The sequence below is a fragment of the Pseudomonas sp. O230 genome, from assembly GCF_045447035.1.
Taxonomy (GTDB): Bacteria; Pseudomonadota; Gammaproteobacteria; order Pseudomonadales; family Pseudomonadaceae; genus Aquipseudomonas.
In genome coordinates this window covers 1-228564 of record NZ_JBJGXN010000007.1, presented here as the reverse complement: position 1 = coordinate 228564, position 228564 = coordinate 1, and the positions used below count along the sequence as shown (strand labels likewise).

Sequence of the window (228564 nt, the reverse complement as noted above, 5' to 3'; positions counted from 1 at the left end):
TGTGCTGTCGCTGATTGCGCCGTCCCTGTTGTTCTCGGTGATTGTCGCCGCGACCGCGTTGCTGGCCGCGCCGTACCTGTTTCCCAACGTGCAGCCGATCGTCTCGGGGCCGGCGCCGAAGTCCGACAGATTGCTGCTGCGCATGATGGCCGGCGCCCTGCTGACCCTTGCGGTCACCTGGCTCGCCAGCACCGTCGGTGAACGCTGGAGCGGCTTGCTCGCGGTGTTCCCGGTGCTGGGCAGCGTGATGGCGGTTTTTTCCCAGCAAACCCGCGGCCCAGCGTTTACCGCAGCGTTACTGCGAGCCACGGCGACCGGGATGTATTCGTTTAGCGCCTTCTGCCTGGTCCTGGCGCTGACCTTGCCGGGCATGGGTCTCAAGGCCTTTGGCCTGGGCGTCGCGGTGTCCGTGGCCATGCTCGGCGTGACCAAACGCCTGTTGGCCAAACCAGTGGCAACGCCCACAACCCGTTCAACTATTTCGAACGAGTAGAACAACAACCTCGTACGTCAATCGAACGGGTTTCGCCCACTATCAGCCTCAGTTCCTGACCCACCACTGACTGAGGCCTACACCATGAAATTCTTTTTCCACCCTTCGCCCAACCCGATGAAAGTCGCCCTGCTGCTGGAAGAACTGCAAACGCCGTACGAATTGATCGGCGTCGACACCTTCAAGGGCGAGCAACACCAGCCAGCCTTTCTGGCGATCAACCCGAACGCCAAAGTGCCAGCGCTGGTCGATGGCGACGCCACCGTGTTCGACTCCCAGGCGATCCTGTTGCACCTCGCGCAAAAACATCAGCGCTACCTGCCGACCTCCCTTGCCGGCCAGGCCGAACTGCTGTCGTGGCTGATGTTCATCGCCACCGGCCTGTCGCCATTCTCCGGCCAGGCGGTGCATTTCCTGCATCACGCCCCGGAAGACCTGGCCTACGCGAAAAACCGTTACCTCAAGGAAGTCGAGCGTCATTACCGCGTGCTCGATCAGCGTCTGGCCGACCATCAATACCTGGCTGGCGACACCTACAGCATCGCCGACATGGCTTTGTGGGGCTGGGCCAATTACGCGCCGTACATCCTCGGCGAGAACGGTTTGGCGGCGTACCCGAACGTCAAGCGTCTGTTCGATGAAATCAGCGCCCGCCCGGCCGCCCAACGCGCCCAGGGCCTTAAAGAGAAACTGGTGCTGAAAGCCGAATTCGACGAAGAAACCCGGCGCAATCTGTTTCCGCAAAACCAGGCGCAGTAAGCCACTTCGACCTGCCCCTGTGGTGAGTGCTCGCCTCACCACAGCGGCGCGGGCGATTCGGCGGGTTCCATGCTGAACACCCCGACCGTCCGTTAGCCCACGCTGGAAAGCATCACGACCTCCATGGGATGATCGCCCCCCACCGCGCGACCACCCTGGAGATTTTGAATGTCTTTGTTGAGTAAAAAAGCCGTTGTCCTGCTGCTGACAGCGGTTGCCAGTCTGGGGGCTTTGAATGCACAGGCGGCTAAAGAGGTAGCGCCAGCGCAGAACGTCTCGATGCTGGGCGGCAAATTCAAATTCACCCTGCCAAAGGGCTTTATTGCCAATCCGCTTGCGGCGGACGCGAGCGGTGCGAGTGGCACCATGTACACCAACGAAACCACGAAAACCGTGGTGATCGCCGCTGAGAACGCCATCCCCGGCGGCGTCAACGCCAAGGACAACGACGGTGAGTTCCTTGACGCGACGGCGTCCGACTTCGCCACCCACCAAGCCAAGGCATTGCCGGACTTCACCAAGCTCAGTGAAAAAAGCATCACGCAGAAAGGCACCGGGCTGGGACTGCGACAGATCGACAGCATCGCCACCCAGGGTGGCGGCAAAACCCTCGACACCACGCTGATGGCCGCCTCAGGCAAGCGTATGGCGCTGGTTCAGGTGATTTCCCGCCTCAGCGACAATGCCGGCCACGAAACGCTGGTCAAGCAGATCGTTTCCGGCAAATAGGGCTCAGGGATTGAGCCGCTGCAACCAGGCGCTCAAGTCCTGCATCTCTGTGCCACTGATGCTGTGACCGACGCCGGGGTAGGCGTGAAATTCAGGCTTGAGTGAAAGGCTCTGCAACAGGCTGTCCGCCTCGGTGCCGTCGTTGAAAGGAAGGCGTTTGTCCGCCGTGCCATGCCCGATGAAAATCGCCAGTTTCTGGCGCTTTTCATCGATTTTGAGCTCAGACTTGAGCACTGGCAGAATCCGCCCGCTCAACGCAGCAATTCCGCCGACGGCTTCGGGATGACGCAACGCGACCTCGTAAGACATGATCGCGCCCTGGCTGAAGCCCACCAGGAAAACCTTGTTCGGTTCTGTGTGATATTTCTTCGCAGCCTGTGCGACGAAATCCAGCAACACCTGGCCGCTGGCCTTCAGATCATCCGTCTCGCCGTTGTAGGCACCTTCTCCCTTTTTGCGAAACCACTGATAGCTGCCCTCCTCCATGACCATCGGCGCGCGCACCGACAGGTAGTTGTATTGGGCAGGCAATTCATCCTTGATGCCGAACAGGTCCTGTTCGTTGCTGCCGTAGCCGTGGAGGAAAATGACCAGGGGTTGATTGACCGATTCGGGGTTGGCCTGTTCCAGGTATTTGAGCGGCAGATCAGTGTGCAGCGGGGTTTGGGCGTGGACGGCGGTGGACACCAGGAGTGTCAGCAGAGCGAGAACCTTCAACATAAACCTTCCTTCACAGAGCGCAGGATTCGGGGCAGAGCCTAACACTGTGAAGCCAGCCGGGGGATGTTCGGTGCTGCTGATGTCGTCATCGTCGGAACGCCGCCCGGAGCAAGCCCGCTCCCACATTTGAAACGCATTCTCCTGTGGGAGCGGGCTTGCTCCGGGCGGCGTTCCGACGATGAGGCCTTATGAAGCGCCAAATATATCTCGGTTAATCGTTGATCAGTTTCCCCACCCGGATCGGCTCGCGCCCGGCGACTTTCGCCTGCCACGTACCGGGTTGCGTATAGCGCCCGCGATCAATGGCAAACAGCACACCGCTGGTGCCAGCGCGCACCGTGGTCACCCGGTCGTTCAACGGGTCGACCACTTCAAACAGCGCATCGCCCTTCTCGACCCATTCACCGGCCTCACGCAGGAAGCTGACCACACCGTGATGGGGCGCAAACAGGTATTCCGTGCCTTCGAAAGGCATGCCTTCACAGCACTCACTCGGTGCAGTCGGCCAGGTGCCTTTGATGAAACCCTGCTCGGCGAGGAACCCGAGAATGGCTTCGCAATTGGCCTGGGCCTGATCGACCCGCGTATCGCCCATGCTGCCCAACTCCAGCGTCGTCGCCAGGTTGGCCGGTGGAATCGCCGCCCCGGGGAACGCCCTCGCCAAGCGCAACCACGGTGAGGAGCAGGATTCGTCGAACGAGCTACCGCCGGAGTCTTCACACAACAACGCGACGCCCGCCTTCAGCCGAGCCGCCAGGGACTTCCATTGCGACCAGTGTTGCGGCAGCGCATAAATATGAATAGCCGCTTCGAAATCGCAATGCAGATCGAGGGTGATGTCGGCATCGCAGGCGTGGCGCAACAGCAAGCGGTGCATGGCTTCCAGCTGCGACGCAGGGGCCGGCAAACCGTCGAGAACCTGGCCCATTGCCTGACGAATCAACGCAATGTTGGCTTGGGCATCGGCGCCCAACTGATCGCCAATCAGCTCACCCACCGGCGCGCTCAGCTCGACGAACGAGCGGTTGAAATTCTTGCCGCTGCCGAGCTCGAAACGGCCCATGTGGCTGCCTTGCAGATGCTGATCCAGACCGATGGGATTGGCCACCGGCACCAACTCGATCACCCCTTGCAACTGGCCTTGGGCTTCGAGTTCGGCCAGGCGCTTTTTCAGCTCCCACGCCGTGCGCATGCCCGGCAGTTCGTCCGCGTGCAGGCTGGCCTGGATGTAAACCTTGCGTGTGCCCGCGCCATAACGAAACACGCTGAGGCTGCGCTCGGTGCCCAGGTGGCTCCAGGGCAATGAATGGTCGATGCGTTGCATAAAAACTCCTGTCGAAACCGACGCTCAGGATCACGAAACCTTTAGGCGCTGGCTTGCCAGCGAAGACGATCTAACAGCCACATTGATGTTGAATGTGCGGCCGTCATCGCTGGCAAGCCAGCTCCTACAATGGAAAGGTGTGGGCTGGGTAAATCACGGCACATAAAAAAAGTGGCAACCGCATTCACGGTTGCCACTTTCTTAGACGGTTGAATTACTCGCCGTACACATCAAAAGCGAAGTACTTGTCCTGCACTTGCTTGTACTTGCCGTTGGCACGGATTTCAGTGATGGCGGTGTTGAATTTGTCCGCCAGCTCTTTATCACCCTTGCGCACCGCGATACCGGCACCGCCGCCGAAGTACTTGGCGTCTTCGTAAGTCGGGCCGACAAAAGCAAAACCTTTGCCCGCGTCGGTTTTCAGGAAACCGTCGTCGAGGTTGACCGAGTCGGCCAGCATCGCGTCGAGGCGGCCGGAGACCATGTCCAGGTTGGCTTCCTGCTGGGAGCCGTAACGCACCAGGATAATGCCGGCCGGTTGCAGCACTTCAGTGGCGAAGCGGTCGTGGGTACTGGCGCGCAGCACACCGACTTTCTTGCCCTTGAGTTCGGTCAACGGGTCTTTCACGTCGGTGCCTTCCTTCATCACGAAGCGCGCCGGGGTGTGGTAGTACTTGATGGTGAAATCGACGTTTTTCTTGCGGTCGTCGGTGATGGTCATGGACGACAGGATTGCATCGATCTTCTTGACCTTCAGCGCCGGGATCAGACCGTCGAACTCTTGCTCGACCCAGGTACATTTCAGTTTCGCCTGCTCGCACAGCGCGTCGCCGATATCGACGTCGAAACCGGTGAGTTTGCCGTCAGGGGTTTTCATCGAGAATGGCGGGTAACCGGCTTCGATACCGATGCGGATCGGCTTGGCGTCATCGGCCACAGCGGTCAGGGACAACATCGACAGTGCCAGGGCACCGAACATCACTAGCTTCTTCATTTATAACTCCTGTGGGCGGAGGCTTTTATTGGCAGCGTTCGATTGTTAGCGTTCGGTCATGGCTTTTTTATTGAAGAAGACCGAAGTGGCGGGCAGTCTAGAGCGGCTTCAGGCCTGTAAATTGTGCATAGGCGACAAATATTTATAAGAAAGGCGAGCAGAATGAATGATGAGATTCGCACGTTGAACCTGATCCAGCACCACCCCGCCGAAGGTCCGGGCGCGATTGCGGATTGGGCTGTCTCCCGAGGATTGACGCTGAACGTCTTGCGCGCCGACCTCGGTCAATTGCCGCCAGTGAGTGCCGAACCGGTGATTTTATTGGGCGGGCCTTATGAATCCAATGCCGGCCCGACATGGCTGGAGGCCGAACGCCAGTGGCTGGCGCGCAGCCTGGATCAAGGCGCGGCAGTGTTTGCGATCTGTCTGGGGGCGCAGTTGTTGGCGCTGAGTCTGGGCGGGAATGTGCGGCGAATGGACCGAACCGAAACCGGCTGGACGCCAGTGCGTTTTGTCGATGGTCAGGTATTGGACGTACTGGAATGGCACGAAGACGCCATCAACCTGCCACCCGGCGCGCAGCTACTGGCCAGCAGCGATCAATGCGAGCAGCAGATGTATCGCGCAGGGCCTGCGCGGGTGGGTTTGCAGTTTCACCCCGAATGGAATGTCGAGTCGGTGGCGACGCTCAATGCGCACTTTGCCGAAGAATCGCCGCTGCCACGGGGAGAACCGGACAGCGCCGCCCACGCCGCCGTTTTTGGCTGGTTGCAGGCGACGCTGGATGACTGGTGGGCGTTAGCCAAAGATCACAAAAAAAACCGAAACCTGTAGGAGCCAGCTTGCTGCGGGCGGCGTTCCGACGATAGCGGTGGATTAGCCGACACGTCCATCGCCTGAACGGTCGCGATCGCCGGCAAGCCGGCTCCTACAGGGAAAGCTACATCAGCATTCGCAGCCGATTGCGGTTGTGGCTGGCCGTTGCACCTCGGTGCTCAACTCAAACCCTTCGTCCAGCCACCCGGTCACCCCGCCGATCATTTCCTTGACCGGGTAACCCAGCGCCGCCAGCTTCACCGCTGCCTTGTTGGCACCGTTGCAATGTGGCCCGGCGCAATAAACCACGAACAGCGTGGATTTCGCCCAGGTTGCCAACCCTTCAGCGGTCAGCAGTCGTCCCGGAAGATTGATCGCGCCCGGCACATGACCGCGCTCGAACGCCTGCGGACCGCGCACGTCCACCAGAACAAAATCCACTTCACCGGCCTGCTGGCTCGCGTTGACGTCGGAACAATCGGTTTCAAAGGTCAGACGGTTGCTGAAATGCATCAGGGCAATGGCCGATGGGGCGGCGGGAATTTTGCGGACCAGGCTGGTCATGAGCGGTACTCCAATGTCTCTGTGGGTGTGAGAAGACTTTATCCGCCATGCGCTTGCGGCTAAAGTGGCGCACAAGACACTCACCGGGAACTTTCCGCCAAATGCAGCCCAGCCCTGGATTAGTCGCGATTCTGGCCTACGACGGCCTTTGCACGTTCGAATTCGGTATTGCCGTGGAGATCTTCGGCCTGGCGCGTCCGGAGTTCGATTTCCCGTGGTACGAACACCGGATCGTCGCCGTGGATCAAGGCCCGATGCGCGCCATGGGGGGCATCCAGGTGCTGGCCGATGGCGGCATGGAACTGCTCGGCGCCGCCCGAACCATCATCATTCCCGGTTGGCGTGACCGAAGCGCGGCGGTGCCCGAAGCGCTGATCAGCGCCCTGCGCCAGGCCCATGCGCGGGGCGCGCGGTTGCTGTCGATCTGCTCGGGCGTGTTCGTCCTGGCGGCGACCGGTTTGCTCGACGGTCACGGTGCCACCACGCATTGGCGCTACACCTCGGAACTGGCGGCGCGTTTCCCGAACATCCTGGTGGACCCTGACGTGCTCTACGTCGACTCGGGCCAACTGATCACGTCGGCGGGCAGCGCGGCAGGCATCGATGCGTGCCTGCATCTGGTGGCACGGGATTTCGGCACCCAGGTGGCCAACACGGTGGCGCGACGGCTGGTAATGTCACCGCAGCGCACAGGCGGCCAGGCGCAGTTCATTCCGACGCCGGTCAGTCCTACGCCGCGCAGCGATCTTTCACGCGTGATGCAGTGGGCTCGGGAGTGTTTGCATGAGCCGCTGGAGGTCCGTGACCTGGCCAGCGAGGCGGCCATGAGTGAACGGACGTTCCTGCGTCGGTTTACCGAAGCCACGGGCATGCCGCCCAAAGCGTGGTTGCAGCATGAACGCCTGGCGCGGGCCCGTGAATTGCTGGAAAGCACGAGCAGGAACACCGAGCAGATTGCCGAGCAATGTGGCTATCGCTCGGTGGAAAGCTTCCGGGTGGCGTTTCGCAACGTGGTCGGCGTGCCGCCGTCGGTGTATCGGGAGCGGTTTGGGCGGGAGGTCAAAACGAATTCTTGAGGTACGGTTGAGGGCCCCTTCGCGAGCAAGCCCGTTCCCACACTTAATCTCTGTGGTACACCAGATCAGGGCACACAGGAGTCGAATGTGGGAGCGGGCTTGCTCGCAAAAAGGGCCTCAAATACACCAGTAAACTCAAGGCTTACGCAGCAGGTACGTATCCATAATCCAGCCATTGACCAGCCGCGCCGCCTTGCGGACCCGTTCTATCTCGTCCGCCACGTCCTTGAGCTTGCCGCTGATGAGGATTTCATCCGGCGTCCCCAGGTAAGCCCCCCAGTAAATCTCTGTCTCCTGATCCGCCACGTGATGGTAGGAATCTTGCGCATCGAGCATCACCACCAGACTGTCGGCATCGCTCACCTGTCCTGCCGCCAGGCGCCGGCCCGTGGTGATCTCGAATGAACGTCCGATGCGGTTCAGCGGCACTTTATGCTGGGCCGCCAGTGCCTGAACGCTGGTGATACCGGGGATCACGTCGAACTCGAAGACGCAGCGACCGGACGCCAGAATTGCCTGCAAGATCCGAAGGGTGCTGTCGTACAACGCCGGATCACCCCACACCAGGAATCCGCCACACTGGCCGTCGGATATTTCCTCATTGATCAGCCGTTCGAAGGTCTGCTGCTTGGCAAGGTTCAGATCTTCCACACTGGCCGCGTAGTCCACATCTCCGCGCTCGCGCTCCGGGCTGTGGGCTTCAACGAAGCGGTAGGCGTGATCAGTAATGTAGCGCTGGCAAATCTCACGGCGCAGGTCGATCAGTTTGTCTTTGCTGTGGCCCTTGTCCATGAGGAAAAACACATCGACGAGGTTCAGTGCCTTCACGGCCTGCATCGTGATGTAGTCGGGGTTGCCGGCACCGATGCCGATGACCATCAGTTTTTTCATCAACAGGTTCCCTCAAGGTCTGTGCCCAACACACGTAAACGCCAGCGACCATTGAACCGCAATTCGATGGCTGACAACGGTTCGACATCGATCAGATTGAACGCGGGACTTTGCAGCACGTGAGTCAGCGCCGCGCGAATGACAAAGGGATGGGTGATGGCAACGCTGTGTCCCGGTGTTGCCTCCAGGGTTTTCAGCCAGGCGGCCACCCGCTCGCCGAGCTGCGCTACCGACTCGCCACCGTGAGGCGCCGACTGCGGATCATCGAGCCAGGTCTGCAACGTCTCGGGTTCGGATTGCTGCAGATCGTCAATCCGCGCACCTTTCCAGCGCCCGAAATCACACTCCCTCAATGCCTCGACAATCTCCACGTCACCGATGAACAACCCGGCGGTTTGCCGGGCTCGCAATTCCGGAGCACAAAACAGGCGCGGCGCCTTTTTGAAGCGGGAACCCAACGAACCTCTTGCCGATTCCCAGTTCATCTCCACCGGCTCGTCCGTAGGAAAACGCGCCAATTTCTGTGCGACGGTTCGAGCGTGGCACATCAGGGTCAAACGGGTCGCCTGCACGTAAGATCACTCGGTAAATGGAAAGAAAATCGGCATTACACCGCCAATACTTGCGCAATTGTGCCGTAAGAAACACGATTCGGGGGCGTTTCGTTTCATCCCTTGCTTACGCTTGTTCCCCTTTAAAAACAGCTATCTCCGACACCCCTGTCAGCGAGGACCTACAAGGTTGATCGACATTGATGTAGCCCCCGACACACGGGCATCTCGCCCCATTTTGGGGCCTGAAAGGACCGCGCAAAAATTCACTAGACATCGAGCGAGCGTTCCATAAATACTGCCGTAACGGACAATTTAAACGCCCCCCCTTCATCCAGCAGGAGCCCGGATGCCCTCTCCCAGCAACATGTACCACCGCCTCCGCTCCCAGAACCCCACCGACCGCCTCAGCATGGCGCTGCCCGCGGCAAACAGCGACTGACTGGAAAAGAAAAAGAGCGGCGCCTGGCAACATCAGCAAGCGACCGTCGATTCAATGCGTGGAAACCGACAGTGATAGTCAGGTTCGTGCCAACCGCCGAACCCTTTGATACAGGAGTGCATCCATGCTGGTCTTACGCCCAGTGGAGTTAACCGACCTGCCCCAGTTGCAGCGACTTGCGCGAGAAAGCCTGGTCGGCGTCACGTCCCTGCCGGACGACACCGGCCGCTTGCGCGAGCGGATTCTCGACTCCTGCGCCTCGTTCGATAAAGACGTGCGGCGCCATGGCCCGGAAAACTACTTCTTCGTGCTGGAGGACCTGACCACCCGCCACCTTGCGGGCTGTTCGGAAATCCTCGCCACTGCCGGTTTCAGCGAACCCTTCTACAGTCTGCGCAACCGTCACTTCACCAGCGCCTCGCGGGAACTGAACATCGAGCACGGCGTACCGGCGCTGTCGTTGTGCCACGACCTCAGCGGCCACACCTTGCTGCGGGGGTTTCACATCGATGCGGCGCTGGTGCGCACACCGTCCTCCGAACTGCTGTCACGGGCGCGACTGATGTTCATCGCCGCGCACCTGCAGCGCTTTGCCGAAGCAGTAATCACCGAAATTGTCGGCTACAGCGATGAAGAAGGACGCACGCCGTTCTGGGATGCGCTGGGCAAGCACTTCTTCGACCTGCCCTACATCGAAGCCGAGCGGCTTTGCGGGTTGGAGAGCCGGACATTTCTCGCCGAACTGATGCCCCAATACCCGATCTACGTGCCGATGCTGCCCCAGGCCGCACAGGATTGCATCGGCCGTATTCATCCCGACGGCCAGGAGGCTTTCGATATCCTTGAACGCGAGGGGTTCGAGACCAACAGCTACATCGATCTGTTTGACGGTGGCCCGACCCTTTATGCACGGCTCGCCAGCATCCGCTCGATCGCGCAAAGCCAGAATGGCACCGCCATACCTGGCTCGACCATCGATGCCCGCGGACGCTATCTGGTGAGCAACGATTCACTGCGGAACTATCGCGCCATCGTCGCCGATCTGGATTACACCGCCGGGCAACCCGTGGTCCTGAACGCCGAGATGTGCACGGCACTGAATGTCACCGAAGGCAGCCCGATACGGGTGATCGCGCTGTGAGCAATCTCGCACTCAGTGTCCAACGACAGCGCTCGAGCATGCACCTAGAAGGAGCTGCATCATGATTGTCCGTCCGGTCCAGGTCACCGACCTGCCCGCCCTGTTGGCGCTGGTCCGGCAGGCTGGCCTCGGGTTTACCACCCTGCCCGCCAGCGAGGATCGCCTGGCGCATCGGGTGCGTTGGGCGCAACGGACTTTCGCGGAGCAGGTCGAACGTGCCGATGCCGATTACCTGTTCGTGCTCGAAGACGACGATCAGCAAGTGGTGGGTGTCAGCGCCCTGACGGGGGCCGTTGGCCTGCGTGAGCCCTGGTACAACTATCGGGTCGGACTGACGGTCAGTGCGTCACCGGACCTGGGCATCCAGCGGCAGATACCGACGCTGTTTCTGAACAACGAAATGACCGGGCAATCGGAGATTTGCTCCCTGTTCCTGCGTCACGATCAACGCCACGGCAGCAACGGACGATTGTTGTCGTTGGGGCGGTTGCTGTTCGCCGCCGAATTCGCACACCTGTTCGGCGAGAAGCTCATCGCCGAGCTGCGTGGCAGCGCCGACGAGCAAGGCTGCTCGCCGTTCTGGGACAGCCTGGGCCGGCACTTCTTCAAGATGGATTTCAACCATGCCGATCACTTGTCGGGGCTGGGCAGCAAATCGTTCATCGCCGAACTGATGCCACGCCAACCGCTGTATACCTGCCTGCTCACTGAACAGGCCCAGGCCGTGATCGGCAAGGCTCACCCGAATACCGAACCGGCTATGAAAATCCTCACCGCCGAAGGCTTCACGCACAAGGGCTACATCGACATCTTCGACGCCGGCCCGGTCATCGAAGCCCCGCTTTCGAAAATCCGCACGGTGCGCGACAGCCAGGCGCTGACACTGGCCATCGGCACGCCGGACGAGCAGGCGCCAGTCTGGCTGATCCACAACCGCCGACTGGAAAACTGCCGCATCACCGCCGCCCCCGCCAGGCAGGTGGGCAACAGCCTGATCGTCGACCGCATCACCGCCAAACGCCTGCAATTGCAACCTGGCAACTCGGTACGCGCGGTGCCGCTGCTCGATCAACAGCGGCACGCTGCGGCGGCTTGAACAACAACCTCACTCGTCGCCAAGGCGGTTTCGATCAGGCCCACGCTGCAAATTCGTCATCATTCTTCCCCCCGTTGCGTGATAGCCTTTTGTTTTTCGGCGTTGACACTTTTGCTCAAGCCCTTCCATTCCATTGGTGGAACTCATATGTCCAGGCTTTCACATCAAGATTTGCGCCGTAACTTCCGTGAGCTGTTCGCTTCCAAGACCTGCTATCACACCGCGTCGGTTTTCGACCCGATGTCGGCACGCATTGCAGCGGACCTGGGTTTTGAAGTGGGGATTCTGGGAGGTTCTGTCGCCTCGCTACAGGTGCTGGGCGCTCCCGACTTCGCCCTGATCACCCTCAGTGAGTTCGCTGAGCAGGCCACTCGCATCGGCCGTGTCGCCCAATTGCCGGTGATCGCCGACGCCGACCACGGCTACGGCAACGCGCTCAACGTGATGCGCACCATCGTCGAACTCGAACGCGCCGGCATCGCCGCCCTGACCATCGAAGACACCCTGCTGCCAGCACAATTCGGCCGCAAATCCACCGACCTTATCGGCGTCGCCGAAGGTGTCGGCAAGATTCGCGCAGCGCTGGAAGCCCGGGTCGACTCGGAAATGGCCATCATCGCCCGCACTCACGCGGGAATCCTGCCAGTGCAGGAAATCATCAGCCGCACCCAGCAGTACCAGAAGGCCGGTGCAGACGGGATTTGCATGGTGGGTGTGCGGGACTTCGACCACCTCGAACAGATCGCCGAACACCTGAGCGTGCCACTGATGCTGGTCACCTACGGCAACCCGCTGCTGCGCGACGACAAACGTCTGGCGGAGCTGGGTGTGCGGGTCACCATCGACGGTCATGGGGCTTACTTTGCGGCGATCAAGGCGACTTACGACAGCCTGCGCGAGCAGCGGCAGTACTTCACTCAGGCCTCGGATTTGAGCGCTACGGAATTGACGCATACGTACACGCAGCCTGAGGAATACATCCGTTGGGCGGAAGAGTTCATGAGCGTTAAAGAGTAATTGAGGTGTGAGCCGTTCTGACGCCATCGCCAGCATGCCGGCGCCTACAGGGTTTTGCGTAACCCTTGCAGGAGCGGGCTTGCCAGCGATAGCGTCGGATCAGGCATCTTACTTCTTGGCCAATTCCATGATCATCCGCGACAACAGATAAATCCGCGGTGCCACGCTCTCGACCTCTGCATATTCCTCTGGCGTATGAATATTGCCGCCGACAATCCCGAAGCCATCCAGCGTCGGTGTACCGACACCCGCAGACAGGCTCGCGTCCGCCGCGCCGCCACTGCCCTCTTCCGTCAACTTGCGCCCGATTTCGCCGTAGATCCCTTGTGCCATCGCCATCAGCCGATCCGATTCAGCCGTTTGCGGCATCGGTGGCAAACCGCGTTGCAGCGTGGTGGTGACTTCGGTGTCGGGAATCAGCTTGTCTTTGGAAACCCGTGCCAGATCCTTTTCGATCCGGTCGAACTCTTCCGGCACTGCCGCCCGTACATCCGCCTTGGCCGTGGCCTGATCGGGAATTACGTTGGTGCGGTCGCCCGCCTTGAGCACGGTAAAGTTGATCGTGGTTTTCTTCTCCTCATCCCCCAGTTTGCCCAGTTGCAGAATCTGATGTGCCGCCTCCATGGCAGCGTTGCGACCCAGTTCCGGCGCGACACCAGCGTGGGCAGCCTTACCTTTGACTTCGACGACGGCGGTGGCGCTGCCCTTGCGCCACACCACCAGACCATCCGCCGGGCGACCGGGCTCGAGGTTGAGGGTCACATCGTGGGCCTTGGCGGTTTTCTTGATCAAGTCGGTGGCGACGTCCGAGCCGGTTTCTTCGCTGGCGTCGAGCAGGAAAGTGATTTGCGCGTAGTCCTTGAAGTCGAGGTTTTTCAGGACTTTCAACGCGTAGATACCCGCGACGATGCCGCCCTTGTCATCCATCACGCCCGGACCGTAGGCGCGGCCGTCCTTGATGTGGAACGGACGCTCGGCGGCAGAGCCTTCCTTGAAGACAGTGTCCATGTGCGCCATCAGCAGGATTTTCGCCTTGCCGGTGCCTTTCAGGGTCGCGATCACATGGCTGCTTTTATCGGGTGAGTTCGGCACAAGCTCGATGGTAGCGCCGAGTTTTTTCAGTTCATCGATGGCGATGTTGCTGACCTGGGTCAGGCCCGGTTCATAGCCGGAACCGGAATCGATATTGACCAGCCGCTCCAGCAGTTTCAGGGCTTCACCTTTGTACTGCTCGGAATCGGCGAGCATTTGTTTGTGCGGTTCGGCAAAGGCTGAGGGGGCAAAAGCGCCGAGCGCGAGCGTGAGGCCGAGGCTGGTGGCCAGCAGGGAACGAGGGAGTTTGAACGTCATGAATCGATCCTTGTTTCGTGTCGGGAGCCCAGACCCTACCTCACTGAGTCACGCGGCTCTATACCGAATGCGACAGATCGATCTATTGATCAAGAATCTCCTTGCCGGTCTCGCGCCCACAGGGGAAACAGGCAATCACTTCAGACCGAGTCGAGCAATTCGTGATGGGGTTCGCCATCGCCGCTACAGATGACGCGATTACGGCCGGTGGTCTTGGCTTGGTAGAGCGCCTGATCGGCGTCGTTGAGCCACAGCGTCGCGTCTGTGTGCGCAGGGGTGAAAGCGGCCAGGCCGATGCTCAGGCTTACCTTTAGCGCCGGGTTCTGTTCGTAACCGAGGGTGGCGAAGCGATCACGCAAGGCATCCATGGCCGCAGCGGCGCTGTTGAGCGCAAGGTCCGGAAGAATCACACAGAACTCGTCACCGCCGTAGCGGCCGGCCACGTCAGTAGCGCGGAGGTTCTGTTTGAGCACCTTGCTCAACTGACGCAGGACGATATCCCCGGCGACATGCCCGTAGGTGTCGTTGATGGCTTTGAAGTGATCGATGTCGATCAAAGCGATCGCCCCGCCCCGGTTCTGGCGTTTACAGCGCTGGAATTCGACTTCCAACTGGTCCTTCCAGGCACCGTGATTGAGCAGGCCGGTGAGACTGTCTGTGCGACTCAGGGCGAGCAATTCGCGCTTTTGCCGGCCAAGCGTGGTGGCTTGGCGAAAGCAGATCCAGCCCAGCGCCAGCGGGTACAAACACAACAAGGGCAAACAGGCGTACAGCTGCAGTTGACTGGTTTCAGGGATGAAGGCCGGAGTAAACAGAACAAATCCGACGCCAACTCCGAGGATTTGCGCAACCGTGCCCACCCACAGAAATCGCAAACCGCCAATGGCCACATTGTTCATCGCCATCATGGCAATGGTGGTCGCGCTGGGCAGTGGATTGAATTGCATGGCAGCGACCCAAAAGCCGCCGAGAAAGGCGTCGACCAGCAGGTTACGGTGTTCGGCGTGGTAGGGAATCGCCGCCCGACGCGCCCATTGGTAGGCCAGGTGTGGCCAGAAGATACCGTTGAAGAGCATCATCGCCCAGACCCACGGGGCCGGATCGAGCGGGTACATCGCGGCCGCCACACACACCAGTCCTGCGGCTAGCCCCAGGCTTCGCGATGCATAGAGCCTCCTGGCCAGTGAAAGTCCTTTTCCTCCCGTTTTTCCCATAGGGCCTCTGTGCCACTGAACGGAACCTGATCACACCGGGTTTGCGGGTGTGCTGGAAGTCTAACAGGGCAACGTCAAATAGCCATCACCGGCCGGCAGTCTGAATACCGCGGTATAGACAGGAGGCGAGCTGCAAATGTTTGGCTATACCTGAAAGGATTAACAACGATAAAAAGGAGACCCATGCAGACTTTTCAAGTGTTGATCATCGGCAGCGGTTTCGGCGGCCAGTGCGCGGCGGTCAATTTGCTCAAGGCCGGCATCGACGATTTTCGTCTGCTGGAGCGCCGGGACTTTTTCGGCGGCACGTGGTGCCAAAACACCTACCCCGGCGCGGCCGTCGATGTGCCTTCGCCACTGTATTCGCTGTCCTTTGCGCCCTACCGCTGGACGCAAATGTTCGCCGAACAGGCCGAATTGCACCGCTACACGCAGCACGTGGTCGAGCATTTCGGCCTGCGCGACAGGGTGGAGCTGGAGGCAAACGTCGAACGCATCGAGTGGGACGACGACGCCAAACGCTGGGCAGTGCACACCACCAGCAAGGGCACGTTCTACGCGCAGTTCCTGATCAACGCCACAGGGCCGCTGAGCCAGCCTGTAGTCCCACGCTTCGAGGGCCAGGAGCGCTTTCAGGGCAAGACTTTTCACACCAACCATTGGAATCACGCCTACGACTATCGGCATAAACGCGTCGCCATCGTTGGCAGTGGCGCCAGCGCGGCCCAGGTGATTCCAGCGATTGCCCCGCACGTCACGCATTTGCATGTGTTCCAGCGCACACCGCATTGGGTGCTGCCACGGGGCGATCGTACCTTTGGGTCATTCCAGCGCTGGCTGCTTGGCCTCAAACCCGCCTACAAACTGCTGCGCTGGATGATCTATTGGCAATTCGAAACCCGGGTGATTGCCTTCAAATATTCGAAACCGGCGATCCGCATGGTCCAGCAACACGCCCTGCGCTTCCTCAAACGACAAGTGCCCGACCCTGAACTCAGACGCAAACTGACCCCTGACTACACCATCGGCTGCAAGCGGGTCATCGTCTCGAGCACCCTTTACCCGGCGCTCGGCCGCACCAACGTAACCTTGCACAGCCGCGAACAGGGCATTGCCGCCATCGACGAAACCGGCATCGTCATGCAGGACGGGCAGCACATCGACGTGGATCTGATCATCTGGTCCACCGGTTACGACGCCACTGACGGGGTCATTTCCTACCCGGTCAGCGGAAGAAACGGCAAGCAACTCAGGGATTTCTGGGCGACCTACCCTCGCGCCTACCTCGGCACCAGCCTGCCAGACTTCCCCAACCTGTTTATCGTCACCGGTCCCAACACCGGCATCGGCCACACATCAGCGCTGTTCATCATCGAATCGCAGATGCATTACATCCTCGACTGCATTCGCACGTTAAAAGAACAGGGTTTGCGCAGCATCGAAGTACGCCCCGAGGCAGAACGTACCTACACTGAAATGATTCATCGGGAGATGGAACGCACTGTCTGGAAGTCAGGCGGCTGCCACAGTTGGTATCAAAGCAAGAGCGGTCATGTGATCGCCATGTTTCCGGGGTTCAGTTTCAGCTACCACCGGTTGACCCGGACACTGAAACCCGCCGACCACATGCTGTCCTGAATAGAAAGAAGGGAGACACCCGATGCTTGTGCTGGTTGTCGCTATCGCGGTTTTCGCGGCCTGGAGCTGGTTGAGCTACCCAGCCATCGGCTATTGGCTCTATGACTTGAACATGGCGGCCGAAGCCAAGCTGTATCGGCTGCACAAAATCGTCGTGCCCATCGCCGAAATGACCGTCTCGACCTGGCAAGGCGGGCCTTATGAAGCGTCAAGTAGCGTGCTGATGCTCCACGGCTACAGCGCCGACAAGAACATCTGGCTGCGTTTTGCCCGGCATTTTGTCGGCACCTATCGGGTGATCATTCCCGACATCGCGGGGCATGGCGAAACCGGCTTCAAGGCCGGCGGCGGTTATGACATTCCCTTGCAAGCCAAACGGATGATCCAGTTGCTGGACGTCTGCGGCGTCGAGAAAGTCCACGTGATCGGCAATTCGATGGGCGGCTACATGGCGGCCTGGCTCGCGGCCACCTACCCGGAGCGCATCGCGTCGGTCGCCCTGATCGACCCGGCCGGGGTTACCGCCCCCGAAATCAGCGACCTGGAGCGCCACTTGGCCAAGGGGCACAACCCGTTCCTGATTCATTCCCGGGAAGAATTCCGGAGCTTTTACGCGATGACCATGGCCGAACCACCGTGGGTACCCGGCGTGGTGCTGGACGCCATCGCCCAGCGCTATGAACAGTCCCGCGATGAATTGGCAGAAATCTTCAACGACTTCCGCGCCAGCCCGCCGATGGAGCCAAAACTGCCCGACATCAAGTGCCCGGCGCTGCTGTTGTGGGGGCGCAAGGATCGCTTGATCGATGTCAGCAGCGTGGCGATCTGGAGCAAAGGCATCGAGGATCTGCGGGTGGAAGTCTGGGACGGCATCGGCCATATGCCGATGGTCGAAGAGCCGGGGAGCACGGCGCGGTTATATCGGGAGTTTTTGGCATCCCAACGCTCGGAAAGCCCTCAGGACCAGAGGATGCATTGAGCAAGCAGTCCTTGGCAGAATGAAGTCCGTAAGATTCTTCGTTTGTCGGCGGCGCTGAAGGCTGCGATCTTTTCCACATCCTTTACGTCACCGCGCCAGGAATTTTTTCATGAGCCACCCGAGCTTTGTCAGCCCTGACCTGATCCGCCAACGCTTCTCCAAAGCGATGTCCGACATGTACCGCGAGGAAGTGCCGCTTTACGGCGCGCTGATGGAACTGGTGGAACAGACCAACCGTCATGTCCTGGAGAACGACCCGCAGATCGCCCGGCAGTTGAACAGCACCGGCGAAATCCAGCGTCTGGACCTGGAGCGCCACGGCGCGATCCGCGTCGGCACCGCCGCAGAGCTGGCGACCCTCGCCCGGCTGTTTGCGGTGATGGGCATGCAACCGGTCGGCTATTACGACCTGACCCCGGCCGGCGTGCCGGTGCATTCCACAGCGTTTCGCGCGGTGCATGAGGCCGCCTTGCAAGTCAGCCCGTTTCGAGTGTTCACCTCGCTGCTGCGCCTGGAATTGATCGAAGACATCGAATTGCGCGCCTTTGCGCAATCGGTGCTGGATAAGCGCTCGATCTTCACGCCAAAAGCGTTGAATCTCATTGATCGTGCTGAAACCGAAGGTGGCCTCACCGAGTCCGAGGCCCAGACCTTCGTCGAACAAGCGCTGGAAACCTTCCGCTGGCACCACAGCGCCACGGTCACCGCCGAGCAGTATCAGAAACTCAGCGCCCAGCATCGCCTGATCGCCGATGTGGTGGCGTTCAAGGGCCCGCACATCAACCACCTGACGCCGCGCACGCTGGACATCGACATCGTGCAGGCACAAATGCCGGCCCACGGCATCACCCCCAAAGCGGTGATCGAAGGCCCGCCCCGCCGGCAGTGCCCGATACTGCTGCGCCAAACCAGTTTCAAGGCGCTGGACGAGCCTGTCGCCTTCACCGATCAAGCCGACAATCGCGGCAGCCACAGCGCCCGTTTCGGTGAAATCGAGCAGCGCGGCGCGGCGCTCACGCCCAAAGGTCGGGCGCTCTATGACCGTCTGCTCAACGCCGCCCGCGACGAACTCAAGGACTTCCCCAACGAAGGCAACGCCGCACGCTACAACGCGCTGATGACGCAGCACTTCAGCGAATTCCCTGACACCGTCGAGGGCATGCGCCAACAGGAACTGGCGTATTTTCGCTATTTCGTCACGGACAAAGGCGTGGGAGCAGAGGCGCTTAGGTCCTTGTCGCTGGAAGATCTGCTCAGCGGTGGTTATTTGCGGGTTGAACCGCTGGTATACGAAGATTTCCTGCCGGTCAGCGCGGCGGGGATTTTTCAGTCGAACTTGGGGGATGCCGCGCAAACTCACTACGGCGAGCATTCGAACCGACAAGCGTTCGAGAACGCCCTGGGGCGATCGACCATCGATGAACTCGGGTTGTATGCCGAGACGCAACGGCGATCGATCGAGGAGTGTTTTGCAACGCTCCGTTAATCAGCACTTAGAGCTGTAGGAGCCGGCTTGCTGGCGATGGGCCCCTGGGATCTGTATTGCTCTCAAGGGCCTTATCGCCGGCAAGCCGGCTCCTACAGGTTTTGTGGCGATCTTTTGTATCTATTTCAGCTTCGCCAACAGCGCTTCAGCCGCCGCCTCGGACGATGCCGGATTCTGCCCGGTCAGCAGCAACCCATCGGTCACCACATAACTCGCCCAGTCATCACCCTTGGAGTAAATCCCGCCGTTTTCCTTAAGCATGTCCTCCACCAGAAACGGCACCACGTTGGTCAGTTGCACCGCTTCCTCCTCGGAATTGGTGAAACCGGTCACTCGCTTGCCTTTGACCAGCGGTTGACCCTCAGCGCCCTTGACGTGACGCAACACGCCCGGCGCATGGCAGACCAAAGCGAGCGGCTTGTCCGCCTTGTAAAACGCCTCGATCAATGCGATCGAAACCTTGTCTTCAGCCAGATCCCACAACGGGCCGTGCCCGCCCGGATAGAAAACCGCATCGTAATCTTCGGCTCGCACGCTGCTGAGCAACGCGGTGGACGCCAATGCGGACTGGGCAGCGGAATCCTTGCGGAAGCGCTCGGTCGCAGCGGTCTGCGCATCGGGCTCATCGCTCTTCGGGTCCAGCGGCGGCTGGCCACCCTTGGGCGAAACCAGCGTCAGCTGAGCGCCGGCGTCTTTGAACGCAAAATACGGTGCCGCGAATTCTTCCAGCCAGAAGCCGGTTTTCTTACCGGTGTCGCCCAATTGATCGTGGGACGTCAAAACCATCAGGATTTTCATGTCGCGCTCCTTGAATGTGGGAAATGTTCGGTCATCTCAGCGCAGTTTTGACCACCCGGCTGGGCTATTCGTTGCACCTGTTACAAGGGCACGTTCAATAGTGGCTAACAGCCTTGATGCGCAAGAAGTTGCGCAATCCAACTACTGAGTCATCCTGTTTCAACGCTAAACACCCGGCCTGTAACGGCCTCCAGCCGAGTGCGCAAGAAGTTGCGCAGTGCTACGCAAGTTCTTGCGCACATTACGATGAGTTCCTTGTCCGGAGTCTCCACAACCACCAAAAAAACACGTCAACACTTTGTTTTATATAGATTTTATATTTTGTGGCACGGACCTTGATGACAGTCATGCACCCACCGGGGCGATACCGCCTCCCGGGCACCTTTATTTATTTAGCAAGGAGAGCATCCATGGCAACACCAGCGTACATGTCCGTCACTGGCGAAAAACAAGGTCTGATCACTGCCGGCGCGTTCACCGCCGAATCCGTTGGCAACACCTACCAGGAAGGCCACGAAGACCAGGTGATGGTTCAGGCTTTCAGCCACGACGTAATCATCCCGCGGGACCCGCAATCCGGCCAGCCGACCGGTCAGCGCATACACAAGCCAGTCGTGATCACCAAGGTCTTCGACAAGTCTTCGCCGCTGCTGCAGGCGGCACTGACCTCCGGCGAGCGCATGACCGAAATCGTTATCCAGTGGTTCCGCACCTCGGCTCAAGGTACCCAAGAGCTCTACTACACCACCACACTGGAAGACGCGATCATCGTCGCCATCAACAACACAATGCACAACTGCCAGGATCCAGGCAACTCGCACTTCACCCACCTGGAAGAAGTGCAGTTCACCTACCGCAAAATCACCTGGACCCACGAAGTATCCGGTACTTCGGGTTCCGATGACTGGCGCGCACCAGTTGTTTAATTACGGCTGATCGTTACAAACATCGGCCAGCTCTGCTGGTCGATGTTGTTTACGCCCCTCAAGAATTTCGTGTGCGTTGAAGCGCTTTGCGCTTGTCGACGAACCCGATGCAAAAAAACCAGTAAAGAAAAACGGGCAATCCAATGATCGCCCGTTTTTTATGCATGCTCGGCCAACACGCCCTACTCAACCTCATACTTGACCACTACCCGAGTCCTATAAAGCCGCGCACTCTCCAATAGCCGACTCTCCTGCCCTTTGCTGCTCACGTCCCGCCAGATCCAACTTCCAGAGCGCAGAAGGAAAAGTATTCGCCGAGGCCAATTTCTTTCACACCTTTGTTGTGTTGCAGCTGCACATCGGAGTCGTCGAGTTTGCGGGAGAGGCGCCACGCCAGTTGGCGAACCAGCCTTTTTTGCGACACGCGCAGCCAGTAGAGGGCTGGGTGATACCGTATCAGAACGGCGGCAGCCGTTTTTATCCTTGATATGAAATGCTGAACATCACATCGGATTAATGCGTGCTTATTGCACTTGAAGAAGGTGTTCGCCCAGTGTAATGGCCTCGGCAATCCATGCACTGGTAAAGAGCCCTGACACTGGGCGAACGGGAAGGATTTTAATAGAAGTTGGCGGATATGTCCGTGTGCATAAACATGAAATTTATGTACACAATGTTTAACAAAATGTCGATTGCAATATTACGCCGACACCTTTTTAAACCCACCAGTTCGACCATTAAAACCGATCATTCTTATACAAAAAACTGTACAAGAACGATCAGACTGTAGAGTCAATACTCAACTTTCGTGTTGGCTGGTGACTTTCAATATATCGGTATAAGTCACGACGACGCTTTGACCTACTTTCAATTCTTTCAGTTTTTTCTGAATTTCAGGTTTTTCAATGTTGACGATTCTGGACTGAGCGGCGGGGGTTCCGGTTGCCCAGACCCCTGGCATAAACACTGTTCAGGGAGTGTTCGCAGTCTCCTGCGCAGTGGATTCGCCACTGTCGGTGCCTTTGCCGCTGTCCTTGCGGCGAGTCGGATCGGTGGGCCGCAAGGCGTCGTTGTCGCGCTCGACTTCTCCAGGTGGACGCGGCTCGTCGGGGTGTTTCGAGGTGTCAGGTGATTGCGGTTTCATGGTCATTCTCCTCAGGCTTCGGGATCGTCAACTTCATGGGCGACGTTCACGCCAGGCGAGTCTTTGTGGGATTGATCGGCCTTGGCCTTCAGGGCCTGCCACTGATCGAGGTCGATGGCGCCCTGCCCGAACAATTCGTCGGCGATTCGCAGCAGTTCGCTGTAATGGGCGTCGGGGGATTGCTGCCAATAGGCCGTGTCGTCAAACAGGCGCTGCCACGCGGCAAGGTCGGGCGGTGTGAGATCGTCGCTCATGGCGGGCTCCTGAGAACGGGGCATTCATAACGTAGGAGGACGCCGCTCTGTCGAGAGTTCCGACTCAATACCCGGTCATTTCCAGATAACCCTGCCCCGTGTGACTGCCGCTCAGGCGCACCGGGCCTTCCCAGTACGGAATGCGCAAATCCATCCAGGCATTGCGGTTGAGGGCATCCAGGGTGATTTCGAGGTGTTTGGCGGGGATTTTGATCGACCAGCGCACGGGCATTGAACGACCGGCGACTGTCGCGGTGTCTTGCGGCGTCAGGCGAATGTCGTTGGCGTGCAACAACTGCGTCTGGCCCTGTGTGTCGATCCAGGTGCCGGTGAGATACGGCTCGCCGTTCTTCTGCCGCATGCGGTACAGCATGACCTGCTCGCCACTGTCCAGGTGCAGGGAGAACCAGTCCCAACCCGTCTGATTGGCGGTCAGTGGCTGGCTGCTCCATTCGCGATCAAGCCAGGCCGGCCCGCTGACCTGATAAGCCTTGCCATCGATGTCCAATGTGCCGCTGGCCTGGAAAAACGGCTGGCTGTAGTAGTACGACGCCTGGCCCTGTTCGGATTTCTGGCTGAAACCCTTGTCGCCCTGGAGCACCAGCGCACGCGTAGACGTCAGCCGCAATTGGTAGCCGAACGCCTTGTCGCGGGCGCTGAGTTGAAGCTCCGCCAGCGGTTCGGCGCCCTCGCTGCTGAACCGCCAATCGTCGATCCACGCATTGAACGGCTCAAGACTCACACCCGCCTGACCAACGCCGCCCCGGGCATAACGCTCGGCAGCATGATGCACCGTTGCCGAGGTCACCGCCGCATGCCCCAACCAGATCACCTGATTGCCCCACCCCGCTACCTCGGGTGCGGCTTTCAACGCACTGCGAAACAGCGTCCATTGCACGCCGAACTCGTGGCCCTGATCGTCCTTGAGGTTGGCGGTGACGTACCACCACTCGATACGAAAGCCATCGTGGGGACCGTGATCCGCCGGGAAGTTGAACACCCGGCCGGGCACCACCGGTGTGAACGCGACGGCCTCTCCTCCGAGTCCGGCGAAGCCTTTTTCAACCGGCGCCGTGTCATCGCAGCCGCTCAAAAGAAGTGCCAGCAACCACGCGCCGAGCTTAATCCTCATGAGCAAACGTCCTCAGCAGATCCGCCGGTTGCGAGCGATACAGCGAGTACAGCGGCCACGCCGAAGCCAGCAAAGTCGCCAGCAACGCCAGCCCCATCAACTGCGCCAATTGCCACGGAAACAAGCGCAATGGCAAGCGCCAGCCGAACGCCTGAACGTTGATCACCGTGTCCAGGCACCATGCCAGCGCGACGCCCAACGGCAACGCCAGGACCAGCGTCAGCACCGCCAGCAACCAGGTTTGTCCGAGGTTGAGCAGCATCAATTGCCGACGCGTGACGCCCAATGCCCACAACGGCGCGAGTTGCCCGAGACGGCTTTGGCTTTGGGTCAGCAGGCTGATGAACAGCGCCACACCCGCGACGCCAAGGGTCAGGCTGTTCAGCGCGGCGGTGGCGGCGAAGGTGCGTTCGAATACTTGGGTGGACCAGCCTTTGAGCCGGGCCTGATCGACGATGCGGCTGTCGTCCAGGTCGAAGCGTGTTTGCAACGATTTCAGGAACGCCGGGATCATCGGTGGCTCGATGCGCAGGTTGAAGCGGTTCGGCGTCAGTTGCGGCCAGCCGCGCAGCAGGTGGTTGACGTTGACCAGGAGGTGGCCCTTGGGGTTGCCGTAGTCGGCGTAGATCCCGACGATCCGCGGCGACCACGGGCCGGTCGGCGTCGGCAGCGTGAGGTGGTCGCCGAGACGCACCTGCAGGCGCCGGGCCAGTTGTTCGCTGAGCATCAGCGCGTCGTCCTTGACCAGTCGGTCCCATGGGTTGTCGCCCAAGGCTTCCAGCAACGGCCAGTGCTGGCGATAGGTCGGGTGGTCGATCACACCAAAAACGTCCGCCGGCCAACCCTGTAACTGGATCGACACCTGCCAGTTAGGCAGCACGGCGCTGAGTGATGGTTGCTGTTTGAGCCAGCTCTGCAGTTCTCTGGCCTGGGCCGGATTTTGCGGGTTCACGTACAGCTCGGCGGTCAGCCGTTGTTCGAGCCAGTCGCTGAACGTCTGGCGAAAACCGGCGGTCATGCTGCCGGCGCCGATGTTCGCCGCCAACGCCAACAGCAGCGCCATCAGCGCCAGGCTCAGGGCCGGCAGTTGCTGACGGCAATCGGCGAGAAACCATTGGCCTAGCACCGAACGGCTGCGGTGCAGCGTCAGGTTCAGCACGCTATTGAGCACCACCGGCAACGCCAGTGCGGCGCCGATCAACAACGCTGCCATCAGCACGAACCCACTGGCGAGGCTGTCGCCCCAGATCAGCGCCAGCAACGCGATCACCCCGGCAATCGCCGCGACCCAAGCCTGGCGCCGCAACCAGCGTGCGTGAGCCTGATGCCAGGCTTGCGGATCGGCCAGGGCCAGCAACGGCAGACGCGCCGCCCGCAATAAACTGTTGGCACCGGCCAGCAACGCGCCGAACAGACTCAGGCCAACGCCGCTGAGCCACCACCATGGACTGAGGCTCAACTGCCCCGCCACTTCGGCACCGTACAAACCGCGCAAACTGGCGGCGACATCCGGCAACAGCACACTGGCCAGCAGATAGCCGCTGGCAACGCCAGCGAGGCCGCCGATCAGTGCCAGAGCGGCCAGTTCAACGGCGAGGCAAGCGATCAGCATCCGTGCGCTGACGCCACAGGCACGCAGGGTTCGCAGCAGCCCTCGGCGTTGTTCCAGCGCCAGCCCGATGGCCGCGTGAACGATGAACAGACCGACCACGAAAGACAGAAAACCCAAGGCATCGAGGTTCAGATGAAAGCTTTCGGTGAGGCGCGAGAGGTTGTTTTCTTCGCCGCTGGTCTTGAGCTGGAGCTGGCCTTTGAACGGGTCCGGCAAGGTCGCGGTGAAATCCTTGGGCAGCAGCAGACGTGACAGTTGCTCCGGCAGCCCCAGAATCTGCTGGGCGAAGCCGATATCCACCAACAACACGCCGGGGGCCATGTCGGTTTGAACCTGCAGCGGTGGTAATGCCGCACCGTTCAACGCCAGTGGCTGCTCGCCTTCGCGCATGCCCAATGCTTGCAACGTCTGCGGCGAAATCCAGGTGCTGCCCGGCGGACTGAAAAAACCGACGATCTGCTCGATTTCCAATGCTCGCCCGGCCACCGCCGAACCCGTCGGCAGCGACACCGGTTCAATGCCCATCAACTGCAAGCGCTGATCTTCATGGCCCTTGAGCGTCACCCGCCCCTGCAGCACCGGCGACACCGGCCATCCGGCACGGCGCAGGTCGACAAACAAAGCCTGAGGAAACGTCCCGCCACCGGGTGCGCTGAGGCTGGCCTGCGGTTCACCGCCGATCAACTGACTGGCCCGTGCGTAGCTTTCCCGCGCCTGACTGTTGAGCGCCTGCACGCCGGTCAGCAGGCTGGTGGCCAGCCACAGCCCGGTCAGCACACTGAAAAACTGCACCGGGTGCAACCGCCAATGGCTGAGCAGCGCCCGCAACGTCTCACGAAAAACCCGCACGTCAGCGCTCGCCCGCGCCAGCCAGACGACCACGGTGCAGCACCACTTTCTCCGCCAGTCGCGCCGCCACTCGTGGGCTGTGAGTGACCATCAACAACGTCGTGGGGCTGTCGTCGAGCAACTCCAGCAACAACTTCAAAACTTCATCACTGGTGGCTTCATCAAGGCTGCCGGTGGGCTCGTCGGCCAGCAGCAGTTTGGGCTGCGACGCCAGCGCCCGGCCCAGCGCGACTCGCTGCTGCTGGCCGCCGGAAAGCTGCTCCGGATAACGCCGCAACACATCATTCAAGCCCAGACGCTTGACCAGATGCGCCTGCCAACGCGCATCATGCCGCCCGGCCAACCGCGCCTGGAACGCCAGATTGTCCTCCACGCGCAAACTGCCAATCAGGTTGAACTGCTGGAACACCAGGCCGATTTCGGTGCGTCGCCAGTTCGCCAATTGCCCTTCACTCATCCGTTCAAGCTGATGCTCACCACTGTGGATGCTGCCGCTATCCACCTTGTCCAGCCCGGCGATCAGGTGCAGCAAGGTACTTTTGCCGCTGCCCGATTCGCCCATCAGCGCCAGGCTGCTGCCGGGTTTCAACGTCAGGTCGACACCTTGCAGCACCGGCAGCGGACCTTGCGGTGTGGCGTAGCTTTTGAAAACGCCTTGGACCGAAAGCATGGGTGAACCTGTTTGAGGGGCGTGGGGCAAGAATAGCGGCCGCGGAAGCGGAGCCGGGACAAATTTCAGGTTTGCGCTGAACGTTTGGGCCCCATCGCGAGCAAGCTTGCTCCTACAGGTTTTGCGGTGTGCTTGTTTTTGTAGGAGCAAGCTTGCTCGCGATGAGGGCGGACAGGGCAACTCATTCTTCAGCTCAGAAACCTAGCGCTTCACCCCCACCCACGTAAAACACAACGGCAACTGCGCCTCTCGCTGCTGATACTGATCGTAAATCTCCTCGCGATTGGAATGCGGATACTCCTTGAAGTGGCTGATCTGCAACCCGGCCTCGATGGCGCCGGTGAATATCTCGCCCAATGTATGGACGAACCAGTAAGACGTCGCGGCCTGCTGTTCGACCTTGCCTTCGTAGACGATCGGCTGATCCTGCACGAACGGCTCGCGGCGAAAGTACGAGGTGACCGGGCGCAAAGGGTCGGCGGCCTCGGGGTCGAACATTTCCAGAAACGGGTGGGTTTCGTACACCACCAACGCCCCGCCGGGTTTGAGGGTGTGTGCGACGTGGCGGAAGAATTCACCGATGTCCGGCATCCAGTTCAGTACGCCGATGGTGATCAGGGCCACATCGAACCGCTGGTGCAGTTCACTCGGCAGGTGATGAATGTCGGCCTCGATAAATTCAGGTGCATGCGGCGAACGCGAGGCCAGCTCCCGCGCCTGATCGAGAAACGCCGCGGACTGGTCAACGCCCGCCACGCGGCGCGCCCCCAGCGCAAACAGTGAAATACTTTCGCGGCCGTTGTTGCAGCCCAGTTGCACCACGTCTTTACCGTCGACGCCGACCTGCTCCAGCACACCGCGCAAAGTGTCGTCGATGCAGCAAAAATCACCTTGAGCGACGGCCTCCGACAAGGCCTGCCAATCAGGATTGTCTTTGTGGTGTCGGGCTGAGTCATTCCATGCATCGCGATTGCTGGCGATGGCTTTTTCTTTGGTCAGCATTTCCATTGCACGCTCCAGAGTTCGGGTTTTATCAAACCGGCCCGAGTCTAGATCAGCGTTTTTGAAAATCCCATGCGGCGTTTGTTGCAATGTTGTAAGCCAGGCACCGCCCACGGACGGCAGCTATAGTTAATGGCCTTGGGGAAATGCGCGAAAACCGATTTCGCAGGTGCAACCATGAAACACAATGATCTGACACTGTTGTTCATCTTCTCTCTGAGCGCCACCACGGGTGTTCACGCCGACGACAACCTGACACCGCCGTCCGAGTACAGCAGCGAGTTCAACTACTACGGCGAAAACCAGCCCTTCGCCCATCCCGTTCCACCCACCCTGAGCACCGTACCGCCGCGCTCGTACATTCCGACCGCACCACTGGATTTCATCCCGATTTCCAGCGAACACGTGTTCTCCGACTCACGGTTACCGACAGTCGCGGATGCCACCGTACGGGTGTTCATCCGCTCTTACGACGAAGAGCGCGGCGTCTACGTCAACGAAGAAGTCGTCGACCCCACCTGCCTGCTGGCCTGTCTCAGTCGACAGGGCCAGGCGACGCCCGTCTACCACTGACGCTTGTCCGGGCGGGCGAGGCCGAGTTTTTCGATCCGGTAACGCAGCATGTCGCGGCTCAGGCCCAGCAGCCGTGCGGACTTGGTGACGTTCCAGTCGGTCTTGTCGAGCATCTTGCGCACCATGTCGCGTTCCACTTCCGGCAGGTTCATCGGCTCGCTGCCGTTGTACACCGGACGTGGCTCGCTGTGTTGCTGCACCTCCGGCATCACCAGCGGTTCGTCCACCAGGCTCAGGCAGACGTTCAGCTGGGTTGCGGCGATGGTGTCGTACTGGGCCAGCAGCACGGTTTGTTCGAGCATGTTGCGCAGCTCGCGCACGTTGCCCGGCCAGCTATAGCTCAGGAGCAATTCTTCGGCCTGATCGCTGAAATGCAGGTTCGGCTTGCCGTAGCGTTTGCCGTGGATAGCGAGAAAGTGCCGGGCGAGCAACAGGATGTCTTCGCCACGGGCATACAGGCGTGGCACCTTGATCGAGATGATGCGCAAACGGAAGAACAGGTCGCGGCGGAACTTGCCCTGCTGGACCATTTGTTCGAGGTTGCAGTTGGTGGCGCTGATCACCCGCAAATCGACCTTGCGCTCCTTCACCGAACCGACCCGGCGAATGGTCCGGTCTTCCAGCAGTTTCAGCAGTTTGGCTTGCAGGAGCAGGTCCATTTCACCGACTTCATCGAGAAACAACGTGCCGCCATCGGCTGCTTCCACGAGGCCGACGCGACGATCCTTGGCATCGGTGAAGGCCCCCTTCTCGTGGCCGAACAGTTCCGATTCCACCAGGTTGGACGGGATCGATGCGCAGTTGAATTCAATGAACGGGCCCTTGGCACGCGGGCCGTCGAAGTGCAGCGCGCGGGCCACCAGTTCCTTGCCGGTGCCGGTCTCGCCTTCCACCAGCACCGGCGGCAAATCAGTGTTGGCCATCCGGCGTTCGGCATCGAGCAACTGGCCGATGGTGTTTTTCAGATAAAGCATGGGCGCCGATTCGCCGATCATCGCCTGCACCCCCGACTTCTGCGCTTCGCGCTCCTGATAGAACGACAGTGTGCGCTCCATCCGGTCGGTGGCCAGGGCTTTGTCCAGCAACAACTTGAGCTCCGGCAGCGCCACCGGTTTGGTGACGTAATGGAACGCGCCTTCTTTCATCGCCACCACGGCGTCTTCGACATTGCCGTAGCCGGTCATCATGATCACTTTCAGATCCGGCGCGCTGATGCGCAGCTTCTGGATCAGACCATGACCGCTCATGCCCGGCAGCGAATTGTCCGTCAGCACCACGTCCGGGGCGAACGAACTCAATTGCTCCAGCGCCTCTTCAGCCGAGTGGCAGACCGTCACCTCGAAGCCTTTGCGCTCAAGGTAAGTCTGAATATTCTCGGCGAGGAGTTCGTCATCCTCGACCAGCAGAATGCTGTGCTCCATATTCCTCTCCCGTTGCCACCTTAAAGTTGAGACTGACGCGGGTTCCTTCCTGCTCTTGGCTAGTCAGTTCGACCGAGCCCTCGAAGCGTTCCATTATTCTTTTGACCAGGGCCAGGCCCACGCCCAACCCGCCTTGTTTGGTGGTGAAAAACGGTTTGAAGACCATTTGCTGCTGCTGTTTGGTCATGCCCTTGCCGGTATCGCTCAGGGTCATGCGCAAATGTCCAGGCTGCGACTCGATATCGACGCTCAGCACGCCGCCCTTGGGCATGGCTTCCAGGGCATTGGCAAACAGGCTATTAAGAATCTGCGTGAGCAGCACCTGTTGGCTGACGACCGGTGGGCAGGTCTGCGGCGTGAAGCGGACTTCGACGTTGGAGCGCTTGATCAACGCGTCGAAGGCACTCAGGGTGTCGTCGATCGCCAGTACCAGGTCCACGGTTTCGTAGTCGTCATTCATCGGTCGCAACGACACCAGCAACTCGCGAACCCAGCGCGACATGCGATCGACCTGGTTGATGATGTCGCCAATGTTCTTCTGCGCGCTCTGACTGGCGATCTCCTGGGCCAGTTCAGCGCTGGAGCGAATGTTCGCCAGCGGGTTGCGCAAGCTGTGGGCCACGGCCGAGGACATTTCCCCCAGCGCCACAAAGGTTTCGTTGGCGATCAGCTGTCTCTGCTGGCTCTCGAGCAACTTGGCCGCGCGGCGCACAATCCAGAACAACGCGAGATAGATGGCCGCACCACCGAGCACAGTCGCCACCCAGATCGACTTGAAGCCGCGCTGGATACGCTCCACCAGGTCCGCCGGCTCCTTGTAGATTTCGACCATCGCAATCACTTTGCTCTTGTCGGCGTTAAACATCGGAATGTAGTTCTCGATGAACAAATACGTGGGCTCGCGCAGCAGCATCTGTTCGGGGCGCTCATCATCGATCTGGTGATAACTGGTGGACACCGGTTCCTTCATTTCGAAGGATTCGTCCAGCTCCTCATCCCCTTCGACACGCATGCCGATCATTTGCGGGTTGGTCGACCAGACCACGGTGCGATCCAGTGCGTACACCACCGCCAACAGGGAATCCGGCAGGTGTTCGACATGATCGAGAAACTCAATGCGGGCCGCGGCACGGGATCCTGGATCGACGTCGGGATAGTTATTGTCATGCCGTGGATCAAGCATTTCGCCCATGGTTCTTGCCGGGGTGATGCCCGCGTGACGAATCTCGGCATCGCCGATGGCCTGAATAAATTGCGCGGTCAACATGGAGTCGCGCTCGATGCTCTCCTCGACCACGAAACGCGTGGAAATGTAGCCCAACCCCAGCGCGACAGCGGCGATGATGAAAAAGCTGCCGAAGGAAAACCAGCGCAGCAGGTTGAACCGTCCACGCCAGCGGGGGCCATCTACGGCCGGCGTATTCGGCGGCGCAGGTACTTTTTGTTGTTCCAGTATCGGCATGGCGGGGTCCTGGATGCTGAAGCCTTTGCGGTGATGCTTCGGATCAGTGTAGGTGGCATTGATCGAGGCTGACGGCTTGATGATGGTAATTAGCCGCTATTGCGCCTGCGCCGCCTGCAATGGTTGCTGACGATCGGTTTCTTCCTGCAAAAAGCCCACGATGGACTGCGCCGCGTTCTCATCCAGGCGCAGATTCGGCATCGAAATCTTGTCAAAACGCTCAAACAATTCCACCGCGACCGGGTCCTTTTCGGCCAGCATGCGGTCCGGCTCGCGGATCCAGCGATTGAGCCAGGCCGGTTCGCGCAGGCGGGTTACGCCGATCAGATCCGGGCCGATGTTGCGCATGCCGATGCCCTGCCCGTCTTGCGGCCCGAGGCTGTGGCACGAGGCGCAACGGGTGCGAAACAACTCTTCGCCATTGCTGGGCGGGCGGATCTCGGGCGCATTGGCGTAGCTTTCTTCAACGCTGGCCTGCTTCCAGTTCTGCAAGGTGTTGGCTAACTGATCAGCGAGGATCCACGGGTTTTCGAACGGTGAAGCTTTCATCCAGCGCCCCGTACCCTGGTTGCCGACGATCAGGCTCAGGTTGTGATCCTTGTTGCGGCCGTTGTCGACGCCTTCGATGAACAGCCCCAGTTTCTTGCGCAGGTCGGTGACGGCCTCGAACTCCCCGGTGAGAAACCTCCAGCCCGGCCCGACCTTGAACCGTTGCGAATAAGCCTTGAGTACTTCGGGCGTATCGCTCAAGGGATCGATGCTGATCGAGTAGAAAAAAATGTCCTGGCCGACCCTGTCGCCCAACAACTTTTGCACCTGACGCAGGCGCGCGGTTTCCAGCGGACAGGAGTCGCTGCAGGAAGTGAAGATGAAATTGATCACCACCACTTTGCCCTTGATCAGGTCATCGAAAAAATGCACCTGCCGACCGTCCTGGTCGGTCAGCAGGGTGTTGGGGAAATAATCGCCGCCCCAGGGTGTCGCCGATTCCGTTGGCGGCAGCACACCTTCGTGAGCGAGCAGCACCTGACTGGCCAGCAGACAAGTCAACAGTACCAGAATCAGGTGCATACCCAGGGCGCGGGAGCGCGGCGTGTGCAGTGACCTGTCGGCGCCCCTGCGGTTCATGGTTTGACCACCACTTTAGGGCCGAAGCCATCGCCATTACGGAAGGTAGGCAGCGCGGCGGAGTTGACGTAACGCACGCCATCCCAGCTTGGCAACGGTGTCGGCATCAGCTGGAATTGCCCGGGTTTCTCAATGTCCCAGCGCAGCAGCATCGAGTTGTCCTCATGCTGTGTGTTGTGACAGTGCTCCATGTACGTCCCGGCAAATTCACGGAAGTTAATCGCCATTTCGACGTTGTCCAGACCGTCCTTCTCCGAGCCGATACGGTACACATCCTTGCGTGCCCATTTTTCCCATTCCGGTGGCGCCTTGCCGCCGCGACTCAAGATGATCCCCTCCTCGAAGTGCACGTGCACCGGATGGCTCCACCCCGTACCGCCGGCCTTGATGTTCCAGACCTCCAGGGTACCGAAGCCGCTGACGCCGGCATCGGTGGGTCCGCTGGCCAGTTTGGTCGCGGAGTTCAAGCGCCGAGGGTCCATGTGGAAACCAAAGCCGCCATCGGTCTTGACTGTCCACGGAGCTTCATCGGTGCCGTCGGAACGGCCGAAGATGAAGGTGCGGTGACGGGCCTGGGACAGCAGGACCTTGTCGGCCGCATTGTCGCGGTGAATCTTCAGCGGGATCATCACCAGGCCTTCCGCCTTGCCCGGTTTGGCCGGCTCATAGGCGGCCGGGTCCATCGCCAGGTCCTGGCCGGTGTAGGCCTTGACGTTGAGTTGCAACACCTTGCCCACCGCCGGGTCACCCTTGTCCCACTGTGGCCCTTTGCTGGTCTGTTTGATCACCGCCAGGTATTTCTCCGACAGCACATCGGCGAGCGCCACCGGTTCTTTCGGCCCCTTGCCGTCGTCATGCACCAGCAGGTTGACGAAGAACAGTTTGTCGCCGGGTTTGATCCCGTTTTTCGAGAAATTGACGATGATGTCGAAGCGCTCGGCGATGCCCTGAGTCGGCAGGATTGCATTGTGATTCTGTTTGTCGCCGTCGGCGTCGAGGTCCATGCTGCCGTCGAATGGCACGCTGTGTTCCATGATGTTGCCGTCGTTGGCGATCATGTGGAACGGCACGCGGCTATAGGAAACGCCGGAGTTTTTCGGTCCGGGAAACTCGCCGCTGCTGCCCTTGACCTCGCGCACCAGCGCCAGTTTGAAATAGCGCGACACCGAGCCGTTGAGGATGCGGAACCGATAGCTGCGGGCGCGCACATCCAGAGTGGGTTTCCACTGCCAGTTGACGAGCACCTCGTCACCGAGGAAGCCGTCGGTGTTGAACGGGTTGAACCACAACTGCCCGTTCTGATCCCACGCCTTGTCGGCGAACACCAGGTTGACGTCGTAGTCGCGGTTGCCCCACGGCAAGGCGCTACCGCTGGGCAAACGCAGGTTGACGCCGTCGTTCACCGATTCGTTGCCACGGTCCAGGGCGCTGTAGTAGTTCATCATCGCCGCGTTGCCCTTGTAGACGTTCTGCGCGGTGAAATCGAGCATGTGGTCGTGGAACCAGTGGGTGCTCATGGTTTCGCGCCAGTCGCCACGGATCTTGATCGTGCCGTTTTCGCAGGTTTTGCGGCTCGGGGTGAGGTCGTTGGTCCACAGGGTTTCGCCCGGCGCGCAAGGGAACGCCGCGCGAGGGTCGTGGGCGTCGGTGTTGATGCTGTCGTAACCGGCCAATTGGATCGGCCAGCGATAATCGTAGTACTGCCCCGGAAAGAAAAACGCGTTGGCGTAGCCGTCACTTTCCGCCGGCGCGTGGCCGTTGTGTTCGTGGGTGCTGATGGTGTGCAGACCAAACCCCATGTTCGCCGACGGGTCGATGGGCAAGCCGTTGTAGTGACGCATCAGCACCGGCTGGCCATAACGCACCATGAGCAATTTGGGGGGCAAGGTGCCGTCGAAGGTCCACACCGAATTGTGGTTTTGCACCGGCATGTTCGGGTGGAAACGCGCATCGACGCCCTTGGCCGTGCCATCGGTTGCCGGCACGCCGGCGACGTTGTGATAGAGGCCGCCGGGGCCAAACTCGCCCAGCGCATAACCGTGCATCTGCCGAGCGTCACGCAGGCCGCCATTGACGCGCGCACCGGTCTGCACGGTTTTGTAGGCCCGTTGCGGGTAGAACTCGTTCCAGCGCTGATGCGACCAACCCTTTCCTGGCGGACGGCCTTCCGCCGACGAACCGATGCGGCGGTTGAGGAAGTACTCGATCTGCGCCTGCCAAGGATTGCGGTCAACCACGTTGGAGAACTGACTGGGGAACGGTGTCAGCCCCGGTTGGCGCAGGAACGCATCGAGTGCCGCACTGGGTGGCGCGCTGCGGGCCGCGCTGGTGGGATCCTGCTGCGGCAACGGCCCAATCGCGGCCGGTGGAAACGGCAACGGTGCCGCCGGCGTGGTGGGGTCGAGTTTTTCCGGACCGAACTCTTCGAACAGCACCAGTTGCTGCGTGAACGGCTGAGCGCCGAACAGCGGGCTGGGTTTGCCATTGGTGGGGTAATTGAAACTGGTTTGCACCGCAGGCGGCAGGATGTTTTCCTGGCGCGGGGTGTTGCGACTGCCTTTGACGCCATCGGGCAAATCGAAGGAATTTTCGTTGGCCTCGGGCATGGTCAGGATAGCGTTCAGGGCGGCCGGTTCGTCCGCCGGTTCGTCGTAGTACGCCGAAGGGTCGGTCGGTTCGGGCTGTCGCTCATCGTCGATCGGGCTGGCACGCAAGCTCGCTGTGCCCAGCGTCATTGCCAGTAGGACGCTCAGGGGCGTCAGGAGGCCAAGCCATTTGCAGGGGTGCTGCGCTTTTCTGTTCATCACCAGCCGCCTCGAAGTCGTGAAGGGGGTGATGGAGGTTTTGCAAGGAACTCGCCAAATTTGTAACAACTTTATACAAAGTATTAATACCCAACAATACAATGGCTTATCAACATCAATGTGCCATGCCTGGTCAAAACGACTGGGGAATGGCACCCGCTAACGGGGAAAGTTCCCACCCATTTTCAGGGAACCCGTTTAAACGACAAACGGACAATCGTGCCCTTGCCCTCGCGGCTTTCCAGGCTTACCGAACCGCCGAAACGCTCCATGATCCGTTTGACCAGTACCAGCCCGACCCCCAGCCCGCCTTGCTTGGTGGTAAAAAATGGGCGGAAGGCCATGCTACGTTGTTCCTCGGTCATGCCTTTGCCGGTGTCGCTGACCACCACACTGATACCCCGGGCATCGGTCGGCTCCAGCGTGATGGTCAGCGTACCGTGCTTGTCCATGGCCTCCAGTGCATTGGCCAGCAAACTGTTGAGGATCTGCGACAACTGCACCTGCTGGCTCAGGACCATGGGCGTTTCCGTCGGCGCAAACACCACCTGGACCCCGGCCTTGGTGATCTGCTGTTCGAAAGCCATGAGGCTGTCATGCACCGCCGCCACCAGATTCACCGGTTCGGGCTCGTCATGCAGCGGGCGCAAGGATTGCAGCAGTTCTCTGACCCATTTCGACATGCGATCGACCTGGCCAATGATGTCGGTGATGTTCTTGTGCGCCGCGCCGCTGTCGAACTCCAGCGCCAGTTCGGCGCTGGAGCGGATGGTCGCCAGCGGGTTGCGCAGGCTGTGGGCCACCGCCGACGACATTTCGCCCAGTGCGACGAAGGTTTCGTTGGTAATCAATTGTTTTTGCTGCACCGCCAACAGAATTGCCGCGCGTCGCACGATCCAGTACAGCCCCAGATAAATCAGCCCGCCGCCCAGCGCGGTGGCCAGCCAGATCAGTGCCAGGCCGCGTTCCATGCGGTCGATCAAATCCTCCGGTTCCTTGTAGATCTCCACCATTGCGGTGACATTTTTGCCATCGGCATCGAACAGCGGGATGTAGTTTTCGATAAAGATAAAGTCTGGCGGCGTGACGAACTTCTGCTCCATGCGGGTCTTGTCGACGTTGTGATAACTGGCCGACACCGGCGTCTTGGAGGAGAACGCCTGGTCGAGGTCTTCGTCGGAATGGATCGTGGTGCCCATCAATGCCGGGTTGGTCGACCAGATCACCATGCGGTCGGGGGCGTAGATGTTGGCCAGGATCACGTCTGGCAAGTGCCGGATATGGTCGAGAAATTCGCCCCGGGCATTGGCTCGGGCCAGCGGGTCGACGTCGGGATAATCCCTGTCCTTGCGCGGGTCGAGCAACTCGCCCATGGTTCGCACGTTGGGAATCGACACATGGCGCACCTCGGCCGAGGCAATTGCCTGAATGAATTGCGACGTCAGCAACGCATCGCGCTGCACACTCTCGGTAATCACAAACTGCGTGGACACCGCGCCCAGCGCCACTGCCACCGTGCCGATCACCGCCATGCTGATGAGCGAAAACCAGCGCAACAGATTGAACGATTGCTTGCGCGAGCTCAGGCGGATATCGCCGTCGTCGGTCAGGAGTGTTTGCGTAGGCAGGTTCATGGGCTACTTCTCGGCGATTCCCCCCATTGGTTATAGCCCACTCAAAACTGTTTGCCCGACCTTGGGCCCCACTTCCCCCAACCTCCCCGCTATCCCCACCTGCCCCCAATGCTGGGGACAGTGGCCCGTTCACGCGGCCCTCGATTGGCCCCTATCCGAAGGTGGTACACCGTAGAACCGGGCCTCTGACGGCCCTTTTTTACGATTGGTATGGAAGTTGCCGAAGCTCCCTCAACTGACCCATCCCCACGGGGCAGGTCTCTGATAGAGGGAATACTCATGCACCCTTTACTGTCCAAAACCGCGATCGCCCTGGTCGTGGCTGCTCTGGCTCAAGGTGCCGCCCAGGCCGCGATGTTTGCTGTCGACCCTGGTCCCTACCTGCCCGCCAACGGTTCCTTCGCTGCCTGGTATCAGGACACCCACGGTCGAACCCTCGATCTTTGCCTGTCCAAGGCGGTCAGCTCACGGATCCCCAGCGCGCCGGGCGCACCGACCTACATGTGCAATCTGCTGCCGGCGCCCGGGATTTTCGATGATGCACAACCGGTCGTCTTCCCGAGCAACTTTCCCGATGAGGCGTTCTGGTTCACCGGTGACGGCACCATTGTCGACGCCGCCCGGGGCATTGACCTGACCTATGTCAGCGCCGTTGAAGCCGCCTTCAGCGCTGGCGACCCGGTTGAAGGCGACCAGATCAGCTTTGCCCGTATCCGCATTCGCGTCGATGTCCCCACCGCCGGCACCTATGTCATCACCCACCCCTATGGCGTCGATGTGTTCAATGTCGACACGCCCGGGCGACGGGCAATCAACATGACGCGGGACATCGGCATCGGCTCGCCGAAAACCTACGATGGCGCGCTCAAAGGTGATATCGGTCCGTTCCTGCGCGGCGTCAATGGCCCCTACACCGAGACCAATCCGGTCACCGGTCAGGCCGAGCAATTCGTCGGCGATCCGAACCTGTCAGAAGCGTTTACCGGCAGTCCGTTCAACACCAACTACATCCGCATCGAAGGCCCCAACGGGCTCGACTTGCGCACGACGGTGATGGCCATCTCCGGCAAGTTGTCGACCGTGGTCCGGCCGACCCCGATGATCACCCAGCGCAGCACCTACTCGCGGCATGCCGGCACCAGTGCACCCGTGGCGCAACAGGACGTGTTCGTCCTCGCGCCGCCCCCACCCGCCACGGTGACCCTGAACAGCAATAACCCGGTGCTCAACCTGAGAGAGGCCGACACCACCGGCAGCTGGTATGCCCAGTCGTCGACCAACCCGAGCTTGCCGAGCACCTTGCAGGTGACCGCCGACAACCACGTCGCCATCCCCAGCAGCACACCGACCACCCTGCCCATGGCACTGACCGATCTGGTGGTGATCCAGCGCGCCGAGTACAGCCTGAGCACCGGGCAAATAACGGTGGTGGCCTCGACCAGCGACGAAACCTCGCCACCGGTGCTGACTGCAACGTCAGGCACCGGGGTCGCCATCGGCGCGCTCAGTGGCGACGGCGCGGTGAAAAGCCTGGCCACCGGGATCTCGCCGACTCCACCGGCCAAGGTTCGGGTGACGTCATCCAATGGCGGCAGCGATACCGAAGAAGTGGTCATCGTGCAATGAACGCTCACATGCCCAGATCCTCATCAGGAGGCATCATGAACAATTGGCCACGCCTGGCGCTCAACGCCCTGGGACTGACTCTATCGTTGTCCGGCAGCGCGTTTGCGCAACTCGCCGCCGTCGACCCCGGCCCTTACACCTTTGCCACGGGGAAATTCCCCATGTGGTATCAGGACAACAATCTGCTGTCGATGGAACTGTGCCAGTCCCGGGCCGCGAGTTCGCGGGTGCCGGTCACTGTACCGCCAGCCTACATGTGCACCCTGTTACCGGCGCCGGGCGTTTTCGACGACTCCCTGCCGATGGTATTCCCGGATAACTGGCCAGACGAATCCTTCTGGTTCCTCGCCGAAACTACTATTGCCAACAACGCCGCCGGTTATGGAATGGACGCCTACGTGGCCGGGATCGAAGCGGCATTCACCTCGGGAAACCCTGTCGATGGCGATCAGCAAAGCTTCGCGCGAATTCGCATCCGGGTGAACGTGCCCACCGCCGGGACGTACACCATTACCCACCCGTATGGCGTGGAAACGGTCAACGTCACGACGCCAGGCCGGCGCGCCATCAACATCACCAAAGATGTCGGCATCGGTGCGCCGGGCAATTTCAGCGGCGCGCTGAACGGTGCAATCGGGCCTTTCCTGCGCAGCGTCAACGGTCCCTATACCGAAGTGAACCCGGACACCGGGGCCATTGAAACCTTCGTCGGCGACCCGAACCTCACCGAGCTGGTTACCGGCAGCCCCAACAACACCAACTTCGTGCGTATCCAGGGACCGGCGGGGACGATCGAAACCAGCCTCTTCACCGTGTCCGGCAAGGTCCTCGACAACCGTGCGCAAACCCCGGTGGAAATCAGCCGTGCCACCTACCGGCGCACCACCTCGGGCACGGGCACCAGCACCCGGGTCGAAGTCTTCGGCAAAGCGGGCACCAGCTCGAGCCTGTGCTTCCGTGAAACCGTCGCGCTGGTTCCCGGACCACCACCTACGCCTTGCCAGACCAGCCTGATCGGCGACAACAATGGCTTGTTCTTCGGCAATCACCTGATCACCGGTCCCGTGCCTTCCGTCGTGGTGCTCACCGCCACCAACCCGGCCGGCACCACGCGCCCGACGGCCGTGTCGAGCAAGCTCAGCGATGTGGTGAAAATCCAGACTGCGCGCTACAACTTCAGCAATCAGAGCCTGCTGATCGAAGCCACCTCCACCGATGAAGTGACGGTGCCGGACATGGTCGCGCAGGGCTACGGACGGTTGTCGAAGTCCGGCACCCTGCAACGCCTGACCGTGACCGACTTGACTCAGCCACCGGCTACCGTGACGGTCAAATCCGCCGCGGGCGGCAGCGACACCGAGCCGGTTGTAGTGGTCGGTACCGCGCCGAACAGTGGCGAGAATCAGGCGCCGCTGGCCGTTGCCGACACCGGCAGCACAAGCTTCGGCGTGCCAATCACCCTCAACCTGCTGGCCAACGACAGCGACCCGGACGGCAACACGCCGCTGAGCATCACCGCGCTGACCCAGCCGGCGGCCGGGCAAGGCACCGTGGCACTGAGCGGCACGACAGCGGTGGTCTACACCCCACCGGCCGTGGTCAATGCACCGCTGACCACAACCTTTACCTACAAGGCGCAGGACATCAAAGGTCTGGCCTCGGCCACGCCTGCGACCGTGACCATTACCGTGGCGCCTAACCAGCCTCCGGTGGCCGTCGCCGACAGCATCGCGACCCTGGGCGTGGCGATTCCAATCAACGTGCTGGCCAACGACACCGATCCGGAAGGCAACGTACCACTGGCGGTCGCCAGCTTCACTCAACCAGCGGCAGGTCGCGGCACCGTCAGCAGCAACGGCACGGTGATCACCTACACCCCACCGGCCACCGTCACCACGGCGTTCACCACAACCTTCACCTACATCGCCCGGGATAGCTTCGGCGCTTTGTCGACAGCACCGGCCACAGTGACGGTACAAGTCTCGCCAAGGCCTGCAGCGGAAACCTTCACGGTGACCACGGCAACGGTGTCGGCACGCTCCAACAACCGCTTCACCTGGGACTTTGCGGGCACCTCATCGGTGACCACCGGCAACACCATCACCATCCAGGTGTCCACCCCGACCGGGCTGCAAACCCTGGGCACCACCACGGTGCCGGTAACCGGTCGCTGGCGGCTGACGGTGAACAACACCACCACGGTGACTCCTTCGGCGAACCCGACCGCCACCATCACCTCGTCCCAAGGCACCGTGCGCTCGGTGTCGGTGATCTCGAACTGAGCCCTCGCCCCATCGGTCACGTGGCCGATGGGGCAGGCCTCTTCCTAAAGGACAGTCTCATGAAAACGTCGACCGCCGCCCTGCTCTGCCTGCTTCTGCTCTGCAGCAGCGCGGGCGTGCGCGCCGACGATCTGATGGAAAACGACGACCTGGGCCCCGGCACCGACCTCGGCGAGTTGCCACCGCCGATTGGCCAACATGCGCTAATCGACCAGAACGGCCAGGCCAACGTGGCGCTGCTGCAACAGAACGGCCAGTCGCTGCTCGGCACCATCGTCCAGTCGGGGAGCAATCAGGAAGCGTACATCCTGCAACAAGGCAGCGACCTGATGGCAATGATCAATCAACAAGGTTCCGGCAACTCGGCCTCGATCACGCAGACCGGCAGCCAGAACCGCGCGCAGATATCCCAGAACGGCAATAACAACGACGCCAGCATCGACCAGGCCGGCACGGGGCTTTCCAGCGCCGTGACCCAGTCGGGAAACGGCATGAGCGTTTCGGTCAAACAATATCGCTAAAGCACTGCACTCTCTGGAGGTTTCATCATGTTCAAACTGACGCCCCTCACCGCCGCCATCCTGCTCATTGTCAGTGCCCAGGCGATGGCCGACGACAGCATTTCCAGTCAGGACCAGGTCGGTACCGCCAACATCGCCGACGTGAAACAGACCCTGGCCCCCTTCAGCACCGCCACACAGCAACAGCTCGGCCAGGGCAACGATGCGGCCGCCGTGCAAGACTCGGCCACCAGCACCATCGACCAGAACCAGGTCGGTGAATACAACGCCGGTTACGCCGAGCAATTGTTCGAAGACAACAGCACCATCACCCAGCAACAGACGGGCAGCTTTAACACCAGTCATGCCAGTCAGTCGATCGGTGTGGGCGGCGGCGAAGTGCTGCAACAACAGCAAGGCACCGGCAACTTCTCGTTCGTCTATCAGGACAGCCAGGAGGGCACTTCCGGTCAAACCTTCCAGTTCGGCGACAGCAACGAAGCCAACATCGAACAGATCCAGCTCGGCCTCGCCAATACCGCGGTGATCTTCCAGTACGGCAGCACCAACTACGCCACCGCCGAACAGATCAACCACATGGGCGGCCAGATCGACATCAACCAGACCGGCACCAACAACTATGCCTACGGCGACCAGCGCAACGGCGACGGCGGCAACCTGTCGATCAACCAGCTCGGCGACGGCAACGGCACCGAAGTCTGGCAGGACGGACAAACCGGCAGCATGGCCACCGTCGACCAGATCGGCCTGACCAACGAAACCGTGGTCGACCAAAGCTTCGGCGAAAACAACACCGCGCAGGTGTTCCAGGTCGGCAACCTCAACGCGATCTACGCCGACCAGTTCGAATCCACCGGTTCTACTATCGCGCTGTACCAGACAGGCTCGGGCAACACGCACTTCACCTACCAGACCGGCGAAGGTCATTCACTCACCGCGACCTCGGTGGGCAACGACAACAAGGTCTACGCCAGCAACTGGAAAGGCCCGCAAAAAGGTGGCCAGTTCGGCAGCAACCAACGCGCAACCATCAACCAGACCGGCAACGCCAACATCGCCAACTTCACGCAGACCGGCGCCGGCCACATCATGACCACCAACCAGACCGGCACCGGCAACAAAACCACGGTCAGCCAGGCCGACAGCTACAACGAGCTGTACTTCGACCAGAACGGCAGCGACAACATCCTCATCGCCGACCAGCGCGGCACCACCAACCTGGCCGACGGCAGCAGCAACGGTACGGGCAACAGCACCGCGTTCGACCAGTCCGGCACCGGTAACCAGGCCTATACCACCCAGTGGGGCAGCGATAACCAGATCACTTTGAAACAGGCTGACACCATGAACGTGGCGTATGTGACCCAGGGCGGCACCGGGAACATTGCCAATGTGGATCAGAGTGGCGTGACGCAGATGGCGACCATTCAACAGCTGGGTACGGATAACCGGGCAACGGTGTTGCAGCAGTAATCGCAAAAAAAAACCGCGGCCCTTGATGGGGTCGCGGTTTTTTATGGCTAACCCTTTTCTGTAGGCGCTGGCTTGCCAGCGATGAACGATAACGCGGTCGACCTGCCGCTACGCCTGCGGATCAAGGTTATCCAGCGCCCGATTCACCGCCAGATCCGCCAGCATGATCACCTGCTGGATGCCCAACAACAGACTGCGCTGCGGCCCGTCCAGAAACACCGCGAAATCACTGGCCATGACACTCGCCGACGCCAGTGACTCACAGGCGTGGGCCAACAGGCTTTCGGTGTCGATATCCGGGGCGATGAAAAACATGTTGCTGGGATTGTGGGGAGCGCAGGATTTTAGGAGGGTGGGTTTCAGGTGGAGGTTGGAAGCGGGGTTGGTGGGGTTGCCTTGAAGGTCTGATTCGGGCGGATTTGGGGTTGGTTTTGGCATGGTGAAGCTCCTTGATCAATGGAGCCGCCACACGTTGCTGCTAAACAAAGGGGTGGCGACTGTACGCGGGTTAGCAGACCAGGGATCAAGGAACCCGGCGCACCGAAGTGCCCCACGCACAGCCACCATAACGTAGACCTGCCTACGCAATATTTGCGAGGAAGGATCAGAAGGTGACACTGGCGTGCCTTGATATTGAACGAGCTGCTAAACCCGATCGCTGAATTGGCAGCGACACGGCAACGATAGAGATCAGGACCAAAGCACACAAGCCGGCGGATTCTGGCGTAGTTGTAGGCAACGGCGCAAGACGATGTAGCCGGCGACTCACACTTTGTAGGAGCTGGCTTGCCAGCGATGGGGCCATCAGATTTGCATCTGTCAATGAGGCCGCCATCGCTGGCAAGCCAGCTCCTACAGAGAATCGTGTACCGCAGAAGCTCGCGTGAGCTTTTGATTCTGATCTGCCCGCCCCTTCGGGAGGCCGAGTGGAGGTTCTGCGCAGTGGGCAACCCGGCAAGGATGCCGGGTTAGGCGCCCCCGGCCATGGATGGCTGATGGCGGCGGGCCCACGGAGCAGGACCGGACCGAGGGTACGCCGAGCCTAAGCGAGGGGCCGGACGCTGGGGCAAGCCTTTTTGGTTACTTTTGTCTGGGCCGGCATTCCGGGCGTTTGTCAAAAGTGACTCGCCGTAAGGGCGAAACCATAAGTGGCCGTTACTGCAGGAATGGATATGTACTTGGTCAACAAAATATAGGTCGGCTATCAGGCCGCCTTCGCGGGCAAGCCCGCTCCCACAGGGTTGCGGGCACATCCACGAGAACAGGTCGGCTGTCAGGCCGCCTGCGCGAGCAGGCTCGCTCCCACAGTTTTGAATCGGGTACATCTGCAAGAACCAGGTCGGCCCGAAGGCCGCCTCGCTTTACTCCTCCTCACCCTCAGGCACAACCTTGTTCTGAGTCAGATACCGATCAAGCGTCTCACTGCTCTGCGGCGAATTATCCCCCGCCACCTGCCACAAATGCCGCTCGATCCCTTGGGCCAACAGATGCCCCACCGCCGCCTCGATCGCCGACAACACACACAACTGCGCCGGTTCGTTGGTGGTGTAGCCGACCTCCGCCTCGAGCAACTTCTTGAACTCGATAAACTTGAACACCCCGGCACTGCGGCCCACGGAGTAGATGGTCTTGCTGGTCATGACATTGGCCAGCACCTGCCCGCTGCGCACATCCACCGCGCGCAGGTTCACCGTGACCTGATCCACCCGATACTCCCGGGAAATATCGATACCCAGGTAGCGTGCCCCTTCCCCGCCGCTTTTCACGTTGGTGTCATACGCAATGATCCCGCCCTCAAGCATCATGTTCGCAGCCTGCAATGGCGGCAGTTCCGCCTGAATGTTCACCGGCGTGTTGGGTTTTTTCTGCGAGGCGCGGATGATCTTGCGCTCGGTCAACAGGTTCTGCAGCCCTTCACGTTCCAGCACCACAAACCAGCCGCTGGCCTGCAACGCATCCATCAGCATGCTCGCCGCGCCTTGGGTGACGCTGGTGGAAAACGAACTGGCCGGGGTCGGTTTGTATTGCCCGGTCTGGTCGCGAAAACCGTACACCACCGCCATTAACCGGCCCTTGGGTCGCGGCATGTTGATCAAGTCGTAGTAAGTCGACGCCCTCGGTGTCAGCGTCGGGGTTTCGGTGTCCTGCTCAGCCCCGATCGGATCGCGCAGACTGCACCCTTGCAACGCCGCCAACATCAGCCCTAGCACTATTATTTTTTTCATGTCCGTCACTCCCCATCAACCCGGCTCCCGTCAAGGAGCCAGGCCGCTTACCTGAATTTCGGAGACTTCACCGGTCGCTCGGTCGGTCACGACGATGGTCAATTGTCCGGAGTCGTCGACCACGTTGACGATAAAAGCGTCGGTGGTCAGGCTCCCGGTGTTGCCCGCGGAGATGTTGTCCAGCAACTGCCCGAGCAACCGCGACTGCAACTGACTGGTGAACCGCTCCAGTGCCGAGGTACCGGCCGCGGCGGTGCGTTTTTTCAAGTCAGGATCGTCGAAGTCGTTTTGCGCCTGGGCGTTGTTGAGCAGCCAGGTCCCGTTCAACGGGTTGCCGCCAAACGATGGATTGATGGGCGTGTAGACCAGCTCGGTGGCCTGGACCAGGCCACAACTGCCGAGCCCGACCAACCAAATGCCTGCCCTTGAAAACAGGCGGCGCTGCGAGAACGTTGTTGTTTTCATAATTCGTCCCTCTCAAGGTCCGTTGTGTCCTGCAACATGGCTTCCAGCTTGCGCTGGACGATCTGCCCGCGAACCCAGTCGGCGGCGTCATAGGCCTCGTCCTTGAGCTCCACGGTGTTCGGCGGAAGAAAACGCCGGTAAACCAGACGCTGCTGATATTCCACGGTGACCAGAGCGCCCCAGCGCGCCGAAGGTCGTTCCCGCACCACCAGGTTGAAATCCATCGAGCTGGTGGCGCGCAGGCGTTCGCTGAACGAGTAGTAAAAGTCGTGGCCGATGTGCGAGATCGTGTCATCGACGATGAACCCCATCATTTCGTCTTCTTCGCCGGCCGGGGCGGCAGCCGACATCAGCATCAGGAGCGCGGCCACACAGAATCTGTTCATGGCTGCAACGCCTGAGGCAATTGCGACTGGCCCTTGGCAGGTCCCGATGTGCCATCGAGAAAGGCTTTCTCGGCGACGAACTGCCAGTCCTTGTAGCTGGCCATGCCAGTGAAGTCCGACCACTGCGTCGGGAAGTCTGCCTGTTTGAGCGGCTTGTCCGTGGAGGCGCTGTTGAGGCCGGTGATGCGTCCGTCGAAACCGCGCATCAGGCTCCATTCGCCGCCGCCAATCGGGTCCGGATACAGCTGCCGCAGGTGATGTTTGGGGCTGGGAAAACGCTCGTCCTGCAACAGGTCTTCCAGCGCTTTCGGGTATTGGGCCAAGCCTGGCGAACTGCGGTAGTAGCTGCGCAAGGCCTGAGCGTATTGCGTACCGACCCAGAGCAACTGACGCTCACGATCGCGGCGCGAAGCGGTCGACCACAACTCGCCGGCACTGGCCAGGCCCATGCCCATCAGCATGATCAGGAACAGCACGCCCAGGTAAGTGAAACCGCCCTCGTTCGAAGGCTTACCACTCGGAATAAAGGCTGCCATCACGCGCCCTCCCTGTGGCACCGCTTTTGATATCGGCGACCCCGCCCGGTACGCCATCCGGCGGCGCGACCATGACCCAGAGGTCCTTGCGTTCGGCAATCGGGTCCATCGGCGGGTTGCGCAGGTAACGCTGCTCCACCAGTTGCTCGATGGAATCGGGATAGCGCCCGGTGTCGCCGTAGTAGTGATCCAGGGCTTCGCGCATCGCCGACAGGCTCTGGCGCAGCGTGGTCTCTTTCGAGGCCTCGAGGCTGTTGAAATAGCGTGGCAAGGCGATGGTCATCAGGGTCGCGATGATTGCCATGACCACCATCAGTTCCAGCAGGGTAAAACCCTTTTCCCGACGCATAAGCTCACCACTCCCGGTAGGCGATGCCGTTAAGCCCCTTGCCGCGCGCCTGGGAGTAAACGTCAAAGACGTCTTCGCCCTCGCGCGGGTTTTGAGCCGTGCTGTCATAGGAGCGCAAGCCCCAGCCGCCGTCATCGTCACGCTTGACCGGCTTCAGCGGGTCATGGGGCACGCGGCGCAAAAAATAGAACTTGGCGCCCTTGGCGCTGCGCACATCGCGCACGCCGTCCACCAGCACCTTCAGGTTCGGTGGATAGCCGCTGCTGTTCAGCGACTTCTCGATGTAACCGGCGTCGAAGGCGCGTTTGTAAGCGTCGATGGCATCGCGAATCTGGTACAGCGCCGTGCGCAGTTCCTGCTCTTTGCCCCGGCGCACCACGGTCTCGGTCAGCGGCGCGGCCATGCCGGCCAGCAAGCCGATCAGGGCCAGCGTCACCACGACTTCGATCAAGGTAAAACCGCGTTGCGAGGCGTTCATGATCAAGGCTTCTCGATAAAAACTTGAGGGGTTGTGGCCGCCACCGGGCGGTCGATGTGCTCGTTCTGAATCGGCGCTTCCATCCGCCGGTCCGGGGCCTGAATGTGCATGCTGGTTTCGGTGCCGGTGGGGAATTCCATGTCCGACGGGCTCTGGTACGGCAGGTTGCGCACGATCCGTGGCGTGATCGACAGCACCAGTTCGGATTTGCTGACGTTGTCCTTGTTGCTGCCGAACAACCGGCCCAGGCCAGGAATGTCGCCAAGGCCCGGAATCTTGTTGCCGGTGGCGCCATGGTCGTTACGCATCAGGCCGGCGAGGATCTGGGTTTCGCCGTCATGCAGGCGCAGGGTGGTCTGGGCGTTACGGGTATCGACCTGCACCGGAATCGTGCCCTGACGGGTCGGTTCCAGCGGCGTCGCGTTACTCACTTCCAGGGCGATTTTGATCGCCACTTCGTTGTTCAGGTGCACAGTCGGCTGCACTTCCAGTTTCAGACCGACGTCCAGGTAAGTGACGCTTTCGGTGATCACCGGACCTTGGGTCGACGGCACCGACGTGGCGCTGATGATCGGCACACGCTGACCAATGTGGATGCGCGCCTGCTCGCGGTTGCTGACGCGAATCACCGGGCTGGCCAAGGTGTTGATGTCGTTGTCCTGGGCGTTGATCTTGAGCTGTGGCGATGGCGAGATGGTGATGCGGCTGGAGTCGATGCCTTTCAGTTGATTGAGAATCGTCACCGCCGAACCGTCGCCGTTGACCACGCCGAAGGTGTTCGGCCATTGCAGGCCGAGGTCTAGAATCCGTTGGGTCGCGACCTCCATCACCTCCACTTCCAGCACCACTTCAGGGTTGGACTGGTCTTGCGATTGCAGGAGTTTTTCCGCCATGCGGATCGCGTCTTCGGTGTCGCGCATGGTCAGGGTGTTGAGGCGCTCATCGACAAACACGTCGCGGGTCTTGAGCATGGTTTTGATCATGTTCAGCGCGGTATTGGCATCGATGCTGGTCAGGTAGAAGGTGCGCATCACCAACTCCTGATAATCCTTGAGCTTTTGCGGCGAGTCCGGGTAGATCAGCAAGGTGTTTTCGTTCACCACTTTCTGATGCAGCTGGTTCTGTTGCAGCAGCAGTTCCACGGCGTCTTCGATGCGCACGTCACGCACGAAGATGGTGGCTTTCATGTCCGGGCGCAGGTCCTTGTCGAAGATGAAATTCAACCCGGCGACCTGCGACAGCACCTCGAAAATGGTTTTCAGGTTGGCATCGCGAAACTCCAGGGTCACTGGCCGATCCAGGCGCGTGCGCAACTGTGGATACGGGATTACGTTGCGGCTCTGCACCAGGCGGATGTTGCTTTGCAGTTCCAGGGCGCCGTCATTTTTCGGGTCAAGTTCGAGGATCTGTTTGACCTGGCGGTCGGCCCCGTAGATGTCGCCGCGACGCAGGTCGCCACGGGCCAACTCGAGTTTTTCATCGAGGCTGCGCATGTAGTCGAGCTGGCGCATCGCATCCTGGGCACGCCGGTTGTTCGGCTCGATGGTCAGCACTCGGCTGTAGTTGACGCGTGCGGCAGCGAAGTCGCGGCGCGAACGGTCGGTGTCGGCCTCGGTCAGCAGTGCGGTAATCGCCTTGGCGTGAGCGGTGTTCAGCGCCAAGTGCAGTTCGGTATCGCGCGGGTTTTTCCGCAGCCCTTCTTCAATACGCGCAAGACCGGCCTCGTATTGCCCCTGCTCGATCAGCTCGGACGCTTCCTTGTTGGCGACCTGCGCGGAACTGCACGCGGCCAGCCCTGCACAGAGACAGACAAGGCTCATCAGCGCTCCTAACGTATTACGGCATGATCTGTTCATTGCGTGCTCCCCACAGACAAGGTCTGGGACAAATGCAAAGGCAGGTAGACGAAGCTCAGTTCCACATCGGAAATGCCCTCGATCCGCCAGGTTTCGTCGATCACATCCCCTTTGCGTACGACGTATATCTTTTCTCCGCTCTGCAAAAAAACTTGCAGGTCTGCGCGATCATCCATGCGCCCGACAAACTGGAAAGGCATCGGCGGTGCGCTGGGGACGGTCACCACCGGGGTCAGGTTGACGGGTTGTTCGGTGACGCTGGCGAGCGTCGGTGCTGCCTTCCAGCTGCGGGCGGCAAACAGGTCGCCCGCCGGGCTCAAGTCCTTGACCACGACGGTTTTGCCGGCGGCTGGCGCGTCAGGCAGCGCACCACGGGTTTTGCTGCTGGTCGCCGTGGCCACGACGGCGACGGACGCCTCGCCGTCGTCCGCCGGCATCCAGTACTCGGGCAACCAGGCCAGCGCCGCCGCTATACCGAAGAACCCTGCCCACCCCGCTACGCGCTTGGTATTCATCATGACCTCGACAGATAAAGGGTCAGGCGGATCCGCCCGGTCAGGTCGGTGTCGGCGATCTTTTTGCGCTGGAACTCCACGTCCTCCACCACCACCGCTGGCAACTGGCCGAGCAAGGCATGCAGGAAGCGCCGCAGTTGCGGGTAGCTGCCACGTACCGGCAGCAGAATCTGATAGCGCGCCAGATGGGTCTTGGGGTCGATGCCCAAGGCATATTCACCGCGCGCCAGGGTGATGTGTTCCTGGGCCGCCAACGCGTAGATCTTGTCGATGGCCACCGTGGCTTGCGGCTGCGAAGGCAGTTTGCTGCGGAAGTCGTCGAGCTGGCGTTGTGGCACCACCGGGGCGGCCACGCTGCCGTCTTCAACCCTGGCCAGGTATTCGCCGGCTTCGCGGGTCTGCTGGCTGAGCTGTTGCAGTGACTGCCAGTCCGGCATCAGGCCCGCCAGGCCATAGACCGACGCCAGCGCCAGCAGCGCCAACCCTGCCAGACCGGGAACGCCAAGGCCTTGCAGGTATTCGTGGACGATCAATCTAGGGATTTGCATCGCCAATCTCCCAGGTAGCCGAAAGGTTGAACTGCACCGGGTGTTCCGGCACGTTGGCGACGATTTCGTGACTTAGCAGTGACACGTCGGACAGCTCGTCGCTGGCCTCGAGGTTGCGGTGGAAGTCGAGCATGGCGTCGAGGTCTTTCGCCTCGGCGCTGATCCGCACCTGGCCTTTGCGCGCATCGGGAGTCAGGGTCAGCAAGGCGATGTTGTCGCGAGGCATGGCTTCGAGCATGGCGAACAAGCTTTCCCAAGGCCGGCGCAGTTGCTGCGAGACCTTGCGCATCTCGGCGAGGTTTTGTGCCTGCTCGCGGATTTGCGCCGGGGTCAGGCTGACCTTGCCACCGGTGTCGCCGGTAAGGACGCGCTGGGCGGTTTGCAGATGGCCCTGTTGTTGCGCGGTCTGCTCGCTGAGGTGCTGCTGAACCAGCGCGCCACTCAGGGTCAACACCACGCCTGCAGCGAGCAGGCTCCAGCCCAGGGGACCCGAGCGGCGGCGCGGCTGAAAGTCGAGCATCAAGGCGCGCATCTCAGGCCACCGCCCGGGACATCACGTACAAGGCATCGCGTACGGTTGTCCGGTCTTCTTCAAGAGTGCGCAAGTGCACACCGGGAATGTCGGGCTGCACGTCGATACGCGCGGGCGCATGCAGGTAAACGTTCAGGGGCCGCTCACTGGTGGAGGCCTGCAATTGGCTTTCACGACCGATCAACGCGGTCAGTGCGGCGTCGCTGTCGCTGCTGCCCACCGAACGCACCGAAGTCCAACGGCCTTCCCGCGCCAGCAGCAACACGCTGCGCACCGGCTCGGCGACCACGAACAGGAAGTCGCCGGCATCGAGGCTTTTATCGAAGTGGTTGAACGCCGCCATCAGGTACGGTTGCACCGAACGCAGGCGCACGCTACGGGCGCTGACCAGGGTGCGCAGACGCGTCAGCAAATCCTCTGGCAATGCGCTGGCGATCCGGTCGTAGCCCGCCGGTTCCGCCGAGAGCACCAGGCGCCAGGGTTGCGTCGGCACGCCATAAAGGTCTTCGAAGCAGAGCTGGGCAAACCCGAGCAACTCGTCAGGGCTGCTGATCTGTTCGCTCCAGGGCACCAGGCAGAAGCGGCTGAAGTGCCCGGAAATCACCACGCTCAACTCGGCACCGGCACGGGTGTGGTCGGCGAGCAAGCGGTCGAGGGTGTCCAGCGCCACCGTCCAGGCATGGAAGCCTTCGTCGATAAACCCGACGCTGCCCAGCCACAGGGTGTCGCTGCCACGGCGCTGGCCGAGGCCGACACCACTGGCGCCGAGCACGGCGATAAAACGATCACGAGACAAAAGTGACACGATTGATCTCCTCGAGCGTGGTCCGCCCTTCCTGAACCAGTTCCAGTGCCGACTCGCGCAGCAGGCGCAAGCCACGTTTGCACGCATGGGCCTTGATTTTCGAAATCGGTTGGCGCTCGACAATCATCTGCCGCAGCTCGTCGTCCAGGTGCAGCAGTTCGGCGATCGCCGTGCGTCCGCGATAACCGGTGCCACGGCAATGCCCGCAGCCCTTGCCGTGCACGAAATGGAAGTGATCGACGTTGTGTGGATCGAGCCCCGAAGCGCGCAGTTCATCGTCGCTCGGGTTGCTCGGTGCGCTGCAACTGGTGCAGACCAGACGGATCAAGCGCTGTGCCAGTACGGCATTGAGCGCCGAGACGAGGCTGTAGGGGTCGATTTCCATCTGGGTGAAACGGCCGATCACGTCGAACACGTTATTGGCGTGGATCGTGGTAAACACCAGGTGCCCGGTGAGCGCCGATTGCACGGCGATCTGCGCGGTGTCGGGGTCACGGATTTCACCGACCATGATCTTGTCCGGATCATGACGCAGGATCGAGCGCAGGCCGCGAGCGAAGGTCAGGCCTTTTTTCTCGTTGACCGGGATTTGCAGCACGCCCGGCAACTGATATTCCACCGGGTCTTCAATGGTGATGATCTTGTCCACGCCGTGGTTGATCTCGGTGATCATCGCGTACAGCGTGGTGGTCTTGCCGCTGCCGGTGGGGCCGGTCACCAGCACCATGCCGTAGGGTTCTGCGGCCAGCCGGCGCAGTTGACGCAGGGTTTCATCTTCAAAGCCCAGGGCCTGTAACTGCACGCCGCAGACCTTGTCTGCGAGGTCCTGTTTGTCGAGCACCCGCAGCACCGCGTCTTCACCAAAAATGCTCGGCATGATCGAGACCCGGAAGTCGATCTGCCGGCCACTGATACCGATCTTGAAGCGTCCGTCCTGGGGCACGCGTTTCTCGCCGATGTCCAGTTCGGCCATGACCTTGACCCGGGAAATCACCTGTTCGGCGAACTCGCTGCCCTGGATCTTGCTGATGTTGTTGAGCACGCCGTCGATGCGGTATTTGATCACCAGGCCACTGCCGGTGGTCCCCAAATGGATGTCACTGGCGTGCATTTTCAAGGCGTCGTACAGGGTCGAGTTGACCAGTTTGACGACGACGCTGGCGTCTTCGCTGATGCTGGTCAGGGACAGACTTTGCAGGGTGTCGATTTCGATGTTGGCGTCGGCCTGGGCGTTGAGCGATTCCACCGCGTGGAAGCTTTCTTCGTGACGTGCCAGATAGGCTTTCAGGTCGTCGGCATGCACCAGATACAGCGGCGCACCGTGCAGGCAGTCATCGATCCAGGCCAGGCGCGACGTATCGAAGGGGTCGGCAAATACACCGATAACCGTCTCGTCGTGGCGCAGCAGGATGAATTCGCGCTTGAGGCATTGGGCCAGGGTGACCCGGTCGAACACCGGGGTGGATTTGAACAGGCTGTCGGTGTCGAGCACCGGATAATGCAGGGTCGCGCCGAGGCACTGGATGAAGGGCATGGGGGCCAGTTCGCACAACACCCCGAGGGCTTCGAGCATCCGTTCGCCGGAACTGGCGGCCAGTGATCGGGCCTGGGTCAATTGTTCGCTGGTAAAACGAGACGGTACACATTCCAACTGCGCCGGTTCGACGGCAAGGGATAGACGGTCCATGGCTTGCTCTCCAACGCCGGGGGCTTTGAGCCCTGTCGACGCGGCGAGCAATTACGGCGGTTACCGGAACGGCTTGTCGCGCCACTACTCCCCGGTGAGCAATTGTTCGTCGTCCGGTGCCCTGGAGGTCGATGAACTTCGTCGACGATCCGCCAGCACCCAACTGCCGTCGTACAACTGCAGCGGGAAACTCTCGATCCTGCTCTGGCGTCGTTCGACAAAACCTTCGGCGTTGTTCATGCCTGCTTTGGGTTCGCGCTCCATCCCCAGAAGGTCACAGATTGCACGGGCCAGTTCCGCCATTGGAAACGGTTTGAACAGGATATGGCTGACTCCCAGTTGCCGGGCCCGCTCACAGACTTCAGCGGTGGGGTGCCCGGTAATCAGCACAAAATGACAGGTCCTGTTCTGGCGGACGGCATCGAGCACCTCAAAGCCTTCCATATCGGGCAAGCGGTAATCGAACACCATCACATCGGGTGCAAACTGTTCGGCTTCGCCGATACCCGCCGCACCGTCATGTGCAATCCGAACGTCCAGTTCTTGCGCCTGAAGGTAATCCTTGAGGTTTTGTGCAAGAAGCTGTTCGTCTTCGACAACCAGTACTTTGTTTAACAAGGTGGACTCCTTGAAACCGCAGGTCCGATTTCCGGACCTGGCAGAGTGCGCGCCTTACTGAGGCTAACGCACACTTCATGCCAGGCTGAGCGCTGGGTGTTTGACCACAGCATGCAATTGATTTTCATAGAAAAAACTTTTCGAACGGGTACCCCGCCCCCCAAAGGCGGGGACGCACACGAATCTGCCCTGAAGCTTTTCCCCATTATTGGGGGGGAACCTTCAATCGTCGTCAATACGTTCGATTCGGTTGCGCGATCGCAGTTGCGCCAGAACCTGCAGGCGAACTTCAGCCTGTTGCTGTCGGGCAAGGTACGCCCTGACCATTTCAAGCCCCTGCAGTTCTGTGACATCGGTCGCCTCCAAGTGGTTCTGCACCTGAATCAAGTGCCAGCCCAGCGGTGTCCGCACCGGCTCGCTGAGCGCACCCGGTGCCAAGGCAAAGGCTGCCGCGTCGAATTCAGGCAGCATGCGCCCACGTGGAAAATAGCCCAGATCTCCGCCCTCGCTATCGGAAGCATCTTCGGAACCGGTCCTGGCCACGCTGGCAAAGTCCGCGCCCTGGCTGATTTTCACCTGCATCTCTACTAAGCGTAGTCGTACCGCCTCGACTGTGGCGGCATCGGCAGCCTGAGGCACTTTGATCAGAATATGCCGCGCCTGCACCTCCTCCGGCCGGCGCATCTCGCTGCGGTGTTCTTCGTAGAAGGCGCGGACCTGTTTTTCGTCCGGCTCAGCGGCCTTGGTCAACTCGGCGAACACCTGTTGCGCCGCTAACTCCCGACGGGTGTACTCGGCAAAGCCGGCCTCGTCGAAACCGGCGTCTTCCAGGCGGCGGGCGAACTTCTCGGCACCGCCGATGGCTTGCCGGGTCTGTGCAACCTGGCTTTGCACGGTCGCGTCGCTGATCACCACCCCGCGTTTTAGCGCTTCCTGCCACAGCAACTCACGGTCGATCAACGCATCCAGCGCTTTCTGGCGCAGTTGCTTGTACGCTTTGGGGTTGCGAATGCTGCCCAGCGCCCGGCCCTGATCTTCCAGGTACTCGGCAAAATAGCGTTCGAGGCGGAATTCGGAAATCTCTTCACCATTGACCCGCGCAGCGACCGGGCCGTTACTGCCGAACGCCACGGGCAACCACATCGTCAGCAGGATCAGCAGAGTCTTGAGTTTCATGATTCGAGGCCTCCGGTCAAGGTGTCGCGTTAATGGGCTTGTAAGGGGCGACCAGGTAGAAGCGCTGGTCGGGCAAGTCCACGGTGACGATATGCGCGCCGCTCAAGCCCTGCCGCCGGCCCGGGCCGAAGCTGATCAGCGGGGTCAGCCCGGTATCGAAGTCATGCAGGCCTTCCAGCGCATTGATCAGCCTTTCGCGGCTGGCATCCCGCCCGGCCTGTTTCATGCCTTCGCTGAGCAGCAGCATCGAACTGAACGCGCCGACTTGCAGCATCGCGTGCTGGCCACCGAGCCCCTGTTGTGCGCGCAGTTTGGTCAAGGCCTGGCGTCCGGCCAGGGTCCAGTCGCTGGGCACGAACGGATAGGACAAGAACACCCGCCGGGAAAAACCGCTGGGCACTTGCAAAAGGTCGCCCGCCACCTGATTCGACATGGCGAACAGATAAGGAACCTGCCCCGCCGTCTGCAACCGCTCGGCGAGCAGGCTGAAATCGCCACCGCAGCCCAGGTAAAACACTGAGCGCGAGCCCAGCGGCAGTTGCTCCTGTGCCAGGTCGTAGGCTTTCAGGCTGACATTTTTCCAGGCGTGATCTTGCAGATACTGGCTGAGGGTCTGCGCCGCCAGTCGCTGACCGGGATCGTCAGTGTAGGTAATCAGGGTCGGGCCCTGGAGTACGCGCAAACTCCCGGAGGCGTAATCGGCCAAGGCGATCAGTTGCTCGCGCACCCCCGGCATCGGCTCAAAAATCTGTCGACTGCTCTGCGCCGTGCCCTGCAACGAGAGCGGGCCGATCAGCGGAATACCCGCCTGCTCCAGACGCGAAACCAGTTGCGTGTCGAGGGCCGGCGCCAGCGGCGCGATCAGGGCGAACACTTGTTCCTGCTCGATCAACCGGTCCAGGGCCTGCTCGGCGCTGATGCGGTCCGGGCCCGGATCGAGGATCGTCAGGCGCAACTGCCGGCCATGAATGCCGCCTGCCTCGTTAATCCGCGCCACGCTGCCTTTGAGCACTGCCGCCACGGTGGCGCCCTCCTCGGCCAGCGGTCCCTGAGTGGGTAACAAGGTGCCCAGGTGCAGGCTGTCCGGCGTCAGGCCGGGATCGCGGTCATCGGCCAGGCGTTTGAGGTAGGCCGTGAGGTTGCGCTGATCATTCATCGACAGCACGAACCGCGGCATCGCCGGATCGAGGCGATTGTTGCCGGGGTCGCGACCTTCCTGAATCGCCCGCGCCAATGTGCCTTCGGTGTAGGCCGGGTAATTGCGCCCATTGATTTGCTGCTGGCCGTAGGTGCTGGAGAGCCTCGACCACGTCAGGTCCGGCGGGCGCACCCCGCCCTCCGGCCGGCCGAGACCATCGGCGCCGTGGCAGTTGGCACACGGCAGGCTGGTGGCCGGCAGCATCATATCCGCTGCCCCGACCCGCGCCATGAGCGCTTCACCGCTGCCGGACAGACCTTCGCGGTACAAGCGTTTGCCGGCACTCTCGCTCGGATTCAGGGGCAACGCATCGGCGACACAATGAATGCCGCCGATCATTAGCAGGCCGAGGATCAGGGGCAGTTTCATAGCGCGGCTCAACGATCGGCCACAGGCATTGTCAGCAACTGCAAGCGCTGGGCAATGGCGGCGGCCGGGGCATCGGGACGGATTTTGCTCCAGCGTTTGTTGGCCACGTCACCGACAATCAGCTGCGTTGAATGTTGCTCGGGGGTCGGCACGATCTGGCCGATGCGGCCGAGTACAAGGTCCATTTGCGCCTTGTCGCCGGTGAGAAAAAGCCAGTGGGGGCCATCGACGCCCTGCTTCAAGGTGTAAGCCTTGAGTACCGCCGGGGTGTCCCGCAGCGGATCACTGGTAAGGGAGATGAATGTGATGCCGTCCGCCTTGTCGCCCAGCAACTCACGCACTTCCTTGAGTTTGCGGGTGATCAGCGGGCAGGCATCGTTGCAACGGGTGAAAATCACGTTCAGCAGCACCACGCGGTTTTGTAGTGCGTCGCTGTAGAAGCGCAGGGTTTCGCCGTTCTGGTCCTGCAACGGTGTGTCGGTGAACCAGGTTTTCGCGTCGCGCGTACCACTCGCCGGTGGTGCCGCCGCCTGCGCCGGAGCGGGTTCTTCGTGCCCTTCATGAGCGAAGGCCATCGAGCTGAAAATCCAGAAACACAGGCTCAGGGCAATCCAGTCGACAGTTCTCATGGCTGCTGCTCCATGGCGATGGCGGTGTGTTTGGCGTGGGCATTGCGTTGGCCGCTGAGTTTTTCCACTTCACGGGTCAGCACGGCCGGATCGGTGAAGCCGTAATAGCGCATCCAGTGGCGACTGTTGCCGTCGCCGACGAGGATCAGCGGCTGATGATTTTTGAAGTCACCGCTAAACGAGCCTAGGCCTTTGAGGGTGGCGTTGATCGACTGCGAACTGCCGGTCAGCCAGCTCCAGCCCGGACCATTCTGGAAGCTGCGCGCGTAGTCGTTCAGGCGTTGCGCGTCATCGCGCTGCGGGTCGATGCTGATCGATACCAACTGCACCTCGGTGCCCACCCGCGCGCCCAGCTGTTTCTGCACTTTGCCCATGATCGACGACACCACCGGGCACACCGTGGTGCAACTGGTGTAGATGAAGCTCATGACCACGATTTTATTGGTCACCAGATCATTTTCCAGACGCACCGGTTTGCCGTTCTGGTCCACCAGCGCGACGTCGGCGAACGTGACCTGGGCGCTTTCCGAGCGGGCGCTTTTGGCCGGCATCTCATGCCCGGCGTGTTCATCCGCCGAGTGCGCCAGGGCTTGCCCGATGCCGACGGCCAACAGGCAGAGCGTCAGCAGTCCACGGTGTGCGAATCGGTTCATGTCGATTTCCTCTTCAACGGGCATCGCCGGGCAGGACCCGTACGCTGGCAAAGGTCTTGTCATCGAAATTCGCGCCAAGGGACGCCGCACGCACGTGCAGGTACCAGGCGCCGTTCTGGTCGAGCGTCACAGGGGCTTCGTAAATTCCGTTACCGACCTCAAGGGCCGCGACTGCTTGCGCTCGAGACGTCGGCGCGCGGAAGTAGCGCACTTGAACGTCCTTGACGCCGCTGCGTTGGGTTTTCTGTTGGCCCTGAACGATGCGAAAGCGCACGGTGTACGGACTGCCGAGGGCGGCGGTGGTTTTGTCGAGCATGAACTCGACTTTCGGTACGCCGGGGTGCCGGGCAAGGCTGGTATCCGGCTCAACCAGCGTCGTGAAGCAATGGATGATGTTTGGCTGATTGAGCAGGAACGCCACGTCGAAACGCCCTGCCGGCGGCAGTTTGATCCGCGCGCTGTACAGCCCCGGCTCGACTTCGCGCAGGCTGCGGTCGATGACCAGCGCCGCCCGCGCCACTTGCCCGCGATTGGGGTAACCGGACATCGGCGCGTTCATGCCTTCGGCGTAGAAATAGGTGGTGTTATCCACCGGATTAACCACGAACACCGCGTTGTCGTCCCGCGACACCGCGAGGCTCGAGGCCAGCGGCAAATCACCGGCCAGGCGTGGCGCCTGCGGCCCGGCTTCGAAGCCCTGGCTGATCGGTGTGCGGCCCTCACCGAGAGACGACAGGTTGATCATCGTGACTTTGGCCGAAGCCAGCCCGCGCACGTAGGCGTAAGCCTTGGTGAACACCACTTGGTAAGGTTCGGCGGACACGTCCAGCTCATGGACCAGTGAATCGGTGGCGGCGTCGATCACCGCCACCTGGTTTTCCAGGGTATTGAGGACGATGCCGAATCGTCCATCGGCGCTGAAACCCATCGGGCCCAGCCCTTGTTTCATCTTGATGACCCGACGCACGTCGAGGCTGGCGGTATCGACCACGGTCACCGTGCCGTCCTTGCCGTCGGCGACATACACCGCCTGGGACAGCGGCGAGTACGCCACCGATAACGGGCGCGTGCCGGTCTTGAGTTGTTTGCTGAGGGTCAGGCTGGCGATGTCGATGATGCTCAGCGTGCCGTCGTCGCGGTTGGTGACGAAGGCAAACCGGCTGTCCTTGCTGAAGGCGATTTCGTGATGCCCGGCGCCGGTGGCCAGGTGTTTGAGCGGCTTCAGGCTTTGGCTGTCGATCACCGTGACTCCGGACGCTTCGGCCTTCGGTGCATTGTTGCCGACCCACAGCAGGCGCTCGTCCGGTTGCAACGCTACGCGCACCGGATGGCTGCCGGCGGCTACCGAATCGATCAACTTGAATTGCTCGCTGTCGATCACCGCCACTTCGCCGGCGGTGGGCATGGAGATGAACACGCGTTTATTGTTCTTTGGCGTGACCCAATCCATCGGTGGCTGTTTGAGGTCGATGCGGGCCATGGTGCTGGTGATGCCGCCCACCGAGACCGAGGGGTCGACCACAGTGACGCTGGCATCGCGGTTCATCACCAGCAGGAAGTAGCTGTTGAGGTCGAGCAGCGGACGTGCGCCGATGCTCGATTTCAGGAACACCCCGACCCGGGATTTGCAGCTCCGTTCACGGCCCTGGGCCTGGTCGGCGGCAACCGCTTCGGGGTCCAGCCAGGCACCGGGATTGACCCCGGAAAGGGGTTGGCCCGACGTGCTGTCACTGACCCGGAAAAGCACGTCGGCAAACTCGCCTTCGCGCAACACGCCATCCTCGCCCAATGGCCGCACTTGCAGCGCTACGGACACGCCGTCACGCTCCAGCGTCTGCCCGCTCCAGGTGTCCGGCAGCGCCACCTCGCTGAGCATGTCCGGCGGCGTCGTGCGCCAGACACCCAGCCAGATCAGCGCCACGCCGACAACCAGCGCACAACCGGCAATTCCAGTGGTCCTGTTCATGTCGCCCTCTCCCCTTACAGATCTGCGCCTGTCTTGCGGCCGCCATCGCTGGCAAGCCGGTTCCTACAGTTGGGCGGTGTGAGCCCGCTTCTACGGGGGGGTGTCATTCACCCCCGTTTCTGACTACGGTGCCGGCGCCGGTTCGGGTTCGTTGGTCACTCGCAACAGTCCCCAGAGCCCGGCTGTATTGCCGTACGCGGCGTAATCGCGGAACAGGTAATCGCCCGGTATCGCGTTGCTGCCCCCGGCGCTCGGGTGCATGAAGCTGAAGTGCGCCGCCGGCAGGATGCTTTCGTGGGCGCCGATGTACATCGACATCGGGTTGTAGCCGAACCGCACCGACCCCACGCCAGGTGTCATCATCGGATAGCCGCCGGTATCGCTCTTCTCCGACTGGAACGGGTTGACCGACCAGACATGCCCGTCGAGCTGAAAGGTCGTGCCACGGCTGCCACCGGTGGGCATCAGGATGTGTGTGCGGAACGGTTGCCCCGGTTTCACATACAGCACCGGCGTCTGCGGATCGCCGCCCACCAGCGCATTGCTGTAGGCCATGTGCGCGTTGGGCACGTCACCATAACCATGGCCGTCGGCGTGACCGAACGGCGCATCCGGTGGCAGGCCGAAGCGGAACCACATCGGCTCGGTCTTGTAGTTGATGGCCATGCTGGAATTGTCCTGCGGATCGGTCGGTACCCCGGCCTCCGAGGCAATGCCTTCCACCGGACGCCCATTGGCCCAGCGCATATTCAAAGCCTTCTGCCAGACCATCGCAAAGTCGCGGTAGCTGGTCTGTGCGGGCGCAGTGACGGTCGCGTTCACCTTGCGCGCATCCTCAACCCAGGTGGCGCCGATCGGCAGGACGCTCATTGCACCGCCCAGGCCTTTTTGCGGCTGCTTGATCACATCTGCCGGGGTGATATTCAACCCGCCAAATTCCACTGCCGTAGCGTTGATGTTGTCGACACTGCGACCCAGTTGCGTGATCGGCTTGCCTTCACGTTCCAGGTGCCCGGCGTAGTACTGATAGGTACGCGTCGGGTACGCACCCACAGTGCCGACGCGTGGTGGCACGGTCTGGATCGGGTTGGTGCCGACGTTGGTGCCGTCGGATTTGGTGATGTCGTACGCCAACAGCTGCGCGTGCAGACCGACATGGCTGGACGGCCGCATCAGGTTATTGCTGAAGGTAGTAGAGCCTTCGCCATTGTTGCGGTCACGCTTGACCATGCCCATCACCGACGCCGTCTGGGTCAGGTCCGGCATAACCAGGGGCAGACGGTTTTCCAGAGTGATGTTGATGCAGTCCCCTGCTGTCGCGCGCAGCACCAGCGGTTCGACCGGCACACCGGGTTTGAGCTTTCCGGTAATCGGGTCAAGGTCGCCCTTGCGCACATAGAGGATTGACGTCGGGTCATGCAACGGCCCGCTTTGCCCGCCGATGGTGAAGGTTGTTCCGTCTTCGGGGTCGTTCACTGTCACCTGAGGAATGCTCACTGGGCGTGAGTTGAACACCAGGGTGCCGCCTGCCGGGTTCAACGCCCCGCCGACGTGTTGAGCGAGCCCGGCCGGATCGCCGATGGTCAGGCCCAGCGGGTTGCCGAGAATATCGTTCGCCAGCGCCGCGACCACTTCATAGTTGCGTTGCACGGTTGGCCGGGTGCCGATGCCGTTGGGGTTGGCGCTGTACCGTGGGCAGGAACCGTCGAACGCCACGGTGTTGCGCATACCCGCCGGTTTCGGGTTGTTGGGCAGCGCGAACAGATCGTTGCGCTGGGCCGTGTAGTTGCGCATCACACCCCAGATCCCGCTCCAGTAGCCTTCGATCGACGCGTCCATCGAGTACAGGTAGTCCCCGGTGGTCGCCGCCGAGCTGGAGAGCATCGACACTGGCGCAATGAAGCCCATCTGCTCGGAGATCCCGATCATCTGCGACGCGCGCCAGCCGGAGTTGGAGCTGTTGCCGAATCCCGAGCCGCTTTGCAGCCACTTCACGCCGTGCAGGGTCACGTTGTGCTCTTCTTCGTGACCGCCGGCATGCACCCGCAGCCGCACGTTGTCACCGGTGTAGGTGCGCAACATCGGCGTGAACGGGTCGCCCGGCTCCGCGCCGCCGCGGTTGATGTGCGGTGGGAACTGAGTGGTGCCGCCGGTCGGGCCGGTGGCAGCGGTAATGAGGTTCGGAGCCAGGTTCATCGCCGGGATCGCACGGTCGGTGCGGCTTTGCATGGCATACGCGAGGTCGCCACCGAGGCCGTCAGCCTGCATTCCGCGCTTGCCGTCCGGGCCGACCTTGTTCGGGTCATACACTCGCAGGGCCAGTGGTTCGTTGCGGTAATTGACCACGAACATGCCTGGGTCATCGACCGAGATGGCTTGTGGGCAAGGCCGGCTTGGACAGCCCGGCATCAAGCCACCACGGGCTTCGACCACCTGCTCAAGCAGTGTCTCGGCTTCCTTGCGCACCGGCGGGTTGATGGCGTAGCGGAAGCTGTCGGCAGTGGCCGGAAAGGCTTGCGCGTCAGGTATACCGTTAGGCCCGGCGCCCACATACACACCGGCTTCATAGGCGTGCTGGAAGTCGCTGTATTCGAGGAAAAACTCGCGGAAGCTGTCGTTCTTGCCGTCACCGTCCAGGTCACCGGTGGACACCACGGCCTGCCACGAAGTCGGCCCACCGTCCTGCCGCGCGCCGCTGTACAACGGCTCGCCGGTTTCGGCGTGGAACCAGGTGGAACCGGCCGGTTCAGCCAGTACGGTGGCGTACAGACCAATCTGTTGGTGAGTCGATGGGCCGAGGTGGTCGTGGGTGAAAATGGTCCCCAGGCCACGGTCGACGCCTTTGGCGTTCACCACCGGATCGACAAACCAGCGCTGCATCGCCGTGCGCGCGCCGACCCAGTCGGCCCGGCCGAACTGACCGAAGTACGGGTGATTTTTAGCCTTCGGACAAGCAGGTGTGCCCTCACGCGGGTCGCTGCCCGTGCATTGGTTGAACTCGCGAATGGCGTGGATGCGCTCCTGCACCGCACCGGGCGAAAGTACGCCGTCTTCGTAGTTCCAGCCGTTGGCCGAACCGTCCGCCGCCGTCAGGTCCCACTTCGGCAAGTGAATGTGCTGGCCGATCACGTCGGTCGGCGTGCGCACTTGATAGTCGTCCATCTCATAGATGGCCGGCACCAGGTTGGTTTGCTGGTATTGCACGCAGTCGAAGGTGTTCATGCGCATCACCAAAGGCTCTGGCGGACGCTGCTTGGTGATCACCGGCCAGGCGTCTTCCCACAGCGCCAGGATGCGTGCTTGCGGGAAGTGGTAGCCGACCTTGTTGTACACCGCGTCGAACTGGATGTTCGCCGCTTTGTAGACCCGTGGCCGGTCAGCCGTGAAGGTCGAAGACCCGCTGAACGACATGCCGTCGAGCCGTTCGCCACTGGCAAACTCGCCCATGCCGGCGCTGCTGGTCAGGCGTTTTTGCCGGTCATCCATGCACGGTTCGTAGTAAGGCGCGCCGGCGGTTGGCAACGCGCCGTTGGTGCGGAAGTTGCGCGCGACGATTTGATTGCCAGGCAAAACGGCAAAGCTAGGGTGGTCCTTTTGGGCGTGGAATTTCATGGCCGCCTGTTCGACTTCAGTGCCTTCTTCGGGCATGTAAATCGGCTTGGCGCGGGTCACTTCCTTGGAGAAATCCAGGGAAGTGGTCACGGTGTGCGCCACGCCACCGGCAGAGAATCCATCGAGGGAATGACGCCCCAGACCACCATCCCAACCACCGGACTGCGCCGGGTCGAGGTTGGCCCACAAGGCGTTGCCGCTGCCTTTCAAGGCCTGCGCCTTGGCGGCGTCGAGCATGTCCAGCGGTGGGGTCGGTGGACGTTGGCCAACCGAACTTTCCATGCCGCCGATCCAGAACGGATAGCCGGGGTTTTTCAGGCTGCCGTCGGCGTTGCGGTTGGCTTCACTGCGATCCACCAGCGCCAGGGAGCCGATGGCCTGCGGGCCAGCGTTGCCGCCATGGTGTTCACCGTCGTCGTCATCATTGCCAGCCACCAGGGTCTCACCGATTTTCGGCACCACTGCGACTTTGCCCGGCATCGGCGCCATGGCTTTGCCCGGCAGCGGCACTACCGCTGGAATCGGCGTACCGGCAATGATCTCGCCATCGGGCAAGGCCCGGGCACCCGCGGCCGGTTTGCCGCTGCGCAGTGCGTAAGGCTCGCGGTGATAACCGTCGGCGCCTTGCTGGGACACTTCCAGTTTGGTGCCTTCTTCAAATACATCGTGCACCCGCCACATGCTCCACATGCCCTGGGCGAAGTGCGGATAGAAGTGGCAGTGATAGATCGCGTCACCGGCGACGCGATTGCGGTTGCCCGAACCGCCGTTGGCGATTTCATAGGTGTAGCCGGCACCCGGACCGATGCCTTGGGCGTCCACGTAGTCGGAGTTGTCGTCGTTGGGATTGAACAACCACTGGTGCCCGTGCAGGTGGAAGATATGCTGCTCGTGGCCGTTGTGGGTGTTGCGGAATTTGACGAAGTCGCCGATGTAACTGTGGTTGACGTTGGACGGCTCGGACGGATACAGCGCCATGGTCGCCTTGACCCCGACCTGATCGGCGCGCGGCGTTTCACCGGGGCGGATGTTTTCCAGACCGGCGTTGGCCGGCACGTCCACCAGCATCGCCACGTCGCCGACGGTGTGCGAACTGAGGAAGAATTCTTCATAGGCGCAGGACAGGCAATCGTGCATCGGCCCGACGCCCAATCGGTTGGCCACCACCTCGGCGCCCATGCCGCCGGAGCCGTAGTTGATCATGAACGAGTCGCGAGTCGGCTCCAGCACGTGGGCCATGACCGGGTCTGCCCAATAGGCAGGGAATGCCTGGGTTGCGGCGGTTTCATCCTGGAATTGCGAAGCGAAATCGCGGAACGGTTCCAGCCGGTTGGGCAACGCCGGGTTGCGTTTGCCGATGGCCTCCAACGGATAGGTCGACGGCGGGAAGCTGCCGTCGGCGTTGCTGCCCATGACGATCGCATCGCTCTCGCTGGAAATGATTTCGTTGCCGTCGACCATGTTGATGATCGGCGTGCCGGCCTTGCCTTCACGAATCCACGGTTCACGCTGCGGGTAGCGCGCCTGGTAATCGACAATCGGCTGACCGGTCGGCGTGCGGCCGCTGCTGGCCAGGCGCATTTCTTCTTCGGTCACGGTGTTGCGATAGGCGCGGCCACCCTTGGGCACCACCACCACTTCGCCAAACAGGCCGTTGGCGACGTTGCCCGCATCGCCTTCACCGCCGAACGTTGCACCGCGACTGCTGGCAGCGAACGCCCCTTCGCGCTCGGCGTACAAGGTGTAGGAACGAGTCGCGCCGGGGGCGACCAGCGTATTGGGGTTACGCCCGGTGTAGGCGGAAATGTCGTCAATGCTGTTGACCGCTTGCAAGCCGTTGACCTGGAAGCCGACATGACGATCCGTGACTTGCTCGTCGACCTTGAAGTTTGCGGCTTCGCCGATTTGGACTTCGCCCTCGATCCCCCCCGCTTCTTCCCCGCCACTGTCGTGGCTGCCGGGGTTGGCTTGATAGGCCAGCAAGTTCTGCAAATTGATGGTCAGGCAATCACCGGCCGCTACGCGCAACACCAAAGGACGCGGACGCTTGTCGGGCCGCAGCGAAACCTTGCCCGGCACCGCCGCGCCACCGTGGGCCAGGGACATGTCATGGTCATCGACCACGTCACGCCGCAGGGCGAACATCATGCCATTGGCGTTCTGCGCGCCGAGGCGATTGAACATCAGCGGCTGATCCAGCGCCACGACGTTCGCCACCAGATTGCGCTCGCAGCGCACCGCCGCTTCGGCCAGCTCGAAGCCGAACAGCGGCGCGATAAACAGCAGCAAGTTAACCAAGTGATGAGCGTGGGGTATGCCGGTCATGATCGCGGGCCTCGCTGTGGGTGCTCACAGGGAATGATTCTCGACAAATCCCCTTGAGCAATCCGCATGCCATAAATATTGTTGTTGTTTTTCAGGTGGTTACATAAACGACTTGATAAGTCGGGGGATATTCCCCACCCATTCCCCACTTTTCGGTCGGGGCCACCATGCCCCACTGTTGGGGCAAGGTTCCCCACGTTCGCCCATCACAGCGGTGCATCCACGGCCAGGCCTTGCAAGCGGCGGTATTGGCGCAGCACGCTCGGTACATAACGCTGGGTTTCGGCGAACGGCGGGATCACTCCGCCACGGCTGAGCACCGCTTGCGGCCCGGCGTTGTAGGCCGCCACGGCGAGCGCGATGTCGTTGTCGAACAGGGTCATCAGGCGCTTGAGGTATTTGGCACCGCCCTGAATGTTGGCCTTGGGGTCGTAGACGTTGGTCACACCCATTTCCCGGGCAGTGTCGGGCATCAATTGCATCAGCCCGCCGGCGCCCTTCGATGAGGTCGCGCCGGAGTCGTAGTGGGACTCGGCCTGGATCACCGCATGCAACAGCGCCGCCGGTAATTCATTGGCCGTGGCAGCCGCCGAAACCAGCTCGGCATAGGGTTGCCGGGCAATCATCTGCGGCTGTTGATCGAGACTGACCAGCGACGATTCAGGCTCGTGGATTACCCGTTCATAGGTACGACCGGGACGGTGGACATTGGACAAAACGTAGCTGCCCTTGCTGTCCACAGAAACGAATACATCGGCCTGAACTGTGCCTGCCAGCAGCACACAGCCGAGCAGTCCAGTGGTGAGTGTTTTCATTTTTTTTGTCTCCCCTGACCGGCCCCGAAAAATGGGGCTAATGCCCCAATGGCCGGTAGTGAATCAGCCATACGCAAGCACTGTGCCGGAAGCGCGAAGGCCCGTAATTCAGGGGTTGCAGCGGGATGTCCGGGGGTGAGCATGGCAATTGCATAAGCCTTCATGGCGACCCTTCTGCCGACTGTGTGAGGTCATCATGAATCAGTGTCTGTGTAGTGCCCCGCGTCACTCTTCACCGCGAGCTCAGCGCGGGTTCACTCTGCTCGAACTGTTGGTGGTGCTGGTGGTGCTGGGGCTGTTGGCCGGCATCGTCGCGCCGAAGTATTTCGCCCAGCTCGGCCGCTCCGAAGTGAAGGTGGCCAAGGCGCAAATCGAAGGCCTGGGTAAGGCACTGGATTTGTATCGACTGGAGGTCGGTCATTACCCATCGACCGAACAGGGTTTGCAGGCGCTGGTCACCGCGCCCAGCGACGAAACCCGCTGGACCGGCCCGTACTTGCAGAAAAAATTGCCGCAGGACCCGTGGGGCCGCAATTACACCTACCGCTACCCCGGCGAAAACGGCGAATACGACCTGCTGTCCATGGGCAAGGACGGTCAACCCGGCGGCGAAGGCGAAAACGCCGAAGTCACCAGTTGGCAGTGACGGGAGGCGAGCATGCGTTTTCATCTCAAGGCCGTGGGCAAGACCGGCGTGGTCTCGATGACGGTGGAGGCTCAAGGGGATAGCGAAGCCCGCCGCATCGTCGAAGACCAGGGCCTGCGGGTGGTCAGCCTGCAAGCCGAACGGCACTGGCGAGCGTTGCGATTGCACAAGCGCGAGACGTTCAACCTGGTGCTGTTCAGCCAGGAGCTGACCACCCTGCTCAACGCCGGCCTGCCGTTGATCGATGCACTGGAAAGCCTGGCGGAAAAAGAAACCGCGCCACAGGCCCGCAAAACCTTGAGTGAGCTGGTGCGCCTGCTGTATGAGGGCAAATCGTTCTCCCAGGCACTGGGTCAGTTGTCGGCGGTGTTCCCGCCGCTCTACGTGGCGCTGGTGCAGTCCAGCGAGAAGACCGGCGCAGTGGGCGATGCCCTGGGTCGTTATGTCAGCTACCGCCAACGCATGGACGAGGTTCGACAGAAGATCGTCAGCGCTTCGATCTACCCCATGCTGTTGCTGGTGGTGGGCGGTGGCGTGGTGTTGTTTTTGATGGGTTACGTGGTGCCGCGCTTCAGTCTGGTGTTCGAAGGGCTGGGCAATAATCTGCCGTGGCTGTCGCAAGTGCTGATGAGCAGCGGGATGTTCCTGCATGCTCATCAGGGCGAATTCTTCGGCGCCCTGGTGGCGATCGTCGTCGCCCTCGCCTTCCTCAAGCGCCAACCAGCCTTTCGCCGGGGCGTTGACCGGGTGATCGAAAAACTCCCGGCAGTCCACCAGCGCATTTTCATGTACGAACTGGCGCGTTTCTATCGCTCGCTGGGGATTCTGCTGCAAGGCGGCATCCCCCTCGTCACCGCTATGGGCATGGTCCGCGGCCTGCTCACCGTGGCCTCCCGAATGCGCCTGGATCAGGCCTGCGAGCGGGTGCGCGAAGGGCAATCGCTGTCGGCGGCGCTGGAGCTCAATCACCTCGTCACCCCGGTGTCCCTGCGCTTGCTGCGGGCCGGCGAGCAGTCCGGCAACCTCGGGCAGATGATGGAACGCAGCGCGGACTTCTATGACGAAGAAATCAGCCGCTGGATCGAATGGTTCGTGCGCTTGTTCGAACCCTTGCTCATGACCTTCATCGGCCTGTTGATCGGGGTCATCGTGATCCTGATGTACATCCCGATATTCGAGCTGGCCTCGAGCATTCACTGATCCCTCAATCAGGGTCGTGCTGTACCGTTCATCGTTCATCGACATTGCAACTGAATAAATCAGGACATTGCGGTGTTCACCCATTGAATCGAGCAGCACGTTGCATTGTTCATCAACGCTCCAATCTGAAAAAGAAGACGGAGAACGACATGCACATCAACAAGCTTTTACTGGCAGTAGCGATTGGCGCAGTTTTGTCGGCGTCGACCGTATTGATTCCGGACAGCCTGTCCGGTGTATCGAGCGCTCAGGCCAGGGATGGTGGTGGTGGCGGTGGAGGTTCTGGTGGCGGCGGCGGCGGCGGCGGTCACGGTGGTGGTGGTGGTGGTGGTGGCAACGGCGGCGGTGGAAGTGGCGGCGGCCACGGTGGAAGCGGCGGCGGTGGCGGTGGTGGTGGCAGCGGCAGCGGCAGCGGCAGCGGGCACAGCGGCAGCGGCAGCGGCAGCGGGCACAGCGGCAGCGGCAGCGGGCACAGCGGCAGCGGCAGCGGCAGCGGGCACAGCGGCAGCGACCATGGCTCGGGGCATTCCGGCAACACCGCCTCATCCGGTCGCAGCAGCACCCATGCCGAACCGGGAGATGATCACGGGGTTCATCAGGCCGGTGAAATCGGCCATAACGGCGTTCATCATGCCGGCGAAATCGGCGACGACCATGGCGTGCACGCCGGTGGCGAACCGGGTGATGACAAAAGGACCTGATCACCCACTGCTCTTTGTAGGAGCAAGCTTGCTCGCGATAGCGGTGTGTCATTCACCCTGTTTTTTACCTGACACTCCGTCATCGCGAGCAAGCTTACTCCTCCAAGGGACCGCGTGAATCCTCAGCCTGATCCAGCCGCTCGCGCAAAAACTCGATCAACGCCTGCACCGGTCGCGAACTCTGGCGATGCTGTGGGTACACCGCCGACAACGTCAGCGGCTGCGGGCGAAACTCGTCCAGCACCGGCACCAGTCGTCCATCCTTCAACGCCGCCCCGACAATGAATGTCGGCAGGTAAGTAATCCCCATCCCGGCCACCGCCGCATCCCTGAGCAACTCCCCGTTGTTGACGCGCATCCTCCCGGTCACGTTGACCGCCAGCGGCTTGCCCGGTCCTTCAAAACGCCATTGCACCTGGCGGCCGTGACCATACGGCAGACAGTCATGCGTGTGCAGATCCTCGGGTTTACGCGGCGTTCCGCGCTCGGCCAGGTAAGCCGGACCGGCGCAATACACTCGCTGGATCGAAGCGATGCGGCGGGCGATCAGCGTCGAGTCTTCGAGGATGCCAATGCGCAATGCCAGGTCGTAACCCTCGCTGAGCAGATCCACCGGGCGGTCGCTCAAATCCACTTCCACCGCGACATCGCGATAACGCTGCAAGAACACCGGCAGCAAACAGCCCAAATGCGCCACCGCAAACGACAACGGCGCGCTCACGCGAATGGTGCCGCGCGGTTCGGTGGTCTGGCCGGCGATGCCCTGCTCCACCTGCTCGACTTCGCTGAGCAGCCGCAGCGCCGACTCGTAATAACTCTGGCCCAGGGGCGTGACGTCCAGGCGCCGGGTCGAGCGGTTAAGCAAACGCACGCCCAAGCGCTCTTCAAGTTGCATCAGCCGTCGGCTGACGAACTGCTTGGACAGGCCCAATTGATCGGCGGCCGAGGTGAAGCTGCCGGAGTCCATGACCTGGCAAAAAATACGCATATCTTCGAACGGGTTCATTGTCACTCTCCGGTTGACAGTTAAACGCTTTATAGCCGCTTTTTCCCTTTTCATCACCCTATTAATCTGTGTCCACGGTGTTGCTGAGGCTGAACCCCAGCGCAGCAGCAACCGGCCTCTCATTAACTAAAAAGGATTTCCCCATGAACCTCGTCAAGAAAACCCTGACCGCTTCCCTCCTCGCCCTCGCCGTCGGCAACGCCTTTGCTGCTGGCAGCCCAGGCGTCGAACACAACACCCAGGCCTTCCTTGAAGCCCTCGCCGCCGGTGGTGGCAAGCCGCTCGAGCAACTGAGCCCGAAAGACGCCCGTGCGGTGCTGACCGGTGCGCAAAACTCGGTGAAGGTTGATCTGTCGGGTGTGGACGTCAGCGATCGTGCAATCAAGGTCGATGGACAAACCATCAACCTGAAAATCGTACGACCGGCCAAGGTCAAAGGTGAGTTGCCGGTGTTCATGTTCTTCCACGGTGGCGGCTGGGTGCTGGGCGATTACCCGACTCACCAACGCTTGATTCATGACCTGGTGGTCGGCTCCGGTGCCGTCGCGGTGTATGTCGATTACACGCCATCGCCGGAAGCGCACTACCCGACCGCGATCAACCAGGCCTACGCCGCGACCCGTTGGGTGGCCGAACATGGCAAGGACATCGGCGTCGATGGCAAGCGCCTCGCGGTGGCCGGCAACAGCGTCGGCGGCAACATGGCGGCGGTCGTTGCGTTGATGGCCAAGGAACAGAAAACCCCGGCGCTGCGTTTCCAGCTGCTGATGTGGCCGGTGACCAATGCGCAGTTCGACACTGGCTCGTACCAGCAATTTGCCGAAGGCCATTTCCTCACCAAAGGCATGATGAACTGGTTCTGGGACAACTACACCACCGACCAGGCCGAGCGAGCGCAGATCCACGCTTCGCCGTTGCAGGCCAGCGCCGAACAGCTCAAAGGCTTGCCGGCAGCGCTGGTGCAGACCGCTGAATTCGACGTGTTGCGTGACGAAGGCGAAGCCTATGCCCGCCACCTCGATGCGGCCGGTGTGGCGGTCACGGCGGTGCGTTACAACGGCATGATTCACGACTTCGGTTTGCTCAATCCACTGAGCCAGATTCCGGAAGTGAAAGCGGCGGTGCGTCAGGCAGCACTGGAACTCAAGACTCATCTGAACTGAGTCCCCTCGCCCCTCCCACGGTCATCGTGCGAGGGGCTTTTTCCATAGGAGCCGGGCTTGCTGCGGGCGGCTGCTACAAAAAAAACACTCTTCCGGAGCTACCCCATATGTCCCTCATCTACGGTCATCTGCTGTCCTGGAGTGCCCTGCTGCTGGTGATCGACGCCGTGCTCTGGCACCTCGCGCCGTTCAACCATCGCGTCACGCGGGTCGGCGTGCGCCTGGCGCTGTTCGTGATGTTCAGCGCGCTCATCATCAACGCCGGCGTCAGCCCGTTGCAGGCGCCGCTGTTTGCCGAGGACCGCGTGGCGCAACTGGGTGCCACGGCGCTGGGGATTCTCTGGTGGCTGTACGCGGCGCGAGTGCTCACCGAAGTCATCGGACTGGTGCTGATGCGGCGTATCGGGCACAGCGGTCGCTTGCTGCAGGACGTCATCGGCGCACTGGTGTTTCTGATCGCCATCGTCGCCGCCGCCGGCTACGTACTGGAGTTGCCGGTGAAAGGTTTGCTGGCGACGTCCGGGGTGGTGGCAATCGTGGTCGGCCTGGCGTTGCAAAGCACCTTGAGCGATGTGTTTTCCGGGATCGTGCTCAACACCACCAAGCCCTATCAAGTGGATGACTGGATCATGATCGACGGCGTCGAGGGCAAAGTCCTCGACATCGACTGGCGCGCGACGCACCTGCTGACCAGCGCCGGCAGTACCGCAGTGGTGCCGAACTCGGTGGCGGCCAAAGCGAAGATCGTCAATCTGAGCCGGCCGACCAACATGCATGGCGTCTCGATCAGCATTCAGGTGCCCAACCACATTCGCCCGCGTCGGGTGCTGGACGCACTGGACCGCACGCTGCAAGGCAGCAGCAGTCTGCTGCTCAACCCGGCACCGAAAGCGGTGCTGAAAGAGGCCGGCGAAAGCATGTCCGAGTACGTCGCCAGCGGGTTTATCGCAGAGCTGGGCAAGAAAAGTGAAGTGCGCAATCAGCTGTTCGACCTGGCCCACAGGCACCTCGAAGCGGCGGGGATTTCCCGGCAGCTCGATGGCGTGATTGAGCCGACCACCCGTGCGCGGTCGTTGCTGGATGAAGTGAAAATCTTCCGTTCACTCAGTGAAGACGAACGCGACCAGATGGCCCAATCGATGGTTGCGCAGCAGTACGCGGCAGGCCAGGTGGTGCTGGAACTGGGTGAAGTGCCGGACAGCCTGATGGTCATCGCCACGGGTGTGGTCAGCGCAACAGTGCCGGACGGCGCCGGGCAAACCGAAGCCGGACGCATGGGGCCGAGCGAAGTCATGGGGGAACAGAGCATTCTCACCGATACGCCGTCGCAGGCCACGTTCACCGCGTTGACTTCGTGCATCATCTACCGGATCGACAAATCCCTGACCCGCAGCTGCATGGAACAGCGGGTTGAAGTGAGTCGGGCATTGAACAAGTTGCAGGCGGTGCGGCAGCAGAACAGTCGGTTGGCGTTGCTGGCCAAACCACTGCCGATCAAGAAGGGAGGTTTCCTCAGCTGGCTGCAAAAACGCCAATCGGTATAACCAAAAAAACTTGTAGGCGCCGGCTTGCCGGCGATAGCGCCTGTGAGATCGCCATCGCCGGCAAGCCCGCTCCTGCAAAGGCACAAAAAATGCCCGCAGATTCGCGGGCATTTTTTTAGGGGCGGCGGGACTTATTTCGACGTCAGCACCGAGTAGCTGTTCATCAGGTTGCGGTAGTTGGGAATGCGCGGCGACAACAGGTTCGCCAGGCCTTCCATGTCGTTGCGCCAGTCGCCTTGCAGCTCGCACGCCACCGAGAACCAGTTGACCAATTGAGCACCGGCCGCCGCCATGCGCGCCCACGCGGCTTGTTGCACGGTTTCGTTGAAGGTGCCCGAAGCGTCGGTCACCACAAACACTTCAAAGCCTTCGGCCAGCGCCGACAGCGTCGGGAAGGTTACGCAAACGTCAGTCACCACCCCGGCGATGATCAGTTGCTTGCGGCCGGTGGCTTTGACGGCCTTGACGAAATCTTCGTTGTCCCAGGCGTTGATCTGGCCTGGACGCGGGATGTACGGCGCGTCCGGGAACTGCTCTTTCAATTCCGGCACCATCGGGCCGTTCGGGCCGCTTTCGAAGCTGGTGGTGAGGATGGTCGGCAGTTTGAAGAACTTGGCCACGTCACCCAGGGCCAGCACGTTGTTCTTGAATTCGTTCGGCGAGAAGTCCTGAACCAGCGAGATCAGACCGGTCTGGTGGTCGACCAACAGGACAACCGCATCGTCTTTATTCAGGCGTTTGTACGGAACGTTGCTCATGTGAATCTCCTCGATGGATGGGTGTTACATAGGGCGCCGACGCTGTGCATCGGCGCTTTTTGAGATCGTCAGAAGGCGAAGCATGAGCAGCCAAAGGCGCCCCAGAAACCGGCGAAATCGCTGACCGGCGCGTTCGACAAACGCGCCTTTTCATGACGGTGGGAATGCACGCCGCACGGTCCGCTGCAATGGTGAACCTGCGCCTGCATCGGCGAGGTCGGGCGCCAGTGCCCCGGCACCTTCACCACCGGCGACCAGTCCGGCAGCACCGGCACACTGGCCGGGCCGAGCTTTTCAAAATCACCGGCGGCATACACCACCTTGCCGCCGACCACGGTCAACACCGATTCGATCCACTTGATCGCTTCTTCGTCGACGCTGAAAAAGTCCGCGCTCAGGGCTGCGACGTCAGCCAATTGGCCGACCTTGATCATGCCTTTCTTGTCCTGTTCGGAAGAGAACCAAGCGCTGCCGTGGGTGAACAGTTCGAGTGCGGTTTGGCGGGACAGCCCCTCGGCGTGCAGCTCCAGGCCACCGACGGTGCGGCCGCTGACCATCCAGTACAACGAAGTCCATGGGTTGTAGCTGGACACCCGCGTCGCGTCGGTGCCGGCGCCGACCGGTACACCTTCGGCCAACATGCGCTTGATCGGTGGCGTCGCTTCGGCCGCCTTGGCGCCATAACGCTCGACAAAATATTCGCCCTGAAACGCCATGCGATCCTGAATCGCAATGCCGCCGCCCAACGCCCGCACCCGCTCGATGTTCTGCGGCGTGATGGTTTCCGCGTGATCGAAAAACCACGGCAAGCCGTTGAACGGAATGTCGCGGTTGACCTTCTCGAACACGTCGAGCATGCGGCTGATGGATTCGTTGTAAGTGGCGTGCAAACGGAACGGCCAACGCTGCTCGACCAGGTGGCGAACCACCGGTTCCAACTCGTCTTCCATGGTTTGCGGCAGGTCCGGACGCGGCTCGAGGAAGTCCTCGAAATCCGCCGCCGAGAACACCAGCATTTCCCCGGCACCGTTGTGCCGCAGGTAATCGTCGCCCTGGTGCAGGGTCACGCTGCTGGTCCAGTTCTTGAAATCGGTGAGCTCTTCTTTCGGCTTTTGCGTGAAGAGGTTGTAGGCAATGCGGATGGTCAGTTGCTGGTCCTTGGCCAACTGCTCGATCACCTGGTAATCGTCCGGATAATTCTGGAAACCGCCGCCGGCATCGATCGCACTGGTCAAGCCGAGACGGTTGAGTTCGCGCATGAATTGCCGGGTCGAGTTGACCTGGTATTCCAGCGGTAACTTCGGCCCCTTGGCCAGCGTCGAGTACAAAATCATCGCGTTAGGACGCGCCACCAGCATGCCGGTCGGCTCGCCGTTGCTGTCGCGCACGATCTCGCCACCCGGCGGGTTCGGCGTGTTACGGGTGTAACCGGCCACGCGTAACGCAGCCCGGTTGAGCAAGGCACGGTCGTACAAGTGCAACACGAACACCGGGGTATCGGGCGCGGCCTGGTTGAGCTCTTCAAGGGTCGGCATGCGCTTTTCGGCGAACTGGAATTCGTTCCAGCCACCGACCACGCGCACCCATTGCGGCGTTGGCGTGCGGTCAGCCTGCTCTTTGAGCATGCGCAAGGCATCGACCACTGACGGCACACCCTCCCAACGCAGTTCGAGGTTGTAGTTCAAACCACCACGGATCAGGTGCAAGTGTGAGTCATTGAGGCCGGGGATGACGCAGCGCCCCTTGAGGTCGATAACCTGCGTGCCCGAGCCGCGCAGAACCATGGCTTCGGCATCGGTGCCGACCGCGACGAATCGACCGTCGCTGATCGCGACGGCGCTGACGCGTGGGTTTTCACGGTCAACGGTATGAAATTGGCCATTGAACAAAATCAGATCGGCGTTCATCGCGTTTCCTTGGGCTGAGTGGAGGGGGACAGCCAAGGCGCGAACAAGCGCGTCGCCATCGGCATGAACAGGTACACCACCGAGACAACGATGGTCAGCGTGATCAGGAACGTGGCGACCACGTAGTTGGACAGCAAGGCATTGAGTCGCAGCAGCGGGCCCCAGATCAGTGGCACCAGCAAGGTGTGCGGCAGAATGACCAACAACGTCACCACGGCCTGCTTCCAGCGCGGCGGCGGTGGCGAAGCCGTGTCCGTCGACGGCGCGAACCAGAACTCATTGACCGGGTTGACCTCGGTCTGGTCGCCGTCCGCGAGCATTGGCGTGGCTTCGTTGACCAGTTCGAGACGTTGCGGAGAATCCAGCCAGTGCTGCATGGCGTCGGTGGTGCAAAAGCGCAGCACGCAGGTGTACATATCGAGACCGGCGTTCTTGCCGCGCATCACATCCACGCCCAAGTGCCCCTCCTGCTGCCCGGCAATGCTGACGATGTTGCGCAACCAGGCTTCGTACGGCACTTCAAAACCAGCCTTGACCCGGTGCTTGATGACCAGGGTCACGACTTCTTCGAAACGATTGGATTCAGGCATAGCGCAAAGCTCCGGCGAATCGGACATTGAGCGCCAGCCGTCCCGGCCCGGCGATAAGAAGGCTGGTGAACAGGATCAACAGCAGCCAGCCGAACTGCCCTTCCTCGAGGCTCCATTGCGGATGCACCACCAGCAGTGCGATCCACAGCACCGACAAAATCGGCAGGCACGCCAGACGCACCAACACCCCGGCAATGATCAGCAGCGGGCACAGCACCTCGGCGAAAATCGCCAGCATCAGCGTGACGTTCGCGCCCAGGTGGAAAGGGTCTTCGATGACCAGCAGTTGAGCGCTGTAGTTAAGCAGCTTCGGCAAACCGTGCACCCACAGCAGAAACAAACCACCGCTGACCCGCAAAAAAAACAGCCCGAAGTCCTGGACGCGTTCATCCCATTGCGAAGCGTTCATGGGTTACCTGCACAAATGAAAATCCACCGGCGTCAAAGCGCCGGGACATCATTCGATAATGCCGGGAGAGAGGCAGGGAAAATTGAATGTACGTGCTCTTTTTGTGAGCCGATCCGGACCGCCAGCCATCGAAAAAGCCCTGTAGGAGCTGGCCTGCCAGCGAAGGCGGCCCGTCGGTTGGCGATGATGTTGGATGGAAGGCTGCGATCGTCGGAACGCCGCCCGCAGCAAGCCGGCTCCTACAGGGGGTTGGGTATGTTCGTGAGAAAGGGGCCGCTGTCAGGCAGCCATCGCCGGCAAGCCAGCTTCTACAGGGGCTCGGGGTACATTCGCAAGCACCAGGTCGGCCCGAAGGCCGCCACGTTCAAGACGCAATCGGCAAAGGCCTCGACATAAACTCACTGATCCGCGACCGCAACCACCGCTCCGCCGGATCATTGTCATGCACCCCACTCCACGCCATCGAAAGCTGCGCAGCATCAATGGGAAACGGTGGATCCTCCGCCCGCAATGCACACCCCTCAACCAGCGCGCACGCCGCATAATCCGGCACCGTCGCAATCATCTCCGTGCCGGCGAGCAACGCACGCAAACCGCTGAACTGCGGCACACCCAGCACCACCCGACGGCTGCGACCGACCTTGGCCAGATCCAGATCGATATTGCCGCTCAGGTCGCCGGAAAACGACACCATCGCATGGGGCCGCTCGCAGTATTCATCCAGCGTCAGCAGCCCCGGCCGCTTATCCCCGCGCAGCACTTTGCAGGGAATGTCGCGCAACTTCTTGCACTTGGCATTCGCCGGCAGATCCGTGGTGTAACTCACGCCTACAGAGATCTCTCCCGAGGCCAGCAATGCCGGCATCAGCAGATAGTTGGCGCGGCGCACCACTACCACGATCCCCGGCGCCTCCTCTTGCAGCTGCCGCAACAACGGTGGAAACAAGCCGAACTCGGCATCGTCCGACAGCCCGATGCGAAACACATCGCAGCTGGTCGTCGGATCGAACTCTTTAGCTCGACTGACCGCTCCGGAAATCACATCCATCGCCGGCTGCAGCTCTTTGAGAATCGCCAGCGCTCGCCCGGTCGGCTCCATGCCGCGGCCATTACGCAACAGCAACGGATCGTCAAACAGATCCCGTAACCGACCCAACGCCGCACTCACCGCCGGTTGGCCCATGAACAATTTCTCAGCCACCCGGGTCAGGTTCTTCTCGAACATCAAGGCCTCGAAAATAACCAACAGGTTCATGTCGACGCGACGCAGATCGTTACGGTTCATAGGCTCGGTTCCCCTTGTGAATGCGTCGGACTTTACTCGATCAGCGGCACGTTCGCCGCACGTTTATACGGTCCGTATTCGACCGGTACCCATTGGAAATGCTTGCCCTCTGCGGCGATGTGGCCGATGCCCGGAAACGGCAAGTGCGCCGCCGTCACCCAGGTTTTGCTGACGGCTGCATCGCTGAACACCTTGGCGCGGCTCTTGATTGCTTGCTGACTGTTGACGTCAAAGCCGATAGAAACTTCCGGGTGCAAGAACTGCACCGCGAGGTTATGCACCAGGTCGCCCATGAACAAAATGCTCTGCCCTTGAGAGGTGAAGCGGTACGTGGTGCTGCCCGGCGTGTGCCCGGCTTCCAGCGTGGCCTCAACGCCCAGTACGGGCGACTGACCGGCGTCGAACGTTTTAAAGCGCCCTGCAGCGACATACGGCGCCGTGGAGTCCTGGGCGATTTTGAAATACGGTTTGGCACCCTCGGGAGCCTTGGCGAGGGCCTGCGGATCGAGCCAGTAATCGGCTTCTGCCTTCGCGGCGTAGACCGTGGCGTTGGCAAACACCGGTTTCTGCTGCCCATCGACCAGTCCGCACACATGGTCCAGGTGCAGGTGAGTCAACAGGATCGTGTCGACCTGCGAGGGCTCGTAGCCGGCCGCTTTCATGTTGTCCGAGAGCATGCCCGCCGTCGCACCGATGCACTGGCCGGCGCCGGTATCCACCAGGATCAATTGCTTGCCGGTATTGATCAGAAAAGCGTTGAACGCGGTCTGCACGCCTGGCGTTTCAATCGAGCGACGGGCCAGCAGCGCGTGAATCTGGCTTTGGGTCAGGCCCTTGAGCAGTTTGGGCGACAGGTCGTTGTAACCATCGAACAGCGCGGTCACCTCAAAATCGCCTATGGCCAATCGAAAGTAGCCGGGCACTTGCGAGCCAACTTGTGCCGGTACCTGAGCCGAGGAAACGCCGGACGCCAGCGCCATCGCGAGGCCCAACGCGCAAACCAGAGAATGTTTCATGCCTTCACCCTTGATCGAATCGTAAAAGCGGCCCCGCACAGATCCGCCACATGACATCAATCATGCACGGGGCCCGCGTCCGGAAAATTGCAGCAATGTGCTGAGTTGGTACGGTTGTCCTTAACTGCGCGCAGGCGAAATTAACAACGTTTAACTCGCCTGCCAGAGCGCTCGCGCCCAAGAATGACGCTCACCGACACGGACATTTGCCATGGCTCATTCTCAGCAAAACGTCGCCCGCGCGACTGCCACTGAAACGCTAAAGAAAACCACCGGCGGCCTGACCGCGTGGCGCGAAAGCCTGGCCAAGCAATTGATCCTCGAACGCCTCGGTGAAACCGTCGAAGTGACCGAACTGGCGCGCGCCTGCGCCCTTTCACGCAGTCACTTCTCCCGCGCGTTCAAGTGCAGCACCGGCCTCTCTCCGCAAGACTGGATTCGCCACCAACGCATCGCCCGGGCCAAGCAATTGATCCAGAGCACCGAGCTGAGCCTCACGCAGATCAGCCTCGAATGCGGCTTCTGCGATCAGGCGCACTTCTGCCACATCTTCACCCGCAGCGAAGGCATCAACCCGTTTGCCTGGCGCTGCCGGGCCATGCGCGCCCTTCCACGCACAACCCTGTAGGAGCCCGGCTTGCCGGCGATGGCGATTTCACCGACGCCATCGCTGGCAAGCCAGCTCCTACAGGGATTGTGCGGGTGTGCGGAATTTAAGGACTGACACAAAACCTGTAGGAGCCCGGCTTGTCGGCGATGGCGATTTCACCGACGCCACCGCCAGCAAGCCTGCCACCTTTTACCTTAGCGGCACCAACCGCTCCAACGCCTCGGCCACGCCGAACCCGTAGGCCGGATCAGCCTTGGTGCAGTTGTCGATGTGGCGTTGGCGGATCGCCTGCGGCACGCCGTTCATGGCGCGTGCGGTGTTGTCGAACAGCAACTGCTTGCGGACCGGATCGAGCAAGCGAAACAGATTGCCCGGCTGTTCGTAATGATCCTCTTCCAACCGATGATCATAGTGCTGCGCAAAGCCTTCAAGCGGCAGCGGCGGCTCGGCCAGTTGCGGCGAGTCCTGCCATTCGCCGACGCTGTTCGGGAAGTAGCTGGCGGTGCCGCCAAGGTTGCCGTCGGTGCGCATGGCGCCGTCGCGGTGATAGCTGTGCACCGGGCAGCGTGGCGCGTTGACCGGGATGTGATTGAAGTTCACCCCGAGGCGATAGCGCTGGGCATCACCGTAGGATAACAGCCGCGCCTGGAGCATGCGGTCCGGTGAGAAACTCACGCCCGGCACCACGTTTGCCGGCGAGAACGCCGCTTGCTCGATTTCGGCAAAATGGTTTTCGGCGTTGCGATTGAGCTCCATCACGCCCACATCAATCAGCGGGAATTCGGCGTGTGGCCAGACCTTGGTCAAGTCGAACGGGTTGTGCCGATAGTTGAGCGCCTGCTCTTCTTCCATCACCTGAATGCACAGTTTCCAGCGCGGGAAATTGCCCTGCTCGATGACTTCGTACAAGTCCCGCAGATTGCTTTCGCGATCCTTGCCGACCACCGCTTCGGCTTCGGCGTCCGAGAGGTTTGCGATGCCTTGCTGGCAGACAAAATGAAACTTCACCCACACCCGCTTGTTGTCGCGGTCGATCAGGCTGAAGGTGTGACTGCCGAAGCCGTGCATGTGGCGGAAACTGGTAGGAATCCCGCGGTCACTCATCACGATGGTCACCTGGTGCAGCGCCTCGGGCAGCAGGGTCCAGAAATCCCAGTTGCTGGTGGCGTTGCGCAGGCCGGTGCGCGGGTCACGCTTGACCACGTGGTTGAGGTCGGAGAAACGCAGCGGATCGCGGAAGAAAAACACCGGCGTGTTGTTGCCGACAATGTCCCAGTTGCCTTCATCGGTATAGAACTTCACCGCGAAACCACGGATATCACGCTCGGCATCCGCCGCGCCGCGCTCGCCGGCCACCGAGGAAAAACGCACGAACAGCGGCGTTTCCTTGCCCACCGAGCTGAAGATGTTGGCTTTTGTAAAACGAGTGATGTCATGGGTGACCGTGAAGGTGCCATAGGCGCCCGCACCCTTGGCGTGCATGCGCCGTTCCGGGATCAGTTCACGGTCAAAGTGCGCGAGTTTTTCCAGCAGCCAGATGTCTTGCAAGAGCGCCGGCCCACGAGGGCCGGCAGTCTGGATATTGAAGTTGTCGGCCACCGGTGCCCCGGTGGCGTTGGTCAGCTTTTTCATGGTCATGTTCTCGAAGAATTCGGCTCATCAGGAGCAAAAACGGCGCGGATCTGCGTCCGCGCCGTGGGCACATCACCCCTTGAGGAACGCCAGCAGGTCAGCGTTGAGCTGATCCTTGTGGGTGTCAGTCAAGCCGTGGGGCGCGCCGGGATAGACCTTCAGCGTAGAACCTTTCACCAGCTTGGCCGAAGCAATGCCCGCGGCCTCGATCGGCACCACCTGATCCGCATCGCCATGCACCACCAACGTGGGAATGTCGAACTTCTTCAGGTCTTCAGTGAAGTCGGTTTCGGAGAACGCCTTGATGCAGTCATAAGCGTTCTTGTGGCCGGAAGTCATGCCTTGCATCCAGAACCAGTCGATCATGCCTTGCGAGGGTTTGGCGTCCGGTTTGTTGAAGCCGAAGAACGGACCGCTGGCGAGGTCGATGTACAACTGCGAACGATCGGCCAGGGAGGCCTGACGAATACCGTCGAACACTTCGATCGGCAGGCCACCGGGATTGGCTTCGGTCTTGAGCATCAGGGGCGGCACCGATGAAATCAGCCCGGCCTTGGCCACGCGGGCGGTGCCGTGGCGACCGATGTAGCGCGCCACTTCGCCACCACCGGTGGAGAAACCGAACAGCACGGCGTCTTTCAGGTCGAGCAACTCGATCAACTGCGCCAGGTCATCGGCATAGGTGTCCATGTCGTTACCAGTCCACGGCTGGCTGGAGCGGCCGTGGCCACGACGGTCGTGGGCGATCACCCGGTAGCCTTTGGAGGCAAGGAAGATCATCTGCGATTCCCAACTGTCGGCGTTCAGCGGCCAACCGTGGCTGAAGACGATGGGCTGGCCGGTGCCCCAGTCTTTGTAGTAGATCTCGGTGCCGTCCCGGGTGGTAAACGTGCTCATGCGATGTCTCCTTAGCGAGGGTTGGGGTGATTCAAACCGGAGAGTGGCTCAGGCGTTCAGCCAGCCGCGCCACACGTTCGCCCAGGTGTGCGGCGGTGCAGCGATCTTCCGGGGGTGGTGCGAATTCGGGGGACTGTTCGACGTTCGACTGCGCCATGGCGCCCAGCGAACTGCCGAGGCGGTTGAGTTGCCCGTCGAATACGCCGGTGCCGGCGCGTGCCGGCAGCAGGTCGAGGCCAACCCAGATCATTGAGTGCTGCGCGGCGAACACCGCCATTTGCAGCAACGTGTTGAGTTTGTCGCCACACAGGCAACCGGAATTGGTGAAGCCCGCCGCCAGTTTGTCGCGCCAGGGCTGGGCCAGGTAAAACGCTGCGCTGGCTTCCATGAAGCCTTTGAACGACGCCGAGGCGCTACCCATGTAGGTCGGGGCGCCGAAAATAATCGCGTCGGCATCGTGCAAACGGTCCCAGTGCTGGTCCACGTCCTCAACCGAAATCAGCTGGCAAGTACTGCCCAGGTGCCGTTCCACGCCTTTAGCCACGGCTTCAGCCATAACCCGCGTGTGCCCGTAGCCACTGTGATAGACCACCACCACGTTGCTCATTGCGGCGTCCTCATGACAGATAAATCCCTTTGCAAGACTGCCCCCTGTGGGAGTTGCAGTGTCAGAGTTTTGGGCGTAGACCGGACGCAGGACGAGTTAAACGTTGTTAATTTTGCCTGGCGCACCAAATGCCCCGGCAACGTCTTTGAGAGCGCCGTACCCAATAAATACGCAACTCATGCGCGCTCTCGGGAAATCGCCAGTCCAGGCCAACACCCAAGAGTCACCGCGCAACGCATTGCACTAACGAACAAACCTGACGAATATGCTCGGAAACCGCGTCCCAGACGGCTGCAAGCAGGAGTGTCCCGTTGACCCTTTCCCCCGTACAGGCCCTCCATTTCGGCCCTTACCGGATCTATCCCGGACAACGCCTGGTGATGGAGGCCGGCCAGCCCCTGCGCCTGGGCCGGCGAGCCATGGACATTCTGTTGATCCTTCTGGAACACGCCGGAAATGTGGTCAGCAAACAGGAACTGATCGCCGGGGTCTGGCCCAAAAGCGTAGTCGAAGACATCAACCTGCGGGTGCACATGGCCGCGTTGCGCAAAGCCCTCGGCGACGGCCAGAACGGCCAGCGTTACATCATCACCGTGGCCCAGCGCGGCTACAGCTTTGTAGCGCCGTACTCGTTGGAGCCCATTGAGCAACATCCGAGCAATGACGCCCCCGCGCCGAGCGGCCACAACCTGCCCGTGCGTCGCACGCGCATGATCGGTCGCCAGTCCCTCGTCGACAGCCTGATGGTCCAATTGTCACGCCAGCGCTTCATCACACTGGTCGGCCCCGGCGGCATAGGCAAAACCACGGTAGCCCTGCGTGTCGCCGAACAACTGATCGGGCGTTACCGCGATGGCATTCGTCTGCTGGACCTGGCACCGATCAACGATCCAAAGATGATCACCGCGCATCTGGCGACGCTGCTCGAACTGTCCCTGCACGACGCCGAACCGATGAACGGCCTCGCCACGTTTTTGCGCGACCGGCAGATGCTGCTGGTGATCGACAACTGCGAACACCTGCTCGACGCCATCGCTCTGTTGAGCGAAAGCCTCCTGCGCGCCGCGCCCGACGTGCACATTCTGGCCACCAGCCGCGAGAGTCTGCGGGCCGAAGGCGAGTTCGTTCAGCGTCTTGAGTCACTGGACTGCCCGCCGCCCATCGCGGTGCTCAACCGCGCGCAGGCCCTGAGCTTTTCCGCCTTGCAGTTGTTTGTCGAACGAGCGATGGCCAGCCACGACAGTTTCGAACTGAGCGATGACGAGCTGCCGCTGGCGATTGAAATCTGCCGGCGCCTGGACGGTATTCCGCTGGCGATTGAACTGGCGGCGGCGCAAGTCGGCGGCCTCGGCGTGAGCGGATTGCTTACGCAACTGCAGGGCAGTTTTCGCCTCCTCACCCAAGGCTGTCAGACCACCCTGGGCCGTCATCAAACCTTGCGCGCCACGCTGGACTGGAGCTTCGAACTGCTGAGTGCCTGCGAGCAAACCTGCCTGCGCCGACTGGGCGTGTTCAGGGGCGGCTTCACCCTGGAGTCGGCAGCGGCAGTGATCGTCGGCGAACATATCGAACCTTGTGAGGTGTTTGGCTCGATCACCCAACTGGTTGCGAAGTCGCTGCTGAACGTCGAGGTCGGCGACGAAGAAGTGTTCTACCGCCTGCTCGACACCACCCGCAGCTACGCCCTGGAAAAGCTCGACCAGGCCGCCGACCTGGCGGGCACCCGTGAACGTCACGCCGAGCGTTGTCTGGCCTTGATGCATCAGGCTCAGCAGGACTGGGAGCTGATCGCGACGGCGACGTGGCTCGAGCGGTATGCACGCAGCCTGGAAGATCTTCGCGCGGCCCTCGATTGGGGCTTGAACGCACAAGGACCGCAGGCATTGGCGATCCGTCTGGTTGCGACGTCGACACCGCTCTGGCAGGAAATGTCGCTGCTCAAGGAGCACGGCGTGTATGTGCGCAAAGCGCTGGCCCTGCTGGACGCCGCACCTGAGCCCTGCCCTCGGCTGAAAATGGCCCTCAAACTGGCCCTCGGCAGCGCCTGCTACCACACCCAGGGCGGCACGGCGGAAACCGTCGAGGCCTTCGTCAGCGCCAGAACATTGGCCAGACAGTGCAACGACGTGGCCGGTCAATTGCGAGCAGTCTCCGGGCACATGGCGGTCAACCTCAGTTGCGCCAACTATCAAATGGCCCTGGAACAGAGCCAGCAGTTCGACCGGTTGGGGCTGCACGGCGATGCGGTGCTGTCCCTCAGCACGCACCGCTTGCGGGTACTGGCGCTGCACTTTGCCGGGGATCAGGGCCTGGCGCGGGTGAATGCCGAAGAGGTGCTCCAGCGCATGGCCCAGAGTGGACACCTCAACCGCTTCACCCACGGTTTTGGCGTGCAGTACGACCAGAGCGTCGCCGCCCTGACCATTCTGGCGCGCATCCTCTGGCTGCAGGGCCGGCCGGAACAAGCATGGCGCACCGCCCGACAAGCGCTGGACATCGCGATTCAGATCAACCACGGCACGTCCATCTGCTACACCCTGGCGCTGGCCGGTTGCCTGATCGCCCACTACAACGGCGACACCTGCACCGCGCGCGAACTCCTGCGCCTGTTGCTGGAACAAGCCCAAAAGCACTCGGTGCTGCTGTTCTACACCTGGGCCAAGCACTACGCACAGGTGATCGACCCCACCGAGGTTCGCTCCTCACTTCTGCCGGGCGTGGGGCTGATCAAGGACATCATGGTTACGCTGGACACCGGTTTCGTCGATGACGCCTTGTTACAACGGGCGGACACCGGCACGGCTGGCTGGAGCACCGCGGAAATTCTCCGGGCCAGGGCTGAAACGCTGCTGACGCAAGAGTCACCGCGGAACACCGAGGCGGCCGAGGCCGCGCTGATCAGGGCCTTGAACGTCGCCAACCATCAGGGCGCCCTGGCCTGGGAACTGCGCAGCGCCACCTCGCTGGCACAGCTTTGGCAACGCCAAGGCCGGCAACGGCAAGCCCACACACTGCTGACGCCGATTTACAACCGGTTCACCGAAGGATTTGCCACACCGGACCTGACGAAAGTCCGCCGGTTACTCGACGAGCTGCAATGCCACTTGTCCGCTTGATACCCAGCGCGCCCGGCTGATGTAGCGGGCGTAACGCATTTCAACGGTGCGCAACTCACCACTGCCCTCGAGTTTCTCCAGGGCGTAGGTGCGCGTGGTGTTGAGGAATCGGTAGCGAGCCAGTCCGTTGCCCTGCTCCAGCGACAGCAGCGATTTGAGCGCCAGGCTTTCCACCCCTTCAATCAGCCGGGCAGGCAGCAATGCCGCGCAACTGATCACGCCAATCGCGGCGTCCAGGGTAAAGGCCATTTTGAACACCGACAGGCGCTGTAACACGGTTCGCTCCAGCGGGCTCAGCTGTTCATAGCTCCAGTCCAGCGCCGCTTTCAAGGTTTGATGCCGGGGCACGGCGGTGCGCCGGCCCTGGGTCAGCAATTGAAAACAGTTGTTCAGTTGAGCTTGCAGTCCCACCAGCGCCAACGCGTCAATCTGCGCCGCCGCCAGTTCGATGGCCAAGGGCAACCCATCGAGCCGGCGACAGATTTCGCGCACGACCTTGAGGTCTTGTTCGCGCAGCACAAACCCTTGCTGACGAGCACGTGCACGGCTGACGAACAGCTGCACCGCCGAATAGCCCATGGCTTCAGCCACACTGTGCAGCGCCGACGCCGGAGGCACCGCCAGTGGCGGCAGACGCTGGACCGTTTCCCCCTGCGCCTGGAGCGGTTCGCGACTGGTCACCAGGATCGACAGACGTGGCGCCGCCATCAGCAGGTCCTCAACCAGTGTCCGGCAGCGTTCGAGCAGGTGCTCGCAATTGTCGAGCACCAACAACGCATGACGTTGCGCCCACGCCTCCAGGTTGGTTCCGACTTCCAGTTCAAGCGCCCGGGTCAGATGATCGATCACCTGTGCGGGGTCATCGATCACCGCCAGATCCACCAGCCAGACCCCATCCTCATAGTGCTGCAACAGCAGTTCGGCCACGCGCAACGCCACGGTGGTCTTACCGATGCCGCCGGGACCGGTCAGGGTCATGAGGCGCCGGACCGGCAACTGCCGGACCAGACTGCCGACCATCGAGTCGCGCCCGGTCACCGGCGTCAGTCGCGCGGGCAGGTTGTGCTGAGGTTTCTGAACGGTTTCAATCGAGGCCAGCGTACTCGCCGGCACCCGCTGCACAGCCGCGATAAAGCTATAACCGCGCTGGGGAATGTTGACGATGTAGCGCTGCCCGTTTTGCCCGTCGCCCAAGGCGCGACGCAGTGCGGCGATGTGCACGCGCAGATTGATATCCTCGACCACCGAAGTCGGCCAGACGAGTGCGATGAGCTCGTCCTTGCTGACCACGTTGCCCGCGCGCTGGACCAGCACCTGCAAGATATCCAGGGCCCGCCCGCCCATGCGCAACGGCCGATCCCCGTCAAGGATCAGCCGTTGCCGCAGGTGGAACGCGTAAGGGCCGAATCGCAGCACCGCTTCGCTGTTCAAATCTCTGACGCTGTTCATACACGTCCACGTGCGCAAACCCGGGGCCGCTCAACGGACTGTCATATCCATTGCGCGCCAGACTCGCGCACCTCCATTGCAAAGAGTTAACGGGTATCTTCGCAGGCCTCGGTGACGGAACAACTGCCGCGGTGGGAGCGTCACGGCCATCACGGTGCGCACAACGGACAAAAGGCTCTAGCTGAACTGTTCGCGGTACTGGGACGGGGTCAGCCCGAGTTTTTCACTGAACAGAAACCGCATGTGCCGCACACTGCCGAAGCCACTTTTGAAGGCCACGGTCTTGAGCGGCAAGTCACTGGTTTCCAACAGGTTTCTCGCACAGTCGATGCGTGCGCTTTGGAGAAACTCCATTGGTGTGATGTTCACTTCCCGGGCGAACACCCTGGCGAAATGTCGCGGACTCATGGTGGCCAGGCCGGCCATGCGTTCGATGCTGAAGGCCTCGTCGAGGTGCTCGAGCACATAATTCTGCACGCGCGTCACCGGCGTTTCGTGGGGAGCCACCGTCGCCATCAATGGGCTGAATTGCGCCTGCCCGCCCTGGCGCTTCATCACCACCAGCAACACCTTGGCGACGTCCTGGGCGACTTTCTTGCCATGGTCTTCGGCAACCACCGCGAGTGCCAGGTCGATGCCGGCGGTGACGCCACCGGAGGTGATGAGGTTGCGGTCCTGGACGTAAATCTGATCGGTCTCCACCGTGGCCTTCGGGAACCCCTTGATCAGCCGTTCGGTGTAGTGCCAGTGGGTGGTGACACGGTAGCCGTCAATCAGACCGGCATGCCCGAGCACAAAGGCGCCGGTACAGATCGAGCCATACCGGCCTGCACGGGGGACGGCGCTTTGCAGCCAGTCGAGCAACGGAGGGAATTTTTCGTTGTAGGCCCCGGGACCGCCCGGCACCAGCAACAGGTCATACGCCTGATCCGCCTGATCGATGTGCACATCGGCCTGCACGCTGACGCCGTTCGAGGCACGCAGCGCGCCGTATTCGGTACCGATGGTCGACAACGCGTATCGCTCGGCCGGGTCAAGATAACGATTGGCGATGGAAAACACCTCCATGGGCCCGGCCATGTCGAGCAGGAGAAAGTCAGGGAACAGCACCATTGCCACGGTTTTCATGGGTTCAAAATCACTGCAATCAAAAAAGAATACTGGCCGTACACATAACCCTGTAGGAGCCGGCTTGCCGGCGATAGCGGTGGTTCAGCCCGTATTGTTGTCGACTGACATACCGCTATCGCCGGCAAGCTGGCTCCTACAAAGTTGCGTGCGCGGCGGAAAGACTGTGCTGTGCATTATGGCCAAGTGCAGCAGGATCAGCCTGCTTATTATTGTCCACATCAACGAGACAGTATTTCCATTTTCACCTACTTATTGCACCCAAGGATAAACATTAACCTTCTCCTCACTCGGACGAATCAACGTCCCCACAGGAGATTTCATCATGCTGACCCTTCGCAAAGCTTCTGATCGCGGCGCGGCCAATCACGGTTGGTTGAAGTCGTTCCATACCTTTTCCTTCGCTAACTACCGCAACCCCAAAGAGCAGGGTTTTTCCGACCTGCTGGTGATCAACGATGACCGCGTCGCGGCCGGTAAAGGCTTTGGCCAGCACCCGCACCGCGACATGGAGATTTTCTCCTACGTGCTCGAAGGTGCCCTGGAACACAAGGACACCCTGGGCACCGGTTCGGTGATTCGCCCCGGTGACGTGCAACTGATGAGTGCCGGCAGCGGCGTGGCACACAGCGAGTACAACCACTCGGCGACCCGTGGCGTGCACTTCCTGCAAATCTGGATCGTGCCGGATGTCAGCGGCGCCAAACCGCGCTATCAACAAGAGCACTTCAGTACGCAGAAGAAACGCGGGCGTCTGCAACTGATCATCTCCCCCGAGGGCAAAAACGGTTCGCTGAAGGTACGTCAGGATGCGCGGGTGTACGCCGGCCTGATCGACGGCAAGGAAAGCGCCACGCTGGAACTGGCCGCCAATCGTTATGCCTACGTGCACGTGGCGCGCGGCAGTGTCGAACTCAACGGCCTGCAATTGCAGGAAGGCGATGGTGTGAGGGTTCGCGATGAACAGTTGCTGACCTTGAGTAATGGTGTGGATGCCGAAGTACTGGTGTTTGACCTGCGGCCTCAGGAACTGCCGGAAATGCCGTAATCCTGTGTGAAGAAATCGTCGCCTCGCCTCGCTCGACAGCTCCAGGCCCACGCAAATCCTTGGAGCTGTCGAGCGAAGCGAGGCGGCGATCTTTCAGCCGTTACTCGCCAGTCCCCGCAAACCCCGCAACAATCTCATCGATCACCACCCGCACCCTCGCGGTATGCCGCAAGTCCGCATGCGTCACCAGCCACACGTCATACGGCACCGGACGCGTGCGCTCCGGCCACAGCCTGACCAGCCCGTCGCGCTCGCCCATGTACACCGGAATTTCCCCCAGCCCGATCCCCGCCGCAATGGCCCGGCGCACCAGCAGTCCCGAACTCAGACTCGAGACGATGCGTCCGCGCCCCAGCGGTTCCGAGACCAGCGTCAGGTCCTTGTTGCCCTGCAAATACGGCTGGTACACCACCAGATCATGCCCCTCGAACGCCGAACCCGGCGCTGGCACACCGTGGGCCTCTACATAGTCTCGGGACGCAAACAAGCCCACCGGCCAACGTGCGATGCGCCGGGCGATCAGGTCCGGATTGTCTGGCCGGGTGTTGCGCACGGCGATGTCGGCTTCGCGCTTCGACAGGCTCAGAATCTGCGTCGAGGCATCCAGTTGCACTCGCACGTCCGGGTGCTGTGCATGCAAACGGGCAATCGCCGGGATCAGGAAATCGATGGCCATGGAGTCCGTGGTGCTGACCCGAACGATACCGGTCAGCCGATCGTCGAGCCCCTGAATCTGGCGCTGCAATTCCAGTGCGGAGTGCTCCATTTTTTCCACGGCGTTCAACGCCGCTTCACCGACGGCTGTCAGCGCGTAACCCTCCGAGGTGCGCAGAAACAGCGTCGCGCTCAAGGACTTCTCCAGCGCCGTGATCCGCCTTCCGACGGTGGCCTGATCGACCCCCAGCACCCGTGCCGCGCCGCGTAACGTCGACTCCCGGCATACGGCCAAAAACACCCTGGCGTCATCCCAATTCATAGCATTCTCCACTGCTGCATATACGCATCACGATAGCGCAAAATCGCTGCGTTACTGCATCAATGAATCTGGATAAGCTGGGCGCCATAGATAAACCCACAGGACGGCTCCCATGCTCAGTAGCTCAACCACTCCGCGCAGCGCGATCTGGCTGCCGATTTTCGCCGGCCTCTGCGCCAGCTTGGTCAGCATCGGCCTGGCGCGGTTCGCCTACACGCCGCTGATTCCGTCGTTGATTCAGGCGCACTGGTTTTCCGCCAGCGACGTGGTGTACCTCGGCGCCGCCAACCTGGTGGGTTACCTGATTGGCGCGCTGATCGGCCATCCGCTGGCCCGTCTAACCTCCAACAAAAGTGCCCTGCGCCTGATGATGCTGGCGGTGACGCTGTCGTTTTTCGCCTGTGGCTTTGCGTTATCGGTGAGCTGGTTCTTCGGCTGGCGTCTGCTGTCGGGCATTGCTGGCGGCGCGATCATGGTGTTGGTGGCCGCGACCGTGTTGCCGCATATGCCGGCATCCCGCCGCGGGCTGGCCAGTGGTGCGATTTTTCTGGGCATCGGTTTGGGTATCGCCGGCTCGGGAACGATTGTGCCGCCGCTGTTGAGCCTGGGTTTGCAGAACACCTGGTTCGGTCTGGGCGCGCTGGCATTGGTGTTGACCGCCGCCAGTTGGTTCGGTTGGCCGTCAGCCACGCACGCGGCCACCGCTGCACCGGCCGCCGAACCATCGACGATGCCGACTGATCCGAACGTTTACCTGTTGTTCGCCCAATACGCGTTCATGGCCGCCGGGCTGGTACCCGCCATGGTGTTTCTGGTGGATTACGTCGCCCGTGGGCTCGGGGCCGGTGCGCATATTGGCTCGCTCATCTGGGTGATGTACGGCCTCGGCGCGATTATCGGGCCGGTGAGTTACGGTTTTCTGGCCGACAAACTGGGCGCACGGTTGAGCATTCGTCTGGTGCTGGCAGTGCAGGCAGTGGCGGTCGGTTTGCTGTCGATTTCCAGTTCCTTCACTGCGCTGGCCTTGCTGGCGGTGATCCTCGGCTCGTTCCCGCCAGGCATCGTGCCACTGGCGTTGGCCCGGGTTCACGAGCTGATCCCGAACCATCATCAGCAGCAGATTGCCTGGAGTCGCGCCACCGTGTCGTTCGCCACGTTCCAGGCGATTGCCGGGTTTGCCTATTCGGCGCTGTTCAATTCCAGTGGCGGGCATCACGCTCTGTTATTCATCATCGCGGCGGGTGCCATTGTCGTCGCCCTGCTGCTGGAACAGGGCATGCGCTTGCTCAATCGTCGCGATCGGCTGCAACCTGTATTGAGCTGAGTCACCGGCGGCTTGACGTGGTCCCACTTACTGCACACTTCCAGACAGGACACTCACATGAATCTGCCCCAAACCATGACCCTGATCGAAATCACCGAACCCGGCGGCCCGCAGGTGTTAAAGCCACGTCAGGAACCCGTGCCAACCCCGGGGCCGGGCGAAGTGCTGATTCGCGTGCACGCCGCCGGGGTCAATCGCCCCGACGTGATTCAACGGGCCGGCCAGTACCCGATGAAACCCGGCATGAGCCCGATCCCGGGTCTGGAAGTGGCCGGCGAAGTGGTGGCGGTCGGTAAAGGTGTCAGCGAATTTATCGTCGGCGACAACGTCTGCGCGCTGACCAACGGCGGCGGCTACGCCCAATACTGCGTCGCGCCGGCCGGCCAGACGCTGCCGATTCCTCAAGGCATGGATTGGGTGCACGCGGCGGCGGTCCCGGAAACCTTCTTTACGGTGTGGGCCAACCTGTTTGAACTGGGCGGCGCCAGCAAAGGTCAGCGCGCATTGATTCACGGCGGCACCAGCGGCATCGGCACGACCGCCTTGATGCTGTGCCGCGAATTCGGCGTCAAGGCCTTCGCCACGGCGGGCAGCGAGGAAAAGTGCGCGGCGATCCGCACGTTGGGCGCCGAAGCGATCAACTATCGCGATCAGGACTTCGCCCAGGTCATCCAGGAGAAAACCGCCGGCAAAGGCGTCAATGTCATTCTCGACATCATGGGCGGCTCGTACCTGAACTCAAACATCGCGGCGCTGGGCATGGAAGGTCGACTGGTGATGCTGGGCTTTCTCGGCGGCGCCCATGCCAAGGACGTCGACCTGTTGGCGATCATGAGCAAACGCGCCATCGTGACGGGCTCGTTGCTGCGCCCACGTAGCGTGGAAGAAAAAACCTCGATTGCCGAGCAGTTGCGCGAGTACGTGTGGCCGGTGCTCGCTGCCGGGCGCTGCCAGCCGATGATCGACAAGGTCTATCCGTTGGCCGAGGCGGCGCAGGCTCATGCGCGGATGGAGGGTGGCGAGCACATTGGCAAGATTGTGTTGCGGGTGGATTGATCCGCAATGGGAGCGCCCCCCTGCAGGAGCAAGCTTGCTCCTGCAGGGGAGGCTGGTGAACGACTGTCGAATTATTTCCCGCCGCCAACTCGCTTCTGTTAAAAACCGGACTTCAGTTTTTTGCCCATGGACCACCCAATGCCCTCCTCCCTGCTCACCCGTCTGCGCCGACGCTGGCTGCCCTTGTTGTGCATGGCCGCGCTGGTCGTTGGCGTGCCAGCGAGTTGCGGCGTGCTTGAGCACACCGAGCGCGAGTTGCTGTTCCGTATCGAACCGGGCACGGCGGGCTGGTATCGCGGTTTGCCGAAGGACGTTCAAGAGTTCGACATCACGCCCGTCAACTTCAAAGGCGGGCAGAACCTGCACGCGTGGTGGTGGCCGGCCGCGCGTCGTGATGCGCCGTCGATCCTCTATCTGCACGGTGTGCGCTGGAACCTCACCGGCCAGGCGTTTCGCATCGAACAATTGCGCGCCATGGGCTATTCCGTCCTGGCCATCGACTACCGCGGATTTGGTCAGAGCAAAGGCGATCTGCCGTCGGAAGCCAGCGTGTATGAAGACGCACGAGTTGCCTGGGACCGCTTCACAACGCTGCAACCGGACGCCAGCAAGCGCCTGATCTATGGTCATTCCCTCGGCGGCGCGGTAGCCATCGACCTCGCGGCAGACCTGGCGGCGCAGGCGAAAAAGGACCATGTCACCGTCCCGGTACGCGGTCTGGTGATCGAATCCACGTTCACGTCGCTGGGCGATGCCGTGGCGCAAGTGGCTGAAAGCAATCTGCCGGTGAAATGGCTGCCGGTACGCTGGCTGCTGTCGCAGAAATTCGATTCCATCGACAAAATCGTCGACATCGACATGCCATTGCTGGTGGTGCATGGCCTGGCTGATACATTCATGCCCTCGCGGTTCAGCCAGCAGTTGTTCAACGCCGCCAGCGAACCCAAGCGCCTGTTGCTGGTGCCGGGTGGCACGCACAACAACAGCATGAGCCTGGGCGGCACCCAGTATCGCCAGGCACTTGAAGGCCTGCTGAAAGCAAATCCGCCACAAATGGCCGGGCCGGCACTGTCTCGCGGTTCTCAGGACTCCTGACGTTTAGCGATAACCTTGCGCCTGCAAGTTGAACAATTGCGCGTAACGCCCGCCCGCGGCCAACAGGCTGGCGTGATCGCCGCGCTCAAGGATCGCGCCCTGATTCAGCACGATGATGTGGTCGGCATTGCGCACGCTGGAAAAACGGTGGGAAATCAGCAGCGTCATACGGCCTTCGGTGTGCTCGCTGAAATGCTCAAACACCGCCGCTTCCGCCGCCGGATCGAGGGCTGAGGTCGGCTCATCCAGAATCAGGATATCGGCGTCACGGCGCATGTAAGCGCGGGACAAGGCAATCTTCTGCCATTGCCCGCCGGACAGTTCCTGCCCCCCGGCAAACCAGCGCCCCAATTGCGTGGCATAGCCGCGATCCAGGCGCTCGATGAAAGGCGCGGCCATGCCCTCGGCGGCGGCCGTCTGCCAACGCTGTTCATCGTGGAACGCCAGGGTGTCACCGACGCCGATGTTCTCGCCCACAGAGAACTGGTAGCGAATATAGTCCTGGAAAATCACGCCGATACGCCGACGCAGCGCATCTTCTTCCCACGCCTGCAAATCGCTGCCGTCCAGCAGGATGCGGCCCTGATCGGGACGGTACAGACGGGTCAGTAACTTGATCAGGGTGGTCTTGCCCGAACCGTTCTCACCCACCAGCGCCAGGCTGTGCCCCGGCAGGAGGTGCAGATCAATGCCCTCCAGCGCCGCACTGCTCGCGCCCGGATAGCGGAACCCGACGTTCTCGAACCGCAAACCATCGCCAGGCAGCGCGCCCTCGGTGAGATGACCGGCATCCACAACAACGGGTTCAGCCAGATATTCATAGAGGCTCGACAGATAAAGCCCATCTTCGTAGAGCCCACTGATGGCGCTCAAGCTGCTGCTCACCGCCGTTTGCCCTTGCTTGAACAACACCAGGTACATGGTCATCTGGCCGAGGGTGATGCTGCCGTGGACCGTGTCGACCACCACCCACGCATAGGCCAGATAAAACGCGCCCGTGCCCAGCAAGCCCAACACAAAACCCCAGCCATCGCGGCGCAAGGTCAGCCGGCGGTCTTCAGCGTAAAGACGGGCGAACGTGTCGCGATAACGCTTCAGCAGCAGCGGCGCGAAGCCGAACAGCTTGACCTCTTTGATGTAGCCCTCGTGGGACAGCAGCGTCTCGATGTAACTCTGCTGGCGACTCTCCGGTGCACGACGGGTGAACAGCCTGAACGCATCCCCGGAAAAATGCGCTTCGGCAAAAAACACCGGCAACGCGCCGACTACCAACAGCACCAGCGCCCACGGCGAAAAATGCACCAGCAACACACCGAAACTGATCAGCACGATCAGGTTCTGGATCAGCCCCAGCGATTTCATCACCAGCGCCAATGGCCGGGTCGACGCTTCGCGCCGCACTCGCACCAGCTTGTCGTAGAACTCGGAATTCTCGAACTGCACCAGCGACAATGTCTGGGCCTTCTCCAGAATCATCGTGTTGACCTTCTGCCCCAACTGCACTCGCAACAGCGATTGCTGAACCGACAACGCCCGCTGGGTCCCGGACAGCAACGCGAGCACACCGGCTTCGAACAGCACGTAACGCAGCACCGGCCACAACGGTGCACTGCCCTCTTGTGCATGCAATTGCATGGCGAAGACCACTGCATCGACAATGCGCTGGCCGAGCCAGGCAGCCAATGCCGGGAGTACACCGGCGATCAGGGTTGCCAGCACCAGGCCCAGAAACAACCCGCGAGAAGTGGCCCAGACAAGGAGCAAGGCGCGTCTGGCCTGGTCGAGCAATGAAGTGATACGGGAAAGGGCCATTGGCATGTTTATCTGTCACGAATCCCTGTCTCGATGAAAAAGCACTGAACCACTCGCAAGGTAACGGCTTTTGAGTGGTAACTTCCAGTTTCCTCAGCAACGCATGAAGCTTGTCGCTGTTAGTGACGTGGCACGAAACAAATCCCGTCACCACCGCAATCACGGCTGACCATAAAGCTTCCGACTTCTGGTTCCACGAAAATCTCATACAGACAACAGACCAATCAGATCAAAACGCCATCTGACTCCCACGTTATCTACCCCAAAAACCGCGTCCGATACCGCCCAGGGCTCTCCCCCGTCCACTTCTTGAATGCTCGGTGAAACGCACTTGGCTCCTGAAACCCCAACTGTTCGGCAATATCGCCAATGCTCGCGTTGCTCAGCCGCAATTGTTCAAACGCAACCCCGCGTCGCACTTCGTCCTTGATCTCCTGATACGAACAGCCTTCACGTTCCAGTTTTCGCCGAAAAGTACTGGGGCTCAGGTGCTGCTCCAGGGCGAAAGCCTGCAAGGTCGGCCATTGGCTGTAATGACTGTTGCGCAAACGCTGATGAACCTGTGACGCAAGGCCATGCTGGTTGCGGAAACGGATCACCAACCATTGCGGCGCAGTGCGTAGAAACACTTTAAGCGAAGCCAAATCCTGAACCACGGGCAGGCGCAGGTAGTGGCTGGCGAATTCGATTTCGGTGCGTTCGGCACCAAACGTCAGATTGGGCCCCCAGAGCAAACGGTCATCGCTTAGGGACACGCGCTCATGGCGGAAGTCCGCACGATCGATGGGGATGCGCCGCCCACCCAGCCAGCACAGCAGGCTGATCATCAACACCAGAAAAGTCTCTTCGCCCAAGCGTGCGACGTCGTCGTTTTGCGCGTGAGTCTCCAGGCTGATGACCGCACGCTTGCCGCGCACCGCCAGCGTGCCGCGAAAGTCGCGCAGGAACAGGGAGAAGTTGCTCAGGCACTGGTGCATGGCTTTATGCAGGTCGGGCTCCTGAATCAATGCGCGGCAGATCAACGCAAAGCCGCCCGGTGGCATGCCGTGCGAGTCGAGCCCGAAGAACTCGTCGTTGAGCTCGCGGATCTGGATCAGCCACAACGCGGCAAAGGCACTGGCCGGTACGCGCGCCACTGGCTGCTCGAGCAACGCGGGGTCGATACCCGCCTGTTCCAGCGCCGCCCCGAGCCGCTGCGGATTGTCCCCCAGCCCATGGATCATCGCCTGCACAAAGTAGGCGGCTACCGAGTCCTTTTCCCGCATCTGAACGCTTCGCTCCCCATCATCCGAATGGCTAAAAACACCAGCACCGTTGAACAGTTTCGGCATAGGACAACCGCCCCGCCGGTTCTAGACTCGCGGCCAATAGTACGCCTTCGGCCGCAACGGCGGCCAAGGTATCGCAGGGTTTGATCGCAAGGACAGGTGTATGAATCTGCAAAACATTGGCGTGATCGGCGCGGGCACCATGGGCAACGGTATTGCACAAGTCTGTGCCCAGGCCGGCTTCAACGTGACCTTGATCGATATTTCCGAGAGTGCATTGCAGAAGGCTGTTGCGACCGTCGGCAAAAACCTCGATCGGCAAGTTGCCAAGGACACGCTGACGGAAGTTGAAAAGTTCGCCGCACTCGACAGGATCCGCACCAGCACCGACTACAGCAGCTTGCACAACGTGCAACTGGTGATCGAAGCCGCCACCGAAAACCTCGACCTGAAACTGCGCGTGCTGCAACAGATCGCCGCGCAGGTCAGCACTGAATGCGTGATTGCCTCCAATACGTCGTCGCTGTCGATTACCCAACTTGCTGCCAGTGTCAGCCAGCCTGAACGATTCATCGGCCTGCATTTCTTCAACCCGGTGCCGGTGATGGGCCTGATCGAAGTGATCCGCGGCCTGCAAACCAGCGACGCGACCCACACGCTGGCGCTGGACATGGCCACCACCCTGGGCAAAACCGCGATCACCGCCGGTAACCGTCCAGGCTTTGTGGTCAACCGGATTCTGGTGCCGATGATCAACGAAGCGATCCTGGTGTTTCAGGAAGGCCTGGCCAGCGCCGACGACATCGACGCCGGCATGCGCCTGGGCTGCAACCAGCCCATCGGCCCGTTGGCGCTGGCGGACTTGATCGGCCTGGACACCGTGCTGGCGATTCTTGAAGCCTTCTACGACGGTTTCAACGACAGCAAATACCGCCCGGCGCCACTGCTCAAGGAAATGGTCGCCGCAGGCTACCTGGGACGCAAAACGGGGCGTGGCTTCCATGCCTATGCCTGAGCGTTGCTCACGTTTCGCCGAATACCGCGACAAGGTGCTGGAACTGTTAGCCAGCAAGGGTTTCGGTCAGGTCGGCATGCGTGAGCTCGCGACGTGCCTGGGGCTCGCCCCGGGCTCGTTGTATCACCATTACCCCAGCAAACAGCACTTGCTGCTCGACCTGATCGAGGAGTTCTACGAAGAACTGTTGGCAACCCTGGGGCGCATCGAGCAAAAGGCTTCGGCAAAACGCGACAGGTTAAACAGCCTGATCCGCGCGCACCTGAATCTGCATCAGGAAATGCCCTGGCATTTTCGCCTGGCGGAACGCGACAGTGGTTGCCTGAGTGACGAACAGCAGGCACGCGTTCGGCAGTTGCGCGAACAGTACGAACGCAAATTGCTGCTGATGCTCGGGACCAAATCCCGTCTCAGCGAACAGGCGCAACCGGCCGCCGGACACGCCATCGCCAACCTGCTCAACAGCGCGCCCGGCTGGCTGGCGCAACATGCACTGGATGAGCACGAGCGAGACGAGCTGCTGGAAAACCTCGTCGGTGGGGCCATTGAGCGTTTACTGCGCCCGTCGGTTCCTCGCGCAGCAGCCTGATGCGCGATTGCGGGAAGCCATAAGCCGCGCCGCCGCAATAGGAAAAACATCTAAACCAATCTTGCCAATTCCCACCTCTAACGCTTTGCTATGGAGTCCAACTGCCGTAGAGCCGGAGTGAATCCCGCCGCCCTCTGCCTCCTTTTGCACCGGGAGTAAAACATGAAAATCAATCCCTACCTGATCTTCAACGGCGACTGCAAAGCCGCCTTCACCTTCTATGCCCAAGCCCTGCAAGGCCAGCTCGACGTCATGATGACGTTCGGCGAAAGCCCGGCGCGTGAGCACTTTCCAGCGGACCTGCACAACCTGATCATCCACACCCGTCTGTCGGTGGGCGACCAGGCGATCATGGGCTCGGACACCACACCTGACCGCCCCACGGATGACATGGCCGGTTGCTCGGTGTCGCTGAATGTCGACAGCAGTGCCGAGGCGGAACGAGTCTTCAGCGCACTGGCGCAAGACGGCAGCGTGCAAATGCCGCTGGAAGCGACCTTCTGGGCCGCGCGCTTCGGGATGCTGGTCGACCGCTTTGGCGTGTCGTGGATGGTCAATTGCGAAAAAGATCAGTGAACCTGACGGCATGCAAAAGCCCAACCTGGATCGCGCGCAAGGCCTATGACCTGATTCGCGCGAGCCAGGGCTTGTCGTTTTCTTGAACGTCGATTCAGAGCTTGGCAATCGAGACCTCGGTGGATTTGACGAAGGCGATGACTTCGCTGCCCACCCTCAATTCAAGATCACGCACCGAGCGGGTGGTGATCACCGAGGTGACAATCCCTGAAGCGGTTTGCACATCGATTTCCGAGACCACTTCGCCTTCGACGATTTCCTTGATGACGCCCTTGAACTGGTTGCGGACGTTGATCGCTTTGATGGTCATGATACGGCTTCCTGTGTGATGTCGAACGCATCCGAACGGATGTGCAGGCACTCAAAGTGCACCTCTCGAAATGACATTAAAAGGAATAAATAATTATCTATTTATATCTTTTGGAAATATAAGACCCGCCGGTACGATTGGGTCACACCAAACCTGTAGGAGCCCGGCTTGCCGGCGATGACCATCTCAAATCCTCCTTCACTGGCAAGCCAGTCAGGTATGCAACGTCACTTTGGGAACCGTCTGACATCAATTCCCAGGCACCCTTGATAGCCTCACACAAAACCCGGCTACGGGACGTTCTGTTGTGATCTGGCCAAGGAAGGTCATTTACGCGTGTTGCATCAACGTCCCGGAGCCTGTGCCACGTCACAGGAAAAGGAACCCTGGATGGTTAATGCAAACCCTCACGCCCGCTTCAGCCTCACGATCGACGACGTGCAACATGACCTTCAGGTGCTCAGGTTCACCGGCAAGGAATTCATCAGCCAGCCATACGCCTTTGAGATTGAACTGGTCAGCGACAGGCGCGACCTGAGTCAGCACGACCTGCTGAACACGCTGGCCTTCCTCGCCTTCAATCACGCTGGCGATGGCATTCACGGACAAATACAGGGTGTGAGCAAAGGCAGTCTCGGCAATGGACTGACCCGCTACAGCGTGACGCTGGTGCCTCGACTGGCGTACCTGGAGCACCGCATCAATTGCCGCATTTTCCAGCAAATGACCGTCCCGCAAATCATTGCGCAGGTGCTGGAAGACCACGGCATCCATCGTGATTTTCACCAGTTTCAACTGGGCAGCGTTTACACGGTTCGTGAGTACTGCGTTCAGTATCAGGAGTCCGACAAAGCATTTATAGAACGCCTCTGCCAGGAGGAAGGGCTGCACTATCACTTCCAGCACAGCCGCGAAAAACACGTAATGGTATTTGGCGACGACCAGACCGTGTTTCCCAGGCTCGACCGGCCGACCCGCTATAAACACGACAACGGCATGGTCGCCGAAACGCCGGTGATCAACCACTTTGACGTACAGGTGCAAGCCGGCACCAGCCGCACCACGCGCCGCGATTACGACTTCAAGAAAGCGCGGATTTTACTCGAGGCCGAGAGCAGGTCTGATGTTTCCCGAACTCAGCCGGATCTTGAGGATTACCACTACCCCGGTCGTTTCATTCAGCGTGACCGTGGCAAGTTGTTGAGTCGGCGCGCACAGGAGCGTCACGGCGCCGAATGCCGTGTGGCGCGGGGTAAAAGCGATCAACCGGCGTTGCTCTCCGGGCACTTCCTGCCATTGGCTGAACACCCGGACGAAGAATGGAACGACCTGTGGCTGCTGACCGAAATCGAGCATGAAGGGGCGCAGCCGCAAGTCCTGCAACAGTACGCGGCCTACACGGGCACCAGCGTTGAAAGCGGCTTTCAGGGTTATCGCAACCAGTTCCTCGCCACGCCCTGGGAGGTGATCTATCGCTCGCCGCTGACCCACCCCAAACCGCGCATTGCCGGTGTTCAAAGCGCCGTGGTCACCGGTCCGAAAGGCGAAGAAATCCACTGCGACGAGTACGGTCGGGTCAAGGTGCAATTCTTCTGGGATCGCGAAGGTCGCAACGACGATAAAAGCAGCTGCTGGCTACGAGTCTCCTCCCTCCTGGCCGGCAACGCCTTTGGCGGCATCGCCCTGCCGAGAGTCGGCATGGAGGTCCAGGTCAGCTTTCAGGACGGTGACCCTGATCATCCCGAAATCATCGGGTGCCTCGCCAACAGCGCCAATCCGGTGCCCTACGAATTACCCGCCAACAAAACCCGAAGCGTCTTCCGCTCCAGCAGCTCGCCCGACAGCACGGGGTTCAGCGAACTGCACGTTGAAGACCGCGCTGGCCAGGAATTGATTTACCTGCGCGCCCAGCGGGACATGGAACAGCGAATAGAAAACGACAGCCACCTGGAGGTCGGCAACGAGCTGCGCACCACCGTCAAGGGCGACAGCGTTACCGTGCTGCACGCCACGGAACACCGCACCACCCGCGGTGATCGGCACACGCAACTCCAGGCCAACGATTACCTGCAAGTTGCCGGCAACAGCCACACCCATGTTGATCAAACGCTGGCTTTTAGTGCTGGCCGGGCCGTTGTTATTGAAGCCGATCTGATCATTTTGAAAGCCGCAACCAAGGTCTTGATCGAAGGCGGTGGTGAACATTTACAAGTAGGTGGCGGCGGAATATTCGGCAGCAGCGCCTTCCAGATCGGTGGCGCCCCGATGCACGTGCCAGCCGCCTCAGTCGCTGCGCCTCGGTCAGTTGATGGCTTGTCTGTGCCACCTGAACTACCGCCCATGCTCGCGTCTTCCCAGCCCGCACGGATGACGGAAAGCAACGCGTTGGCGGCGGACTTCTGTCCGATCTGCGAAGCCTGCCGAGATGGCGTCTGCCCAACGCAAGGAGCCGCCGCATGATCAACACATTCCCCCGCCAATGGATGAACGAACAGCGCCGCTCGGGCCATGAAGTGTGCCTGGTGCTGGATCCGCAGAACGAGCGCGAAACCCGTCAGCTGCTGTTGAAGTCCAGTGAACATGACCAATACCTCAGCGTCTACAACGCAACGACGCTTGCGAACCTGGCCGATGCCGGTCCGTTTATGTTCACCCTGGAACAGTCCGGCGACAGACGGCTCGACGCCCTGCTGGATCATCCCGAGCGCAACTGGGGCAGGCTCGCGAGCGTGGAAAAAGGCGCCTTGCGTGGGTTGGTCAATCACTGGCAAGAGCGATTGATTGTCGGGACGCGTCCCTATCAGGCGCTGTACCGCTTTCACGACAATCGAGTGCTGAACCGAGCGCTAAAACATCTGCCAGCCGAAGAATATCCGGCCTTTCTTGGGCCGGCGATCAGCCTCTGCTACTGGGACGGCGCAACGTGGAACACAACTCACAACCCCGCCCCCGACACGTATCCCGTACCCGACAACCCACTCTGGTTGCGCATACCCCAGCCCCAACCGCAGGCCTCTGAAATTCGCCGGCTCAACGCCCATCGCTACTTGTTGGCCGAGCATGTTGAGGCTTACGCCAATGTCGCCGAAGTGCATGAACCTGATACGTGGTTGCGTGAGCGTTTGACCCTGGCGGATGCGTGGGGGTGGGTAGCGCCGGAGCAGTTGCAATTTCTGCTGATTCAGAGCCTGCAGGCGCCGGGGTTTACGTTGCCGCCGGAGTGGGAGGTGCGGGGAAATGAGAGCCCGACGGAGCACTTTGAACGGGTGCAGCACTGGGTGGGGTTTTGGCGAGGGGATGTGCCGATATGAAGCGGATATCGAGTATTGCAGGGGTGGTTTGTTGTATGGCGTTGGTCGCGGGTTGCTCTACCGGGCAGCCGAATACATTCACTTTCACCGCCGACTTACCGCCCTACTTTGCCTATAAGGCAATCGCCGAATATGTGCCCGCCAAAGGTGAAACCTGCTCCGTACCGGGGGGAAGGAATACGGCCGTCGGGTACAACATGAAGTGGCGTGAAAGTTACACGCCGAATTCTGAAATCGCCATCTATCGGACAGTCAGTGGCTGTCCGCTGGTGATCAGGCGCATCAAGCTGGATATCAACGCTTCGTATTGGACACATCGGGGGGATTTCGGTGGGGATAGTGCAATGGTCATCGTCCGCGATGATCTGGAGGAAGAGTACAAAGGCACGTTCAGTGACGCCGGCGAAAGCACTTTCTATGGCCATTGTCAGTGGCTGTTTCGCACTTCAGGTGCGCAGCGACGCATAGTCAAAATCCTTGACTGCAAAACAGCGAACGCCCGAGGAGAGCCGGAGCGTGGCCACCCAGTTTCGGGGCACAGCCTCGATCAGCTACCGGGTAAGACCGTGAAGATGAAGATTACGTTGGCTGGCGAGGAAAGACCTTATATGAGCGATACCTGGGTAAAACTTCCCAAAGGTTGGAAGCGCTGTATGGGAGACAACTTTGAAGACCAATACGCCTTTTGCTTCGGCAACTTCAAAGACTTCAGCAGTTTCCGGATGCCGGATGGAAGGCAATGCACCATTTACCCGGACTGCACAGAATAAGGACATTAATTACATGCCATTCTTTTCTTCGCAGAAGAAGTTACTGTTGAAAATTTCTACTTTGAGTTGCTGCATCACATTAATCACCGGCTGTGCAAAGAGCCCGCCGAATACATTCACCTTCACCGCCGATTTACCGCCTGATTTTGCCTACCAAGCCGTCGCCGTATACGTGCCCGCCAAGGGCGAAACCTGCACCGTGCAGGGGGAAAGAAATACGGAAGTTGGGTACAACATGAAGTGGCGTGAAAGTTACACGCCGGACTCCGAAATCGCTATGTACAGGACAGTCAGTGGCTGCCCGCTGGTGATTTGGAAAATTGATCTGGAAATCAATTCCTCCTACGGCACAGCACGAGGCGATTTCGGTGGGGATTTTGCAACTGTAGTCATTCGCAATAAGGTGGAAGACGAATACAGGAGCACTTTCGACGAAACGGGGAAAAGTGCCTTTCACGGTCAATGTCAGTGGCTGTTTCGCACCTCAGGCAAGCCTCGCATCCTCAGAAAAATTCTTGACTGCAAAGCCGCTGATGCACAGGGAAAGCCGGATCAGGGTCATCCGTTTTCGGCATACACGCTCGACCAGCTTTCAGGCAAGACCGTGAAAATGAAGATCAAGTTGGCCGACGTAGAGCGACCCGCCATTGCGGACACCTGGGTCAAGGTACCTAACGGGTGGAAACGCTGCATAGGCGACAACTTTGAAGACCAATACGCGTTTTGCTTCGGGAATTACAAAGATTTCAGCACCTTCAAAATGGTGGATGGACGCGTCTGCACTATTTATCCCGGCTGCACGGAATAAGGATATTAATCACATGCCGTTCTTTTCTTCGCAGAAGAAGTTGCTGTTGAAACTTTCTGCTCTGAGTTGCTGCATCACATTAATCACCGGCTGCGCCAAGAATCAGCCGAACACATTCACTTTCACCGCCGACTTACCGCCCGAATTTGCCTACAAGGCCATCGCCGAGTATGTGCCCGCCAAAGGTGAAACCTGCACCGTGCCAGGCGGAAGAAATACGGCCGTCGGGTACAACATGAAGTGGCGTGAAAGTTACACGCCGAATTCTGAAATTGCCATGTACCGAACAGTCAGTGGCTGTCCGCTGGTGATCAGGCGCATCAAGCTGGATATCAACGCTTCGTATTGGACACATCGGGGGGATTTCGGTGGGGACAGCGCAATGGTCATCGTCCGCGATGATCTGGAGGAAGAGTACAAAGGCACGTTCAGTGACGCCGGCGAAAGCACTTTCTATGGCCATTGTCAGTGGCTGTTTCGCACTTCGGGTGCGCAGCGACGTATTGTCAAAATCCTTGATTGCAAAGCAGCGAACGCCCGAGGCGAGCCGGAAAGTGGCCACCCAGTTTCGGGGTACAGCCTCGATCAGCTACCGGGTAAGACCGTGAAGATGAAGATTACGTTGGCTGATAAGGAGCGCCCCGCCATTCGCGACACCTGGGTCAATGTGACTGGCGGCTGGAAACGCTGCATGGGAGACAACTTTGAAGACCAATACGCCTTTTGCTTTGGAAACGAAAAGGACTTCAGCAGTTTTCGCATGCCGGACGGACGCCAATGCACCATTTACCCGGGCTGCAAAGAATAAGGAGAATTTGAAATGACGTCATTGGATAAAGAGTTGGAATCACGCTTGAGCAGTCGCGTGCTCGCCTGTCCGTTACAAAGCAAATGGAGCACTTTTCAGCTGGTCAATGAATTCGGATCAGGTGAGCCTTACGCTGGCTTAGCTTTTACAGCGACTGACTCGGAAGGCATTAAATACAGCGGCCACTTGGATATTACTGGTACAGCCACAATCACAAATCACTCTGCAGGGCCTGTAGCAGTTTTGCTCAATCAACCGTACGAAGGTAGTGAAAAAAACTATGTTTTTCTACAGGCAAGACCTCACTACCCGCTCAAAATCACTGAACTTCAAGTCCGAGCCGAACAAACCCGCTATTTGAATCAAAATTCAACCCGCACCCGGACAAACCCGGCACAAGCCTGTGCGGATGAGTTCCTCCAAGTAGAAGTACGTCACTTGGTGAAGCACGTTTCCCACCTGCCGCCCGAGGTCTATCGTCATTATCCCCATAGCCCGAACCGAGCGAGAACCATGGGGGAACATGGAAAGCTCGGTGTTGCGCTGATGCCCCTTAAACACACGGTTCTTGAAGTGCGGCCTCTGCGAGCGTTACGCCCAATGCTGTCGACCGACCCGGAGTTTTGTGCGCTGAATCTCTACCAGCTCGCGTTGATGGCTACGCTGAGTTATTGCCCTTTCGGGCAGCAGCCTGACGGTCATCCGGTAAAAACGACAACCGTGACCTTCCCTATACAACCCAGCGTGGGGAATTGGTTCGGCGATGCGCTGGCCAAGTCTGATGAGTTGTGGCGTGTCGATGCCGCGCAAAAACAAGCCTTCTACCCACTGTATGAGGACGTGCCTTACTCCAAACGCCTGGAAATCGTGCCTTTCGATCCAGGCCTCTATGAGGTCAACAAACTCAAGCAAGATGGCGATCAGGAACATCCTGCAAAAATTCACTTTCTCGATGACAGGACGCTTGGGGCTGACGCGACTGATACCCAAGCGTTCATTACTCACAACGATGAACTGATACTGATCGCGGTACGTGGCACTTATGAACTTCTAGCGGATGGACTACGCGATGCAGATGCACTCCAAGTGCCGTTTGAAGACACAGACAGCAAAGTGCATCGAGGTTTCTATGAATCCGCGCAAACTGCCTACGAGTTCGTCGTTAACTATCTCGAAAAATTTTACGCCGGACAGAAGCTCATGATTTGCGGCCACAGCCTCGGTGGCGCGGTGGCATTGATCCTCTCGGAAATGCTGCGTCGTCGCCCGGGCTTCGACTACACCCTCCAGCTCTACACCTACGGCGCCCCCCGTGCAGGCGATGCCAATTTCGTCGCCGGCGCGAAGGACCTGGTCCATCACCGCATCGTCAACCACAACGACCCGGTGCCGAGCGTGCCGGGCACTTGGATGGACACCAAGGCCGATGTGTTCGGGACGGGGTTGGCGTTGACGTTTGTCAACGTGCCGCTCGGGTTGTCGGTGTTTTTTGCGGGCATCACGAACTGGACGGGCGAGCCGTATGATCACCATGGTTCGTTACGGCATTTCATGCCGGTGGAATTTGAGCGTGGGATAAAGTCCGCGATCCTGTGGGAACCCGGCTGCGACACTATCACCCAACATGCGGCTTGCAGCTTGGCGATTCAGCAGAAAAACGGGTTGCCCCATCGGCCGCCATTACTGGCGCAGATCTTCCAGGCCGGAAATCACCTAATGGCCGGCGGATATGTTCCGGCGTGTTGGGCGGTTCTGTTGCGGTGGCAGCAAGCGCACGAGAAAAAGCGTTCGCGGGTGACGGATCTTGAGTTTGATCGGGTCGCGAATTCGCTGGCACGAATCACCACACAGTTGCGTGAGATAGAACGTAGTTTATCGGCGCGTTCGGAGGCTTATGCGCGCAGCCAGGAGAACAACATCCGAGCACTCGGCCTGGAAAAAAGCAGGGTCGCAATCACAGTCGATCGTTTGAAACGCGTGCGTGAAGAGAGGGTGACCGCACACGCGCTTTACGGGTCGCGGCTGGAACAGCCTGAGCAACTGAAGGCTAACGTGGCGCGCTGGCTGGCTCATCCTGAGAACAAGGTTAAAGACCCGTTCGCCATGGCGCCGGAGGACCCTGAGGGGGACGCGCTGATGAGTTCAATCTATGGGCGCACTATCGGCGCGCCATACACGCTGGATATCGATTCGATCTGTTAAACACGCCTGTGTTTAAAAGCCTCGCCGGTAACTTCGCGAAAGCTACAGCGCCTTGCGTCATTGCCTACGGGTACGCCAGAATCCGCCGGCTTGTGCGCCTTGGGCCCGGGTTCTATCGTTGGTCGGTCGCTGAAAAACAGTGATCGGGTTTGGTAGCCCGGATCTTCCAGGCGCATCGCGCCACCTTTTGCAGAGCTGTTTCATCTCTGCTCCTTGATGGTGGCCATGCGCGGGGCGTCTTCGAACGCGCCGGGTTCCTGGACCGGTCTACCAACCTGCGTATGGCTGCCACCCATTCGTTTGGTAGCGAGGGGGTGATGGCTCCTCATTTACATCCCAGGAGTTTCATCAATGATCAAACCAACACCCAATCCCCCGGAAGCAGAGCCCCTCGAAAACCTCGATTCCGAAAACCTCCACCAAGACCCCGACCGCGTCCCCTCCCATGCCGACATCCGTGCCACCCCGCGCACACCCAGCACGATGTACACCCTCGATCCACACATCAACACCGAAGACCTGCTGGGACACGCTTGCGAATCACTGGCCTCAGCCCATGTCATGACCATGGATCTGGCGGACCGTACGCACGGGCCGAGTCGCAATACCCTGCTGGGCATTGCCCAAGTGATCATGCTGGGCGAACTGAACGTGAACCGGGCGCTGGATCACTCGATCCGGTCGAGTAATCGCTGTCCTGTGGCGAGGGCGTACCCCCTCGTCACGGCCACTGATCGAATCACTTGATCCGATAATGAAAGGCATTGCGCACCGCCGGCACCCTACAAGTGTCACCATTCGTCGCTTATGCTGACACGACAAAGAATTGCCGCGGCCCCTGGCGCAGGGATTGCAAACGCCGGTCGTAGCCGCCTGGGAACGACGTAATTCTGACGCGGCAACTATCAAATCAATGTTACGGACGCCAGCCCTGCGCTGGGTCTTTTACCCGGAGATGTAACGTGTCAACTCTCAATGAAATCGCAGCGAACCACGCGAAAATGGCGAAAAAACTGGCGGGAGAGTCGACCGAAATGTGTGAGCGACTTCCGCTGGTAGTGGGCGGTTTCGAGGTTTCGTCCGTTGACGAGCCACCGCACATTGCGCTGCATCTCATCGCCGCCGCACAGGACAACCCGCCAGGGCTGGCTGCGGGTTATTTGCTCTGATAGTGCGCTAGCCGACAAATGAAAAACCACGCATTACGCGTAATGCCGTTCACCTTGGGGCCGCAGTGTCAGGTGCACGCATTCCCCCTGTAGAAGCTGGCTTGCCGACGATCGCGGAGGGTCAGTCAACCTGTTTATTGACTGGACGGACGCCATCGCCAGCAAGCTGGCTCCTACAGGTGAAGGTGTGCGAGAGAACAAACGCGTACGCCTCGGCCATTCAGCAGGGCCAGGGCCATTTACGGCTCAAATACCTATGGGTCGGCGTGGTGCCGGGGTTGCTGCTCTCGGGTCTGCTGGCTAGCCTACCTTTCAGTGGGGCGCGCGAGGAATCGTCTTGAGCAGATCTTCAGGGCTGATGTAACCGACGACCGGCTCGGCGACGCTGCCCGGTAGCGGCAGGTCAAGGATGTGCCCCTTGATCTTGCCGATCACGTGCATTTCGCAAGGTTTGCAGTCGAACTTCAACGTCAGCACCTCATCACCGTGCACCAGTTGCATCGGCGCGACTTTGGTGCGAACGCCGGTGACACCTTTGGCCTGTTTGGGGCAGAGGTTGAAAGAGAAGCGCAGGCAGTGCTTGGTGATCATCACCGGCACCTCGCCGGTTTCTTCGTGGGCCTCGAAGGCTGCATCGATCAACTTGACGCCGTGACGGTGATAGAAATCGCGGGCCTTCTGGTTGTAGACGTTGGCCAGGAACGACAAGTGCGATTCCGGGTACACCGGCGGCGGGTTGGTTTCTGCCTTGCGGCCACCCCGTGGATGGGCCAGCAGACGGGCCGCGGTCAACGCTTCGATCACTTCCCGACGCAAGGCTTTGAGCTGCGAGTTGGGGATGAAGAACGCCTGGGTTGCCTCCAGTTTGATGGCGGTGGCGTGGTAGTCGGTGGTGCCCAGTTGACCGAGCAGATCACGCAGTTGCTCCAGGGCCTGCTCCGGCTTGTTGGCCAGACCGAACGGGCCGTCGAGCGACAGACTGGCGCTGACGCCCTCCTCGCTGGTGGCGGTCAGTTGCAGGCGATGCTCGTCAAGTCGCGCCACCCAGGCCAGGCCGATGCGACGTTCAGCAGAGGTTTTCTGCAAGGCTTGCTGCCAGTTATGGTCCAGGTTGCGGCTCAGTGGATGGTTGGGCCGCAGCTTGTACATCCCTTCCGGCATTTCGTTGGGCTCGACACGGTAGCGATAGCGCTTCTGGCCGTCTTCGAGGAACTCACCCTTGGGCTCGGCGATGTTGGCGCGAAAACCGACGACCTCGCGCTTGATCTGCACATTGAGACCGTCGCCGTTGGACAACGGATCGGAGGTCACCACCTGCAAGTCACGCTTGCCAACCTTCTCCACCACACCCACCGGCAAACCCGTGAACGTCGGTGAATCGAAGGCACCGATGTCGACCTTGCGCTCGCTGACAAAGTAGTCGGTGCTGCCACGGTGGAAGGTCTTGTCCGGGTCAGGCACGAAGAAATGCGCGGTGCGGCCACTGGACGCTCGGGCCAGATCCGGTCGATCTTCAAGAACATCGTCCAGGCGCTGGCGGTAGTAGGCCGTGATGTTCTTCACATAGCCCATGTCCTTGTAGCGCCCTTCGATCTTGAACGAGCGAACGCCGGCTTCCACCAACGCGCGGATGTTGGCGCTCTGGTTGTTGTCCTTCATCGACAGCAAGTGTTTTTCGTAGGCGACGACGCGGCCCTGGTCGTCCTTGAGGGTGTACGGCAAACGACAGGCCTGTGAACAGTCGCCACGGTTGGCGCTGCGACCGTTCTGTGCGTGGGAGATGTTGCACTGGCCGGAGAATGCGACACACAACGCGCCATGGATGAAGAATTCGATCGCCGCATCGGTCTCGTCGGCGATGGCGCGAATTTCTTGCAGATTCAGCTCGCGGGCCAGTACCAGTTGGGAGAAGCCTGCCTGGTCAAGAAACTTCGCCCGTGCCAGGGTGCGGATGTCGGTCTGGGTGCTGGCGTGCAGCTCGATCGGCGGGATATCCAGCTCCATCACGCCCAGATCCTGGACGATCAACGCATCGACCCCGGCATCGTACAGCTGGTGGATCAGCTTGCGGGCCGGCTCCAGCTCATTGTCATGCAGGATCGTGTTGATCGTGGTGAACACCCTGGCGTGGTAGCGCCGGGCGAACTCCACGAGCCGGGCGATTTCGCTCACCTCGTTGCAGGCGTTGTGGCGCGCACCGAAGCTCGGGCCACCGATATAAACGGCGTCGGCACCATGCAGGATGGCTTCGCGGGCGATGCTCACGTCACGAGCGGGGCTGAGCAGTTCCAGGTGATGTTTAGGCAGGGACATATTTTTTTATCTGGTTTGTCACGGTCGAGGCACGCATTGTAGCGGCCAAATGCTTGACCGGCACCCGTGGCTGCCAAGCGGGAGCACCTGCTTGCATTCAATCATGCGTCTACTTTGATACTTGAAATGATGGCTGGTTGCCGTTCCTGGTGGCGGCCTTCAACAGTAAGGGCGCAAGTCGTGCGGGCTCTACAGAAGGTCTGACAATGCCCAAATAGCAACCGGACACTGCTACTGGAACCGCTGCCGACATTGAAAGATCTATCCAGGCCCTGAACAAGATCCGAACGCCTCTGGGGTGCCGCCGAGGTATCCATCACCGAATCCGGCCGAGCCTCGGGCCTTTTCGTTTCCGGTGGTAGACGAAATACTGTCGAATAGCCAAGATGGCATTTTGCCTCCAGCCTGAACGCAGCCGGGGCGCGGGACGTCTCCTCGCACTTGCTACAAACCAATTAACCAAAGGGCCTATTGGATACGCTACTTCTCGAATCAAAGAAGAGGCCGGAACGCTCGCTGTCAATGGAGCGGTATACGTGGCGCAGAGAGTGGCGCGGGCTCCAGATTCTACGATCGGAACAGGAATGAAGAGCGCTGCATCAGCCGCAGGCCTAAGCGATACAGCCTCGAACGTCACTGCAAACCTGGCGACTCCGGCGATCAATAGCGTTGCACTCCGCGCTCTGGCATTCACGCCACTGGGTGCGCCCGTCGCCGCCGTAGCCGGCGCAGTGTCTGCATTCAAATTATTGAAAAAGCTCGTCGATTAGTCCCGATCATCCTGAAAAAGCCCGGCTTAGAGTCGGGTTTATCGCTCCCACCCCTTCCCTGAACAAGTCTGACAATCTCTGACATATACAAAAATAAGGCGAATTGCCATGATGCCTCCAGTCAGGAATGCATATCGCCGTCACCCAGGGGAATTCAATGCTTGCGAACATATCGAAGTCAGTCCGTTGTTTAGCAGCAGTCTCCTGTTTTGCAGGCATCAGTGGTTGTGCGTCCGACTATGGAGTCGGCGACTTGGCCACGTTAGGCGCAATAGGAGGGTCGATGATGCCAGGCGTCGATTCGTCGACCGTGATGGCCTTAGGTGCAGTTGCAGCCGGGTCTATGGTCGTTGCGCCAATCCTTAGTGATGACTCGGACACGGCGACCGCTGCATCGCCAGCCGTTGCTGCGCCAACGATGACGCCAGGTGTTCCAGTTACCTTCGCCACCGCAAACACAACTGCAGCTACGCCCATTCAGGGATCGACGCTGGAAGACTTTTTGGCCAGAGAGAACGTTTCGGCGTATCAGGGTCGCTCATGTGATTACTTACATATTTCCCTATCTGATGCGGACAAGCTAATTGCCTCATCATCCGACCCCATAGCCCCCAAAGTCGGGCAGGCGAAGAAATCCGTTGTGACGCAGGTGATGCAGGGCAAAAACTGCCCGGCACTGTCACCGTTGCCAGGGCGCATAGGGGCCGTCATTCAAACGATTGACCCGGTAAAAGCGCCAAAGCTCAAACTTCCATCGACGGGTGTATGGGTCGACGCTGTATCACCTGGAAGTAATGCACAAAAAGCAGGGCTATCACGGGGTGATGTTGTTGTGGCAATCAACAATTCACCCGTAGACGATTCCGTCGAGCTTCGGCTAGCCCTTGGGCAATCACCCATCGGTTCTACAGTCACACTTAAAGTCTGGCATGCACAACGGTTTTACGATGCGCCTGTTCTGATAGGTCAATAACGGGCTAGGAAACCGCAACTGCTTTACAAGCTTGCCAATGGGTTTGCCCCCACCAGCAGAGCCAATGGAAACAATCGACCACTCTGCCACCCTCTACCCGAAATGAAAACGCCACTCGGTCTCCAGCCGTCAGCCCTGTCAGCGGATCTTCTATTCCAGAAAGGGCGATGGTCATCGGCGCCCATTGCTCATGCGTATGGGTCATTCTTCCCGACGTCGTTAAGTAGCGACGCAGAATGCCTGGGCAGGCCTATGGAGATTAAGGCTGCGAGTAGCACGAATGCGCTCGATATCCACAAGCACGCACCCAGCCCATGCACTTGATAAACCCAGCCAGAGAGCACCGTGCCGATCAGTCGTCCCATGGCGTTGGACATGTAATAAAAACCCACATCCAGCGACACACCGTCTTCCTTGGCGTAGGAGACGATCAGGTAACTGTGCAGCGACGAATTCACCGCGAACAGCGCACCAAAGACCATCAATCCGCCGAGCAGCACCACCTGTTGTGACAGCCCGGTATTCAGCCCGAGAGCCATTGCCGCAGGCAGGCCCGCCAGTGCAAGTGCCCACAGAAATGCCGCGCGACCATCCGGTACATGCCCACGTTTCTTGCCGGTGAAGTTGGGCGCGAAGGACTGCACGATGCCGTAGCCAATCACCCAGGCAGCAAGGAAGCCGCCAACCTTCCAGAAGTCCCAACCAAAGACGCTGCTCAGGTACACCGGCAAGGCCACCACAAACCAGACATCGCGGGCCCCGAACAGGAACATCCGCGCTGCTGAGAGGATATTGATCGCCCGGCTCTTGGACAGGATGTCGCGAAATTTTGGCTTGGCTTTGGACTTGCCCAGGTCCTTTTTCAACAGAATCAAGCTGCTGATCCAGATCAGCGCCAGGACACCCGCCATGGCCAGCAAGGCGCCTTTAAAGCCAATCAATGCCAGCAAGGCTCCGCCGAGAAAGAAGCCGACACCCTTGAGTGCGTTCTTCGAGCCGGTGAGAATCGCCACCCACTGGTAGAGCTTGCCCTGTTGCCCATCCGGAACCAGAAGCTTGATCGAGCTTTTGGCGCTCATCTTGTTCAGGTCTTTGGCGATCCCCGACAACGCCTGAGCGCCCATCACCCATGGAATGGTTAGCCAGACGACAGGAACCGTCAGCATCAGCAGCGCCGCGACCTGGATGCCCAGCCCGATGTTCATCGTTCGGTTCAAACCCAGCCGGGCGCCGAGGTAGCCACCCACCAGGTTGGTGATCACGCCAAAGAGTTCGTAGAACAGGAACAACGCCGCGATTTGAAGGGGGCTGTAGCCCAACGCGTGAAAATGCAGCACCACCAACATGCGCAAGGCGCCGTCGGTAAGCGTGAAGGCCCAGTAGTTGCCCGTCACAAGCAAGTACTGCCGCACTTGCGGAGCGAGGGCTGACAACACGTTCATGACCGCTCCTTAGACTGCCAGCCCGACCATTTTGGCCAGTTCGACGGTGCGGTTGGCATAGCCCCATTCGTTGTCGTACCAGGCATAGAGTTTGACCTGGGTTCCGTTGATGACCATGGTCGACAGCGCATCAATGATCGATGAGCGCGGGTCGGTGCGGTAGTCGATGGACACTAGCGGACGTTCTTCAAAACCGAGGATGTCTTTCAGCTCACTCTCGGAAGCGTACTTGAGGAGTTGATTCACCTCTTCGACAGTGGTGGCACGCTCGACTTCAAAGACGCAGTCAGTCAGCGAAGCGTTGGCCAGCGGCACGCGTACAGCGTGACCATTCAGGCGCCCGCGCAGCTCTGGGAAGATTTCGGCAATGGCGGTGGCCGAGCCGGTGCTGGTCGGAATCAAACTCATCCCGGATGCACGCGCACGCCGCAGATCCTTGTGCGGCTGATCGAGAATGCTTTGGGTGTTGGTCAGGTCATGGATGGTGGTGATCGAACCGTGGCGAATGCCCAGCTTCTCGTGGATGACTTTCACCACGGGCGCCAGACAGTTGGTAGTGCATGAAGCGGCAGTGACAATGCGATGTTCAGCCGGTTTGAATAACTGGTGGTTGACGCCCATGACGATGTTCAACGCGCCCTTCTCTTTCACTGGCGCACTGACCACAACTCGTTTCACTCCTTGGTCCAGGTAAGCCTGAAGCACAGAGACGGTCTTCATTTTGCCGCTGGCTTCAATCACCAGATCGCAGCCCGACCAATCAGTGTCGGCAATCGCTTTGTTGGCCGTTACCTTTATTCGTTTGCCGTCGATGACGATGCTGTCGCCCTCGGAGTCAGCCTGGTAATTCCAACGGCCATGCACCGAGTCGAAGTTCAGCAGGTGCGCATGAGTCGCCGCGTCACCGGCTGGATCATTGATCTGCACGAATTCGAACTCTGGCCAGCTCCAGGCTGCTCGCAAAGCGAGGCGACCGATCCGACCAAAACCATTGATGCCAACCTTTATAGTCATGTTGTTGTGCTCTGTATTCGTTGTCAGCGGGAGTTCAATTGGGTGTCGAATTGGCCGATGTATTCGATATGGGCAGGAGGCTGAATGACGCGTAGACGCAACGACTGAACATCGCGGATGGCATCGCTCTCGGTCAGCAATTGCTTCAGGCGCGGATAGTGCTGGCCCTTGCAGCCTTGAATGCTTCACCCGGCGCTTGATCATCTTCTACTGGCAGGTGAAACCACTCGATGCCGAGCATTTGGCACTCTTCGGGCAGCAGGTCGATCTCGTTCTGAAGCAACTCTTCTGTCGGCATCAGCGTCAGCAACGCCGATGCACCTGCATCCTGAAGCCGGTCAACCATTGTGTCGGTCAGGGCTTGATGTTCTTCAGCTTATTGAGCAGTTCCAGCAACTGCTCAAGCGGCTCCTCACCGAACTGTTCCTGAATCTTCAGGTAATTGCTTTCCATCCCCGCGCTCATGTCGACGAAGCACTGCTGCCCCTGCTCGGTGAGGGCGACGAATACCCGGCGCTGATCTTCCGACGACTTCCTGCGACGGACGATACCGTCGCGCTCCAGTCGGGACAGAACGCCAGTCATGCTCGGCTTGAGGATGCACGCAAGGTGAGCCAGTTGATGGCTTTCCAGTTCGCCCTGCTGGCGCAGGATGCGAATCACCCGCCATTGCTGTTCGGTCAAGTCATGCTCGTTGAGCAACGGCCGGAAAAATGCCATGGCCGCTTCGCGGGCCTGCAATAAGGTGAGCGTAAGGGACGGTCTGGGGGTCGGCATGGTTCACGCGGAAAAAGAGGTCGAAGCCTCGAAGCTTAGAGTCGGCACAGAGCCCACGCAACATGGCACCGCACCCATATTATTAACCTAGAAACGAATTAACTGATTCAGGTAAAAAAACAATCATTCATCATCCATGTTTATAGGAAAAACAAAGAAAATAAGCTACACACATTTAAGATAACATGTTAACAATATGCCGAACCCTACTGATCATGGGGCGATACCTACAAAAACAACAAAAGGAAATCCCCTCATGCATTCGTGCTTCCTTCGCACGGCGGCAAGCGCTGCCCTGTGCGCCGCGTTTAGCCCCCTGAGCGCTCACGCCGATTTTATCCAGGACAGCAAAGCCAGCCTGGACCTGCGCAACTTCTACATGAATCGGGACTTTCGCCAGAGCAACGCGACGCAGAACAAGGCCGAAGAGTGGGCCCAGGGTTTGGTGTTACGCCTGGAGTCGGGATACACCGAAGGTATCGTTGGCTTCGGTGTCGATGCCTTGGGCGAACTGGGACTCAAACTTGACTCCAGTCGCGATCGTCGCGGCACCGGGTTGCTGCCCTTTGGTGCCAGTCAGCAACCGGAAGACAGCTACAGCGAACTCGGCCTGACCGCCAAACTGCGCGCATCGAAGACCGTACTGAAGCTCGGCACCCTGCAACCGCAATTGCCCGTGGCTGCCTATAACGACACCCGGCTGCTGCCCTCGACCTACAACGGCGAGCTGGTCACCTCCCAGGAAGTCGACGGCCTGACACTGAATCTGGGCCGCCTGGAAAAACAGAACCTGCGAGATTCCTCCAGCAACGATGAGATGAGTTACGCCGGCGTCCAGAGCAGCCATCTCGATCTGGCCGGTGGCACCTACGCGATCAATCCACACCTGGCTGCGACCTATTACTACGCCCAGATGCAGGACATCTACCGTCAGCACTTTATCGGCCTCGTGCATGACCTGCCCTTGGCACAAGGTGTGAGCCTGCGCAGCGACCTGCGCTATTTCGATACGCGTGAGCAAGGCCGCCATGAACTGCGCAGCGCATCCCGGGTCGATGGCGGCAGGATCGACAACCGTTTTTTCAACGGCATGTTGAGCCTGTCGGTGGGCGCCCATAAATTCGGCCTGGGTTACCAGAACCTCTCTGGTGACGGCGACTTCGCCTTTCCAGGTCTGGACCCCTATTCGGTCAACCTGGTGACCATCAACGTCTTCACCAAGGCCGAGACCGACGCCTGGCAGGCGCGTTACGACTACAACTTCGCGGCCCTCGGCCTGCCCGGGCTGGCATTCATGACCCGCTATGTCGACGGCACTCATGTGCAGACCGCCAGCGTGAGCAACGGAAGGGAATGGGAGCGCGACACCGACCTGGTCTACACCGTGCAGAGCGGTCCGCTGAAGAACGTCAACGTGCGGCTGCGCAATGCCACTCTGCGTTCGAGCAACGGCCTGACCAGCGATATAGACGAAAACCGGATCATCATCGGCTACAGCCTGGCCTTGTGGTGACCCGTCCATGAAAAGTGCAATCGGTTCCCTGTAAAAGCCATTTTTCAGGGTGCCGACTGCGGCCATGATTGCTCAACAGACACTCGACTCCTATCGAGAAGCGAACATGGCTGCATCAGCGCAAACCCGACTGCCGCAGGCGATATTCACCAGGTGTCATCTGCGCATAGCGCTGGAAGAACCGACTGAAATAGGCCGGGTCCTTGAAGCCCAGTTGGTAGCAGATTTCATTGGCCGAACTGCCGGTGAACAACAACAGGCGCTTGGCCTCCTGCATCAGCCGTTCGAGGATCAAGCGTTTCGACGGCAGGTCGGCAATGCGCCGGCAGACGTCGTTGAGCCGTGCCTCGGTAACACCAATACCGTCGGCATAGCGCGACAGCGGCCAATGCTGCAGGTAATGGTCTTCGATCAACTCGTTAAAGCGGTGGAAGATCCGCAAGTCTTCATGGCGCGCCGGGCGGGCTTCCAGGGAGTTGGCGCACAGCCTGAGCAGACTGATCATGATCAATCGCGTCAGGCTGTCCAGAGCCGAACCCCGTCCCGCCCCAGCGGCGCTGATCTCGCTGCTCAGTTCCTCGAACAGAAACTCCAGGCGCCTGACCTCGGATTGAAATGGCGGTGCCAGCCCCGCCAATGCCACGCAAGCCGCATGCAACTGCGAGCCAGGTGCAAGACTCGGGTCGGCATCGATCAACTGCCAGACCAGTTGCTGGCGCACCGTCAACACATGCCCGTCGGCGTCCGCTTCGGTGACAAAGGAATGAGCCACCGTCGGCGGCGTGAGAAAAAACATCGGTCCCGACTCGAGGTATTGCTGGTCATCCAGATAGACCCGCACCGCACCGCTCTTCACGTAATGCACCTGAAAAAACCGATCATGTCGATGCACCGGCATGTTGCGGCCGAAGAATTCCGCCAGGTTGCCGAGTTTGTCGTAGTGCACTTCGGCATCGCTGTAGCGTTGGTCGTAGACCTGTCCGATGTTGATATTGGGGATCGGCTGACGATCGATCATCGCTCGGTTCTCTTTCTTGTTTGGGTGTTGGCAGTGCAAGGACTTTCATCCTGCGCCGGTTTCAGGCGGCCAACCACTGCCAGAGAATTTTGCCACGCTTGACGATGGTTAACATATTAATTATAACGTTAACAGGTTAACGAATATTTCGCGAAGCAGTCACTGCTCCGCCACTGCCAGGAGAAAAGCATGAGCCGTGCCCTGCATGATGTTGCGAACGGCACCCTGTTCGGCGTTGCGCTGAACTATCAAGGGTTGCTGAACCAACGTATCGCCGAATTCGAGCAAGCGCCTTACCAGAAACCGCCGGTCAAACCGGTGCTATTCATCAAGACACCCAATACCCGCAATGCCCATGACTGCGCCGTGGTTCATCCGCAAGGTGAACGCCTGCAACCGGGGCCTGCACTCGGTGTGGTGATCGGCAAAAGCGCCAGCCGGGTCAGCATCGAGAATGCGCTGGAGCATGTGGCCGGCTACACCATCGTCAATGAGTTCAGTCTGCCGGAAGACAGCTACTACCGTCCGGCGGTCAAGGCCAAGTGCCGTGACGGCTTTTGCTCGTTTGGACCGGAACTGGTGGCCCGTGACCAGGTCGCCAACCCGCATCAGTTGAGCCTGAAACTGTTCGTCAACGGTGAGCTGCGCCAGCAAAACTCCACGGCCAACTTTGTCCGCAGCATTCCCCAGCTGATTGCCGAGATCAGCGAGTTCATGACTCTCCACGAAGGCGATGTGCTGATCACCGGCACCCCTGAAGGCCGTGTCGATGTCCAGCCCGGCGACACCGTCGAAGTCGAAATCAGCGGCCTGGGCCGCCTCGTCAACCACATCGTGGCCGAGTAACAGGAGCTTCCATGAAACACGCCCGTATCCGTTTTGAAGGCGACATCTACCTCGCCCATGTCGAAGAGCACAACGCCCTGCGCTTGGCCGATGGCCGCCTGCTGACCGAGAGTCAGGTTGAGTGGCTGCCACCGGCTACCGGCAGCATGTTCGCCCTGGGTCTGAACTACGCCGACCATGCCGCCGAACTGGCTTTCACGCCACCGACCGAACCGCTGGCATTCATCAAATCCCACGGCACCTACACCGGCCACAACCAGACCACCTGGCGTCCGGATAACGTCGCCTACATGCACTACGAGTGTGAACTGGTGGCCGTCATCGGCAAGCCGGCGCGCAACGTCAAACGCGAGGATGCCCTGGAGTACCTGGCCGGCTACACGGTGTGCAACGACTACGCGATCCGTGACTACCTGGAAAACTACTACCGGCCCAACCTGCGAGTGAAGAACCGTGATGCCACGACGCCCGTCGGCCCGTGGATCGTCGACGTCGCCGACGTGCCGGACCCGAGCAACTTGAAGCTGCGCACTTGGATCAACGGTGAACTGCGTCAGGAAGGCAGCACCAAGGACATGATTTTCGACATTCCTTACCTGATCGAATATCTGTCTAGCTTCATGACTCTGCAACCGGGCGACATGATCGCCACGGGTACGCCGGAAGGTCTGGCCGATGTGGTGCCAGGCGATGAAGTGATTGTGGAAGTGGAAGGCGTGGGTCGCCTGGTTAATCGAATTGTCAGCGAAGCGGAATTTTTCTCCGCCCGTAAAGAGGTTTGAGCAACATGATCAAACATTGGATCAACGGCCGTGAGGTCGAAAGCAAAGACGTATTCGTCAACTACAACCCGGCTACCGGTGAAGCGATCGGCGAAGTCGCCAGCGGCGGCGCCGAAGAAGTGGCTCAAGCTGTAGCCGCGGCCAAGGAAGCCTTCCCGAAGTGGGCCAATACACCAGCCAAAGAACGTGCCCGACTGATGCGCAAGCTCGGCGAGCTGATCGAGCAGAATGTGCCACGCCTGGCCGAACTGGAAACCCTGGACACCGGCCTGCCGATCCATCAGACCAAAAACGTGTTGATCCCGCGCGCCTCCCACAACTTCGATTTCTTCGCCGAAGTCTGCACCCGCATGGACGGTCACAGCTACCCGGTCGACGACCAGATGCTCAACTACACCCTGTATCAACCGGTCGGTGTCTGCGCCTTGGTGTCGCCATGGAACGTGCCGTTCATGACCGCAACGTGGAAGACCGCGCCGTGCCTGGCACTGGGCAATACGGCAGTGCTGAAGATGTCCGAGTTGTCGCCGCTCACGGCCAACGAGCTGGGTCGTTTGGCCGTTGAAGCCGGCATTCCAAAGGGCGTGCTCAACGTCATCCAGGGCTACGGCGCCACCGCCGGCGACGCTCTGGTCCGCCACCCCGACGTGCGAGCGATTTCCTTCACCGGCGGTACCGCCACCGGCAAAAAAATCATGCAGACCGCCGGCCTGAAAAAATACTCCATGGAACTGGGCGGCAAGTCACCGGTGCTGATTTTCGAAGACGCGGATCTTGAGCGAGCCCTCGACGCGGCGCTGTTCACCATCTTCTCGTTGAACGGTGAGCGCTGCACCGCTGGTAGCCGGATCTTCATCCAGGAAAGCGTCTACCCGCAGTTTGTCGCCGAGTTTGCGGCCCGCGCCAAACGCCTGATCGTCGGCGACCCACAAGATCCGAAGACCCAGGTCGGCTCGATGATCACCCAGGCCCACTACGACAAGGTCACTGGCTACATCAAGATCGGTATCGAAGAAGGCGCCACCCTCCTCGCCGGTGGTCTGGAACGCCCGGCCAACCTGCCGGAGCACTTGAGCCGCGGCCAATTCATCCAGCCGACGGTGTTCGCTGATGTGAACAACAAGATGCGCATTGCCCAGGAAGAAATCTTCGGCCCAGTGGTCTGCCTGATCCCGTTCAAGGACGAAGCCGAGGCCCTGCAACTGGCCAACGATACGGAATACGGCCTGGCGTCCTACATCTGGACCCAGGACATCGGCAAAGCCCACCGTTTGGCCTACGGCATCGAAGCCGGCATGGTGTTCATCAACAGCCAGAACGTGCGGGATTTGCGTCAGCCGTTCGGCGGTGTGAAAGGTTCCGGCACCGGTCGTGAAGGCGGCCAGTACAGCTTTGAAGTGTTTGCAGAGATCAAGAACGTTTGCATCTCCATGGGCAGTCATCACATCCCGCGTTGGGGCGTGTAAACCGTATACCTGTGACGAAGTGATACCTGTGGCGAGGGAGTAAACACGCCACAACAGGGTTCAAGACAAAAATAATTATTCAGGAGAATCATCATGGGCGAAGTCGTCCTGGCCGCGAAGATCTGCCATGTACCCTCGATGTACCTGTCGGAACTGCCCGGCAAACATCACGGTTGTCGCGAAGCGGCGATTGCCGGGCACAAAGAAATCGGTCGTCGCGCCCGCGAGCTTGGTGCCGATACCGCCGTGGTGTTCGATGTGCACTGGCTGGTCAACAGCGGCTATCACGTCAACTGCGGCGAGCATTTCAAGGGCATCTATACCAGCAATGAGCTGCCGCACTTCATCAAGAACATGGAGTACGAGTACCCGGGCTGTCCGGAGCTGGGCGAGCTGATCGCCGCCGAGGCCAATCAGGCCGGCGTGCGCACCATGGCCCACAACATCCCGAGCCTGGAGCTGGAATACGGCACCCTGGTGCCGATGCGTTACATGCACATGGGCGTACCCGATGATCAGACGTTCGACGTGATCTCCATCGCCGCCTGGTGCGCCTGGCATCGACTGGAAGACAGCTTCGCGTTCGGCGCCGCTGTACGCCGGGCCATCGAGAAGAGCGACCGCAAGGTGCTGGTCCTGGCCTCGGGCTCGCTGTCCCACCGTTTCTCCGACAACCGCGAAGCCGAAGCCAACATCAACAACTGGACCCGCGAATTCGACAAGCAGATGGACCTGCACGTGGTCGAGATGTGGAAGCAAGGCCGCTTCAAGGAGTTCTGCGCGATGCTCCCGGACTACGCCGAGCATTGCTTCGGCGAAGGCAAGATGCACGACACCGCGATGCTTCTCGGACTACTCGGCGGCCCCGAGTACAACAAGCCGGTGGAAGTGCTGACCGAACTCTTCGGCAGTTCCGGCACGGGCCAGATCAACGCCATTTTCCCCCTCTGACACTCGCTCGCGGGCAGCCTGAAGGTTGCCGGCGCCCCGGAGACTCACATGCCGCATTTCATCGCCGAATACACCGACAACATCGAACAGCAGGCGAACTTGCCCGCACTGTTCGAAAAGGTTCACAACGTACTGGGGGACAGCGGCGTGTTTCCCCTGGGCGGCATTCGCAGTCGCGGAGTGCGCCTGGACACCTGGCGCATGGCTGATGGCAAGCACGATTACGCCTTCGTCCACATGACCCTCAAGGTCGGTCACGGCCGGGATCTGCCGACCCGCCAGACAGTCGCCCAGGCGCTGTTCGAGGTGATCACCGAACACTTTTCCGAGCTGCAGTCGCAACGCTTGCTGGCGCTGTCGTTCGAGATGATCGAACTGCACCCGGAACTTAATTTCAAGCAGAACAACGTACATGCCTTCTTGAAGAACCAGGCGGGCTGATTCACGCCCTCCTTCCGCCAACGGCCACTCAGACAAAAAGTACAACATCATGAGCACAGCCAATACCGCTGACAGCATCACCCTTGCCGAGCACGATCGAACCCACAGCACCGTTACCTGGCGCCTGATGCCATTGCTGTTGATCTGTTACCTGTTCGCCCATCTGGACCGGATCAACATTGGCTTCGCGAAGATGCAGATGAGTACCGATCTGCACTTCAGCGATACCGTCTACGGCTTCGGAGCCGGACTGTTCTTCATTGCCTACGCGCTGTTCGGCGTACCGAGCAATATGGCCCTGGACCGGGTCGGGCCGCGACGCTGGATCGCCAGCCTGATGGTGGTCTGGGGTGTGCTTTCAACCAGCATGTTGTGGATCGAAAGCTCCAGCGGTTTTTATGTTCTGCGTTTCCTGTTGGGAGTCGCAGAGGCCGGTTTCTTTCCCGGGATTCTGGTGTTTCTCAATCGCTGGTACCCGGCGCGTCGCCGGGCTCAAGTCACCGCGTTGTTCGCCATTGCCGTGCCGATGGCCGGGGTGATCGGCGGACCACTGTCCGGTGCGATTCTCGAAAACCTCCATGACTTCGGTGGGCTGCGCGGCTGGCAGTGGATGTTCCTGATCGAAGGTGCGCCAGTGGTCCTGCTGGGTCTGGTGGTTCTCAAGTGCCTGCCGGATAGCTTCGAAACGGTGAAGTGGCTCAACTCGATGCAGAAGCAACAACTGCGCGCGCAACTGAGCAGCGAAGAACAGCGTAAATCCATCACCTCCTTTGGTGGGATTGTTCGCGATCCGCAGGTCTGGCTGCTGGTGGCGATCTATTTCGCGGTGATGCTGGCTGTCAACACGCTGGCGTTCTGGATGCCGACGCTGATCCACGGTGCGGGAATTGGCAGCGACGGTAAGGTCGGCCTGCTCAGTGCCGTGCCCTATCTGGCGGGCTGCTTCTTCATGATCGGTTGTGGACGCTCGTCCGACCGTAACCGCGAGCGCCGCTGGCACCTTTGTGTGCCGCTGCTGATGGCCGCCGCCGGTATCGCCGTGGCGGGCCTGGATCCGGGCAATCCGCTGCTGGTGATGGCCGGGTTGATCGTCGCCGGGATGGGCGCCAGTGCCGCATTGCCGATGTTCTGGCAACTGCCGCCAGCCTTTCTGTCCAACTCCACCCAGGCTGCCGGCATCGCAATGATCAGCTCGTTCGGCAGCATCGCGTCGTTCCTCGCGCCCTACCTGATCGGCTGGATGCGCGACACCACTCATAGCGCCAGCCTGGCCCTGTATGTGCTGGCGCTGTTTATCGCCTTTGGCGGCTTCCTGGTCCTGCGCACCAACGCGGCCATCGTCAATCCACAGTAGAGATCTTCGTCATGCTCGATCAACAGCAAATCCTGCAAGCCGCTGCGCAACTGGACCGGGCCGAACGCTCCAGGGAGCAGGTCCGGCAATTTTCCCTCGATCACCCGGATATCACGATCGAAGACGCGTATGCCATCCAGCGCGCCTGGGTCGCCCAGAAAATCAAGGACGGGCGCAAGCTGGTCGGGCACAAGATCGGTCTGACGTCCCGGGCCATGCAAGTGTCTTCAAACATCACCGAGCCGGATTACGGTGCCCTGCTCGATGACATGTTCTTCGACGAAGGCACCGACATTCCTTTCGAGCGCTTCATTGTGCCGCGGGTGGAAGTGGAGTTGGCGTTCATTCTAGGCAAGCCGCTCAAAGGCCCGAACTGCACGATCTTCGACGTACTCGACGCCACCGAGTGGGTGATCCCGGCACTGGAAATCATCGATGCTCGAATTCAGCAAGTCGACCCGCAGACCAAAGCGACGCGCAAGGTGTTCGACACCATTTCCGATAACGCCGCCAACGCTGGCGTGGTCATGGGAGGTCGCGCCGTGCGGCCGACCGAGATCGACCTGCGCAAGGTGCCGGCCGTGTTGTATCGCAACGGCGTGATCGAAGAATCAGGGGTTTCGGCCGCAGTGCTCAATCATCCCGCCAAAGGCGTGGCCTGGCTGGCGAACAAGCTGGCCGCATACGACGTTACCCTTGAAGCGGGTCAGATCATTCTCGGCGGCTCCTTCACCCGCCCGGTGGCAGCCAACCCCGGCGACACCTTCCATGTCGATTACGACATGCTGGGTTCCATCTCCTGCCGCTTCGTTTGATCCCGGAGGACTGTTTTATGGACATGCCCATCAACCGTTTCAAGCAACGTCTGAGAACCGGCGAAGCACAGATCGGCCTCTGGCTCGGTCTGGCTGACGCCTACTGTGCCGAGCTTGCGGCGAATGCCGGTTTCGATTGGCTGCTGATCGACGGCGAACATGCGCCCAATGACCTGCGTGGCATGCTCAGTCAACTGCAAGCCGTCGCACCCTACGCAAGCCAGGCGATCATCCGCCCGGTGATCGGTGATACCGCGCTGATCAAACAGGTGCTGGACATTGGCGCCCAAACGCTGCTGGTCCCGATGGTTGAAAGCGCCGAGCAGGCACACGAACTGGTGCGCGCGATTCACTACCCGCCCCAAGGTATACGCGGTGTCGGCAGCGCGTTGGCCCGTGCATCGCGCTGGAACAGCATTCCCGGCTACCTGGATCAGGCCGACGCGCAGATGTGCCTGCTGGTACAGATCGAGAACCGCGAAGGCCTGGCCAACCTGGATGCCATTGCGGCGGTCGAGGGTGTCGACGGGGTGTTTATCGGCCCGGCAGATTTGAGTGCGTCCATGGGGCATCGCGGCAATCCGGGCCATCCCGAGGTACAAGCGGCTATCGAAGACGCCATTGTCCGGATTCAGAATGCCGGCAAGGCCGCAGGCATTCTCAGCGCCGACGAAAAACTCGCCCGGCGCTACATAGAGCTAGGCGCAGCGTTCGTTGCAGTCGGTGTCGACACCACGGTGCTGATGCGTGGTCTGCAAACCCTCGCCGCTAAATTCAAAGATGCTCCGGCGCCCATCAGCTCCGGCGGCGTGTACTGATTTTTTGAGAAGTGCGATGAAACTTAACGATCTGAAACTGCTGCGCGAACAGGCTTACATCAATGGTAAATGGCTCGAAGCCGATGACGGCAATCGCTTCGCAGTGACCAACCCGGCGAATGGCGAAACCATCGCCCAAGTCAGCTCCCTCGGCCAGGCCGAAACCGCCCGCGCCATTACCGCGGCCCAAGCTGCCCTGCCCGCCTGGCGCGGCAAGACCGCCAAGGAGCGCAGCAACATTCTGCGCAAATGGTTTGACTTGATCATGGCCAACCAGGAAGACCTCGCCCGTTTGCTCAGCCTGGAGCAAGGCAAGCCATTGGCCGAAAGCCGAGGCGAAATTGCCTACGGGGCCAGTTTCATCGAGTGGTTCGCCGAGGAAGCCAAGCGCATCTACGGTGATGTGATCCCGCATGACAAGCAGGGCCGGCGCCTGGTGGTGATCAAACAAGCCATTGGTGTCGTAGCTGCCATCACGCCCTGGAACTTCCCCAATGCAATGATTACTCGCAAGGTCGGCCCGGCATTGGCCGCTGGCTGCACGGTCGTTGTAAAGCCTGCTTCGGAAACCCCGCTGTCCGCACTGGCTTTGGCTGAACTGGGTGAACGTGCGGGTATCCCCGCCGGTGTTCTGAACATCGTCACCGGCAACCGAGCCCGTGAAATCGGCGCCGAGTTGACCGGCAATCCAAGTGTTCAGAAGGTCTCGTTCACGGGTTCTACCGGTGTCGGCAAAACCTTGATGGCGCAATGCGCCGAGACCATCAAGAAAGTCAGCCTTGAACTGGGCGGCAATGCACCCTTCATTGTGTTCGACGATGCCGACCTGGATGCAGCGGTCGAAGGCGCCATGGGTTCGAAGTTCCGCAATAGTGGGCAAACCTGTGTCTGCACCAATCGAATCCTGGTGCAGAACAGTGTCTACGATGAATTCACCCGACGCTTGGTAGCTGCGGTCAATCAACTGAAGGTCGGCGCCGCTGATGTGGATCACGCGCAACAAGGACCGCTGATCAATGCCAAGGCTGTGGCCAAGATCGAAGAACATATCAGCGACGCATTGGGCAAAGGCGCCACCTTGCTGGCCGGCGGAAAAAACCACGCGCTGGGGGGGAATTTCTTCCAGCCGACAGTTCTGGGAGATGTGACCCCGGAAATGCTCGTCGCTCGCGACGAAACCTTTGGCCCGTTGGCACCAGTGTTCCGGTTCGAGACCGAGGCCGAGGCGATTGCAATGGCCAACGACACCGAGTTCGGCCTGGCGTCATACATCTACACCCGCGACCTGGGGCGTGCATGGCGCGTCAGCGAGGCACTGGAGTACGGAATGGTCGGTGTAAATGAAGGATTGATCTCGACCGAAGTGGCGCCGTTTGGCGGCATCAAACAGTCGGGTCTGGGACGCGAAGGTTCAAAGTACGGCATCGATGATTACATCGAGCAGAAGTACATGTGTCTGGGGATTGGCCAAGCCTGACGCGTCTCATTCGGCGACAACTGACCACCCCAGCGCAACGCTGGGGGATTGGTCAGGTAACCACTCCTGACTAGCGCTTGAGCGCTTTCAGTTCGTTGAGCAACGTCAGCAGCGCCTGCAACTTTTCCTCGCCAAATCCGGCCTGCAGCCGCTGATAATTGGCTTCCATGCTTTGGCTCATCGTGCTGAAGCAGGCCTCCCCCTTCTCGGCCAGACGGACCAATACTCGCCGTTGATCCTGTTCCGCTTTGCGACGTACAACCATGCCGGCGGCCTCCATGCGCACCAGCACACCGGTCATGCTCGGTTTGAGAATGCACGCCAGCTCGGCCAGGCGATTGATCTCAAGCTCATCATGTTGACTAAGGATACGAATGACCCGCCACTGCTGCTCGGTCAAACCGTGTTGATTCAGAGAGGGACGGAAAAAACCCATCGCGGCTTCGCGAGCCTGGAGCAATGCGAGAGTCAAGGATTGGCGCGGCTTGGGCATCGGAGAAGTTCGAACTCACAACTAGTTAATAGGTTAACCAAACTCTATCACCGTCCGATCAGTTATGCGCGCAGCTTTACTTCTGAGCAGCGACATAGAATTAGGCGTACTTGATTGGGATACGTATTCAGACGCTGCTCTGGCAGCCACGATCAAAACCGTCGGCACACAGAATCAAGACACCTACCGGTCGGAAGGCACTTAATATCACCCAACGGGTACAGAGCTTCTTGTAGGCCCTGCAGTTGAGTTTCCCTTCACTTTTCCAGGCTGCGCCATGATCAATATCGAAACGCCTACCTACTATTCAGCAACCAAAAAATACAATCTCAGCTTCCCGACCCTTGAACAGGATGTGGAAGCGGATGTCGTCGTGATTGGTGGCGGTTTCTCCGGCATCAACACCGCATTGGAGCTCGCTGAAAAAGGCATCACCAATATCGTGGTGCTGGAAGCACGCTATCTGGGTTTCGGTGGCACTGGCCGCAACGGAGGCCAAATCATGGCCGGGATCGGCCACGACCTGGAAAAGATCAAGAAACACGTAGGCGAGGAAGGCCTGCGCCAGATCTTTGAAATCAGTGAACTGGGCGCCGGAATCATCAAGGATCGAATTGCCAAATACTCGATCGATGCTGACTTCTGCAACGGCTATGGCTACATGGGCTTCAACGCCCGCCAGGAAAAAACCCTACGCGCTTGGGAAAAGGACTTCAAGTCGATCAACACCAAGGACGAAATCCGCTTTATGGCGGGCTCCGAGGTCAAGCAGATCATTGGCTCCGACGCCTACACCAGCGCTTTACTGCACATGGGCGGTGGGCACGTGCACTCACTGAATCTGCTGTTGGGCGAAGCCAAGGCGCTGGTCAGTCATGGCGTTCGTATCTACGAACACAGCCCGGCCCTGGAAGTCAGTTATGGCGAGCGCATCACGGTGCGAACCGGACGGGGTTCTGTGAAAGCCTCCAAGTTGCTGTGGGCCTGCGACAGTTTTCTCAACAAACTGGAACCAGAGCTGCACAAGACCACGCTGAATACGTATGCCTTCCAGTTGATGACCGAACCGCTATCAGACGAGATGATCAACCGCATCAGTCCGATACGCGGCGCCTACAGCGATATTCGACCGGTGATCGACTACTACCGGGTGACCAACGAAAACCGTCTGCTCTTTGGTGCCGCGACGCCCTTCGTCGAGCACATCCCTCTGGATCTGAAAGCCTGGAACCGCAATCTGATGCTGAAAATTTTCCCGTACCTGAAAGACGTGAAAATCGACTTGGCCTGGGGCGGCCCGATGGCGACTGGCGCCAACCTGTTCCCTCAAATCGGTACGCTCAGCGGCCGTCCCAACGCATTTTATGTCCAGGGCTATGCCGGCTTTGGCGTCACACCAAGCCACATTATCTGCAAGGTATTGGCCGAGGGCATGAGCGAGGGTTCTTCTCGCTATGACCTGATCAGCTCGGTCAAACATGCACAGATCATGGGCAAAGATCACATCCGGCCGCTGCTGCTGACGGCTGGTAAAAGCCTTCATCAACTCTCGGGCTATTTCAACGGCCGCCGTTGAGCCCCACCCTTTCATTCACAGGAGAACTGCCATGCCCGTTACCACTCTCAAGAAAGACATCCAACTGTCCGAACTCGATGCATGGGGCACTGTCGCTGACCTCGGCTCTGAGATCCTCGAAGGTGAAGTAAAAGCCTTTGGCAAAATGACCTTCGGCGCGCCGACTGATCCGGTCAGCAGCGCTTATTTCGGCACCACCCAAGGCAAATTCCGCATGGTCTACCCATTTTCAGAACAAGCCACCGTGGTCACCGGCGAAGTGGTTCTGACTGACGAGTCCACCGGTCAGAGCACCCGCTACAAGTCCGGTGACAGCTGGTTCGTGACCAAGGGCACGCCTGTGCTCTGGGAAGTTGTCAGTGAAAGCTTTGTGAAGCACTATTTCGCTGTCGTCTGATCGACCCCCGCTGCCGGCTCCTGCCGGCAGCTTTTTCTGGCGAAGGTTACTGACCATGAACGCCATCCCTGCTCAGGAAGTCGCTGGCCATTGCCTGCAGGCTTTCACTCAACTCGTTCCTGCCAGTCAGGCGGCGTTTTATTGTGTCGACCGACAACTGCAAGCCCGTGACTTCCGGTTGCACTGCATGAGCGGTGAGATGCATCGCGATTATCTGGACAACTACCGTCAATTTGACCCGCTGCAACCGAGCAATTGCCTGTCGAGTGGGCTGGCGGTGGTGCCTCTTGGTTTCGCCATGGCCCGACAGCCTGCGCGTGACAGTCGTCGCTATCGAGACTTCCTGCAACGCTACGGAGTTGTCGATGTGGTGGAAATACTCGCTCATCGCGCCGGCCGGCCTGAGGCTGCAATCTCATTGCTGCGCACCGCGGAGCAAGGCGCTTTCACCACCGATCAATTGGCCCAGCTCAATGCCTTGCAGTCGTTGCTGCAAATGGCCGTCGCCAACATGCAGCCTTGTGAAGAGTCACTGATCGGGCTGACACCGAAAGAGCGCCAGATCGCGTTGTTATTGCGTCAGGGTGCCAGTAACAAACAACTGGCCCTGGAGTTGGAGGTCGGTCTGCCGACCATCAAAACCCACCTGATCAACCTCTTCCGCAAGACGGGCGTGAGCAGCCGAACCGAGTTGGTTGGCATGCTGTTTCTCTAAGCCTGTTCAACCATTTGGTTGATAGGCGAGCCACTTTCCCAACGGCATGATCCAGGTTGTTACTTCTTTCAACCGGAGCAATGCAATGACCACACAATCTGACTGGATCACCGTAGGTGCCCTCGCCGACGGTTTCGCCCCAGAGGCCTTTATTCTGCCCAACCTGGCCGACCTCAACGGCAAGACCTTCACGCTGTACTTTGCCAACGGCTGGCAGATCGAGCATCGATTTGAAACAGAGGTACTCAACTGGAACGCCACCGACGGTCACTCCAGCGGGTCTGCCTCGTACCGCGCCACCTCAGTGCGGCCGGGTCTGTATCTGGTCGATTTCATTAAACGCGAAGCCGGTCAGGCCTGGTCGGTGAGTCTGGTATTGGATACCACCACGTCGTCGTTCACCGCCGTAATCGGACGCATGCCGCCTCAGGAACAAACTCAGGAAGGACTCTACAGCCGTGCACTTGCCGGCAAGGCCCTGACGTCGGTAGAAGTGGATTTCCTGCATGGCAGCCTTGATCGCCCATGGCAGGAAGGCCAATGCCCCCACGCGCCGACCCATGAACTGACAGGGTTGCGCAATATGTATCGCTACAGTCCGAGCGAAGTGTACGAGCACATCTACCTCAACGATCAGTTCTACTCCTGGCAGTGCCTCAAAGGTGTCGAGCAAGGCTTGTGTGATACCGACCGTTGCCACTACTACAAGATTGCCGATCAACTGTACTTGTTCGTCTGGCGCGAAAAAATCATTCCAACCCTCGGCCTGGTTTTGATCGACCTGCAACAACACCGCAGCGACGGCAAGATCTTCGGTTATGCCGGCTCGTCCTTCGACGAGTTGTCGAACTTTCCGGTCAGCTCCTACTGCCAGGTCCTCAACCGCACGGAGTATCCCGATGCATGAGCCTCGCACCGTCGTCATCACCGGTGCCGGAACGGGCATCGGTGCCGCCTGCGCCCGGCTGTACGCAGCCGAAGGTGCCAATCTGGTGCTGGTCGGTCGCCGTCGTGAACCTCTGGAACAGGTTGCCCAAGAAACCGGCGGCCTGATCTTGGTGGGCGATGCAGCTTGTCCAGACACGTGGGAAGGCTTCGTCGCACAGATTCGTGAGCACTACGGTCGACTCGACGTGCTGCTGGCTTGCGCCGGCGGTCATGGCATGGGCAGCGCCACCCAGACCAGTCCGCAAACCTGGGAAGCCTCGTTGCGCAGCAATCTGGACAGCGCGTTCTACAGTGCCAGGGCCTGCCTGCCATTGCTGATCGAACGTACCGGCAACATCGTGCTGATCGGTTCCATAGCCTCACTGGCCGCAGGACCCGAGGTCTGCGGCTACACCACCGCCAAACACGCACTGCTGGGACTCAACCGCTCACTGGCCAGGGACTACGGTCCACGCGGCGTACGCGTAAACACTGTTTGCCCTGGGTGGGTCACCACACCGATGGCCGATGAGGAAATGCAGCCATTGATGAGTTTCTATGGCGACACACTGCAGCAAGCCTATGCCCGAGTGTGCGCCGACGTTCCATTACGACGGCCCGCCAGCGCCGAAGAAATCGCCAGGGTTTGTCGCTTCCTGGCCAGCCCAGACGCTTCGATCATCACCGGTGCGACCGTGGTCGCCGACGGTGGTTCGAGCATCGTCGATGTGCCCACGCTGGCCTACGCCCACATGGAGACCGCTAATGCTTGAAGACTTCGATTTCAGCGGGAAAACGGTACTGGTGACCGGTGGCGCGCAAGGTATTGGTCAGGCAATCGTCGAGGCATTCGCGGTGCGCGGCGCCCGAGTGATGATCGCTGACCTACGTCTGGCTCAAGCGCAGTCGCTCGCCACAGCCTTGACTACGCGAGCGTGTCAGGTCGAGGCCGTCGACATTGATCTGGCCGATGCCACAGCGGTATTCGAACTGGTTCAGGGGTTAGAACGAGATTGGGGGCGGCTGGATATTCTGATACACAACGCTGGCTACTTTCCGTTGACGCCGTTCGCTGAGATTACGCGCTCCATTCTTGATCGCACGCTGGCAGTCAATCTCTCGGCACTGTTTTGGCTGACCCAGGCGGCCTTGCCGATGTTTCAACGTCAGGGCAGTGGCTGCGTGTTGGTTACCTCCTCAGTCACCGGTCCGCGGGTCGCCTATCCAGGGCTCAGTCACTACGCGGCATCGAAGGCCGGGGTCAATGGTTTTATTCGCAATGCCGCTCTGGAGCTGGCCGGCTACCGTGTACGCGTCAATGGCGTCGAGCCTGGGATGATTGCAACACCCGCCATGGACAATCTTGGCGACGGCCAAGTCAACAGTGACATCGCAAGCCGAGTGCCGCTGGGGCGACTCGGCACCGCAGAGGATATTGCCGGCGCAATGCTTTTTCTCGCGTCTGATCTGGCGACTTACATCACCGGACAGACAATCGTTGTCGATGGCGGGTCGACCTTGCCTGAAGTGTGATTACGAACTTTGGCACAACGGCATTTACCGAACGAACCGCACTCCACCACGGCTTGCACCTTCGAGCATCGACAGGGAATCACTGAAGACTCGCGACAAGGCAGCAAGCCGTTTGACGTAACCCTGCGGCGTAGCATAAATAAGCTCCACATGCAGGCTGTCGACGATGCCAAGGTAGGCGTCGCAGAACACCTCAAGCTCGTCAGGTTGCACCGCCGCCGACATGTATTTGCCTTGCGCTGCGCTCTGGAAGTACTGGCGAATCCTTGCCAGATAGGCCTCAAATCCCGTCGTAATGACTGTCCGGATATCCGCTGGCGGAAAGTAGGCCGTGCGCAATAGAAAACGTAGATGCGCCGACACTTCATATCGTCCGATCAACCGCTCAAGATGCAATTGTCCGGGTACCCCCATGTGCCCGGCCTCCTCCTTAAAGCATCTTGCGATGTACTGATGCTCGTGTTCCAGGGCAATCTCGAAGACCGTCTGAAACAGTTCATCCTTGCTGACAAAGTGCGCATAAAGCGACGCCTTGCGCATGCCTGCCCTGACAGCGATTTCGTTCAGGGACGAGGCGTCGTACCCATGATCGGCAAAATGTTCGACCGCGACGAAGCAAATGTTACTGGCCGAAGGGCTGAGCTGTTTCATTACATCGTTTCCCCTGACTCATAAAAAGGACTCAGTGCTCAGTCACACTGTTTGAGGCAGCATCGGCACGTCGCGTGGTGAGCCACGTCAGGCCCCAGACCAACAAGGCCGACAGCACCAGTAACAGCGCCCATTCAACAACACCCCGCTCTACTGCAGCCCCAGCCAATGGCGTGGAGGAAGAGGAAATAACCAACTGAAAGGCACCAAGCAACGCTGCCGTCGAACCCAGCGCACGCTCCTGGGAGGCCATGGCCAGCGACATCAATGTCGTTTCGCAGATGCCTAATCCGAAGAGGCTGAGGCCCATGCCGGCAACCACCCCAATCATGTGTGGCTCGCTCAATGCAAAGACCAGCGTCAACAATGTCCCCATGAGCATGCATCCAGCGCCAAACAGCGCGAGTGTGCTCAGGCCGAATCGACTGACCAAGCGGCCTGCCGTGATGGCGCCGAGCAGGATCGCAATACCCGTGGCGCCGAACACCGAACCAAAGCTCGTTGCCGACAAACCGAAATGGGTTTGATAGACGAACGCCGCGCCGCCAATGTAGGCGAAGAGAAAGAAGAACACCGCCGCCAATGCCAGGGCCGGACGCAGGAAGTTCGGATCTCGTGAGATGTGCGCATAGGTACGTATGATCGCGCGCGGCTGCCATGCAACGCGCTTGTCTGGGGGCAGGGTTTCTTTGAGCGCCAGAAACGAGTTGAGCAATACCGCGGCGCCCAGGACAGCCAGCACCAGCATGATTGCTCGCCACCCGAAATGCACGCTCAGAAAGCCCCCCAAGGCGGGGGCTATCACCGGAGCCAAACCTTCAATAGTCATCAACAAAGCGAAAATCTGCGCGGCTCGTGCACCTTCGGAGACATCGCGAACCATGCTCATGATGACCACCAGCGTCAGGGCGCTGCCCATGCCTTGAATAAAGCGTGCCACCAACAACCACTCCAGGCTCGGAGCGACCGCTGCAAAAAGAGAACTGAGGATGAAGACCAGCAGTCCCGCCAGTAATGGTCGTCGCCTGCCAAGCGTATCGACCACCGGTCCAAATACCAGTTGCCCCGCCCCCATTGCCAGAAGAAACACCGTCAACGTCAGCTGAACGCTCGCATAGGAACTGGCGTACTCACGCGCAATTTCCGGGAGGCTAGCCAGATACATGTCGACGGCTGAAGGGCCGAGGGCGCCGATCACTGCGAGTGAGGCGGCAAACCGCAAGTTGGATCGTGTGCCGCTGGCTGAAAAAGTCATTGCATGTCCTGGCGCTTGAATAACGCTTCCTACCAATAGGTAGGAAGCTGGACAAGCTTATCCAGGGCCTTGGTCAACGTCAATTCATTAATAGGTTAACAATTTACACTGCACCTACGGCTTGCTGCAGATGAGAAGAGCGAAAATCCTTGGGCGACAGGTCGAACTGCTTCTTGAACGATCGGCTGAAATGAGCAGAATCGGTGAAGCCCCACTTATAAGCAATCGACGTGATCGACTCACTCTTCAGGAACGGATTAGTCAAATCATCCGCGCTGCGTTTGAGCCTCGCACGCTGTATGTAACGGCAAACACTGTCGTCTTGCTCTTCAAACAACCGATATAAATGGCGAACCGAGATGTTCAATCGACTGGCCAGCCCAACAGGGCTCAGACCTGGTTGGGTCAATGACTCGTCGATGACTTTCTGGACATAGCTACGCAGATTGTTGCCTTGCAAGGACATGCTGCTGTCACCCGGTGCGTCATTCATTTCGAAGGCTGAACCCAGCAACGAGACAAAAGCCGCTTGCAGAGCTTCACCCTCTCCAATGGAGTCCTGACCGTCCAGCCCCTCCCTGCACAATTGGTCCATCAACACATGCAGCATCCGACCACAGGCCTTGCTTGAAGAAATCTTGCCGAAGGTTTTCGATCCGCTTCCCAGGTGCTTGCACACCTCGTTGCGTGAAAGCGATAGGGAAGCATGTTCAATGAGTCCAAACGGGCTTATCTCGATCGACCCGGTCGAGTCCATGAGCAACATATCGCCTGGGGTTAACTGAATGACCTGGCCGTTTTGGGTGATCTGACAATAGCCACTACGCTGGCTGACAAGGAAGCAATGCTGGTCATTATCGTGATCGGCGTTGGGCCGGTCGCGCTTGATCAAACCTGCATTGGTACGCAGGTTTGCCAGTGACAGACCGCCCCGGGACAACTTGGAAACCTCACCGATGAAAAGCGAACGGTTGAAGGCCAGTTCAGTGTCGAAATGACCACAGGCCGCTCGCAAATCCCGAGCCCAGGTTTCCAATCCATATTGCGCAGACTGATAGGTGCTCATGGCATCTCCACAGTGGCTTCTTGTTTTTGTTGGGCAATAGTTAACATGTTATCTATGTGCGCGCAACAAGTACAGGGTGCCAACTGTGGAGGCACGAATGATGCCAAATGTTAAAATCAGAGCCCGCTCAACACCCGCTGAAAACCCGTCAGAACACTAAGTAGCCCTTCTCGCTGCTCGCCGCTCAAGGCGATGTAACGACGGAAGGCGGGCATCCGGTTGACCACCTCGCTACCGCCCATATGCTCAAGCCGGACGTGCCATGCATGCCCGTTCAAATCGATGCGCAGGCGTTTGAAGTCCAGCTGCATCAGCGATTGATGCAGTGCTTCGTCTTCCTGTAAACAGGCCTGAAGTCTGGCCAACACAGTGGGCTCTCCACTCCGCTGTTTACAGGTCAGCCCTGTGCGTCGAATCGACCCGCTGTGGTGCAGATCGAAGCGAGCATTGCCCTCCTCTGAGGCAGGTACCTTGATCATGAATTCAGTCATGACCAGGTGCATCAGCAATTGCGATTCAGTGCGCTCGACAATCTCGACCTGAAGGTCGATTTCCTCCAGAAAAAGCACTGCCTTGGCCGGGCCTGTTGAAGTAAAACTCGCCCGACCGAGGTTACGCCGCAGGTACTCGAGCGTGACCCCGGGCCGGTAACCGGCCGGGGCACGTTGGGCGCTGAATAACTCAGACAGTTTTTGCAGCACGGTCGAGATAACCGTTGTGATGGTTGCCAGGCTCATTGGAAAACTCCTTGGCCAGGACTTCTTCTACCGAAGCCGGCTTGAATGGATTGACTTTCTGTACCACCAACGTCCAGAACAGTGCATAAGATGCAGTTATCCCGAGCATCACGCCGAAAGGCACATAAATATCAGCAGGATTCATTCCCGGCGGGGTAATGAACCACATGCCCAGCAAGATGCCGACACTGGAAAGAATCTGTGGCAACGGGAAGAATGGCGAGCGATAGGCCCGTGGCAGATCGGGACGACGAATTCGCAGTATGACCACCGACAGCGTCACCAGCAGATAGGCAAAACTCCACGCACACACGGCGGCCAGCACCAGGTGCATGATGTTATCGGTGTTGCCGCCCAACCACAGGGCGTACAGACACGGAATCAGCATCGCCACAAGAATGCACAGCAGCGGCGTCTTGAAACGCGGGTGCAAGTAGGTGAACACCTTAGGCAATGCGCCATCCACCGCCATGCCGTAAAGAATCCTCGGCACACCGGCCATCAGCGTATTGATGGTCGCTGCACCGGCAAACAGAAAGCCGATACCCAGCCACATAGGGCCGACATGCCCCATGACCTGCTCTGCGAACTTCGGAATAGCCATGGGGGTGTCGAGCAGATGCACGCCAGTGGCGGCATCCAAAAGCACGTTTTCGACCTGACGCTTCATCGCTGCGCCATAGATAAACATGCAGGCAGCAACGCTCAACAATCCCAAAATCATTGCCTTGGGCATGGCCTTGGCCGAATTTCGCAGGTCCGGCGCCAACGGGGTGACGAACTCGCAACCGACGAACATGAACATGGCCATGCCCACCAACGATAGAATGGTGATCAGGTCGGTGCCCACCAGTGATACGCCGAACCAGCCATCCAGTTGCACCGCCGGCGCCGCGATCAAACCCAGCACGCCAAACACCATCAACGTGGTCCACATACCGAAGGTCAGAATGATCTCAGCCCTGCCGAAGGCGCTGACGCCAAAGGCATTGAGAATTCCGAACACCACGACGAACCCGACCCCAAGCAACCAGGAACCACCGGCAGACTCTGCCAAGGTGTTGAGGTGCTCGAAGTTCACCAGCGCCATGACCCCGGAAAGAATAGTCTCAGCGGTGCCCGCGAACACATGCACGATCAAGTACGCCGACAATGTGCCAGTGATCGCGAAAAAACGGCCCATACCGCAATTGATGTAGTCGTAGACCGAACCGGTGGTTGGCAGGATCGACGCAGCTTCAGCGAAGGTCGTCGCCTGGGCCAACATCATGACCACCGCAATCAGCATGGCCACCGCGAAAGCACTACCGCCGATACCAAACCCCATGGTTGCGGTGAGAATCACCGGGCTAGCCATGATCAGGCCGATGGTGCTGGCTAACGCGGTCGGAAAACCAACGCTACCCCGTTTCAAATGTTCTGTGAGCCTGTCATTGATCGACATGGTGCGGATCCTCGAAAGCGGATTTCTTAGTGGAGGTATCGAGCCGTTCAAGGAGCCGGCGATGAAGCCTTCCCCAGCCAGTCCCTGATCGAAACGGCATCGTGTGCAGAATCACTTTGCACCCCTCCCGCTCTGATCGTCTTGCCCATGTCTGCCGCCGGTTTTGTTGCTGTCTGCCAAGGTGCACGGCTTGGCTGGCAGGATCAATTCTGTGGCACGCAGGTGAAAGACTTCCCCGCTCCCGGTCATCCTAATGCGCCCTCGACCTATAGGCTGTCCAACAATGCTGGGGAACGTAACAATGGAGAAAACCCTGAAAACACGCTCGCTGTCCAAGGCCGTTGGTCTGGGCATCGCGCTCTTGATCGCCAATTCATCGGCCCAGGCCTACGAGCTTTATGCCGACGATGACAGCCATCTGAATGCTGATTTCCTTTCCGTATACGGGATGTTCAACAGTCGTAACAACTACGATGGTACGTCGGGCGGCTCAACCTGGCGCGAGGGTTTCATCAAGTATGGATTGAGCGGCGATCAAGGCTTGGGCGGTTACGGCACCGGTTATGGCGCGCTCAATTGGGTCAGCTCCGGCACCTGGGGCGACGGCGATGCGGCGGGCAACACCGATGGTTCAGAACGCACGACGAAAATCGAGGACGCCTACCTGGGATGGCGCTCTGCCGACCTGTTCCCGACGCTTGGCAAGGACGGTGTCGATTTTTCCGCCGGTCGCCAGGTGGTCAAGGTCGGCAGAGGTTTCCTTATCAACGACGACGGTCCTAACCTGGGTAAGGGCCCGGCTGACGGCGCGCTGAATCGCGGGGGGGCCTACTACCTGGCGGCACGGCACGCCTTTGATCGTACCGCAGTGCTACGCCTGGGCGGTCAGGATGGCTTGCATGGTTCGGTTCTGTGGCTCAAGTCTGATAACCGTGCCCAGGCTGAAACGGAGCTGGCGGCGGGCACCCTCGATTACACAGCTGAGGCCGGCACGCTGGGGCTGACCTGGGTTCACGGTATTGATGTCACGAACCAGTGGGCCAGCGACTTCCAAAAACAACGCGAAGGCATGGATACTTACAGTCTGCGCGGCGAAGGGAGTGCAGGCATCAAAAACGCCAGTTTCGCTTTCGAATACGCTTGGCAAGACAAGGATGCCGGGCCTGAAAAAGCCTGGTATGCCGAAGCCGGCTACACCTTCGCTGACGTTACCTGGTCACCCAAGCTGACCTACCGTTACACGCGCTATTCGCAAAAATGGGACCCGCTGTTCACGGGGTTAAGCACCGGTTACGGCACCTGGTTCCAAGGTGAAGTTGCCTCCAATTACGCCGGTCCTTTCAATAGCAACACCGGTATCCAGCATGTCGGCCTCAAGGCGACTCCATTGGAGAACTTGACGGTCGGCGCGTTGTACTTCGACTTCAACACTCTGCGTAAAAGCGATGCGCTGAATCTGGATGCCCGTGAACTGGATTTGTATGTCGAATGGGCGGTCAACAGTCACCTGATCATCAGCCCTCTGATCGGCGTTTACCAACCAAAACAGGATGCAACCACAGGTGGAAACCAGGTGGGCGGCAACGGTACCAACGTCTACAGCCAGCTAACGGTGGCCGTGCCCTTCTGACCCCATTCAGGAGCTGCACAGTGCAGCTCCTGAACAGGCTTACTGTTTGTGCTGATGCAACATCGTCTGAATCTGATGAGTAGCCTGGCGGGTATTTTCCGCCAGTTTGCGGACTTCATCGGCCACCACTGAAAACCCGCGCCCGACCTCTCCTGCCCTGGCCGCTTCGATGGCGGCATTCAAGGCCAAGAGGTTGGTCTGGTCGGCGATGCCCTTGATGACGCTTACCACCGTCGCGATCTGGCCATAGGTGGCTTGATTCTGCTCAAGCAGCTGTTGATGAGTTGCTCTGGCTGACTGCTCATCGCTGATGTCGCGTACCGCGCCGATCACGCGCGTCAAACGTCCCTGCTGATCCCGGACCGCTCTACCACGCTCTCTACACCAAATGTAGTCACGCGTCTTATGGCGCATCCGGTATTCAAAGACGTACTCACCACTGCCATGGGTGCGAGAATCTCCCGATCGAAGATCGCCATGATCTTCGGCAGGTCGTCAGGATGGGTGATGTTGACTTGAGTATCCCAGCCGTCGGGCAGCTCAGTTGGGGTATACCCCATGAGGAGGCGGAACTGATTGAAAATCCGCATCTGACTGCCGGGATCCTGAACGTCACCGTTAACCACAGTGATATCCCAGCAGCCTTCGGTCAATGTTGAAAGCAACAGTTCCCAGATCTGCGTCTCCTGTTGATGCTGGCGGGAAAGCAGAGTGTGCTGACTCAACTCGACTTCAAGTGCTTCCTCACGGCGCCGGGCTTGCTCCAGTTGCTGGCGAAACGCTTCAAGTGCCTGCTCGGTGCGCTCCAATCGTGCGGTCTGGTCTCTGGTCAGTTCCTCAGCCAAAAGAAGCCGTTGGGCCGCTTGCGCTCTTTGTTGCGCGAGCTGTTCCAAGCTGGCCTGTAAAGGCGCACAGGCGTCCAGCGCACGTGTCTCAATCGCCTCACCAGCAAGCAATTGCTTCAGGATTGCTGTGAGTTCCTGCATCGGTATTTTTTTCTTGAAGAACATCAGTCTGTCCTTTGCTCATCGAGTCGAAACTCCGGATCTGATAGCAAACCGACGTTGATTGCTTGTACGAGCTTGCTGAGCCGCTTGCCCCTGCCTGCCACACACAAAAAAGCCTCCCTGTAGGGGGCATCGTGCATCTGTAGGATAGCGATCGTCTCTCAACCCGCCGATACTCGCCCTCAGGCCCTGCCCGCGTCCACACGACGTTTCGGTCCTTAATGATTTCGTGACGAAACCAATAAAAATGTCGCACAGAGGTACTTACGAATGGCCCTCATGATCATGGTCACGCTAGCCTCCTGGAGGCGTTTAGCACGATGACACTGGAGCTTCAGCGCCTGGCGCAGAACAAAGACATCGACTGCTCCGCAAAACTGATGAACGCCTCCAACCTGTTAATTGGTGGCGGTCTGGCCATCGGCCCGACAGTGGCTGGCCGGCTGATCGAAGCCAGCGGCAGTTTACAATCGCTGCTGATCGGGGGGGGGGCTGCATCACCTTGCTGTCCCTGGTGTTGATTCTGAGCTGCCGTCTGAGAGGGTGAGTCCCCCTTTCACCCTGAAAAATGGAAAAGACGATGATCCCATGTTGGAGTTTGTGCAGATGCAGCAACCTTAGGAGGCGCTTGCGGCGTTTCAGCGGCGCTTGATCGATGAGTTGGCGAAGCACGCTGAGCCTTAGTCCTGACAATGTTGTGGGTCAGTTCCGGGGCCCGAGCGTGACGCATAAAAAATCCGATGCCATTACAGGCATCGGATTTTTATTTTTAGCGGCCAAAGGTCAAACGCGGGACCTTGATTGATCGGTATTAGCCCTGAGGGGCCTTTATGATTTGAATGGAGGTCAGCAGCGGCCGATCAGTTGCTTCAACACTGTTTTGAAGGTTTCGATCTGTTCTTCGTTGAAGTCGGCGAAAACCTTGTCCTGCTGCTCCCGGGCAATTGCCCAGAGGTCTTCGGTCTGTTCGATACCGGCAGCCGTCAGCCGCACCCGGCTGTCATCGTCATTGACCAAGCCTTTGCGTTTGAGGTTGGCCACCGCCTCATCAATTTCCCGGACCGGCATTGCCACCTCCCGCAACAGATCATTCACGCTCAGGCCGGCGTCACTCTCCAACACCATCAGCATCCTTGCCTCGCTGGTGCGCAGGCCGGTGGACAGTTGCCGTGGCTGGTAGCTGGACTGATAGGCGCGCACCGCCTGGGTCATCAAGTAATACAGGTTATGGCTAAGTCGTCCCTGGAAATGGCTACTCGGCGACTGGCTTTCATCGCGTTGAGTCATGCGGGTATGGGGCAAGACCATAGAGTAAGCGCCCTGGTGATAAAGCAACGGCGAGCGACCGCAATCATCGAAAGCCACTACCTTACCGATCATGATCCAGTGGTCGCCACCGTCCACTTGCTGGTATTTCTCACAGTGAAAACGCGCTGAGCAATCAGCGAATACCGGCGCGCCACCCTCGCCTGGTTCGAACTCGATCTCGGCGAAGCGATCTTCCTTGGGGCGGGCGAAATTGTTGGAGAGGTCGATCTGGTCCGCCGCCAGTACGTTGACCGCGAAATGGCTGGCCTCTTCGAACACCTCGTGGCTGTTGGAACGCTTGTCGATACTCCACAACACCAGCGGTGGATCGAGCGACACCGAGTTGAAACTGTTGGCGGTCACCCCGACCTTGCGCCCGGATGCGGTGGCGGCCGTTACCACGGTCACTCCCGTGGCGAAGTTGCCCAAAGCCCGGCGAAAGGCCCGTGGGTCGAAGATGGTTTCAGTGGCTGCGCGAACGCTGTTATCAGACATGCAAGACTCCCGGACTGCTTCCATGAGCTGTCCTGATTGTTGTTTTGAGAGGCGGGTTCAGATCATGCTCGGATCGGGTTCCAGGCCCATCAGCTCGCGGCCGAGAATCTGCGCACAGACGTCGTAGTCGGTGTAGGCATGGGCACCGGTCATGTGCGAATCGCGGAACAGACGCTGCATCTCGTTGTGCTCGAACCAGGCATTGCCACCGGCGGCCTCGAACAGACGGTCCACGGCCTGGATGCACATTTTGGTGGCATAGGCCTGATTGGTGCGCCAAAACGCCAAGGTCTCGCGAGTGGGATAACGCTGCTGTTCACTGTGCTCGGCGTGTTCCTGCCAGGTCTTCTCGAGAAAGGCTCGGGCCGCGCCCACCTGATGAGTCGACTCGGCCAGACGCATCAACGCCGGGGTCGCGGCACCGACCGCCGCACCGGTGTAAGCACGCACGCGGGTTTTGGTCTTTTCGCGGAATACTTCAAGCATCCTTTCGGCTACGCCCAGGCTCACCGTGGAAAAACCACTGGCGAAGTAAGGACGGTACGGCGAGTAGAATATCTTGCTGTCCGGGTACAGACCGAAACCTGCGGACTTGCCTTCCATCATGTCCTTGGCCTTCTGGATCCGGTGTTCCGGCACCAGCACGTTGTCGATGATCAAGGTCTTGGTGCCGCTGCCTTTCATGCCGGCAGCAAACCAGTCGTCACGGATCTGGTAGTCACCGCGAGGCACGACCGCGAAGCAGTAGTCCTGGGTGCCTTCAGCATTCTTGCGGCGGAAACCGACAATCGCCCACTCGGCGTGATCGCAACCACTGCTCCAGCCCATTTCACCGCTGAACAACACACCGCCGTCGGTCTCCTCGGTGCGGCCAAACGGCGCGATGCTGCTGCTGGCGGTGGCATCTGGATCATCGCCCCAGACTTCCTGCTGCAGTCTGGCCGAGAACATCGCCAGTTGATGGCTGTGCGTACACAGCAGGCTCATTGCCCACGCAGTGCTGGCACAAGAACCGGCGAGCAAGGCAACGCAATCGGCAAATTGCGGCAGCGATATTTCCATGCCTCCGAACTTCTTCGGCTGAAAGGCACGGTGCATGCCGATGCTTTTGAGCAGCGCAATGTTCTCGTCGGGGACCTTGCGGTTTTGCTCTGCCTCAAAGGCATTGGCAGCGATGGTCGGCAGAATGGACTTGAGGTCTTCGAGGAGCGGGTTTGGCTTTTTCATGGACGGCCCTGCTTATTATTGGATGTCCGGTCGCCTCTGCGAGTCGAGGAACGGCAACGGATGCAGGGCCAGTATGCTGCGAGCGATCCCACTGGAAAATGCACCTTCCAGAGCCAAGATTGTACTTTCCATAGGCAACGCCCCTATTCCGGCACTCTAGCGTGATCCATCTGGCAGACACAGACATGGCATTCGGCAGCCACAGTCAAGCCGACGCAGCCACCTTTGATTAACCTCGGGCTTTTCTCTTGTTCGCGACCAGGAAAACCCCATGAGCGATATTGCGCTGCTGCCTCAAGTTGAAGCCTTCCTCCGTCGAAGCCATGCATTGTTTATCGACGGTGGCTACGTCCAGAGCCATTCCAGCCAGACGTTGGAAGTGATCAATCCCGCCACCGGCCAGGTCATTGCTCGAGTCGCCGACGCTGATCCAGTCGATATCGATGCGGCAGTGGAGTCGGCTAACCGCGGCTTCAAGCATTGGTCCCAGGTCGCACCGGCGATTCGCGGCAACGTGCTGCTGAAACTGGCAGACCTGCTGGAGCAACACCGCGAAGAACTGGCGCAGATCGAAACCTGCCAATCAGGCAAAATCATCCAGATTTCCCGTGCCTTTGAAGTCGACCAGGCTGCGCATTTTTTGCGTTACTACGCTGGTTGGGCGACCAAGATAAGCGGTCAGACTATCACCCCGTCACTGCCCTCCTTCGCTGGCGAACGCTATACCGCCTTCACCCTGCGCGAACCCGTTGGGGTGGTCGTCGGCATCGTGCCATGGAATTTCTCGACCATGATCGCCATCTGGAAACTCGCCTCGGCACTGGTGACCGGCTGCAGCATCATCATCAAACCCAGCGAGTTCACTCCGCTAACCATCCTGCGGATCGCCGAGCTGGCCATTGAAGCCGGCCTTCCGTCCGGCGTGCTCAACGTACTGACTGGCGGTGGTCTGGTGGGCAAGGGCCTGATCGAGCATCCAGGTACGGACAAGGTTTCGTTCACCGGTTCGGTGCCGACCGGTATTGCCGTCGGCCGTAGTGCCATGGGTGCCGGCCTGACCCGCGCGACCCTGGAGCTGGGCGGCAAAAACTGCGCGGGCTTCCTGCGCGATGTCGATCTGGACAAGGCCGTCAACGGCATCATCGAAGCCGGTTTCCTGCATTCCGGACAAATCTGCGCCGCTGCCGAACGCTTCTTTGTCCATCGCTCGCAGATCGATCCGGTCATGGACAAACTGGCCCAACGCCTGAGCAAACTGAACATCGGCTCGCCGCTGGATGAGCGCACCGAATTCGGTCCGGTTACCAACCGCCAGCATCAGCTTAAACTCGGTGAGTTTTTCGCCAAGGCCCGTGCAGAAAACAACACCATCATTTACGGTGGCAACCTGATCGACCGCCCGGGCTGCTACGTAGAGCCAACGGTGATCCTCGCCAACACCATCAACGACACGTTGCTCAACGAGGAGACATTCGGCCCGATTGCTACCTTCTTCCCTTACGACACCGAAGAAGAACTGCTGGAGTTGATGAACAACACACCTTATGGCTTGAGCGCCAGCCTATGGACCAACGACCTGAGCAAGGCCCTGCGCATGGTGCCCGCCATTGAGGCCGGAACTGTATGGGTGAACATGCACACGATGCTCGATCCAGCAGTGCCCTTCGGCGGCAATAAGTCTTCGGGGGTGGGCCGCGAGTTTGGCGGGGCGTTTATCGATGACTACACCGAGCTGAAGTCGGTGATGATCCGCTACTGACGCGCGGCGAAGGACCAGGTTCAGCGGGCTCATCCTCTTCTACGACCGGGGGAATGCGCGCGCTGCCAACCCGTATGTTTCGATTGCCAACTCTCCATCGGTACAGCCTCAAAAAAACGCATGGATCTGAGTCCATGCGTTTTTTCTGGCACCTGAGTTCACGGCGTAGGCGCTGATAACGCCTTTGCTTTTCCACTGGCTAACAAAGGTTTCCTGGAGCTTTATCGCCTTTCCCGCGCTGCCGAGCGAGACACTCGAGGTATCACAGAGTACAAAATTCACCAATAGTCTCAAAGCCAATCCACTGTCATCGACATGAGCGCACAAGCCCTGAAAGTGGCGCTGCAACAATACATCGACCATCGTCTGGCAAAGCACAGATGAATACGATTTCTTCCGCCTGGGTCGCGGACTGCGCGGAGATCGACGAGGTGCAAACAATGCTGCCCGCGCCGTTGGCAATCATTTGTGGAAGTACCGCTTGAGTCACCAGGTACATGCTCTTGACGTTGACCGCCATGAGCCAGTCCCACTCGTGCTCCTGCACCTCCAGAAACGGCCTCACGATCAAAGTGCCGGCGTGATTGAAAAGCACATCCGCCGGGCCAAACTCAGCCAGTCCCACCGGCCAGACGGCCCTTAAGAATCACAGTGGCCCAGTCCAATGCCAGCGGCAAATGTCGGGGCGGTTATGCGACTCCTCGCCCGTCAACGGCAATTGCTCAATGGCCAAGAACAGGCACATGGAGAACGGCAACGCTAGCATGACCCTGTCAGTCCGAAAGGCAGCCATGGCCCATTACCGCCAACCACCTCGGCAGGCTTGCCAGTTGCGTCAACTGCAAGGCTCAGGGCATTGCCCGTGAAATCCATATGAGGCTAAGCCGCGATAAAGAAAACCACCAACACCGCCACAGCCACCAAAGCACCGACGCCGAGAATCAGCAGGGTAAAAAACCTGCGTGACGTTGCAGGCGACGCTGATCAAAGTAACCGATTTCCACATATTGATAGCTGATACCTGACGGGGCGACGGCCGCCGTCGGCACTGATGTTGTCGGTCTGTCCACGCAGTGATCCTCCAATGTCTCGTTCAGCGCAAATATCCCGAGTGCCATCTTCGAATGCACTGCGCAAGCTGCCTATGTCTCCAAAAGGAAATAGCCTGCGCGCGCCGATCAAGGACCTTCAAATCAAATCAAGGTTGCTGACGACGCACATCGGATCACTGCCCCTAAAAAATCCGGTGATCTGTGGTGCTGGTAAACAAATCATGAACAGCACGTCCATCAAAAAGGCGTTGGTGACAGGTGCTGGCTCAGTGGTCGCCAAATCAACCAACGAATCAGTGGCCGCCAAGCAGCAGTTGGACAAAACCGACTATGCCTTACTCGACATTGTGCTGGAGCGCGATACTGATCGAATCGAGCAAATCGTACGGCGCATTCGCCAAGCCATGGATTTACCGCTATGGATCAAGCTGACCGGGAAGAGCGAAAACTTTGTCGGCTTCGCTGAGGCCGCCCGCCAGGGCGGTGCCGATAGTGTAGTGATGATAGGCCGTTTCATGGGCTTTCTGCCCGACCTGGAAACGGAGCGGCCACTGCTTGGCACTTCGGCGGCGATCGCGGAAATAGGGCCCTGCCGCCGACAGCACGCGGGCTTATGCTAACCCGCAAGAAGCTCGGCCAGGATTTCCCGCGGATCGCTACTTGTCGGCACGTCTCGACCAAGGACGAAGGTTGTCCGGACTGCGGCGTATCAATCGTGAAATTGTCGAGTCGTGGCGACTGATGCTGGTCAGAGCGCGATACATTTACTGTGATGTTGCCGTGCAGGATGAGCTGCATCAATGATCAAAACTCACGTTTCAGAGCAAAAAAGTTACTTTCACACCTAGCGGACTCTCCCCCCTCAACTCTACAGTGCGCCGATCATTCAACTATCGGCGTGCTTATGAATCTCTGGTTCCGACTGCTTCTGATGCTCTTGCAACGTCCATGGCGAAAACCGGCAAAAGCCCTCCAGTCGACTGTCATCCGAATGCGCGTATGGCCACTTGATCTCGACTTCAACCGACACGTTACCAATGGCCGATATTTCACTTTGGCAGATGTAGGTCGGATGGACTTCGTCTTGCGCAGTGGTGCATACCGAGTCGCGTTTCGTAGAAAGGCGGTGCCTATCGTTGGGGATACGTGGGGCAAATTTCGCCGTGAGCTAAAACTATTCGAATCGTTCGAAATTCATACCAAAATGCTTGGCTGGGACGACAAGTGGAGTTTCATGGAGCATCAGTTTGTGAGCAAAGGAAGAGTAATTGGGGTCGTCGTAATGCGAGGACTATTTCGTTCAGCTAAAGGCACCGTGGCGCCCAGTGAATTCGTTCAGGAACTAGGGTTATCCGAGCAGTCACCCGAGATGCCGAAATGGCTGACATCCTGGTCCGAAAGTTGCGATGCCATGAGCCACCAACTTAGAGCCGGTGAAAGTATGCTCCTAAATGATCGGCCAGGACGATAGCTCTATTAAAGTCAACTCTATCCGTTCAGAGAGTTGAGATAAATACTAATGGCCAGCGCCAAAATCCGATGCCGTTACTGGCATCGGATTTTTTATGCGTTTCGTTCGGGCGCAGGAGCTGAACACCGTGCCATGAAAACAGGTTGTGAACCGATTCGCGCGCACCGGCGCTGACGATTCTGAAAAGAAGGCAGGCTTGAATAAAACCCTGGCTCAATCGGAAAGTCACTAAGGCAGAAATGAAAAAGCCACCAAAAGGCGGCTAAGTCATTGAAAAATATGGTCGGGACGGAGTGATTCGAACACTCGCCCCCTAGCACCCCATCTCCTTTTTTATACTTCTTGAAAGCTTCCAAAATTTTACTCTGGATTTTTCCAAGTGAGTATTTACTTGAGCTCCAGCGGAGTTCTGCACTACGAGAGTCCAGTAACGTCCATCAAGAGCCGACGTTTTTGTGGGAGGAAAAGTAGGGGAAGTCCATTTTATGGTCAAAATTGCCCGACTCGTACTCCTGCGGCTGTCGAGTACTCAAAATCGCCCTTCCTCACCGTAGACGCCCCATTTTGTCCTTGACCCCACTGAGACTATGTTCGGCATCGCACAGACAAATCACGCACATTTAGTGATAATCAAGCGCGCATATCTCCGTCGAACCCTGACAGCGTGGTTAAAATTTCGCCCTCCCTGCCAGGCGCACTGAGTCACCTCATCGTTGCCTTGGTCGAGGGCATGTCTTGCGTGAGGAAACAGGGTGGTCATTGGCCCTGCGTGCTTTTCGGTTCGGATCTCTGCCCACGCTCACGATCAACGGTGTTGCGGATCAGATCGCAAATTTGAGCACACGCAAAGTCAAAAACAGGCTGCCTGGCACATTTGACTGATAACGAAGCGGTGCAAGACCGCTCTGCAAAGTAGCTCATCACCGCAGCCACTCTCTATGCGGCTAGAAATTTCTTCCTTGAACAGGAACGTAAATGTCCGACTCACCCAATCCAAAACAGAATCATTTGCTTGCCGCATTGCCGGCGCAAGTTCAGAGCCGTCTCCTGCGCCATCTTGAACGTACAGCCGCGGTCACATCAAAGTCTTAGACCGAGCGCAACTCGAGCAACTGAGCTGCGAGTGCTATGCCGTCGTGAAAAATGAAACTGAACGGTTGCTGCCATACCTGCCAGCACACCAACACCCGTAATTTGGCGAATCAAGATCAACTGCTGGGGTTAGTCAGCAAGGCCACCTACCGCACGTGGCGCTTGTATATGACGGCGTGCGCACTCGAACTCGAAGCCGGTGATCTGGGGCCTAGCAGAGAATGTCGAGTAAACGAGCCGGCAGCTTTTCAGCCATTCCCTTGACGCGTAATCATCTAATGGCGAAGGAAAAAAAGGCTGCAGGAGCAGCCTCAAGGATGGGGGGGCAGAGATGACTAAGCATCACTCATGTTTTCTTATAGAGCGTAGCTTTGTCGGCCAGGCAACAAGATCAATCGACTACATGGAACCTGGGTAGCATCCATTTCCAACGAATGGTGGCAATACGGCTGACAAAAACGAACGCAATGGCGATTGCAGACGCCACTTCAAGAGAAATCTGCAAATCCAACAGCGTGATGTAGGCGACGGCACCCAAAATACTGATGGATGCATAAACCTCACGTTTAAACACCAACGGTATTTCGTTACACAACACATCACGCATCACACCCCCGGCGACTGCGGTAGCTACACCCATGATCACTGCGATGCTGGGAGGGAGGTTTTGCTGAAGAGCCATATCTGTTCCTCTGACCGTAAATACAGCCAATCCAAATGCATCGGCTACCAACAACACCCTCTCGTTGAAGGTTTTCAAGGTCCTCGCCCAAATCATGGTTCCTAGCGAAGCACTAACCCCTACCAAAAAGCCATTCTCATTGGAAACCCACTCGATCGGATAATGTGCCATCAGTACGTCACGCAAGGCACCGCCGCCTAAAGCGGTGACTAAACTGATGGTGATCACACCGAACCAGTCCAACGATTTTCGCCCTGCCATCAGGGTGCCAGTCACTGCGAAGGCTGCAACGCCTGACAACTCACAGTAATAAATCACCCAACCAGCGTGGTAAGCCTTCATTTACGGAACCAGCCTGTACTGCAAATGGGAGAAGTTCTTGAAATGAAGCACCCTCAAAGACTCACATTGAGGTCTAACGACATTATCATAGTATGATAATAAAATCATAACTGAGGCGAGCGATGAATACAGGGCAATAAACACAGCCGCGTATCGTCATGAGGGTTATCCACTTGGAAAAACCACTGTCGAATCAAGCGTGCGGGTCGAAACGATAGGTGACCGGGCAATGGCGTACAGCCCAGGGATCGCGCGGCCCTGCTTGGCAATAGCCAAAAATCCGGACGACGTTTACCGCTTTACAGGTAATCAGCCGCAACGAGCGTGCGGCGACCGAATGTGTGAGGCTGCTGAACGTGGGTGCGCACTCATCTCGTATGGAACCACGCAGTACTCGCCTGCAGCGGTGCTGGGGAGGGATTACATTATTCCCAAGCCGTTGGATGGGCGCCTGCATTCGGGGGTAGCTGGAGCAGTGGCTAGAGCGGCAATTGATTCGGGCGAGGCCATCTATCCCTTCATTTACCCGTTTCTGGTAGGCGTACCGTCGACATTTTCTGATCACGGTCAATCTAGTTAACTGTAACGAACCTAATCGGTGACAAATAAATCCCCGACCATTACAATTTGATTAACATCGACCGTTTTAGGGTACTGGCAATTCCATGGAAAATAAGACTGCACGACTAACTGTGCTCATTGATCCCGTCAAGAAAAAAGCGCTTGAAGAGCTGTGCGCGTCTCAGGATCTGACGCCCTCTCAGGTCGTTCGTCAGCTTATTCGGGACTATCTGGAGACGCATGGCGTGTCCTACGCCACCAAAAGCAAAACTGCGGCCAATGGTAAGTGATTCATCTGCGCCTGAGCGGGCACGACGAATGCCTGCTCATCGCTCCTTCTACTCTCTTGCACCTATCTCTAGCCCTGTGGCTCGGCGTAGCTGCCCAGTGCACCACTGAAGTCAGCATGATAATGCTGTGAGCCGAGTGCCTGAAGAACTCCTGCCTTGTCGAGCGTGCCAAGGACTTTTTCGTTGGCTTCACACAACTTCACGACAATGCTGCGTCTACGCAACTGCTCAATAACTTCGAGTAACGTTTGTAAGCCCGTGATATCCATGAACGGCACTCGCTTCAGACGAATAATCAACTTCCGGGGATCGGTGTGCGTCTGAGCCAAAACGCGCTCAAAGGTTTCTGCTGCGCCAAAGAAGAGAGGCCCCTCAATGGTGTAACCCAAAACACCAGGTGGAAGATGTACATGCCCATTCAAGCGCAACTCTGCCTCCAGCTCTTTTTCGACCATTAACTGCACCTCTACAGATGCAGCCATCCGACGCATAAACTGCAGCATGGCGAGAATGACCCCGATATTCACTGCAATCGCCAGATCGCTGAAAACGGTCAGGCTGAAAGTGATTAAAAGGATCGCAACATCCGCTTTTGGGGCGCGTTTGACCATGCGTTTGAAGTGCTTCAGTTCGCTCATGTTGTAAGCGACCACGAATAAGATCGCAGCCAACGCGCACAGCGGGATATCCGAAGCCAGAGGTGCCAGGAAGAAGATCAATAAAATCAACGTGACGGCGTGCGCAAAACCCGCAATGGGGCTGTTGCCGACGTTGCGGATGTTGGTCGCAGTTCGAGCGATCGCGCCTGTCGCAGCAAAGCTGCCAAACAGAGGAGTGACCAGGTTGGCAATGCCTTGTCCGATTAACTCCTGATTGGAGTCATGTTTGGTGCCGGCCATCCCGTCGGCGACAGCAGCAGACAACAGCGACTCGATCGCCCCCAGCATCGCGATCGCGAACGCAGGACCAATCAATTCAATGATCTGCGGCAGCGTTATTTCAGGAAGGCCAATGTTGGGCAGTCCTTGAGGAATCCCCCCGAATGCACTCCCGATCGTTGCCACGCCATCGAATTTAAAACAGGAATGCAACGCCGTCACAACGACCATGGCAATCAGAGGACCAGGAACACGCCTTACGCCTGCTACTCTAGACGCGAGTATCACCAACAGCAGGCTCAAAAGGGCTAAGAGGGTCGTTGGCACATGGAGTCCGGGCGGAGCCTGGATGAGGTGCCAAAGCCGCTCATGAAAATGGTCGCCACTGATGTTCGGCAAGCCAAAAAAGTCTTTCCACTGCCCGACCCAAATGATCACGCCGATGCCGGCGGTGAACCCAACGATCACGGGATCGGGAATGAACTTGATAAGTGCGCCAAGCTTGGTGATGCCGGCAGTAACAATATTGCACCCGCCATCATTGTCGCGATCTGCAAGCCATCAATGCCGTACTTGGCTGTCACGCTGGCCAAAATGACGATGAACGCCCCAGTAGGGCCGGCAATCTGTAGTCGACTCCCCCCGAAAAGCGAAACCTATAAGCCACCAACAATTGCCGTGTAGATTCCTTGCTCCGGCTTGACGCCCGAGGCGATGGCAAACGCCATGGCCAAGGGTAACGCCACGACGCCGACGATGACCCCCGAGACGATATTTCGAAGCCAGTGCTTGCGCCCTAAAAAGCCCGCTTTCCAAGCTTCTCGTATGGCAATCATGACTAGCCTCGCGCTGGTGGCATGTGCATACTATTCACACGTAGTGATAATATCAAAGCAATTGGCCTAGCCTCGTACGACACCAGCGACCCTGTAGATACAGTTTCGAGAGCGCAGAAACATAGCCCGGAGGCCCCGAATGAAACGCGAAGACGTCAAAACCAAACACGGTGAAGGCATGCACTTCGACACGCACGTGATAGCCAACCCGGCCAATACACACGAGTGGATCATTCTTTTTAAAAAGGAAGCCGGGAGAAGCTATTTCCTGGTCAATGACAATGAGGAAATTGAGTCATTTGGACACCTCGATGAACTGATCCGCGAGCTTCGAGAGCTGGGTATCAAGTCCGCCGAAGTTCATTTCTGATTGTTCCACCCAAGGCGTTCGATCATGTCAGTAAAGGTTGATCATGGCCTCCTCCCCTTTCGCTCCCCGCTATTTTGATCCGCTACACCGCGCTCATCCGCGCCACTCGTTCACCCCATGACTTGAGTGTCTGACGCGCAGGACATTCGAGCGCGCAAAAAAATGGCCACACAAGGTGGCCTAAGACGGGTTCAAGCATAGGAGGATCTCTATTGACCAACAGATACAGGCCCACCCTGAAGTCTTAGGGCCAATAGAGTGGGTCCGCTGGCTGATAAACCCCTTCATCAGCAGCGCGCAACTGACAATTTGATCCTGGTCTGTGGGTCAAGACCTCGTTGCCTATCATTATAATAGTGTTAGCATGTGATTGTAATCAAAATCTAATTAGGTGATCGCATGACTACCGACTTCAAGAAGGCTGCACTGGATTACCACGAATTCCCGACCCCAGGAAAAATCAGCATCGCGCTGACCAAGCCTGCCGACACAGCCGCCCAGCTCGCACTGGCCTACAGCCCAGGCGTAGCGGAGCCCGTACGCGAAATTGCGAAGAATCCAGAGAACGCTTACCGCTTCACCGGTAAAGGCAATCTGGTGGCCGTGATCACCAACGGCACGGCCATTCTGGGCCTCGGCAATCTAGGCCCCTTGGCCAGCAAGCCGGTCATGGAAGGCAAAGCATTGCTGTTCAAGCGTTTCGCCGGAATCGATTCGATCGATATCGAAGTCAATGCCGAGAGCTCCCAGGCCTTTATCGAGACCGTCGTGCGCATTGCCGACACCTTTGGTGGCATCAACCTGGAAGACATCAAAGCGCCTGAGTGTTTTGAAATCGAAGAAGCACTGATCGAACAGTGCAGCATCCCAGTCTTCCATGACGACCAACACGGTACGGCCATCGTCACTGCCGCCGGCATGCTCAATGCACTTGAGATTCAGGGCAAAACCCTGGGTAATGCGAGAATTGTTTGCCTCGGCGCCGGTGCAGCGGCCACTGCTTGCATGCGCCTGCTGCTTAGTCTCGGCGCTCAAAAAAGCAACCTATACATGGTCGATCGTGTCGGTGTTATCCACTCCGCTCGGGAAGGCCTCAATCAATACAAAGCACAGTTCGTTAACGACGGTGGCCCTCGTACGCTGATGGAAGCCATGACCGGTGCTGACGTGTTTGTCGGCCTGTCTGGAGCCAATCTCCTCCCGGCAGAAGCATTGGCAGCGATGGCACCTAACCCGATCGTGTTTGCCTGCTCGAACCCGGACCCTGAAATCAGCTACGAGCTGGCCATGGCCACACGTGATGACCTGATCATGGCGACCGGTCGCTCTGATTACCCTAACCAGGTCAATAACGTTCTGGGCTTTCCGTTCATTTTCCGCGGGACGCTGGATGTTCGCGCAACCCGGATCAACGAAGCGATGAAAATTGCGGCGGTGGAAGCACTGCGCCAATTGGCCAAAGAGCCGACACCGGTGCAAGTGCTGCAAGCATTCAACGTCGATAAACTTGAGTTTGGCCGCGATTACATCCTCCCCAAAGCGCTCGATGCTCGCCTGCTCGGAGCAATAGCCGGTGCAGTGGCCAAGGCCGCTATCGACACCGGCGTTGCGAAGCTGCATTACCCGGCACACTACCCGCTTTAAGTTGCTGCGCCAGCAGGCGATCCTCTGTTCACCGATCAGAAGAAACGGTAGCCATCGGCTTCAACACTCAACGAGCAGACCCGTCTAAATCACGAGGACCAGGTGATATCAGATATAGATAATCGGTTGGCTTTTTTGCTCCTCATCTGCTTGAGACAAGGGTGAATAAATGCCGATCAAATATGTCAGGAGTCTCACCGGGCGAAGGCGTACCACCGCCGCAAACCGACATCTTGGCTTTTCCTTGGCCTTCGTCGCGGGAGCAACCAACGCTGGCGGTTTCCTGGCAGTGCATCAGTACACCTCACACATGACGGGCATCGTCTCTTCGATGGCAGACAACAGTGTGCTGGGAGCCTACGACCTGGTACTTAGTGGCGCCGGCGCATTGTTGTCTTTTCTGATTGGGGCTGCGTGCTCTGCGGTCATGGTCAATTACTCCCGACGCAGACGGATGCACAGTGAGTTTGCAGTGCCACTTTTGGTCGAGGCCTTTCTGCTTATCTGCTTTGGCTTTCTGGGCGCCCAACTATCCACAGTGAATGGTTTATTCGTGTCAGTCACCGTGATGCTCCTGTGCTTCATCATGGGGCTACAAAACGCGGTGATCACCAAAATTTCAAAAGCCGAAATCCGAACGACACACATCACCGGCATCATCACGGACATCGGAATTGAGCTGGGAAAACTCCTTTACTGGAATGCCGCCAGCACATCGACACACCCAAAAGTTCTCGCCAATCGGACCCGGCTCAAAATACTGATACTGCTGGCGCTGAGTTTTTTCTTCGGCGGCGTGATGGGGGCATTTGGGTTCAAGCACATTGGTTACATCTCAACGGTACCGCTCGCGATGGTTCTGGTGACGCTGGCAATCGTACCTGCCTTTGATGACGCCAGGCTTTTTGTCCGCCGCGCCATGCGAAAGTGAGCCAATGACTTTTGCTGAGCGCGCCCACGGCAAACATTAACATTGTATGTTAATGTTATGCGCATATTCGGTGGAGCAGTGACAGCACGCTTGATCCGGTAGCTCGCCCCGTAACAGCAGCATCCTCGAGTAGTTCTGTGCGGCGCGAGATCTGACATCCGTCTCAGGATGACCGTCATTTGATCCGCGATGACCTGCGCAGTCACGGCGCGGAGGATGAAACACAGCACACTGGCGCGGTGAAAGCCGTCAGACAGTCAATGCCTATCAGCAGACTCGTGACACCAGTCTCAATGACCCAATCAATACAGCAGGCTGACAAAGCTCTGTTAAGGAAGAGACCATGAGCAGAACAATCGCAATCATCAAGGGCGACGGCATCGGCCCCGAGATCATGCAAGCGACGCTACGCGTACTCGACGCCCTTGACTGCAATCTTCGCTACGACTTCGTTGAGGCCGGCCTGGAGGCGTTGCAGCAACATGGACAGCTGATGCCGCCCGCCTCTATCGATACGATCGCCAAACATGGCATCGCACTTAAAGGCCCTCTGACGACACCGATTGGCCGTGGGTTCTCATCGATCAACGTTCACCTTCGCCGCCATTTCGATCTCTACGCCAATGTTCGACCAGCGATCAGTTTCCCGGGAACCCGTTCGCGCTTCGAAGATATCGACATCATCACAGTGCGCGAAAATACCGAGGGGGCTTACTTACCCGAAGGACAGAGTATTTCAGAAGACGGCGAAGTCGCTTTGGCGAGCATCCGCGTAACACGCACCGCCTCCGAACGCATCGTGCGATACGCGTTCGAGCTGGCTCGTAGCAAAGGCCGCAAGAAAGTTACCGCGGTGCACAAGGCCAACATCATCAAGTCTTGCTCCGGTTTGTTTCTTGAGGTTGCGCGCGAGGTCGCTGCGGATTATCCGGAAATCGAATTCCACGAAATGATCGTCGATAACGCCTGTATGCAGTTGGTCATGAACCCCCATCAATTCGATGTCATTGTCACCACCAACCTGTTTGGTGACATCCTTTCAGACTTGTGCGCAGGCCTGGTGGGTGGATTGGGCTTGGCGCCCGGGTCTAACATCGGCGCCGATGCGGCCATCTTCGAAGCGGTCCACGGTTCGGCACCGGACATCGCTGGCAAGAACATCGCAAACCCTTGTGCATTGTTGTTGGCTGCCGCGGACATGCTTGATTATATGGGCATGGTGGACAAGGGGACACGCATTCGTACCGCTATCCGCGTTGTTTTGAAAACCGCCTGCGATCAGGTGACACCGGATATGGGGGGAACCGGAACGACTGAGTCCTTCGCTGACGCCTTGGTGGCCTACTTGCGCGACTAGATAGACGTAATCGCCAGCTCAGTCAGAGCTGGCGTTTTTATATCCTGCGCCACGCCTACCGACCTTCTTTGATTGAAGAGAAATCAAAATGCCCAAGAGGGGTAGATCTTTACCCATCAGCACCGACCCCAGGCAAAAACGCCTAGGAATCACTGGCGCCCCTTCGCAACAGGAGACAGGCCACCCGATTAAAAAATCTCCTGGTGCTCCTCTGATTGGGACTTATAACTCGTCGAGTCTTGCATCACCCTCAAGCAGGGAATCTTGTTATTTTTGTTATGTTTCAATCTTTATAATAAAACAAGGACAACACATTTAATTACTTACTGCAGTTTCTGTCGCCGGTTGCCGGCACTGCATACGGGTATATATGTGGAGCTTCTATACGCTCTTTCAGCTTTGCCGCATAGTCCTTTGCACCCTGCTCATTGCGGAACTGAATTCGCCGGGCACCTACACACACGGACCATAGATCTTCACTCTGACTACACAGATGTTCGACCCTGACAGACATGACGACACTCCAAGAAAAAAGAATTCAAAAATGAATTTCAGCCACCTTGATACCGATTTCACGCAGCTCATGAACCAAATCATCAAGGTGTCGGAAGGGTTCAATTTCTTCATTATCATTGACCAGGAAAAAACTTCTTCCTGCTTCCTTTTTAAAGAATGCGATCCACTCCTGGGTGTTGGCCGGATTGGCAATTAAATGGGTGTCAAACTGAATGCCTTCAGCGTGTTTGATTTTTACGTCCTCACGTTTCATGCAGCTCTCCAAGCGCTCACATCTTTCTGTTCTCATGCGTGATTTGCCTCCCGGCAGTTGAGCAAAACCGTCGCTCCCGCCTGAGGCAAGGTCGAGCAGATTGCCTTTCTATTATCACCGCATGATAATATTATGCACATATGAACCCCCGGAGGCTAGTCATGAACAAAACCACCGATCTCTATGAGGTACGCCGGCCTGAGCGCTGCCACCCAATGCTTTGTCTTTGAAAGCCCACAACCTTGCGGGTAAGCGTCAAGTGATAAAGCGCTGACGGCCAGATCGAGAACAAAGCCGAACCCAAAAAGCTCTCACGATCAGCAATGAGCTATCAGCTCCACACCCTGGAGGTAATTGCCTGTACGGGCTCAAAGTGACTTACTTCACCGTGATGATTGCACCTTGAAGTGCACATAGGACGTCATGTTCAAAGACATGAGATGAGTCCCTCGCCACAACGGATCGCCTTTGCTTTTGATTTACCGCGTAGGGTTTCTGAATTTTAAGGACGAAAGTCATCATGCGAAAAACAGAAATTAAGATGTGTGTCCCGCTCAATGTGCCGACACTAGAGCCCGGGCAGCGATTGTTGGTTTGCCTTGAGCAATGCGTCGTCGTCCAGCAGCGAGAAACAAAAATCTATCAGGTTGTTTTTGACTGCAAAGCACCTAAAACAACACGAATTCTTTGGACAGAGGACGAGTGGATTTTCATCGGCAGGCACAAGCAAAATGCTGAAAAAGATCCTTTGCTGGCTACATTTGTATCAACACTAAAAACTGAATAGAGGGTTTCCTACATAATGCTAAAAATAACTATTAGCGTAGGGCATTAACTGCTTCAAGACGCTTAACGCCGATTACTTGCAGGGGCGTACTTTAAATATTCTCTCCAATCAAGCCCACGGCCATTGATCACCAACAATGGAACTCCCATGGAGCGCTCATAATCTGCGCGAAGCGGGAAGAAGCTGCCCTCCGGCCGGCCGTCGAGCAGCGGCATCGGGTCAGTTTCTGTGCATAAAGAAAAGCTGCCCATGTCTCACACGCCAGCTTTGGCGCCTGGCAGCTTGCCCCATGGATAACCGGAAACCTGCAGGGCTGATACGAGCATCATCATGTGGTTTGGGAATGACGATCGGTTTCGCTCTAATGGAGCTGACTGTCGATCCATTGCTCAGCCGCCGCCATCGCCTCGGCCAGCGCACTGGGGCCGAGAAAGCCATCAGATGCTGGGGTGTAAAGCTGTATGGTGTGAGTTAGCAGCGGATTTGGCACCGACCAGGACCTTGCAAGAGATTCCGAGCTGACCGCTAGAGACCGCGGCCGACGGATCTTTCGAGGGTTCAGCGGCACTCAATCGGTGCCAACTACCTGCAAAATGGTTTGTCACCAAACCAGCAAGAAATCGGGTCAATTTGAGGTCTGTTTGGCACTGCGGTTTGGGCCAAAAAACGTCGAATTTGGAGGCATGAGTCAGGCTCTCGGACGCGATGGTTTGATTCCAAATCGGCCCCTGGGCCTTGTGATCAAAGGGCTCGGCCGGCGACTAGAGACCTTCCACAGACCTAGCGATTGCCCAACCACCCTCCCCGCCCCCCCCCGCGCTCTGTTCCGTTTCCCTAGCGCACAATCGGAAGTCCGGCTTTCGCTGCTTCCGTTTGTCTTCAAAGGCACGGCCCGCGTGACGTACAGCCGGTTTCGATGATTTGGGATGGTGACCTTTAAGAACGAAGAATCGGAACTGAGCTTCCAGGGTTTAGCGTCGCGGAGCGGGGGAGGGAAAATGAAAAGACCAACACCAACTGAGTATCAGCTGTTGAGGAAGCAATCAGTAGTAGGTGATGGAGAGCTACCGAACCGGGACATTTTTCACCCACTGAGGTAGGAAGATATGCACCGCAAGATCTTTTCCGGGCTAGCGTTGTTCGTACTTGCCATCTACGTGATGCATACCCGCACGGACCTACCTATAGAGACGCCGAAACCTCTTTATGACCGAGTGAGTGCCTTGCCATTCGGTTCGATTAGGGCAGGCAATAACAGGGCTAGGGTATTGGCTCGAAGCGGTACGGAGCATGGGACTGACCAAGTGACGTTCGACGCCACTGCCCATGTAGATGCCAGCCCCCTGCCAAGCAGTGGCGATGAGCATGTGAATGATCAAGTGAGATCGGACGACGCCGACCCTATGAAGGTCGGCGCGTCAGCTCTAAGCGGTGCCGAACACAGGACCGATCAGGTTGAGTTCAATCAAGCCAAATACAAGATTGGCGGGATTGGCTCTGACGCAGTCGCTATGTTGAAGTGATTACAGCGTGGGCACTATTCATAAGCGTTTTCGCCCAACTGATCGGCATCCAAGCCAGAGAGTTCGGAGGCTTCGGTCACTCGAACGGTAATGAACCGGCTGATGACCCAGAGCATAAGGTAGGTGAAAACAAATGCCCAAATGCTGGAGCACACAACCACCACGACTTGCTTGAAGAAGAATTCAGTCCCGCCATAAATCAAGCCGTCGGCACCATGTGGATTCCAGGCCAACGAGCCGAATATGCCGAGCAAGAGAGAGCCCATGAGCCCTCCCATACCGTGAACCCCGAACACGTCCAACGCATCGTCCAATTTCAGTTTGTGTACCAACAATACGGTTCCATAGCAGACCAAGCCGGCAATGATCCCGATAAAACATGCCGTTGTCAGCGACACGTATCCGGCAGCAGGTGTGATCGTTGCCAGGCCCGCCACCGCCCCAGTCAGAAGGCCGATGAAGCTGGTACGGTTGGAGTGGAGTCTCTCGACGATCAGCCACGTGATAGCGGCGAAAGATGCAGAGAGATCCGTGGCCAGAAAAGAGGCAGCGGTGATCATATCTACACGCAACTCCGACCCAGCGTTAAAGCCGTACCAGCCGAACCAAAGAAGCCCAGTACCAAGCGCGATCAGTGGCACGTTGTGCGGTCTGTCTCCGGTTTTTTTCCTAGCACCCACGAACAGCACCGAAGCCAAAGCAGCGAATCCGCAGGTGTTGTGCACGACAATGCCGCCGGCGAAATCGAGTACACCCCACTTGGCAAAAAGTCCGTTTGGACTCCACACCATGTGCACGAACGGGAAATAAACGAAAATCAGCCAGAACGTCAGGAACACGATGTAGGCTTTAAAAGTCACACGGTTCGCGAAAGCACCCGTGATGAGCGCCGGCGTGATGATGGCGAACATCATCTGATACGCAATATGAACAATGAGTGGAATTCCCGCATCGTTGTCCGGAAATATTGCTTCAGGAGTGACATGGTTGAAAAATGCATAGTAGGTAGGATCGCCGATGATCCCATGCCATGTTGGGCCGAAACACATTGAGTAGCCGAACATAAACCAGAGCACCGTCGTCCAGCCCATGGACGCGAAGCTTTGCATCATCATCGTCAACACGTTTCGCCGTGAAACCAATCCCCCATAAAAAAACGCCAATCCTGGCGTCATCAGCATTACTAGGCTAGTGCAAACCAACATGAAGCCGGTGTTTCCAATATCAATTGCCGGAGAGAGAATGGCCATTGCATGCCCCGCGCACTTATCAAAGGTCTGATTAATAATCTCCGACCTTCAACAATTTCTTAGGTATTGTGAAGGCGCAGAGTGTGCTCCCTTGTTTTTTTGCATCCATCTATCGCCCCATATTGATACAAGTTTTTCGCACACTCAATGAGAGATCGGAAATATACAACTGCTAATTTTATTCTATATAATCAGCAACAACACGTACAGCAAGAATTGGCTATTCAATTAACAAAACAATAAGCGCTACAGTTCCATTAGAGTAAAGTATCGCCAGTGGCGCAGATCTTAGCGCACTCTAATAAGTGGAGTAAACATGCATAATCTCATGGCAATTGGCTACAATTAAGAACCGGCGAAAGGGGAATTATTTGTTGACCCTTATGATTTTAGCTCACCTGCAATGTTGACCATCTTCTATGCTCGTTAAAGATTCTGCATGATTATTTAGTAGCGTTTGTCTCGCTACAGTATCCGAATGGGGAGAGAACTGGATTCGGATCTCCAACCTATTCCCTTGAATTTGACGTACAACCAAGAAGAACCGGTCGAAACGGTTTGCAGAGCAGCCTGAGCTGAAATCTCTAGCTTTCCCCCCTCCACTCTCGTGGGCTGACGCCGGTTTTTCGACGAAACGCCCGAGCCAGTGCCGAAGGGCTTTCATAGCCCACTTCCTCGGCAATCAGCGCTATGGGTTTACCCTCACGTAGAAGTTTCTGCGCCAGACTTATACGCCAGCTCACCAAATAATCACCCGGTGACTGCCCAACAATTCGTTTGAAATGATCTGCAAAGCTGGCCCGTGACATATTGGCCGCTGCCGAAAGCTCGGCCAAACTCCAGGCATTGGCCGGCGCAGCGTGCATAAGGTTTAGAGAACGCGACAGACGCGTATCTGCCAGTCCAGCCATCATTCCAGGCTGCTGATTACGACTGGCCAGAATGTGGCGAAGCAGCAGAATCACCAAAAGCTCGAACAGGCGATCCATTATCGCTTCACGACCGCAGGTGCCTTCGAACGCCTCGTCGAACAACCATTGCAATGTGCTCGCCAGGGTCGGTATTTCATCCAGCTTCAAGACCAGGAAATCCGGCAATGCCGTAGCAAGTGCACCACCCGCGCCCCCATTGAACTCTACCGATGCACAGACCAATTGCGCGCCGGATCCTTCTTTGGCAGTCATCCGATGTCGATAAGGACGAGGGAAAAAGATAAGAGTTGGTTCGGTAATGTGAAGCTCTGTCTCATCGGCTAGCTTAAGGTGAACCTCACCGGCTTGCAGCAGATGCATATGCCCATTTGTTTGGCTGCCATCGAATGCCGTAATCCCGCAAAACGCACCGCTGTGAAAGGTGCCAGCGTTTACACCGAAATGCGCAAGCAGTGTAGATAAACGATCCATGGTAGATCTCCGTCAACGATTCTGGACGATTAGTCGTATATCGTAGATTTTTAGCAGCCAATAAACCAAATAAACCTCTAACATCGACTCCGTACCCAGCGCACAACGCGCTTAATCATCGGAGTATCACCATGTCTCGCATCGTCCCAGTTAACCTCGAACAAGCCACCGAAGCTACCCGTCCAATGCTGGAGGGCATCCAAAAGAAAATCGGCTTCCTGCCAAACGTATTCCGCGTACTGGCCCATGCTCCTTCTGTCCTTGCCTCCTACATGCAAAGCTCCCTTGCCCTGAGCAAAACGTCGCTCAGCGATCTGGAAAAGGAATCAATTTTCCTCGCCACTTCCCAAGCTAACGGTTGCGACTACTGCCTTGCTGCCCACACTCTGTTCGCAGGTAAAGCCGGTTACAAACACAATGAAATTCTTAGCGCTCGTGAAGGGAAACTCGACGCCTTCGCACGGCTCGCAAAGCAAATCACTGAAAGCCGTGGCCATCTGACAAACGAGCAGATCGCCGAAGCACGCGCCGCCGGTATCAACGATGCCAAGATCATTGAAGTGATTGCACATGTCGCTTCGCAGACGCTGACCAACTATCTGAACAACGTCGCCTTGACCGATATCGACTTCCCGGCGATCAGCTAGGCAAGCGCCTAAAACAGAGAACAAATCATGAAAACTGTGACTCTGTACACCACGGAAACCTGCCCGTACTGCCGCAATGCGAAATCCTTGCTGGCCAGTCGGGGGGTTAGGATGAAAGAGATCAACATCCACACCCAAGAGGGTAAGCGGGATGAAATGGTCAGCCGTAGTGGACGCCGCACCGTGCCTCAAATCTTCATTGAGGACATGTATATCGGCGGCTTTGACGACCTGGCCAAGCTAGATCGTAAAGGCGGGTTGATGTCGCTGTTATCCTGAGATCAGGTAATGGTTCGACGAGGTACGGAGAGTGGCGGTAAACCTTGCGAGGGCTGCCGCCAAATACTCTACGGTGATCCTTTGTCTATGCCCATCGTCGACAGGACGATAGCGATTTTGCTGCACCGCTCACACCATATGAGCATCTGTGCCAGCGTTAAGATTGGCGCAGGGGTAGCAAAACTGATGCAGGTTTAGACTTTTTACATGGGGTATATGGAGCCTCGGCGCCAAGTTTAGTCAAAATGTGCAGCCTCTGTGCGGGATCGAAAAATCGATACCGTTCTTGGGCTTTTTTGGCGTTATGGTGTCGCTGCGGTACTTGTGACCAACATGAAGGTATTGAGGACGGGGAAATAAACCATGAGCAACGTGACTGAGACCGCTTCACCGGCCCACTGTCGCTCTGAACGCTTTGCCGATGCCATCGCGCTTCGGCAGGATCTGAATGCCTGCGCGGATCTTCTTCATAACAGGCTTGACGTAAACTTCTATGACGAACTGGCGCTGGTCGTAGGCCTATCCACAAAAAAACTATTTTCCTTGCTCAACGTTTCTCCCGCGGTTCAACGTCGCTGGAAAAAGGCGCAGCAGCTGTCCATTAGCGAGAGCGATTACGCTTTTCGCCGGGCGCTAGTCATACAAGACGCCCTAGAGCTGTTCGAGGGCAATAGCGAAGCAACGGTGGACTGGCTGACCCAGCCGAACATCGCGCTGGGCAGAGTAACGCCGGCAAGCCTGTTCTCTACATTCGTAGGTATGAACACTGTAGAGTTGCTGATATGGAAAATTGAGAACGGCGTCTACCAATGACAGGTTCACACGCCTCATTCTCCGATTATCTGGGCGATTGCGACCTTGCCCGCCTATTTGCATTTACCGCGACCAGTAACAGTCATGTATATCAAACTTGATCAGTAACATAAATTGCCCCCCCTCCGCCCAAAACAATCATTCGCGAAGGACAGCTGTCGGTCAAAAGCATACCGTTGAGCAGGGAAATAAATCTGTCCAGATTTAATACTCATGCTCACCCCGCTTCGGGCGATACAGTGCGTACGCCCCTCCCCCCCCCCCCGGAAACACCCCATGCGCCAGCTTAAAATCGCCCCAAGAGCCGTAATCAGTTTCGCCATTATTGGGGCGCTGGTCATTCTGCTGGGCTTGTTCGCCATGTATCAGCTCAAGACCGTACGTGCGCAAGTTGAAGACCTTTCCAACAAGGGCATTCCCAGCCTCTCGGCCCTCAATAACGTTAACGAGACTATGCTGCGTCTGCGCATAACGGCCTACCGCCTTTTGGTTGACCGTGAGGACGACAAGGTGCGCGGAACAGTGACCCGCATCGAGGAACTGAACAGTCAACTCGATGAAGCAATGACACGTTATGAAAAACTCGTCGACGATGACGTGGAGCGCGCGCAGTACCAAAGCTTTAAACGGCTGGTCGGAGAGTACAATTCGGTCAATCGCGAACTGATACAGCTTTCCAACGCAAATAAACCCGGCGAGATGCTCGCACTGCTGGGTGGCAAGTATAAGAAGGCGTCGGATGAATTGGGCGCACAAATGACGGCACTCACCAAGATCAACCAGGATGGCGCGGCTGACTCCGATCAGCAGGCGGATCAAGCCTATGCGGAAGCCATAACCGGGGTAGTCGCCTTCATCATCGTGGCCGCGCTACTAACCGGGCTCATGGCCTTGCTGCTTACCCGAAGCATCACGCGACCACTTACGCAGGCGGTACGGGTGGCGCAAGTCATCGCCAAAGGTGATCTCACCGAGTCGTTCGACGCGGCGGGTATCGATGAACCGGCCCAATTGCTCAACGCCCTGAAAACCATGCAACAAAACTTGAAGAGCACCATTCTTAACATTGCCGACTCCTCGAATCAGCTGGCCTCAGCCGCCGAGGAGTTGAACGCCGTGACGGAAGACTCGACCCGCGGCCTGCACCAACAAAGCCAGGAAATTGAGCAAGCTGCCACCGCCGTTAACGAAATGACGGCTGCGGTGGATGAAGTGGCGCGCAACGCCGTCGCCACCTTTGAAGCGTCCAAGGAATCAACTCAGACTGCCAAGCATGGCCAGCAACAAGTATCCAAAACCGTGGAGTCCATCCGACTTCTTTCGGATGACGTCTCTCGCACCTCCGAGGAAGTCAAAACCCTCGGCGATGGTGTGACCAACATCAGCAAGGTGCTCGACGTGATTCGCGCGATTGCCGAGCAAACCAACCTGCTGGCGTTAAACGCGGCAATCGAAGCGGCGCGGGCGGGTGAAGCAGGCAGAGGCTTTGCGGTGGTGGCTGATGAAGTCCGTGCGTTGGCACATCGCACGCAAACCTCGACGCAGGAGATCGAGCAGATGGTAGGCACGATTCAGAAAGGCTCAGCCGGTGCTATGAATGCCATGCAGGCCAGCACGCAGCGGGCTCGCCAAACGCTGGAAATCGCCCAGGATGCCGGCGGAGCGCTGGAGCGCATCACCGATGCAATTAATCAAATCAGCGAACGAAATCTTGTCATCGCCAGCGCCTCTGAAGAACAAGCTCAGGTCGCTCGTGAGGTCGACCGCAACCTGGTCAACATTCGCGACCTGGCCGTGCAGACCGCTGCCGGAGCAAACCAGACCAGCGCAGCCAGCCAGGAACTGTCGAAATTGGCCACCAACCTGAACACCCTGGTTGCCCGCTTCTCGGTCTAACGCCTGAACAACGGTTGATTCCACGCCCGTTTTCTCCGGTATCCGGATCAACCGCTCGCGGGTAAAGCTTCTCACAGAGATCAAGATGACTACTTCTGGTCGGCTGCTTCCCATTCTTACAGGCAAAATCGGCCACAAGGAGACATACGTTTGCTTCGGAATGATCCTATCTATTCGTAAGGCACTGACGCACTGTTAGATGATCGCCTATGTACTCGATGACTCGCAGGGTCTTCGCAGGAAGCTGTAGTATTTCGGTCAAGGCGTAGACCTAGATACGACTGAGACTGTGTGAACTAGTCCTGCCACGGATCCGGGGCCCGCGGATCTGGATTGCGGCCGGTTCTGACCAGCCGCAACGAAGCGTCGAACTAGCAACCAGGCCTACGCCTCGCCTGGTATAGCCGGCAGTCCGTACGTCAACGCAAGTTCCATGATCGGTTACAAGGCGTATAACTAACAGAGCAAAAGTTGGGTTACCCGGGATAGGCTCTCAAAAGGTAGCTCCTGGACCAGCCACCCCAGAGCTGATCGACGCCTGCGGCGCGGAGCGATGTGATGAGTCCCAAAGCATGGCAATGGGCGCGCAGGAGCCTTCTTTGCTGCATCGAGCTGGCCTTGCTGGTCGCTCCAATGTGCGCTAGCGCCATGTTCAAGTGCCAAGCCAAGGATGGAGCCATCAGCTACACCAGCGAAGCCATCGCCGGGGTACGCTGCACTCGCGTAAATGGCAAAGCGGGCGGCGGTGTCGGCGCCAAGGCATCGGTCCAGCCACGAGTTGTGAGGAACGACGACCCAGGTGCTACGCGGATTCGGGTGTACACCTTCATGCACAACGGTGTTCGTCAATATGTCAGCCGGCGCCCCGAAGGGATCTCTGCACGGGTCGATATCCTTGAGGTCTATCACATCAAGGGCTGCTATCTGTGTACGGCGCCCAAGGGATTCAAAGTCGCATCGCTGCGCTTGGACACCCAATCCTATCGACGGGAGATCGAAGCCGCTTCCGGTCATTATGGTGTCGACAGGGCGCTAGTCCGCGCGGTGATACACGCCGAATCAGCTTTTCGCCCATACGCCATCTCCGAAGCTGGCGCCCAAGGGCTGATGCAGTTGATGCCGGACACCGCCGAGCGCTTCGCCGTCGACGATCCGTTCGACGCACGACAAAACATTCGTGGCGGCGTGCGCTATCTGGCCTGGCTGCTTAAGCGCTTCAACGGCAACCAGGTGCTGGCATTGGCAGGATACAATGCCGGTGAAGCGTCCGTGGTCGAGTACAACGGGGTGCCTCCATACCCCGAGACGCAATCCTACGTCACCCTCGTGCAGTCCTTGACCGAGCGCTATCGCAACAATCGCTAAAATCGAACGTCCTGATGGGTATTTATCCCGGAACAGGTACGCATAATTCGGGCAAGTAAGTTGAGCGTGCCTCCTCCCAGTCGGAAGACGACGCAATGAGAGCGACTACTCGGGCATCTACTGCATGTCACGACTGACCGATGAATCGTTGAGCGAATACAATCGGGTGATCAAGTGGAGTGCGATTTTGCTACTCGACAGGCCAAGGCCAATTGATATCTCACCTCACTCGATCATCAGGCACCAAGGAGTTCTCCGATAAGGGAACTGCTCGTAAGGTTTGGCGCATCATATGGCCGTCCTCAACGCCTCGCATGAGATCCCGTAATTCGTCCTTTGATGCGGTCGAGGTAATCTCGATTTCGACATCCGGAAACACCTTATCAGCAAACGCTCGGATCGCCATTTCGACTTCTGCGGCCTTAGCGGCCTCAATAAAGGCGTCGATATCGTCCTGACATTCCGCCCGGCAAGAAAATACAGTCACTCAATGCTCCAGTTGCGATCATTCGGAAATAGGGTTCGCAACGGTTTCAATGCCGCTAACTAGCCCAGCTGCGCATGGTCTATATGCGCTTTACCTTTAGCCGCGGGCGAGCACCGACATGCAGCGCGCTGGGCTAAAGGGCAGCTTATTTAGGTTCTTGCTCGGTATCCGCGATCGGGACCGGCTCGGAATACTCGTATGTCAGGTCCTGTTTAATTTTCTCCAGGAGACTGTCGAGGTCAATTTCTGGATTTTTTTGCAGATAACACTCAACGACGATGCTCGCAGGATGCACATCCATAACAGCGGCTAAATCTTCGATTTTCGCCAGTCCCGGACATCTGCGTCCTTGCTCCAAGTGGGTTATGTACGCTCGGCTCGTACTGCCGAAGAACCTTTGTTGGGGCATATGGCGGAGCGATCGCATCCCCTTTAACGCCGCCGCGAAAGCATCGTTCAGCTCCATTGATCACCCCTTGCAAAGGGAATGATAAAGCCATAAAGTCAGCTTTTTAGCGCCCTACAATTGTAGGGTCTAGCTAAAATATTCACAGATAATTATGCAAAAACTATCGCGGCAAATTTGCTGCTAATCAGATAGTCCGCACGGTATCCGAGAGATTTGAAGAAATGTCATCAGACAGGTTTGATCGTGTAGCTGGGGCGCAGGCTTCTAGCGACGCCGATCGCGATGATTGGAGTACCGGAAATTGGCGATCGATGAGAATTGCTTCATCGGAAGGAAAGTTTTCACTGACAAGGAAAGTGCGTAGTGGTATCCCCAATTCTTGCATGAGGTATTCCCCGTGAGTCCGGAGCGCGAAGAGATGCTTTGCAAACCAAACCTCAACCTTTTTCCGAACGCGACAATCGTGGACGGAAGGTATTTCTGGGGGTTTGAATGCCTCGACGGCTGGTATGACCTTCTGAACAATGCGCTTTCACTGGTTTCCGCCCGATGTGAAATCGCACCAGATTGCGAGCCGGTCACGGTCTTGGAAGTGAAGGAAAAATTTGGTGGCTTGAGAATTTACTACCGTGGTGGCGACGATTATGTGTGCGGCGTCTTCAATCTGGCCGAAGTCATGTCGGTGAACATTTGCGCTATCTGTGGCTCACGGGTTGGCAATAGACGTATGCACTATCATCACCCGCGCTGCGATCTGCATTACGAGTCCTGACCATGAAATTTTCCATGGCGAATCAACCTGGATTGCTAGACGCATTGCGTGATCATCTAGCAACCGACCAAAAGCTTATCGACATCGAAGGCGCTCGTAGCTACGTTTCGTCCCCTCGCCTGATGGATTTCAGCGTACGAAATTTTCCAGCTGAGAAGTTTGCTGCTGTTGGCGACACGTTTTTAGATAAGCGAACAATGTTCGCTGACTCCCCCCAAAAAACCTATGGCATCTTTTTGGGTGATTGGGAGGTGATGAAGCCGCAACTTGATCTGGTGGACGCCTATTCTCACAACGACACCAGCGTCATCAATATCCAAGTTTGGGCATTCGATCCCTGCGCTCTCGACGAGCACCAGACGAGGCTCGCCGTCGCGCTTTCCTACACGCGATTAGAGTTGTACGCAGAGCCCAGAATCATCGGCGCGCTGAATGACGTTTTGGAAGACGTCGGCTTATTTGTGGATTGTGAGCGCTACTGACTGAATGACTCCCTCCCCCTAGGTTGCCTTCCTTCGATAGAAGGGACATGACCGCTTAGGCGAAAGCATCCAGGGCTGCGTGGTGGGTGATAGGATGGGCCAGTGCGATCCTCGACGATACGGGCGGTGCCGCGATGAAAGACATCACTGACGATTCCGATACACCAGAGGAAGATCAATACGGTTTTGAACGATTGATGAAAATCAAGGCTTTGAGGAATGAGCGCCTGGCGTTGCAGAGAGAGGGATCGCAAGCAGCGTATGAAGCGTTGAGCCCAGAGGAAAAGATTCTCGTCGATGAGAAATTTCGAGAAGCAGCTCTGAAAATTGCAGCGCAATTTGGGAGGAGCCGGCCATTCAGATATGAGGGCGACCAATCGTTATCGGAAAACTCGACACCCGCTGACGCCCACGATCCAAACGACAGCCGCGACTAGCCACTTTCTCAGGGTTTCAAGACTTATTCGTGCAAAATTTGAGGCGTGCTGTAACGCGGTGCTGGATCAAACTGCCTAAGGATAGCCAGGCACCTGTAGTCAATGAGCGTTCCACGAACCGGACGCGTCCGACGTCCGTCAACGAATCGCCAACCGTGTTCACTGCGGTGGTGATCGCATCTGTAGATACACCGAATTTTTCGCCCCTTACTTGAGTTCATTGCGGTCTTGAACGTTAACTCTGGAGTAGAAAGATCATACGTACAAAGGAGAAGGCCCATGATCACTGGCTCCCAACTCGACGCCCTCAGACGATCTGTGGTCGTAAACATAAATGGCGACTTACTCGACAAGGCCAGGGCGTTGGATATCAATCTCTCCGAGACTTTGGAGCAGGCCTTGATTGAAATTTTTGGGCAAAATCGGCGGAAACAATGGCAGGAAGAGAATCGCCAGGCGATGAATGCCTACACCGGCCATATCGAAATCCACGGGGTTTTCAGCGACGGCCTTCGGGACTTTTGAACTTGAGTATGTGATGTAAGGCGAACCTAATTGCTGAGCTTGGTACGCGGGTAGGGCGCCCTTTAAAAAGCCGCGGCAACACGGGGATGGTCTAGGGGGAAGTGGGACAGATCCATGTTCTGCCCGGGGCTATAGCTATAGGACGATCCTTCCGCACGTTGCTTACTGGAAGCGATGAAGCGCACGACACCTATTAACGCTATGCGCTCCACCATCTGAAAACCCAAGCGAGCAGTTCACAGCATGGGAATCCATCATTGCAAAAAATTATTACTTGAGCCAAGACTCAACGGTCGCAGCGCCGTGCTTTGCCTTCCACTCTTTCAAAACCTTATGGTTACCGCCCTTCGTTTCCACGGTCTCGCCGTTGTGAGGGTTGGTGTAAACCTTCACTTGACGTGCTCTACGGGAAACACTCTTAGATTCAGTAGCTACCCCGGTACGGCCACGCTTAGGATCCAGGAGGTTGACCACGTCTCTTAGGCTGTAGCTGTAATCTGCGAGCAACGCTCTGAGCTTGGTTTCAAACTCGATTTCTTTTTTCAGGCCTGCATCGCCTTTCAGGGCTTCAAGCGCCTGCAACTGCTCTGCTAAATGTTTTTCCAGCTGACGAAATTCGGCAAGTTTAGACATCGATCGCTCCTAAGGTTGAGAGGGAATGGGCAACCAGAACCAATTGTAAAATGAAAAGAGTCTGCTCCACTCCCATATTTCGCATCAAATAGAATTTAGCAGATCTCAATGGTCCTACATACTGGAAAAACTATAACAAATAGCCTGCGAACATCTGCTCTTACGTACTCTGCACCGTGAGTAGAGATGCCGAAGAGCACTGCGGAGCGTGAAGTACTGTCTGGGATTAGCGTTACAAAAATGCTTCAGGCACCGGTAAAAAATCGAAAGCTATTCACCGTCTGCCGGACAAACTCCAACTCGATTTCGTCCGCCTCTCTTCGCCACATACAGTCCTTTGTCTGCCAAGTCGATCAGCATTTTGCAATCGTCGGTCCGCTCGGGTGACATGGTCGCAATCCCGATACTCACTGTTATTACAGAGGTCGGCTCAGGCGAATTGTGCGGGATTTTCAATGCCTCTACTTTTTTCGAAGATTTTCCGCAATCGTCATGGCATCGAATGATGACGTAGCAGGCAAGATCACTGCGAATTCCTCTCCGCCATATCGCGCCGGCAAAAAGGATTCTCCTTCCACCGCATCGCGCATTGCACCAGCAACTTTTTTTAAGGTGTCGTCGCCCGCTAAATGCCCAAAGCTATCGTTGAAGCGCTTGAAGAAATCTACATCGACCATCAGCAACGAGATCTCTAAGCCTGCTTTGCTAGCGGTTTGCCATTCGGCTTGTAAAAATTCATCGAAATGTCTTCGGTTTGCTATTTCAGTCAGCCCATCAGAATTGACAAGGCGCTTCAATTCGCCCATTGCTCGCTGCAACGTCAGATTGGTATCGAGCAGCTGCTGCTGGCTCGTTCTCAAAGCGCGATATGTGTGATCCAAGCGTCTGGCAGTAACGAAGGAGCGTGAGTGGTAGCGAATCCGAGCTATTAATTCGATGGGATCGGGCAGCTTGACCAAATAGTCATCAGCACCCGCTTCAAAGGCCCGACTTTTCACGCTCGGATCTTCCTTAACTGACAGCGCGATTATCGGTATCCCTTGGGTAGGGACGTTTTTTCGATACTCCTGGATAAGCGTAAGCCCATCCAATCCTGGCATGACCATATCTTGGAGAATCACAGTGGGCTTCACCCTCACAGCCTCAATTACAGCCTGGGTCGAATCCGTGCAGTAGTGAAATTTAAGATCAATTTCACTGGCCAGTTGGCGCCGTACAGCCTCTACAATCATCGGCTGGTCATCGACTATCAAAACTACGACGGTCTCGTCTGAGGCTTCGTAAAACTCCTGAAGCTGTAAGTCGTTCATGCCCCGCCCCATAGCCAACCTAAGGAAAATAAGCCGGAATTCTTTGCTCAACTGTTACAAGTCCGGATGCAAAAATAATAGAGAACGAGCACCTATCATTGTTCCGATTTTTGAACTGCAAAGACTCCGCATCTGAAACTACGGCACCAGTACTAATCGACTAACCGCACAAGGGATCCTGCCAAGCCTCAATGAGATGCATTCGATAAGGCAAAATTTAGACGTGGATGGGACTGCGCACAAGTGAATTACTAGATTGATTCGATCGAAACCAGCTCAAAATACTTGAATTTTTTCTTCTTCGCTTCTGTCTTTGCTTCTTGTTCGGCGATGAGACTACTCAGAGTGCTCGCATCGTAAACGAAGGTGTCTGCTTTACCTTCGAACTCCGTCGTAACACGCAAAGTCACCCTCAGCTTTGGCGACCTAGAGGTGGCAACCTTCCGAGCCTTTGATACGTGTTGCGAGTCCGCTGTGATGCGTGAGTCCTGAACTTCTGGACTTGACTCATTATTGCCCAAGCCAAAAAGCGCTTGGCGCATTTCTGCCTCGGTAAGATTTTCTTTCATTGAGGTGCCTCATTGCACTTACGTTGGTTGACCAAATTTTCAAAAATTTGGCATCCAAGCCTGGGTAGGGAATTACCCCCAGCCCTTCCATTCAGGGCTGGGTATCAAATCACTGTGGGCCTATTCCCAGTTAAGCAGTCCACTATGAACAACTTGAAACTAAACAGGGATTTTCCGCTGCCAATTTAACGAGACGACAACCCCCTCAAGAAATTGAGCAGTTATTTCTTTTCGATCAGCCGGTCACGGATGCTAGCCACAGCAGCTTGGATCTCCATGATCTTCTCAGTGCTCAACCCAACGGCATCCTGAATGCAGTTCGGTACCTTAAGAGCCTCTGCCTTGAGTGCCCATCCCGCCTCCGTCAGCTTTACGCGCACCTGACGCTCATCCTGCGGGTCTCGACTGCGAGTAATCAAACCCGCGCTTTCGAGGCGCTTTACCAATGGAGTGAGCGTACTCGATTCCAGAAACAGCTTGTTCCCTAGATCCTTGATGATCTGATCATCCTCGGCCCAAAGCGTCACCATCAAAAGATATTGCGGGTACGTCAGGCCGAGCGACTCCAGCATCGGACGGTAGTACTGCGTGAGTGCATGACCAGCCGAATAAATCGAGAAGCATAAAAAATCATTCAGCGGCGCGAAGTCGCTTTTGCCTTCTTCTGACACCTGAGTCCCTCCTTTAGTCTGAGACCCCACGTTATTACGTGCACGATTCAATCGCAAGCCATTGACAAAGAATTTTTCCTGTCGCACGATTGCTACCAAGGCGATTCAATCGCACACCAAGCATTTTCAAACCAACAGTTTTTCCCGACAGGTAGACATCCGCATGAAAAAGATTTTCTCTGGTTTAGCACTCGCCACCGCACTCCTCGCTGGCGGTATTGCCCACGCAGCTGACGCAAAGCCAACCATCGTACTGGTTCACGGTGCTTTCGCTGATTCAAGCAGCTGGAATGGTGTTATCAAGATTCTGGAAAAGGATGGCTACCCAGTCATCGCAGCCTCCAACCCATTGCGCAGCCTCAAAGGTGACGCTCAATCCGTTGCGGAATTGCTGGCATCCATCAAAACCCCTGTTGTCTTGGTCGGCCACTCCTACGGCGGCCCCGTCATCTCCGAAGCCGCTTACGGCCAATCCAACGTCAAATCGTTGGTTTACGTAGCAGGTGTGGCACCTGAAGCAGGCGAATCGACGGCTGATCTGTCCGGTAAATTTCCCGGTGGAACCTTAGGCCCGACCCTTGCGCCACCTGTTGAGTTGGCTGACGGTAATAAAGATCTCTACATACAGCAGGACAAGTTCCATGCTCAGTTCGCCGCAGATGTTCCAGCCGCCGAAGCTAAGCTGATGGCCGCGACTCAGCGCCCTGTGACCGCAGAAGCACTCAACGAGAAGTCGACTGAGCCAGCCTGGAAAACCGTTCCGTCCTATTTCGTTTATGGCGACCTGGACAAGAACATCCCGGCTCAAGCCCAGGTGTTCATGGCTGAACGTGCACACGCTAAAGAAATCGTTAAGGTCAAAGGTGGTTCGCACGTCGTGATGATTTCAAATCCGGAAATCGTCGCCAACTTGATTGAAAAAGCAGCAAAATGAAATTTCGGGCAGTTGCCAAGAGGCTAATTCGATTGGTAACTGACCGATCCACTAAACGTTCATTTGCTGAAAGCACGCCCCAGCAACTCTCTGACCAAGGGTTTGATTCACTTCGTAATCAGAATGCTGAGTGGTGCAAGCTACAGGGACTCCGCGGAGAACTCACATCGTTTTGTGATGAGCAGGAAACGGAGTCTCAGTTTCGATCAGCCCAGCTTCACAAGTTTTTCACATTATCTAACCTACGTTGACTTCGCTCCTTTCTAATTCTGATTTTTTTGCCCGCGCTTAGACGCGGGCTTTTCTTTGTCTGCGGGATAGATAAGTGGCTCTCGTTACCCGTCCCAAGGTACCCGTCGACCAAAAAATTGGTGGATGGTCCAAGGCCCATTAAGGGCATCTCCCCACTCTATGGGCCAAGCAAGCGCTTTACTAAATATTTGGTTACAAATAGTGGCGCTTTGCCCGTTATCAAGCCATCATCCGCGCACATAAAAAGAATGGATTCGAAAAAATGAACTGGGAAGTTACGGTTTCCGTGGACAGCGTGATTTATCCACTGAGCGTTGTTCAGCGCGTTTCCTATGCTGTCGCACCTACTTTAACGATTCAGGTTCGGCAGACAGACAATCAGATTCATCTCGATGCCGTTCCCACGATGCTCATCGGCGGAGCTGGTGCAGTCATATCCAAGCAAGAAGGGCGCGAGCTAATTCTTCGCAATCTGAACGATTTCGCGTTGCGCGAGCGGATACGGAATGAGACCTCTGGCCTGAGGGAAATACTTGCAAATGCCGCCCTGCGTGGAGCTGGCATGTGAGCATGATGCTGATAGCCAAAGAGGAAAGTTATCGGCTGCTTCCGTTCCGATTCTTACGGATCGATGAGCACCGTAGCGAGAGTATTTTGCTAACGGCTGAAACAGGTGAGTATCTTTTTGTCTCCGAAAAGCAGTTAAGAGATCTTGCCCACAGGGCCGTGGATACAGGCTCCGCTCATTACAAAGACCTTCTCGCCCGCCACTTTATTTTTGAGCCGAATGGGCACGACCCATTTCCGGAAATGGCGGCACAATTTCGTAGTCGTAAAAACTTTGTCCTCAATGGACCTGCGCTGCACATTTTCGTTGTCACTCTACGCTGCAATCATACCTGCGCTTATTGCCAAGTCTCCCGCGCCCCACTCAGTGGCTCGGGTCATGACATGTCAGCCGAGCATGCTGAGCTGGCAGTGGATCGAATGTTTGAGGCTCCCTCCCCCGCACTCACCGTCGAGTTTCAAGGTGGCGAACCTCTGTTAGCGTTTGACCGCATCCGACAAATTGTTGGGTTGGTCGAAGCCCGTAACGCAGTGGAGCAACGCAGCATCCAGTACGTCATCACGACGACTCTCCATCACCTGAATGTCGAGATCCTGGATTTCGCCAAGCAACACAACATTCAATTTTCCACTTCACTGGACGGTCCAGAGTTTCTGCACAACGCCAACCGGCCAACACCGACCAGAGATGCCTACAAGCGAACGATTGAAGGTATCGAACAAGTAAGGGCATGGTTGGGTCACGATGCAGTTTCGGCCCTGACAACCATCACCTCCAAGAGCTTGGAGCACCCTCACGCGATAATTGACGAGTACGTGGCCCAAGGATTCACCAACATCTCTCTGCGCCCCTTGAGCCCGTATGGATTCGCAAAGAAATCCGCGAAGCGTCTGGACTATTCGATGGATGAGTTCATCGGTTTTTACTTGGAGGCTTTGTCGTATCTGATGAATCTGAATGCTCAAGGGACGTTCATCTCAGAAGGTTACGCATCACTCCTGCTGACGAACATTTTGACTCCGTTTGCATCCGGCTATGTAGATCTGCGCTCCCCCCTGGGCGCAGGACTGGGAACTCTCGTTTACAACTACGACGGCGATGTCTACCCCTCAGATGAATCCCGCATGCTTCTCGAAATGGGTGAGGACGGATTGAAGCTCGGCAGGGTGCACCAACCTCTGAAGGAGCTGCTCCAATCGCCAGTGATTGATATGTTGCTGTCCGCAGGTGTGGCAGAAGCGTTACCAGGATGTTCCGACTGTGCGCTAGTCCCCTATTGCGGAGCAGACCCCATTGAGCATTTTGCCCGCCAAGCGGATCCAATCGGACACCGCGCATTCAGCAGCTTCTGTCAGAAAAACACTGCATTGCTCACGCACCTTTTGCGCTTGCTGCGTGATGGGGACAACGAGACTCAAAAAACCCTTTTGTCCTGGCTAACGCGTAGATCTTTGAGCGACCTTCCCTCACCTGGTTATAGGGGCTAAAGATGCTACGACTCGACACGCAATTTGAGATTCTCAATCTCACGGCACCCAAGCTATTCAAAGTCATCACTCCAGAAGAATTCATTTCCCAAGGTGTGGCCGTGTGCGCAGGTGAAGCTTCTTTTGATGACTTAATGCTATGGCTCGACCAATCCTCCACCGCCAATCTGGACCAATGGCTCTCAGTTCCTGTTGGTGGTTTTTTGGTATCAGGCCACCCGCATCCAGTAGGTACAGTAAGCGCAGCTTTGTTGACCAATCCCAAAGATCCATTGGTCGTGCAGCCTGGAGATGTCATCGCGGTTAGACCTGGAACGAGCGTCGTACGTGTTCTCTATCGCAGGGGTGCCAATAGCAATCTATTGTTCATGACTGATCGATGCAACAGCCTATGTCTGATGTGCTCTCAGCCCCCAAAGGACATCGATGACAGGTGGCACATCGAGGAGAACCTGAAGCTAATTGACTTGGTCGACCCAGGCGCCGAACAACTGGGTATAAGTGGCGGAGAGCCCACGCTGTACCGGTCGGGCTTGCTCGCCATCATTGAGCACGCCAAACGGGTACTGCCTGAAAAATCCTTGCACATTTTAAGCAACGGTCGGTTGCTGAGTGATCCCACGTGGATCGATGACCTTCGACAAGTAAGTCACCCAAGTCTCAGTTGGGGAGTTCCTCTGTACGCCGACAATGCAGAGGACCACGACAACGTCGTCCAAGCCCTAGGCGCATTCAGCGAAACAATAGTCGGCCTCTACAACCTCCAACGTGCGGGGCAAAAGATAGAAATCCGCATGGTACTGAGCAGGCTGACGACGCCTCGTCTTCCCGAGTGGGCGCATTTCGTTTTTCGTAATTTGCCTTTCGTGCACCACGTTGCGCTCATGGGTATTGAGAACACGGGGCTCGCTAAGAAAAATTACGATCAGCTCTGGATAGACCCGGCGGACTACCAGGAAAAGCTCAGCCAGGCAGCTTTTTTCCTCGACATCCGCGGCATCGCTGTTTCTATTTACAACCTGCCTCTATGCGTACTCGATCCGATGCTAGGGCGCTTCTACCGTCAGAGTATTTCAGACTGGAAAAACCTGTTTATCGATGCCTGCCAAACGTGCTCGGCTACTCACGCATGTGCGGGCTTCTTCAAATCACATTCTTCTCGCTGGCAAAGCCGGAGCATCCATCCGCTAACCATCGAAGATCTTCAAAATATGCAGGGAGCACAGTATGAAACTGCTTGATCGTTGGAAGCTTCTTATCGGCCAATCTATGGCCTTGATCCCCGTTATCGGTAGCCCTATGGCAGATGCCAGCCCGACTCAATTGGCATCGGCTGACTGGTTGCCGAATCCCCAAAGTGCTCCGCCTGCATTCAACAACACCCTGAATGCGAAAGACGCGATCAACGTCTACGCAGGACATAGCTCACACAGCTCGCACAGTTCACATAGCTCGCATAGTTCTCACTACAGCAGTTCGGGTGGTTACAGCGCTCCAAGCGCCTACACTGCGCCAACCAGCAATTTTCTTTCGTCGCCTTCAAAACCCAGCTCTACGACTCACTCCATTGTCACTACACCGAGCACGACATCTTCCAAGCCTTCTACCAGTAAGGCAACGCGATCGAATGTCTACTCAGCCACACCTGCCAAGCCCACAGCAGCGGATCTGTCGATGCTTGTTCGACGTGTTCAATTGGCTTTGATGATCAAAAAATATTACGCGGGGCCGATCGATGGTGTGCTCAATAACAGTGTCCGTGGATCACTCATGGCTTTCCAAACAGATTCGGCGATTGTAAGCAGTGGCAAGATGGATACACCGACGCTAAACGCATTGGGCATTGCCATCCCATAGCTCTAAATCAAGGCGCTATAGTGAGTCAGGAATGGATAACTAAAGATCTTTAGATTTCTGTGCAGGAGTCTGTGAACTCAGCAAGTTCTGTGTACGCTTGCACATAGGCTGCATCGGCGCGATCCAATTCATCCTGTAGCGCCTGGTTTTTTGAAACCCTGATAGCTATCATCTGCCGCGCCAATCGAGCGAGCTTAACTGCGTCAACATACGGTTTCAGGCTCTCGGAATCCATCAGCATATATGAACCGCCCTAAAGGTGAGTGCCCAATCCAAGGTCATTCAGGAGCAGAGCTTACCTTCCTTAAACCTTAATTCCTGGAAGCTGCCGTCAGCCGAAAAGATGGACCGACGCTGTTTCTTTAATCAAAATTTCCGCCGACATCCTCACAATATCTTCTTTAGCCTGTGCCTCAAGCTTCGCTCGTTGCGACCCGCTTCTGTAAAGCCCCCAACCGCTGGAGGTTTTCAATATTGAATAGACATTCATGTCACTCGCCTATTCCAAAAAATAAGAGGCACTGTCGACCTTATGATAGGTGTAACGAAGATTTAATCCGGAAATGCATTTAAATACTATCTATTCCCGAGCTGCGACTCTAGCCCCAAACCTAACGATTTTTGGGCCCTACCCAGTTCGTTTTTATGAATAATTCCGCCAAGCAAAATAATAGACAATTTTACAACTATTAGTCTGAACAATAGTCCTCGCAATCAATTCAACATCGCTCTGAGAAAAAAATTTACACATGACGAAACTTTAATTCATAAGCCAACTAGTTCTCTATTGGAGCAAAGGATGAATCCAGCTGCGCAGAAGGTGACCATGAAATTGGCCTTGAGCTAGCAGACCCTCATTCCGAAATGTAAGTACTCACCTTAAGTCGATTAGCCGCTTCCGGAGACGCGTCAGGGTCGATCAGGTGGTTCTGCCGAACGGCACTTGTATAGGTATAGGGGGTATACCTATGATGACGCCATATACGTAAGGGGTATCCCATGGGTCATATAGCTTCCAACAAAAACGATCTTCTCAAACGAGTTAAGCGGATCGCCGGGCAGATCCAAGCCGTTGAGCGTGCGCTGGAGTCTGATCTCGACTGCGCTAAAACCTTGCATTTGGTAGCAGCCACACGTGGAGCTATCAATGGCTTGATGGAGGAAATCATCGAGGACCACGCCCGGGAGCATGTGGCAAACCCTGCCCTCAGCGAAGAAGAGCGCAACAAAGGTGTCGAGGAGCTTCTCGAAGCTATTCGCCGCTACTCCAAATAAAGTCGATAGGTATCGGGGAATGAGCAGTTCCAGTGTCAGTCACATACACCAACACGTCTTCCTTGGGTCTGCCCACGAAGAAAACGCCAAGCGCACCCTGTGGGTGGTGGCCTTGACAGTGGTGATGATGGTTGGCGAAATCACCGCCGGTTACATAACCGGCTCCATGGCGCTACTTGCGGATGGCTTTCACATGGCGACCCATGCTGGCGCCTTGGGTATTGCCGCTGCGGCTTACGGATACGCAAAACGCCACGCCACCAGTCAGCGCTACAGCTTTGGCACGGGCAAAGTGGGCGACCTTGGCGGGTTCGCGTCGGCGCTCATATTGGGCATGGTGTCCCTGGGCATCGGCGTCGAGTCCGTGATGCGCCTGTTGCAGCCAACTGAGGTGCAATTCGGCACTGCAACGTTCATCGCGATTGTTGGTTTGATCGTCAACGTTGTCAGCGCCCTGCTGCTTGGCCACGGTCACAGTCACAGTCACAGTCATGACCACGATCATGGTCGAGCGCATGATCACCACGGCAATGACAACAACCTAAAATCCGCTTACGTGCATGTCATCGCGGATGCCCTGACCTCTGTTCTAGCCATCGTGGCCTTGCTCGCTGGCCGTTATCTAGGATGGGTATGGCTGGACCCGATCATTGGCATTGTCGGCGCTATAGTAATCGCGCGCTGGGCGTGGCTCCTGATGGGTGCTACTTCGGCAGTGCTACTGGATCAAACCGATGAGCACGTCGCCGAGGAAATACGGGAGCTAGTTGAAAAGCCCGGCGACGCAACCATCACCGACCTACACGTTTGGAGGGTAGGACCCGAAGCCCATGCGGCGATCGTCAGTGTCATGGGCCAGTCCTCGACCGACGCCGAAAACATTCGTGAACGTCTCAAGCCTGTTCACGAAGTTAGACACCTGACGGTCGAATTTCGCCCCGTCTGATGCCCAAAGGAATCTCCATGCCTATAGGCAAACGCGAACTCGGGCGCATCGAGCGTCGCTTGGTCACCACGCTGACTGATGCGTGCGAGACCGCCAAATTTGAAATCCAGGGCTTTACTTGGCTGACCCACACCGCTGACTCGAACGCCTTCACAGAAACGCTGACGGTTACCTGGGTGTTCGAAACCCTGGCCGACAAAAAACTCGCCCAAGCTAATTCCAAAGCACGGGTGTTCGAGCTGACCTCCATCGCCCTGCACGAAGCAAAGCTCGACGTTGACGCCTCTGATCGAACAATTCGCTTCGACTCCGAGGAAGAATGTCAAAGGAGCCACGGCGGCGATTGGCAAAAGCGCGTTGTTCAATCACGTATGGCAAAGGGTTGTTGAGGATGGCGAAGGAAATCGAGAACCCATGCATTGCGGTCTGCCAGTTGAGCGGCGATCTGTGCGTGAGCTGCGGACGCAGCAAGGAAGACATCAGGAAATGGAAACGCATGAAGCGGCCTGAAAAAATGGCCGCCGTGCAAAGGGCGAATGTGCGCTTGAAAGGGCTGAAAAGAACAAATGGATAGGCGGATTAGCGTACAGAACTTAAATCTATATTCAGATACGACAGGAAAATCGACCATCGCATCCGAGCAATCGTGATTTTAAAAAAAGCCTGTGTTGGCTTATTTGTTTTCAAAAAACGACCAAAAGCTTACCCGACGCTTCGCTGTCGGAAAGGGACCAGTGAAGTGTGGATAAGTGCCTTGGATGGCATCCAAGGGGTCACGAGTCAAACGTAAGCCATTATATTAATGGAATAAAAATGCTGTCAAGAGAATTCGATATTATTGGCACGATTAATGCTTTATCGCTGGTATCCGCACTCTTTCAAAATCCGTCCGAATGGCTCTTGCCCATCAGAATTCCAGTCGATTATCGAACCAGCTTACCCATTCCTGACGGCATCACTTGTCACGTATATCGAGTCTCCTAGAGATCGAAGGCGCCTTTGAGGATGGCTTCCAAGCCTTTTGGCTTCCGCCCTAAAAGCTCTTCAAGCGTGCTGCTTGTGTCGTTAAAAGCGCCCTTCTCAATGGCAGAAAACCACCCAGTGACGAAGTCTGAAATCATAGGTGGCCAACCTTCTGCTTCTCTAGCAGCAATGAACGTTTCGGCAGATATTGACTGATAAGAAATAGCCTTTCCCGTTAGACGCGACAAGGTTTGAGCAATTTCTTCAAAGGACCAAGCCTGTCCGCTATTCAGTAAATATTCGCGATTTTCATGTCCATCTTGGCTGAGCAAGACAGCCCCTGCTTCAGCTAGCTCATCACTGCTGGTAAGTGCAATGCGACCCTGCCCCGCGGGCGCACTGAAATCTTTCTTGGTTGCATCATCGCCAATGAAAGTCGGCAGCTCATCTGCATAAAGCGGATGCCAGACGATTGTGTAGTCCAGACCCGAACGCTTCAAAAGAGCCTCAGTTGCGATGTCGCTATCGGTAAGGCCTTGGATTGGCGATTGGTCCTGATCTAAACGCTGGATACTCGTATAGATCACGTGACGAACTCCGGCTCTACGCGCGGCATCAATTACATTTTTATGGAGGCTTAAACGGTCGCTGAACACATCTGCGGAGACGAGATAAATCTTGTCCACACCAGAAAAGGCAACCACAAGAGATTTATAGTCGGCGTAATCGCCGTAACGAACCTCAATCCCCATCGAGGTGAGAGATCTTGTCTTGCGAGCATTCCTGGCCAATGCCACGAGACTTGAAGCTGGAGCCTTTTGCGCCAACGATCGCAATACCGCACTACCGAGCCTTCCTGTCGAGCCCGTGACCAGAATTTTCCCCATGAAATTAACCTTTGAATTTTAGTGACCCGAAAAGCCATCACTATGATTACAAAGGCCACACAGAATTAGCCCCCAAAAGGTAGAATCAGCTTCAACCAAAAGTTAGAGATGACTTCAGATATGCTTAGCAATATTGAACTGTTCATACGCGTCGCTGAAGCCGCCAGCTTTTCCGAAGCCGCTAGGCGTATGGGCATCTCCTCCGCGGCAGTGAGTAAAAATATCGCTCGTCTGGAAACGAAGCTGGGCACACGGTTATTCCAGCGCAGCACCCGAAGTCTGACCCTTACAGAAGCAGGTGAAGCGTTTTTCCAAAAGGTCGCTGGAAGCCTCGATACCATTCAGTCAGCCATATCAGAACTCGGTGAGTCACGGGAACTACCTGCTGGTCGATTGCGCGTCAATTTGGCCCCGTCTTTCGCATACGATTACGTCCTGCCCCTCCTGAAAACTTTCAAACAGCGTTACCCCAACGTTGTGCCCGATTGGCACCTGGAGATAAGACGCGTTGATTTGATTGGTGATGGTTTCGATGTAGCAATAGGTGGCGGTATTGAACTGTCGCCTGAGGTTGTAGCTAGGGAGCTGGCCAAGCTTCATTTAGTCGCCGTAGCATCTCCAGAATGGCTGGAAGGAAAGGTTTTGCCCCTAGTGCCAGCAGATTTGCAGGGGCAGGATGGTATCGTCGCACGCTCTACCGATACAGGTCGGCTACGCTCGTGGACGCTACGTAATGCTGCGAAACAGACATTTGACTTAGACCTCAAAGCTAATGCGATCATGAATGATCCAGAGGCGCTGTGCAGCTGCGCTCGGATGGGCTTAGGCGTTGCCTTGGTGCCTCTTGAACGCGCCTGGCCCTGGTTGCAGCGAGGTGAGCTAATTCGACTGCTACCGGATTGGTACGTGGATTTAGGATCAATCTCCGTGTACTACCCTGCAAGAAAAGCACTACCAGCCAAAACCCGAGTATTCATAGAATTTCTCCTAGAGCATTTCCAAGGAAACATCAGTGATCAATTCAGCGCATCCAGCGAATTGAACACGTGACCTCCCCCCCCCTTCCAGCACCTAACTGTTCCCCTCTGGCGCAAGCCAGTCTTCTGTATTTCCTTTTAAGCAAACCTTTTTGCGGGCAAGCTTCCGCCCCTTAACTCCCCGCACACACACATTCCTGAAGCGCTTGATGGATCTTATCCACTGTTGTTCGCCTCCCTCCTCCCTTTCCTAGTCGCTATTTCTACAAATTACTGAGGGTTGGGAACAATTCTAAGCATTTTCTAATACTCCCTCATGACGAATGACATACCTCAGTATTAGTCGACAGCACTGACGCACTAAAAAATGCGGACTTACGTAGAAGTGCAGATTTATGCCAAACATTGCACTCTAGATCCAAGGCAGCATAGAAGATTACTAAGTAGGGATGACAGACATAACTAGCAAGGGCTACTCCCATATGCGCCCCCTACTCAGAAACAGTTCACGACCAGGACGGCTATAAACGTACGGTTAAAATTGCATTGACTACCTAACAACAATTTATCGGCCACGGTGATTAAGAATGACCAGATATGAACTTCGCAAAGTCGACTTTAGTCTTTTGATTATTTTCGAAACTTTGATGCAAGAGCACAGCCTCACTCGCGCTGGTGAGAAACTGTCTATGTGTCAATCAGCTATAAGTGTTGCCGTTAGCCGACTGCGTGAACTTTTCGATGATCCACTCTTTGTTCGATTGGGAAAAACGTTGGAGCCTACTATCAGAGCAACAGAAATACTGCAAAACCTGACGCCAGTTATAGACACCATGGCAGCAGTGTTGCGCAACGCCAACGACTTTGACCCAGAGACCAGTTCACCTGTTTTTAAAACTGGCTTTTCAGGTGACTTGGTTAACGTTGCCTTCAACTCAAGTCACTCATCATTTATGTGAAATAAGAGCACCTTGGCGGACGACACCTTAAACACAAGGTTCTGAACCCTTGAAATGCATCTATAGGAAGGGCTTATGCAGAGCATTGCATATCGGTCTTGGACGCTATCAAGCAAACGGCAGAAGATTGCCACACACAAAACGCAACACCAACTAGCAACTCAAACCTCGTAATCCGATAGGAGAAACACAATGACACAGTCCCACGCTTACAAAGACACCAGCCTCGAACTGACCGCCAAAATCCTGGACGCTAAAGCTCGCAAAAAGCTGTCTTTTGAAGATATGGCAGAAGGCACTGGCCTAGGCCTGGCATACGTCACCGCAGCTCTGCTCGGTCAACACCCGCTTCCTGAAGCCGCAGCAAAAGTGATCGGCGAAAAACTCGATCTGGATGCCGACGCAGTAGCTCGTCTGCAAATCATCCCACTGCGCGGCAGTCTGAATGGCGTTCCGACGGACCCAACAGTTTATCGCTTCTACGAAATGATCCAGATCTATGGCACAACCCTTAAAGCCCTGGTACACGAACAATTCGGCGACGGCATCATCAGCGCGATCAACTTCAAGCTGAATATGAAGAAAGTTGAAGATCCAGAAGGTGGTCATCGTGCAGTAATCACGCTCGACGGTAAGTTCCTGCCACTGCGTCCTTTCTAAGGATACAAATGGAACTGTAATTCGGCCCGCAGCCTTGCGGGCCTGCTTCAAACTTCTTACTCGGGTTCTACTCATCACCAAAAATTGGAGGATTCACCATGAAAAATATTCTGCTTCTCGCATTATCGCTGACAGCCTCTTTTTCGGCATTTGCACAAGATGTAGCCACCACGACTGACGTCGTACATTATAAATATGGTATGCATTTGGATATTGCCAAAGTAATCCACATTACCGAAGCGGCACCTATATGCGCCCCAACACCAGTACAAATGACGTACCAAGACTCTCAAGGGCAAACGCATACGTTGGAATACAGCATCATAGGTGGCGGCTGCACCAATTAATCATAACCTTCAACTCTCCGACTTAGGCAGGATCAAATCATGAAGGCACTAATTGAAGGCTTTTTGAAATTTCAAAATGAAGTTTTTCCACAACGCACTGATTTGTTCAAGCATTTGGCAACGACGCAACACCCAGGTACGCTTTTCATCACTTGCTCCGATAGCCGCGTAGTGCCCGAGCTGCTGACCCAACAAGAACCCGGTGAACTGTTCGTGATCCGAAACGCGGGGAACATCGTGCCGTCCTACAGCCCCCATCCCGGCGGTGTGTCGGCCACGGTAGAATACGCTGTCGCCGTGCTGGGCGTGACCGATATCGTGATCTGCGGCCATTCGGACTGCGGCGCCATGACCGCCGTTGCCAAGTGTAAATGCATGGATCACCTGCCTGCGGTCGCAGGCTGGTTGCAGCATTCGGAATCGGCGAAAGTCATCAATGAGTCGCGGTCTCACGCCGATGATGCGGCTAAAGTCAGCTCGATGGTGCGTGAGAACGTCATTGCCCAACTGGCCAACATCCAGACCCACCCAAGTGTGCGTCTAGCGCAGGAAAAAGGCCTGCTCAATTTGCATGGCTGGGTGTACGACATCGAAACCGGCTCTATAGACGCTCTGGACGCAGACAACCGCACCTTCAAGTCCTTGGTAAATCATCCATCTACCTGTGCTGTGCATGCGCGCACTCTGGCAGTGGCGTGATCCGGAACGTGTTGAGATGTTCATCCGACTAGCAGTTAGCATCTCATCACACCGTTTCACAGCTCTTAACTCGTTACGAAACCGTCGGCTGCTCATAATCTCAACTGACTGACACTCGCTTGAGATCAAAGCTGCTGAGTTTGCAGCTTTTCCAATGCCATCAGTCACCGACTTGGGTTTAGTGGATAGCCGACCGACCAGGGGCAATCCGATTCACTGTTGTCAGCAGAAATGGGGGCGTACTTTGAGTAGTGAAATCCGCATCCCGATTTCGCCAGCCGAAACTATTCAGGCTTACGGCACACCTACGACAGCAACTCGGGAAGGTAAGCTGAGTTATTTGCCAGTGGCGATGTTCGGCGCGGTTATGGGGCTGACCGGTTTATCGTCAGCTTGGAAATTCGCAGACAGCCTCTATGGCTTGCCATCCTGGATTGCTAGTTTTTTCGGAGGTTTGGCGATCCTGGCTTTCCTCCTTGTGGGAATAGGCTATTCGATCAAGGCAGCCACGGGGTTGAAAGCTGTCAAGGCCGAATTCCAACATCCCATCGCTGGCAACCTGTTTGGAACATTATTCATCAGTCTCCTCCTGATTCCGAACCCGGTCTCCATTTACAGCTTATCCGTAGCGCGGTGGATATGGGCAATCGGAACGCTGGGCATGATCCTTTTTGCCTGGGTGATCATTTCTCGTTGGCTCGGAGAGCAACAGCAGACAGAGCACGCTACTCCAGCCTGGATCATTCCCATGGTCGGGTTGATAAACATACCCATAGCAGTACCCACCTTAGAGATCCACGGTCAGAACGAATTATTGATGTTCTCGCTTGCCATCGGGTTCTTCTTCGCTATGCCATTATTCACTTTGATTATGTCGAGATTGATATTCGAAAAGCCTCTAATCCCTTCGCTTCAGCCTTCCCTGATGATTTTAATTGCACCTTTCGCCGTTGGTTTTTCAGCTTACGTAAATGTTGTTGGAGAAATAGATCGATTTGCTACTGCCCTTTATATGCTGACTATTTTTTTTCTATCTGTGATGATTGGTCGCCTACGTTATTTGGCGATCATCTGCCCTTTTCGCCTGTCTTGGTGGTCCGTGAGTTTTCCTCTCGCCTCCGCTTCAGTGTGCACACTGCGCTACGCAGAATACTCCCCCAATCTCTTTACACATTCGGTGGCAATTGCATTGTTGGTAGGCGTGACATTGCTTCTGCTCGCAATGTTTGTAAAGACCATCGCGAACCTTTTGAAAGGCAATTTGAAGCTACTTATTGGTTAATAAGACTGTTATGTCTCCATACCAATAGCAAGCCAAGCATTTAACTTCGCGCACTGACTCTTCCGTAAGCACAACCCCACTTCCGACTCTACGCCAGTGGATTAACCAGCTATTTATAAAAAATAAGTATACCCCGAATGTAATAATGGGTTTCCGTGTCTCCGTTTTTTATTTTCAACACCTTCACATTTCGTAGACTGCAATGTCGATCACGACAGCGCCAGGAATGCGGCGCATTACAGAGTTTCTAAAGCTAAGCGCGTTGGGAATTAACTGACCAACGGACCAAACCAAGTTGGGTCTGCGACCGTAACCAGCTTACGTTATTCAGATTCACACGTTAACGGAGACCCGCCATTACCCCACAACTCAATGAAGCACTTAAAAAAGCACAAACGCTGTGTGAAAACTTGAATAATGTGCGATGCGCTATCGCAACTATTCCACCACACGACACTAATTGAAACTCATTCCATTCAGTAGCACAAACAAATACGAACAGTATATTCATTTCATATAACAGCTCGGCCATTACGCCCTCTTAATATTGGACTACATCCGACACTCACACTAGTCTGTAATAAAAATACGGTTCAGCACACCACCAGAGGGGTAACAGACAATGAAAGCGCTCATCGAAGGTTTCATCAAATTCCAGAAAGAAGTATTTCCACAAAGAACGGATCTTTTTAAATATCTCGCTACCACGCAAACGCCTGAAACGTTATTCATTACGTGTTCTGATAGTCGAGTTATCCCAGAAATGCTCACGCAGCAGGAACCGGGTGAGCTGTTCGTAATACGTAATGCGGGAAATATTGTTCCCTCCTACGGGCCGCAGCCAGGTGGTGTGACAGCTACCGTCGAATACGCCGTTGCGGTGCTCGGAGTGTCCGACATCGTTATTTGTGGGCATTCAGATTGCGGGGCGATGACCGCGGTTTCGAGTGGGAAACCCCTCAACCATTTACCAGCTGTTGCTGCTTGGATGAGCTATGCAGAATCCGCAAAAGTGATCAATTCCGCTCGTACCTTTACATCCGACAAAGATCGCATTTGTTCGATGGTCCGCGAAAATGTCATCGCTCAACTCTCCAACTTACGAACACACCCGAGCGTAAGACTTGCCTTGGAGCAAAAAAAGCTGAACCTGCATGGTTGGGTTTACGACATTGAATCTGGATCAATCGAGGCACTTGATGGCACAACTAATAAATTTGTTTCGCTAGTGGACTTCCCAGAAACAAAAGCCTAAAGACAGATTGAGTGAGAGTAGTTTTTAAAAAGTAACCAACCAAATATTAGAGGCTAATAACTCAACCTTTTGAGTGCATATAATTATCGGACCATTAAGATTTGGAGTGATTATTATGTCTGAATCGGAAACCCGCCCACCGCTTCCGCCGTTTGACCGTGAGTCTGCAACTCTCAAAGTTCGTCTTGCAGAGGATGGTTGGAATAGCCGTAACGCTGAAAAAATTTCGCTGGCTTACACCCCAAGCACGAAATGGCGTAATCGAGTGGACTTTGCAGCAAATCGGGAGGAAGCAGCTGCATTCCTGACTCGAAAATGGAACAAGGAGCTGGAGTATCGGCTCATCAAAGAGTTATGGGCTTTTACTGATAACCGAATCGCGGTGCGGTACGCCTATGAATGGCAAGACGACTCAGGAAATTGGTACCGCTCATATGGAAATGAAAACTGGGAGTTCGCAGACGATGGACTTATGGCTCATCGTTTTGCCTGCGTAAATGACATGCCAATCAAAGAGTCTGAGCGAAAATTTCGATGGCCATTAGGTAGGCGGCCAGACGAACACCCAAGTCTTTCCGATTTAGGCCTTTGAATTTAAACAGGTTTTAGTAGCTGAACATGTGTTCTATTTCTCACAACACTTATCTATAGGGAGGACTTATCCAATGGATTGCAAATGGGTCTTGGACGCTATCTGCGGTTCAGACGATGATTGTTTCACAGCAAAGCGACACCAACTCTTCACTATTAACCATACGAAATTGATCGGAGAAATACCATGGTCCAGTCCCACGCTTACAAAGATTCCAGCCTTGCCCTGACTACTGAAATTCTCGATGCCAAGGCCCGTAAAAACTTGTCATGGCAGGATATGGCCGACGGCACTGGCCTCGGCTTGGCATATGTCACGGCCGCCCTGCTTGGCCAACATCCTCTGCCCGAAAGTGCCGCTAAAGTTGTCGGTGAAAAGCTAGACCTGGATGCTGATGCGGTAGCCGCCCTGCAAATCATCCCGTTGCGCGGCAGCTTGAATGGCGTACCTACAGATCCGACGATCTATCGCTTCTACGAAATGATCCAGATCTACGGCACGACCCTAAAAGCCCTGGTTCACGAACAATTCGGTGACGGAATTATTAGCGCGATTAACTTCAAACTTGATATGAAGAAAGTTGAAGACCCAGAAGGCGGTCATCGTGCAGTAATCACCCTTGACGGTAAGTTCCTGCCACTGCGCCCTTTCTAAAAGCGCAACTCTCCCCTGGCATTCGGCCCGTATCCTATGCGGGCCTGTTTTAAACACTAATTAATCAATCTTAAATATCACCATTTCTAATTAGAGGATTCGTCTTGAGCCGAGTAATCATTCACTCCTCCACTTTTTACAGGATCAAATCATGAAAGCTCTTATTGATGGTCTTTTGAAATTTCAAAAGGAAGTGTTTCCACAAAGGACTGATTTGTTCAAGCATCTGGCCAAAACACAGAATCCAGGCACTTTGTTCATCAGTTGCTCTGACAGCCGTGTCGTACCTGAATTGCTTATGCAGCAGGAGCCCGGTGAGCTGTTCGTCATTCGCAACGCAGGCAACATTGTACCGTCCTACAGCCCGCAATCTGGTGGGGTATCAGCCACGATCGAATACGCCGTTGCTGTGTTGGGTGTGACCGATATCGTGATCTGCGGACACTCGGATTGCGGCGCCATGACAGCCGTTGCCAAGTGCAAATGCATGGACCATCTGCCTGCCGTCGCTGGCTGGCTACAACATGCCGAGTCGGCGAAAGTCATCAACGAATCTCGGCCTCACGCCAGTGAAGCAGCCAAGGTCAGTTCGATGGTTCGTGAGAACGTTATTGCCCAACTGGCCAACATCCAGACCCACCCAAGCGTACGTTTGGCTAACGAAAAGGGCCTACTGAATTTGCATGGCTGGGTGTACGACATCGAAACCGGATCGATAGACGCTCTGGATTCCGACAACCGCAGCTTCAAATCATTGGTAAAGCACCCTACTACCTGTGCTGTGCATGCGCGCGCTCAAGCCGCGGCATGAACTACTCTCAAATTTGAGGCACACCCAGGCACCAAACTTAGATATAGGAGCCAGCATGTCCAGAGAAACAACAATGGGTGCGGAAAGTGTCCTCCCTACCGCCGATGGGTTGCCTGAAAACGCTCGCCGACTTGCCGTATTTTCCCTCGCCATAGGTGTTGCCATGGCATCCCTTGACACGGCGATAGCCAACGTAGCTTTGCCAGCAATTGCTGAGCAATTAAACACAACACCCGCGTCATCAGTTTGGATCATCAACGTCTACCAATTGGCGATGGTAGCGACGCTATTACCGTTCGCTGCCCTTGGTGAAATCATCTGCTATCGCAGAGTTCTTCTTTTTGGACTTCTTTTATTCACGATTGCTTCCTTAGGCTGCGCACTTGCCTGGTCATTGCCATCACTGGTCACCGCTCGTCTTCTCCAAGGGGTCGGAGCTAGTGCCGTTATGGGCGTGAATACCGCCATGCTGAAAGCCATCTATCCAACAAAAATGTTGGGGCGAGGCTATGGGACCAACGCTCTCGTGGTCGCCGTCGCTTTTGCGATAGGGCCGACCATGTCATCTCTTATTTTGTCAGTCGCCAGTTGGCCATGGCTCTTCGCAATTAACGTCCCGCTTGGCCTGGTTGCATTTTTCCTCGGCCGTAAAGTACTGCCTGCCACTCACCGTGCAACGCACAAATTCGATGGATTAACCGCCCTTTACAACGTAGTGGCATTCAGTCTGTTGATATTGCTTTTCGGGGACGCGGCGCATCAAGCCAACGTTACAACGCTGCTGTTGGAGTTGGTTGGCGCAGCATTGTTTTTCGCGTTGTTACTGCATCGGCAGGCAGACCATAAAGCGCCAATGCTGCCAATCGACTTACTACGCCGCCCCATGTTCGCACTTTCAGTCGTAACGTCTGTCTGCACCTTCGCGGCTCAGGGACTAGCATTTGTTGCTCTGCCTTTTTACTTCTTTTCCACACTTGGTCGATCACCCGTTGAAACAGGATTTCTGATGACTCCTTGGGCAGTGATGGTCGCAATCATGGCCCCTATTGCTGGCAGATTGAGCGATCACTATTCACCTGGTGCTTTAGGAGGAATCGGCCTTGCGATATTGGCTGCTGGATTACTCGCCTTGGTGCTGATGCCTGATGCCCCGTCCACGATCAATATCAGTTGGCGCATGGCTATGTGCGGGGTTGGATTTGGTTTTTTCCAAGCGCCTAACCTCAAAGGTTTTATGGGTAGCGCTCCACCTCAACGTGCTGGTAGCGCTAGTGGGATGGTTGCTACTTCTCGGCTCATCGGACAATCCACCGGGGCGGCTTTGGTTGCCTACTGCTTCATGTTGTCGAGCGAACACGGAGCAATATTTGCACTGTGGGCTGCTGCTGCATTTGCGGGAGCCGCAAGCGTCGCAAGTTTCGGGCGGGTGGTCGCTGTACGAACTTGATCAACGATCGCTGTCATCGCACGATGAGCCCCATGGATAGGTCTGACGGGGGGCAAATATTTTACGCCTCATAAGTAGAACGCAGTGTGTGTTCTCGGAGAATACAAATGCTCGACCTGGCATTAAGCCAATGGCTGGACACGCACGCAGAGGGACTAGACTCAGGATCCTGTGATCCACAAAAAGTTTTGTCACAACTGGCGAAAGCCAACGTTTTACGTGTTGGAATCAGTCCTTTTTTAGGCGGTAGCGGTAAAAACTTGGCCGACGCGGTAGAAATTTTAGCCGCTGTAGCCAGCCATTCACTGACGGCAGCTTTTGTCCTTTGGGGTCAGCGCACATTCATCGAATATGTTCTGCAAAGCTCAAATTTTGCATTGCGCGAAAGGTTATTACCGTTCCTGCTCGATGGAAAACTGGCAGGTGCAACTGGCCTTTCCAATGCCATCAAATATCTGTCGGGGATTGAAGCTCTGCAAGTGCAAGGAAGCGCAACCGAAGCGGGCTGGGTCTTGAATGGAGGACTTCACTGGGTAACAAATTTGCGCAGAAGTGGATTCGTTGTTGCTGCGGCTGTAGAGAATACGCAAGGTGGTACGCCCTTCATTTTAGCTATTCCGGGCTCAACTACGGGCCTTCAGCGTTCAGAAGATTTGCAGTTGATGGGATTGCAATCCAGCAACACAGCTGCCCTAGATTTTGTACAGGCCGAGGTAGGGAGCGACTGGCTGCTGCATGAAGATGCGCACGCTTTTCTGCAATCAGCGCGACCAGCATTTCTCGGTTTGCAGTGTGGCATGTCCATTGGACTAGCCAGACGATCATTGCAGGAAGTGGAGGAACATTTGCAGCACGACCGCTCGATTCTATTAGAAACCTTGCTGAACCAACGCTGGCAATTGGAAGGGATGGTTAGCGAACTTAAACGTGGGTTACTGAACGGGCGTTTTCGGGAACAGCCCGCAGCTTTATTTTGCTTACGGATATCCTTTGCTGAGGCAGCTGCTAACGCTGTGCAATTGGAACTACAAGCGAGCGGTGGCAAAGCCTATCTGGATGAATATGGGATCGGATTCGCCCGACGTTGGCGTGAATCGGCGTTCATACCAGTTGTTACTCCGACGCTTGTCCAGCTTCGCGCTCAGCTGCAACGATAGCGAAGGTGAGTTGTTCCCCGATCGTCGCGTATTCTGATAAATCAGCAACGGACGTGCTGATATGCCGGTGGCAAGCAGGGGTGCTTCCTCAACCTTGATAAGTCAGACACCGCTGCCGATCCACACCAAAATCTCACTGATGCCATACCGAAGTATTAGGTCCGTATATTTTCTGACTACCTAGATAAGCCCTATGCACGAATGTGTTTCCGGCCCCTGGAAGATATTCTTTTTCCTAAGGTTTCGGAGGATTTCGTCATGAACATGCTGATTACGAACATCGCCAAAAGACTGTCATCGCTGAGGTATCTCACGTTCTTCAGATCTGCTCTGATTGACGTGAGCCTTGTGTCTTGCCTGAACAGCGAATCCCTCGGAACAGAATTGCATATCAGCGATTCCGATAACGGTGCCTCACAAAACAACGGAAGCGCTGATGCGAGCGTTAGATTGATCGGCCAAGACATCGACTGGTTGCCAGCAGGATCGCACCTTGTCAGTCCACGTAAATTCTATGTGCATCATGGAATTTATCTTGGAAACGGCAAGGTCGCACACTATTCAGGACTGAGCGGATCACTGAGAGCGGGTCCTATTGAAGTCACCGACCTAGAACGATTTGCCAATGGTAGGTCCGCTTGGGTCTATCAGGAACAAACGGCTTTCACAAACGATGAAATCGTCGTGCGTGCACGCTCCAGGATTGGCGAGTCGCAGTACAAAATCTTCTCCAACAATTGTGAGCACTTCTGCAACTGGTGTATTACGGGTACCAGCCATAGCGCTCAAGTCGCTGAGTTCCTCCATTTCCCTTTCCGGCTGATAGGTCAGGTTTACGCTCAGGAACCTTGTCTGATCGCATAGCATAAGAATTGAATTCCACTCCAAACGAGGACTCTTTCGACCCACTGAATTATGACGATCAAAACGGCTATTTTATTGCGAACTGGCGCGCTTTTACGCCGGCGAACGGTTTTGCCTGCCGCAGTTTTACCGACTAAAATTGAGTTTATTGTCGGTGTCGAATTGCAGACCTAGCAGGCCAACTGATTTATGAAAATCATGACGGAACCGAAGGTAATTACTGAAACGTCCTCACGCACCCTTCTTTCTTCTTTGCAGCTTCAACGCTTAGGCGCAATAGCGCTTTCAAGCACCATATTCGTCGTCGACCTTGCCAGCTCAATCCATGTCGCCATAGCGGTGCTCTACGTGGCGGTGATTCTGATTTCCGTCAATATATTCCCCAAAAAGGGCGTTATCCTCGTTTCTCTTTTTTGCATCGGGTTGACGCTGATTGCATTTGTTTCACAACATGGTCTGGATTTTTATGACGATAGTTCTGCGCGACTTTTGGTCAGCCTTTCAGCGATTGGCATCACGACTCTTCTAGCTCTCAAAAACAAAGCGTTCAGTGATGAATTGCAGGAACAGGTGCGATTGCTTGCGCAAACGCATGACGCGATCATCGTACGCGACATGAACCACATCATCTCTACGTGGAGTGCCGGCGCCGAAACTCTTTACGGCTGGTCTAGAGAGCAAGCCATAGGTCAAGATTTCCGCGCCCTCTTGGCACCCCAGATAACGACATCCTGGGACGAGATGATGACCTCGTTGCTAGAAACGGGTCACTGGGAAGGAGAGGTAATCGAGCACTGTCGAGATGGGGCGTGCGTGACGGTTGTAAGCCGATGTTCGTTATCACGCGGAGACAATAACGAGCCCATAGCAATTCTTGCGACCCATAACGATATATCCGCGCGAAAGCAGGCAATAGACGCCCTGAAACGCAGCGAAGCGTTCCTTGCAGGAGCACAGTGGCTCAGTCGAACAGGAAGCATTGGCCTCAAAATCCCAAGCGGTGAAATGTACTGGTCGGACGAAGCGCGGCGCATATTTGAATTCGATATCGACGAGCAACCAATGCTGACCAGCGTCTTGAATCGAACCCATCCAGATGACCTCCATCTGGTTAAAGACGCGATCAAGCATGCATACCAAAAAGAATCCCGGATCAACGCGGAGTACCGACTTTTGATGGCCGACGGACGCGTCAAGCATCTGCAAATGCTAGCGCAGTTAATGGAAGATGGACGCGACGATTTCGAATATATCGGTGCGCTGATGGACGTCACTGACGCCAAAACTTCAGAGGAAGCACTGCATCGATCACAAGCCGAATTGGCTCACGTCACTCGGGTTGCCACCCTCGGAGAGCTTGCTGCATCCATCGCCCATGAGGTCAATCAGCCATTGGCCGCCGTCACGACCAATGGTACCGCCGGGTTGCGGTGGTTGAATCGAGACGTGCCTGACATAGGCGAGGTGCGCGGCGCGATTGAACGCATGGTGAGTGAAACTAATAGGGCAAGCGAAGTCATACGCCGTATCCGTGCAATGTCCCGGAAAGCACAGCCACAAAACGTTACGCTCAATTTTATTGAAATCATTGATGAGTCCGTAGCCCTGGTCGAGAGAGAACTCAAACGGAACAAAATTGTGCTAGACCTTAGCTATCTCAACGAGGCTGCCGAAGTCGACGGCGACCGAGTACAGTTACAGCAGGTCATCATCAATTTACTGATGAATGGCATGCAGGCAATGATCAACGCCAAAACAAAAAATCGAACCTTACGGTTGAGCCTAAAAAACTCAGCAATGGGCGAGGTGCTCGTTGAGATTAAGGACAGTGGCCCGGGAATTACGTCGGATCAAATGTCGAAATTGTTTGAAGCCTTCTACACCACCAAGGCCGAAGGTATGGGAATGGGACTCTCGATTTGCAAATCAATTATCGAAGCTCACGGTGGGCGCATATGGGCCACGTCTGATCACGGAGAAGGCGCGACATTCTATTTGTCCCTACCAGTTACCCAGAAGGAGCACGTGTGAGCCAAGATACTGCGTCCGAAACGCCAACTGACAATGGGCCCATCGTTTTCGTGGTTGATGACGAAGAGGCTGTACGCGTCGCACTGAGCAGCCTTTTTCGCTCAACGGACGTTCGAGTGGAAACCTTCGCCACCGCGGCAGAGTTCCTGCTGCGACCAGATCCGCAAGCTCCATGTTGCCTGGTGCTTGATGTACGCCTTCAGGGATCCAGTGGATTGGATTTTCAACGGCAATTGCTCGATGCGAATAATAATGTGCCCATCATCTTCATCACAGGACATGGCGACATCGCCATGACCGTCAAAGCGATGAAGGCCGGCGCGGTGGATTTTCTTGTCAAACCCTTCCGCGATCAGGATCTTCTGGATGCGGTGTCAGCAGCGCTCAGAACCGATGCGAAACGTAGGGAAATCGACAAACAGGATTCCGAGATGAATGCGTGCTACAGGTCTTTGACCCCTCGTGAGCGAGAGGTAATGGCATACGCGGTTAAGGGGTTAATGAACAAACAAATTGCGAGCGAGATTTGTTTGAGTGAAGTGACCGTGAAAATTCATCGTGGCCACGCGATGAAAAAGATGCAGGCGAAATCCTTTGCAGACCTGGTTCGGATGGCGGAAGCGTTAGGAATTGGCGTGAAACGCTGAGCTTAGTAATACCTGTGTGTTATTTCCTTAAATGGAATACGTCCCTAAAGTGGTAGCAGACGAGGAGTGCAGTTCGTACTCAATTTTGCTACCGGCCGGATTTAGGGTGATACCCAGTGAATAAAACCCCCATGATTTCCATTGTCGACGACGACAAATCTGGTCGCATAGCGTTGAGTAGTCTTGTGCGCTCGATGGGCTATGAGTCCTGCCTCTTCTCCTGTGCCGAAGATTTTCTTGCCTCCGCTGAACGCAGCGAGACTGACTGCTTGATCACTGATTTTCAGATGCCTGGAATGACCGGTCTGGATCTCCAGGGAAAGCTGGCCAGCGACGGACAGAATATTCCAATCATCTTCATCACCGCTTACCCTGAAGAGTCCGTGCGCAATCGTGCAACCGCGGCTGGAGCCGTATCCTTCCTTAGCAAGCCATTTGATGGCCAAGTGATCATTGACTGCATTGAGCAGATTTTCACTAGAGAATGAGCGATCTGATCTCGCACCAGTCCTATCCCTCCTCCCATTCCCATCACCTTGTTGACCCTATTTCCTCAACTCCCTTCTCCCCCTTTACCCGCAGTACCTAACGTAAACGTTGAAACACCCACCACCCTCATGACATTTTCACCACCCTCGTACACATACTTCTGTATTAGCTACTACCACTCAGGCGCTAAAAATTTCGATCTTATGTAGAAGTGTTTAAAAACACCGGAAGCCCTATTCTACATTCAAGCCATCGAACAAAGCGCTTCAGACTAAAACTAGAAATTCAGAAACTTCAGTTTTAGTTTGGGCCTACTTACTGCTCAATGACTCAACAGCATCGAGCGCCAGTTATCAGTATTTAAAAGGCTCTGCTGCATTAATTTTTCGCATGTTGAGGCTCATAGCCCAAACGGTGATGATGATGAACAGGAATGATCTTCGCAAAATCGACTTCAGCCTTCTGATCGTATTCGAAACTTTGATGCACGAACGCAATCTTACCCGCGCCGGAGAAAAACTGTTTCTCGGGCAGCCGTCCATCAGTGCTTCTCTGAATCGGCTTCGTCAATATTTCAATGACCCGCTTTTTATCCGCATGGGTAGATCGATGGAGCCGACGAGCCGAGCCTTTGAAATTCTTCAAAGCATCACTCCCGCATTGGACAACATGGTCGTCGCGCTCAGCCACGTCAGCGAGTTTGATCCCATGACCAGCAATGCTGTGTTCCGGATTGGCCTTTCGGATGATGTTGAATATTCGTTGCTGCCAGGGATGCTGCGTCAACTGCGCATGGAGGCTCCAGGAGTGACCTTTGTGGTACGCCGTACCGATCACTCGATGATGTCCGATCAACTATCCACTGGAGAAGTATCGCTTGGTGTATGTCACAGCCGCGAACTTCCGGCCAACGCAAAACGAAAATTTCTTCGTAGTATCTACCCGACTGTACTGAGTTCCCGTTCGATCTCTGGGACCTTCGACTTAGACGAGTACTGCAATCGCCCACACGTTTCTGTCTCTCTCAATGGCGAATTGACCGACACTATAGACCGGACGTTGAACACTATGGGTCGGCAGCGCCAGGTAGTGTTGGCTGTTCCCCAATACAGTGCCCTTAAGACACTTCTTGAAGACTCGGACATGATTGCAGTCGTACCGGAGTACGTTGCGTCAGCCATGACAAAGCAAGGCGGATTACGGATGGATCCGGTTCCAATGAGTATTCCTGCACTTGAGCTGTCGCTGGCCTGGAGTGGAACCCTGGACAACGACCCGGGAGAGCGCTGGCTCCGTTCCCGAGTCTGCCATCACCTCTCTGATAGAAGTGGCTCGGTCAGCGAAATAAGCGTTCGAAAAGCAGCTGCATAATGACTCGTAAATAATTAAGCATCTCATAATGAACTACGCACATACATTTCCATTAGTAATATTGACCTGAAGCACGCCCATAGGCAGGACCAATACTACGGATAGCATATCGATCTTGGACGTTATTGGCACACTGGATGATGATTGGCAAACACCTGAGCGATGCTTATTAACGATACCGATCAAAAGACTTTATTGGAGTTAACGTAATGAAACAATCTAGCGTTTACAACGAAGTTAGCATCGCTCTGATCACCGAAATCCTCCACGCCAAAGCCAGCAAAAGGCTGTCTTGGCAAGATTTAGCGGATGGCACTGGACTGGGCTTGGCTTACGTGACAGCGGCATTACTAGGTCAGCAACCCCTGCCCGAAAAGGCGGCCAAGTTGATTGGCGAGAAATTAGAGCTGGATACAGAAATGGTTGCTCTCCTGCAAGTCATTCCTCTAAGCGGACGCCTTATTGGAGTACCCCGTGAGCCACACATCAACCGCCTCGACGAGACGATCCAGATTTGCTGCTGCACGCTTAAAGCTCTCGCTGACGAACATGTGGCGGCCTGATTAAATCGACAAACTTTAAAGTTAATACGATGCATGTATAAGGCAGTCGGTGTAGCTTGAATACATTTGACTGTAAGCCTCCATCTAAAAACTGAATTTCTTAGACTGTAATTGTTTATGCGTTTCCACCCTGTGTATCTCCAGGGCTAACTTAGTTCTTCGAAAAATCTATTAACAGTATGCCCATATAATTGGAGATTATTCTCATGAAAAAAATTCTGTTTCTCGCCATGATTTCTACCGCCTCACTGTCGGCTTACGCACAACAAGCCACTGCATCACCTACTGTTGTTCCTTACAGTTATGGAATGTACCTAGACATCTCTAAGGTGGTGAACATTTCCCCGATAGCGGATGTTTGCGGCCCTACCTTGGCAGAAATAACCTACAAAGACTCTGAAGGCAAAATTCATATTCTTGGATATAGCGTAATGGGTACCGACTGCTCCAACTAAGAGCCGATTATCACTACCAGGCGTTATTGTCCGCCATGTGCCATGAATGCCGACTCTATTTAACCGCAGTTCAATTCACACACTATTGGAGTTAAAAATATGCTTACTGTCACCATGTACGCTACCGCCACCTGCCCCTATTGCCAAGCAGCAAGACGCTTGTTTGCCAAAAAAGGAATCCAGTTCAATGAGATTGAAGTGACGTCAGTAGAAAAACGAGTTGAGATGATCAACCGCAGCGGACGCCGGACGGTACCGCAGATTTTCTTTGGTAACTGGCACGTCGGGGGATACGACGATCTGGCTCAACTAGAGGAGGAAAGCGGACTGAATGAGGCGCTCAACTCGCGCGTTGCGTGTTGAGACACCTCAGTAACCAATCGTTTGAACTCCATCTAAACTTACATTCCACCAAAGGATTTTAGCCATGAGTTACCAGTCCTCACTACAATCGGCGCTTCAGAAAGCCAGCAAGCTTGATAGCTTGGGCGTTCACCTGATTCGGATCGCTGTTGCCATCATATTCATTTGGATTGGGGCGTTGAAATTTGCCCCGTACGAAGCGGATAGCATTACACCATTTGTGGCTAACAGCCCGGTTATGTCGTTCGTCTATGAACATCCGACCGAATACAAAGACCACCTGACTCACGAAGGTCAACTCGACCCTGCGAAACGCGCATGGCAGACGCAGAACCACACCTACGCGTTTTCAGACGGCCTTGGTACCGTTGAAATTCTCATCGGCCTAATGGTCCTCACCTACGCCTTCTCACGCCGGTTGGGCATGGTGGGTGCAATACTCGCTTTCCTAACACCTCTAGTAACGCTGTCGTTTTTGATCACAACTCCCGAGGCTTGGGTGTCGAATATTGGTGATGCTCAATATGGTTTTCCTTACCTATCCGGTGGAGGGAGGCTGGTGCTCAAAGATGTATTGATGCTTGCAGGAGCGGTAGTAATGATCGCGGATTCGGCACGTCAGCTCTTGCAACCAACTACCCAGATCAGCAGATGCCTTGCGTCAAAAGAGCCGACGCAACAATGGATAGGCTTGCCATAACAAGGTGCTCTGGCAAGCCCCGGGCACGCCGTTGGTCGATAGACGAACTCTCGTGCCTGTTTTGCAAATCGGTGGGGCCGCAAGTTCCGGCCCTTGCGGGATTATTTCATTCAACTGAATGGAGTCATCAGATTTTTGCTCCTTCTCATAAACCAATTAGAAGGGGAAACTGAAGGGATGTTCTCATTCGAGACTTCCCTCAGAGTTCTCCGTTCTAGGAGTTCCGAAATGCTCGACAAAACGTTCCGTAACTGCACAGATTTGGATGCCGATAAATCCGGCCTCCCTATGCGCGAGCACGAAAGTAGTTTTTTGCTACCGCAAATGATGATGATCCATGGCATGCCGTCTGGAGTTTCGTGGCAACAAACGAACTGCTATCAGGTCATGCATAACGCTGAGCCCTCGCACTTTTTCAATCGGCTTATGCACGTACTGAAGCGCCGTATCGCCCCTAAACACTTTTCATAATCTAGCGATGTATAACCCCATCAGGGAACTAAGATGACTTACGACTTCGATCTGTTTGTTATTGGTGCTGGCTCGGGCGGCGTACGGGCGGCTCGGTTTTCCGCGGACTTTGGCGCCAAAGTGGCGGTTGCTGAAAGCCGCTACCTAGGCGGTACTTGCGTAAACGTGGGGTGCGTACCGAAAAAGCTGCTCGTGTACGGTGCCCACTTTTCAGACGATTTTGAACAGGCTAAGGGCTTTGGTTGGAGTACCGGAGAAGCGCAGTTCGACTGGGAAACTCTTATTGCTAACAAGAATCGTGAGATAGAAAGACTCAACGGCGTATATCGCAAGCTGCTGAGTAACAGCGGTGTCACTCTATTCGAAGGTCACGCGCGGCTCACTGATGCCCATCATGTGGAAGTCAACGGTAAGCGCTATAGCGCCAAGCAAATTTTGATTGCAACTGGTGGTTGGCCGCAGATACCCGATATCCCTGGGCGTGAGCATGCGATCACGTCCAATGAGGCATTCTTTCTGAAACGGCTGCCTAAGCGGGTACTGGTTGTTGGTGGAGGTTACATCGCCGTTGAATTCGCTGGCATTTTCAATGGCCTGGGCTCCGATACACGACTGCTGTACCGCGGTGACCTGTTCTTACGAGGGTTCGATCAAGCGGTCCGAACTCATTTGGCTGAAGAACTGACCAAAAACGGTGTGCAGCTGGAATTCAAAACGAATATCGTCCAGATCGCCAAACAGCCAGACGGAAGCCTCCTCGCGACGCTTGAAGACGGTCGTCAGTTGGAGACAGACAGTATTTTTTACGCCACAGGTCGACGGCCAATGCTCGACAATTTGGGGCTGGAAAACACCTTTGTAGAGCTTAACGATGCAGGCTATATCTCGGTTAACGAAAATTTCGAAACACGTGAGCCTTCAATCCTGGCACTTGGCGATGTGATTGGTGGTGTCCAGTTGACGCCGGTTGCAACGGCGGAGGGATCAGCAATCGCTCGACGCTTGTTTAAACCTGAGCAGTATCGTCCCGTCGACTACCGGCACATCCCGACCGCGGTTTTCAGCCAGCCGAGCATTGGTACCGTTGGCCTTACCCAAGAGCAGGCGATAGCGGAAGGTTTCAGGGTGACCATCTTCGAAAGCCGCTTCCGTCCAATGAAATTGACCCTGACCGAGTCTTCCGAAAAGACGCTCATGAAATTGGTAGTCGACGCTCGTACCGATAAGGTATTGGGGGTCCACATGGTTGGCCCTGACGCCGGTGAAATTATTCAAGGTTTAGCGATCGCGCTCAAAGCAGGAGCAACCAAGCGCCTATTCGATGAAACCATAGGCGTGCATCCTACCTCAGCTGAGGAGTTCGTCACGTTACGTACACCGGTCATGGTTTCTTAAGAGTCAGGTTTGGATGCCCACCTTTAGGTCTTCTAATCACGATGCCGTGGGTCGGCTGATTAGCTCGGATCGCATCTCTAAAGGTTCGCAGGATGGATCCTAAATTGATGCGCTCGGCCATAACGACCTCACAGCGCCCTAGTCGATTACACTGCTGGCTATCTACCTCACCTACGAGTGGTTCATGCGATGCTGCTAAGACATTTACGCTATCTGTTAGCGGTCGCTGATAACGGCGGCTTCACGCGGGCGGCCGAGGTTCTCCACGTTTCTCAACCTACTCTTTCGCAACAGATCCGCCAGTTAGAAGAAACGCTCGGCGTTGTGCTATTTGATCGTACCTCGCGAACAGTTACGCCTACAGATGCTGGCCAGGCGTATATCGAATGTGCCCGCCGCGTGCTCGTAGAATTAGCAGCAGGCAAGCGGGCGCTTCACGATGTGAAGGACCTGTCGCGCGGTACTCTAAGACTGGCCATGACCCCGACTTTCATGGCGTATCTAGTGGGGCCAATTGTCCGTGATTACACAGCTAGATTTCCCAATATCCATCTAGAAATTTTCGAGCTGTCTATGGACGACATTGAAATGGGGCTTGCTGATGACTCACTGGATATCGCCATCGCTTTTGATCATTTTAGAAATCCTGACCTGGAATCAATTCCAGCATTTGTCGAAACGTTGGCGCTGATGGTCGGGCGTGAGCACCCGTTGTACGACTGCCGGAAAGCATTAACAACTGAACAGGTTGCCGAATTGGATTTTGCATTATTGACTCCAGATTTCGCTACCCGGGTATGTATTGATGAGTATTTCACTAAAGCAAAGATCACCCCCAAAGTGGTGATTGAGGTGAACTCAGTAAACACACTACTGGAGGTCATTCGTCACACTGGCGTTGCCACTATCCTTCCAGAGCCCATCGCCACGCAAGATCGGGCACTGCACAAGCTAGAGATGAAAGACAAGGCGCCTCAACGTGGAGCATCGTTGCTAAGACGCAAAAATAATTATCACAATGCGGCGTCGGTGGCTTTCGTCGAATTAGTGCAGGAGACCATAGGTAAAAAAGGTCAAAAGGGGGTCTGATGGTCCGCATCAGAGGCCAGAGAACATCAGCATCTTACATATGGCCCCGACGGATTCATGAGGGGACCCAGCGGCAACCCAGCACTGGAATTTTCCGGCAATGCCGGGTATTGCAACCAAGGCTCACTGCCTAGCCAAGGCCGAAGAAAGCCGCTTCTGCTTTGTACGTTGGATCTATCTCGTTGCAACCCACGTCATCCCCTCTAAGCGATGGCCTCCTATGCTAATTGACGCCTACAAGGATAGAAGCTATCTAGCCCTAAAACGGCTCAAATAAACCACATGGGGCATCCTAAAAAAAACCGCTCATCACTGAGAGTATTTAGTGAAGATCAAATCCGTCGCAGGAGGCAATTTCGTGTGGCAGGCGAAGCAGCTATTCACGATTTTTTCACTTGGGTTGGGCTTTCCATTTTCAAACTGCCCATACCCCCACCCACCTGTACTTGCGTAACGCTTAGAGTCTTTAACCTCGATCTGAACGTTCGTTGGCTCTCCAGCGACGAATGACTGATCTCTACCAAACACGGCATTATTTTGTGGAGAGGATTCGTATTTGTAGGCCAATCTCGCGATGATCGTGCCATCCGGAAATGGCAGAGTCCCTTCCCTGTAAGCCTTCATAGCTATGTCATTTCCCAAGATCACGCGGATGTCGGGCTTCTCACCTTCTTCATGAGCAATGCTGACAAACTGCCAATTACGATAGCCTTCAGGAAGTTTGACTCCGAACACAGGCGATCCTTCCGCGTCTGCACCAGGAGTTGAATCTGCGTGCGCAACAATCGATAGGCCCAATAGCACACCGATGATGCCGGCGGTCGCAGGTAAAACGGCAATTTTCCAAGTCATCACACACGCTCCGAGTAGGGCGCTACACGAGTTTCTTCTTGGAACAAATAGCGCCGATATTTATTTCAAGGCGATTAAATTATTGAATGCAGGCCTCACAGCGGAGGAAGGCCATTGAGCTTTCTCCTCTCCTCTTCAGCATGGGACGATGGGCGAAGTTCTTCCCCCTTTTCGTAAGCCCGAATAACCGCAGGTCGCTCCCCTACTTTCTTCATCCAGGCCACAATGTGAGGGTAATCCGATAGGGTTATTCCCTGTTTACCGTGGATAACGACCCAAGGATAAATTGCCATATCGGCGATCGAGTACTCACCTGCAACGTACGGTCGTTCGGATAACTGCTTCTCAAGCACCCTGTATAAGCGCTCGGTTTCCTTGCTGAAACGGGCTTCCGCAAGCGGTGAATTCTCTGAAGCATAGTGTAGGAAAAAAACCGTCTGGCCCAATATCGGGCCAAGGCTTGCGGCCTGCCAAAATAACCACTGAAGGACTTCAGCAGCGCCTTTAACGTCTTGTGGGAGAAATTGGCGCCTGCGCTGAGCCAGGTACAGCAAAATAGCACCCGACTCAAAGACCGATACACCTGCTTCGCTGTCTACTAATGCGGGTATGCGCTGGTCGGGCGAAATGCGCGTGTACTCAGCTGTAAATTGCTCACCCTTGGTAATATTGACGGGATGGATGGTATAGGGACGACCTGATTCCTCTAAAAAAACAGCAACCTTCTGACCATTCGCAGTCGGCCAGTAGTAATATTCCACGGCACTGGGATCTTTGGTCATTGCCTTAGCCTCTGGATGAAATGACGCAAAACTGGATGGGATAGCCGAGAAATTTCGGCAATGCCTTCAAGGCACTTGTGGAGTGTCGTACCACTCAGGCCCAGGCGAAGCGAAGCGCATTTTCTGCCGGATAAATGTGGCGTTCTCTACACTCGTTAATTGCTCTAATAATTGAAATGCAACCTCGGTAGCTGTCCCAGGTCCACTTGATGTAATGATTCGACCGTCAACCACAACGGGCCGATCGACAAAATGAGCGCCAGTTTCGAGCAATTGATTTTTCCGCTTCCCACCCTCTTGGTGGTACGTAGTCGCGTTTTTGCCTCTCAACACACCAGCTGCCCCCAGACAAACAGACGCCACGCATACACTGGCTACAATTTTGCCGGCATCAACGAAATCTCGAATGGTCGCAAGGAACGGTTCACTCAGGGCTTCCTCATAAAAACCCGCGGGTTCGAAACCACCCGGCAACGCTAAGGCATCAAACGCGCTTGTATCTAAATCGCTCAGTAAAAAGCTCGGGCAGATTGTGATACCGAAGGTTGTGACGATCCTCTTCCGAAGCCCGGCATTTACCAATTCAAGAGAATCATCACCAAGCAAATCGGCCCAACCGAGCACGTCGGTGAACGCCGCCATTTCCAAAGGCTCAACTCCATTAGCAAGCAACATTAGTACGCTTTTCATCCGGGTGAGCCTCCGCGGCTTCGCGTGAGTGTCTATGGGCGCTAGAAACCATATTCCGCTTTAAAAACAGCGGAGCGAACGATCAAAAAATGGAATCCAATATTCCACCCCTCGAAATGGCGGAATGAATTTTTGGATCCATTAGTAATGCAGGAAAATTCCAATTCTGGCTTGCATCTGCGCCCTCGGCTGTACGCATAATCAAGGCAAGGCGCCCCAATTAACCGCTTGCCACCTCCCCAGCCGGAGGAAAATCAATGAATAGTTAAAAGAATGTTCATTGCCAAGGCAGAGGTACTGACTTCCACTTCTGTACTGACTGTTCGAATAAAACCGGAGAACCTACATACGTGCATGCGCTATCTGGCTTTCAAAGCGCGTCTGGTTGCATAGCTGGATGCTCGCGCAGACCATCTACCACGTGGTCGACAAAGCTGCGCAATCGCATGGAAGCTTTGCGTCTCTCTCTGTAAACAACGTGGACAGGCAAGGAAGGAAGCTCAAAGGGTTGCAGAATCCGCTGCAAACTTCCGCTTTTGAGGTAATCGTACAACGGGTAACTCAGGCAACGAGTGATACCCGCTCCATGAGCTGTTGCACTAATTGCCGCCTGCACCGTGGCGCAGCTGAGACGGGTGCGTGCTCTGAAGCTGTTCTGCAAGCCCTGACTTTGAAAGTCCCACTGGATGCTATTCCGAAAGGCCTGGGTACCAACCAACTTGTGTTTTTTAAGGTCATCCGGGCTATACGGTTCACCGTGAGCTTCAAGGTAATCAGGACTTCCGCAGACGATCGAACGTACGTACCCAACCGGGCGAGCGATCAACGATGAGTTAGGTAAATTCCCAATCAATACCGCGACGTCCAACGCCTCATCATTCATGTTCGGGAAACGATCATGGTAGTGGGTGAACAACTTGATGTCCGGATACATATCCATGTAGCCAGATAGAAGCGGCGTCATGACATAGCGGCTGAACAACAGCGGTAGCAAAACCGTGAGGTTACCCTGAGCTTCAATATGCAGCCCCCTTGCCGACGCCTCTGCTATCTCGATCTCTTGTAGGATGTGGGAGCAGTCAGCCATGAACGCTTCTCCCGCTCTGGTCAACACAACCCCCTGCGTGCTTCGCTGCAACAATGACACGCCTAGACGTGCCTCCAGTCGCGCAACCGCGCGAACAACAGTAGGGCCAGAAACTTTGAGACGGCGGGCCGCCGCCGCGAGACTAGGTCTATCGGAAAGCGCCTCGAACATGACCATCTCATGGTAGCGGTCCATCACATCTCACCTTAAATGCCGGACTGAAGCGCAATATCACCGCCCAATCGCTCACTGAGAAATTCCACGAAAGTTCTAATTTTCGCAGGCACCCGATTGGTCTTCTGGTAGACGACTTGTATGGGCAGTGCTGGAGGTTCGTAGTCTTGAAGCACGATCTCCAATGCGCCAGCAGCGACTTGGCTTGCCACCTGGTAGGACAGTACCCGAGTGACACCCCAGCCCTGCGACGCGATATTGATGGCAGCCTGATTAGCCGTTACCACTAACCGTGGGTCAAACCGAAAGCTTAAATCGTTGCCCTCGTTTACAAATTGCCAATCGCTGAGAAGATGGCTCGCAGACGACATTACTATATTGGCTGTACTAAGCTCGCCTGGATGACCAGGTCTTCCGTAACGATCAAAATAGTTAGGCGCACCGCATATTACTTGGCGCACCTCACCCACCTTGATGGCGTGCAGCGTTGCCTCTTGCACGTGCCCAATTCGAATCGCGACGTCGATGCCCTCATCAGCAATGCTGGTCACTCGGTCGACGAGCAATGCACTGAGATGAACCGAGGGATATCGATCGAGATACTCGGCTAACAGTGGAGCGATATACAGTTCTCCAAATAATACTGACGCCGTTACGGTCAAATGGCCACAAGGCAATGAGTAGCTGCCAGCGGCAGCCTCTTCAGCCTCGCCCACCTCACCTAAAATTCTGCGACAATCCTCTAGGTAGCGCTGCCCTGCCTCGGTCAGGTGCAAGCTACGGGTAGTTCTTGACAACAACTGGGTGCCGATCCGCTCCTCCATTGCCGCGATCACTCGCGTCACGCTGGGTGGAGAAATATTGAGACGTCGGGCTGCGGCAGCAAACCCTTCTTCTTCAGCAACCGCTGTGAATACTTGCATTTCTTGAAAACGGTCCATACGTGCCCCAACCTAGTAAAGGACATCAACTATCCGTAGTGATAAACATCACTTCTCAAAGTCATCAGCCACCCTTGACGCATTTTGAAATGTGCGAGCGAATGAAAAAATTGATGATCTTTGGAGCGTCTGTAGTTAAATTAAATTTGGCGATATGATTTGCGTATCGCTAGCTTCTTATATTCGAATCGTGCTCTTCATATCTTCTTTCCTGTCGCTGCACATTCACAAACCGCGGCAACGACGAAACAGTGCTTAACCATTCGCGGACGAGTGGGTAATCAAAAAGGGAGATGTACCCACGCGGGGCATGGGATAAATAGGAATAAGCTGATACGTCCGCTATCGTGGGCTCACCACTCACTAAAAACTTATTCACTGTCAATGCTTGGTTGATTTCTTTGAGCAGTGCCAAGATCCTAATTAAAGGCTCGTCTATGTCACAGTCAGCATCAGAATTAGTAATCCATCGTTCAGAAACGGATTTGGAGTCAAATTCTTCATCGGTCAGAGATAACCAGCAGAGCACTCTGGCCAGAACTAGATGGTCGCTTGGCAACCATTGACCGTCGCCGTACGTTGCGGCCAGATATACCAAGATAGCGTTGCAATCAGCCACAACGGTGCCGTCATCATCGATAAAAGGAACTTGGCCAAAGCCATTACCGGCCAGAAATTCAGGGACTTGGTACCCGCCCCTCATCAAGTCGACTGATACCACCTCGGTATGTAAACCTAATAAAGACAGCATTAATTCGACGCAGTGGTACTGATCGGATTTTGGATGGCGGTAGAGTTTGATCGCTTTCTGGGACATCACCTACTCCAAAAATTATCTGAATGCGACTCCGCGCTTAAGCTCTCGCTCAATCGTCCTCGCATTTCAAAAACATCGGAATCACCAATAATGACAATCCAGTATTTCATCTGACGAAATTATTGTTAATTTCCTGAGAAATTTTTAATTACGTCCCTGATTAAGCGTCTTCACGCCGACGCGATGGCGTATTAGCAGTTGAGGAAGAGGAATGGGACTTCCCCTTCCCCGTGTAGGTAATTCAAAACTCGTCTAGCGCCAAGGATTAACCTTTGGCGGCCAACACATCTACCTTCTGAATCGACGGTGGTTCCGACAGCAGGTAACCGGCCTTGGACATCAAAGCTTGGGCGATGGGGCCGTTGAGATGAGCATCTCGATCCGTGTCGTTGGCAAACGCATCAAAAATGCCGAAAACCGATGTACTCATTTTCAAAGCGAACCACGAGGTTGTGCCTGTCTCCGCGTTTGCCAATGGCAAGGCACTTCTCAGGAAATCGTCAACCTCCCATTCCTTGCCAGGCTTGGCTTTCATCTCTACAAACAGGGCTACGCTGGCCATCTCAATTTCCTATGCGGGTGGTTGTGATTCCAGTGTAGGAATACTTGAAATCGTCGTATAGTGGCGGTGCCGACAACAAAGGTATCGTTTCCGCCATGAGAATTTATATCCTTGCCCTAGAGGGTGTTTTTGATCTGGGTCTAGCCGCCTTCATGGACGTGCTTGGGACAGCCAGCGAACTAGCAGGCGAAGAGCCGACACAGCGAATGTTGGACGTGACAATCGTTGGGGTGAGAACAGAGGTACGCACAGGGCAAGGTCTGAGCGTACCGGTGCGCCTTGCAGCAGAATTGCCTCAACCAGATCTGGTTTTGGTGCCTGCCCTTTCTTCTAAAATGCCCGAAGGACTTGCGAAAGCGCTCGATCAACCCGATGTGGCTGAAGCAGGCCAGTGGTTGAGATGTTGGTCACAGAGTGGAGCGACAATCGCTGCGGCTTGCACGGGCACATTTGTCGTAGCAGAAGCCGGACTGCTAAACGGTCATAGCGCCACTACATCCTGGTGGTTATCTGCATTCTTCCGACACCGTTACCCTTTGGTTCTTCTAGATGAAGAGCGGATGCTCGTATGTTCGGATCCGTTCGTGACCGCGGGGGCCGCAATGGCTCACTTCGATCTTGGGCTGCACGTAGTCAGCCGCCAAAGTCCTACGCTTGCTGCTCTATGTGCTCGATACCTACTTATTGAGACAAGGCCATCCCAAGCCGCCTTTATCATTCCTGATCACATTGCCCACACTGACCCAATTGTCCAGCGCTTCGAGCAATGGGCACGAGATCATCTCGAATCTGGGTTTTCGTCAGCCGCGGCAGCAGCCACAATCGGCGTGAGCGAACGGACACTCGTTCGTCGTATACAGCAAGTTTTAGGAAAGTCTCCGTTAGCCTGGTTTCAGGACCTTCGCGTTGATTACGCGGTTCATCTGCTGCAAACGACAGACTCCAGTGTCGAACAAATTGCTAGCCGTGTTGGTTACGCCGACGGTACAACTCTTAGAACTTTGCTACGCCGTAAACTTGGGCAAGGAATACGAGAATTGCGCCAACGCGCTACTCACGTTGCGGTTTTATGATTGATAGTAAGGTGCCTATGAGCGACTGTAATTAGGCACCTAAACCCTGCTACATCTTTCGCCATCAACTTAAGCCAGCATCTCTTTTCCACCAAGCAATCCAATCTAAGTACGCTTGCTATTTAATATCATGCCGCTGTCTTTAAGATCGACTCTTAGTGCATCCACTCAACCTCTAAAATAAATTAATACAAACTAGTCATAACTATTTTTGCAAATATTGCTATCTTTGCGTTTAGCACTTCATCACACCGTTTCACATCTTTTAACTCGTTTCGCGAGAATCTCGCGCCCATAGTGCTATCCGAACGCCGCTCATTATTCAGATCAAGAACACCTGATCGCACAACCAGGCTCTCGGAGCAAAAATGACAGACAAATCCGTGCTTTCTCAAGATGCAGCAGTACGCCGCGGCCTCGTAATGACAGGGATAGGCGTGGCCCTTGTATCAATGCTACCCAAAGCGGCACAGGCACAAACTGCCTCGCCATCAAAACCTGAATCGGGATCTCATGCCATGACATCCAATACAATTACTAACAGTGAAGGTGTGGTGCTTTATTACAAAGATTGGGGACCAAAAAACGGGCCGGTAGTGACGCTTAGCCATGGCTGGCCACTCGACTCGGATAGTTGGGATGGCCAAGCTTTCTTTCTCGCAAACCAAGGCTTCCGCGTTATCGCGCATGACCGACGCGGGCATGGTCGTTCTAGCCAACCTTGGGACGGCAATGACATGGATCATTACGCAGATGATCTTGCCACTGTGATCAATACGCTGAATCTGAAAAACGTCACAGTTATGGGCTTTTCCACCGGTGGCGGCGAAGTTGCACGATATGTAGGGCGGCATGGCACATCCCGCGTTGCGAAGATTTGCCTGATCTCGTCAGTGCCTCCGCTCATGCTCAAAACAGCCGCGAATCCAGGGGGACTTCCCATTGATGTATTCGATGGTATTCGTGCAGGGATGATCGCTGACCGATCGCAGTTGTTCAAAGATATCCCTGCGGGACCATTTTATGGATTCAACCGGCCCGGGGCTAAAACCTCTCAAGGCATGATTGATTCCTGGTGGAGACAGGGAATGGTCGGAGGTTTCAAAAACACATTCGATTCCATTAAAGCGTTTTCAGAAACCGACTTCACCGAAGACCTTAAAAAATTCGATAAACCGACGCTCATCGTCCATGGTGACGACGATCAGATTGTGCCTATCGATGCCGCCGGCAGAGCCTCTAAAAAACTGGTCCCTAGCGCAAATCTCAAAGTGTATGCGGGCGCGCCCCATGGTCTGACTGAGACCCACAGGGAACAACTCAACAAGGATTTACTGGCATTCCTTCATAGCTGAACGTCGTAAATTATTGGAGAGATATCATGTCTGAAAAATTCCTACCCCTCGGCAGACGCTCATTCGTCATGGGTGCTGCTGCCGCCGTAGCGGCAAGCGCTATCCCTTCAGCAATGGCAGCGGACAAACCCGCACAATCCAATCTCGAAAAATATGCTGCTCCCAAGAACCCAGCGCTCCCGAAGTCGACGATGAAGCTCGACCTTTCGCGCACTGCTCTGGTGGTCATCGACCCGCAAATCGACTTCATGAGTCCTAAAGGCAAGGCCTGGCCGATGACGGGTGAAAGTGTGACGGAGCAGAATCTAGTCCCCAATCTGCTGCGTCTATTCAAAGCGGCTAAAGCAGCAGGCATGACGGTCGCTATCTCGCCGCATTGGTACTGGGGAACGGACCATCACTGGAAAATTCAGGCCCCAGTCGAAGCCATGCAACACGATATGAAGCTTTTTGATGATCGCAAAAACGAGTTAGACGTGGCGGCATTTGAGAATTCAGGAAGCGATTTCATGCCGGAGTTCAAGCCGTACATCATGGACGGTAAGACGTTTCTTTGTTCGCCCCACAAACTGTACGGCCCACAGGTCAACGACCTAAACCTACAGCTGCGTAAACAACTCGTCGATCAAGTCATCCTGACCGGCATGTTAGCGAACCTCTGTGTGGAATCTCACATGCGTGAACTGCTTGAACAAGGGTTTGAGGTAGCAGTGGTACGAGACGCCGTAGCGGGGCCCAAGTTACCCGAGGGTGACGGCTACCTAGCTGCGATTATCAATTACCGCTTCATGGCAAATGCTGTGTGGACTACAGATGAAGTGGTCGCAATGATGGAAGGCAAGGCTTAGATAAAAATCCTGCCTCAGGAATATGTTAAGCCCTGTGGCAGGATTTCCTATTGGCAAGGAGTAGTCCGTAGACTCAATGATTCCAATAACAATCTGGCCTCACGCATATCCAGGGTGTCATAGCCCTCAGAAAACTTTCCAAAAACCGTATGAAGCAATTTTCCAGCCTCGGTAATACGACCTTGCTTTAGATGCAGCCTAGTCAACGAAGTTGCCGTCCGTAGCTCCCAAGCCAACGCAGCTTGCCGCTCGGCACAGGCCAGAGAGCGGTATAGATATTGCTCGGCTAGCTCATAGTCTGGGTCTGGCCGAGCTGCATAGAGGTCCGCGGCAACTCGCAAAATTTCCGGAGTATCGAAGGTCTCTCCGATGTTTTCAATCATCTCCATTGCCCCGCAAATGATTTCCAACGCATTATCAAATCTACCTGTAGCAGCAAAACCCTCCGAAAGGCATCTGATAAACATTGTGGCCAGAACTTGATGGTTCTCTACGCTTAACAAGCTCAGGCAACCATGCAACTGTTGAACACCCTCTTCAACATTTCCTTGGGAATACAAAAGTATGCCTTCGAGGCCCAACCCTACTGCCAACTCAGGCTCGAAGAAATTGAGCTTGGCAGTCGAATTCAGCTGATCAATTGTCTGCCGGGCGGCACTCCAATCGCCCGTCCAGAGAAATACCGTAGACACGTAGATAAGCGCCAGGCAAATGGTTGCAGGATGGCGCAGATGATTAGCTCGATGTAATGCTTGTCGAGCGAGCTGAAGCGCTTGATCCGGGTATCCGCGCAACCAAGAAATCCTAGCAAGAGATGACAATGCTCGAACTCGATAGTCATAGCTAAACGAGAATTCGTCTCCTACAGATTGTGAAGAATATAGGTTCCAGCCGGCACGAGAATCCTGCCCAGACGACTCATGTTTTATGGCGTATTGATTAGCATCCCCCAGCATCCACTGCATCATGGCAATGCCCTTAGGATCTGTAATTTTATCACTCAACGTCATTGCCTGAAGAGTCGAGGGTTGGAACTCTTGCTGCTCCGCACTCCACGCGAGGGTATTGCTTGAGCCACCCAATAATCTGAGCTGACGAAGAGTGTCGCCTAGGTTCTCGTCAAATACCTTGCTAATACCGTTGGCCGGATTCCCAGAATGAGGTTTTCCTAAAGCAAACATGGTGGCGATTGCGAGCGCTTCCTGCCAAACAGTTTCTTGAGGGAGACCATTGGGTTGGCATACCCCGGCGGCAAGGGCTCGCCCACTCCACCGACGACACTCATCGAGCATGGACAACCCCAAGAATAAAGGCGCTGAAGATGCAGCGAGACGAATGCCAAGAGAAAGATTCCCTGACTCCGAAAAAGTCCAATCAAGCGTTGCGCAGATGTTTCCTAGATACTCTATATAACGTTGAATGCGCTCGTAATCCGGAAGCGCTTCGCCTTGCACGTTAAGACGCTCAAGCAGCGAAACCAGGTAGATAGCATGGCGTTCAGTTGTCGAGTCAAACTCACCCGCGCCGTGTAATTTCTCAAGCGCGTAAGCCCTAGTCGTGTAAGGGAGCCGGTAGCACATCAAGCAATTATTGCTCTCGGCCAAGACCAATGACTTTGTCACCAATCGCCCTATCGCATCGATAACCATCATCTCATGGCCGTGAGGAGCTACCACTTGGGTTGCTACCTCTAATGAGAATTTGCCAGTCAGAACGGATAACCGGCGTAGCACCATCGCTTCGTTTGCAGACAAGAGATCGTAGCTCCAATCGATCATTGCGTTTAGCGTTTGGTGACGAGACATCGCGTTGCGGCGCCCTTCCCAAAATAGGCTAAATCGATTTTTGAGCAGTTCAGCGATACCCTGAATCCCGTATGCTGGAACCTGGCCGGCACCCAGTTCAATTGCTAACGCGATGCCGTCGAGTTTTCGACAGATGTGAGCCACCACCGGAGCATCGTTGTCGCTAAGGGTATACGCACCTTGATTGTGAGCGACACGTTCAACGAACAACTGCACGGCGGAGAATGTCATAGCATCGGTGGCTTTCAGCTCCGCTTGCTCTGGTGGACAGGCCAGAGAGCCCAAGCGGTAAATATGCTCGCCCTCCGCTCGTAATGGTTCTCGGCTGGTGACTAAAATGTGAGTTTGCTCTGCTTGCCCAAAAAGCGTTTCTGCCAAACAAGTGACAGCATCGATTACGTGGTCACAGCTATCGAACACGACCAACAGACGCATATCTCGTATGAGGCCCACTAACGTTTGCAGTGGCTCGGCTTCCTGGTACTGCACACCCACTGCGGCCGCGAGAGTTCCAGGCAGCATGCTGGAATCTGTAATTGCACTCAGATCCAGAAAGATAACCATGCCTTCAAATTGCGATCTGAAATGGTGAGCAACCGCTATCGCTGCGGTTGTTTTACCCATCCCTCCCAGACCGCTAATAGTGACGAATCGATGTTGCTTTATTAGGCCTGAGATCGCCTTCACGGTGTCGTCACGACCTACCATGCGCACCAGGCGCGGAGGTAACTCACCCGCCGGTATCGACTGCATTGCGGCCGAGTTTTCGGTATCGGTGGGAACGGTAACGGGTGCCACAAAGCTATAACCGCGCCCCGGAACATTAATCACATAACTCGTGCTGGTTTCAGGACACGACAAAGCTTTGCGCAATGCAGAAATATGTACACGTATGCAGCTTTCGTCCACCACTACGCCCTTCCACACCCTCTGAACAAGGTCGCGGGTGGTAATCACTTCACCGGCGTGGGCGACGAGAGCGATGAGCACGTCTAAAGCTCGGCTACCCAACTCGATGTGCTCTCCGTTTTTGAGCAACAGCCTCTGTGACGGAAACAGTTGGAACTGGCCGAACGTGAGTACGTGAGGGTTCTGGACCCCCGGAGAGATTTTCAAGGGAATGGTCATGATTCACAGCCCCACGCATAGTGACAAGAACTGCTGAAATCTTGCGACGGCACGGTCGGGTAAACACTTGAGGCATTATTCATGATGGTCACTGGTGGCGAATGAACGTACGTAGGCAGCTCACTCTGTCGCTTCCGTGACTCCAGTTCTAAGCGTGCTTATTATTAGGTCCATCGGGTGCAAACGTTCCACGATGCAGTGTAGGCCCGGCATGGCATTCAAGCAGTGTTTTTTGCGGTTACCTCTCATTCTCAGACGACCGGGGCTGCGTAATTACCAGCCCCAATCGCCAAGGAAAAATAGTGCCTGCGCAGAACCTTTAATTGGTCTGACAACCGCCCCCTTCCTCCATATACGTTGCTACACGTCGCGCCCCCTGAGAGTCCTGATACACCATTTCAACAGGCACGATCCCACAGGCAAACCGGATGTCTGTAACGCTGAGTATTTTTGCTACGTCAGTCGGAACGCCGGTGCGAGATGTTTGCACATCGGCTGAGGCATACGCGCCACTGGCCGCAATGGTCAAGAAAAGAGTAAACAAGAGCTTCATGGTATTTCCTCTAGTAAGATTTGGCAGGACTAGCCGGTAGCTCGCGAAGTAATCGGTGTGCTTGCTTCCATCAATCAGAACAAGCGCCATCAAAACATCTTCAAGCACTGCATGGCCGCAGCCTCTTTACCGATGAAACGCTACGCAGAGGAGTAGCCATAGGTGTTGTTGAACGTCAGCCAAAGCTGATTCATAGATCTCAATTCACCTTCAATATCAGGTTAGCTTGTATTTTGGGGGTGCTAATGAATGGACGATGCGAACACCCAATTGGCGACAAAAGGTATAGTTTCGCAGCCGCCTTACGGTGTAACCAATACGATTGCTCCACGCCGCAAAATAATTGCTTACACCTGTCTTACTATTGATGCGTACAGCGAGAGAGCTAAACTTGCAGTGCATTAAACAAAACAACTGAGCACAATTATTTTGAAAGCTGGAGGCCTCCCATATTAGTGCATTGCCGCATTTCCGCGTGAAAACATTTTTCAATGAAAATGTATTCACTTTCATTTCATATTTAAAATAAAAAGCCCCGGCACACTAAAGTGCTCGGGGCAGCTCTACTATTTAGCATGCTATTTTTTCAATGTATCATACGCTTCCAGGGTGCGCAGTGAGTAGATATACGCAGCACCTGCGTTCATCTGGACCGCGGTAGCCAGGGTAGCGGCAATTTCTTCACGACTCGCGCCAGCCTTGATTGCCTCATCGGTGTGAGCACCGATACAGCCATCGCAACGCGTAGTGACAGCGACGGCTATCGAAATCAGCTCACGCGTCTTGGCATCCAGAACGTTGTTTTCAGAGGAGGCCTCGGCGAGGGCCATATAGGCCTTGACCATTTTTGGATTACTTTTGCCCAGTGAGCCAAAAGCTTTTTGGATGGTAGGCAGCATTTCAGACCAGTTTACGAACATTGATTAAGCTCCTGAGCGGGGTTGGGTTGTACTGTTTCGACACGCTCAGTTTTCTACAAAGACGAGGTTCACGTTTGTTCGAACGGCTCACTTTTTGTCGCGAGCAACTCAAAATGAATTCGATAGAAAAGCTCATCAGTTTGGCCAACGTGCGCGGAAGCCTCAATTTGCACTGTCAATTTGAGGGCGATTGGGCCCGCGAGCATGAACAGGAACCACTGGGAAAAGCGCCTTATCACATCGTGTTAGTGGGACAATGTCGCGTCGATTTCCCCGACGGCAAAAGTGTGCCAATGCGCGCGGGTAACATCTTGCTCCTACCGACAGGGGCTCCCCATGTGATGCTAAGCTTGGGCAACACCGCGGCGCCGATATCGCCAAAATCGCCGAGAATCACCAATGGAGGTGCCGTCCCCACCCATCGCATTGGTGGACCTAGTAGCGACTTCGATATGCTCTGCGGAAGTTTCCACTTCAACCGTACTTCTCTGCTTTTCGCAGCGTTGCCTAGCTATTTGGTGATACCCACTGCTTGTGGGCCGCTATCGGCATTGGTGGAGATGCTGCGCAGTGAAGCTGACGGTCACCTAATCTGCTACAGTTTTATGCTGGATGCGCTGTCTCAAGCGTTGTTTACCCTTGTTCTGAGAGCACATCTCACAAGTGACGGTCACACCTTCGGCTCATTGGCGTTGCTGAATGACAAACGGCTCTGTCACGCATGGCAGGCGATGCTTGCCGACCCCGCCTTCGAGTGGACCATTGAGTGTCTTGCCGAGTTAGCAAGCATGTCACGAGCGACGTTCGTTCGCGCGTTTTTGCGTGTTTTCGGCGCGTCGCCAGGGGCTCTGTTGACCCAACTCAGGATGGAATTAGCGTTCAATTTACTGAGTCACTCCCACCTAGGGTTGAGTGAGATTGCTGTACACGTCGGGTATCAATCGCAATCGGCGTTCAGTAAAAAATTTAAGGAGTTTTATGGGGAGGCACCAGGGAAGGTGCGGCGCGAAATTTAGCCTCCCCATATCTCAACCTGTCGGGACAAAGTCTTGCGTTCGTCCTAATGGATACGTGCTGCCTGCGATACAGCAAAAGTATCCTCTAGCATTCGAAAGCTAGTGATCAACCTGTCGCTGATCTCCAGTACAAGGACGAACGACGTTTCAATGAGTTTTCCAGTGGCATTGACCCGCGATGCGAGCGTACCTAGTGTGCTGTCTCACAAATAACACTCCTCATGCCTGTGAGGCCATTGCCTCACGGGCTCGCTGTATCTTGTTCAAAATATCTTCCCCCTTGGCGTTCCAGACGTAGCGAGTCGGCTGCGCATTTCGCAGTGCCAGGAACGTGGTGATCGAGCTTTCCAGTTCGCGAACCGAACTGAAGCTGCCGTCACGCAGGTACACCGTGATATCGCGAAAGAAGCGTTCAACCATGTTCATCCATGAACTGGAGGTCGGGGTGAAATGCATGTGGAAGCGTTTGTGCTTCTCAAGCCACGCCTTCACTTTTGGATGCTTGTGCGTGGCATAGTTGTCGACGATCAAATGCAGCTGAAGATGCTTGGGCGTTTCTCGATTGATCTTCTTGAGAAACTCCAGCCATTCCTGATGCCGGTGTTGGCGCTCGATGGAACTGATCAAGCGTCCCTGAAGGTAATCCAGAGCGGTGAACAAGGTGACGGTGCCATGGCGGACATAATCGTGCGTTGCGTGCGGATATGCCCGATTCCCAAAGGCAGTCCAGGCTGGGTGCGCTCGAGGGCCTGAACTTGGCTCTTCTCATCGCAACAGAGCACCAGGGCTTTATCGGGAGGCGCCAGATACAGTCCGATGACGTCCCAGAATTTCTCTTCGAAGTTCGGATCGTTGGACAGCTTGAAGGTGCGTGTGAGGTGCGGTTTTATGTCGTTGGCGGCCCATATCCGCTGGACGCTGGCCGGTGAAATGCCGGCGACTCGAGCCATGCTTCGACAGCTCCAGCGAGGTTGGCCGATACGCGGCTGAGTGACTTGCTCAAGGGTTCGTTTCAACGCTTCGGCTGGCAGGGATGGCTTGCGACCTCGTCCGGGCAGATCCACCAGGCCTTCTAGACGCAGCTCTTGAAAGCGCTTGCACCAGCGGGTAACTGAAACAACGGAGAGACCGGTCAACTGGGCAATCTCGTTACGAGAGCAACCTCGAGCGGCTAGTAAAATCACCCGCGCCCGACGACCGTCGCGCTGACTGATAGTGGCTGATCTTATGCGCCGACTCAGTTCAATTTGTTCGTCTTCACTGAGCACGATGTCCTGAGAGTTCATGTGATCACTCCAAGCACTGACTGACCACATAAGCATAGCTCAGGTTAGAAACTTATTTCAGAGACAGCACACTAGGATCATTGCACGATGATCATTCGCCAAAATATCCTGGATAACCAGACTCTCGCTTGTTAGCAGAGCCGCAGTGTCTCTCACGAAATTTACTATTGCCTCTTTGCCTTGGTGCTTACCCAGCCAAGGTAATGCCCCTACGTCACCCGCAACCTCCCACTCCGCATTCTCAGCGAATTGGAGCGCAAGCGCTTGAGCGTCACCGCTGGCCAGCTTCTGCAAAAAAAAATGAGCGAATTCTAAGTTGGTTTGCCCGTTCATCGTCTTCATACCCTAATTTATTACTCTACTTTCTTCTCGAACAACCAGTTAGCTCTTTAGCAATACTCACATCACTAGTTGCGTACACAGTGCCGCTCATCCCCAGTAAAACCTATCATCATCTTCACCTAAAAAATCAGGATCGACGTAAATATGCAGACGTGAAATCAAAGTCCCTGTAAATTCGAACACATTGCAAAACCTACCTTCGGAGCGACCTTCAACTGGCCAATCTTCTCCGGTCTTAGCGACACCACTCTCAGTGCCCTCCACAACTACTATACGACCACTTGCAATGTAGTTATAGGTTTCAATATCGTGTTTCAGGCTATCCAGCTTACTCATTAGGCCTTGAACAAAAGCGACGACCTGTCCCTTTCCTGTACGAGTACCGAACTTTGGAAAAAACAGCTGAACGTCATCACTAAAAAGATCTAGGATTGATGGGTCACCAGCATCAGCCTTACCAAAGTAGAGTTTGGTAATATCAATCAACTCTTTACTATCATTTACGTTTGTCATCTCAGCACCCGGATAGGTTATTTGCAGCATAGGACTATCGTAGACAGACTTCTTAGATAATCAAATTTCCCACCACAACCACGTCGATCAAGACTACATAAATACTGGGAAAACATGAGTTTTCCCAGTTTTCACACAATCAGATCTGTGCAATACCGCCATCTACGAACAATTCACTGCCGTTCACGAAGCTTGAATCATCGGATGCCAGGAATACGGCCGCTTTGGCAATCTCATCTGGATCGCCAACACGGCCCATTGGAATCAACGAAGCGAAGTGGTCCAGCATGCCTTGTTGATGCGCTTCATCCGGACCAGCGAGACCAACCAAACCTGGGGTCTTGATTGGGCCAGGCGTGAGGCAATTCACACGAATGTCTTGTCCTTTCAAGTCAAGAATCCAGTTACGTGCGAACGATCGAACAGCTGCCTTCGATGCTGCGTAAACACTGAAATCTGGAGTGCCGCCGCTAGCCGCGGTCGATCCAGTCAGAATCACCGAAGCACCCTTAGACAAAAGTGGCAGCGATTTTTGTACTGTGAAGAGCACTCCTTTCACGTTTCGGTCGAACGTATCATCGAAATGATCTTCGGTGATGTCTTTCAAATTGCGCAGTTCACCGCCGCCGGCGTTTACGAACAGCACGTCGACCCGACCATGCTGGGCTTTCACTTCATTGAACAGTTCGTCCAATTCTTCTAGCTTCGTGGAATCAACGCGTAAAGCGGTCGCGTTATTACCGATGGTCAGCACAGCTGCGTCTAGCTCAGCTTGACGTCGACCTGTGATGAATACGTGAGCGCCTTCCTTAGCGAAGCGGATGGCAGTGGCCAAACCGATACCAGTGGACCCACCAGTGACAATGGCAACTTTGCCTTCGAGCTTGCTTGACATTCGATGTTCCTCAGAAAAGCGCAAAAAAGCGCATGCCCAAAGAATATCGACGAACCCTACCTTTCCAAATAGAATTGATTGCAAACCATCGTTGCAGAAATGTTGATGTCCAAGATGCCGGATTTCGAAGGATTGGCAATGTTCGCGAAAGTCGCGGAGGAGCGTTCCTTTGCCGCCGCAGCCAGGGCATTAGGCGTCTCAGTTGCAACCGTTTCCCGAGGGGTCAGCCGCCTTGAGGAGAAATTAGGCGCACGACTATTGAATCGGACTTCTCGGCAGCTAGCGCTCACGGAATTCGGGCGAAGCATCGCTGAAAATGCCAGTCGCCTCTACCGGGACGCTGAGCTAACCGAAGGCATCGCGCGCGAGCTTTCATCTAGACCCAGGGGACTAGTACGACTCGCAATCCCGATGACTTTTGGGGTTCGTTGGGTGGCTCCCATCATTCCCGAGTTTCTGCTTGCCTATCCAGAAATCTCGATTGACCTTCACTTGTTCGATGCCGCGGTAGATCTGATCGGTGAAGGATTTGATGCCGCAATACGAATCGCTATATTGCCCGACTCTTCGCTCGTGGCACGACGGTTGTGCCGTGTTTCACGCTATTTAGTCGCGTCCTCCAGCTACCTCGACCAGCATGGTCATCCGGAGCATCCACACGACCTGATTGGCAGAAACTGTCTGGGATACGCATACCGGGCGCAAAGCGACATGTGGAGACTGAGTAATGCTGCTGGGGATGAGGTAAGCGTCGCGCCCGCAGGCACTTTGCGTGTCACCAATGTTGAAGCTCTCATTCCTGCGGTTCTAGCAGGCATAGCGATTGCTGAGCTTCCCGAATTTGTAGCCAGTGAGTACCTACGCGATGGGCGCCTTCAAGTAATCCTGCCAGATTGGCATATGCAGGAAGGCGGCCTGTATTTCGTTACTCCTTCTGCGCACGCGCGCCCCGCAAAAGTCGATGTACTAGCGGACTTTCTCGTCAAAAAGCTTTCTGATCCAGCGTGGCGCTGGGAAAGTGCGACTTAGGCTTAGAACGCCCTGCCCTGCCTACTGATCCCCCTTCCTATCCCAGCGATTCAGGAAACCACTCAATGGCGTGTGATCGCCCGATCACACGCCATTGAGGAGCCATTCTTGCCGAAAATATCAATCGGTATTCCAGCAATCGGTATGACGTGTCGCTAATTCTTGTAGTGCTCTGCTGCTACCCTTTATTAGATAGCTCCCCCAAAAAACTAGTAACACGCACAAGGTCATTCTTCGAGCGGCTAGGAGGCCATTTTTTCAATCAGCGCCGACTCCCTAGGAGCTTTTATGAAAAGCAAAAACCTACCAGTCGCCATAATTTTCACGTGCTTCTCGATTGGTGCCGATGCAGCCGATCCAAAAGCACACGGGTTCATAGAAGACAGTCGAGCGACTGTCAGTTCTCGCACGATGTATTACTCAAACGACAATCACGATGGCGGATTCGACCAGCGCGAAACTGGTACGGCACTTAATTTAAATTTCGTATCGGGCTTTACTCAAGGCACCGTCGGTTTTGGGCTGGATCTGGAGTCGTCCGTTGCCATACACCTGGATGGAGGTAGGGGCCATCACCCTGACAATGCCAACACCTTCTTCCCAAGCGACTCTGACGGTTCTTCCGCTCATTCATGGGACAGAGCAGGCGCAAACATAAAAGCGCGATGGTCAAAAACAGAACTAGCGGTGGGTAATATCTTCACGCCAAATCTACCCATACTGACTAATACAGATGCACGGCTCGTGTCTCAGAACTTTGGAGGCGGCGTGATCACGTCCAAAGAGTTCGATGGACTGACGCTCACTGCCGGTAAATTTGACCAGTCTGCTGGCCGGGCAACCAGTAACCCAACGGGGCTGGCGGTTGCGGGCGGCACCAAGGACTCCAACGATTTTCGTTTCGCCGGTGGTGATTGGAAGGCAACAAAGGACTTGATGTTCCAATACTATTTCGCAAGGCTCGAAAACTATTACAAACAAAATTACTTGGGCTTGGTCCACGTGTTGCCGCTTGGGGCTGATCAATCGTTCAAGACTGACCTTCGCTATTTTGACAGTAGCTCTGACGGAAAAAACGGTGAGCCTGGGTACCGTTTCAATAACAACAACGGTTACGCAAGACACCCCGGCGAGGTAGATAACAAAACCTGGAGTGCCATGTTCACCTACACCCTCGCAGGTCATGCGCTGATGCTTGGGCACGTAAGCGTGAGCGACGACGGGGGATTCGTTTGGCTAGACCAAGGCACGGTTACAGACGGTCGAAATCGGCCTGAGGGCAATGGAGGGTCCACCTTTTATCTATTTACCAAAGCTATGGTTGGCACCTTCTCCCGCGCTGGCGAACAAACGAGCTTTGGTCAGTATTCTTATGACTTTGCAAAGGTGGGAGTACCTGGCTTGAAGGCTTCGGTTGCGTACTTGAGAGGCGAAGACATCAAAAATCCCAGAGGTGGCAGCGATCTGTCGGAATGGGAGCGTGACCTGAGGATCGACTACAGCATTTTGAACGGGCCGCTAAAGGGTTTTAGTACAACGCTGCGCCATGGCACCTATCGCAGTGACAACAATGGCATACCCAACACTGATCAAACGCGCCTAATTTTCAACTATAGCTACGCCTTCTACTAAACCCCCACACGCCGTTGTGCGCGAATCACTCTTGCCAAAAACGTCGTGCATCATTCCGAAAATCGGTATAACGCCGCCCCTCTCGTAACCAACCTCTGCTGCTACGCTATGGGTTACTACAAAAATTCCAATATGCACTGGCTCAGTTTTCAAACGGCTGGGTGGGTCATTTTTCATCAGCGCCGACGTGTCAGGAGCTTTTATGGAAAGAACGACCTTGCCAGCCGCTTTCATTCTCGCTGGCCTCTCAATCGGGGCAAATGCCGAAGATGCCAAGCCGCATGGATTCATAGAAGACAGTCAGGCCACTGTCAGCAATCGCACGTACTACTACTCGAACGACAATCGAGACGGTGGACGCGACCAGCGCGAAACTGCAACGGCACTTAAATTCGCGTTCACATCTGGGTTCACTCAAGGCACGGTAGGTTTTGGCGTGGATGTGGCATCGCTGGTGGCTGTCCACCTAGACGGAGGCAGAGGTCACCACCCCGATGCGAATACTTTCTTCCCCAGCGACAGTGACGGATCCGCAGCTCATTCATGGAGTCGAGTGGGCGGCACTCTAAAAGCGCGCCTCTCAAAAACTGAGTTAGGTGTCGGCAACATATTCACGCCCAATCTACCCATCCTCGTCGCTACTGATTCACGGCTCGTTTATCAAAATTTTGGAGGCGGCATCCTCACCTCCAAAGAGATTGATGGGCTCACGCTCACCGCCGGCAAAATTGATCAATCCTCGGGCCGGGCAACCAGCAACTCCACTGGTCTTGCGATAGCAGGTGGTACCAAAGACTCGAACGATTTTCGCTTTGCTGGTGGTGATTGGAAGGCAACGAAGGATCTGACCTTTCAGTACTATTTCGCCAGGCTGGAAAACTACTACAAACAAAACTACCTCGGCCTGGTACACGTGCTGCCACTAGGAAATGATCAATCATTCAAAACTGATCTTCGCTATTTCGACAGCTCTTCGGATGGAAAAAACGGTGACGTCGGATACCGTTTCAACAACAACGGGGGTTATGCCAAAAACCCTGGCGAGGTCGATAACAAGACTTGGAGCGCCATGTTTACGTACAGCATCGGCGGACATTCGATATTGCTAGGTCATGAAAGCGTAAGCGACGACGGCGGGTTCGTGTGGCTCAACCAGGGAAATGTCGTAGACGGTCGGAATCGTCCCGAGGGCAACGGAGGTACTGCGTTCTATCTGTTTACCGACGCCATTGTTGGCAACTTTTCCCGGGCAGGTGAGCAAACCAATTTCGGCCAATACGCATACGATTTTACAAAGGTGGGCGTGCCGGGTTTGAAAGCATCGATCTCCTATCTCAAGGGCGATGAAATTAAAGATGTTGGTAGCGGTAGCGACCATAAAGAATGGGAGCGAGACATGCGGATCGATTACATCATTCCATCAGGGCCGCTGAAGGGCTTCGGCACAACGTTGCGCCACGGCACCTACCGAAGTGACGGTTCCGCATTACCAGACACAGACCAGACTCGTCTGATCTTCAACTACAGCTATTCGTTTCTATAGGGCTAGCTCTTGAGAGGACTCACTGATTAGGGGTCAGCTGATGAGGGAGGAGCCCCGCTTGCGGAAGCGAGCCAGAGGGGGCTAGGCGAGTGTCCAGGCTCACCATCACTAGATACTAAGAACGGAAACACAATGACTGCACCTACGTTCGATGCAGGCCTGGTCTTCTACCACGGGCTTAAGCTGCGGTTATCGCCACGAGTTAGATCCTGAGCTTCGGAGTCATCACATGAAATCCAGAGCTACCGTCATATGCGAGAGAGACCGAAAAATCTTGCTCGTTCGAAAACCGAAATCGAAGTGGGTTCTACCCGGTGGCAGGGTGGAAATTGGCGAAGCCATAGCTGGAGCGGCCACTAGAGGACTTCAAGAAGAAACCGGTTTGAACGTTATTCAGCTCCTTTACATGTTCGACTTCAATGTGGGCAATACACATCACCATGTTTTTGAAGCCTCTGTACAAGCTTCCGACAATGCCACACCTCAGAATGAGATTGCTGAGTGCATTTGGCAGTCTTTCAGTGTGTTCGATGACATAGAGACAAGTGATGCCACGAAATCCATTGTCAGTTCATTTCTACGCCGCCTTTGACTCCCTCCCTTGATCCTCCAGTCCGAAAAACAGCTAATCATCATCCCAGTGACTAGAGAATCTGGCCCCCGTAAGTGGTGACGCACCATTCGTAGAAATTTTGAATTTTCACATCAGACGCCACTCCGTAGGTTATGAACGAAAGGAGGACTTATGGCACAGACAGATATTTTCATCATTGAGTACAAGCTTCTCGGGGAACAGAAGTCGTTCATCATCCGTGCGCAAAGGATGCGCAACGTTGAGGCATGGCATTGGGCGAGCTGTGATGCTGGTATTACGCCCATACCAAAACCAGGGAAAGCACCTCTGAAAATCATCTCCAAACCGCAAGCCGAAAAGTATGGGATCACAGAGGTGAGATGGCGCGAAACTGCCGCTTTGAAGTGGACAGAGGTTCCCTCATGAAGGCGAGTCTCGCGGTAAGGCTGTCTCGATCGAAGTAGGAATCCCGCGACTGATAGAAATCAATTACTACCCATTTCAACCCTTCGAAGCCGCCGGATCTGCGCTACTCGGATAAGTCCGCTCCTCCTGTATTTTCCCATCAGACGAATGGATTTTAAGCGAGGCCGTTTTGTCCCTTAGAAACGCTGCGGCGATCTCAATAAGTTCGGCCCTGGTCTCACCCGTTTTTATTACTTTAGGGTCCCCTTCCTTGGTGAGCTGCCAGCCTTTGCCAGTTAACACAATGTGATAGTTATCCACGGCCTACTCCCATTTTGTATTCCACGTTTTACGTATGGTTCGGCGTTTTTTAGCAGTTTTCGCCGTAAAAAATGTCGGCCTTTTCATCCGCAATGCGAATAACCCGTGCCGAAATTTTTGACCTGCCAAGGTTGAGATAGGGCCAGCGGCTAGGGAGTTCAAAGATATGAATAATGCCGGGAGACGCCTGCAACCAGGGCGCCATTCATAAGCATGCTGTTTTTTTGGTGACTCGGGCAGGTGGATTCACACTTGGTAAACCCAAAGCTTGCTGGCTACGAATGTTCCGTCACTGGCGTTAAAGTACCTGCCCTCAACGTCGATAAAGGACGAACAAAAAGGGAGAATTTCATGCAAATCAATTCCGCCATATTGTCTTCGACCAGGATTGTCGCCCCTTCAGATGCTATCGAACCTGTGTCCAGTGAAGTGTCGGCTGATCCCGGCCAAGCAGAAGCCACCGAAGGGGTGAAAGTAACTATATCCGCTGAGGGGACAGCGAAAGCGTCAAGCGAGAGAAAAAAAAATGCGGATATCGATGCAAGCAATCTCCCAGATGGCGTGAAAAAAATTCTCAAGGCAATAAGAGACATTCAAGAAAAAATTCAGAAGAAAATGGAGGAGCTGGATGCGGTGAAGAACGATCACACGTTGAGCGAAAAAGAGCGTGAAGGAAGGGTTCAAGGCATTTTAGGAGAGTTGGGTGTTCTCACGAGCCAGCTCACGACGACCACCAACGATCTGCACCGTACAGAAAACGAAATGAAACTCTCTGCGTCATTGAAAAAGCTGTCGAGCTACCTCTCAGCGCCTAAGTACTGATGCGGAAGCACGAGTTGAGGCGAGACCGCGTACCACGTCATGCATAAGGGGCGCGCCAGTCTCAACCAGCGGCGAGATGCGCTAGGCTTCCGGCATCATTTCTCAAGGACGATCGTCATGCCAGATAGCTCAGACAGTAAAGTCGCCACAGCGGATGCCCTGACATTGCTCCTTCACAACCAGCACGCCCTAAGTGCTGCGATAGAAGAAATAACCAAGTGGCTCTCAGAAAACGGGGTAAGCATAGTCGCCCCAAATGCGACGTCGGCCATGGAAACGCTGGACACTAATGCTCAAGCCATCACAGATTCCATTTTGAGAATCCGCCAGTCGTAGAGTACTCAGCGCAAGTCTGCCTTCTGATTTATATGACTCTGATTTTGTGGACACAGTTGGCTGACAGCTAGGGACGGACTAACACGACCGTTGCAGTGGATAGTCAAACATCCGTCTGCTCCGCCATTTCCAAGACATCATCGATCTCAATTCCCAAA

Annotated in this window: 216 protein-coding genes and 8 pseudogenes (1 of these 224 only partly in view); 122 read left to right on the top strand and 102 right to left on the bottom strand. The window is 56.8% G+C overall.

Annotated elements, in window-relative coordinates:
• From ACI77H_RS16940 to ACI77H_RS16930, 3 genes are all read left to right on the top strand, one after another.
• Nucleotides 1-493, top strand: partial view of a hypothetical protein gene (locus ACI77H_RS16940; protein ID WP_407012890.1) — the 3' portion only. 299 nt of this gene lie to the left of the window's left edge; the window shows 493 of its 792 coding nt (coding positions 300-792); its start codon lies beyond the left edge, outside the window; its stop codon occupies nt 491-493.
• Between the two features lie 84 nt (nt 494-577).
• Nucleotides 578-1252: a glutathione S-transferase family protein gene (locus tag ACI77H_RS16935; RefSeq protein WP_407012889.1), complete on the top strand. Its 675-nt coding sequence runs from the start codon at nt 578-580 to the stop codon at nt 1250-1252.
• Between the two features lie 168 nt (nt 1253-1420).
• Nucleotides 1421-1981: a hypothetical protein gene (locus tag ACI77H_RS16930; RefSeq protein WP_407012888.1), complete on the top strand. Its 561-nt coding sequence runs from the start codon at nt 1421-1423 to the stop codon at nt 1979-1981.
• A gap of 3 nt (nt 1982-1984) precedes the next feature.
• Here the strand turns inward: ACI77H_RS16930 and ACI77H_RS16925 are convergent, their stop codons facing one another.
• From ACI77H_RS16925 to ACI77H_RS16915, 3 genes are all read right to left on the bottom strand, one after another.
• Complete coding sequence (locus tag ACI77H_RS16925) at nt 1985-2701, bottom strand: alpha/beta hydrolase (protein ID WP_407012887.1); 717 nt, start codon at nt 2699-2701, stop codon at nt 1985-1987.
• A 211-nt stretch (nt 2702-2912) separates the two neighbouring features.
• Nucleotides 2913-4025, bottom strand: coding sequence for a M14 family metallopeptidase (locus ACI77H_RS16920; protein ID WP_407012886.1), 1113 nt, complete (start codon nt 4023-4025; stop codon nt 2913-2915).
• Between the two features lie 214 nt (nt 4026-4239).
• Nucleotides 4240-5019, bottom strand: coding sequence for an ABC transporter substrate-binding protein (locus ACI77H_RS16915; RefSeq protein ID WP_407012885.1), 780 nt, complete (start codon nt 5017-5019; stop codon nt 4240-4242).
• A gap of 174 nt (nt 5020-5193) precedes the next feature.
• Between ACI77H_RS16915 and ACI77H_RS16910 the strand changes: the two genes are divergently transcribed.
• Nucleotides 5194-5853 (top strand): type 1 glutamine amidotransferase, encoded by a 660-nt coding sequence (locus ACI77H_RS16910; RefSeq protein WP_407013077.1) that lies wholly within the window; start codon nt 5194-5196, stop codon nt 5851-5853.
• 111 nt (nt 5854-5964) lie between these two features.
• On the opposite strand, the gene ACI77H_RS16905 is transcribed toward ACI77H_RS16910, so the two are convergent.
• Nucleotides 5965-6399 carry a rhodanese-like domain-containing protein gene (locus tag ACI77H_RS16905; RefSeq protein WP_407012884.1) on the bottom strand — a complete coding sequence of 145 codons (435 nt, stop codon included), beginning with the start codon at nt 6397-6399 and terminating at the stop codon, nt 5965-5967.
• Nucleotides 6400-6500: 101 nt separating this feature from the next.
• Between ACI77H_RS16905 and ftrA the strand changes: the two genes are divergently transcribed.
• Nucleotides 6501-7475: a transcriptional regulator FtrA gene (gene ftrA, locus ACI77H_RS16900; RefSeq protein ID WP_407012883.1), complete on the top strand. Its 975-nt coding sequence runs from the start codon at nt 6501-6503 to the stop codon at nt 7473-7475.
• A gap of 135 nt (nt 7476-7610) precedes the next feature.
• Here ftrA and cobF read toward each other — a convergent pair whose 3' ends face one another.
• Together cobF and ACI77H_RS16890 are read right to left on the bottom strand one after the other, a co-directional pair.
• Nucleotides 7611-8366, bottom strand: coding sequence for a precorrin-6A synthase (deacetylating) (gene cobF, locus ACI77H_RS16895; protein ID WP_407012882.1), 756 nt, complete (start codon nt 8364-8366; stop codon nt 7611-7613).
• Nucleotides 8366-8938, bottom strand: coding sequence for a histidine phosphatase family protein (locus tag ACI77H_RS16890; RefSeq protein ID WP_407012880.1), 573 nt, complete (start codon nt 8936-8938; stop codon nt 8366-8368). The genes cobF and ACI77H_RS16890 overlap by 1 nt, the downstream gene beginning before the upstream one ends.
• A gap of 545 nt (nt 8939-9483) precedes the next feature.
• On the opposite strand from ACI77H_RS16890, the gene ACI77H_RS16885 reads away from it, so the two are divergent.
• The 3 genes from ACI77H_RS16885 (at nt 9484) to ACI77H_RS16875 (ending at nt 12613) form a co-directional block, all read left to right on the top strand.
• The gene (locus tag ACI77H_RS16885) at nt 9484-10500 is read left to right on the top strand and encodes an arginine N-succinyltransferase (RefSeq protein WP_407012879.1); all 1017 of its coding nucleotides are present in this window, start codon (nt 9484-9486) and stop codon (nt 10498-10500) included.
• Between the two features lie 61 nt (nt 10501-10561).
• Nucleotides 10562-11596: an arginine N-succinyltransferase gene (gene astA, locus ACI77H_RS16880; RefSeq protein ID WP_407012878.1), complete on the top strand. Its 1035-nt coding sequence runs from the start codon at nt 10562-10564 to the stop codon at nt 11594-11596.
• A gap of 147 nt (nt 11597-11743) precedes the next feature.
• Nucleotides 11744-12613 (top strand): oxaloacetate decarboxylase, encoded by an 870-nt coding sequence (locus ACI77H_RS16875; protein WP_407012877.1) that lies wholly within the window; start codon nt 11744-11746, stop codon nt 12611-12613.
• A 108-nt stretch (nt 12614-12721) separates the two neighbouring features.
• Here ACI77H_RS16875 and ACI77H_RS16870 read toward each other — a convergent pair whose 3' ends face one another.
• Nucleotides 12722-13963 carry a M20/M25/M40 family metallo-hydrolase gene (locus ACI77H_RS16870; protein ID WP_407012876.1) on the bottom strand — a complete coding sequence of 414 codons (1242 nt, stop codon included), beginning with the start codon at nt 13961-13963 and terminating at the stop codon, nt 12722-12724.
• A gap of 140 nt (nt 13964-14103) precedes the next feature.
• Nucleotides 14104-15177, bottom strand: coding sequence for a diguanylate cyclase (locus ACI77H_RS16865; protein ID WP_407012875.1), 1074 nt, complete (start codon nt 15175-15177; stop codon nt 14104-14106).
• A gap of 183 nt (nt 15178-15360) precedes the next feature.
• Here ACI77H_RS16865 and ACI77H_RS16860 point away from each other — a divergent pair, with 183 nt between their 5' ends.
• The 3 genes from ACI77H_RS16860 (at nt 15361) to ACI77H_RS16850 (ending at nt 19280) form a co-directional block, all read left to right on the top strand.
• Nucleotides 15361-16815 (top strand): flavin-containing monooxygenase, encoded by a 1455-nt coding sequence (locus ACI77H_RS16860; RefSeq protein ID WP_407012874.1) that lies wholly within the window; start codon nt 15361-15363, stop codon nt 16813-16815.
• A gap of 22 nt (nt 16816-16837) precedes the next feature.
• Nucleotides 16838-17794, top strand: a complete 957-nt coding sequence (locus ACI77H_RS16855; protein WP_407012873.1) for an alpha/beta fold hydrolase — start codon at nt 16838-16840, stop codon at nt 17792-17794.
• 109 nt (nt 17795-17903) lie between these two features.
• Entirely contained in the window at nt 17904-19280 is a 1377-nt protein-coding gene (locus tag ACI77H_RS16850) for a VOC family protein (RefSeq protein WP_407012872.1), read from the top strand.
• A 120-nt stretch (nt 19281-19400) separates the two neighbouring features.
• Here the strand turns inward: ACI77H_RS16850 and ACI77H_RS16845 are convergent, their stop codons facing one another.
• Nucleotides 19401-20078, bottom strand: coding sequence for a type 1 glutamine amidotransferase domain-containing protein (locus ACI77H_RS16845; RefSeq protein ID WP_407012871.1), 678 nt, complete (start codon nt 20076-20078; stop codon nt 19401-19403).
• A gap of 410 nt (nt 20079-20488) precedes the next feature.
• On the opposite strand from ACI77H_RS16845, the gene ACI77H_RS16840 reads away from it, so the two are divergent.
• Nucleotides 20489-21004, top strand: coding sequence for an Hcp family type VI secretion system effector (locus ACI77H_RS16840; RefSeq protein WP_407012870.1), 516 nt, complete (start codon nt 20489-20491; stop codon nt 21002-21004).
• 289 nt (nt 21005-21293) lie between these two features.
• Here the strand turns inward: ACI77H_RS16840 and ACI77H_RS16835 are convergent.
• From ACI77H_RS16835 to ACI77H_RS16805, 7 genes and pseudogenes are all read right to left on the bottom strand, one after another.
• Nucleotides 21294-21464 (bottom strand): annotated as a pseudogene (locus ACI77H_RS16835) (vancomycin resistance protein); the annotation flags it as partial.
• A gap of 510 nt (nt 21465-21974) precedes the next feature.
• Complete coding sequence (locus ACI77H_RS16830) at nt 21975-22148, bottom strand: hypothetical protein (protein WP_407012869.1); 174 nt, start codon at nt 22146-22148, stop codon at nt 21975-21977.
• 11 nt (nt 22149-22159) lie between these two features.
• A complete protein-coding gene (locus ACI77H_RS16825) occupies nt 22160-22402 on the bottom strand; it encodes a hypothetical protein (protein ID WP_407012868.1) in 243 nt (80 codons plus the stop codon).
• 64 nt (nt 22403-22466) lie between these two features.
• Nucleotides 22467-23534, bottom strand: coding sequence for a lipocalin-like domain-containing protein (locus tag ACI77H_RS16820; RefSeq protein ID WP_407012867.1), 1068 nt, complete (start codon nt 23532-23534; stop codon nt 22467-22469).
• A complete protein-coding gene (locus ACI77H_RS16815) occupies nt 23524-25995 on the bottom strand; it encodes an FtsX-like permease family protein (RefSeq protein WP_407013076.1) in 2472 nt (823 codons plus the stop codon). The genes ACI77H_RS16820 and ACI77H_RS16815 overlap by 11 nt, the downstream gene beginning before the upstream one ends.
• Nucleotide 25996: 1 nt before the next feature.
• Nucleotides 25997-26665: an ABC transporter ATP-binding protein gene (locus tag ACI77H_RS16810; protein WP_407012866.1), complete on the bottom strand. Its 669-nt coding sequence runs from the start codon at nt 26663-26665 to the stop codon at nt 25997-25999.
• Between the two features lie 201 nt (nt 26666-26866).
• Nucleotides 26867-27673: a class I SAM-dependent methyltransferase gene (locus ACI77H_RS16805; protein WP_407012865.1), complete on the bottom strand. Its 807-nt coding sequence runs from the start codon at nt 27671-27673 to the stop codon at nt 26867-26869.
• A 171-nt stretch (nt 27674-27844) separates the two neighbouring features.
• On the opposite strand from ACI77H_RS16805, the gene ACI77H_RS16800 reads away from it, so the two are divergent.
• Nucleotides 27845-28240 carry a hypothetical protein gene (locus ACI77H_RS16800; RefSeq protein ID WP_407012864.1) on the top strand — a complete coding sequence of 132 codons (396 nt, stop codon included), beginning with the start codon at nt 27845-27847 and terminating at the stop codon, nt 28238-28240.
• Here the strand turns inward: ACI77H_RS16800 and ACI77H_RS16795 are convergent.
• The 5 genes from ACI77H_RS16795 to ACI77H_RS16775 all read right to left on the bottom strand — a co-directional run bounded on the left by ACI77H_RS16795 (nt 28231) and on the right by ACI77H_RS16775 (nt 36689).
• Nucleotides 28231-29661, bottom strand: a complete 1431-nt coding sequence (locus ACI77H_RS16795) for a sigma-54-dependent transcriptional regulator (protein ID WP_407012863.1) — start codon at nt 29659-29661, stop codon at nt 28231-28233. The two genes, ACI77H_RS16800 and ACI77H_RS16795, sit on opposite strands and share 10 nt — an antisense overlap.
• On the bottom strand, nt 29630-31123 hold the full coding sequence (locus ACI77H_RS16790; protein WP_407012862.1) for a sensor histidine kinase: 1494 nt from the start codon (nt 31121-31123) through the stop codon (nt 29630-29632). Before ACI77H_RS16790 ends, ACI77H_RS16795 begins: the two co-directional genes overlap by 32 nt.
• Nucleotides 31124-31219: 96 nt before the next feature.
• A complete protein-coding gene (locus ACI77H_RS16785) occupies nt 31220-32251 on the bottom strand; it encodes an SCO family protein (protein ID WP_407012861.1) in 1032 nt (343 codons plus the stop codon).
• Nucleotides 32248-35055 carry a multicopper oxidase domain-containing protein gene (locus ACI77H_RS16780; RefSeq protein ID WP_407012860.1) on the bottom strand — a complete coding sequence of 936 codons (2808 nt, stop codon included), beginning with the start codon at nt 35053-35055 and terminating at the stop codon, nt 32248-32250. The genes ACI77H_RS16785 and ACI77H_RS16780 overlap by 4 nt, the downstream gene beginning before the upstream one ends.
• A gap of 185 nt (nt 35056-35240) precedes the next feature.
• Nucleotides 35241-36689, bottom strand: coding sequence for a sensor histidine kinase (locus tag ACI77H_RS16775; protein ID WP_407012859.1), 1449 nt, complete (start codon nt 36687-36689; stop codon nt 35241-35243).
• A gap of 279 nt (nt 36690-36968) precedes the next feature.
• Between ACI77H_RS16775 and ACI77H_RS16770 the strand changes: the two genes are divergently transcribed.
• Genes ACI77H_RS16770 through ACI77H_RS16755 form a run of 4 tightly spaced genes read left to right on the top strand, consistent with a single transcriptional unit; the run spans nt 36969 to nt 42591 of the window.
• Entirely contained in the window at nt 36969-38315 is a 1347-nt protein-coding gene (locus ACI77H_RS16770; protein WP_407012858.1) for a hypothetical protein, read from the top strand.
• A gap of 35 nt (nt 38316-38350) precedes the next feature.
• Nucleotides 38351-40597 (top strand): Ig-like domain-containing protein, encoded by a 2247-nt coding sequence (locus ACI77H_RS16765; RefSeq protein WP_407012857.1) that lies wholly within the window; start codon nt 38351-38353, stop codon nt 40595-40597.
• A 59-nt stretch (nt 40598-40656) separates the two neighbouring features.
• Nucleotides 40657-41118, top strand: coding sequence for a curlin (locus tag ACI77H_RS16760; protein WP_407012856.1), 462 nt, complete (start codon nt 40657-40659; stop codon nt 41116-41118).
• Nucleotides 41119-41145: 27 nt separating this feature from the next.
• On the top strand, nt 41146-42591 hold the full coding sequence (locus ACI77H_RS16755) for a curlin (RefSeq protein WP_407012855.1): 1446 nt from the start codon (nt 41146-41148) through the stop codon (nt 42589-42591).
• Between the two features lie 108 nt (nt 42592-42699).
• On the opposite strand, the gene ACI77H_RS16750 is transcribed toward ACI77H_RS16755, so the two are convergent.
• From ACI77H_RS16750 to ACI77H_RS16650, 21 genes are all read right to left on the bottom strand, one after another.
• Nucleotides 42700-43029, bottom strand: coding sequence for a DUF6124 family protein (locus ACI77H_RS16750; RefSeq protein WP_407012854.1), 330 nt, complete (start codon nt 43027-43029; stop codon nt 42700-42702).
• Nucleotides 43030-43952: 923 nt separating this feature from the next.
• Nucleotides 43953-44816, bottom strand: a complete 864-nt coding sequence (locus ACI77H_RS16745; RefSeq protein WP_407012853.1) for a CsgG/HfaB family protein — start codon at nt 44814-44816, stop codon at nt 43953-43955.
• Between the two features lie 30 nt (nt 44817-44846).
• Nucleotides 44847-45281, bottom strand: coding sequence for a curli assembly protein CsgF (locus tag ACI77H_RS16740; RefSeq protein ID WP_407012852.1), 435 nt, complete (start codon nt 45279-45281; stop codon nt 44847-44849).
• Nucleotides 45278-45667 (bottom strand): curli production assembly/transport protein CsgE, encoded by a 390-nt coding sequence (gene csgE / locus ACI77H_RS16735; RefSeq protein WP_407012851.1) that lies wholly within the window; start codon nt 45665-45667, stop codon nt 45278-45280. Before csgE ends, ACI77H_RS16740 begins: the two co-directional genes overlap by 4 nt.
• Nucleotides 45664-46203, bottom strand: a complete 540-nt coding sequence (locus tag ACI77H_RS16730; RefSeq protein ID WP_407012850.1) for a type II secretion system protein — start codon at nt 46201-46203, stop codon at nt 45664-45666. The genes csgE and ACI77H_RS16730 overlap by 4 nt, the downstream gene beginning before the upstream one ends.
• Entirely contained in the window at nt 46178-46552 is a 375-nt protein-coding gene (locus tag ACI77H_RS16725; protein WP_150639314.1) for a type II secretion system protein, read from the bottom strand. The genes ACI77H_RS16730 and ACI77H_RS16725 overlap by 26 nt, the downstream gene beginning before the upstream one ends.
• Before the next feature lie 4 nt (nt 46553-46556).
• Nucleotides 46557-47030 carry a type II secretion system protein gene (locus tag ACI77H_RS16720; RefSeq protein ID WP_150631465.1) on the bottom strand — a complete coding sequence of 158 codons (474 nt, stop codon included), beginning with the start codon at nt 47028-47030 and terminating at the stop codon, nt 46557-46559.
• Between the two features lie 2 nt (nt 47031-47032).
• The gene (locus ACI77H_RS16715) at nt 47033-48886 is read right to left on the bottom strand and encodes a secretin N-terminal domain-containing protein (RefSeq protein WP_407012849.1); all 1854 of its coding nucleotides are present in this window, start codon (nt 48884-48886) and stop codon (nt 47033-47035) included.
• Nucleotides 48883-49401, bottom strand: a complete 519-nt coding sequence (locus ACI77H_RS16710) for a hypothetical protein (protein WP_407012848.1) — start codon at nt 49399-49401, stop codon at nt 48883-48885. The genes ACI77H_RS16715 and ACI77H_RS16710 overlap by 4 nt, the downstream gene beginning before the upstream one ends.
• Nucleotides 49401-49949, bottom strand: coding sequence for a pilus assembly protein PilO (locus ACI77H_RS16705; RefSeq protein WP_407012847.1), 549 nt, complete (start codon nt 49947-49949; stop codon nt 49401-49403). The genes ACI77H_RS16710 and ACI77H_RS16705 overlap by 1 nt, the downstream gene beginning before the upstream one ends.
• Nucleotides 49936-50481, bottom strand: a complete 546-nt coding sequence (locus ACI77H_RS16700) for a PilN domain-containing protein (RefSeq protein WP_407012846.1) — start codon at nt 50479-50481, stop codon at nt 49936-49938. Before ACI77H_RS16700 ends, ACI77H_RS16705 begins: the two co-directional genes overlap by 14 nt.
• Before the next feature lies 1 nt (nt 50482).
• A complete protein-coding gene (locus ACI77H_RS16695) occupies nt 50483-51286 on the bottom strand; it encodes a hypothetical protein (protein ID WP_407012845.1) in 804 nt (267 codons plus the stop codon).
• Nucleotides 51267-52973, bottom strand: a complete 1707-nt coding sequence (locus ACI77H_RS16690) for a GspE/PulE family protein (RefSeq protein ID WP_407012844.1) — start codon at nt 52971-52973, stop codon at nt 51267-51269. Before ACI77H_RS16690 ends, ACI77H_RS16695 begins: the two co-directional genes overlap by 20 nt.
• A gap of 84 nt (nt 52974-53057) precedes the next feature.
• Nucleotides 53058-53591 (bottom strand): response regulator, encoded by a 534-nt coding sequence (locus ACI77H_RS16685; protein WP_407012843.1) that lies wholly within the window; start codon nt 53589-53591, stop codon nt 53058-53060.
• A gap of 222 nt (nt 53592-53813) precedes the next feature.
• On the bottom strand, nt 53814-54767 hold the full coding sequence (locus ACI77H_RS16680) for a peptidylprolyl isomerase (RefSeq protein WP_407012842.1): 954 nt from the start codon (nt 54765-54767) through the stop codon (nt 53814-53816).
• 16 nt (nt 54768-54783) lie between these two features.
• A complete protein-coding gene (locus ACI77H_RS16675; RefSeq protein WP_407012841.1) occupies nt 54784-56334 on the bottom strand; it encodes an ABC transporter substrate-binding protein in 1551 nt (516 codons plus the stop codon).
• 8 nt (nt 56335-56342) lie between these two features.
• Nucleotides 56343-56963: an SCO family protein gene (locus tag ACI77H_RS16670; protein WP_407012840.1), complete on the bottom strand. Its 621-nt coding sequence runs from the start codon at nt 56961-56963 to the stop codon at nt 56343-56345.
• Nucleotides 56960-57616 carry an SCO family protein gene (locus ACI77H_RS16665; RefSeq protein WP_407012839.1) on the bottom strand — a complete coding sequence of 219 codons (657 nt, stop codon included), beginning with the start codon at nt 57614-57616 and terminating at the stop codon, nt 56960-56962. Before ACI77H_RS16665 ends, ACI77H_RS16670 begins: the two co-directional genes overlap by 4 nt.
• A 13-nt stretch (nt 57617-57629) precedes the next feature.
• Nucleotides 57630-59582 carry a cytochrome D1 domain-containing protein gene (locus ACI77H_RS16660; protein WP_407012838.1) on the bottom strand — a complete coding sequence of 651 codons (1953 nt, stop codon included), beginning with the start codon at nt 59580-59582 and terminating at the stop codon, nt 57630-57632.
• A gap of 123 nt (nt 59583-59705) precedes the next feature.
• Nucleotides 59706-65519 carry a manganese-oxidizing multicopper oxidase MnxG gene (mnxG, locus tag ACI77H_RS16655; protein ID WP_407012837.1) on the bottom strand — a complete coding sequence of 1938 codons (5814 nt, stop codon included), beginning with the start codon at nt 65517-65519 and terminating at the stop codon, nt 59706-59708.
• Between the two features lie 206 nt (nt 65520-65725).
• Nucleotides 65726-66334 (bottom strand): lytic transglycosylase domain-containing protein, encoded by a 609-nt coding sequence (locus tag ACI77H_RS16650; protein WP_407012836.1) that lies wholly within the window; start codon nt 66332-66334, stop codon nt 65726-65728.
• A 196-nt stretch (nt 66335-66530) separates the two neighbouring features.
• On the opposite strand from ACI77H_RS16650, the gene gspG reads away from it, so the two are divergent.
• The 3 genes from gspG (at nt 66531) to ACI77H_RS16635 (ending at nt 68881) form a co-directional block, all read left to right on the top strand.
• The gene (gspG, locus tag ACI77H_RS16645) at nt 66531-66980 is read left to right on the top strand and encodes a type II secretion system major pseudopilin GspG (protein ID WP_407012835.1); all 450 of its coding nucleotides are present in this window, start codon (nt 66531-66533) and stop codon (nt 66978-66980) included.
• Between the two features lie 12 nt (nt 66981-66992).
• Entirely contained in the window at nt 66993-68180 is a 1188-nt protein-coding gene (locus ACI77H_RS16640; RefSeq protein WP_407012834.1) for a type II secretion system F family protein, read from the top strand.
• Between the two features lie 149 nt (nt 68181-68329).
• A complete protein-coding gene (locus ACI77H_RS16635) occupies nt 68330-68881 on the top strand; it encodes a hypothetical protein (protein WP_407012833.1) in 552 nt (183 codons plus the stop codon).
• Nucleotides 68882-68975: 94 nt separating this feature from the next.
• On the opposite strand, the gene ACI77H_RS16630 is transcribed toward ACI77H_RS16635, so the two are convergent.
• Nucleotides 68976-69887, bottom strand: coding sequence for a LysR family transcriptional regulator (locus tag ACI77H_RS16630; RefSeq protein ID WP_407012832.1), 912 nt, complete (start codon nt 69885-69887; stop codon nt 68976-68978).
• 143 nt (nt 69888-70030) lie between these two features.
• Between ACI77H_RS16630 and ACI77H_RS16625 the strand changes: the two genes are divergently transcribed.
• Together ACI77H_RS16625 and ACI77H_RS16620 are read left to right on the top strand one after the other, a co-directional pair.
• Nucleotides 70031-71050: an alpha/beta hydrolase gene (locus ACI77H_RS16625; RefSeq protein WP_407012831.1), complete on the top strand. Its 1020-nt coding sequence runs from the start codon at nt 70031-70033 to the stop codon at nt 71048-71050.
• 107 nt (nt 71051-71157) lie between these two features.
• Nucleotides 71158-72594 carry a mechanosensitive ion channel domain-containing protein gene (locus ACI77H_RS16620; RefSeq protein WP_407012830.1) on the top strand — a complete coding sequence of 479 codons (1437 nt, stop codon included), beginning with the start codon at nt 71158-71160 and terminating at the stop codon, nt 72592-72594.
• 131 nt (nt 72595-72725) lie between these two features.
• Here ACI77H_RS16620 and ycaC read toward each other — a convergent pair whose 3' ends face one another.
• The 6 genes from ycaC to ACI77H_RS16590 form a co-directional block, all read right to left on the bottom strand.
• The gene (gene ycaC, locus ACI77H_RS16615; protein ID WP_392887294.1) at nt 72726-73352 is read right to left on the bottom strand and encodes an isochorismate family cysteine hydrolase YcaC; all 627 of its coding nucleotides are present in this window, start codon (nt 73350-73352) and stop codon (nt 72726-72728) included.
• A gap of 68 nt (nt 73353-73420) precedes the next feature.
• Entirely contained in the window at nt 73421-75259 is a 1839-nt protein-coding gene (locus tag ACI77H_RS16610; RefSeq protein ID WP_407012829.1) for an amidohydrolase, read from the bottom strand.
• On the bottom strand, nt 75256-75849 hold the full coding sequence (locus ACI77H_RS16605; protein ID WP_407012828.1) for an antibiotic biosynthesis monooxygenase: 594 nt from the start codon (nt 75847-75849) through the stop codon (nt 75256-75258). The genes ACI77H_RS16610 and ACI77H_RS16605 overlap by 4 nt, the downstream gene beginning before the upstream one ends.
• Nucleotides 75842-76258: a DoxX family protein gene (locus ACI77H_RS16600; protein ID WP_407012827.1), complete on the bottom strand. Its 417-nt coding sequence runs from the start codon at nt 76256-76258 to the stop codon at nt 75842-75844. Before ACI77H_RS16600 ends, ACI77H_RS16605 begins: the two co-directional genes overlap by 8 nt.
• 364 nt (nt 76259-76622) lie before the next feature.
• Entirely contained in the window at nt 76623-77543 is a 921-nt protein-coding gene (locus ACI77H_RS16595) for a LysR substrate-binding domain-containing protein (protein ID WP_407012826.1), read from the bottom strand.
• 32 nt (nt 77544-77575) lie between these two features.
• The gene (locus tag ACI77H_RS16590) at nt 77576-78559 is read right to left on the bottom strand and encodes an MBL fold metallo-hydrolase (protein WP_407012825.1); all 984 of its coding nucleotides are present in this window, start codon (nt 78557-78559) and stop codon (nt 77576-77578) included.
• A gap of 211 nt (nt 78560-78770) precedes the next feature.
• Between ACI77H_RS16590 and ACI77H_RS16585 the strand changes: the two genes are divergently transcribed.
• On the top strand, nt 78771-79187 hold the full coding sequence (locus ACI77H_RS16585) for a helix-turn-helix domain-containing protein (RefSeq protein WP_407012824.1): 417 nt from the start codon (nt 78771-78773) through the stop codon (nt 79185-79187).
• Nucleotides 79188-79358: 171 nt separating this feature from the next.
• On the opposite strand, the gene ACI77H_RS16580 is transcribed toward ACI77H_RS16585, so the two are convergent.
• From ACI77H_RS16580 to ACI77H_RS16570, 3 genes are all read right to left on the bottom strand, one after another.
• Entirely contained in the window at nt 79359-80801 is a 1443-nt protein-coding gene (locus ACI77H_RS16580) for a catalase (protein WP_407012823.1), read from the bottom strand.
• Nucleotides 80802-80873: 72 nt separating this feature from the next.
• Nucleotides 80874-81698, bottom strand: coding sequence for an alpha/beta fold hydrolase (locus tag ACI77H_RS16575; protein WP_407012822.1), 825 nt, complete (start codon nt 81696-81698; stop codon nt 80874-80876).
• 31 nt (nt 81699-81729) lie between these two features.
• Entirely contained in the window at nt 81730-82305 is a 576-nt protein-coding gene (locus tag ACI77H_RS16570) for a flavodoxin family protein (RefSeq protein WP_407012821.1), read from the bottom strand.
• Nucleotides 82306-82616: 311 nt separating this feature from the next.
• Here ACI77H_RS16570 and ACI77H_RS16565 point away from each other — a divergent pair, with 311 nt between their 5' ends.
• Nucleotides 82617-85421 (top strand): ATP-binding protein, encoded by a 2805-nt coding sequence (locus ACI77H_RS16565; protein WP_407012820.1) that lies wholly within the window; start codon nt 82617-82619, stop codon nt 85419-85421.
• On the opposite strand, the gene ACI77H_RS16560 is transcribed toward ACI77H_RS16565, so the two are convergent.
• Both ACI77H_RS16560 and ACI77H_RS16555 read right to left on the bottom strand, forming a co-directional pair.
• Nucleotides 85386-86870, bottom strand: a complete 1485-nt coding sequence (locus ACI77H_RS16560; protein ID WP_407012819.1) for an ATP-binding protein — start codon at nt 86868-86870, stop codon at nt 85386-85388. The genes ACI77H_RS16565 and ACI77H_RS16560 overlap by 36 nt on opposite strands.
• A gap of 177 nt (nt 86871-87047) precedes the next feature.
• On the bottom strand, nt 87048-87998 hold the full coding sequence (locus ACI77H_RS16555) for a GlxA family transcriptional regulator (RefSeq protein ID WP_407012818.1): 951 nt from the start codon (nt 87996-87998) through the stop codon (nt 87048-87050).
• A gap of 325 nt (nt 87999-88323) precedes the next feature.
• Here ACI77H_RS16555 and ACI77H_RS16550 point away from each other — a divergent pair, with 325 nt between their 5' ends.
• Nucleotides 88324-89046 (top strand): pirin family protein, encoded by a 723-nt coding sequence (locus ACI77H_RS16550; RefSeq protein WP_407012817.1) that lies wholly within the window; start codon nt 88324-88326, stop codon nt 89044-89046.
• A gap of 100 nt (nt 89047-89146) precedes the next feature.
• On the opposite strand, the gene ACI77H_RS16545 is transcribed toward ACI77H_RS16550, so the two are convergent.
• Nucleotides 89147-90022: a LysR family transcriptional regulator gene (locus tag ACI77H_RS16545; protein WP_407012816.1), complete on the bottom strand. Its 876-nt coding sequence runs from the start codon at nt 90020-90022 to the stop codon at nt 89147-89149.
• A 112-nt stretch (nt 90023-90134) separates the two neighbouring features.
• On the opposite strand from ACI77H_RS16545, the gene ACI77H_RS16540 reads away from it, so the two are divergent.
• The 3 genes from ACI77H_RS16540 (at nt 90135) to ACI77H_RS16530 (ending at nt 93497) form a co-directional block, all read left to right on the top strand.
• The gene (locus ACI77H_RS16540; RefSeq protein WP_407012815.1) at nt 90135-91346 is read left to right on the top strand and encodes a YbfB/YjiJ family MFS transporter; all 1212 of its coding nucleotides are present in this window, start codon (nt 90135-90137) and stop codon (nt 91344-91346) included.
• A 57-nt stretch (nt 91347-91403) separates the two neighbouring features.
• On the top strand, nt 91404-92402 hold the full coding sequence (locus ACI77H_RS16535; protein ID WP_407012814.1) for an NAD(P)H-quinone oxidoreductase: 999 nt from the start codon (nt 91404-91406) through the stop codon (nt 92400-92402).
• A gap of 138 nt (nt 92403-92540) precedes the next feature.
• Nucleotides 92541-93497, top strand: a complete 957-nt coding sequence (locus tag ACI77H_RS16530; protein WP_407012813.1) for an alpha/beta hydrolase — start codon at nt 92541-92543, stop codon at nt 93495-93497.
• A 3-nt stretch (nt 93498-93500) separates the two neighbouring features.
• Here the strand turns inward: ACI77H_RS16530 and ACI77H_RS16525 are convergent, their stop codons facing one another.
• Nucleotides 93501-95315 carry an ABC transporter ATP-binding protein gene (locus ACI77H_RS16525; protein WP_407012812.1) on the bottom strand — a complete coding sequence of 605 codons (1815 nt, stop codon included), beginning with the start codon at nt 95313-95315 and terminating at the stop codon, nt 93501-93503.
• A 251-nt stretch (nt 95316-95566) separates the two neighbouring features.
• Nucleotides 95567-96574, bottom strand: coding sequence for an AraC family transcriptional regulator (locus ACI77H_RS16520; RefSeq protein ID WP_407012810.1), 1008 nt, complete (start codon nt 96572-96574; stop codon nt 95567-95569).
• Nucleotides 96575-96740: 166 nt separating this feature from the next.
• Between ACI77H_RS16520 and ACI77H_RS16515 the strand changes: the two genes are divergently transcribed.
• From ACI77H_RS16515 to ACI77H_RS16505, 3 genes are all read left to right on the top strand, one after another.
• Nucleotides 96741-97592 carry a 3-hydroxybutyryl-CoA dehydrogenase gene (locus ACI77H_RS16515; RefSeq protein WP_407012809.1) on the top strand — a complete coding sequence of 284 codons (852 nt, stop codon included), beginning with the start codon at nt 96741-96743 and terminating at the stop codon, nt 97590-97592.
• Nucleotides 97579-98181 carry a TetR/AcrR family transcriptional regulator gene (locus ACI77H_RS16510; protein ID WP_407012808.1) on the top strand — a complete coding sequence of 201 codons (603 nt, stop codon included), beginning with the start codon at nt 97579-97581 and terminating at the stop codon, nt 98179-98181. The genes ACI77H_RS16515 and ACI77H_RS16510 overlap by 14 nt, the downstream gene beginning before the upstream one ends.
• A 162-nt stretch (nt 98182-98343) precedes the next feature.
• Nucleotides 98344-98757, top strand: coding sequence for a VOC family protein (locus ACI77H_RS16505; protein WP_407012807.1), 414 nt, complete (start codon nt 98344-98346; stop codon nt 98755-98757).
• Between the two features lie 94 nt (nt 98758-98851).
• Here ACI77H_RS16505 and ACI77H_RS16500 read toward each other — a convergent pair whose 3' ends face one another.
• A complete protein-coding gene (locus ACI77H_RS16500) occupies nt 98852-99067 on the bottom strand; it encodes a molybdopterin-binding protein (RefSeq protein WP_008032823.1) in 216 nt (71 codons plus the stop codon).
• 390 nt (nt 99068-99457) lie between these two features.
• Here ACI77H_RS16500 and ACI77H_RS16495 point away from each other — a divergent pair, with 390 nt between their 5' ends.
• The 8 genes and pseudogenes from ACI77H_RS16495 (at nt 99458) to ACI77H_RS16460 (ending at nt 108135) form a co-directional block, all read left to right on the top strand.
• A complete protein-coding gene (locus ACI77H_RS16495; protein ID WP_407012806.1) occupies nt 99458-101527 on the top strand; it encodes a type VI secretion system tip protein VgrG in 2070 nt (689 codons plus the stop codon).
• On the top strand, nt 101524-102378 hold the full coding sequence (locus ACI77H_RS16490) for a DUF4123 domain-containing protein (RefSeq protein ID WP_407012805.1): 855 nt from the start codon (nt 101524-101526) through the stop codon (nt 102376-102378). The genes ACI77H_RS16495 and ACI77H_RS16490 overlap by 4 nt, the downstream gene beginning before the upstream one ends.
• Nucleotides 102375-103148, top strand: coding sequence for a hypothetical protein (locus tag ACI77H_RS16485; protein ID WP_407012804.1), 774 nt, complete (start codon nt 102375-102377; stop codon nt 103146-103148). The genes ACI77H_RS16490 and ACI77H_RS16485 overlap by 4 nt, the downstream gene beginning before the upstream one ends.
• Before the next feature lie 13 nt (nt 103149-103161).
• On the top strand, nt 103162-103956 hold the full coding sequence (locus tag ACI77H_RS16480) for a hypothetical protein (RefSeq protein ID WP_407013075.1): 795 nt from the start codon (nt 103162-103164) through the stop codon (nt 103954-103956).
• Nucleotides 103957-103969: 13 nt separating this feature from the next.
• Complete coding sequence (locus ACI77H_RS16475) at nt 103970-104764, top strand: hypothetical protein (RefSeq protein WP_407012803.1); 795 nt, start codon at nt 103970-103972, stop codon at nt 104762-104764.
• Between the two features lie 12 nt (nt 104765-104776).
• Entirely contained in the window at nt 104777-106966 is a 2190-nt protein-coding gene (locus ACI77H_RS16470; protein ID WP_407012802.1) for a lipase family protein, read from the top strand.
• A gap of 351 nt (nt 106967-107317) precedes the next feature.
• A pseudogene (locus ACI77H_RS16465) lies at nt 107318-107655 on the top strand (DUF6124 family protein).
• Nucleotides 107656-107928: 273 nt separating this feature from the next.
• Nucleotides 107929-108135 (top strand): hypothetical protein, encoded by a 207-nt coding sequence (locus ACI77H_RS16460; RefSeq protein WP_407012801.1) that lies wholly within the window; start codon nt 107929-107931, stop codon nt 108133-108135.
• Nucleotides 108136-108447: 312 nt separating this feature from the next.
• On the opposite strand, the gene ACI77H_RS16455 is transcribed toward ACI77H_RS16460, so the two are convergent.
• Nucleotides 108448-110448, bottom strand: coding sequence for a U32 family peptidase (locus tag ACI77H_RS16455; RefSeq protein WP_407012800.1), 2001 nt, complete (start codon nt 110446-110448; stop codon nt 108448-108450).
• A gap of 1053 nt (nt 110449-111501) precedes the next feature.
• Between ACI77H_RS16455 and ACI77H_RS16450 the strand changes: the two genes are divergently transcribed.
• On the top strand, nt 111502-112191 hold the full coding sequence (locus ACI77H_RS16450; protein ID WP_407012799.1) for a PDZ domain-containing protein: 690 nt from the start codon (nt 111502-111504) through the stop codon (nt 112189-112191).
• Nucleotides 112192-112379: 188 nt separating this feature from the next.
• Here ACI77H_RS16450 and arsJ read toward each other — a convergent pair whose 3' ends face one another.
• The 4 genes and pseudogenes from arsJ to hpaR (ACI77H_RS16430) form a co-directional block, all read right to left on the bottom strand.
• The gene (gene arsJ, locus ACI77H_RS16445) at nt 112380-113633 is read right to left on the bottom strand and encodes an organoarsenical effux MFS transporter ArsJ (protein WP_407012798.1); all 1254 of its coding nucleotides are present in this window, start codon (nt 113631-113633) and stop codon (nt 112380-112382) included.
• A gap of 9 nt (nt 113634-113642) precedes the next feature.
• Complete coding sequence (locus ACI77H_RS16440; RefSeq protein WP_407012797.1) at nt 113643-114647, bottom strand: ArsJ-associated glyceraldehyde-3-phosphate dehydrogenase; 1005 nt, start codon at nt 114645-114647, stop codon at nt 113643-113645.
• 23 nt (nt 114648-114670) lie between these two features.
• Nucleotides 114671-114993, bottom strand: a pseudogene (locus ACI77H_RS16435) (hypothetical protein).
• An 8-nt stretch (nt 114994-115001) separates the two neighbouring features.
• Entirely contained in the window at nt 115002-115424 is a 423-nt protein-coding gene (gene hpaR, locus ACI77H_RS16430) for a homoprotocatechuate degradation operon regulator HpaR (RefSeq protein WP_407012796.1), read from the bottom strand.
• Nucleotides 115425-115680: 256 nt separating this feature from the next.
• Here hpaR (ACI77H_RS16430) and ACI77H_RS16425 point away from each other — a divergent pair, with 256 nt between their 5' ends.
• On the top strand, nt 115681-116937 hold the full coding sequence (locus ACI77H_RS16425) for an OprD family porin (RefSeq protein WP_407012794.1): 1257 nt from the start codon (nt 115681-115683) through the stop codon (nt 116935-116937).
• Nucleotides 116938-117052: 115 nt separating this feature from the next.
• Here the strand turns inward: ACI77H_RS16425 and hpaA are convergent, their stop codons facing one another.
• Complete coding sequence (gene hpaA / locus ACI77H_RS16420) at nt 117053-117955, bottom strand: 4-hydroxyphenylacetate catabolism regulatory protein HpaA (protein ID WP_407012793.1); 903 nt, start codon at nt 117953-117955, stop codon at nt 117053-117055.
• Between the two features lie 189 nt (nt 117956-118144).
• On the opposite strand from hpaA, the gene ACI77H_RS16415 reads away from it, so the two are divergent.
• The 9 genes from ACI77H_RS16415 to ACI77H_RS16375 all read left to right on the top strand — a co-directional run bounded on the left by ACI77H_RS16415 (nt 118145) and on the right by ACI77H_RS16375 (nt 126905).
• The gene (locus ACI77H_RS16415; RefSeq protein ID WP_407012792.1) at nt 118145-118801 is read left to right on the top strand and encodes a fumarylacetoacetate hydrolase family protein; all 657 of its coding nucleotides are present in this window, start codon (nt 118145-118147) and stop codon (nt 118799-118801) included.
• 11 nt (nt 118802-118812) lie between these two features.
• On the top strand, nt 118813-119583 hold the full coding sequence (locus tag ACI77H_RS16410; RefSeq protein ID WP_407012791.1) for a fumarylacetoacetate hydrolase family protein: 771 nt from the start codon (nt 118813-118815) through the stop codon (nt 119581-119583).
• 5 nt (nt 119584-119588) lie between these two features.
• Entirely contained in the window at nt 119589-121049 is a 1461-nt protein-coding gene (gene hpaE / locus ACI77H_RS16405; protein ID WP_407012790.1) for a 5-carboxymethyl-2-hydroxymuconate semialdehyde dehydrogenase, read from the top strand.
• Nucleotides 121050-121142: 93 nt separating this feature from the next.
• A complete protein-coding gene (hpaD, locus tag ACI77H_RS16400; protein WP_407012788.1) occupies nt 121143-122000 on the top strand; it encodes a 3,4-dihydroxyphenylacetate 2,3-dioxygenase in 858 nt (285 codons plus the stop codon).
• 48 nt (nt 122001-122048) lie between these two features.
• Nucleotides 122049-122441 carry a 5-carboxymethyl-2-hydroxymuconate isomerase gene (locus ACI77H_RS16395; protein ID WP_407012787.1) on the top strand — a complete coding sequence of 131 codons (393 nt, stop codon included), beginning with the start codon at nt 122049-122051 and terminating at the stop codon, nt 122439-122441.
• A gap of 49 nt (nt 122442-122490) precedes the next feature.
• Nucleotides 122491-123795, top strand: coding sequence for an MFS transporter (locus ACI77H_RS16390; RefSeq protein WP_407012786.1), 1305 nt, complete (start codon nt 122491-122493; stop codon nt 123793-123795).
• An 11-nt stretch (nt 123796-123806) separates the two neighbouring features.
• Nucleotides 123807-124610, top strand: a complete 804-nt coding sequence (gene hpaH, locus ACI77H_RS16385) for a 2-oxo-hept-4-ene-1,7-dioate hydratase (protein ID WP_407012785.1) — start codon at nt 123807-123809, stop codon at nt 124608-124610.
• A 17-nt stretch (nt 124611-124627) separates the two neighbouring features.
• On the top strand, nt 124628-125428 hold the full coding sequence (gene hpaI, locus ACI77H_RS16380; protein ID WP_407012784.1) for a 4-hydroxy-2-oxoheptanedioate aldolase: 801 nt from the start codon (nt 124628-124630) through the stop codon (nt 125426-125428).
• Nucleotides 125429-125444: 16 nt separating this feature from the next.
• Nucleotides 125445-126905 (top strand): NAD-dependent succinate-semialdehyde dehydrogenase, encoded by a 1461-nt coding sequence (locus ACI77H_RS16375; protein WP_407012782.1) that lies wholly within the window; start codon nt 125445-125447, stop codon nt 126903-126905.
• Nucleotides 126906-126975: 70 nt separating this feature from the next.
• Here the strand turns inward: ACI77H_RS16375 and hpaR (ACI77H_RS16370) are convergent, their stop codons facing one another.
• Nucleotides 126976-127398 (bottom strand): homoprotocatechuate degradation operon regulator HpaR, encoded by a 423-nt coding sequence (gene hpaR, locus ACI77H_RS16370; protein WP_407012781.1) that lies wholly within the window; start codon nt 127396-127398, stop codon nt 126976-126978.
• A 277-nt stretch (nt 127399-127675) separates the two neighbouring features.
• Here hpaR (ACI77H_RS16370) and ACI77H_RS16365 point away from each other — a divergent pair, with 277 nt between their 5' ends.
• The 6 genes from ACI77H_RS16365 (at nt 127676) to ACI77H_RS16340 (ending at nt 132546) form a co-directional block, all read left to right on the top strand.
• Nucleotides 127676-128974, top strand: a complete 1299-nt coding sequence (locus ACI77H_RS16365; RefSeq protein WP_407012780.1) for an NAD(P)/FAD-dependent oxidoreductase — start codon at nt 127676-127678, stop codon at nt 128972-128974.
• A gap of 31 nt (nt 128975-129005) precedes the next feature.
• Nucleotides 129006-129371, top strand: a complete 366-nt coding sequence (locus ACI77H_RS16360) for a cupin domain-containing protein (protein ID WP_407012779.1) — start codon at nt 129006-129008, stop codon at nt 129369-129371.
• Nucleotides 129372-129426: 55 nt separating this feature from the next.
• Nucleotides 129427-130086, top strand: a complete 660-nt coding sequence (locus ACI77H_RS16355) for a LuxR C-terminal-related transcriptional regulator (protein ID WP_407012778.1) — start codon at nt 129427-129429, stop codon at nt 130084-130086.
• Nucleotides 130087-130171: 85 nt separating this feature from the next.
• Nucleotides 130172-130993, top strand: coding sequence for a molybdenum cofactor biosynthesis F family protein (locus ACI77H_RS16350; RefSeq protein WP_407012777.1), 822 nt, complete (start codon nt 130172-130174; stop codon nt 130991-130993).
• Complete coding sequence (locus tag ACI77H_RS16345) at nt 130986-131786, top strand: SDR family NAD(P)-dependent oxidoreductase (RefSeq protein WP_407012776.1); 801 nt, start codon at nt 130986-130988, stop codon at nt 131784-131786. The genes ACI77H_RS16350 and ACI77H_RS16345 overlap by 8 nt, the downstream gene beginning before the upstream one ends.
• Nucleotides 131779-132546, top strand: coding sequence for an SDR family oxidoreductase (locus tag ACI77H_RS16340; protein ID WP_407012775.1), 768 nt, complete (start codon nt 131779-131781; stop codon nt 132544-132546). Before ACI77H_RS16345 ends, ACI77H_RS16340 begins: the two co-directional genes overlap by 8 nt.
• Before the next feature lie 24 nt (nt 132547-132570).
• Here the strand turns inward: ACI77H_RS16340 and ACI77H_RS16335 are convergent, their stop codons facing one another.
• The 5 genes from ACI77H_RS16335 to ACI77H_RS16315 all read right to left on the bottom strand — a co-directional run bounded on the left by ACI77H_RS16335 (nt 132571) and on the right by ACI77H_RS16315 (nt 137699).
• The gene (locus ACI77H_RS16335; RefSeq protein ID WP_407012774.1) at nt 132571-133197 is read right to left on the bottom strand and encodes a TetR family transcriptional regulator; all 627 of its coding nucleotides are present in this window, start codon (nt 133195-133197) and stop codon (nt 132571-132573) included.
• A 31-nt stretch (nt 133198-133228) separates the two neighbouring features.
• Nucleotides 133229-134452, bottom strand: a complete 1224-nt coding sequence (locus ACI77H_RS16330) for a multidrug effflux MFS transporter (protein WP_407012773.1) — start codon at nt 134450-134452, stop codon at nt 133229-133231.
• A 103-nt stretch (nt 134453-134555) separates the two neighbouring features.
• Nucleotides 134556-135518: a transcriptional regulator FeaR gene (gene feaR / locus ACI77H_RS16325; RefSeq protein ID WP_407012772.1), complete on the bottom strand. Its 963-nt coding sequence runs from the start codon at nt 135516-135518 to the stop codon at nt 134556-134558.
• 116 nt (nt 135519-135634) lie between these two features.
• Nucleotides 135635-136255, bottom strand: coding sequence for a DUF3156 family protein (locus ACI77H_RS16320; protein ID WP_407012771.1), 621 nt, complete (start codon nt 136253-136255; stop codon nt 135635-135637).
• Nucleotides 136200-137699, bottom strand: a complete 1500-nt coding sequence (locus ACI77H_RS16315; RefSeq protein ID WP_407012770.1) for an APC family permease — start codon at nt 137697-137699, stop codon at nt 136200-136202. Before ACI77H_RS16315 ends, ACI77H_RS16320 begins: the two co-directional genes overlap by 56 nt.
• Nucleotides 137700-138000: 301 nt before the next feature.
• On the opposite strand from ACI77H_RS16315, the gene ACI77H_RS16310 reads away from it, so the two are divergent.
• The gene (locus ACI77H_RS16310) at nt 138001-139329 is read left to right on the top strand and encodes a hypothetical protein (RefSeq protein WP_407012769.1); all 1329 of its coding nucleotides are present in this window, start codon (nt 138001-138003) and stop codon (nt 139327-139329) included.
• Between the two features lie 39 nt (nt 139330-139368).
• Here the strand turns inward: ACI77H_RS16310 and ACI77H_RS16305 are convergent.
• A pseudogene (locus ACI77H_RS16305) lies at nt 139369-140339 on the bottom strand (methyl-accepting chemotaxis protein).
• A gap of 317 nt (nt 140340-140656) precedes the next feature.
• Between ACI77H_RS16305 and ACI77H_RS16300 the strand changes: the two are divergent.
• Nucleotides 140657-140857 (top strand): hypothetical protein, encoded by a 201-nt coding sequence (locus ACI77H_RS16300; RefSeq protein ID WP_407012768.1) that lies wholly within the window; start codon nt 140657-140659, stop codon nt 140855-140857.
• A 325-nt stretch (nt 140858-141182) separates the two neighbouring features.
• Here ACI77H_RS16300 and ACI77H_RS16295 read toward each other — a convergent pair whose 3' ends face one another.
• On the bottom strand, nt 141183-142139 hold the full coding sequence (locus ACI77H_RS16295) for a p-hydroxyphenylacetate 3-hydroxylase reductase component (RefSeq protein WP_407012767.1): 957 nt from the start codon (nt 142137-142139) through the stop codon (nt 141183-141185).
• A gap of 57 nt (nt 142140-142196) precedes the next feature.
• A complete protein-coding gene (locus ACI77H_RS16290; protein WP_407012766.1) occupies nt 142197-143366 on the bottom strand; it encodes a p-hydroxyphenylacetate 3-hydroxylase oxygenase component in 1170 nt (389 codons plus the stop codon).
• A gap of 271 nt (nt 143367-143637) precedes the next feature.
• On the opposite strand from ACI77H_RS16290, the gene ACI77H_RS16285 reads away from it, so the two are divergent.
• Nucleotides 143638-145125, top strand: coding sequence for an aldehyde dehydrogenase family protein (locus ACI77H_RS16285; RefSeq protein ID WP_407012765.1), 1488 nt, complete (start codon nt 143638-143640; stop codon nt 145123-145125).
• Nucleotides 145126-145432: 307 nt separating this feature from the next.
• On the opposite strand, the gene ACI77H_RS16280 is transcribed toward ACI77H_RS16285, so the two are convergent.
• A complete protein-coding gene (locus tag ACI77H_RS16280) occupies nt 145433-145750 on the bottom strand; it encodes an SDR family NAD(P)-dependent oxidoreductase (protein ID WP_407012764.1) in 318 nt (105 codons plus the stop codon).
• A gap of 459 nt (nt 145751-146209) precedes the next feature.
• On the opposite strand from ACI77H_RS16280, the gene ACI77H_RS16275 reads away from it, so the two are divergent.
• The 3 genes and pseudogenes from ACI77H_RS16275 to ACI77H_RS16265 form a co-directional block, all read left to right on the top strand.
• Nucleotides 146210-146797, top strand: a complete 588-nt coding sequence (locus ACI77H_RS16275; RefSeq protein ID WP_407012763.1) for a hypothetical protein — start codon at nt 146210-146212, stop codon at nt 146795-146797.
• Between the two features lie 284 nt (nt 146798-147081).
• Nucleotides 147082-147648, top strand: coding sequence for a thioesterase family protein (locus tag ACI77H_RS16270; protein WP_407012762.1), 567 nt, complete (start codon nt 147082-147084; stop codon nt 147646-147648).
• A 1064-nt stretch (nt 147649-148712) separates the two neighbouring features.
• Nucleotides 148713-148841, top strand: a pseudogene (locus tag ACI77H_RS16265) (Crp/Fnr family transcriptional regulator); the annotation flags it as partial.
• Nucleotides 148842-149131: 290 nt separating this feature from the next.
• Here ACI77H_RS16265 and ACI77H_RS16260 read toward each other — a convergent pair.
• Entirely contained in the window at nt 149132-149764 is a 633-nt protein-coding gene (locus ACI77H_RS16260) for a trimeric intracellular cation channel family protein (protein ID WP_407012761.1), read from the bottom strand.
• A 665-nt stretch (nt 149765-150429) separates the two neighbouring features.
• Here ACI77H_RS16260 and ACI77H_RS16255 point away from each other — a divergent pair.
• Nucleotides 150430-150615, top strand: a complete 186-nt coding sequence (locus ACI77H_RS16255; protein ID WP_045060687.1) for a ribbon-helix-helix protein, CopG family — start codon at nt 150430-150432, stop codon at nt 150613-150615.
• A gap of 68 nt (nt 150616-150683) precedes the next feature.
• Here ACI77H_RS16255 and ACI77H_RS16250 read toward each other — a convergent pair.
• Nucleotides 150684-152329 (bottom strand): annotated as a pseudogene (locus tag ACI77H_RS16250) (SulP family inorganic anion transporter).
• A 139-nt stretch (nt 152330-152468) separates the two neighbouring features.
• On the opposite strand from ACI77H_RS16250, the gene ACI77H_RS16245 reads away from it, so the two are divergent.
• The 4 genes from ACI77H_RS16245 to ACI77H_RS16230 all read left to right on the top strand — a co-directional run bounded on the left by ACI77H_RS16245 (nt 152469) and on the right by ACI77H_RS16230 (nt 156631).
• The gene (locus tag ACI77H_RS16245) at nt 152469-152699 is read left to right on the top strand and encodes a hypothetical protein (RefSeq protein WP_046047630.1); all 231 of its coding nucleotides are present in this window, start codon (nt 152469-152471) and stop codon (nt 152697-152699) included.
• 399 nt (nt 152700-153098) lie between these two features.
• Nucleotides 153099-154343 (top strand): malic enzyme-like NAD(P)-binding protein, encoded by a 1245-nt coding sequence (locus ACI77H_RS16240; RefSeq protein WP_407012760.1) that lies wholly within the window; start codon nt 153099-153101, stop codon nt 154341-154343.
• Nucleotides 154344-154512: 169 nt separating this feature from the next.
• Nucleotides 154513-155274 (top strand): YoaK family protein, encoded by a 762-nt coding sequence (locus ACI77H_RS16235; protein ID WP_407012759.1) that lies wholly within the window; start codon nt 154513-154515, stop codon nt 155272-155274.
• Nucleotides 155275-155617: 343 nt separating this feature from the next.
• Nucleotides 155618-156631 (top strand): isocitrate dehydrogenase, encoded by a 1014-nt coding sequence (locus ACI77H_RS16230; protein WP_045060683.1) that lies wholly within the window; start codon nt 155618-155620, stop codon nt 156629-156631.
• A 538-nt stretch (nt 156632-157169) separates the two neighbouring features.
• Here the strand turns inward: ACI77H_RS16230 and ACI77H_RS16225 are convergent.
• Nucleotides 157170-157400, bottom strand: coding sequence for a hypothetical protein (locus ACI77H_RS16225; protein WP_407012758.1), 231 nt, complete (start codon nt 157398-157400; stop codon nt 157170-157172).
• Between the two features lie 520 nt (nt 157401-157920).
• Between ACI77H_RS16225 and ACI77H_RS16220 the strand changes: the two genes are divergently transcribed.
• Nucleotides 157921-158187, top strand: coding sequence for a hypothetical protein (locus tag ACI77H_RS16220; protein WP_149658773.1), 267 nt, complete (start codon nt 157921-157923; stop codon nt 158185-158187).
• Nucleotides 158188-159293: 1106 nt separating this feature from the next.
• Nucleotides 159294-159710, top strand: a complete 417-nt coding sequence (locus tag ACI77H_RS16215) for a hypothetical protein (protein WP_407012757.1) — start codon at nt 159294-159296, stop codon at nt 159708-159710.
• Between the two features lie 14 nt (nt 159711-159724).
• Here ACI77H_RS16215 and ACI77H_RS16210 read toward each other — a convergent pair whose 3' ends face one another.
• Entirely contained in the window at nt 159725-160960 is a 1236-nt protein-coding gene (locus ACI77H_RS16210; RefSeq protein WP_407012756.1) for an ammonium transporter, read from the bottom strand.
• Between the two features lie 584 nt (nt 160961-161544).
• Entirely contained in the window at nt 161545-162363 is an 819-nt protein-coding gene (locus tag ACI77H_RS16205) for a cupin domain-containing protein (protein ID WP_407012755.1), read from the bottom strand.
• Between the two features lie 131 nt (nt 162364-162494).
• Here ACI77H_RS16205 and ACI77H_RS16200 point away from each other — a divergent pair, with 131 nt between their 5' ends.
• The 5 genes from ACI77H_RS16200 to ACI77H_RS16180 all read left to right on the top strand — a co-directional run bounded on the left by ACI77H_RS16200 (nt 162495) and on the right by ACI77H_RS16180 (nt 167363).
• Entirely contained in the window at nt 162495-163010 is a 516-nt protein-coding gene (locus ACI77H_RS16200; RefSeq protein ID WP_407012754.1) for a carboxymuconolactone decarboxylase family protein, read from the top strand.
• Between the two features lie 27 nt (nt 163011-163037).
• The gene (gene grxC, locus ACI77H_RS16195; protein WP_407012753.1) at nt 163038-163289 is read left to right on the top strand and encodes a glutaredoxin 3; all 252 of its coding nucleotides are present in this window, start codon (nt 163038-163040) and stop codon (nt 163287-163289) included.
• 363 nt (nt 163290-163652) lie between these two features.
• Complete coding sequence (locus ACI77H_RS16190) at nt 163653-164102, top strand: antitoxin Xre/MbcA/ParS toxin-binding domain-containing protein (protein ID WP_407012752.1); 450 nt, start codon at nt 163653-163655, stop codon at nt 164100-164102.
• 276 nt (nt 164103-164378) lie between these two features.
• The gene (locus ACI77H_RS16185; RefSeq protein WP_407012751.1) at nt 164379-165998 is read left to right on the top strand and encodes a methyl-accepting chemotaxis protein; all 1620 of its coding nucleotides are present in this window, start codon (nt 164379-164381) and stop codon (nt 165996-165998) included.
• Between the two features lie 558 nt (nt 165999-166556).
• Complete coding sequence (locus ACI77H_RS16180) at nt 166557-167363, top strand: lytic transglycosylase domain-containing protein (protein WP_407012750.1); 807 nt, start codon at nt 166557-166559, stop codon at nt 167361-167363.
• Between the two features lie 220 nt (nt 167364-167583).
• Here the strand turns inward: ACI77H_RS16180 and ACI77H_RS16175 are convergent, their stop codons facing one another.
• The gene (locus tag ACI77H_RS16175) at nt 167584-167850 is read right to left on the bottom strand and encodes a hypothetical protein (RefSeq protein ID WP_407012749.1); all 267 of its coding nucleotides are present in this window, start codon (nt 167848-167850) and stop codon (nt 167584-167586) included.
• 145 nt (nt 167851-167995) lie between these two features.
• On the bottom strand, nt 167996-168316 hold the full coding sequence (locus tag ACI77H_RS16170) for a helix-turn-helix domain-containing protein (RefSeq protein ID WP_407012748.1): 321 nt from the start codon (nt 168314-168316) through the stop codon (nt 167996-167998).
• A 340-nt stretch (nt 168317-168656) separates the two neighbouring features.
• Here ACI77H_RS16170 and ACI77H_RS16165 point away from each other — a divergent pair, with 340 nt between their 5' ends.
• From ACI77H_RS16165 to ACI77H_RS16150, 4 genes are all read left to right on the top strand, one after another.
• Nucleotides 168657-169031 carry a hypothetical protein gene (locus ACI77H_RS16165; RefSeq protein WP_214377664.1) on the top strand — a complete coding sequence of 125 codons (375 nt, stop codon included), beginning with the start codon at nt 168657-168659 and terminating at the stop codon, nt 169029-169031.
• A gap of 2 nt (nt 169032-169033) precedes the next feature.
• A complete protein-coding gene (locus ACI77H_RS16160; RefSeq protein ID WP_282483533.1) occupies nt 169034-169513 on the top strand; it encodes a hypothetical protein in 480 nt (159 codons plus the stop codon).
• Nucleotides 169514-169647: 134 nt separating this feature from the next.
• Complete coding sequence (locus ACI77H_RS16155) at nt 169648-169950, top strand: hypothetical protein (protein WP_282483534.1); 303 nt, start codon at nt 169648-169650, stop codon at nt 169948-169950.
• Nucleotides 169951-170229: 279 nt separating this feature from the next.
• The gene (locus tag ACI77H_RS16150; protein ID WP_282483535.1) at nt 170230-170475 is read left to right on the top strand and encodes a type II toxin-antitoxin system CcdA family antitoxin; all 246 of its coding nucleotides are present in this window, start codon (nt 170230-170232) and stop codon (nt 170473-170475) included.
• Between the two features lie 270 nt (nt 170476-170745).
• Here ACI77H_RS16150 and ACI77H_RS16145 read toward each other — a convergent pair whose 3' ends face one another.
• The 4 genes and pseudogenes from ACI77H_RS16145 to ACI77H_RS16130 form a co-directional block, all read right to left on the bottom strand.
• Nucleotides 170746-171108, bottom strand: coding sequence for a histone-like nucleoid-structuring protein, MvaT/MvaU family (locus ACI77H_RS16145; RefSeq protein ID WP_214377671.1), 363 nt, complete (start codon nt 171106-171108; stop codon nt 170746-170748).
• A gap of 270 nt (nt 171109-171378) precedes the next feature.
• Nucleotides 171379-172418: pseudogene (locus tag ACI77H_RS16140) on the bottom strand (diguanylate cyclase domain-containing protein).
• A 251-nt stretch (nt 172419-172669) separates the two neighbouring features.
• On the bottom strand, nt 172670-172987 hold the full coding sequence (locus ACI77H_RS16135) for a hypothetical protein (RefSeq protein WP_214377675.1): 318 nt from the start codon (nt 172985-172987) through the stop codon (nt 172670-172672).
• A 221-nt stretch (nt 172988-173208) separates the two neighbouring features.
• Nucleotides 173209-173658, bottom strand: coding sequence for a MarR family winged helix-turn-helix transcriptional regulator (locus ACI77H_RS16130; RefSeq protein WP_282483536.1), 450 nt, complete (start codon nt 173656-173658; stop codon nt 173209-173211).
• A gap of 163 nt (nt 173659-173821) precedes the next feature.
• Here ACI77H_RS16130 and ACI77H_RS16125 point away from each other — a divergent pair, with 163 nt between their 5' ends.
• From ACI77H_RS16125 to hxsA, 5 genes are all read left to right on the top strand, one after another.
• Nucleotides 173822-174592, top strand: coding sequence for an alpha/beta fold hydrolase (locus ACI77H_RS16125; RefSeq protein ID WP_282483537.1), 771 nt, complete (start codon nt 173822-173824; stop codon nt 174590-174592).
• 514 nt (nt 174593-175106) lie between these two features.
• Nucleotides 175107-175412 (top strand): His-Xaa-Ser system protein HxsD, encoded by a 306-nt coding sequence (locus ACI77H_RS16120; RefSeq protein WP_282483538.1) that lies wholly within the window; start codon nt 175107-175109, stop codon nt 175410-175412.
• 2 nt (nt 175413-175414) lie between these two features.
• Complete coding sequence (gene hxsB, locus ACI77H_RS16115) at nt 175415-176899, top strand: His-Xaa-Ser system radical SAM maturase HxsB (protein WP_407013074.1); 1485 nt, start codon at nt 175415-175417, stop codon at nt 176897-176899.
• A 2-nt stretch (nt 176900-176901) separates the two neighbouring features.
• Nucleotides 176902-178140, top strand: a complete 1239-nt coding sequence (gene hxsC, locus ACI77H_RS16110) for a His-Xaa-Ser system radical SAM maturase HxsC (protein WP_282483540.1) — start codon at nt 176902-176904, stop codon at nt 178138-178140.
• The gene (gene hxsA / locus ACI77H_RS16105) at nt 178127-178756 is read left to right on the top strand and encodes a His-Xaa-Ser repeat protein HxsA (RefSeq protein WP_407012747.1); all 630 of its coding nucleotides are present in this window, start codon (nt 178127-178129) and stop codon (nt 178754-178756) included. The genes hxsC and hxsA overlap by 14 nt, the downstream gene beginning before the upstream one ends.
• A 49-nt stretch (nt 178757-178805) precedes the next feature.
• Here hxsA and ACI77H_RS16100 read toward each other — a convergent pair whose 3' ends face one another.
• Together ACI77H_RS16100 and ACI77H_RS16095 are read right to left on the bottom strand one after the other, a co-directional pair.
• Complete coding sequence (locus tag ACI77H_RS16100) at nt 178806-178997, bottom strand: hypothetical protein (protein WP_407012746.1); 192 nt, start codon at nt 178995-178997, stop codon at nt 178806-178808.
• Between the two features lie 90 nt (nt 178998-179087).
• Nucleotides 179088-179246, bottom strand: a complete 159-nt coding sequence (locus ACI77H_RS16095; RefSeq protein WP_282483542.1) for a hypothetical protein — start codon at nt 179244-179246, stop codon at nt 179088-179090.
• Nucleotides 179247-179755: 509 nt separating this feature from the next.
• On the opposite strand from ACI77H_RS16095, the gene ACI77H_RS16090 reads away from it, so the two are divergent.
• Genes ACI77H_RS16090 through ACI77H_RS16075 form a run of 4 tightly spaced genes read left to right on the top strand, consistent with a single transcriptional unit; the run spans nt 179756 to nt 181551 of the window.
• Nucleotides 179756-180031: a metal/formaldehyde-sensitive transcriptional repressor gene (locus tag ACI77H_RS16090; RefSeq protein ID WP_214377688.1), complete on the top strand. Its 276-nt coding sequence runs from the start codon at nt 179756-179758 to the stop codon at nt 180029-180031.
• Between the two features lie 19 nt (nt 180032-180050).
• Complete coding sequence (gene dmeF / locus ACI77H_RS16085) at nt 180051-180977, top strand: CDF family Co(II)/Ni(II) efflux transporter DmeF (protein WP_407012745.1); 927 nt, start codon at nt 180051-180053, stop codon at nt 180975-180977.
• Nucleotides 180978-180994: 17 nt separating this feature from the next.
• Nucleotides 180995-181366 carry a hypothetical protein gene (locus ACI77H_RS16080; protein WP_407012744.1) on the top strand — a complete coding sequence of 124 codons (372 nt, stop codon included), beginning with the start codon at nt 180995-180997 and terminating at the stop codon, nt 181364-181366.
• A gap of 2 nt (nt 181367-181368) precedes the next feature.
• The gene (locus tag ACI77H_RS16075; RefSeq protein WP_407012743.1) at nt 181369-181551 is read left to right on the top strand and encodes a DUF1289 domain-containing protein; all 183 of its coding nucleotides are present in this window, start codon (nt 181369-181371) and stop codon (nt 181549-181551) included.
• A gap of 406 nt (nt 181552-181957) precedes the next feature.
• Here ACI77H_RS16075 and ACI77H_RS16070 read toward each other — a convergent pair whose 3' ends face one another.
• Complete coding sequence (locus ACI77H_RS16070) at nt 181958-182827, bottom strand: SDR family oxidoreductase (RefSeq protein ID WP_407012741.1); 870 nt, start codon at nt 182825-182827, stop codon at nt 181958-181960.
• Nucleotides 182828-182935: 108 nt separating this feature from the next.
• Between ACI77H_RS16070 and ACI77H_RS16065 the strand changes: the two genes are divergently transcribed.
• The 24 genes from ACI77H_RS16065 (at nt 182936) to cynR (ending at nt 204105) form a co-directional block, all read left to right on the top strand.
• The gene (locus ACI77H_RS16065) at nt 182936-183877 is read left to right on the top strand and encodes a LysR family transcriptional regulator (RefSeq protein WP_407012740.1); all 942 of its coding nucleotides are present in this window, start codon (nt 182936-182938) and stop codon (nt 183875-183877) included.
• Nucleotides 183878-184391: 514 nt separating this feature from the next.
• The gene (locus tag ACI77H_RS16060) at nt 184392-184763 is read left to right on the top strand and encodes a LysR family transcriptional regulator (RefSeq protein WP_282483501.1); all 372 of its coding nucleotides are present in this window, start codon (nt 184392-184394) and stop codon (nt 184761-184763) included.
• A gap of 192 nt (nt 184764-184955) precedes the next feature.
• Nucleotides 184956-185423, top strand: coding sequence for a cyanase (cynS, locus tag ACI77H_RS16055; protein ID WP_282483500.1), 468 nt, complete (start codon nt 184956-184958; stop codon nt 185421-185423).
• 98 nt (nt 185424-185521) lie between these two features.
• Nucleotides 185522-185770 (top strand): DUF2790 domain-containing protein, encoded by a 249-nt coding sequence (locus tag ACI77H_RS16050; protein ID WP_214377704.1) that lies wholly within the window; start codon nt 185522-185524, stop codon nt 185768-185770.
• A gap of 39 nt (nt 185771-185809) precedes the next feature.
• Complete coding sequence (locus tag ACI77H_RS16045; protein WP_282483499.1) at nt 185810-186469, top strand: carbonic anhydrase; 660 nt, start codon at nt 185810-185812, stop codon at nt 186467-186469.
• A 244-nt stretch (nt 186470-186713) separates the two neighbouring features.
• Entirely contained in the window at nt 186714-187751 is a 1038-nt protein-coding gene (locus ACI77H_RS16040) for an SLAC1 anion channel family protein (RefSeq protein WP_282483498.1), read from the top strand.
• Nucleotides 187752-188373: 622 nt separating this feature from the next.
• A complete protein-coding gene (locus ACI77H_RS16035) occupies nt 188374-189006 on the top strand; it encodes a carbonic anhydrase (protein ID WP_407012738.1) in 633 nt (210 codons plus the stop codon).
• A 115-nt stretch (nt 189007-189121) separates the two neighbouring features.
• Nucleotides 189122-189598, top strand: coding sequence for a nuclear transport factor 2 family protein (locus ACI77H_RS16030; protein ID WP_282483496.1), 477 nt, complete (start codon nt 189122-189124; stop codon nt 189596-189598).
• Nucleotides 189599-189784: 186 nt separating this feature from the next.
• On the top strand, nt 189785-190252 hold the full coding sequence (gene cynS, locus ACI77H_RS16025) for a cyanase (RefSeq protein ID WP_282483495.1): 468 nt from the start codon (nt 189785-189787) through the stop codon (nt 190250-190252).
• 151 nt (nt 190253-190403) lie between these two features.
• Nucleotides 190404-191063 (top strand): carbonic anhydrase, encoded by a 660-nt coding sequence (locus ACI77H_RS16020; RefSeq protein WP_282483494.1) that lies wholly within the window; start codon nt 190404-190406, stop codon nt 191061-191063.
• A gap of 55 nt (nt 191064-191118) precedes the next feature.
• Nucleotides 191119-192510 carry an MFS transporter gene (locus ACI77H_RS16015; RefSeq protein ID WP_282483493.1) on the top strand — a complete coding sequence of 464 codons (1392 nt, stop codon included), beginning with the start codon at nt 191119-191121 and terminating at the stop codon, nt 192508-192510.
• Nucleotides 192511-192617: 107 nt separating this feature from the next.
• Nucleotides 192618-193667, top strand: a complete 1050-nt coding sequence (locus tag ACI77H_RS16010; protein ID WP_282483492.1) for an acyl-CoA dehydrogenase family protein — start codon at nt 192618-192620, stop codon at nt 193665-193667.
• 258 nt (nt 193668-193925) lie between these two features.
• Nucleotides 193926-194531 carry a lecithin retinol acyltransferase family protein gene (locus ACI77H_RS16005; protein WP_407012736.1) on the top strand — a complete coding sequence of 202 codons (606 nt, stop codon included), beginning with the start codon at nt 193926-193928 and terminating at the stop codon, nt 194529-194531.
• Nucleotides 194532-194720: 189 nt separating this feature from the next.
• On the top strand, nt 194721-196562 hold the full coding sequence (locus tag ACI77H_RS16000) for an ATP-binding protein (RefSeq protein ID WP_282483490.1): 1842 nt from the start codon (nt 194721-194723) through the stop codon (nt 196560-196562).
• Nucleotides 196559-197209 (top strand): response regulator transcription factor, encoded by a 651-nt coding sequence (locus ACI77H_RS15995; protein WP_214377722.1) that lies wholly within the window; start codon nt 196559-196561, stop codon nt 197207-197209. Before ACI77H_RS16000 ends, ACI77H_RS15995 begins: the two co-directional genes overlap by 4 nt.
• Before the next feature lie 116 nt (nt 197210-197325).
• Nucleotides 197326-197697 (top strand): response regulator transcription factor, encoded by a 372-nt coding sequence (locus ACI77H_RS15990; RefSeq protein ID WP_282483489.1) that lies wholly within the window; start codon nt 197326-197328, stop codon nt 197695-197697.
• A 424-nt stretch (nt 197698-198121) separates the two neighbouring features.
• Entirely contained in the window at nt 198122-199069 is a 948-nt protein-coding gene (locus ACI77H_RS15985; RefSeq protein WP_407012735.1) for a LysR family transcriptional regulator, read from the top strand.
• 209 nt (nt 199070-199278) lie between these two features.
• Nucleotides 199279-199632, top strand: a complete 354-nt coding sequence (locus ACI77H_RS15980) for a cyanate hydratase (protein WP_282483487.1) — start codon at nt 199279-199281, stop codon at nt 199630-199632.
• 206 nt (nt 199633-199838) lie between these two features.
• Nucleotides 199839-200087, top strand: coding sequence for a DUF2790 domain-containing protein (locus ACI77H_RS15975; RefSeq protein ID WP_407012734.1), 249 nt, complete (start codon nt 199839-199841; stop codon nt 200085-200087).
• A 99-nt stretch (nt 200088-200186) separates the two neighbouring features.
• Nucleotides 200187-200450, top strand: a complete 264-nt coding sequence (gene grxC / locus ACI77H_RS15970) for a glutaredoxin 3 (RefSeq protein ID WP_282483604.1) — start codon at nt 200187-200189, stop codon at nt 200448-200450.
• Between the two features lie 64 nt (nt 200451-200514).
• Nucleotides 200515-201150, top strand: coding sequence for a reactive chlorine resistance membrane protein RclC (gene rclC / locus ACI77H_RS15965; protein ID WP_407012733.1), 636 nt, complete (start codon nt 200515-200517; stop codon nt 201148-201150).
• 228 nt (nt 201151-201378) lie between these two features.
• Nucleotides 201379-201621 carry a hypothetical protein gene (locus tag ACI77H_RS15960; RefSeq protein ID WP_282483606.1) on the top strand — a complete coding sequence of 81 codons (243 nt, stop codon included), beginning with the start codon at nt 201379-201381 and terminating at the stop codon, nt 201619-201621.
• Between the two features lie 33 nt (nt 201622-201654).
• Nucleotides 201655-203016, top strand: coding sequence for a glutathione-disulfide reductase (gene gorA, locus ACI77H_RS15955; RefSeq protein ID WP_282483607.1), 1362 nt, complete (start codon nt 201655-201657; stop codon nt 203014-203016).
• Between the two features lie 189 nt (nt 203017-203205).
• The gene (cynR, locus tag ACI77H_RS15950; RefSeq protein WP_282483608.1) at nt 203206-204105 is read left to right on the top strand and encodes a transcriptional regulator CynR; all 900 of its coding nucleotides are present in this window, start codon (nt 203206-203208) and stop codon (nt 204103-204105) included.
• Between the two features lie 309 nt (nt 204106-204414).
• Here the strand turns inward: cynR and ACI77H_RS15945 are convergent, their stop codons facing one another.
• The 7 genes from ACI77H_RS15945 to ACI77H_RS15915 form a co-directional block, all read right to left on the bottom strand.
• Nucleotides 204415-204957: a cytochrome P460 family protein gene (locus tag ACI77H_RS15945; RefSeq protein WP_282483609.1), complete on the bottom strand. Its 543-nt coding sequence runs from the start codon at nt 204955-204957 to the stop codon at nt 204415-204417.
• A gap of 95 nt (nt 204958-205052) precedes the next feature.
• Entirely contained in the window at nt 205053-205739 is a 687-nt protein-coding gene (locus tag ACI77H_RS15940) for a glutathione S-transferase family protein (protein WP_407012732.1), read from the bottom strand.
• 66 nt (nt 205740-205805) lie between these two features.
• Nucleotides 205806-206429, bottom strand: a complete 624-nt coding sequence (locus ACI77H_RS15935; protein WP_407012730.1) for a DJ-1/PfpI family protein — start codon at nt 206427-206429, stop codon at nt 205806-205808.
• Between the two features lie 370 nt (nt 206430-206799).
• Nucleotides 206800-207711 (bottom strand): LysR family transcriptional regulator, encoded by a 912-nt coding sequence (locus tag ACI77H_RS15930; RefSeq protein WP_407012729.1) that lies wholly within the window; start codon nt 207709-207711, stop codon nt 206800-206802.
• An 11-nt stretch (nt 207712-207722) separates the two neighbouring features.
• The gene (locus ACI77H_RS15925; RefSeq protein ID WP_407012728.1) at nt 207723-208631 is read right to left on the bottom strand and encodes a LysR family transcriptional regulator; all 909 of its coding nucleotides are present in this window, start codon (nt 208629-208631) and stop codon (nt 207723-207725) included.
• 169 nt (nt 208632-208800) lie between these two features.
• Entirely contained in the window at nt 208801-209448 is a 648-nt protein-coding gene (locus ACI77H_RS15920) for a glutathione S-transferase family protein (RefSeq protein ID WP_407012727.1), read from the bottom strand.
• A 265-nt stretch (nt 209449-209713) separates the two neighbouring features.
• Complete coding sequence (locus ACI77H_RS15915) at nt 209714-210010, bottom strand: putative quinol monooxygenase (protein WP_407012726.1); 297 nt, start codon at nt 210008-210010, stop codon at nt 209714-209716.
• Nucleotides 210011-210105: 95 nt separating this feature from the next.
• Here ACI77H_RS15915 and ACI77H_RS15910 point away from each other — a divergent pair, with 95 nt between their 5' ends.
• The 3 genes from ACI77H_RS15910 to ACI77H_RS15900 all read left to right on the top strand — a co-directional run bounded on the left by ACI77H_RS15910 (nt 210106) and on the right by ACI77H_RS15900 (nt 213286).
• Entirely contained in the window at nt 210106-211083 is a 978-nt protein-coding gene (locus ACI77H_RS15910; RefSeq protein WP_407012725.1) for a GlxA family transcriptional regulator, read from the top strand.
• A 422-nt stretch (nt 211084-211505) separates the two neighbouring features.
• The gene (locus ACI77H_RS15905) at nt 211506-212438 is read left to right on the top strand and encodes an alpha/beta fold hydrolase (protein WP_407013073.1); all 933 of its coding nucleotides are present in this window, start codon (nt 211506-211508) and stop codon (nt 212436-212438) included.
• A 113-nt stretch (nt 212439-212551) separates the two neighbouring features.
• On the top strand, nt 212552-213286 hold the full coding sequence (locus ACI77H_RS15900; RefSeq protein WP_205894257.1) for a cysteine hydrolase: 735 nt from the start codon (nt 212552-212554) through the stop codon (nt 213284-213286).
• A gap of 47 nt (nt 213287-213333) precedes the next feature.
• Here ACI77H_RS15900 and ACI77H_RS15895 read toward each other — a convergent pair whose 3' ends face one another.
• From ACI77H_RS15895 to ACI77H_RS15885, 3 genes are all read right to left on the bottom strand, one after another.
• Complete coding sequence (locus ACI77H_RS15895) at nt 213334-216219, bottom strand: winged helix-turn-helix domain-containing protein (RefSeq protein ID WP_205894253.1); 2886 nt, start codon at nt 216217-216219, stop codon at nt 213334-213336.
• A 319-nt stretch (nt 216220-216538) separates the two neighbouring features.
• Nucleotides 216539-216772 (bottom strand): DUF2790 domain-containing protein, encoded by a 234-nt coding sequence (locus tag ACI77H_RS15890; protein ID WP_205894254.1) that lies wholly within the window; start codon nt 216770-216772, stop codon nt 216539-216541.
• A 578-nt stretch (nt 216773-217350) separates the two neighbouring features.
• A complete protein-coding gene (locus tag ACI77H_RS15885; RefSeq protein WP_205894255.1) occupies nt 217351-217692 on the bottom strand; it encodes a carboxymuconolactone decarboxylase family protein in 342 nt (113 codons plus the stop codon).
• A 113-nt stretch (nt 217693-217805) separates the two neighbouring features.
• Here ACI77H_RS15885 and ACI77H_RS15880 point away from each other — a divergent pair, with 113 nt between their 5' ends.
• A complete protein-coding gene (locus ACI77H_RS15880) occupies nt 217806-218708 on the top strand; it encodes an AraC family transcriptional regulator (protein ID WP_407013072.1) in 903 nt (300 codons plus the stop codon).
• A gap of 219 nt (nt 218709-218927) precedes the next feature.
• Here ACI77H_RS15880 and ACI77H_RS15875 read toward each other — a convergent pair.
• The 3 genes and pseudogenes from ACI77H_RS15875 to ACI77H_RS15865 form a co-directional block, all read right to left on the bottom strand.
• A pseudogene (locus tag ACI77H_RS15875) lies at nt 218928-220024 on the bottom strand (IS630 family transposase).
• Nucleotides 220025-220423: 399 nt separating this feature from the next.
• A complete protein-coding gene (locus tag ACI77H_RS15870; RefSeq protein WP_282483484.1) occupies nt 220424-220879 on the bottom strand; it encodes a nuclear transport factor 2 family protein in 456 nt (151 codons plus the stop codon).
• A gap of 109 nt (nt 220880-220988) precedes the next feature.
• Entirely contained in the window at nt 220989-221744 is a 756-nt protein-coding gene (locus ACI77H_RS15865; protein WP_282483483.1) for an SDR family oxidoreductase, read from the bottom strand.
• 105 nt (nt 221745-221849) lie between these two features.
• On the opposite strand from ACI77H_RS15865, the gene ACI77H_RS15860 reads away from it, so the two are divergent.
• From ACI77H_RS15860 to ACI77H_RS15840, 5 genes are all read left to right on the top strand, one after another.
• Nucleotides 221850-222773 carry a LysR family transcriptional regulator gene (locus ACI77H_RS15860; RefSeq protein WP_282483482.1) on the top strand — a complete coding sequence of 308 codons (924 nt, stop codon included), beginning with the start codon at nt 221850-221852 and terminating at the stop codon, nt 222771-222773.
• Nucleotides 222774-223061: 288 nt separating this feature from the next.
• Nucleotides 223062-224405 (top strand): OprD family outer membrane porin, encoded by a 1344-nt coding sequence (locus tag ACI77H_RS15855; protein ID WP_282483481.1) that lies wholly within the window; start codon nt 223062-223064, stop codon nt 224403-224405.
• A gap of 202 nt (nt 224406-224607) precedes the next feature.
• On the top strand, nt 224608-225948 hold the full coding sequence (locus tag ACI77H_RS15850) for an OprD family outer membrane porin (protein WP_282483480.1): 1341 nt from the start codon (nt 224608-224610) through the stop codon (nt 225946-225948).
• Nucleotides 225949-226177: 229 nt separating this feature from the next.
• The gene (locus ACI77H_RS15845) at nt 226178-226540 is read left to right on the top strand and encodes an NUDIX hydrolase (protein ID WP_282483479.1); all 363 of its coding nucleotides are present in this window, start codon (nt 226178-226180) and stop codon (nt 226538-226540) included.
• Between the two features lie 153 nt (nt 226541-226693).
• Nucleotides 226694-226948 (top strand): DUF6555 family protein, encoded by a 255-nt coding sequence (locus ACI77H_RS15840; protein WP_282483478.1) that lies wholly within the window; start codon nt 226694-226696, stop codon nt 226946-226948.
• 75 nt (nt 226949-227023) lie between these two features.
• Here the strand turns inward: ACI77H_RS15840 and ACI77H_RS15835 are convergent, their stop codons facing one another.
• Nucleotides 227024-227248: a DUF2188 domain-containing protein gene (locus ACI77H_RS15835; RefSeq protein ID WP_282483477.1), complete on the bottom strand. Its 225-nt coding sequence runs from the start codon at nt 227246-227248 to the stop codon at nt 227024-227026.
• Nucleotides 227249-227599: 351 nt separating this feature from the next.
• On the opposite strand from ACI77H_RS15835, the gene ACI77H_RS15830 reads away from it, so the two are divergent.
• Together ACI77H_RS15830 and ACI77H_RS15825 are read left to right on the top strand one after the other, a co-directional pair.
• Entirely contained in the window at nt 227600-228070 is a 471-nt protein-coding gene (locus ACI77H_RS15830; protein ID WP_282483476.1) for a chemotaxis protein, read from the top strand.
• Nucleotides 228071-228187: 117 nt separating this feature from the next.
• The gene (locus ACI77H_RS15825) at nt 228188-228406 is read left to right on the top strand and encodes a hypothetical protein (protein ID WP_407012724.1); all 219 of its coding nucleotides are present in this window, start codon (nt 228188-228190) and stop codon (nt 228404-228406) included.
• The last annotated feature ends 158 nt before the right edge of the window (nt 228407-228564 follow it).

Excerpts from the sequence above, each read along its gene's own strand:
- ACI77H_RS16935 (WP_407012889.1), top strand. The coding sequence starts at position 578 with ATGAAATTCTTTTTCCACCCTTCGCCCAACCCGATGAAAGTCGCCCTG.
- ACI77H_RS16930 (WP_407012888.1), top strand. The coding sequence starts at position 1,421 with ATGTCTTTGTTGAGTAAAAAAGCCGTTGTCCTGCTGCTGACAGCGGTT.
- ACI77H_RS16925 (WP_407012887.1), bottom strand. The coding sequence starts at position 2,701 with ATGTTGAAGGTTCTCGCTCTGCTGACACTCCTGGTGTCCACCGCCGTC.
- ACI77H_RS16920 (WP_407012886.1), bottom strand. The coding sequence starts at position 4,025 with ATGCAACGCATCGACCATTCATTGCCCTGGAGCCACCTGGGCACCGAG.
- ACI77H_RS16915 (WP_407012885.1), bottom strand. The coding sequence starts at position 5,019 with ATGAAGAAGCTAGTGATGTTCGGTGCCCTGGCACTGTCGATGTTGTCC.
- ACI77H_RS16905 (WP_407012884.1), bottom strand. The coding sequence starts at position 6,399 with ATGACCAGCCTGGTCCGCAAAATTCCCGCCGCCCCATCGGCCATTGCC.
- ftrA (WP_407012883.1), top strand. The coding sequence starts at position 6,501 with ATGCAGCCCAGCCCTGGATTAGTCGCGATTCTGGCCTACGACGGCCTT.
- cobF (WP_407012882.1), bottom strand. The coding sequence starts at position 8,366 with ATGAAAAAACTGATGGTCATCGGCATCGGTGCCGGCAACCCCGACTAC.
- ACI77H_RS16885 (WP_407012879.1), top strand. The coding sequence starts at position 9,484 with ATGCTGGTCTTACGCCCAGTGGAGTTAACCGACCTGCCCCAGTTGCAG.
- astA (WP_407012878.1), top strand. The coding sequence starts at position 10,562 with ATGATTGTCCGTCCGGTCCAGGTCACCGACCTGCCCGCCCTGTTGGCG.
- ACI77H_RS16875 (WP_407012877.1), top strand. The coding sequence starts at position 11,744 with ATGTCCAGGCTTTCACATCAAGATTTGCGCCGTAACTTCCGTGAGCTG.
- ACI77H_RS16870 (WP_407012876.1), bottom strand. The coding sequence starts at position 13,963 with ATGACGTTCAAACTCCCTCGTTCCCTGCTGGCCACCAGCCTCGGCCTC.
- ACI77H_RS16865 (WP_407012875.1), bottom strand. The coding sequence starts at position 15,177 with ATGGGAAAAACGGGAGGAAAAGGACTTTCACTGGCCAGGAGGCTCTAT.
- ACI77H_RS16860 (WP_407012874.1), top strand. The coding sequence starts at position 15,361 with ATGCAGACTTTTCAAGTGTTGATCATCGGCAGCGGTTTCGGCGGCCAG.
- ACI77H_RS16855 (WP_407012873.1), top strand. The coding sequence starts at position 16,838 with ATGCTTGTGCTGGTTGTCGCTATCGCGGTTTTCGCGGCCTGGAGCTGG.
- ACI77H_RS16850 (WP_407012872.1), top strand. The coding sequence starts at position 17,904 with ATGAGCCACCCGAGCTTTGTCAGCCCTGACCTGATCCGCCAACGCTTC.
- ACI77H_RS16845 (WP_407012871.1), bottom strand. The coding sequence starts at position 20,078 with ATGAAAATCCTGATGGTTTTGACGTCCCACGATCAATTGGGCGACACC.
- ACI77H_RS16840 (WP_407012870.1), top strand. The coding sequence starts at position 20,489 with ATGGCAACACCAGCGTACATGTCCGTCACTGGCGAAAAACAAGGTCTG.
- ACI77H_RS16830 (WP_407012869.1), bottom strand. The coding sequence starts at position 22,148 with ATGAAACCGCAATCACCTGACACCTCGAAACACCCCGACGAGCCGCGT.
- ACI77H_RS16825 (WP_407012868.1), bottom strand. The coding sequence starts at position 22,402 with ATGAGCGACGATCTCACACCGCCCGACCTTGCCGCGTGGCAGCGCCTG.
- ACI77H_RS16820 (WP_407012867.1), bottom strand. The coding sequence starts at position 23,534 with ATGAGGATTAAGCTCGGCGCGTGGTTGCTGGCACTTCTTTTGAGCGGC.
- ACI77H_RS16810 (WP_407012866.1), bottom strand. The coding sequence starts at position 26,665 with ATGCTTTCGGTCCAAGGCGTTTTCAAAAGCTACGCCACACCGCAAGGT.
- ACI77H_RS16805 (WP_407012865.1), bottom strand. The coding sequence starts at position 27,673 with ATGGAAATGCTGACCAAAGAAAAAGCCATCGCCAGCAATCGCGATGCA.
- ACI77H_RS16800 (WP_407012864.1), top strand. The coding sequence starts at position 27,845 with ATGAAACACAATGATCTGACACTGTTGTTCATCTTCTCTCTGAGCGCC.
- ACI77H_RS16795 (WP_407012863.1), bottom strand. The coding sequence starts at position 29,661 with ATGGAGCACAGCATTCTGCTGGTCGAGGATGACGAACTCCTCGCCGAG.
- ACI77H_RS16790 (WP_407012862.1), bottom strand. The coding sequence starts at position 31,123 with ATGCCGATACTGGAACAACAAAAAGTACCTGCGCCGCCGAATACGCCG.
- ACI77H_RS16785 (WP_407012861.1), bottom strand. The coding sequence starts at position 32,251 with ATGAACCGCAGGGGCGCCGACAGGTCACTGCACACGCCGCGCTCCCGC.
- ACI77H_RS16780 (WP_407012860.1), bottom strand. The coding sequence starts at position 35,055 with ATGAACAGAAAAGCGCAGCACCCCTGCAAATGGCTTGGCCTCCTGACG.
- ACI77H_RS16775 (WP_407012859.1), bottom strand. The coding sequence starts at position 36,689 with ATGAACCTGCCTACGCAAACACTCCTGACCGACGACGGCGATATCCGC.
- ACI77H_RS16770 (WP_407012858.1), top strand. The coding sequence starts at position 36,969 with ATGCACCCTTTACTGTCCAAAACCGCGATCGCCCTGGTCGTGGCTGCT.
- ACI77H_RS16765 (WP_407012857.1), top strand. The coding sequence starts at position 38,351 with ATGAACAATTGGCCACGCCTGGCGCTCAACGCCCTGGGACTGACTCTA.
- ACI77H_RS16760 (WP_407012856.1), top strand. The coding sequence starts at position 40,657 with ATGAAAACGTCGACCGCCGCCCTGCTCTGCCTGCTTCTGCTCTGCAGC.
- ACI77H_RS16755 (WP_407012855.1), top strand. The coding sequence starts at position 41,146 with ATGTTCAAACTGACGCCCCTCACCGCCGCCATCCTGCTCATTGTCAGT.
- ACI77H_RS16750 (WP_407012854.1), bottom strand. The coding sequence starts at position 43,029 with ATGCCAAAACCAACCCCAAATCCGCCCGAATCAGACCTTCAAGGCAAC.
- ACI77H_RS16745 (WP_407012853.1), bottom strand. The coding sequence starts at position 44,816 with ATGAAAAAAATAATAGTGCTAGGGCTGATGTTGGCGGCGTTGCAAGGG.
- ACI77H_RS16740 (WP_407012852.1), bottom strand. The coding sequence starts at position 45,281 with ATGAAAACAACAACGTTCTCGCAGCGCCGCCTGTTTTCAAGGGCAGGC.
- csgE (WP_407012851.1), bottom strand. The coding sequence starts at position 45,667 with ATGAACAGATTCTGTGTGGCCGCGCTCCTGATGCTGATGTCGGCTGCC.
- ACI77H_RS16730 (WP_407012850.1), bottom strand. The coding sequence starts at position 46,203 with ATGGCAGCCTTTATTCCGAGTGGTAAGCCTTCGAACGAGGGCGGTTTC.
- ACI77H_RS16725 (WP_150639314.1), bottom strand. The coding sequence starts at position 46,552 with ATGCGTCGGGAAAAGGGTTTTACCCTGCTGGAACTGATGGTGGTCATG.
- ACI77H_RS16720 (WP_150631465.1), bottom strand. The coding sequence starts at position 47,030 with ATGAACGCCTCGCAACGCGGTTTTACCTTGATCGAAGTCGTGGTGACG.
- ACI77H_RS16715 (WP_407012849.1), bottom strand. The coding sequence starts at position 48,886 with ATGAACAGATCATGCCGTAATACGTTAGGAGCGCTGATGAGCCTTGTC.
- ACI77H_RS16710 (WP_407012848.1), bottom strand. The coding sequence starts at position 49,401 with ATGAATACCAAGCGCGTAGCGGGGTGGGCAGGGTTCTTCGGTATAGCG.
- ACI77H_RS16705 (WP_407012847.1), bottom strand. The coding sequence starts at position 49,949 with ATGCAAATCCCTAGATTGATCGTCCACGAATACCTGCAAGGCCTTGGC.
- ACI77H_RS16700 (WP_407012846.1), bottom strand. The coding sequence starts at position 50,481 with ATGCGCGCCTTGATGCTCGACTTTCAGCCGCGCCGCCGCTCGGGTCCC.
- ACI77H_RS16690 (WP_407012844.1), bottom strand. The coding sequence starts at position 52,973 with ATGGACCGTCTATCCCTTGCCGTCGAACCGGCGCAGTTGGAATGTGTA.
- ACI77H_RS16680 (WP_407012842.1), bottom strand. The coding sequence starts at position 54,767 with ATGAAACTCAAGACTCTGCTGATCCTGCTGACGATGTGGTTGCCCGTG.
- ACI77H_RS16675 (WP_407012841.1), bottom strand. The coding sequence starts at position 56,334 with ATGAAACTGCCCCTGATCCTCGGCCTGCTAATGATCGGCGGCATTCAT.
- ACI77H_RS16670 (WP_407012840.1), bottom strand. The coding sequence starts at position 56,963 with ATGAGAACTGTCGACTGGATTGCCCTGAGCCTGTGTTTCTGGATTTTC.
- ACI77H_RS16665 (WP_407012839.1), bottom strand. The coding sequence starts at position 57,616 with ATGAACCGATTCGCACACCGTGGACTGCTGACGCTCTGCCTGTTGGCC.
- ACI77H_RS16660 (WP_407012838.1), bottom strand. The coding sequence starts at position 59,582 with ATGAACAGGACCACTGGAATTGCCGGTTGTGCGCTGGTTGTCGGCGTG.
- mnxG (WP_407012837.1), bottom strand. The coding sequence starts at position 65,519 with ATGACCGGCATACCCCACGCTCATCACTTGGTTAACTTGCTGCTGTTT.
- ACI77H_RS16650 (WP_407012836.1), bottom strand. The coding sequence starts at position 66,334 with ATGAAAACACTCACCACTGGACTGCTCGGCTGTGTGCTGCTGGCAGGC.
- gspG (WP_407012835.1), top strand. The coding sequence starts at position 66,531 with ATGAATCAGTGTCTGTGTAGTGCCCCGCGTCACTCTTCACCGCGAGCT.
- ACI77H_RS16640 (WP_407012834.1), top strand. The coding sequence starts at position 66,993 with ATGCGTTTTCATCTCAAGGCCGTGGGCAAGACCGGCGTGGTCTCGATG.
- ACI77H_RS16635 (WP_407012833.1), top strand. The coding sequence starts at position 68,330 with ATGCACATCAACAAGCTTTTACTGGCAGTAGCGATTGGCGCAGTTTTG.
- ACI77H_RS16630 (WP_407012832.1), bottom strand. The coding sequence starts at position 69,887 with ATGAACCCGTTCGAAGATATGCGTATTTTTTGCCAGGTCATGGACTCC.
- ACI77H_RS16625 (WP_407012831.1), top strand. The coding sequence starts at position 70,031 with ATGAACCTCGTCAAGAAAACCCTGACCGCTTCCCTCCTCGCCCTCGCC.
- ACI77H_RS16620 (WP_407012830.1), top strand. The coding sequence starts at position 71,158 with ATGTCCCTCATCTACGGTCATCTGCTGTCCTGGAGTGCCCTGCTGCTG.
- ycaC (WP_392887294.1), bottom strand. The coding sequence starts at position 73,352 with ATGAGCAACGTTCCGTACAAACGCCTGAATAAAGACGATGCGGTTGTC.
- ACI77H_RS16610 (WP_407012829.1), bottom strand. The coding sequence starts at position 75,259 with ATGAACGCCGATCTGATTTTGTTCAATGGCCAATTTCATACCGTTGAC.
- ACI77H_RS16605 (WP_407012828.1), bottom strand. The coding sequence starts at position 75,849 with ATGCCTGAATCCAATCGTTTCGAAGAAGTCGTGACCCTGGTCATCAAG.
- ACI77H_RS16600 (WP_407012827.1), bottom strand. The coding sequence starts at position 76,258 with ATGAACGCTTCGCAATGGGATGAACGCGTCCAGGACTTCGGGCTGTTT.
- ACI77H_RS16595 (WP_407012826.1), bottom strand. The coding sequence starts at position 77,543 with ATGAACCGTAACGATCTGCGTCGCGTCGACATGAACCTGTTGGTTATT.
- ACI77H_RS16590 (WP_407012825.1), bottom strand. The coding sequence starts at position 78,559 with ATGAAACATTCTCTGGTTTGCGCGTTGGGCCTCGCGATGGCGCTGGCG.
- ACI77H_RS16585 (WP_407012824.1), top strand. The coding sequence starts at position 78,771 with ATGGCTCATTCTCAGCAAAACGTCGCCCGCGCGACTGCCACTGAAACG.
- ACI77H_RS16580 (WP_407012823.1), bottom strand. The coding sequence starts at position 80,801 with ATGAAAAAGCTGACCAACGCCACCGGGGCACCGGTGGCCGACAACTTC.
- ACI77H_RS16575 (WP_407012822.1), bottom strand. The coding sequence starts at position 81,698 with ATGAGCACGTTTACCACCCGGGACGGCACCGAGATCTACTACAAAGAC.
- ACI77H_RS16570 (WP_407012821.1), bottom strand. The coding sequence starts at position 82,305 with ATGAGCAACGTGGTGGTGGTCTATCACAGTGGCTACGGGCACACGCGG.
- ACI77H_RS16560 (WP_407012819.1), bottom strand. The coding sequence starts at position 86,870 with ATGAACAGCGTCAGAGATTTGAACAGCGAAGCGGTGCTGCGATTCGGC.
- ACI77H_RS16555 (WP_407012818.1), bottom strand. The coding sequence starts at position 87,998 with ATGAAAACCGTGGCAATGGTGCTGTTCCCTGACTTTCTCCTGCTCGAC.
- ACI77H_RS16550 (WP_407012817.1), top strand. The coding sequence starts at position 88,324 with ATGCTGACCCTTCGCAAAGCTTCTGATCGCGGCGCGGCCAATCACGGT.
- ACI77H_RS16545 (WP_407012816.1), bottom strand. The coding sequence starts at position 90,022 with ATGAATTGGGATGACGCCAGGGTGTTTTTGGCCGTATGCCGGGAGTCG.
- ACI77H_RS16540 (WP_407012815.1), top strand. The coding sequence starts at position 90,135 with ATGCTCAGTAGCTCAACCACTCCGCGCAGCGCGATCTGGCTGCCGATT.
- ACI77H_RS16535 (WP_407012814.1), top strand. The coding sequence starts at position 91,404 with ATGAATCTGCCCCAAACCATGACCCTGATCGAAATCACCGAACCCGGC.
- ACI77H_RS16530 (WP_407012813.1), top strand. The coding sequence starts at position 92,541 with ATGCCCTCCTCCCTGCTCACCCGTCTGCGCCGACGCTGGCTGCCCTTG.
- ACI77H_RS16525 (WP_407012812.1), bottom strand. The coding sequence starts at position 95,315 with ATGCCAATGGCCCTTTCCCGTATCACTTCATTGCTCGACCAGGCCAGA.
- ACI77H_RS16520 (WP_407012810.1), bottom strand. The coding sequence starts at position 96,574 with ATGCGGGAAAAGGACTCGGTAGCCGCCTACTTTGTGCAGGCGATGATC.
- ACI77H_RS16515 (WP_407012809.1), top strand. The coding sequence starts at position 96,741 with ATGAATCTGCAAAACATTGGCGTGATCGGCGCGGGCACCATGGGCAAC.
- ACI77H_RS16510 (WP_407012808.1), top strand. The coding sequence starts at position 97,579 with ATGCCTATGCCTGAGCGTTGCTCACGTTTCGCCGAATACCGCGACAAG.
- ACI77H_RS16505 (WP_407012807.1), top strand. The coding sequence starts at position 98,344 with ATGAAAATCAATCCCTACCTGATCTTCAACGGCGACTGCAAAGCCGCC.
- ACI77H_RS16500 (WP_008032823.1), bottom strand. The coding sequence starts at position 99,067 with ATGACCATCAAAGCGATCAACGTCCGCAACCAGTTCAAGGGCGTCATC.
- ACI77H_RS16495 (WP_407012806.1), top strand. The coding sequence starts at position 99,458 with ATGGTTAATGCAAACCCTCACGCCCGCTTCAGCCTCACGATCGACGAC.
- ACI77H_RS16490 (WP_407012805.1), top strand. The coding sequence starts at position 101,524 with ATGATCAACACATTCCCCCGCCAATGGATGAACGAACAGCGCCGCTCG.
- ACI77H_RS16485 (WP_407012804.1), top strand. The coding sequence starts at position 102,375 with ATGAAGCGGATATCGAGTATTGCAGGGGTGGTTTGTTGTATGGCGTTG.
- ACI77H_RS16480 (WP_407013075.1), top strand. The coding sequence starts at position 103,162 with ATGCCATTCTTTTCTTCGCAGAAGAAGTTACTGTTGAAAATTTCTACT.
- ACI77H_RS16475 (WP_407012803.1), top strand. The coding sequence starts at position 103,970 with ATGCCGTTCTTTTCTTCGCAGAAGAAGTTGCTGTTGAAACTTTCTGCT.
- ACI77H_RS16470 (WP_407012802.1), top strand. The coding sequence starts at position 104,777 with ATGACGTCATTGGATAAAGAGTTGGAATCACGCTTGAGCAGTCGCGTG.
- ACI77H_RS16455 (WP_407012800.1), bottom strand. The coding sequence starts at position 110,448 with ATGTCCCTGCCTAAACATCACCTGGAACTGCTCAGCCCCGCTCGTGAC.
- ACI77H_RS16450 (WP_407012799.1), top strand. The coding sequence starts at position 111,502 with ATGATGCCAGGCGTCGATTCGTCGACCGTGATGGCCTTAGGTGCAGTT.
- arsJ (WP_407012798.1), bottom strand. The coding sequence starts at position 113,633 with ATGAACGTGTTGTCAGCCCTCGCTCCGCAAGTGCGGCAGTACTTGCTT.
- ACI77H_RS16440 (WP_407012797.1), bottom strand. The coding sequence starts at position 114,647 with ATGACTATAAAGGTTGGCATCAATGGTTTTGGTCGGATCGGTCGCCTC.
- hpaR (WP_407012796.1), bottom strand. The coding sequence starts at position 115,424 with ATGCCGACCCCCAGACCGTCCCTTACGCTCACCTTATTGCAGGCCCGC.
- ACI77H_RS16425 (WP_407012794.1), top strand. The coding sequence starts at position 115,681 with ATGCATTCGTGCTTCCTTCGCACGGCGGCAAGCGCTGCCCTGTGCGCC.
- hpaA (WP_407012793.1), bottom strand. The coding sequence starts at position 117,955 with ATGATCGATCGTCAGCCGATCCCCAATATCAACATCGGACAGGTCTAC.
- ACI77H_RS16415 (WP_407012792.1), top strand. The coding sequence starts at position 118,145 with ATGAGCCGTGCCCTGCATGATGTTGCGAACGGCACCCTGTTCGGCGTT.
- ACI77H_RS16410 (WP_407012791.1), top strand. The coding sequence starts at position 118,813 with ATGAAACACGCCCGTATCCGTTTTGAAGGCGACATCTACCTCGCCCAT.
- hpaE (WP_407012790.1), top strand. The coding sequence starts at position 119,589 with ATGATCAAACATTGGATCAACGGCCGTGAGGTCGAAAGCAAAGACGTA.
- hpaD (WP_407012788.1), top strand. The coding sequence starts at position 121,143 with ATGGGCGAAGTCGTCCTGGCCGCGAAGATCTGCCATGTACCCTCGATG.
- ACI77H_RS16395 (WP_407012787.1), top strand. The coding sequence starts at position 122,049 with ATGCCGCATTTCATCGCCGAATACACCGACAACATCGAACAGCAGGCG.
- ACI77H_RS16390 (WP_407012786.1), top strand. The coding sequence starts at position 122,491 with ATGAGCACAGCCAATACCGCTGACAGCATCACCCTTGCCGAGCACGAT.
- hpaH (WP_407012785.1), top strand. The coding sequence starts at position 123,807 with ATGCTCGATCAACAGCAAATCCTGCAAGCCGCTGCGCAACTGGACCGG.
- hpaI (WP_407012784.1), top strand. The coding sequence starts at position 124,628 with ATGGACATGCCCATCAACCGTTTCAAGCAACGTCTGAGAACCGGCGAA.
- ACI77H_RS16375 (WP_407012782.1), top strand. The coding sequence starts at position 125,445 with ATGAAACTTAACGATCTGAAACTGCTGCGCGAACAGGCTTACATCAAT.
- hpaR (WP_407012781.1), bottom strand. The coding sequence starts at position 127,398 with ATGCCCAAGCCGCGCCAATCCTTGACTCTCGCATTGCTCCAGGCTCGC.
- ACI77H_RS16365 (WP_407012780.1), top strand. The coding sequence starts at position 127,676 with ATGATCAATATCGAAACGCCTACCTACTATTCAGCAACCAAAAAATAC.
- ACI77H_RS16360 (WP_407012779.1), top strand. The coding sequence starts at position 129,006 with ATGCCCGTTACCACTCTCAAGAAAGACATCCAACTGTCCGAACTCGAT.
- ACI77H_RS16355 (WP_407012778.1), top strand. The coding sequence starts at position 129,427 with ATGAACGCCATCCCTGCTCAGGAAGTCGCTGGCCATTGCCTGCAGGCT.
- ACI77H_RS16350 (WP_407012777.1), top strand. The coding sequence starts at position 130,172 with ATGACCACACAATCTGACTGGATCACCGTAGGTGCCCTCGCCGACGGT.
- ACI77H_RS16345 (WP_407012776.1), top strand. The coding sequence starts at position 130,986 with ATGCATGAGCCTCGCACCGTCGTCATCACCGGTGCCGGAACGGGCATC.
- ACI77H_RS16340 (WP_407012775.1), top strand. The coding sequence starts at position 131,779 with ATGCTTGAAGACTTCGATTTCAGCGGGAAAACGGTACTGGTGACCGGT.
- ACI77H_RS16335 (WP_407012774.1), bottom strand. The coding sequence starts at position 133,197 with ATGAAACAGCTCAGCCCTTCGGCCAGTAACATTTGCTTCGTCGCGGTC.
- ACI77H_RS16330 (WP_407012773.1), bottom strand. The coding sequence starts at position 134,452 with ATGACTTTTTCAGCCAGCGGCACACGATCCAACTTGCGGTTTGCCGCC.
- feaR (WP_407012772.1), bottom strand. The coding sequence starts at position 135,518 with ATGAGCACCTATCAGTCTGCGCAATATGGATTGGAAACCTGGGCTCGG.
- ACI77H_RS16320 (WP_407012771.1), bottom strand. The coding sequence starts at position 136,255 with ATGAGCCTGGCAACCATCACAACGGTTATCTCGACCGTGCTGCAAAAA.
- ACI77H_RS16315 (WP_407012770.1), bottom strand. The coding sequence starts at position 137,699 with ATGTCGATCAATGACAGGCTCACAGAACATTTGAAACGGGGTAGCGTT.
- ACI77H_RS16310 (WP_407012769.1), top strand. The coding sequence starts at position 138,001 with ATGGAGAAAACCCTGAAAACACGCTCGCTGTCCAAGGCCGTTGGTCTG.
- ACI77H_RS16300 (WP_407012768.1), top strand. The coding sequence starts at position 140,657 with ATGACACTGGAGCTTCAGCGCCTGGCGCAGAACAAAGACATCGACTGC.
- ACI77H_RS16295 (WP_407012767.1), bottom strand. The coding sequence starts at position 142,139 with ATGTCTGATAACAGCGTTCGCGCAGCCACTGAAACCATCTTCGACCCA.
- ACI77H_RS16290 (WP_407012766.1), bottom strand. The coding sequence starts at position 143,366 with ATGAAAAAGCCAAACCCGCTCCTCGAAGACCTCAAGTCCATTCTGCCG.
- ACI77H_RS16285 (WP_407012765.1), top strand. The coding sequence starts at position 143,638 with ATGAGCGATATTGCGCTGCTGCCTCAAGTTGAAGCCTTCCTCCGTCGA.
- ACI77H_RS16275 (WP_407012763.1), top strand. The coding sequence starts at position 146,210 with ATGTCTCGTTCAGCGCAAATATCCCGAGTGCCATCTTCGAATGCACTG.
- ACI77H_RS16270 (WP_407012762.1), top strand. The coding sequence starts at position 147,082 with ATGAATCTCTGGTTCCGACTGCTTCTGATGCTCTTGCAACGTCCATGG.
- ACI77H_RS16260 (WP_407012761.1), bottom strand. The coding sequence starts at position 149,764 with ATGAAGGCTTACCACGCTGGTTGGGTGATTTATTACTGTGAGTTGTCA.
- ACI77H_RS16255 (WP_045060687.1), top strand. The coding sequence starts at position 150,430 with ATGGAAAATAAGACTGCACGACTAACTGTGCTCATTGATCCCGTCAAG.
- ACI77H_RS16245 (WP_046047630.1), top strand. The coding sequence starts at position 152,469 with ATGAAACGCGAAGACGTCAAAACCAAACACGGTGAAGGCATGCACTTC.
- ACI77H_RS16240 (WP_407012760.1), top strand. The coding sequence starts at position 153,099 with ATGACTACCGACTTCAAGAAGGCTGCACTGGATTACCACGAATTCCCG.
- ACI77H_RS16235 (WP_407012759.1), top strand. The coding sequence starts at position 154,513 with ATGCCGATCAAATATGTCAGGAGTCTCACCGGGCGAAGGCGTACCACC.
- ACI77H_RS16230 (WP_045060683.1), top strand. The coding sequence starts at position 155,618 with ATGAGCAGAACAATCGCAATCATCAAGGGCGACGGCATCGGCCCCGAG.
- ACI77H_RS16225 (WP_407012758.1), bottom strand. The coding sequence starts at position 157,400 with ATGAAACGTGAGGACGTAAAAATCAAACACGCTGAAGGCATTCAGTTT.
- ACI77H_RS16220 (WP_149658773.1), top strand. The coding sequence starts at position 157,921 with ATGCGAAAAACAGAAATTAAGATGTGTGTCCCGCTCAATGTGCCGACA.
- ACI77H_RS16215 (WP_407012757.1), top strand. The coding sequence starts at position 159,294 with ATGCACCGCAAGATCTTTTCCGGGCTAGCGTTGTTCGTACTTGCCATC.
- ACI77H_RS16210 (WP_407012756.1), bottom strand. The coding sequence starts at position 160,960 with ATGGCCATTCTCTCTCCGGCAATTGATATTGGAAACACCGGCTTCATG.
- ACI77H_RS16205 (WP_407012755.1), bottom strand. The coding sequence starts at position 162,363 with ATGGATCGTTTATCTACACTGCTTGCGCATTTCGGTGTAAACGCTGGC.
- ACI77H_RS16200 (WP_407012754.1), top strand. The coding sequence starts at position 162,495 with ATGTCTCGCATCGTCCCAGTTAACCTCGAACAAGCCACCGAAGCTACC.
- grxC (WP_407012753.1), top strand. The coding sequence starts at position 163,038 with ATGAAAACTGTGACTCTGTACACCACGGAAACCTGCCCGTACTGCCGC.
- ACI77H_RS16190 (WP_407012752.1), top strand. The coding sequence starts at position 163,653 with ATGAGCAACGTGACTGAGACCGCTTCACCGGCCCACTGTCGCTCTGAA.
- ACI77H_RS16185 (WP_407012751.1), top strand. The coding sequence starts at position 164,379 with ATGCGCCAGCTTAAAATCGCCCCAAGAGCCGTAATCAGTTTCGCCATT.
- ACI77H_RS16180 (WP_407012750.1), top strand. The coding sequence starts at position 166,557 with ATGAGTCCCAAAGCATGGCAATGGGCGCGCAGGAGCCTTCTTTGCTGC.
- ACI77H_RS16170 (WP_407012748.1), bottom strand. The coding sequence starts at position 168,316 with ATGGAGCTGAACGATGCTTTCGCGGCGGCGTTAAAGGGGATGCGATCG.
- ACI77H_RS16160 (WP_282483533.1), top strand. The coding sequence starts at position 169,034 with ATGAAATTTTCCATGGCGAATCAACCTGGATTGCTAGACGCATTGCGT.
- ACI77H_RS16155 (WP_282483534.1), top strand. The coding sequence starts at position 169,648 with ATGAAAGACATCACTGACGATTCCGATACACCAGAGGAAGATCAATAC.
- ACI77H_RS16150 (WP_282483535.1), top strand. The coding sequence starts at position 170,230 with ATGATCACTGGCTCCCAACTCGACGCCCTCAGACGATCTGTGGTCGTA.
- ACI77H_RS16145 (WP_214377671.1), bottom strand. The coding sequence starts at position 171,108 with ATGTCTAAACTTGCCGAATTTCGTCAGCTGGAAAAACATTTAGCAGAG.
- ACI77H_RS16135 (WP_214377675.1), bottom strand. The coding sequence starts at position 172,987 with ATGAAAGAAAATCTTACCGAGGCAGAAATGCGCCAAGCGCTTTTTGGC.
- ACI77H_RS16125 (WP_282483537.1), top strand. The coding sequence starts at position 173,822 with ATGAAAAAGATTTTCTCTGGTTTAGCACTCGCCACCGCACTCCTCGCT.
- ACI77H_RS16120 (WP_282483538.1), top strand. The coding sequence starts at position 175,107 with ATGAACTGGGAAGTTACGGTTTCCGTGGACAGCGTGATTTATCCACTG.
- hxsB (WP_407013074.1), top strand. The coding sequence starts at position 175,415 with ATGATGCTGATAGCCAAAGAGGAAAGTTATCGGCTGCTTCCGTTCCGA.
- hxsC (WP_282483540.1), top strand. The coding sequence starts at position 176,902 with ATGCTACGACTCGACACGCAATTTGAGATTCTCAATCTCACGGCACCC.
- hxsA (WP_407012747.1), top strand. The coding sequence starts at position 178,127 with ATGAAACTGCTTGATCGTTGGAAGCTTCTTATCGGCCAATCTATGGCC.
- ACI77H_RS16100 (WP_407012746.1), bottom strand. The coding sequence starts at position 178,997 with ATGCTGATGGATTCCGAGAGCCTGAAACCGTATGTTGACGCAGTTAAG.
- ACI77H_RS16095 (WP_282483542.1), bottom strand. The coding sequence starts at position 179,246 with ATGAATGTCTATTCAATATTGAAAACCTCCAGCGGTTGGGGGCTTTAC.
- ACI77H_RS16090 (WP_214377688.1), top strand. The coding sequence starts at position 179,756 with ATGGGTCATATAGCTTCCAACAAAAACGATCTTCTCAAACGAGTTAAG.
- dmeF (WP_407012745.1), top strand. The coding sequence starts at position 180,051 with ATGAGCAGTTCCAGTGTCAGTCACATACACCAACACGTCTTCCTTGGG.
- ACI77H_RS16080 (WP_407012744.1), top strand. The coding sequence starts at position 180,995 with ATGCCTATAGGCAAACGCGAACTCGGGCGCATCGAGCGTCGCTTGGTC.
- ACI77H_RS16075 (WP_407012743.1), top strand. The coding sequence starts at position 181,369 with ATGGCGAAGGAAATCGAGAACCCATGCATTGCGGTCTGCCAGTTGAGC.
- ACI77H_RS16070 (WP_407012741.1), bottom strand. The coding sequence starts at position 182,827 with ATGGGGAAAATTCTGGTCACGGGCTCGACAGGAAGGCTCGGTAGTGCG.
- ACI77H_RS16065 (WP_407012740.1), top strand. The coding sequence starts at position 182,936 with ATGACTTCAGATATGCTTAGCAATATTGAACTGTTCATACGCGTCGCT.
- ACI77H_RS16060 (WP_282483501.1), top strand. The coding sequence starts at position 184,392 with ATGACCAGATATGAACTTCGCAAAGTCGACTTTAGTCTTTTGATTATT.
- cynS (WP_282483500.1), top strand. The coding sequence starts at position 184,956 with ATGACACAGTCCCACGCTTACAAAGACACCAGCCTCGAACTGACCGCC.
- ACI77H_RS16050 (WP_214377704.1), top strand. The coding sequence starts at position 185,522 with ATGAAAAATATTCTGCTTCTCGCATTATCGCTGACAGCCTCTTTTTCG.
- ACI77H_RS16045 (WP_282483499.1), top strand. The coding sequence starts at position 185,810 with ATGAAGGCACTAATTGAAGGCTTTTTGAAATTTCAAAATGAAGTTTTT.
- ACI77H_RS16035 (WP_407012738.1), top strand. The coding sequence starts at position 188,374 with ATGAAAGCGCTCATCGAAGGTTTCATCAAATTCCAGAAAGAAGTATTT.
- ACI77H_RS16030 (WP_282483496.1), top strand. The coding sequence starts at position 189,122 with ATGTCTGAATCGGAAACCCGCCCACCGCTTCCGCCGTTTGACCGTGAG.
- cynS (WP_282483495.1), top strand. The coding sequence starts at position 189,785 with ATGGTCCAGTCCCACGCTTACAAAGATTCCAGCCTTGCCCTGACTACT.
- ACI77H_RS16020 (WP_282483494.1), top strand. The coding sequence starts at position 190,404 with ATGAAAGCTCTTATTGATGGTCTTTTGAAATTTCAAAAGGAAGTGTTT.
- ACI77H_RS16015 (WP_282483493.1), top strand. The coding sequence starts at position 191,119 with ATGTCCAGAGAAACAACAATGGGTGCGGAAAGTGTCCTCCCTACCGCC.
- ACI77H_RS16010 (WP_282483492.1), top strand. The coding sequence starts at position 192,618 with ATGCTCGACCTGGCATTAAGCCAATGGCTGGACACGCACGCAGAGGGA.
- ACI77H_RS16005 (WP_407012736.1), top strand. The coding sequence starts at position 193,926 with ATGAACATGCTGATTACGAACATCGCCAAAAGACTGTCATCGCTGAGG.
- ACI77H_RS16000 (WP_282483490.1), top strand. The coding sequence starts at position 194,721 with ATGAAAATCATGACGGAACCGAAGGTAATTACTGAAACGTCCTCACGC.
- ACI77H_RS15985 (WP_407012735.1), top strand. The coding sequence starts at position 198,122 with ATGAACAGGAATGATCTTCGCAAAATCGACTTCAGCCTTCTGATCGTA.
- ACI77H_RS15980 (WP_282483487.1), top strand. The coding sequence starts at position 199,279 with ATGAAACAATCTAGCGTTTACAACGAAGTTAGCATCGCTCTGATCACC.
- ACI77H_RS15975 (WP_407012734.1), top strand. The coding sequence starts at position 199,839 with ATGAAAAAAATTCTGTTTCTCGCCATGATTTCTACCGCCTCACTGTCG.
- grxC (WP_282483604.1), top strand. The coding sequence starts at position 200,187 with ATGCTTACTGTCACCATGTACGCTACCGCCACCTGCCCCTATTGCCAA.
- rclC (WP_407012733.1), top strand. The coding sequence starts at position 200,515 with ATGAGTTACCAGTCCTCACTACAATCGGCGCTTCAGAAAGCCAGCAAG.
- ACI77H_RS15960 (WP_282483606.1), top strand. The coding sequence starts at position 201,379 with ATGCTCGACAAAACGTTCCGTAACTGCACAGATTTGGATGCCGATAAA.
- gorA (WP_282483607.1), top strand. The coding sequence starts at position 201,655 with ATGACTTACGACTTCGATCTGTTTGTTATTGGTGCTGGCTCGGGCGGC.
- cynR (WP_282483608.1), top strand. The coding sequence starts at position 203,206 with ATGCTGCTAAGACATTTACGCTATCTGTTAGCGGTCGCTGATAACGGC.
- ACI77H_RS15945 (WP_282483609.1), bottom strand. The coding sequence starts at position 204,957 with ATGACTTGGAAAATTGCCGTTTTACCTGCGACCGCCGGCATCATCGGT.
- ACI77H_RS15940 (WP_407012732.1), bottom strand. The coding sequence starts at position 205,739 with ATGACCAAAGATCCCAGTGCCGTGGAATATTACTACTGGCCGACTGCG.
- ACI77H_RS15935 (WP_407012730.1), bottom strand. The coding sequence starts at position 206,429 with ATGAAAAGCGTACTAATGTTGCTTGCTAATGGAGTTGAGCCTTTGGAA.
- ACI77H_RS15930 (WP_407012729.1), bottom strand. The coding sequence starts at position 207,711 with ATGGACCGCTACCATGAGATGGTCATGTTCGAGGCGCTTTCCGATAGA.
- ACI77H_RS15925 (WP_407012728.1), bottom strand. The coding sequence starts at position 208,631 with ATGGACCGTTTTCAAGAAATGCAAGTATTCACAGCGGTTGCTGAAGAA.
- ACI77H_RS15920 (WP_407012727.1), bottom strand. The coding sequence starts at position 209,448 with ATGTCCCAGAAAGCGATCAAACTCTACCGCCATCCAAAATCCGATCAG.
- ACI77H_RS15915 (WP_407012726.1), bottom strand. The coding sequence starts at position 210,010 with ATGGCCAGCGTAGCCCTGTTTGTAGAGATGAAAGCCAAGCCTGGCAAG.
- ACI77H_RS15910 (WP_407012725.1), top strand. The coding sequence starts at position 210,106 with ATGAGAATTTATATCCTTGCCCTAGAGGGTGTTTTTGATCTGGGTCTA.
- ACI77H_RS15905 (WP_407013073.1), top strand. The coding sequence starts at position 211,506 with ATGACAGGGATAGGCGTGGCCCTTGTATCAATGCTACCCAAAGCGGCA.
- ACI77H_RS15900 (WP_205894257.1), top strand. The coding sequence starts at position 212,552 with ATGGCAGCGGACAAACCCGCACAATCCAATCTCGAAAAATATGCTGCT.
- ACI77H_RS15895 (WP_205894253.1), bottom strand. The coding sequence starts at position 216,219 with ATGACCATTCCCTTGAAAATCTCTCCGGGGGTCCAGAACCCTCACGTA.
- ACI77H_RS15890 (WP_205894254.1), bottom strand. The coding sequence starts at position 216,772 with ATGAAGCTCTTGTTTACTCTTTTCTTGACCATTGCGGCCAGTGGCGCG.
- ACI77H_RS15885 (WP_205894255.1), bottom strand. The coding sequence starts at position 217,692 with ATGTTCGTAAACTGGTCTGAAATGCTGCCTACCATCCAAAAAGCTTTT.
- ACI77H_RS15880 (WP_407013072.1), top strand. The coding sequence starts at position 217,806 with ATGAATTCGATAGAAAAGCTCATCAGTTTGGCCAACGTGCGCGGAAGC.
- ACI77H_RS15870 (WP_282483484.1), bottom strand. The coding sequence starts at position 220,879 with ATGCTGCAAATAACCTATCCGGGTGCTGAGATGACAAACGTAAATGAT.
- ACI77H_RS15865 (WP_282483483.1), bottom strand. The coding sequence starts at position 221,744 with ATGTCAAGCAAGCTCGAAGGCAAAGTTGCCATTGTCACTGGTGGGTCC.
- ACI77H_RS15860 (WP_282483482.1), top strand. The coding sequence starts at position 221,850 with ATGTCCAAGATGCCGGATTTCGAAGGATTGGCAATGTTCGCGAAAGTC.
- ACI77H_RS15855 (WP_282483481.1), top strand. The coding sequence starts at position 223,062 with ATGAAAAGCAAAAACCTACCAGTCGCCATAATTTTCACGTGCTTCTCG.
- ACI77H_RS15850 (WP_282483480.1), top strand. The coding sequence starts at position 224,608 with ATGGAAAGAACGACCTTGCCAGCCGCTTTCATTCTCGCTGGCCTCTCA.
- ACI77H_RS15845 (WP_282483479.1), top strand. The coding sequence starts at position 226,178 with ATGAAATCCAGAGCTACCGTCATATGCGAGAGAGACCGAAAAATCTTG.
- ACI77H_RS15840 (WP_282483478.1), top strand. The coding sequence starts at position 226,694 with ATGGCACAGACAGATATTTTCATCATTGAGTACAAGCTTCTCGGGGAA.
- ACI77H_RS15830 (WP_282483476.1), top strand. The coding sequence starts at position 227,600 with ATGCAAATCAATTCCGCCATATTGTCTTCGACCAGGATTGTCGCCCCT.
- ACI77H_RS15825 (WP_407012724.1), top strand. The coding sequence starts at position 228,188 with ATGCCAGATAGCTCAGACAGTAAAGTCGCCACAGCGGATGCCCTGACA.